210 protein-coding genes, 6 tRNA genes and 1 pseudogene (2 of these 217 running past the window's edge) are annotated in these 228,789 nt (G+C 58.0%); 106 read left to right on the forward strand and 111 right to left on the reverse strand.

Going from position 1 to position 228,789, the window contains the following annotated elements; genetic code table 11:
• Positions 1-227, forward strand: partial view of a DNA-methyltransferase gene (locus ACIPR4_RS16190; RefSeq protein WP_013569744.1) — the final stretch only. It extends 610 nt beyond the left edge of the window; only the last 227 of its 837 coding nucleotides appear in the window; its start codon lies beyond the left edge, outside the window; it ends in the stop codon at positions 225-227.
• Between the two features lie 234 nt (positions 228-461).
• On the opposite strand, the gene ACIPR4_RS16195 is transcribed toward ACIPR4_RS16190, so the two are convergent.
• The 12 genes from ACIPR4_RS16195 to hfq all read right to left on the reverse strand — a co-directional run bounded on the left by ACIPR4_RS16195 (position 462) and on the right by hfq (position 11,114).
• The gene (locus tag ACIPR4_RS16195; protein ID WP_013569745.1) at positions 462-1,205 is read right to left on the reverse strand and encodes an SDR family oxidoreductase; all 744 of its coding nucleotides are present in this window, start codon (positions 1,203-1,205) and stop codon (positions 462-464) included.
• A gap of 93 nt (positions 1,206-1,298) precedes the next feature.
• Positions 1,299-2,234, reverse strand: coding sequence for a metallophosphoesterase family protein (locus tag ACIPR4_RS16200; RefSeq protein ID WP_013569746.1), 936 nt, complete (start codon positions 2,232-2,234; stop codon positions 1,299-1,301).
• Positions 2,235-2,332: 98 nt separating this feature from the next.
• Positions 2,333-2,764, reverse strand: a complete 432-nt coding sequence (gene atpC, locus ACIPR4_RS16205) for an ATP synthase F1 subunit epsilon (protein WP_013569747.1) — start codon at positions 2,762-2,764, stop codon at positions 2,333-2,335.
• A gap of 34 nt (positions 2,765-2,798) precedes the next feature.
• Positions 2,799-4,241 carry a F0F1 ATP synthase subunit beta gene (gene atpD, locus ACIPR4_RS16210; protein WP_013569748.1) on the reverse strand — a complete coding sequence of 481 codons (1,443 nt, stop codon included), beginning with the start codon at positions 4,239-4,241 and terminating at the stop codon, positions 2,799-2,801.
• Between the two features lie 24 nt (positions 4,242-4,265).
• The gene (locus tag ACIPR4_RS16215; RefSeq protein WP_013569749.1) at positions 4,266-5,357 is read right to left on the reverse strand and encodes a F0F1 ATP synthase subunit gamma; all 1,092 of its coding nucleotides are present in this window, start codon (positions 5,355-5,357) and stop codon (positions 4,266-4,268) included.
• Positions 5,358-5,594, reverse strand: coding sequence for a hypothetical protein (locus ACIPR4_RS16220; RefSeq protein ID WP_013569750.1), 237 nt, complete (start codon positions 5,592-5,594; stop codon positions 5,358-5,360).
• A gap of 26 nt (positions 5,595-5,620) precedes the next feature.
• A complete protein-coding gene (gene atpA, locus ACIPR4_RS16225; RefSeq protein WP_013569751.1) occupies positions 5,621-7,168 on the reverse strand; it encodes a F0F1 ATP synthase subunit alpha in 1,548 nt (515 codons plus the stop codon).
• A 43-nt stretch (positions 7,169-7,211) separates the two neighbouring features.
• Entirely contained in the window at positions 7,212-7,757 is a 546-nt protein-coding gene (atpH, locus tag ACIPR4_RS16230) for an ATP synthase F1 subunit delta (RefSeq protein ID WP_013569752.1), read from the reverse strand.
• Entirely contained in the window at positions 7,757-8,473 is a 717-nt protein-coding gene (locus ACIPR4_RS16235; protein ID WP_013569753.1) for a F0F1 ATP synthase subunit B family protein, read from the reverse strand. Before ACIPR4_RS16235 ends, atpH begins: the two co-directional genes overlap by 1 nt.
• Positions 8,470-8,937, reverse strand: a complete 468-nt coding sequence (locus tag ACIPR4_RS16240; RefSeq protein WP_013569754.1) for a F0F1 ATP synthase subunit B — start codon at positions 8,935-8,937, stop codon at positions 8,470-8,472. The genes ACIPR4_RS16235 and ACIPR4_RS16240 overlap by 4 nt, the downstream gene beginning before the upstream one ends.
• 341 nt (positions 8,938-9,278) lie before the next feature.
• A complete protein-coding gene (gene hflX / locus ACIPR4_RS16245) occupies positions 9,279-10,781 on the reverse strand; it encodes a GTPase HflX (protein WP_013569755.1) in 1,503 nt (500 codons plus the stop codon).
• A gap of 45 nt (positions 10,782-10,826) precedes the next feature.
• On the reverse strand, positions 10,827-11,114 hold the full coding sequence (gene hfq / locus ACIPR4_RS16250) for an RNA chaperone Hfq (RefSeq protein ID WP_013569756.1): 288 nt from the start codon (positions 11,112-11,114) through the stop codon (positions 10,827-10,829).
• A 251-nt stretch (positions 11,115-11,365) separates the two neighbouring features.
• On the opposite strand from hfq, the gene ACIPR4_RS16255 reads away from it, so the two are divergent.
• Together ACIPR4_RS16255 and ACIPR4_RS16260 are read left to right on the forward strand one after the other, a co-directional pair.
• On the forward strand, positions 11,366-12,514 hold the full coding sequence (locus ACIPR4_RS16255; protein WP_013569757.1) for a DegT/DnrJ/EryC1/StrS family aminotransferase: 1,149 nt from the start codon (positions 11,366-11,368) through the stop codon (positions 12,512-12,514).
• Positions 12,515-12,538: 24 nt separating this feature from the next.
• The gene (locus tag ACIPR4_RS16260; protein WP_013569758.1) at positions 12,539-13,240 is read left to right on the forward strand and encodes a VIT1/CCC1 transporter family protein; all 702 of its coding nucleotides are present in this window, start codon (positions 12,539-12,541) and stop codon (positions 13,238-13,240) included.
• 1 nt (position 13,241) lies between these two features.
• Here the strand turns inward: ACIPR4_RS16260 and ACIPR4_RS16265 are convergent, their stop codons facing one another.
• The gene (locus ACIPR4_RS16265; RefSeq protein ID WP_013569759.1) at positions 13,242-14,858 is read right to left on the reverse strand and encodes a DHA2 family efflux MFS transporter permease subunit; all 1,617 of its coding nucleotides are present in this window, start codon (positions 14,856-14,858) and stop codon (positions 13,242-13,244) included.
• A gap of 126 nt (positions 14,859-14,984) precedes the next feature.
• Here ACIPR4_RS16265 and ACIPR4_RS16270 point away from each other — a divergent pair, with 126 nt between their 5' ends.
• Positions 14,985-15,569: a TetR/AcrR family transcriptional regulator gene (locus tag ACIPR4_RS16270; RefSeq protein ID WP_013569760.1), complete on the forward strand. Its 585-nt coding sequence runs from the start codon at positions 14,985-14,987 to the stop codon at positions 15,567-15,569.
• Here ACIPR4_RS16270 and ACIPR4_RS16275 read toward each other — a convergent pair.
• The 5 genes from ACIPR4_RS16275 to ACIPR4_RS16295 all read right to left on the reverse strand — a co-directional run bounded on the left by ACIPR4_RS16275 (position 15,566) and on the right by ACIPR4_RS16295 (position 20,842).
• Complete coding sequence (locus tag ACIPR4_RS16275; RefSeq protein WP_013569761.1) at positions 15,566-16,783, reverse strand: GW dipeptide domain-containing protein; 1,218 nt, start codon at positions 16,781-16,783, stop codon at positions 15,566-15,568. The two genes, ACIPR4_RS16270 and ACIPR4_RS16275, sit on opposite strands and share 4 nt — an antisense overlap.
• A complete protein-coding gene (pyk, locus tag ACIPR4_RS16280; RefSeq protein ID WP_013569762.1) occupies positions 16,784-18,268 on the reverse strand; it encodes a pyruvate kinase in 1,485 nt (494 codons plus the stop codon). It lies immediately after the preceding gene.
• A gap of 86 nt (positions 18,269-18,354) precedes the next feature.
• A complete protein-coding gene (locus ACIPR4_RS16285) occupies positions 18,355-19,278 on the reverse strand; it encodes a YihY/virulence factor BrkB family protein (protein WP_144312461.1) in 924 nt (307 codons plus the stop codon).
• Entirely contained in the window at positions 19,266-19,772 is a 507-nt protein-coding gene (locus ACIPR4_RS16290; RefSeq protein ID WP_013569764.1) for a thioredoxin family protein, read from the reverse strand. The genes ACIPR4_RS16285 and ACIPR4_RS16290 overlap by 13 nt, the downstream gene beginning before the upstream one ends.
• A 143-nt stretch (positions 19,773-19,915) precedes the next feature.
• The gene (locus ACIPR4_RS16295; RefSeq protein ID WP_013569765.1) at positions 19,916-20,842 is read right to left on the reverse strand and encodes a segregation and condensation protein A; all 927 of its coding nucleotides are present in this window, start codon (positions 20,840-20,842) and stop codon (positions 19,916-19,918) included.
• A 197-nt stretch (positions 20,843-21,039) separates the two neighbouring features.
• Between ACIPR4_RS16295 and ACIPR4_RS23200 the strand changes: the two are divergent.
• A pseudogene (locus ACIPR4_RS23200) lies at positions 21,040-21,693 on the forward strand (SDR family NAD(P)-dependent oxidoreductase); the annotation flags it as partial.
• A gap of 98 nt (positions 21,694-21,791) precedes the next feature.
• Here ACIPR4_RS23200 and ACIPR4_RS16305 read toward each other — a convergent pair.
• The 7 genes from ACIPR4_RS16305 to ACIPR4_RS16335 all read right to left on the reverse strand — a co-directional run bounded on the left by ACIPR4_RS16305 (position 21,792) and on the right by ACIPR4_RS16335 (position 27,183).
• The gene (locus ACIPR4_RS16305) at positions 21,792-21,986 is read right to left on the reverse strand and encodes a hypothetical protein (protein WP_013569766.1); all 195 of its coding nucleotides are present in this window, start codon (positions 21,984-21,986) and stop codon (positions 21,792-21,794) included.
• A gap of 4 nt (positions 21,987-21,990) precedes the next feature.
• Positions 21,991-23,073: a tryptophan--tRNA ligase gene (trpS, locus tag ACIPR4_RS16310; RefSeq protein WP_013569767.1), complete on the reverse strand. Its 1,083-nt coding sequence runs from the start codon at positions 23,071-23,073 to the stop codon at positions 21,991-21,993.
• 106 nt (positions 23,074-23,179) lie between these two features.
• Complete coding sequence (locus tag ACIPR4_RS16315; protein ID WP_013569768.1) at positions 23,180-23,872, reverse strand: site-2 protease family protein; 693 nt, start codon at positions 23,870-23,872, stop codon at positions 23,180-23,182.
• A 30-nt stretch (positions 23,873-23,902) separates the two neighbouring features.
• Entirely contained in the window at positions 23,903-24,475 is a 573-nt protein-coding gene (locus ACIPR4_RS16320; protein WP_013569769.1) for an LbetaH domain-containing protein, read from the reverse strand.
• A 14-nt stretch (positions 24,476-24,489) separates the two neighbouring features.
• The gene (locus ACIPR4_RS16325) at positions 24,490-25,203 is read right to left on the reverse strand and encodes an SIMPL domain-containing protein (RefSeq protein WP_013569770.1); all 714 of its coding nucleotides are present in this window, start codon (positions 25,201-25,203) and stop codon (positions 24,490-24,492) included.
• A 48-nt stretch (positions 25,204-25,251) separates the two neighbouring features.
• A complete protein-coding gene (locus tag ACIPR4_RS16330) occupies positions 25,252-25,434 on the reverse strand; it encodes a hypothetical protein (RefSeq protein WP_013569771.1) in 183 nt (60 codons plus the stop codon).
• 36 nt (positions 25,435-25,470) lie between these two features.
• Entirely contained in the window at positions 25,471-27,183 is a 1,713-nt protein-coding gene (locus ACIPR4_RS16335; protein WP_013569772.1) for a VWA domain-containing protein, read from the reverse strand.
• Between the two features lie 162 nt (positions 27,184-27,345).
• On the opposite strand from ACIPR4_RS16335, the gene ACIPR4_RS16340 reads away from it, so the two are divergent.
• Complete coding sequence (locus ACIPR4_RS16340) at positions 27,346-27,621, forward strand: hypothetical protein (protein ID WP_013569773.1); 276 nt, start codon at positions 27,346-27,348, stop codon at positions 27,619-27,621.
• Between the two features lie 74 nt (positions 27,622-27,695).
• Positions 27,696-27,980 (forward strand): hypothetical protein, encoded by a 285-nt coding sequence (locus ACIPR4_RS16345; protein ID WP_013569774.1) that lies wholly within the window; start codon positions 27,696-27,698, stop codon positions 27,978-27,980.
• Positions 27,981-28,041: 61 nt separating this feature from the next.
• Here the strand turns inward: ACIPR4_RS16345 and ACIPR4_RS16350 are convergent, their stop codons facing one another.
• A complete protein-coding gene (locus ACIPR4_RS16350) occupies positions 28,042-28,545 on the reverse strand; it encodes a hypothetical protein (protein ID WP_013569775.1) in 504 nt (167 codons plus the stop codon).
• A gap of 113 nt (positions 28,546-28,658) precedes the next feature.
• Positions 28,659-29,105, reverse strand: a complete 447-nt coding sequence (locus tag ACIPR4_RS16355; protein ID WP_013569776.1) for an acyl carrier protein — start codon at positions 29,103-29,105, stop codon at positions 28,659-28,661.
• A gap of 169 nt (positions 29,106-29,274) precedes the next feature.
• Here ACIPR4_RS16355 and moaA point away from each other — a divergent pair, with 169 nt between their 5' ends.
• Together moaA and ACIPR4_RS16365 are read left to right on the forward strand one after the other, a co-directional pair.
• Positions 29,275-30,330, forward strand: coding sequence for a GTP 3',8-cyclase MoaA (moaA, locus tag ACIPR4_RS16360; protein WP_013569777.1), 1,056 nt, complete (start codon positions 29,275-29,277; stop codon positions 30,328-30,330).
• A gap of 18 nt (positions 30,331-30,348) precedes the next feature.
• Positions 30,349-31,635 (forward strand): sensor domain-containing diguanylate cyclase, encoded by a 1,287-nt coding sequence (locus tag ACIPR4_RS16365; RefSeq protein WP_013569778.1) that lies wholly within the window; start codon positions 30,349-30,351, stop codon positions 31,633-31,635.
• Here ACIPR4_RS16365 and ACIPR4_RS22225 read toward each other — a convergent pair.
• The 4 genes from ACIPR4_RS22225 to ACIPR4_RS16385 all read right to left on the reverse strand — a co-directional run bounded on the left by ACIPR4_RS22225 (position 31,523) and on the right by ACIPR4_RS16385 (position 34,037).
• The gene (locus tag ACIPR4_RS22225) at positions 31,523-32,542 is read right to left on the reverse strand and encodes a hypothetical protein (RefSeq protein ID WP_013569779.1); all 1,020 of its coding nucleotides are present in this window, start codon (positions 32,540-32,542) and stop codon (positions 31,523-31,525) included. The genes ACIPR4_RS16365 and ACIPR4_RS22225 overlap by 113 nt on opposite strands.
• Positions 32,543-32,625: 83 nt before the next feature.
• Positions 32,626-32,784 (reverse strand): YidC/Oxa1 family membrane protein insertase, encoded by a 159-nt coding sequence (locus ACIPR4_RS23205; protein WP_245536365.1) that lies wholly within the window; start codon positions 32,782-32,784, stop codon positions 32,626-32,628.
• Positions 32,784-33,509: a membrane protein insertase YidC gene (locus tag ACIPR4_RS16380; RefSeq protein WP_049780977.1), complete on the reverse strand. Its 726-nt coding sequence runs from the start codon at positions 33,507-33,509 to the stop codon at positions 32,784-32,786. The genes ACIPR4_RS23205 and ACIPR4_RS16380 overlap by 1 nt, the downstream gene beginning before the upstream one ends.
• 195 nt (positions 33,510-33,704) lie before the next feature.
• Positions 33,705-34,037, reverse strand: coding sequence for a hypothetical protein (locus ACIPR4_RS16385; protein WP_013569780.1), 333 nt, complete (start codon positions 34,035-34,037; stop codon positions 33,705-33,707).
• A 124-nt stretch (positions 34,038-34,161) separates the two neighbouring features.
• Here ACIPR4_RS16385 and ACIPR4_RS16390 point away from each other — a divergent pair, with 124 nt between their 5' ends.
• The 4 genes from ACIPR4_RS16390 to ACIPR4_RS16400 all read left to right on the forward strand — a co-directional run bounded on the left by ACIPR4_RS16390 (position 34,162) and on the right by ACIPR4_RS16400 (position 37,655).
• Complete coding sequence (locus ACIPR4_RS16390; RefSeq protein ID WP_144312462.1) at positions 34,162-35,010, forward strand: aldo/keto reductase; 849 nt, start codon at positions 34,162-34,164, stop codon at positions 35,008-35,010.
• A 161-nt stretch (positions 35,011-35,171) separates the two neighbouring features.
• Complete coding sequence (locus tag ACIPR4_RS22230) at positions 35,172-35,402, forward strand: DUF4160 domain-containing protein (protein ID WP_281047453.1); 231 nt, start codon at positions 35,172-35,174, stop codon at positions 35,400-35,402.
• Complete coding sequence (locus tag ACIPR4_RS16395; RefSeq protein WP_013569782.1) at positions 35,395-35,817, forward strand: DUF2442 domain-containing protein; 423 nt, start codon at positions 35,395-35,397, stop codon at positions 35,815-35,817. Before ACIPR4_RS22230 ends, ACIPR4_RS16395 begins: the two co-directional genes overlap by 8 nt.
• Before the next feature lie 158 nt (positions 35,818-35,975).
• Positions 35,976-37,655: a CTP synthase gene (locus ACIPR4_RS16400; RefSeq protein WP_013569783.1), complete on the forward strand. Its 1,680-nt coding sequence runs from the start codon at positions 35,976-35,978 to the stop codon at positions 37,653-37,655.
• Here ACIPR4_RS16400 and ACIPR4_RS16405 read toward each other — a convergent pair.
• Both ACIPR4_RS16405 and ACIPR4_RS16410 read right to left on the reverse strand, forming a co-directional pair.
• On the reverse strand, positions 37,652-37,966 hold the full coding sequence (locus ACIPR4_RS16405; RefSeq protein ID WP_013569784.1) for a Dabb family protein: 315 nt from the start codon (positions 37,964-37,966) through the stop codon (positions 37,652-37,654). The two genes, ACIPR4_RS16400 and ACIPR4_RS16405, sit on opposite strands and share 4 nt — an antisense overlap.
• A 97-nt stretch (positions 37,967-38,063) precedes the next feature.
• Complete coding sequence (locus ACIPR4_RS16410; RefSeq protein ID WP_013569785.1) at positions 38,064-38,468, reverse strand: hypothetical protein; 405 nt, start codon at positions 38,466-38,468, stop codon at positions 38,064-38,066.
• Positions 38,469-38,593: 125 nt separating this feature from the next.
• Here ACIPR4_RS16410 and ACIPR4_RS16415 point away from each other — a divergent pair, with 125 nt between their 5' ends.
• Entirely contained in the window at positions 38,594-39,298 is a 705-nt protein-coding gene (locus ACIPR4_RS16415) for a DUF4230 domain-containing protein (RefSeq protein ID WP_013569786.1), read from the forward strand.
• Here the strand turns inward: ACIPR4_RS16415 and ACIPR4_RS16420 are convergent.
• Together ACIPR4_RS16420 and ACIPR4_RS16425 are read right to left on the reverse strand one after the other, a co-directional pair.
• Positions 39,295-39,723, reverse strand: a complete 429-nt coding sequence (locus tag ACIPR4_RS16420) for a TA system VapC family ribonuclease toxin (RefSeq protein WP_013569787.1) — start codon at positions 39,721-39,723, stop codon at positions 39,295-39,297. The genes ACIPR4_RS16415 and ACIPR4_RS16420 overlap by 4 nt on opposite strands.
• A complete protein-coding gene (locus tag ACIPR4_RS16425; protein ID WP_013569788.1) occupies positions 39,701-39,928 on the reverse strand; it encodes a hypothetical protein in 228 nt (75 codons plus the stop codon). The genes ACIPR4_RS16420 and ACIPR4_RS16425 overlap by 23 nt, the downstream gene beginning before the upstream one ends.
• Positions 39,929-39,970: 42 nt before the next feature.
• On the opposite strand from ACIPR4_RS16425, the gene kdsA reads away from it, so the two are divergent.
• Complete coding sequence (gene kdsA / locus ACIPR4_RS16430) at positions 39,971-40,798, forward strand: 3-deoxy-8-phosphooctulonate synthase (protein ID WP_013569789.1); 828 nt, start codon at positions 39,971-39,973, stop codon at positions 40,796-40,798.
• A gap of 286 nt (positions 40,799-41,084) precedes the next feature.
• Here kdsA and ACIPR4_RS16435 read toward each other — a convergent pair whose 3' ends face one another.
• The 3 genes from ACIPR4_RS16435 to ACIPR4_RS16445 all read right to left on the reverse strand — a co-directional run bounded on the left by ACIPR4_RS16435 (position 41,085) and on the right by ACIPR4_RS16445 (position 44,168).
• On the reverse strand, positions 41,085-41,957 hold the full coding sequence (locus ACIPR4_RS16435; RefSeq protein ID WP_013569790.1) for an OmpA family protein: 873 nt from the start codon (positions 41,955-41,957) through the stop codon (positions 41,085-41,087).
• A 217-nt stretch (positions 41,958-42,174) separates the two neighbouring features.
• On the reverse strand, positions 42,175-42,702 hold the full coding sequence (locus tag ACIPR4_RS16440; protein WP_013569791.1) for a DUF2393 family protein: 528 nt from the start codon (positions 42,700-42,702) through the stop codon (positions 42,175-42,177).
• Positions 42,703-42,725: 23 nt separating this feature from the next.
• Positions 42,726-44,168 carry a hypothetical protein gene (locus tag ACIPR4_RS16445; protein WP_013569792.1) on the reverse strand — a complete coding sequence of 481 codons (1,443 nt, stop codon included), beginning with the start codon at positions 44,166-44,168 and terminating at the stop codon, positions 42,726-42,728.
• 80 nt (positions 44,169-44,248) lie between these two features.
• Between ACIPR4_RS16445 and ACIPR4_RS16450 the strand changes: the two genes are divergently transcribed.
• On the forward strand, positions 44,249-44,701 hold the full coding sequence (locus ACIPR4_RS16450) for a peroxiredoxin (protein WP_013569793.1): 453 nt from the start codon (positions 44,249-44,251) through the stop codon (positions 44,699-44,701).
• A 157-nt stretch (positions 44,702-44,858) separates the two neighbouring features.
• On the opposite strand, the gene ACIPR4_RS16455 is transcribed toward ACIPR4_RS16450, so the two are convergent.
• A complete protein-coding gene (locus tag ACIPR4_RS16455) occupies positions 44,859-45,587 on the reverse strand; it encodes a polysaccharide deacetylase family protein (RefSeq protein ID WP_013569794.1) in 729 nt (242 codons plus the stop codon).
• Positions 45,588-45,694: 107 nt separating this feature from the next.
• Between ACIPR4_RS16455 and ACIPR4_RS16460 the strand changes: the two genes are divergently transcribed.
• The 7 genes from ACIPR4_RS16460 (at position 45,695) to ACIPR4_RS16485 (ending at position 52,262) form a co-directional block, all read left to right on the forward strand.
• Positions 45,695-46,414, forward strand: coding sequence for an RNA polymerase sigma factor (locus ACIPR4_RS16460; RefSeq protein WP_013569795.1), 720 nt, complete (start codon positions 45,695-45,697; stop codon positions 46,412-46,414).
• A gap of 109 nt (positions 46,415-46,523) precedes the next feature.
• Complete coding sequence (locus ACIPR4_RS16465) at positions 46,524-47,489, forward strand: HEAT repeat domain-containing protein (RefSeq protein ID WP_013569796.1); 966 nt, start codon at positions 46,524-46,526, stop codon at positions 47,487-47,489.
• Positions 47,486-48,388 (forward strand): PDZ domain-containing protein, encoded by a 903-nt coding sequence (locus ACIPR4_RS16470; RefSeq protein ID WP_013569797.1) that lies wholly within the window; start codon positions 47,486-47,488, stop codon positions 48,386-48,388. The genes ACIPR4_RS16465 and ACIPR4_RS16470 overlap by 4 nt, the downstream gene beginning before the upstream one ends.
• A gap of 108 nt (positions 48,389-48,496) precedes the next feature.
• Entirely contained in the window at positions 48,497-49,945 is a 1,449-nt protein-coding gene (locus tag ACIPR4_RS16475) for a circularly permuted type 2 ATP-grasp protein (protein WP_041586884.1), read from the forward strand.
• Complete coding sequence (locus tag ACIPR4_RS23555) at positions 49,942-50,277, forward strand: CPCC family cysteine-rich protein (RefSeq protein ID WP_013569799.1); 336 nt, start codon at positions 49,942-49,944, stop codon at positions 50,275-50,277. Before ACIPR4_RS16475 ends, ACIPR4_RS23555 begins: the two co-directional genes overlap by 4 nt.
• Positions 50,262-51,251 carry an alpha-E domain-containing protein gene (locus ACIPR4_RS16480; protein ID WP_013569800.1) on the forward strand — a complete coding sequence of 330 codons (990 nt, stop codon included), beginning with the start codon at positions 50,262-50,264 and terminating at the stop codon, positions 51,249-51,251. The genes ACIPR4_RS23555 and ACIPR4_RS16480 overlap by 16 nt, the downstream gene beginning before the upstream one ends.
• Before the next feature lie 21 nt (positions 51,252-51,272).
• The gene (locus ACIPR4_RS16485; protein ID WP_013569801.1) at positions 51,273-52,262 is read left to right on the forward strand and encodes a transglutaminase family protein; all 990 of its coding nucleotides are present in this window, start codon (positions 51,273-51,275) and stop codon (positions 52,260-52,262) included.
• A 70-nt stretch (positions 52,263-52,332) separates the two neighbouring features.
• On the opposite strand, the gene ACIPR4_RS16490 is transcribed toward ACIPR4_RS16485, so the two are convergent.
• Both ACIPR4_RS16490 and ACIPR4_RS16495 read right to left on the reverse strand, forming a co-directional pair.
• Complete coding sequence (locus ACIPR4_RS16490; RefSeq protein WP_013569802.1) at positions 52,333-53,079, reverse strand: SDR family oxidoreductase; 747 nt, start codon at positions 53,077-53,079, stop codon at positions 52,333-52,335.
• A 17-nt stretch (positions 53,080-53,096) separates the two neighbouring features.
• Positions 53,097-54,473 (reverse strand): FAD-binding oxidoreductase, encoded by a 1,377-nt coding sequence (locus ACIPR4_RS16495; RefSeq protein WP_013569803.1) that lies wholly within the window; start codon positions 54,471-54,473, stop codon positions 53,097-53,099.
• Between the two features lie 81 nt (positions 54,474-54,554).
• Here ACIPR4_RS16495 and ACIPR4_RS16500 point away from each other — a divergent pair, with 81 nt between their 5' ends.
• Together ACIPR4_RS16500 and ACIPR4_RS21835 are read left to right on the forward strand one after the other, a co-directional pair.
• Entirely contained in the window at positions 54,555-55,127 is a 573-nt protein-coding gene (locus tag ACIPR4_RS16500; protein ID WP_013569804.1) for a biliverdin-producing heme oxygenase, read from the forward strand.
• Positions 55,124-57,700 carry an ATP-binding protein gene (locus tag ACIPR4_RS21835; protein ID WP_013569805.1) on the forward strand — a complete coding sequence of 859 codons (2,577 nt, stop codon included), beginning with the start codon at positions 55,124-55,126 and terminating at the stop codon, positions 57,698-57,700. The genes ACIPR4_RS16500 and ACIPR4_RS21835 overlap by 4 nt, the downstream gene beginning before the upstream one ends.
• 77 nt (positions 57,701-57,777) lie before the next feature.
• Here the strand turns inward: ACIPR4_RS21835 and rplT are convergent, their stop codons facing one another.
• The 3 genes from rplT to ACIPR4_RS16520 all read right to left on the reverse strand — a co-directional run bounded on the left by rplT (position 57,778) and on the right by ACIPR4_RS16520 (position 60,459).
• Positions 57,778-58,167 carry a 50S ribosomal protein L20 gene (rplT, locus tag ACIPR4_RS16510; protein ID WP_013569806.1) on the reverse strand — a complete coding sequence of 130 codons (390 nt, stop codon included), beginning with the start codon at positions 58,165-58,167 and terminating at the stop codon, positions 57,778-57,780.
• A 217-nt stretch (positions 58,168-58,384) separates the two neighbouring features.
• Positions 58,385-58,582, reverse strand: coding sequence for a 50S ribosomal protein L35 (gene rpmI, locus ACIPR4_RS16515; RefSeq protein WP_013569807.1), 198 nt, complete (start codon positions 58,580-58,582; stop codon positions 58,385-58,387).
• 56 nt (positions 58,583-58,638) lie between these two features.
• Positions 58,639-60,459, reverse strand: a complete 1,821-nt coding sequence (locus tag ACIPR4_RS16520; RefSeq protein ID WP_013569808.1) for a hypothetical protein — start codon at positions 60,457-60,459, stop codon at positions 58,639-58,641.
• 289 nt (positions 60,460-60,748) lie between these two features.
• On the opposite strand from ACIPR4_RS16520, the gene gyrB reads away from it, so the two are divergent.
• From gyrB to ACIPR4_RS16530, 3 genes are read left to right on the forward strand one after another with little or no spacing between them, the layout of a single operon-like run.
• Positions 60,749-63,382: a DNA topoisomerase (ATP-hydrolyzing) subunit B gene (gene gyrB, locus ACIPR4_RS16525; RefSeq protein WP_013569809.1), complete on the forward strand. Its 2,634-nt coding sequence runs from the start codon at positions 60,749-60,751 to the stop codon at positions 63,380-63,382.
• A gap of 57 nt (positions 63,383-63,439) precedes the next feature.
• Complete coding sequence (locus ACIPR4_RS22240; protein ID WP_083812003.1) at positions 63,440-63,703, forward strand: antitoxin; 264 nt, start codon at positions 63,440-63,442, stop codon at positions 63,701-63,703.
• Complete coding sequence (locus ACIPR4_RS16530) at positions 63,700-64,110, forward strand: type II toxin-antitoxin system VapC family toxin (protein WP_013569811.1); 411 nt, start codon at positions 63,700-63,702, stop codon at positions 64,108-64,110. Before ACIPR4_RS22240 ends, ACIPR4_RS16530 begins: the two co-directional genes overlap by 4 nt.
• Positions 64,111-64,113: 3 nt before the next feature.
• Here the strand turns inward: ACIPR4_RS16530 and ACIPR4_RS16535 are convergent, their stop codons facing one another.
• The gene (locus tag ACIPR4_RS16535) at positions 64,114-65,304 is read right to left on the reverse strand and encodes a glycoside hydrolase family 18 protein (protein ID WP_013569812.1); all 1,191 of its coding nucleotides are present in this window, start codon (positions 65,302-65,304) and stop codon (positions 64,114-64,116) included.
• A gap of 130 nt (positions 65,305-65,434) precedes the next feature.
• On the opposite strand from ACIPR4_RS16535, the gene ACIPR4_RS16540 reads away from it, so the two are divergent.
• A complete protein-coding gene (locus ACIPR4_RS16540; RefSeq protein ID WP_041586148.1) occupies positions 65,435-67,300 on the forward strand; it encodes an amidase in 1,866 nt (621 codons plus the stop codon).
• Here the strand turns inward: ACIPR4_RS16540 and ACIPR4_RS16545 are convergent.
• A complete protein-coding gene (locus ACIPR4_RS16545; RefSeq protein ID WP_013569814.1) occupies positions 67,297-68,007 on the reverse strand; it encodes an SDR family oxidoreductase in 711 nt (236 codons plus the stop codon). The genes ACIPR4_RS16540 and ACIPR4_RS16545 overlap by 4 nt on opposite strands.
• Positions 68,008-68,034: 27 nt before the next feature.
• On the opposite strand from ACIPR4_RS16545, the gene ACIPR4_RS16550 reads away from it, so the two are divergent.
• The 5 genes from ACIPR4_RS16550 to ACIPR4_RS16570 all read left to right on the forward strand — a co-directional run bounded on the left by ACIPR4_RS16550 (position 68,035) and on the right by ACIPR4_RS16570 (position 71,053).
• Positions 68,035-68,805 (forward strand): ATP-binding cassette domain-containing protein, encoded by a 771-nt coding sequence (locus ACIPR4_RS16550; RefSeq protein ID WP_013569815.1) that lies wholly within the window; start codon positions 68,035-68,037, stop codon positions 68,803-68,805.
• Positions 68,806-68,830: 25 nt separating this feature from the next.
• Entirely contained in the window at positions 68,831-69,154 is a 324-nt protein-coding gene (locus tag ACIPR4_RS16555; protein ID WP_222829241.1) for a SemiSWEET transporter, read from the forward strand.
• Positions 69,155-69,598, forward strand: coding sequence for a DUF971 domain-containing protein (locus ACIPR4_RS16560; protein ID WP_013569817.1), 444 nt, complete (start codon positions 69,155-69,157; stop codon positions 69,596-69,598).
• Positions 69,598-70,392, forward strand: a complete 795-nt coding sequence (locus tag ACIPR4_RS16565) for a DUF3050 domain-containing protein (protein WP_013569818.1) — start codon at positions 69,598-69,600, stop codon at positions 70,390-70,392. Before ACIPR4_RS16560 ends, ACIPR4_RS16565 begins: the two co-directional genes overlap by 1 nt.
• Before the next feature lie 160 nt (positions 70,393-70,552).
• A complete protein-coding gene (locus ACIPR4_RS16570; protein ID WP_013569819.1) occupies positions 70,553-71,053 on the forward strand; it encodes a GXWXG domain-containing protein in 501 nt (166 codons plus the stop codon).
• A gap of 47 nt (positions 71,054-71,100) precedes the next feature.
• Here ACIPR4_RS16570 and ACIPR4_RS16575 read toward each other — a convergent pair whose 3' ends face one another.
• From ACIPR4_RS16575 to ACIPR4_RS16585, 3 genes are read right to left on the reverse strand one after another with little or no spacing between them, the layout of a single operon-like run.
• On the reverse strand, positions 71,101-71,823 hold the full coding sequence (locus ACIPR4_RS16575; protein ID WP_013569820.1) for a hypothetical protein: 723 nt from the start codon (positions 71,821-71,823) through the stop codon (positions 71,101-71,103).
• A gap of 18 nt (positions 71,824-71,841) precedes the next feature.
• Complete coding sequence (locus ACIPR4_RS16580) at positions 71,842-73,152, reverse strand: MFS transporter (protein WP_013569821.1); 1,311 nt, start codon at positions 73,150-73,152, stop codon at positions 71,842-71,844.
• A 46-nt stretch (positions 73,153-73,198) separates the two neighbouring features.
• The gene (locus ACIPR4_RS16585; RefSeq protein ID WP_013569822.1) at positions 73,199-74,680 is read right to left on the reverse strand and encodes a TolC family protein; all 1,482 of its coding nucleotides are present in this window, start codon (positions 74,678-74,680) and stop codon (positions 73,199-73,201) included.
• A 207-nt stretch (positions 74,681-74,887) separates the two neighbouring features.
• Here ACIPR4_RS16585 and ACIPR4_RS16590 point away from each other — a divergent pair, with 207 nt between their 5' ends.
• Both ACIPR4_RS16590 and ACIPR4_RS21840 read left to right on the forward strand, forming a co-directional pair.
• The gene (locus tag ACIPR4_RS16590) at positions 74,888-75,571 is read left to right on the forward strand and encodes a DsbA family protein (RefSeq protein WP_013569823.1); all 684 of its coding nucleotides are present in this window, start codon (positions 74,888-74,890) and stop codon (positions 75,569-75,571) included.
• Between the two features lie 173 nt (positions 75,572-75,744).
• The gene (locus tag ACIPR4_RS21840) at positions 75,745-77,184 is read left to right on the forward strand and encodes a zinc dependent phospholipase C family protein (RefSeq protein WP_144312464.1); all 1,440 of its coding nucleotides are present in this window, start codon (positions 75,745-75,747) and stop codon (positions 77,182-77,184) included.
• Positions 77,185-77,192: 8 nt separating this feature from the next.
• Here ACIPR4_RS21840 and ACIPR4_RS16600 read toward each other — a convergent pair whose 3' ends face one another.
• Positions 77,193-78,251: a radical SAM protein gene (locus ACIPR4_RS16600; RefSeq protein WP_013569825.1), complete on the reverse strand. Its 1,059-nt coding sequence runs from the start codon at positions 78,249-78,251 to the stop codon at positions 77,193-77,195.
• A 120-nt stretch (positions 78,252-78,371) separates the two neighbouring features.
• Between ACIPR4_RS16600 and ACIPR4_RS21845 the strand changes: the two genes are divergently transcribed.
• From ACIPR4_RS21845 to ACIPR4_RS16620, 4 genes are all read left to right on the forward strand, one after another.
• Complete coding sequence (locus ACIPR4_RS21845; RefSeq protein WP_013569826.1) at positions 78,372-79,997, forward strand: PAS domain-containing sensor histidine kinase; 1,626 nt, start codon at positions 78,372-78,374, stop codon at positions 79,995-79,997.
• A 120-nt stretch (positions 79,998-80,117) separates the two neighbouring features.
• On the forward strand, positions 80,118-81,944 hold the full coding sequence (typA, locus tag ACIPR4_RS16610) for a translational GTPase TypA (RefSeq protein WP_013569827.1): 1,827 nt from the start codon (positions 80,118-80,120) through the stop codon (positions 81,942-81,944).
• A gap of 125 nt (positions 81,945-82,069) precedes the next feature.
• Positions 82,070-82,372, forward strand: coding sequence for a hypothetical protein (locus tag ACIPR4_RS16615; RefSeq protein WP_013569828.1), 303 nt, complete (start codon positions 82,070-82,072; stop codon positions 82,370-82,372).
• A gap of 28 nt (positions 82,373-82,400) precedes the next feature.
• Positions 82,401-83,330: an LOG family protein gene (locus ACIPR4_RS16620; RefSeq protein WP_013569829.1), complete on the forward strand. Its 930-nt coding sequence runs from the start codon at positions 82,401-82,403 to the stop codon at positions 83,328-83,330.
• Here ACIPR4_RS16620 and ACIPR4_RS16625 read toward each other — a convergent pair.
• Positions 83,327-85,093, reverse strand: coding sequence for an alpha-glucosidase (locus tag ACIPR4_RS16625; RefSeq protein ID WP_013569830.1), 1,767 nt, complete (start codon positions 85,091-85,093; stop codon positions 83,327-83,329). The two genes, ACIPR4_RS16620 and ACIPR4_RS16625, sit on opposite strands and share 4 nt — an antisense overlap.
• Positions 85,094-85,133: 40 nt before the next feature.
• Complete coding sequence (locus ACIPR4_RS16630) at positions 85,134-86,813, reverse strand: hypothetical protein (protein ID WP_013569831.1); 1,680 nt, start codon at positions 86,811-86,813, stop codon at positions 85,134-85,136.
• An 89-nt stretch (positions 86,814-86,902) separates the two neighbouring features.
• On the opposite strand from ACIPR4_RS16630, the gene ACIPR4_RS16635 reads away from it, so the two are divergent.
• From ACIPR4_RS16635 to ACIPR4_RS16645, 3 genes are all read left to right on the forward strand, one after another.
• A complete protein-coding gene (locus ACIPR4_RS16635) occupies positions 86,903-88,825 on the forward strand; it encodes an ABC-F family ATP-binding cassette domain-containing protein (RefSeq protein WP_013569832.1) in 1,923 nt (640 codons plus the stop codon).
• A gap of 73 nt (positions 88,826-88,898) precedes the next feature.
• A complete protein-coding gene (locus tag ACIPR4_RS16640) occupies positions 88,899-89,975 on the forward strand; it encodes a CPBP family intramembrane glutamic endopeptidase (protein ID WP_013569833.1) in 1,077 nt (358 codons plus the stop codon).
• Positions 89,976-89,985: 10 nt separating this feature from the next.
• Entirely contained in the window at positions 89,986-92,826 is a 2,841-nt protein-coding gene (locus ACIPR4_RS16645) for a phosphoenolpyruvate carboxylase (RefSeq protein ID WP_013569834.1), read from the forward strand.
• Here ACIPR4_RS16645 and ACIPR4_RS16650 read toward each other — a convergent pair whose 3' ends face one another.
• Positions 92,827-93,753 carry a metallophosphoesterase family protein gene (locus ACIPR4_RS16650; RefSeq protein WP_013569835.1) on the reverse strand — a complete coding sequence of 309 codons (927 nt, stop codon included), beginning with the start codon at positions 93,751-93,753 and terminating at the stop codon, positions 92,827-92,829. It abuts the gene before it with no gap.
• Between the two features lie 54 nt (positions 93,754-93,807).
• On the reverse strand, positions 93,808-97,005 hold the full coding sequence (locus tag ACIPR4_RS16655) for an outer membrane beta-barrel protein (protein WP_013569836.1): 3,198 nt from the start codon (positions 97,003-97,005) through the stop codon (positions 93,808-93,810).
• Positions 97,006-97,254: 249 nt separating this feature from the next.
• Between ACIPR4_RS16655 and fucP the strand changes: the two genes are divergently transcribed.
• Positions 97,255-98,586: an L-fucose:H+ symporter permease gene (fucP, locus tag ACIPR4_RS16660; RefSeq protein WP_013569837.1), complete on the forward strand. Its 1,332-nt coding sequence runs from the start codon at positions 97,255-97,257 to the stop codon at positions 98,584-98,586.
• Here the strand turns inward: fucP and ACIPR4_RS22590 are convergent.
• The gene (locus ACIPR4_RS22590; protein ID WP_013569838.1) at positions 98,583-100,652 is read right to left on the reverse strand and encodes an EAL domain-containing protein; all 2,070 of its coding nucleotides are present in this window, start codon (positions 100,650-100,652) and stop codon (positions 98,583-98,585) included. The genes fucP and ACIPR4_RS22590 overlap by 4 nt on opposite strands.
• A gap of 376 nt (positions 100,653-101,028) precedes the next feature.
• On the opposite strand from ACIPR4_RS22590, the gene ACIPR4_RS16670 reads away from it, so the two are divergent.
• Positions 101,029-103,464: a sensor domain-containing protein gene (locus ACIPR4_RS16670; RefSeq protein WP_187290200.1), complete on the forward strand. Its 2,436-nt coding sequence runs from the start codon at positions 101,029-101,031 to the stop codon at positions 103,462-103,464.
• Between the two features lie 22 nt (positions 103,465-103,486).
• Here the strand turns inward: ACIPR4_RS16670 and ACIPR4_RS16675 are convergent, their stop codons facing one another.
• Positions 103,487-103,963: a YcxB family protein gene (locus ACIPR4_RS16675; protein ID WP_144312465.1), complete on the reverse strand. Its 477-nt coding sequence runs from the start codon at positions 103,961-103,963 to the stop codon at positions 103,487-103,489.
• Positions 103,964-104,388: 425 nt separating this feature from the next.
• On the opposite strand from ACIPR4_RS16675, the gene bcsA reads away from it, so the two are divergent.
• Positions 104,389-108,747, forward strand: a complete 4,359-nt coding sequence (gene bcsA / locus ACIPR4_RS16680) for a UDP-forming cellulose synthase catalytic subunit (RefSeq protein WP_013569842.1) — start codon at positions 104,389-104,391, stop codon at positions 108,745-108,747.
• Here the strand turns inward: bcsA and ACIPR4_RS16685 are convergent.
• Positions 108,744-109,856: an aldose epimerase family protein gene (locus ACIPR4_RS16685; protein WP_041586895.1), complete on the reverse strand. Its 1,113-nt coding sequence runs from the start codon at positions 109,854-109,856 to the stop codon at positions 108,744-108,746. The two genes, bcsA and ACIPR4_RS16685, sit on opposite strands and share 4 nt — an antisense overlap.
• 345 nt (positions 109,857-110,201) lie before the next feature.
• On the opposite strand from ACIPR4_RS16685, the gene ACIPR4_RS16690 reads away from it, so the two are divergent.
• The gene (locus tag ACIPR4_RS16690) at positions 110,202-111,008 is read left to right on the forward strand and encodes a proline dehydrogenase family protein (RefSeq protein ID WP_245536367.1); all 807 of its coding nucleotides are present in this window, start codon (positions 110,202-110,204) and stop codon (positions 111,006-111,008) included.
• A gap of 116 nt (positions 111,009-111,124) precedes the next feature.
• Here the strand turns inward: ACIPR4_RS16690 and ACIPR4_RS16695 are convergent, their stop codons facing one another.
• The 5 genes from ACIPR4_RS16695 to ACIPR4_RS16715 all read right to left on the reverse strand — a co-directional run bounded on the left by ACIPR4_RS16695 (position 111,125) and on the right by ACIPR4_RS16715 (position 120,233).
• Positions 111,125-112,588, reverse strand: coding sequence for a M24 family metallopeptidase (locus ACIPR4_RS16695; RefSeq protein ID WP_013569845.1), 1,464 nt, complete (start codon positions 112,586-112,588; stop codon positions 111,125-111,127).
• Between the two features lie 115 nt (positions 112,589-112,703).
• Positions 112,704-114,359, reverse strand: coding sequence for an amidohydrolase family protein (locus tag ACIPR4_RS16700; RefSeq protein ID WP_245536368.1), 1,656 nt, complete (start codon positions 114,357-114,359; stop codon positions 112,704-112,706).
• Positions 114,360-114,431: 72 nt separating this feature from the next.
• Positions 114,432-116,081 (reverse strand): amidohydrolase family protein, encoded by a 1,650-nt coding sequence (locus ACIPR4_RS16705; protein ID WP_013569847.1) that lies wholly within the window; start codon positions 116,079-116,081, stop codon positions 114,432-114,434.
• Positions 116,082-116,159: 78 nt separating this feature from the next.
• Positions 116,160-118,973, reverse strand: a complete 2,814-nt coding sequence (locus ACIPR4_RS16710; protein ID WP_187290201.1) for a TonB-dependent receptor — start codon at positions 118,971-118,973, stop codon at positions 116,160-116,162.
• 531 nt (positions 118,974-119,504) lie between these two features.
• Positions 119,505-120,233 (reverse strand): GntR family transcriptional regulator, encoded by a 729-nt coding sequence (locus ACIPR4_RS16715; protein WP_013569849.1) that lies wholly within the window; start codon positions 120,231-120,233, stop codon positions 119,505-119,507.
• 145 nt (positions 120,234-120,378) lie between these two features.
• On the opposite strand from ACIPR4_RS16715, the gene pruA reads away from it, so the two are divergent.
• From pruA to ACIPR4_RS16745, 6 genes are all read left to right on the forward strand, one after another.
• On the forward strand, positions 120,379-121,953 hold the full coding sequence (gene pruA, locus ACIPR4_RS16720; protein ID WP_041586152.1) for an L-glutamate gamma-semialdehyde dehydrogenase: 1,575 nt from the start codon (positions 120,379-120,381) through the stop codon (positions 121,951-121,953).
• 49 nt (positions 121,954-122,002) lie between these two features.
• The gene (locus ACIPR4_RS16725) at positions 122,003-123,568 is read left to right on the forward strand and encodes a S10 family peptidase (RefSeq protein ID WP_013569851.1); all 1,566 of its coding nucleotides are present in this window, start codon (positions 122,003-122,005) and stop codon (positions 123,566-123,568) included.
• A gap of 75 nt (positions 123,569-123,643) precedes the next feature.
• Complete coding sequence (locus ACIPR4_RS16730; protein ID WP_013569852.1) at positions 123,644-124,009, forward strand: hypothetical protein; 366 nt, start codon at positions 123,644-123,646, stop codon at positions 124,007-124,009.
• Between the two features lie 203 nt (positions 124,010-124,212).
• On the forward strand, positions 124,213-125,658 hold the full coding sequence (locus tag ACIPR4_RS16735) for an outer membrane beta-barrel protein (protein ID WP_013569853.1): 1,446 nt from the start codon (positions 124,213-124,215) through the stop codon (positions 125,656-125,658).
• Between the two features lie 78 nt (positions 125,659-125,736).
• The gene (locus ACIPR4_RS16740; RefSeq protein ID WP_013569854.1) at positions 125,737-127,038 is read left to right on the forward strand and encodes a glycosyltransferase; all 1,302 of its coding nucleotides are present in this window, start codon (positions 125,737-125,739) and stop codon (positions 127,036-127,038) included.
• A 104-nt stretch (positions 127,039-127,142) separates the two neighbouring features.
• Positions 127,143-128,744 carry a glycosyltransferase family 39 protein gene (locus tag ACIPR4_RS16745; protein WP_013569855.1) on the forward strand — a complete coding sequence of 534 codons (1,602 nt, stop codon included), beginning with the start codon at positions 127,143-127,145 and terminating at the stop codon, positions 128,742-128,744.
• Positions 128,745-128,820: 76 nt separating this feature from the next.
• Here the strand turns inward: ACIPR4_RS16745 and ACIPR4_RS16750 are convergent.
• The 4 genes from ACIPR4_RS16750 to ACIPR4_RS16765 all read right to left on the reverse strand — a co-directional run bounded on the left by ACIPR4_RS16750 (position 128,821) and on the right by ACIPR4_RS16765 (position 131,129).
• Positions 128,821-128,914 (reverse strand) — tRNA-Ser (locus tag ACIPR4_RS16750).
• A gap of 46 nt (positions 128,915-128,960) precedes the next feature.
• The gene (locus tag ACIPR4_RS16755) at positions 128,961-129,602 is read right to left on the reverse strand and encodes a glycoside hydrolase family 19 protein (RefSeq protein WP_013569856.1); all 642 of its coding nucleotides are present in this window, start codon (positions 129,600-129,602) and stop codon (positions 128,961-128,963) included.
• A gap of 154 nt (positions 129,603-129,756) precedes the next feature.
• Positions 129,757-130,434 (reverse strand): hypothetical protein, encoded by a 678-nt coding sequence (locus ACIPR4_RS21850; protein WP_013569857.1) that lies wholly within the window; start codon positions 130,432-130,434, stop codon positions 129,757-129,759.
• On the reverse strand, positions 130,431-131,129 hold the full coding sequence (locus tag ACIPR4_RS16765) for a biosynthetic peptidoglycan transglycosylase (RefSeq protein ID WP_041586153.1): 699 nt from the start codon (positions 131,127-131,129) through the stop codon (positions 130,431-130,433). The genes ACIPR4_RS21850 and ACIPR4_RS16765 overlap by 4 nt, the downstream gene beginning before the upstream one ends.
• A gap of 73 nt (positions 131,130-131,202) precedes the next feature.
• Here ACIPR4_RS16765 and ACIPR4_RS16770 point away from each other — a divergent pair, with 73 nt between their 5' ends.
• On the forward strand, positions 131,203-132,513 hold the full coding sequence (locus ACIPR4_RS16770) for an APC family permease (RefSeq protein WP_013569859.1): 1,311 nt from the start codon (positions 131,203-131,205) through the stop codon (positions 132,511-132,513).
• A 7-nt stretch (positions 132,514-132,520) separates the two neighbouring features.
• Here the strand turns inward: ACIPR4_RS16770 and ACIPR4_RS16775 are convergent, their stop codons facing one another.
• Both ACIPR4_RS16775 and ACIPR4_RS16780 read right to left on the reverse strand, forming a co-directional pair.
• Positions 132,521-134,125, reverse strand: coding sequence for a DHA2 family efflux MFS transporter permease subunit (locus tag ACIPR4_RS16775; protein ID WP_013569860.1), 1,605 nt, complete (start codon positions 134,123-134,125; stop codon positions 132,521-132,523).
• A gap of 172 nt (positions 134,126-134,297) precedes the next feature.
• The gene (locus ACIPR4_RS16780; RefSeq protein ID WP_013569861.1) at positions 134,298-134,828 is read right to left on the reverse strand and encodes an inorganic diphosphatase; all 531 of its coding nucleotides are present in this window, start codon (positions 134,826-134,828) and stop codon (positions 134,298-134,300) included.
• 223 nt (positions 134,829-135,051) lie between these two features.
• Between ACIPR4_RS16780 and purS the strand changes: the two genes are divergently transcribed.
• Together purS and ACIPR4_RS16790 are read left to right on the forward strand one after the other, a co-directional pair.
• A complete protein-coding gene (gene purS / locus ACIPR4_RS16785; protein WP_013569862.1) occupies positions 135,052-135,318 on the forward strand; it encodes a phosphoribosylformylglycinamidine synthase subunit PurS in 267 nt (88 codons plus the stop codon).
• Positions 135,319-135,477: 159 nt separating this feature from the next.
• Positions 135,478-135,930: a hypothetical protein gene (locus ACIPR4_RS16790; RefSeq protein ID WP_041586155.1), complete on the forward strand. Its 453-nt coding sequence runs from the start codon at positions 135,478-135,480 to the stop codon at positions 135,928-135,930.
• On the opposite strand, the gene bshA is transcribed toward ACIPR4_RS16790, so the two are convergent.
• Complete coding sequence (gene bshA / locus ACIPR4_RS16795; protein ID WP_013569864.1) at positions 135,920-137,074, reverse strand: N-acetyl-alpha-D-glucosaminyl L-malate synthase BshA; 1,155 nt, start codon at positions 137,072-137,074, stop codon at positions 135,920-135,922. The two genes, ACIPR4_RS16790 and bshA, sit on opposite strands and share 11 nt — an antisense overlap.
• A gap of 90 nt (positions 137,075-137,164) precedes the next feature.
• On the opposite strand from bshA, the gene ACIPR4_RS16800 reads away from it, so the two are divergent.
• Positions 137,165-137,539, forward strand: a complete 375-nt coding sequence (locus ACIPR4_RS16800; protein ID WP_013569865.1) for a hypothetical protein — start codon at positions 137,165-137,167, stop codon at positions 137,537-137,539.
• A 26-nt stretch (positions 137,540-137,565) separates the two neighbouring features.
• Complete coding sequence (locus ACIPR4_RS16805) at positions 137,566-139,098, forward strand: hypothetical protein (protein WP_013569866.1); 1,533 nt, start codon at positions 137,566-137,568, stop codon at positions 139,096-139,098.
• A 3-nt stretch (positions 139,099-139,101) separates the two neighbouring features.
• Here ACIPR4_RS16805 and ACIPR4_RS16810 read toward each other — a convergent pair whose 3' ends face one another.
• Positions 139,102-141,867, reverse strand: coding sequence for an ABC transporter permease (locus tag ACIPR4_RS16810; RefSeq protein ID WP_013569867.1), 2,766 nt, complete (start codon positions 141,865-141,867; stop codon positions 139,102-139,104).
• Positions 141,867-142,208 (reverse strand): PadR family transcriptional regulator, encoded by a 342-nt coding sequence (locus tag ACIPR4_RS16815; protein ID WP_013569868.1) that lies wholly within the window; start codon positions 142,206-142,208, stop codon positions 141,867-141,869. The genes ACIPR4_RS16810 and ACIPR4_RS16815 overlap by 1 nt, the downstream gene beginning before the upstream one ends.
• 259 nt (positions 142,209-142,467) lie before the next feature.
• Here ACIPR4_RS16815 and ACIPR4_RS16820 point away from each other — a divergent pair, with 259 nt between their 5' ends.
• Positions 142,468-142,884 carry a helix-turn-helix transcriptional regulator gene (locus ACIPR4_RS16820; protein ID WP_013569869.1) on the forward strand — a complete coding sequence of 139 codons (417 nt, stop codon included), beginning with the start codon at positions 142,468-142,470 and terminating at the stop codon, positions 142,882-142,884.
• Positions 142,885-143,030: 146 nt separating this feature from the next.
• On the forward strand, positions 143,031-146,369 hold the full coding sequence (locus tag ACIPR4_RS16825) for a TonB-dependent receptor (RefSeq protein ID WP_013569870.1): 3,339 nt from the start codon (positions 143,031-143,033) through the stop codon (positions 146,367-146,369).
• 164 nt (positions 146,370-146,533) lie between these two features.
• Here ACIPR4_RS16825 and ACIPR4_RS16830 read toward each other — a convergent pair whose 3' ends face one another.
• Complete coding sequence (locus tag ACIPR4_RS16830) at positions 146,534-147,067, reverse strand: nuclear transport factor 2 family protein (protein WP_049780985.1); 534 nt, start codon at positions 147,065-147,067, stop codon at positions 146,534-146,536.
• A 319-nt stretch (positions 147,068-147,386) separates the two neighbouring features.
• Between ACIPR4_RS16830 and ACIPR4_RS16835 the strand changes: the two genes are divergently transcribed.
• On the forward strand, positions 147,387-148,766 hold the full coding sequence (locus ACIPR4_RS16835) for a hypothetical protein (protein WP_041586156.1): 1,380 nt from the start codon (positions 147,387-147,389) through the stop codon (positions 148,764-148,766).
• Positions 148,767-148,910: 144 nt separating this feature from the next.
• Here the strand turns inward: ACIPR4_RS16835 and ACIPR4_RS16840 are convergent, their stop codons facing one another.
• Both ACIPR4_RS16840 and ACIPR4_RS16845 read right to left on the reverse strand, forming a co-directional pair.
• Positions 148,911-149,645, reverse strand: a complete 735-nt coding sequence (locus ACIPR4_RS16840; RefSeq protein ID WP_013569873.1) for an EAL domain-containing protein — start codon at positions 149,643-149,645, stop codon at positions 148,911-148,913.
• The gene (locus ACIPR4_RS16845) at positions 149,642-150,103 is read right to left on the reverse strand and encodes a BLUF domain-containing protein (protein WP_013569874.1); all 462 of its coding nucleotides are present in this window, start codon (positions 150,101-150,103) and stop codon (positions 149,642-149,644) included. The genes ACIPR4_RS16840 and ACIPR4_RS16845 overlap by 4 nt, the downstream gene beginning before the upstream one ends.
• A 185-nt stretch (positions 150,104-150,288) precedes the next feature.
• Here ACIPR4_RS16845 and glmS point away from each other — a divergent pair, with 185 nt between their 5' ends.
• From glmS to ACIPR4_RS16865, 4 genes are read left to right on the forward strand one after another with little or no spacing between them, the layout of a single operon-like run.
• Positions 150,289-152,223, forward strand: coding sequence for a glutamine--fructose-6-phosphate transaminase (isomerizing) (gene glmS, locus ACIPR4_RS16850; RefSeq protein ID WP_013569875.1), 1,935 nt, complete (start codon positions 150,289-150,291; stop codon positions 152,221-152,223).
• 42 nt (positions 152,224-152,265) lie between these two features.
• Entirely contained in the window at positions 152,266-153,078 is an 813-nt protein-coding gene (locus ACIPR4_RS16855; RefSeq protein WP_013569876.1) for a DNA adenine methylase, read from the forward strand.
• Positions 153,079-153,104: 26 nt separating this feature from the next.
• Complete coding sequence (locus ACIPR4_RS16860; protein WP_013569877.1) at positions 153,105-153,638, forward strand: hypothetical protein; 534 nt, start codon at positions 153,105-153,107, stop codon at positions 153,636-153,638.
• Positions 153,631-154,776, forward strand: coding sequence for a DGQHR domain-containing protein (locus ACIPR4_RS16865; RefSeq protein ID WP_013569878.1), 1,146 nt, complete (start codon positions 153,631-153,633; stop codon positions 154,774-154,776). Before ACIPR4_RS16860 ends, ACIPR4_RS16865 begins: the two co-directional genes overlap by 8 nt.
• Positions 154,777-154,849: 73 nt before the next feature.
• On the opposite strand, the gene ACIPR4_RS16870 is transcribed toward ACIPR4_RS16865, so the two are convergent.
• From ACIPR4_RS16870 to ACIPR4_RS16880, 3 genes are all read right to left on the reverse strand, one after another.
• Entirely contained in the window at positions 154,850-155,470 is a 621-nt protein-coding gene (locus tag ACIPR4_RS16870; protein WP_187290205.1) for a hypothetical protein, read from the reverse strand.
• Positions 155,471-155,490: 20 nt separating this feature from the next.
• Positions 155,491-156,054: a peptide deformylase gene (gene def / locus ACIPR4_RS16875; RefSeq protein ID WP_013569880.1), complete on the reverse strand. Its 564-nt coding sequence runs from the start codon at positions 156,052-156,054 to the stop codon at positions 155,491-155,493.
• A gap of 85 nt (positions 156,055-156,139) precedes the next feature.
• Complete coding sequence (locus ACIPR4_RS16880; protein WP_083811954.1) at positions 156,140-156,586, reverse strand: DUF3574 domain-containing protein; 447 nt, start codon at positions 156,584-156,586, stop codon at positions 156,140-156,142.
• Positions 156,587-156,777: 191 nt separating this feature from the next.
• Here ACIPR4_RS16880 and ACIPR4_RS16885 point away from each other — a divergent pair, with 191 nt between their 5' ends.
• Positions 156,778-157,110: a hypothetical protein gene (locus ACIPR4_RS16885; RefSeq protein ID WP_013569882.1), complete on the forward strand. Its 333-nt coding sequence runs from the start codon at positions 156,778-156,780 to the stop codon at positions 157,108-157,110.
• Between the two features lie 444 nt (positions 157,111-157,554).
• Positions 157,555-158,157, forward strand: coding sequence for a putative adhesin (locus tag ACIPR4_RS22595; protein ID WP_013569883.1), 603 nt, complete (start codon positions 157,555-157,557; stop codon positions 158,155-158,157).
• An 81-nt stretch (positions 158,158-158,238) separates the two neighbouring features.
• On the opposite strand, the gene ACIPR4_RS16895 is transcribed toward ACIPR4_RS22595, so the two are convergent.
• A complete protein-coding gene (locus ACIPR4_RS16895) occupies positions 158,239-158,517 on the reverse strand; it encodes a hypothetical protein (RefSeq protein WP_187290206.1) in 279 nt (92 codons plus the stop codon).
• Positions 158,518-158,530: 13 nt separating this feature from the next.
• Here ACIPR4_RS16895 and ACIPR4_RS16900 point away from each other — a divergent pair, with 13 nt between their 5' ends.
• Complete coding sequence (locus ACIPR4_RS16900) at positions 158,531-160,081, forward strand: RNB domain-containing ribonuclease (RefSeq protein WP_245536370.1); 1,551 nt, start codon at positions 158,531-158,533, stop codon at positions 160,079-160,081.
• Positions 160,082-160,246: 165 nt separating this feature from the next.
• On the opposite strand, the gene egtD is transcribed toward ACIPR4_RS16900, so the two are convergent.
• Both egtD and egtB read right to left on the reverse strand, forming a co-directional pair.
• Positions 160,247-161,236 (reverse strand): L-histidine N(alpha)-methyltransferase, encoded by a 990-nt coding sequence (gene egtD, locus ACIPR4_RS16905; protein ID WP_013569886.1) that lies wholly within the window; start codon positions 161,234-161,236, stop codon positions 160,247-160,249.
• Between the two features lie 13 nt (positions 161,237-161,249).
• Complete coding sequence (gene egtB, locus ACIPR4_RS16910) at positions 161,250-162,539, reverse strand: ergothioneine biosynthesis protein EgtB (RefSeq protein WP_041586908.1); 1,290 nt, start codon at positions 162,537-162,539, stop codon at positions 161,250-161,252.
• Positions 162,540-162,860: 321 nt separating this feature from the next.
• Here egtB and ACIPR4_RS16915 point away from each other — a divergent pair, with 321 nt between their 5' ends.
• The 9 genes from ACIPR4_RS16915 to ACIPR4_RS16950 all read left to right on the forward strand — a co-directional run bounded on the left by ACIPR4_RS16915 (position 162,861) and on the right by ACIPR4_RS16950 (position 173,281).
• Positions 162,861-165,389: an ABC transporter permease gene (locus ACIPR4_RS16915; RefSeq protein ID WP_013569888.1), complete on the forward strand. Its 2,529-nt coding sequence runs from the start codon at positions 162,861-162,863 to the stop codon at positions 165,387-165,389.
• Positions 165,390-166,073: an ABC transporter ATP-binding protein gene (locus tag ACIPR4_RS16920; RefSeq protein WP_013569889.1), complete on the forward strand. Its 684-nt coding sequence runs from the start codon at positions 165,390-165,392 to the stop codon at positions 166,071-166,073.
• A 388-nt stretch (positions 166,074-166,461) separates the two neighbouring features.
• Positions 166,462-167,943: a flavin monoamine oxidase family protein gene (locus tag ACIPR4_RS16925; protein ID WP_013569891.1), complete on the forward strand. Its 1,482-nt coding sequence runs from the start codon at positions 166,462-166,464 to the stop codon at positions 167,941-167,943.
• Between the two features lie 56 nt (positions 167,944-167,999).
• Positions 168,000-168,587 carry a TetR/AcrR family transcriptional regulator gene (locus ACIPR4_RS16930; protein WP_013569892.1) on the forward strand — a complete coding sequence of 196 codons (588 nt, stop codon included), beginning with the start codon at positions 168,000-168,002 and terminating at the stop codon, positions 168,585-168,587.
• Positions 168,588-168,705: 118 nt separating this feature from the next.
• Entirely contained in the window at positions 168,706-169,515 is an 810-nt protein-coding gene (locus tag ACIPR4_RS16935) for an SDR family NAD(P)-dependent oxidoreductase (RefSeq protein ID WP_013569893.1), read from the forward strand.
• A 740-nt stretch (positions 169,516-170,255) separates the two neighbouring features.
• The gene (locus ACIPR4_RS16940) at positions 170,256-170,909 is read left to right on the forward strand and encodes a ComF family protein (protein WP_049780990.1); all 654 of its coding nucleotides are present in this window, start codon (positions 170,256-170,258) and stop codon (positions 170,907-170,909) included.
• A gap of 25 nt (positions 170,910-170,934) precedes the next feature.
• Positions 170,935-171,645, forward strand: coding sequence for an HNH endonuclease (locus ACIPR4_RS16945; RefSeq protein ID WP_013569895.1), 711 nt, complete (start codon positions 170,935-170,937; stop codon positions 171,643-171,645).
• A gap of 465 nt (positions 171,646-172,110) precedes the next feature.
• A complete protein-coding gene (locus ACIPR4_RS22825; protein ID WP_013569896.1) occupies positions 172,111-172,287 on the forward strand; it encodes a hypothetical protein in 177 nt (58 codons plus the stop codon).
• Between the two features lie 85 nt (positions 172,288-172,372).
• A complete protein-coding gene (locus ACIPR4_RS16950; RefSeq protein WP_013569897.1) occupies positions 172,373-173,281 on the forward strand; it encodes a hypothetical protein in 909 nt (302 codons plus the stop codon).
• Positions 173,282-173,602: 321 nt separating this feature from the next.
• On the opposite strand, the gene ACIPR4_RS16955 is transcribed toward ACIPR4_RS16950, so the two are convergent.
• From ACIPR4_RS16955 to ACIPR4_RS16965, 3 genes are all read right to left on the reverse strand, one after another.
• Positions 173,603-175,513, reverse strand: coding sequence for a 30S ribosomal protein S1 (locus tag ACIPR4_RS16955; protein ID WP_013569898.1), 1,911 nt, complete (start codon positions 175,511-175,513; stop codon positions 173,603-173,605).
• 261 nt (positions 175,514-175,774) lie between these two features.
• Positions 175,775-176,728: an EamA family transporter gene (locus tag ACIPR4_RS16960; protein ID WP_013569899.1), complete on the reverse strand. Its 954-nt coding sequence runs from the start codon at positions 176,726-176,728 to the stop codon at positions 175,775-175,777.
• Positions 176,729-177,544, reverse strand: coding sequence for a ThuA domain-containing protein (locus ACIPR4_RS16965; RefSeq protein WP_013569900.1), 816 nt, complete (start codon positions 177,542-177,544; stop codon positions 176,729-176,731). It lies immediately after the preceding gene.
• 81 nt (positions 177,545-177,625) lie between these two features.
• On the opposite strand from ACIPR4_RS16965, the gene ruvB reads away from it, so the two are divergent.
• The 4 genes from ruvB (at position 177,626) to ACIPR4_RS16985 (ending at position 183,887) form a co-directional block, all read left to right on the forward strand.
• Complete coding sequence (ruvB, locus tag ACIPR4_RS16970) at positions 177,626-178,693, forward strand: Holliday junction branch migration DNA helicase RuvB (protein WP_013569901.1); 1,068 nt, start codon at positions 177,626-177,628, stop codon at positions 178,691-178,693.
• Positions 178,694-178,866: 173 nt separating this feature from the next.
• Positions 178,867-179,997, forward strand: coding sequence for an acyltransferase family protein (locus tag ACIPR4_RS16975; RefSeq protein ID WP_013569902.1), 1,131 nt, complete (start codon positions 178,867-178,869; stop codon positions 179,995-179,997).
• A gap of 201 nt (positions 179,998-180,198) precedes the next feature.
• The gene (locus tag ACIPR4_RS16980) at positions 180,199-182,715 is read left to right on the forward strand and encodes a DUF2339 domain-containing protein (RefSeq protein WP_013569903.1); all 2,517 of its coding nucleotides are present in this window, start codon (positions 180,199-180,201) and stop codon (positions 182,713-182,715) included.
• A 92-nt stretch (positions 182,716-182,807) separates the two neighbouring features.
• Complete coding sequence (locus tag ACIPR4_RS16985; RefSeq protein WP_013569904.1) at positions 182,808-183,887, forward strand: IS30 family transposase; 1,080 nt, start codon at positions 182,808-182,810, stop codon at positions 183,885-183,887.
• 362 nt (positions 183,888-184,249) lie between these two features.
• On the opposite strand, the gene ACIPR4_RS16990 is transcribed toward ACIPR4_RS16985, so the two are convergent.
• Positions 184,250-184,789, reverse strand: coding sequence for a bactofilin family protein (locus ACIPR4_RS16990; protein ID WP_013569905.1), 540 nt, complete (start codon positions 184,787-184,789; stop codon positions 184,250-184,252).
• A 198-nt stretch (positions 184,790-184,987) separates the two neighbouring features.
• Between ACIPR4_RS16990 and ACIPR4_RS16995 the strand changes: the two genes are divergently transcribed.
• The 4 genes from ACIPR4_RS16995 to ACIPR4_RS22260 all read left to right on the forward strand — a co-directional run bounded on the left by ACIPR4_RS16995 (position 184,988) and on the right by ACIPR4_RS22260 (position 188,444).
• Positions 184,988-185,674: a hypothetical protein gene (locus ACIPR4_RS16995; RefSeq protein ID WP_013569906.1), complete on the forward strand. Its 687-nt coding sequence runs from the start codon at positions 184,988-184,990 to the stop codon at positions 185,672-185,674.
• Between the two features lie 166 nt (positions 185,675-185,840).
• The gene (locus ACIPR4_RS17000) at positions 185,841-186,449 is read left to right on the forward strand and encodes an FmdE family protein (protein ID WP_013569907.1); all 609 of its coding nucleotides are present in this window, start codon (positions 185,841-185,843) and stop codon (positions 186,447-186,449) included.
• The gene (locus ACIPR4_RS17005; protein WP_013569908.1) at positions 186,446-186,997 is read left to right on the forward strand and encodes a thiamine phosphate synthase; all 552 of its coding nucleotides are present in this window, start codon (positions 186,446-186,448) and stop codon (positions 186,995-186,997) included. Before ACIPR4_RS17000 ends, ACIPR4_RS17005 begins: the two co-directional genes overlap by 4 nt.
• Positions 186,998-187,304: 307 nt before the next feature.
• The gene (locus ACIPR4_RS22260) at positions 187,305-188,444 is read left to right on the forward strand and encodes an acyltransferase family protein (RefSeq protein WP_013569910.1); all 1,140 of its coding nucleotides are present in this window, start codon (positions 187,305-187,307) and stop codon (positions 188,442-188,444) included.
• Here the strand turns inward: ACIPR4_RS22260 and mutM are convergent.
• Together mutM and ACIPR4_RS17020 are read right to left on the reverse strand one after the other, a co-directional pair.
• A complete protein-coding gene (mutM, locus tag ACIPR4_RS17015) occupies positions 188,441-189,253 on the reverse strand; it encodes a bifunctional DNA-formamidopyrimidine glycosylase/DNA-(apurinic or apyrimidinic site) lyase (protein ID WP_013569911.1) in 813 nt (270 codons plus the stop codon). The genes ACIPR4_RS22260 and mutM overlap by 4 nt on opposite strands.
• Complete coding sequence (locus ACIPR4_RS17020) at positions 189,253-189,582, reverse strand: hypothetical protein (protein WP_013569912.1); 330 nt, start codon at positions 189,580-189,582, stop codon at positions 189,253-189,255. Before ACIPR4_RS17020 ends, mutM begins: the two co-directional genes overlap by 1 nt.
• Before the next feature lie 135 nt (positions 189,583-189,717).
• Here ACIPR4_RS17020 and ACIPR4_RS17025 point away from each other — a divergent pair, with 135 nt between their 5' ends.
• The 3 genes from ACIPR4_RS17025 (at position 189,718) to ACIPR4_RS17035 (ending at position 191,959) form a co-directional block, all read left to right on the forward strand.
• Positions 189,718-191,025, forward strand: a complete 1,308-nt coding sequence (locus ACIPR4_RS17025) for an adenylosuccinate synthase (protein WP_013569913.1) — start codon at positions 189,718-189,720, stop codon at positions 191,023-191,025.
• Between the two features lie 10 nt (positions 191,026-191,035).
• Entirely contained in the window at positions 191,036-191,323 is a 288-nt protein-coding gene (locus ACIPR4_RS17030; RefSeq protein WP_013569914.1) for a putative quinol monooxygenase, read from the forward strand.
• 102 nt (positions 191,324-191,425) lie between these two features.
• Complete coding sequence (locus ACIPR4_RS17035) at positions 191,426-191,959, forward strand: nuclear transport factor 2 family protein (protein ID WP_013569915.1); 534 nt, start codon at positions 191,426-191,428, stop codon at positions 191,957-191,959.
• 71 nt (positions 191,960-192,030) lie between these two features.
• Here the strand turns inward: ACIPR4_RS17035 and ACIPR4_RS17040 are convergent, their stop codons facing one another.
• The 4 genes from ACIPR4_RS17040 to tsaD all read right to left on the reverse strand — a co-directional run bounded on the left by ACIPR4_RS17040 (position 192,031) and on the right by tsaD (position 195,732).
• The gene (locus ACIPR4_RS17040; protein WP_013569916.1) at positions 192,031-192,273 is read right to left on the reverse strand and encodes a hypothetical protein; all 243 of its coding nucleotides are present in this window, start codon (positions 192,271-192,273) and stop codon (positions 192,031-192,033) included.
• 154 nt (positions 192,274-192,427) lie between these two features.
• Positions 192,428-193,003: an HIT family protein gene (locus ACIPR4_RS17045; RefSeq protein WP_013569917.1), complete on the reverse strand. Its 576-nt coding sequence runs from the start codon at positions 193,001-193,003 to the stop codon at positions 192,428-192,430.
• Between the two features lie 3 nt (positions 193,004-193,006).
• Positions 193,007-194,485, reverse strand: coding sequence for a cysteine--tRNA ligase (gene cysS / locus ACIPR4_RS17050; protein ID WP_013569918.1), 1,479 nt, complete (start codon positions 194,483-194,485; stop codon positions 193,007-193,009).
• A gap of 107 nt (positions 194,486-194,592) precedes the next feature.
• Positions 194,593-195,732 carry a tRNA (adenosine(37)-N6)-threonylcarbamoyltransferase complex transferase subunit TsaD gene (gene tsaD / locus ACIPR4_RS17055; RefSeq protein ID WP_013569919.1) on the reverse strand — a complete coding sequence of 380 codons (1,140 nt, stop codon included), beginning with the start codon at positions 195,730-195,732 and terminating at the stop codon, positions 194,593-194,595.
• A 21-nt stretch (positions 195,733-195,753) separates the two neighbouring features.
• Between tsaD and ACIPR4_RS17060 the strand changes: the two genes are divergently transcribed.
• From ACIPR4_RS17060 to ACIPR4_RS17080, 5 genes are read left to right on the forward strand one after another with little or no spacing between them, the layout of a single operon-like run.
• The gene (locus ACIPR4_RS17060; RefSeq protein WP_013569920.1) at positions 195,754-197,127 is read left to right on the forward strand and encodes a CCA tRNA nucleotidyltransferase; all 1,374 of its coding nucleotides are present in this window, start codon (positions 195,754-195,756) and stop codon (positions 197,125-197,127) included.
• Positions 197,124-198,467, forward strand: coding sequence for a flavin monoamine oxidase family protein (locus ACIPR4_RS17065; protein ID WP_013569921.1), 1,344 nt, complete (start codon positions 197,124-197,126; stop codon positions 198,465-198,467). Before ACIPR4_RS17060 ends, ACIPR4_RS17065 begins: the two co-directional genes overlap by 4 nt.
• 50 nt (positions 198,468-198,517) lie before the next feature.
• Positions 198,518-199,582, forward strand: a complete 1,065-nt coding sequence (locus ACIPR4_RS17070; protein WP_013569922.1) for an SPL family radical SAM protein — start codon at positions 198,518-198,520, stop codon at positions 199,580-199,582.
• 27 nt (positions 199,583-199,609) lie between these two features.
• Entirely contained in the window at positions 199,610-200,386 is a 777-nt protein-coding gene (locus ACIPR4_RS17075; RefSeq protein ID WP_013569923.1) for a HipA family kinase, read from the forward strand.
• Positions 200,364-200,750 carry a DUF3037 domain-containing protein gene (locus tag ACIPR4_RS17080; protein WP_013569924.1) on the forward strand — a complete coding sequence of 129 codons (387 nt, stop codon included), beginning with the start codon at positions 200,364-200,366 and terminating at the stop codon, positions 200,748-200,750. The genes ACIPR4_RS17075 and ACIPR4_RS17080 overlap by 23 nt, the downstream gene beginning before the upstream one ends.
• 16 nt (positions 200,751-200,766) lie before the next feature.
• On the opposite strand, the gene ACIPR4_RS17085 is transcribed toward ACIPR4_RS17080, so the two are convergent.
• Positions 200,767-201,231 carry a hypothetical protein gene (locus ACIPR4_RS17085; RefSeq protein WP_041586161.1) on the reverse strand — a complete coding sequence of 155 codons (465 nt, stop codon included), beginning with the start codon at positions 201,229-201,231 and terminating at the stop codon, positions 200,767-200,769.
• A 170-nt stretch (positions 201,232-201,401) separates the two neighbouring features.
• On the opposite strand from ACIPR4_RS17085, the gene ACIPR4_RS17090 reads away from it, so the two are divergent.
• Positions 201,402-201,767, forward strand: a complete 366-nt coding sequence (locus tag ACIPR4_RS17090) for a hypothetical protein (protein WP_187290207.1) — start codon at positions 201,402-201,404, stop codon at positions 201,765-201,767.
• 983 nt (positions 201,768-202,750) lie between these two features.
• Here ACIPR4_RS17090 and ACIPR4_RS17100 read toward each other — a convergent pair.
• The 12 genes from ACIPR4_RS17100 to ACIPR4_RS17160 all read right to left on the reverse strand — a co-directional run bounded on the left by ACIPR4_RS17100 (position 202,751) and on the right by ACIPR4_RS17160 (position 208,768).
• Positions 202,751-204,127 carry a PQQ-dependent sugar dehydrogenase gene (locus ACIPR4_RS17100; RefSeq protein ID WP_013569926.1) on the reverse strand — a complete coding sequence of 459 codons (1,377 nt, stop codon included), beginning with the start codon at positions 204,125-204,127 and terminating at the stop codon, positions 202,751-202,753.
• 116 nt (positions 204,128-204,243) lie between these two features.
• Positions 204,244-204,678 carry a 50S ribosomal protein L11 gene (gene rplK / locus ACIPR4_RS17105; protein WP_013569927.1) on the reverse strand — a complete coding sequence of 145 codons (435 nt, stop codon included), beginning with the start codon at positions 204,676-204,678 and terminating at the stop codon, positions 204,244-204,246.
• A gap of 126 nt (positions 204,679-204,804) precedes the next feature.
• Positions 204,805-205,434 carry a transcription termination/antitermination protein NusG gene (gene nusG, locus ACIPR4_RS17110; RefSeq protein ID WP_013569928.1) on the reverse strand — a complete coding sequence of 210 codons (630 nt, stop codon included), beginning with the start codon at positions 205,432-205,434 and terminating at the stop codon, positions 204,805-204,807.
• A gap of 43 nt (positions 205,435-205,477) precedes the next feature.
• Positions 205,478-205,738: a preprotein translocase subunit SecE gene (gene secE, locus ACIPR4_RS17115; protein WP_013569929.1), complete on the reverse strand. Its 261-nt coding sequence runs from the start codon at positions 205,736-205,738 to the stop codon at positions 205,478-205,480.
• A gap of 34 nt (positions 205,739-205,772) precedes the next feature.
• A tRNA-Trp gene (locus tag ACIPR4_RS17120) sits at positions 205,773-205,848 on the reverse strand.
• Positions 205,849-205,922: 74 nt separating this feature from the next.
• On the reverse strand, positions 205,923-206,072 hold the full coding sequence (gene rpmG / locus ACIPR4_RS17125; RefSeq protein WP_013569930.1) for a 50S ribosomal protein L33: 150 nt from the start codon (positions 206,070-206,072) through the stop codon (positions 205,923-205,925).
• Positions 206,073-206,318: 246 nt separating this feature from the next.
• Positions 206,319-207,506, reverse strand: coding sequence for an elongation factor Tu (tuf, locus tag ACIPR4_RS17130; RefSeq protein ID WP_013569725.1), 1,188 nt, complete (start codon positions 207,504-207,506; stop codon positions 206,319-206,321).
• 105 nt (positions 207,507-207,611) lie between these two features.
• Entirely contained in the window at positions 207,612-207,920 is a 309-nt protein-coding gene (locus ACIPR4_RS17135; protein ID WP_013569931.1) for a hypothetical protein, read from the reverse strand.
• Positions 207,921-207,948: 28 nt separating this feature from the next.
• A tRNA-Gly gene (locus ACIPR4_RS17140) sits at positions 207,949-208,023 on the reverse strand.
• 82 nt (positions 208,024-208,105) lie between these two features.
• Positions 208,106-208,180 (reverse strand) — tRNA-Thr (locus tag ACIPR4_RS17145).
• Between the two features lie 273 nt (positions 208,181-208,453).
• Positions 208,454-208,540, reverse strand: a tRNA-Tyr gene (locus ACIPR4_RS17155).
• A gap of 152 nt (positions 208,541-208,692) precedes the next feature.
• Positions 208,693-208,768 (reverse strand) — tRNA-Thr (locus ACIPR4_RS17160).
• A 169-nt stretch (positions 208,769-208,937) separates the two neighbouring features.
• Here ACIPR4_RS17160 and ACIPR4_RS17165 point away from each other — a divergent pair.
• Entirely contained in the window at positions 208,938-209,675 is a 738-nt protein-coding gene (locus ACIPR4_RS17165) for an SDR family oxidoreductase (RefSeq protein WP_013569933.1), read from the forward strand.
• An 85-nt stretch (positions 209,676-209,760) separates the two neighbouring features.
• Positions 209,761-210,579 carry a hypothetical protein gene (locus tag ACIPR4_RS17170; protein WP_013569934.1) on the forward strand — a complete coding sequence of 273 codons (819 nt, stop codon included), beginning with the start codon at positions 209,761-209,763 and terminating at the stop codon, positions 210,577-210,579.
• Positions 210,580-210,585: 6 nt separating this feature from the next.
• On the opposite strand, the gene ACIPR4_RS17175 is transcribed toward ACIPR4_RS17170, so the two are convergent.
• The gene (locus ACIPR4_RS17175) at positions 210,586-211,941 is read right to left on the reverse strand and encodes a D-arabinono-1,4-lactone oxidase (RefSeq protein WP_013569935.1); all 1,356 of its coding nucleotides are present in this window, start codon (positions 211,939-211,941) and stop codon (positions 210,586-210,588) included.
• Positions 211,942-212,030: 89 nt separating this feature from the next.
• On the opposite strand from ACIPR4_RS17175, the gene ACIPR4_RS17180 reads away from it, so the two are divergent.
• Together ACIPR4_RS17180 and ACIPR4_RS17185 are read left to right on the forward strand one after the other, a co-directional pair.
• Positions 212,031-212,492, forward strand: coding sequence for a GNAT family N-acetyltransferase (locus ACIPR4_RS17180; protein ID WP_013569936.1), 462 nt, complete (start codon positions 212,031-212,033; stop codon positions 212,490-212,492).
• An 88-nt stretch (positions 212,493-212,580) separates the two neighbouring features.
• Positions 212,581-213,543: a hypothetical protein gene (locus ACIPR4_RS17185; RefSeq protein WP_013569937.1), complete on the forward strand. Its 963-nt coding sequence runs from the start codon at positions 212,581-212,583 to the stop codon at positions 213,541-213,543.
• A 251-nt stretch (positions 213,544-213,794) separates the two neighbouring features.
• On the opposite strand, the gene ACIPR4_RS17190 is transcribed toward ACIPR4_RS17185, so the two are convergent.
• The 3 genes from ACIPR4_RS17190 to ACIPR4_RS17200 form a co-directional block, all read right to left on the reverse strand.
• Positions 213,795-216,179 (reverse strand): glycoside hydrolase family 2 protein, encoded by a 2,385-nt coding sequence (locus ACIPR4_RS17190; protein WP_013569938.1) that lies wholly within the window; start codon positions 216,177-216,179, stop codon positions 213,795-213,797.
• 14 nt (positions 216,180-216,193) lie between these two features.
• Positions 216,194-217,645 carry a GH1 family beta-glucosidase gene (locus ACIPR4_RS17195; protein WP_013569939.1) on the reverse strand — a complete coding sequence of 484 codons (1,452 nt, stop codon included), beginning with the start codon at positions 217,643-217,645 and terminating at the stop codon, positions 216,194-216,196.
• A gap of 69 nt (positions 217,646-217,714) precedes the next feature.
• Positions 217,715-218,707, reverse strand: a complete 993-nt coding sequence (locus ACIPR4_RS17200) for a M23 family metallopeptidase (RefSeq protein ID WP_013569940.1) — start codon at positions 218,705-218,707, stop codon at positions 217,715-217,717.
• Between the two features lie 165 nt (positions 218,708-218,872).
• On the opposite strand from ACIPR4_RS17200, the gene thiL reads away from it, so the two are divergent.
• A complete protein-coding gene (gene thiL / locus ACIPR4_RS17205; RefSeq protein WP_245536371.1) occupies positions 218,873-219,934 on the forward strand; it encodes a thiamine-phosphate kinase in 1,062 nt (353 codons plus the stop codon).
• Positions 219,916-220,500 carry a hypothetical protein gene (locus ACIPR4_RS17210; protein WP_013569942.1) on the forward strand — a complete coding sequence of 195 codons (585 nt, stop codon included), beginning with the start codon at positions 219,916-219,918 and terminating at the stop codon, positions 220,498-220,500. The genes thiL and ACIPR4_RS17210 overlap by 19 nt, the downstream gene beginning before the upstream one ends.
• On the opposite strand, the gene rsmD is transcribed toward ACIPR4_RS17210, so the two are convergent.
• A complete protein-coding gene (gene rsmD / locus ACIPR4_RS17215; protein WP_342612300.1) occupies positions 220,497-221,087 on the reverse strand; it encodes a 16S rRNA (guanine(966)-N(2))-methyltransferase RsmD in 591 nt (196 codons plus the stop codon). The two genes, ACIPR4_RS17210 and rsmD, sit on opposite strands and share 4 nt — an antisense overlap.
• A gap of 71 nt (positions 221,088-221,158) precedes the next feature.
• On the opposite strand from rsmD, the gene ACIPR4_RS17220 reads away from it, so the two are divergent.
• From ACIPR4_RS17220 to ACIPR4_RS17235, 4 genes are all read left to right on the forward strand, one after another.
• Positions 221,159-222,298, forward strand: coding sequence for a CBS domain-containing protein (locus ACIPR4_RS17220; protein ID WP_013569944.1), 1,140 nt, complete (start codon positions 221,159-221,161; stop codon positions 222,296-222,298).
• Positions 222,288-223,169, forward strand: a complete 882-nt coding sequence (gene rsmI, locus ACIPR4_RS17225; RefSeq protein WP_013569945.1) for a 16S rRNA (cytidine(1402)-2'-O)-methyltransferase — start codon at positions 222,288-222,290, stop codon at positions 223,167-223,169. Before ACIPR4_RS17220 ends, rsmI begins: the two co-directional genes overlap by 11 nt.
• 18 nt (positions 223,170-223,187) lie before the next feature.
• Complete coding sequence (locus tag ACIPR4_RS17230) at positions 223,188-223,664, forward strand: nuclear transport factor 2 family protein (protein ID WP_013569946.1); 477 nt, start codon at positions 223,188-223,190, stop codon at positions 223,662-223,664.
• 73 nt (positions 223,665-223,737) lie between these two features.
• Positions 223,738-223,992, forward strand: coding sequence for a superinfection immunity protein (locus ACIPR4_RS17235; RefSeq protein WP_013569947.1), 255 nt, complete (start codon positions 223,738-223,740; stop codon positions 223,990-223,992).
• Positions 223,993-224,292: 300 nt separating this feature from the next.
• Here ACIPR4_RS17235 and ACIPR4_RS17240 read toward each other — a convergent pair whose 3' ends face one another.
• On the reverse strand, positions 224,293-225,783 hold the full coding sequence (locus ACIPR4_RS17240; protein ID WP_013569948.1) for a right-handed parallel beta-helix repeat-containing protein: 1,491 nt from the start codon (positions 225,781-225,783) through the stop codon (positions 224,293-224,295).
• Positions 225,784-226,052: 269 nt separating this feature from the next.
• Here ACIPR4_RS17240 and ACIPR4_RS17245 point away from each other — a divergent pair, with 269 nt between their 5' ends.
• Positions 226,053-226,418 carry a superinfection immunity protein gene (locus ACIPR4_RS17245; RefSeq protein WP_041586165.1) on the forward strand — a complete coding sequence of 122 codons (366 nt, stop codon included), beginning with the start codon at positions 226,053-226,055 and terminating at the stop codon, positions 226,416-226,418.
• Between the two features lie 516 nt (positions 226,419-226,934).
• Here the strand turns inward: ACIPR4_RS17245 and ACIPR4_RS22830 are convergent.
• A complete protein-coding gene (locus ACIPR4_RS22830; RefSeq protein ID WP_013569950.1) occupies positions 226,935-227,090 on the reverse strand; it encodes a hypothetical protein in 156 nt (51 codons plus the stop codon).
• 303 nt (positions 227,091-227,393) lie between these two features.
• Complete coding sequence (locus tag ACIPR4_RS17260) at positions 227,394-227,807, reverse strand: hypothetical protein (RefSeq protein WP_013569951.1); 414 nt, start codon at positions 227,805-227,807, stop codon at positions 227,394-227,396.
• Positions 227,808-227,921: 114 nt separating this feature from the next.
• Here ACIPR4_RS17260 and ACIPR4_RS17265 point away from each other — a divergent pair, with 114 nt between their 5' ends.
• Positions 227,922-228,789, forward strand: partial view of a PLP-dependent cysteine synthase family protein gene (locus ACIPR4_RS17265; protein ID WP_013569952.1) — the 5' portion only. Its footprint extends 110 nt past the window's final position; the window shows 868 of its 978 coding nt (coding positions 1-868); it begins with the start codon at positions 227,922-227,924; its stop codon lies beyond the right edge, outside the window.

The following is a 228,789-nucleotide window of genomic DNA, read 5'->3' on the forward strand; positions in this document are numbered from 1 at the left end:
CCCCTACCGGGAAAGAGAAGACGGGTTATCCGACGCAGAAGCCTCTTGGGGTGCTGAACCGCATCGTCAAGGTTCATACAAAACCGAAGGATACGGTGCTGGATTTTTTTGCGGGCTCGGGGACGACGGGCGAGGCTGCTGCGAAGAATAAGCGACGGTTTATTCTTGTGGACCAGAGTGAGGAGGCTGTTGGGATTATGCAGAAGCGGCTTGCCAAGTATCTGTAGCTGCTTGTCCTCCCGTAGCGATCAGATGCGCCTTTGGCACATGGCAAAAGCAGATTTCTCCGCTCCCTTCGCTTTGCTCCGGTCGGTCGAAATGACGGTGTCATTTCAGTAATGTCCGTCATCTCGACCGAAGCGGAGAGATCTGCTGTTTCTGCGGAGCAAGCGAAGGATGCGCTTCGCGCATAACCCATGTCCCAAAAGCGGGACATGGGGCACCCGGTTTTGGTTTCTTCTCTACTCAGAGAGAATCCAGTCACCGAAGTGCGCTGTCCCCAGCAGAGGACTAATCCCAGGCCTCAGCGTCTGGTCCGTCACCACGGCGCCGAAGTAGCTTCCACCGGGATCGGAGACCACCTCCCTGGGATCCTTCCGCGCCGCAAGGAACTGCCGCACCAGTTCGTCCATGCGGAGGCTCTCTGGTCCGGCCAGTTCGACGGTGCGGTTGATCGGCTCCTCTAAAGCCACTTGAGCGAGTGCTGCAGCGACGTCGTCTGCCGCGATGGGTTGCATCAGGACGGAGGGAACGTGCGCTACGTTGTCTTTCGTGTAACCCTCGGCGATCTGGCCCATGAACTCGAAGAACTGGGTTGCGCGAACGATGGTGTACGGCACGCCCGAGGCCTGGATCGCCGCCTCCTGCGCGATCTTGGCCCGCATATAGCCCATGTCCGTCATCACATCCGCACCTACGACGGAGAGAGCAATGTGATGCTTTACACCTGCCGCGATCTCCGCCGGGAAGAGATTGTGGGCTGACTTGCTGAAGAACTCAAGGGCCGTCGCATCTTCGAAAGAGGGCGAATTCGCCACGTCGATGACGACCTGCGCACCCTGCAAGACTTCGGCGATGCCCTCGCCCGTCAACGTGTTGACTCCCGACGAGGGAGACGCTGCCACGGCCTCATGACCGAGCGCGCTGAGCTTCGCAACCACACGTGAACCGATCAGACCACTTCCGCCAATCACTACGATCTTCATAGAGAACCTTCCTCGCTGCCCGAGAACCTTTGACGGCTTCTCGGTGGTATGTATCAGCAAAGACCGGCTACGAAGTCGATTTGTGACACGGGTCTAGGTATTTTCCGGAGCCACGCTCTTGAATCCGTAGGTCTCATACCGCGTCGACATTTTGCCGTTCTCTACGCGCACCACGGTATAGCCCTCGGCGGTCCCCATGTGTGTGCCCTTCCACCAGTTGCCGCTCACAGCGCCGCCAGTGATGTAGGGGACACCATGCCAGGTCACCGTCTCCCAGATGTGCGTGTGGCCCTGCAGAACGCCCAGGACGTTGCGTCCCTCGAACTGCTTCACTACCAGATCTGAGTTGTTGACCGAAAGGCTGCCGCGCTTGGTCTTTCCGTCAGGAGCTGCCTTCAGGTACGACTCATAGGCCGTCACCAACGGAATATGGATCGACACGATCACGGGAGTCGTGGGAGACAGTTTTCCGAGGTCGTCTGCGATCCACGCAAGCTGGGCCTCGTCGATGTGCCCCTCGTACCCCATACCGCCTGGCAGCGGCTGCACAGAGTCCAGCACCATGAAGTGCACGCCTTTGTGGTCGAAGCTGTAGTAGGCGCGCCCGAAGTGCTCCTCGAACATCTTCTTGCCGTAGAGCTGATCGCTCTCGCTCGTCTTCCCCTTGCTGGAGACACCGAAGCAATCGTGGTTTCCGCAGGTGTGGTAAAGCTTCAGGCCAAGGTCCTGCTCCGTCTTGGCGTAGAGGTCGAAGAGCGAAAGAGCGCGCTCCTTGGAGACATCCATTGTGTCGAAGACGTGATCGCCACCCTGCAGGGCGAAGTCGGCCTTTACACCCCGCGCTTTCTTGAAGGCCATATCGCATCCCTGCGCCGCATTCAGCTCCGGCTGCAGATGGGTATCGGTCAGGAAGAGAAATTCAAACGTCTCGGGCTTTGGTGCAGCAAACGCGGTCCTGGTGCCGATGGCGGCAGCGGCTGCGGAGCCGCCCAGAAGGCTAAGAAAGTCTCTACGGTTGGGGGTGAGCATAGGTTTACTTTAGCGACCAGGGGATGTTGGCACTGCGAATTTCTCGTTAAAAAAGCGAGGCAACCGTCTCCGGCTGCCTCGCTTTTGGTTGGTTTGGTTTAGCGGTCTTTGCTGGCTGCGATCTTCTCTTCGGCTACGCGAATCTCCGCGCGGGCGTACTCGTACTTGTCCGCATCGTCGCCGGACTCGTTCCAGTCCTTCTGCGCCGACTCGAGTTCCTTCTGCGCCTGCGTCGGATCGATCTCTTCCGGCTTCTGCGCCGTCTCTGCAAGCACGGTCACGCGCTCCGGAAGCACCTCGACAAATCCCCAGGCGACGAAGAACTTTGCGTCGCCCGAAGCTCCGCCGTGCAGCTTCACTTCGCCTGCGCCCAGCTCCGCCAGCAGCGGTGCCGCCCCGTACAGCGCTTCCATGTACCCACACAGCGCCGGAAGCTCAATCGCCTCCGCCGTTGTGTCGATGAGGATGCGGTCCGGCGTCACCAGACGAATCTTCAGCAGGCCCGTCGTATTGTTCGTTTCTTCAGCCAACGTACATCCCTCTTACTACGAAAACTCAAACAGATTACGCCGTTGCCTTCATCTTCTCAGCGGCTGCCAGCACTTCCTCGATGCCGCCCTTCATGTAGAAGGCCTGCTCAGGAATGTCGTCATGCTTGCCTTCGATGATCTCCTTGAAGGAGCGCACCGTGTCGGCGACCTTGACGTACTTGCCGGGGTTGCCGGTGAAGACTTCAGCGACGTGGAAGGGCTGCGAAAGGAAGCGCTGCACCTTACGCGCGCGGCTGACGGTGAGCTTGTCTTCTTCCGAAAGCTCGTCGATACCGAGAATCGCGATGATGTCCTGCAGATCCTTGTAGCGCTGCAGAATGGCCTTGACCGACTGCGCCGTGTTGTAGTGCTCCTCACCCACGATGCGGGGCGAGAGAATCCGCGAGTTGGAAGCGAGGGGATCTACCGCAGGGTAGATACCGATCTCGGTCAAAGCGCGGTTCAGCACGGTGGTCGCATCCAGATGAGCAAACGTGGTTGCCGGGGCCGGATCGGTAAAGTCATCGGCGGGCACGTAGATGGCCTGTACGGAGGTAACAGAACCCTTCTTCGTGGACGTGATGCGCTCCTGCAGCTGGCCCATTTCGCTGGCAAGGTTCGGCTGGTAACCCACGGCGGAGGGCATACGGCCCAGAAGCGTGGAGACTTCGGAACCGGCCTGCGTAAAGCGGAAGATGTTGTCGATGAACAGCAGCGTATCGGCACCCTCTTCATCGCGGAAGTGCTCGGCGATGGTGAGCGCGGTCAACGCAACGCGCAGACGGGCTCCTGGCGGCTCGGTCATCTGCCCGTAGATCAGGGCAGCTTTCGACTTCTTCCAGTCATTCGGATCAATAACACCGGACTCCTGGAACTCCATCCAGAGATCGTTGCCTTCACGGGTACGCTCGCCGACGCCGGCGAAGACCGAGAAACCACCGTGCTGCATGGCGACGTTGTTGATCAGCTCCTGGATGAGCACGGTCTTACCTACACCGGCTCCGCCCATGAGACCGATCTTTCCGCCCTTCAAGAAGGGCTGGATCAGATCGACGACCTTGATGCCCGTCTCGAACATCTCTTCCGAGGTCGACTGCTCGTCGAACGCGGGCGCCTGGCGGTGAATCGGCATACGCTTCTGCGTTTGCACGGGACCGAGTTCGTCTACCGGCTCGCCGATCACGTTCAGCACACGGCCCAGCGTCTCACGGCCCACCGGCACCATGATCGGATTGCCCGTGTCGATTGCCTTCATGCCGCGCACCATGCCCTCGGTCGCTTCCATCGCGATCGTACGGACACGGCCTTCACCGAGATGCTGCTGCACCTCGACGACCACGTTCATGGGCGTGGGGATATCGAACCCCTCGCTGGTGATGCGCAACGCCTGGTAGATCGGCGGCATGTGCGACTCTTCGAACTGAATATCAACGGCCGGGCCGCTGATCGAAACTACTTTTCCAATGATCTCTGCCATAATCTCTTTCCTTGAACGCGCGGCCTAGAGGGCCGACGCTCCCGAAACAATCTCAATAATTTCCTTGGTGATCGCTGCCTGACGAACACGGTTCATTGTCAGAGTCAGCGTGTCGATCATGTCGCTCGCATTCGAACTCGCCGCATCCATCGCCGTCATACGCGAAGCATGTTCGCTGGCGACCGACTCGATGAGCGCATGGTAGATCTGCGTCGTCACGTAGCGCGGCATCAGATGACGGAACAGACGTTTCGGATCCTGATCGAAGAGATAGTCCACATCCGCCGTACCAAACTTCTTGGCTTCCTCTTCCATCGCCGTCTGTTCCGGCTCATGGATGGAAACGCCCGAAGTGGCTGCTGCATGTGCTGCGGCTTCTCTCTGCTCTTCCGTCATCTCTTCGATAGCGGTGTACTCATGTGTTCCCAGCTTGCGGATCGGGAGCAGCTTCTCTACAACAACGCGCTGCGCGATCACACTCTTGAACTCGTTGAAGACCAGATAGACTGCGTCGATCTCCGCACGCTCATAGCGTTCGATGATCGAGTGTGCCACCTTGTCGACTTCGGAAAAGTTTAGCTTGGCCAGAAGGTGCGACCGGTCGTAGGTCAGCTCTACCTGCTGTGCGCGATGACGGATGTCTTCGATGTGGTGCGAGAGGCCGTTGTCGTACTCGACGTCCTTGTGCTCCCAGACCGCATCAGGATAGCGACGCTTGAAGAGGTCGCGAGACTTGCGTCCCACAGTCTCGACATCGACGTTCTGCCCCTTCGCCACGCGCTCGTTCACAAAGTTCTGAGCAGCCTTGCCGATGTTGCTGTTGAACGCTCCTGCAAAGCCCTTGTCTCCGGCGATCACAAGGACGAGCACGTTCTTCTCTTCGCGCTCTACCAGCAGCGGATGCATTACTTCGCCTGCGGCGTCGTCATACATGGCCGTGCGGCGCACGAGAGATTCCAGCACTGCGGCCAGCATCTGCGCGTAAGGACGAGCCTGCATCGCGCGCTCCTGCGCACGGCGCAGTTTCGCCGCCGAGACCATCTTCATGGCCTTCGTGATCTGCCGCGTGTTTTTGACGGAACGAATCCGTCGCTTCAAATCGAGTACGTTTGCCATCTATCGACTTACTTTTTCCTCGAGGCGCGCTACGCGCACCTCTAACTCTGTCAGCTTGCCAATTACTTGCATCATGTCCGCGTGAAACCGACCGTCCAGGCTGCTCATTCTGGAATCAAGCCTGGTTTCGATACCGCCGATGCGCGTGTCCAGCTTTGCATAGTCATTCCGGTTCATCAGAATGCCTATAAGAACGGTGATAGTCGGGACAGCGATCGTTAATAAATCGTGATTCATGAAGCCCCCTGTCAAGAGAATATCAACTACGCAGTCACCGTCGCCGGCTGCTTCTCCTTCTGCGCGTCCTTGAAGGTCGTCTTGAACTCGTTGATTTTAGCCGTCAGCTGCGTCTTGATCTCGTCGTCGATCTGCTTCTTCGCTGTGATCGCATCCAGAATGCCCTGGCCATTGGTGGCCATGTACGCGTGGAAGCCATCTTCGAAGTTCACGATCTGCTTGTCGTCGACATCGTCCAGCAAACCATTCACACCGGCAAAGAGGATCGAAACCTGCTGCGCTGCTGTGAGCGGACGGAACTGCTTCTGCTTCAGAAGCTCCGTGAGACGCTTACCGCGGTTCAGCTGCTTCTGCGTGGCAGGATCGAGATCCGAACCGAACTGAGCGAAGGCAGCGAGTTCGCGATACTGAGCGAGATCCAGCTTCAGCGTTGCGCCGACCTGCTTGGTCGCCTTGATCGCAGCCGAGAAGCCGACACGGGACACCGAAAGACCTACGTTTACAGCCGGACGGATACCGGAGTTGAAGAGATCAGTCTCAAGGAAGATCTGTCCGTCGGTGATCGAAATCACATTGGTCGGAATGTAGGCGGAAACGTCGCCTGCCTGGGTCTCGATGATCGGCAGGGCCGTCAGCGAACCGCCGCCGAGTTTGTCGCTCATCTTCGCCGAACGCTCGAGCAGACGCGAATGGAGATAGAAGACGTCGCCGGGGTATGCTTCGCGGCCCGGGGGGCGACGGAGGAGCAGAGAGATTTCGCGGTACGAAGCAGCGTGCTTCGAGAGATCGTCGTAGATGATCAGCGCGTGCTTGCCGTTGTCGCGGAAGTACTCGCCCATGGCGGTCGCGGCAAAGGGAGCCAGGTAGTTCATCGGAGCAGGCTCGCTCGCGGTCGCGGCCACAACGATGGTGTACTTCATCGCGCCGTACTCTTCGAGGGTCTGGACGATCTGCGCAACGGAAGAACGCTTTTGACCGATCGCGCAGTAGATGCAGATCAGGTCGTTCTTCGCGGAGTTGATGATCGTGTCGAGCGCGATGGCGGTCTTGCCTGTCTGGCGATCGCCGATGAGAAGTTCGCGCTGGCCACGGCCAATCGGAATCATCGTATCGATGGCCTTGATACCCGTCGCCATCGGCTCGGTGACCGACTTACGTGCAATGACGCCCGGTGCAAGACGCTCGATGGGGAGCGAGTGCGGCGTGTCGATGGGTCCCTTGTCGTCGATGGGCTGACCGAGCGCATTCACGACGCGGCCAATCATGGCATCGCCTACGGGAACGGACATGATCTTGCCCGTGCGCTTGACCTGGTCGCCTTCGCTGATGAGCGTATAGTCGCCCAGCAGAACCGCGCCGACCTGGTCTTCATCCAGGTTCATCGCAAGACCCGCAACGCCATGGGGAAATTCGATCAGCTCGCCAGCCATGACCTTATCGAGCCCATGGATGCGTGCAATACCGTCGCCGAGCGAGATCACGGTGCCGACCTCGTCCACCTGGACGCGCTGCTCGTAGTTCTCAATCTGCTGCCGCAGGAGTTCTGTAATCTCGTCTGCCTTGAGCTGTGCCATTTGTATCCCTTATACGTACTTTTATAAATCTGAAAGCCTGGATTTACGCGCCTGTGCCTGCCAGGTGCCGTTCCAGTTGGCCGAGCTGTGCACGCACAGACCCGTCATATATCGTCGACCCAATGCGGATCACCGCTCCGCCCAGAAGCGAAGCATCTTCTTTCCAAAGCACACGAACGTTTCCGCCCGCGAGCTTCGCTGCCTCGGCAGTCAATGCCTGCTTGTCCTCTTCGCGTAAACCGCGTGCCGAGGTAATCTCCGCCTCGCTCGTCCCCGCGCCTGCATCGGCAACGGCAACGTACTCAGCAATCACTTCGCCAATAGCCATGAGGCGCTGGTGATCCATCAGAACCGCGATGAAGTTGCGGACAACCTTATCCATCCCGAGACGTCCGGCAATGGCATCGAGCACCTTGATCTTCTTCTCGTGCTCGATCGCAGGGTTCATCAAAAACTCGTGCAGATCGTGGCTCTCCGCCAGCGTTCCGGCAAAATCACCCAGCTGGGCGCTTACCGCGTTGCGATCCAACTTATGGGCCGTGACAATTTCATCGAGAGCGCGCGCGTAACGCAGTGCAAAGGCCGCCATTAGTTGCTGCCTCCCTTGCCCGACGCAGCCAGACGCGCGGCAAACCCACGCACGATCTCACTATCGTCATCGTCCGAGATATTCAGCTTGCTCGCAGCCTGCTCCACAGCCAGCTTTGCGGCGAACTCACGCAGGTTGCGCTGTGCGTGTGCTTCCGCCGCCGCAATCTCCTGCTCGGCTGCATGCGCAATACGCTCGCGCTCGTCGGCGACGGAAGCCTTGATGCGCGCTTCGTCTGCTGCAGCATCTTTCTCCGCCTCGGACTTCAGAGCGGCAATCTCGCCGTCCAGCTTTGCCAGACGCGCTTCCACGCCAGAGAGACGAGCATTGGCCTCTTCCGTTGCAGATCGTGCTTCGACCAAATTCTTCTGGATTCCCTGCGTCCGTCCGCGAAAGGTCTTCGGCAAAGCCTTAGCCAAAGCGTAAAGAATGGCAAGGGCAAGAATGACAAAGTTGAACCAGGTGAAGACCGTCGAAGCCGTCTCCGGACTCATACCCATCATGCGGCCCAGAGAAATTACCATGGGCGACTTCTTGAATGCTTCAGTTCCCTCTTCGGCTTCTTTCTTCTTGCCGGCGGAGTTTGCCTGAGGCTCAGCCTTCTGGCCGGACGCCGTCGAAGGCGAAGCCGCAACAGCCTGTGCCCGCAAGGGGACAACAGGAGCCACGCCCAACATCAAAACCAAAGCCAACAGCACGCATGCTCGCATCGTCATCCCTGCACCGCCGCGCCGCCCCGGTGCGTAGGCAAAATCGCCTTCAAAATCTGATCGGAGAGCTGCGCCGCAGAGGTCTGTAGCTGCTGCTTCGCTTCGTCACCAGCGCGCTGAACTGCCTCGCGCGCCACGCCGATACGCCGCTGCGCATCGTGGCGAGCCAACTCCAGAGCTTTCTCGCGCTCCGTGTTCCATTGCTTCAGCATGGCCTGGCGGTTTTCAAAGATCTTCGTCCGCGCATCGCGCAGTTTGGCTTCGTATTCCGCCGCCTTCGCCTCGGACGCAGAGATGGCCGAACGCGCCTGGTCCATTGCTCCGGAGGTCCGCGCATGGCGCTCTGCCAGCATTGTTTCGAGAGGCTTACGAACGAGCGCAGCATAGGCAATCACCAGCACGACGAAGAAGATCATCGTTGGCACAGAGCCGAGCACAAGTTCGCCAAGTTGGTTCAAAATATCTTGCATATTTTCCGTGGGAGCTCCGAATGAAAGTCCCGCGTATTCAAGCCGTTATAGGCAGGAAAGAAGGGCGCCCGGAGGCGTTTTCAGGACGGTGCAACCCTTTATTTTTAGCAGAGGGGCTTCGGGTGAGTCAATGTTTCGCCTTCCACTCTAAGGCTGTAATCGCCCAATTGAGACGGTATTCGAACGGAGATTATTTATTAAAACCGTAGGACTTATGCCTGATATCGGGCGTAGACTGTGGTTACGCCTAGACCCGTTCGGGTCCGATCAGGCCGCGTCTCTGGGACCCACCTCCACTCCCCCTGCGCGGCCTGAACTATGTCTGGGTGAATTTTCCCTGTTTACCGTGTTTTTGTTGCAGTTTCTATCCTGCGGACGCGCCGCTTCGGCCGCGCCACGGGACCGGTGTCGGGCTTCGCCACATCCGCCTCCTGGAAGCGGCGGTAGCGATTCAGCAGGGATGCCGGTCCGCGCGCCAACATCACCACAAAACTTCCATCAAACCGTTTTGATTCGATCGAACATCCGGCTTCCAGAGCGGCAATCGTCCGGCCTTCGCGCTGGGGAATGCGAAACTCCGCTTCCGCCGTGGGATCTGGCGCCTTTTCGCCGCCAATCCGGTCTTCGATGGCAGCGATCAGGACGTCGAGACCAACGCCCTTTGCGGCCGAGATCGCAATGACGTCTTTGCGACCCAAAAGCGCCTGCTGTTCCGGCTCGCTCAGCAGATCGATCTTGTTCAAGACTTCGATTCGCGGAGTCCTCGCCACCTCAAGCTCGGCCAGCACTGCTTCCACCTGCATTTTTTGTTCTTCCAGAATTGCGGAAGATGCATCCCGCACATGCAAGAGAAGCTCGGCCCGCTCGACCTCTTCCAGCGTGGCGCGAAAGCTGGTGACGAGCGCATGCGGAAGATTGCGGATGAAGCCAACCGTATCGCTCAGCAGCACCTTCCGGCGCGAGGGCAGAACGAACTGCCGCAGCTTGGGGTCCAGCGTCGCAAACATGCGCGAGCTCGCCAGCACACCCGCCTCCGTCAGAGCATTGAAGAGCGTGCTCTTCCCGGCGTTGGTGTAACCGACAAGCGCGACCGTGGGCACAGGGACGCTTTCGCGCCTCTGCCTCTGCTGCCTGCGAATACGACGTACCTGCTCCAGCTGCGCCTTGACGTGGTCGATCCGGCCGCGAATGACGCGGCGGTCTGTCTCGATGCGGGTCTCGCCGGGGCCTCGTGTGCCGATGCCGCCACCGAGCTGCGACATGCTTTTGCCCTTGCCTGCGAGGCGCGGCAGTTGATACTCCAGCTGCGCCAGTTCGACCTGCAGATGCCCCTCCCGCGTCCGCGCGTGACGGGCAAAGATATCCAGGATGAGTTGCGTCCGGTCGATGACGCGGCACGGCATCTCTTTTTCCAGATTGCGAAGCTGTGTCGGCGTCAGGTCGTGATCGAAGAGGACAACGTCCGCCTCGGTCGACTCCGCCATTGCTGCAAGTTCTTCCACCTTGCCGATGCCGATCAGCGTAGCCGGGTCGGGTCGCCCCCGGCGCTGCACCAACGTCGCCGCGATGGTCGCTCCCGCAGAACGGGCCAGTTCTTCAAACTCCGCCAGGGAGGACTCAAAGTCCACGTCTGACTCAACTGCTTTGGCTTTAGGAACAACGAAATCTTCGTCATCGTCTTCGATGGAGTCATCGCTCGAATTGCCAATGGACGCAGCAGAGCGCGCCATCAGAGCGGCAGCAGGGATCGACCGTCTGCTGCCCGTGATCTCCACGGCCACCAGAACGGCCTTTTCCGCAACTGCCGTCACCGCAGCCGACCGCTCCGATGCCGCATGTTCCAACCGCGAAGTTCCTGCGGATTTTGTGGGTTTTGCCACGCTGATAAGCTAGGCCGCCGGCGATCCTGCCTCGCCGGAGACACCCGCCGACGAGACAGGAGCATGGGCCCGTTCCACATGTGCTCCACCGCGTGTGCTGACTACCGTCGAAATCGCATGCTTGAAGATCAACTGCTCCTGGGCATTGTTTTCCAGGAGAACCGAATACTTATCAAAGGAACGGATCTTGCCCGTCAACTTTACGCCACTCACAAGGTAGATCGTGATAGGGGACTTGTCTTTGCGAACGGTGTTCAAGAAAGTGTCCTGAATATTCTGTGCCGGCTTGGAATCCATAACTGCCGATCTCCTCTTCTTCGTGTCTACGTTCGATACGCTCTAGCGCATCGTCAAAAAAATCGTACATTCCCCAAATTTCGGGGGTCTGCCATTCAGGGCTTCAGGACCACGTTTGGCCTGAGGCGTTCACAATACACAGCTTCCCGCGCCAAATACAATCGGAAAACGGGAAGAGTCTTCACATTGGACTCGCCACCTTGCCCCAAGGTAGCGAGTTTTATGGATTTAGAATAGCGGGGATGCCCGAAATGAAACTGGCCCCTATTCCGATGCTCGACCTCAGCCGCCAGTACACCATAGTTGGGGAAGAAATCCAGGCCGCTTTGGCCGAAATTGGCCGCGCCGGACGCTTCGTTCTCGGAAAAGAAGTCCAAGCATTCGAGACTGCCGCAGCCGCCATGCTGGGCACGACCCACGCCATCGGCTGCAGCAGCGGCACGGAAGCCCTCTGGCTTGCTCTGGACGCCGCGGGCGTCCGCCCCGGCGATAAGGTCATCACCTCTCCTTTCAGTTTCTTTGCCACCGCCAGCGCCATTCTGCGCTGCGGCGCACAGCCCGTCATGGCCGATATCGATCCGGTCACCTTCAACCTCTCGCCGCTGACCGTCACCGCGATCCTCGAACGCAACTCCGACATCAAGGCCGTTCTTCCCGTCCACCTTTACGGCCAATGCGCTGATTTTGATGCCCTCAACCGATTGAAAATAAAGCATAATCTCCTACTCGTCGAGGACGCCGCGCAGGCATTCGGAGCGAAGTGGAATGGCATTCCCGCAGGCGCGCTGGGAGACTCCGCTGCCTTCAGCTTCTACCCGACCAAAAACCTTTCAGCCTGGGGCGACGCCGGTCTGGTAACCACCAGCGACGACACCATTGCGGATCGCGCCAATCTCCTTCACGTCCATGGCATGCGCGAGCGGTATTTCCACGAAATCGTGGGCTGGAACGCCCGCATGGACACGATGCAGGCCGCCGTCCTGCTGATCAAGCTTCGCCATATCGAGCAGTGGAACCTGGACCGTGCTCGCATCGCAGCGCGCTATCACTGGCTCTTCGCGGATTCGGGCCTGACTCTCGGCACATCCGCGGACGCGGCCGATCTAGTTTTGCCGCAGACCGACCCGCGCGCCACCCACGTCTGGCACCAGTACGTGATCCGCTCATCGCGACGCAACGACCTTCGCGCTCACCTGACGGCAAGCGGCATCGGCACGGAGATCTACTACCCTCTTTCGCTTCATCAGCAGCAGGCACTTGCGAGCCTCGACTACGTTCCGGGCGACTTCCCCCACAGCGAATGTGCCGCGCGCGAAGTCCTGGCGATCCCGATCTTCCCTGAACTGCGCGAAGATGAGCAGGACCGCGTCGTGGAAGCTATCGTTGCTTTCCACGCCTGACACGAAAAGAATCTATAAACAGACATGCAACATAGTCAGGATCACCACGAAGCGCACTTTACCGCGGGCGTCTTTGTGCGCGACGTCGTCATCGGCATGTCAGACGGTCTCACCGTTCCCTTCGCCCTGGCTGCGGGACTCTCCGGGGCCACTGTTGCGGTGCACATCGTCGTCACTGCAGGTCTGGCGGAGATTGCCGCTGGTTCCATCGCCATGGGCCTGGGCGGTTACCTGGCTGCGCGTGGCGATGCCGAACACTACGCGAGCGAGTTGCGTCGCGAGTACCGCGAGATCGAAGAAATTCCCGAGGACGAAAAAGAAGAGTGTTCGCTGGTCCTGCAGCAGTACGGACTCTCCCCGGAGATGAGCGCGCCCATCGTCGAAGCCCTCAGCCACAATCCCAAGGCCTGGGTGGACTTCATGATGCGCTTCGAGCTTGGGCTGGAAGAGCCAGATCCATCGCGAGTCTGGAAGAGTGCGCTGACTATCGCCGTTTCGTACATCGTGGGTGGATTGATTCCGCTCGCGCCCTACTTCGTCGCGTCCACGATGCAGCGCGCGCTGAGCCTCTCTGTCCTCTGCACGCTCATCGCGCTCGCCGTCTTCGGCTTTGCAAAAGGAAAGGCGACGGGAGTCAGCGGCTTCAAGGCTGCTTTGCAGACCACGCTCATCGGAGGGCTCGCCGCCAGCGCAGCCTTCGCGCTGGCGCGGCTCTTCTCGCACTAGATCAATGCGCTGGCGGGGCCTTTCCACCCAGCTTGAAGTTCTTCGTCAGCAACACCAGCGGCGCGGCGCACAGCGTCAGCATGCCCAGCACATGGAAGCAATCCATGAACGCAAGGAAGCGCGTCTGCGATTCCATCTGGCTATAGACGCGAAGATACGCTGCATTCATTGCATCCGCCTGCGCGAAACCGTGTGTCTGCAGGAATGCCGCAGTCTGTCGCACAGTGTCCTGCAGGAAGGGCGAGGAGGGGCCCAGATTCGCGCCCATCACCGATTGATGAAAGTTCTGCCGACGCTCACTCATCGTCGTGACAAACGCGATGCCAAAGCTTCCACCCCAGTTGCGAAAGAAGTTCGTCAGCGACGAAGCCTTGTTGTTCTGGTTCGGTGCGAGCTGCGAGTACGAAATCACCGAAAGCGGAACGAAGAAGAATGCGTAGCCCAATCCCTGCAAAGCACGCGCCAGGGCGTAGTGTCTGTAATCCGTCTGCAGGTTGAAGTGACTGTAGTGGATAAACGAAATACCCACGATCATCACAGCGCCAAACAACAGGATGCGTGGATGCACGATGCCGCGCTGCACCAACTGCGCGCCTACTGGAGCAAGAAGCGTAATCACAAAGGCTCCCGGTCCAAGGACCAATCCTGCGTCGATCGCGCGATAGCCATACAAGGACTGCAGGATCTGCGGGATCATCGTCGTCGAAGCAAACAAGCCCACGCCGAAGACGAAATAAAAGACGTTCGAGATCGCGAAGTTACGCACCTTCAACATGCGGAAATCGATCACAGGATCCGCAACGTTCAGCTCCCAGAAGACCGCAGCCGTCAGGCACGTGACGCCGATGACAAAGCACCAGATGATCGTCGTCGATCCGAACCAGTCATCGATCTGCCCACGATCGAGAAGGATCTCCAGCGCGGCGCTGCCCAGGCCAATCAGCGCGATGCCGACTCCATCCACATTCAACTTACCTTTGCTGTCGCGCGCCGTGGCCCGCTCCGCCGCAAAGCCCGGAGGATCGTGCACGAAACGATTCGTCAGAAACAGTGAAAGGATGCCGATGGGGATATTGATTAGAAAGACCCAGCGCCAGTTGTAGTTGTCCGTGATCCAACCCCCGAGCACAGGTCCGATGGCGGGCGCGGTCACAATCGCTACGGTGTACAGCGCAAAGGCGGAAGCTCTCTTCGCGGGCGGAAAGGTATCTACAAGGATTGCCTGTTCCACGGGAGCCAGGCCGCCTCCGCCAATGCCCTGCAGCACACGCGCGAACAGCATCACACCCAGGCTTGGTGCGATCCCGCAGAAGAAGCTCGTGATCGTAAAGAGCGTCACGCATGCCATGTAATAGTTCTTCCGGCCGAAGACGCGCGAGAGCCATGCGGACATCGGCAGAATCACTGCGTTGGCCACAAGATAGGTCGTGAGAATCCACGTCACTTCATCGAACGAACGTCCCAGGCCACCCGCGATGTACGGCAGCGAAACGTTCGCAATCGACGTATCCAGAAGCTCCATGAACGTGGCAAGCGTCACGGTCAGTGCCACGACCCACGGATTGATCCCGGCGCGCAGTACTGCGGTCGAACTGGGAGGAGCAACAGCAGTGGCCAAGATCCGTCTCCTGGGTTTACATTTGAGACCACTCAGTCTCTTTCGCTCTGTGTATCATCTGATTCTCCAGGGCCAGAGACCGATGCGTCTTTTTTTCGATAAGCTGCAGGAAGGAGAACAAGCATCATGAGCAAGGGAGATCTCACCCGCCAGCGCATCGTCGCCGCGGCCGCGCCGATCTTCAATCAGAACGGCTACGAAGGCGCGTCCATGCAGGCACTTATGGAGGCCACCGGCCTGGGAAAAGGCGGCATCTATCGCCACTTCGAGAGCAAGGAAGAGCTCGCCTCCGAAGCCTTCCGGTATGCGGTGGCCCTCTCCGTAAAGACACGCACCGGCGATCTCGCGCACATTGAAGGCGCCATCGCCAAGCTGGAATACGTCGTCAAGCGCTTCGTACACACACCGTCTCCGATGCCAGGTGGATGCCCTCTGATGAACACCGCCATCGACAGCGACGATGGCAATCCGGTCCTTCGAGCGCTCGCCCGCGACAGCATCGCGGACTGGCGGCACCGTCTCTCGAAGATCGTTCAGGCCGGGGTCAAGGCGGGCGAGATCCGCAAAGGCATCCAGCCTCGCCAGATCGCCAACACCATCATCGCTACGCTGGAAGGCGCATTGATGATCAGCCGGATTGAGGGCACGAAAAAGCCCCTGCAGGATGCAAGGGCGTCTCTCATTACACTCTTTACGACGATCAGGAGCTAGCGCTTCTTCTTCGCGCCCTTCTTTTCTTTCTTCTCTTCCGCTACCAGTCGAAACTCCGCAGGGGCCGTTGCCCCCGGCGCAAGAACACGACGCGTGATGTTTCCTTCGAGCCGGTAGGTCTTCGACACTAACTGCGAAGGCTTGAAGAGTCCCGTCGCCTTATCTGCGACAGGCAAAGAGGCGCCCGCAGCCAGCACGGTGTAAGTAAACGCCGGAGCGGGTCCAACAACCTGCCGCCCATTCAGTCCACCGGGATCGGTCTTCAACTTGATCGGCAGGTAGCCCGCGATATTGCGGTCACGCTGCGCCGTTTCATAGCGATGCTTCTTGAGGTTCCACGTAAAAACGCGCAACTGATCGAAGTCATACGGCAGACCCGCCTTGTACGGGCTCATTGCGGTCACGTAGATGGGAACGTCCTTCACGGGACCTTCCATCTCGGGGTCCTGGATGATGGTCAAAACATAGGCCGCCACGATGCGCTGGCCTTCCGCATACCGTGAAACGGAGTCGGGAACCTCCGTATCCATCATGCGCGAGAGCATCCATCCCGTGTTGCCCTTGGAGTCCCGGACGAGCCACCAGTCTTCCATCGGCGGAACATAGGGCGCGTCGGGGAGAGAGACCGCTGGCGCACCTTTCTTCTTTGGCGCTGCGTTCGCCGCATCGGCGGCGGCCTTCTGCGGTGTAACCCCTGGTGGTAGCGGCTTCACGGTACTCGCACGTGCCAGCAGCTTCAGCTTCTCGCCCTCATCGAGACGATAGAAGCGGTCCGTATCGCGCCCCGGAGCAGAGTGCAGATAGACATCGTCGCGCACTGTCGCCGTCGCCACGGGAACATCCGCGGCATGGTCTTTCTTCAGGGCCTCGAACTCGTCCGCCACCTGCTGCGTCGCGACGGTGCGCTCGTCGATCCAGCCGACTTCGTTGGCGTCCGTCTGTACCTTGTAGAAGCGCCGGTTAGTTTCCAGGACCTTCAGTCGCTGGCCATTGGTCACGTTGGCGGTACGGTTGGAAACAGCCGCGATGCGGTCGCGCAGAAAGCCACTCTTCGCCGTTACATACACATACTTGCCGGGAAGAGCAGCTTTGAAACGGGAACACCCATTCAGCAGCAACACAGAGAACAACAGCAGGGGTAACAGCGTCTTCAGCAAGCGCGCTTGAAGCCCCTTCCCTGTTTGCCGTTCGTTTTCCTGACGCAAAATAGGCAACTAGCGGTCTCCGACCTTATGCAGACGCATGAAGTTGGTCGCTCCTGTACGCGTCGCCGTACCGGCCACGATGCCCAGGATCTCGCCCTTCTTCACATGCCCTGCGGCTTCCAAAATATCCTCGGCCATGTTCACCAGTTTGTCCGTCTCGTCATAGCGGCGGCAGAGAATCGGCGTCACACCCCACAAGAGCACCATGCGTCCGATCGCTTCCACATCTGGACAGAGCGCAAAGACGCGCGCATTCGGACGATACTTCGAAAGCAGACGCGCCGTTGCGCCACTCTCCGTAAAGATAGCAATCGCGCCCAGGTCCAGATCGTCCGCCGAATGCGCCATGCACTCGCAGATCGTCTCTGCAACGCTCAGGCGTGCGCGTGCAGCGTGTCCGATGCCGTGGCCCAGACCGTGCCGGTGGCCCATGGGCTCCATGGCGATCTGCGTCTCGGTCTCCACGATGATCTTCGCCATCATGGCGACGGACTGCACAGGATACTTGCCTGCGGCAGTCTCCGCGCTCAGCATGACGGCGTCTGTGCCGTCATAGACGGCGTTGGCCACATCGCTTGCCTCGGCGCGCGTAGGACGGGGATTCTCGATCATGCTTTCGAGCATCTGCGTCGCCGTAATGACCGGCTTGCGATACACCGCGGCGCGGCGGATGATGTGCTTCTGAATCGCGGGCACCTTCTCGGGCGGAACTTCTACGCCAAGATCGCCACGCGCAACCATCAGACCGTCCGTCGCTTCCAGGATCTCTTCAAGATTCTCAATGGCCTGCGGCTTTTCGAGCTTCGCGACCACCCATGCGGTCGAACCGAGGGCGGCAACGCGCTCCTTGGTGTGGCGAACGTCCGCAGCCGTCCGGACGAACGACACCGCGACCGCATCCACCTTCTGCCCGATGCAGAAGACGAGATCTTCTTCGTCCTTCTCGGTGAGAGAAGGCACTTTGACCGGAATACCCGGCAGGTTGATGCCCTTGTTCTCACCCAGCATGCCACCGTTGACGATCTCGCAGGTCACGTCGCCGCCCTGGATCGTGACCACCTTCAACTCAATCAGGCCGTCGGAGAGCAGAATCGTGGAGCCGGGCTCCAGGTTCTCCGCCAGCGTCTTGAAGGTTGTTCCGACGCGCTGGGCTGTGCCCAGAATCTCTTCCGGAGTGATGGTCAAAAGCTCGCCCGCGTGCAACAAGACGGCCTTGTGGTCCACCAGCTTGCCCGTACGGATCTTCGGTCCCTGCAGATCGGCGAGGATGCAGATTGCCTTGCCTTCGCTGGCCGAAACCTTGCGCACCATCGCAATCAGCTCAGCCTTCTGCTCGTGGCTACCGTGCGAAAAGTTCAGACGCGCCACGTCCAACCCGGCACGTACCAACTGCGTAAAGACCTCTTCTGTAGAACACGCCGGTCCTAGCGTCGCAACGATCTTTGCGCTACGACCACTTCTACCCAAAAAACCAACACCATCTGTCGCAGTCATCGTTCTCCCGGGAACTGCAGCGCAACGCCGCAATTTTCTATGCCCCGGCAATTTTACCTACAAATTAGCGTCCATCACTTTTTGCTTCAGTGTCCGTCCTGCGAGGGACGCCGGGAGAGCTCCGCATTAAGCTCCGCTCCGCATAAAACACTGAGCGCCGTGAGGAACATCCAGACCATCAGGACGATACCCGTTCCCAGTGAACCGTAGACCTGCGAGTAATCCGCAAAGCGGGTCACATACCAGCCAAAGCCCACCGTCGTAAGGAACCAGGTGATGGTGGCAAACGCCGCACCTGGAAAGACCTCGTGCCAACCGAGTTCCTTTGAAGTTCCAAATCGGTAAATCATCGCGATCACCGATGCGGTCGCGGACAGGGCCACCGTCCAGCGCACAATATTTGCCGTCACATAGAACAACGACTGTACCTGCGGCTGCTTCCACTCCATCACCATCAGGGTGATCAGGTGGCCAAAGACCACCAGAACGCTCGCGATGGAGAGCGGAATCAGCGAAATCGGCACCAGCAGATAGGCTCGACCGCGCCTCTGCCACTGCGTCCACGCGTTGAGTGGTAGGTCGTAGGTGCGCCGGAAGCCTTCCATCAATGTAGCGATGACGCCCGCCGCACCGGAAAATCCGACGATGCCCGCACCAATCAGCACCCGGATCGACTGCGGCGCTCGGTGATCGCCGCCTGTAAAGAACTCCTGCAGCAACGGCGCCACATTCGCTGGCAGAACCCGGTCGAAGAAGATCGCCAGCTCCGAACGCAACGGAGCGACATCAGGCAGAAGGTTGATGCAGGCGGCAGCTACCAGAAGTGCCGGAAACACGGCAAAAACAGCAGAATAAGCAACGGCCTTCGCCGTCGTGCCGCATCCGTTCTGGAAGGAGTTCCAGTAGGCCCGGCGGACGTGCTCCGTCCATCGCAGACCATGCCCCGCGATGCGTCCTGGCATAGCCAGAACGCCGCGGTCATCGTCGCGTTGAACTTTTATGGCTTCCACTGATTCAGAAAGTCCGTGGCGTATTTTTCATCCATATAGCGCATATCGCTGAACTCACCCTGGGATTGCGCGTACAGAACCTTCCCCCTGGCGTCGACGACGGCCAGTGCTGGCACGCCATGCTTCAAGGGGACACCATATTTCGCGGCAAGATCCAGATTGGTATCGATATGCCCAACCCACACAGGAACGAGGACAAAATTTGCGTTCAGAACCTCAACGTTCGGGCTCTTATGAAAGTAGTAGTACAGCACCTGGCAGTCGCCGCACCAGTCTCCACCGAAGTCCAGGATGACGCGCTTATGCTCGGCCCTGGCTTTTTGGAAGGCGGCAGCGATGAGTGCCTTTGGGTCGGCCTTCTCGTCATAGATGTGGTTGTGGGGGATCGCTACAACGGGCGTGCGCTTTACCGGCGGAGCCACTTGAGCATGGCCGGACACGCCGAAAGCAGAGAGAAAAACAAACGAAAGTGCAAAAGCGAATGCTTTACGCATTAGGAAGAACTCCTATGGGATCAGTTTAGACATCGTCTAACGTCCTGAGAAGAAGATGAAAAAGTGAGCCGATTCGACTCATCCACGAACGAAAATTGCAATTTTCTATCTGAACTGCAATTTTGTTCGGTTTCCGAGGACTTCTAGCGCCAATCGTCTCGGGCCATGGCGGCCTGATTTGCGATGACATCGTCGAAGTTGTCTGCCTTTTTGATCAAAATCTCGCCGGTAACCTGGGTTTGCCGCAGAAGGATCGCCTGGAGACGCACAAGTTCGAGCATCGCCAGGAACATACATATCAGGGCCTGCTGCGAGTGAGTATTGGCGAGCAACTTCCGGAGGGAGATGGGACGATCTTCCAACACCAGACGGCGCTTGCAGTAGTCGATCATCTGCGAGACGGTGACGGTGTCCTCATTGACATTGAGGATGGGGCGCTCTTTGAGGCGCTGCAGAATCTCCTGGAAGACGCGGACGAGGTCGTCCGTATCTGCGGCGATCTCGCGGTCCGAGCTAGCGACTTCGCGGAATTCTCCGATGCCGGGATTCGTCCAGGTGGCTTCTTCGATCTGCTGCTTCTGCATGAGCATCTGCGCGGCGGCCTTGAAGCGCTCGTGCTCCAGCAGGCGCTCGACGAGTTCGCGGCGCGGATCTTCCATGTCCCCAGCGGCGATGAGTGAGGCTTCGCGCGGAAGGAGCATTTTGCTCTTGATGTGGATCAGCAGCGAAGCGGTGTAGATGAACTCGCCTGCCGAGTCGACGTCCGTCTGCTTGAGCTGGTCGCAGTAACTCAGGAACTGCGCGGTAATGCGCGCAATGGGGATGTCATAGATATCGATGTCCTGCTTGCGGATGAGATCCAGCAGGAGGTCGAGCGGGCCGTCATAGACGAGGCCGACGGTGATGTTGAACGGAGACTGCGACTGCTCCTCGCGCGTGGGCTTGGCCTCCTTGACGACAGGAGGCTTGGGCGCAGGAGGCGTCGGAGGATGCTCAAGGACAAGCGTCTCTACCTCGGGCTGCTGTTGCTCAGCTTGCGGCTCTTCGTTCTGGAGTTCGACTTCAGACATTCGCTCTAACAGTATCGCCCATGCGGGGTTCTTGAAAACTGGGCATATCTTTCCCGGCCCAAAACCGGGTCCCCGAAAGGAACGGGATGGATACCCTCGATGCACCTTTCATACAAGTAGAGAATTCCCGAAAGCTCTAAGGTGAAGAGATGGATCTGTACCAAGGTGGAAGGCTGAAAAACAAATGCGCTCTTCTGATGGGAGCAACGAGTGGGATCGGCCAGGCCTGCGCCGAGATGTTTGCTCGTCAAGGGGCCCGCGTTGTAGTGACGGGTCGCCGAGTTGCTGAGGGCGAAGCAGTCGCACATGGCATCGTCGCTGCGGGTGCCGACGCCGTGTTCCATCGGTGCGATGTAACTGAGACCGAATCGGTTGAGGAGGCCGTTCGACAGACTGTAGAACGCCTGGGGAGGATTGACATCCTCCTAAATAACGCCGGCGGATCGAGCAACACGGACGGCCCGGTGACCACCGCCTCCCTCGATGCATTTTGGAATAACATGCGAGTCGATCACTTTGGGACTTTTCTCACCCTTCGCTTCGCAATTCCGGAGATGGTCAAATCCGGGGCGGATCGGTAATCAATATGGTGTCGGTGGTGGGCTTTGGAAATTTGACTGGCGGACGCTCTGCATATGCCTCATCGAAAGCCGCCGTGATGAATCTCACTCGAAGCACAGCGCACACCTTCGCCAAAGATCGGGTCCGGGTGAACGCCATCGCTCCCGCTGGCGTCGGTACTGAGCGGATCAAAAAGATGTTGGCGGACCGACCTGAAGCCAAGGCTGCCATCGCAATGCAGCAGCTAGGCCTGATCGAACCCGAAGACATCGCATACGCGGCGGTTTTCCTAGCATCTGATGAGTCCCGCATGATCACCGGCCACATACTCCCGGTAGATGCAGGGTCATTCTCCGATTGAGCGGGACCGGAGTAGTTCAGATCAGGTTTACACAGGATCAGTCGCCGAGGGCAAAATCCCAGGCGTAGCTTCCTGATCGCCTTCCGGCGTGTACTCGCTGTCGGAGTGAGCGTCGTCCGGACGGACGTAGCCCTGCGGAGAGATGTTGGTGTTCTCGCGACGGTCGGCGTCCGTGGCTGGGATGGTGGAGGTGGTCGGAACAGGCTTCAGTTTGTCGGTCATTGGTTTACCCCAGCCCTATGACGCTCCGAACCTGCTGCATGGTTTCCGCGGCACGCGCGCGGGCGCGTTCCGCTCCATCTGCAAGGATCTGGTAGACGCGCTCCGGATTGGCTTCGAGTTCGGCGCGGCGAATGCGGATGGGCTCGATTTCCTCGATGATCGAGTCGGCGCACCAGCCTTTGCACTCGATGCAACCGATCGAAGCGGTGGTGCAGCCAGCGTAGACCTTTTCAATCTTTTCCTTGTTGGAGAAGACCTTATGCAGGTCACCAACCGGACAAACATCGGGGTTGCCGGGGTCAGTGCGGCGAACCCGGGCAGAATCCGTCACCATGGTCTTGAGTTTTTTACGGATGTCGTCTGGAGCATCCGAGAGCATGATGGTGTTGCCATAGCTCTTGGACATCTTGCGACCGTCGAGACCGGGGAGCTTTGGGCTCGGCGTGAGAAGAACCTTCGGTTCGGGAAGAATTTCGGCTTCAATGGCGTTGTCGCCCACTTCGGCCTTGATCTTCTCCTTATCCGATTTCGCGGCAGCCACTTCTGGCGTTTCCGCTGACGAATAAAGCTGGTTGAAGCGGCGTGCTACCTCGCGCGTCAGTTCCACGTGGGCAACCTGATCCTGCCCTACGGGAACGAAATCCGGCTGATAGAGCAAAATGTCCGCAGACTGCAGCAGCGGATAACCAAGGAAGCCGTAGGTGTTGAGATCCTTTTCGCGGAGCTGTTCCTGCTGATCCTTGTAGGTCGGCACACGTTCCAGCCAGCCGAGGGGCGTGATCATGCTCAGCAGCGTGTGGAGCTCCGAGTGTGCAGGGACTGCGCTCTGGCGAAAGATGACACACTTTTCAGGATCGAGACCGGCAGAGAGAAAATCTACGGCCACCTGAAAGGATTTGTCCGACAGATCGCCGGGGTCGGCGTAGTCGGTGGTGAGAGCGTGGATGTCTGCGATGAAGAAGTAGCACTCGTACTCGTCCTGCAGGCGGACCCAGTTGTAGAGGGCTCCCATGTAGTTGCCGAGGTGGAGGCGGCCCGTGGGGCGCATGCCGGAGAGAACACGTTTGCGGGGGTTTGGGTCACTCATGCCGATAGGTCGATGGTAAATGATTCGTCTCGGGAGCCCGCCTCAGCACTGTGCCCCATTCTTTCGCGCTCTTTGCACGAAAGAATGGGGCACAAAGTTCGGGCTTCTAGATCGAGAAGAGGATGCGGTTGAAGAAGAGCAGCATCGGTACGAAGACGAAGCCCATCAATCGGCCACCTACAAGCATCAGGATGAGCAGCGAAAACATGCCCACCTTGTTGTAGAGGTCCTGCAGGCGCGGCGAGAGAAAGTGCGTCAGCACGCGCGAGCCGTCAAGCGGAGGGATGGGAATGAGATTAAAGGCAAAGAGGGAGAGGTTCACCAGAAGGCTGGCATAGAGGAGCAGGATGATTGGGAAGAGAATCGAGCTTCCGACCATGGAGGCCTCGGAGAAGCCGAGGACCATGCCTGCAGCGTTCGCCACGGAGACCTTTGCTCCCGTGTGATTGAGGATGATCAACAGAAGCAGGCAGGCAACGGCCACAAGCAGATTGGAAAGCGGTCCCGCGATGGTGACGAGGATGTCATCGCGTCTGTAGTTTTTGAAGTTACGCGGTGTGACGGGCGTTGGCTTGGCCCAGCCGATCAGCGGTGCGTGGTAAAAAGCGCTGATCAGCGGAATGATGACGGATCCGAGAGGATCCAGATGCTTCATGGGATTGAGCGTGACACGGCCGAGCATGCGCGCAGTCTGATCGCCGAGGCGCGAGGCCATCCAGGCATGGGAGGCCTCGTGAATGCAGAAGGCGAAGATCAGGGCGGCGAATTCGAAGAGGATGATGGCTACGTCTTGATGCATGTCTTAGATGATATGGGAATGCGCCGTCCGCTACTGTGAAACGTTCCCGGTAAGGCGGACGGGGTAGCGATCGTCGATGTAGGTGTTGGGTTCCAGCCGCGTGTTATCGGCGAGGGTAATGTTGTATCCACGCAGGAAGGTGACGCCGGGGTAGATGTAAACGTCTTTGCCTATACTGGCGAAGATATGCGAACCGAGCATGGCGCGAAAGCGAAAGCCAAGCCAGAGATTGAGACCCAGCGGCGAGCGATCGAATTGAAGCCAGAACCAGATGAGGGGCTTCACCGCAGCAAAGCGGTCGGGATCGAGGCTATCGCAACCGCGCGAGGGCATCTCTCCGGCAAGCGAGACGTTGCGGGGGTCGAAGTTTTCCTTGCGGACGTCGAGCGGGAGATCGGTTTCCAGCGTCGTCGTGGAGCGTCCGCCATGGGGTTTGCCGAGAAGGAGCATATGCAGCTCGTCGCGAACGATCTCGGAGCGCCGGTCGCAGCCGGTGTGGCGCGTGAACTCTTCATCGAGATGGGCGAGCCAGCGGCGAAAGGTCGCCTCGCCTTCGGGTGTGGGCTTCGGTGCATTGGGCTTGTTGTGCATAACTTCTGCCATGGTGACTCCCTCAGTTATTCGATTGCGAAGACTGCGTAGACAGTAGCGGACTGCGATACTTTGCGCGAACGGATGGCGAGTGGTTCCGAGACTTTCATGGACCGTCCCATAGCCGACATCATCATGGGGACAGTACGGACGACTTCCTGGATTTGGTTGCTGGCATAGACGAGCGGGCCAAGATGGATATTGAGGCCATGGGCCATCTGTGCTGCGATACGCTGCGCGTGGGCAATGGCCTTTTCCGCGGCGGAGGCTTCGAGCTGGCTAGTATCCTTCATCTGCCAGCCAATGGAGCCGCTGGAATTAGCCCCGGCTTTGACGGCGAGATCGAGGATGCGTGCGGCCTCTTCTGGAGAAGTCTTGACCGACCACGATTGCGTGATGCGGAAGCGGTAGTTTTTCTGCTCAGCCTTGAGGTTCTTGATGTCGTACTCGCTCAGCGGCTGGAGTTGCTGGTCTTCGCTTTCGACGTCGTCCTTGGGAATATGGGCCTTGTCGAGTGCAGCGATGATGGCATTGGAGCGCTGGGAACCGGCGGCGTAGGCAGACTGTTCGTCGGTGCCGTAATCCTGATATCCGATCTGCACGACGGCCTGATCGGCCATGGCGAAGGCGGTATCGGTGGCCGTGATGGCGATGGTGCGGTTGTCCTTGTTGACCTGGATAGCCTGTGCGCTGAGTGTTGCCGTGACGGCGAAGAGAGCGATGGTGCTGAGGATACGCATGACGTTTTTACTTCCCTTCCGTACTGCGCGGTGGTCGCGCCCTGGGGACTAGTCGCGGTCTGACTTGGTGAGCAGATCCGCGAGGGTGGTTTTATGTTTTGTGGTGCGTGCCGCCGCCTTCTGCTTGTCGTCGGGAAGGACTTGTTCCGGCGGAGGCGTACCGACGCGGTCCCGCGCATTCTGCTTAACGGCCTTGGTGACGGAGAAGACTTTCTTCTTCGGTTTAGACATCGCTTCTTTCTCCGTTGCTCATGGTATCCCTTCGCGCTAAGGAGCGGGGCTGCCGATTGCGTCGACGGAGACCTGGAGCGCTCCAATGCGGTCTGAAGGGACGTCGTGGACGCCCAGACGGAGAAAAAAGTTCGATTTAATCGGGACGGCGATCTTTTGGTCCAGAGAGAGTGGCACCTTCTGCAGGCGTTCATACTCCGCCGAGGTGAAGTTGAGATTGAGATTGGCTACGGCGGAGTTGGCAAGCTGTCCCAGATCGTCATAGATCGTCGCCAGGACCTGCAGACTGCCGGTACGGTGACCGTCGGGTGTCACCGCGAGTTGGAGGTTGCGGGTATCGATCTCGTAGTGAAGGGTGTAGATGCGCGCGGACTCCTTCTGCCATTTGCCCTTGAGATGCGTGCCGGGATCGGCGGCGAGCGTCTTGCGGTCCACCGGCTTGGGATCGAGCGACGTCTGCACGCGGAACCGGATATCGAAGGGCGCAATGGCACCAAGGGCCATCGCACTGTGCAGGGCATCCGGTGGAGCGACTGGCGGCGCCTTTGGATCGGGCTTAGAGCTTGGAGGTGGTGGGTTACTGGTTCGGGCAAGGTAGTTGCGGCGATAGTTCAGGGAGTAACCGGGCTTATCGACCTGCAAATCGATGCGGCGCATCTCTCCGCGCCAGTTCGGATTGGTGGGAGCGTAGGTGAGCGTGTAGTAGCGCCCGCCATTGGTTTCGACTTCGTCGATGGCCTGAGAGATGCCGTTGGTGTTGTAAAAAGCCTTGCCGCCGGTGCGCCGCGCAAAATCGTCAAGGAGCATATTGCGCTGCAACTGGAATGTCTGCCGCCCCGAGTTAAGTGCAGGCGGACCACTGTGGGAGGCGTCGAAGCCAGAGTCTACGGTGAGACCGCGTGCGTCGATGGGATAGATCGCAACGCGTCCGAGGTTAAGGTCGTTGGCAAGGCCATTCATATCCGCCGTGAAGGTATTGAAGAGATCAAAGTTGGCGGGATCGAAGCCGTAGTTCTGGCCGACAGGAACATCCGAGGTAAGCCAGATGAGGTTCTTGCGTCCGGGAAACGCGGAGAGATACGTGGCCAGGGAGCGGAAGGAGTTACGTAGAGCATCTTCGCGAAACTGGGCGCGCACCTGTCTCTCACCGGGCATGGAACCACCGCCGGAGTTGAGAAACATGGACTGACGCGGCTGGAGCTTTTTCCCGAGCTTGCCGGATTGGAGATCGCTGGGATCGTCGTTGAACCCGTGCAGAAGGTGGAGCTGGGTATCCAGGAGAAACACAGCGATGGGGGCGTTGGCGGGACGCGCATCGAGATACTTGAGGATCTGGGTGCGCGCATACATTTGCGCGGTGATCGGAGTGTTGACGGTGTCGAAGAGGAGAACCGTCCGGGAGGTGTCCTGCAGGTCCGCAGGGGTGTTCATGAACGTGTTAGGCGGCAGCGGGTTGGGCGCGAGCTTCGCGGTGGCAGGGACGTGTTCGGTGAACGAGGTGATGCGTTGGTTGGCGCGGTCTTCGGTGAGTTTGAAGTCGGAGACTTTCAGATCGGGAACGGGCTGGCCGGAGTGGTCGGTGACGACGACGTCGAGGTAAACGAGACGGGCGCTGACGCGGAGGTCGGGCTCCCTCTTGCGCAGGGGAGGCACTTGAGCAGCGGAGGCCGGCACCGAAGGAGCGGCAGGTTGCTGGGCGACACAGGGGATGCCTAAAGCGAGAAAGAACAGAGCGAAGGTTCGACGCATGCTTTCTCCCGGGCACATCCGGCCCACTTACGGTACAGACACCGATTGTAAGAGTGGAGTTGCGATGGCAGTTCCTAAGGCTGCTTTGGCCTATCGAGCCAGACGTTATCGATTTGGACTATCCTTGTGTGGTTGCGCACCACGCTGCGTAGGGAGAGAGTTATGGAAGAGCGCGATTTTTTCGACGAACGGACAGAGCCTCGTAACCACATGCTGACGTGTCCCCACTGCGGCAAGCAGGACGAATATGCCCTGAGCTGGCTGGTGCGGCGCAAGAAAAGTCAGTTGAACGGACGTGCGGACGAGCGGGATCGCGCGCGCTTTGCCAAAGCCCTGAGCTACATGGTGCTGCGCGATGACGTGGCCGCATGCAAGAACATCCGGTGCCGCAAACGGTTCGACCTGAACGGCGTAAAGACCATGGCTTTTCTGGACTAGCGCACCTGCAGAAGGTCAAAAATCGCTGGTGTGATTTAATGGCATTGAAAGATTGTCCCAAGGAGATTTGACCGATGGCGAATTTGTCGCTGCCCCTCTATGAACGCAACCTGACTCCGGACGAAGTAGTACGGCTGGATGCACGACGTCGCCGCGGCCAACTGTTCTTCACGATCTGCGGACAAACCGCCATTATTACGGTGCTTTTGTCGCTCTGGGTGGGACAGGACCTGACGTACTCTCCGGGCTGGGAACGACCCATGACCTATTGGGCGTTGACCACTGGTCTGATCTCCTTCGTCACCTTCATTCTTGGAATGAAGGCTCGCCGTGGAAACCATGAGTTCACCAGCTACTAGCTTTCGCTAAGGCACGAAAAAGCCCGCTCGGTGAGCGGGCTTTGCTACGTCTGGAGGAATTTTAGACTGCGGCGCGCAGGGAGTTGTTACGATCTTCCTCCGCCGCCGCGGGAGCCTGCTCCGTGATCTTCGTGCAGGACTGGAGGTGGCGCAGCACGTCTTCCACGGTAAGGAAGGTTACTGGCCGTGTACCCGGAGGGCATGCGCGACCATTCACACGCAGGAGATTTTCCACCATAAGATCCACCTCCGCCTCTGAGATGCGCAGGTCGCGGTTGAGACGGTCTGAGTGATGCACAGGGAACGCAACGCTTTCCTCATGCATTAGATATTCATACGTGCTGCGTGCAATGCCAGCATCGAAACCGAAAGAGCTTAGATAAGAAACAAAGCTGTCGACGTCTTCTCCCTGGCGAGAGTTCGTCAGGCGGCGGCGGCGCGTCACGCCCGAGATATAGAGCACGACAAGACCCAGCACCAGGCACCCCCCAAGAATCAGAAAGGGGATGAACCGGACAACAACATGTGATGCGATTAGATCAGGGAGACGTACAAATCCAGACACGGGTCATTCCTTTCCCGGCTCTCTTGGCCCTGGATACGTTGAAACTTATATAACGATTTTACGTCGTGGAGAGGTCTAATTTTCCAACCAAATGGTAACGCGTCGTCTGTTACCTACGCCACTAAAAGACGGCGCATGGGAGAAGCCTGAACCTGACGCAGAACGTCCTGCACTGTAATCAAAGGCGTATTGAGCATGCCCGGTTTGCGCTCACGGCTGTTAACTGCAAGCAAGTGATTGACCAGATCGGTCACGTCCGTATCTTCCAGACCAAGATCCTGAGATAAGCGATCTTCGGGAAGAATCGGAAAAGAGATCTGCTGGTCCTTCTGCAGATACGCATACGCCGTACGGCAGATCCGGAGATCGTATCCCAAGGGCAGCATTTCATTCACGAAGGAAGCTTCATCGCGACCTGCACGACGGCTTGCCAATCTGGATTTGCGCATGAGCCCAGAGACGAACACGACGATGAGACCTGCGGCAAGGAAGGCGAGCAATAAACCAAATGGAAGTGCTTGGTCCGCCAGCCATGCGCGTAGGGTATCGGGTGATTGCATCGTTTAGGGCCCCTCAATCTGTCCAACGGTAGTGTTTTACGTTCTTCTCTCTAGAAAGACGCTAAAACGTATACTGTGGGATGCCCGGTTTTGGTTCCGGTGTTGTTTTGGACGCATCTTATCGATTGCGCCGTTGTCCGGCGATTCATGGCTCCTGAAAGTGGTTTTTATGCCTTTCGATATACCAGTCGCCGAGTTTGGACGGGATTTGCTCCCGTCGCTGGTCCAGGACAGGCTCAGGGACAGCCATGGACGCGCGATCACGGACCTGCGGGTTTCAATTACGGATCGCTGTAATTACAGATGTGTCTACTGCCGCGAAGGCGAAGATAACGTTCATTTTGATGAGTTGAGCATTCAGGACTACCTGCGCATGATCGAGGTATTCGTCTCCCTGGGTATTGAAAAGATTCGACTTACCGGTGGGGAGCCACTTCTGCGCGCGGGTCTGGTGAAGATGGTGCGTGAACTTGCTGCGATGCGCCCGGTCTTCACGGACGAGCCTCTGGATATCGCTCTCACCACGAACGGACACCTGCTCGCGGGTATGGCGGTCGATCTGAAGGCGGCCGGTCTGAGCCGGATCACGGTGAGCATGGACGCCGTAGACCCGGAAACTTTTACGCGCATCACGCGGGTCCCGCGTTCGTTTGAGAAGGTTCTCGCTGGAATTCGGGCAGCCAAGGCCGCCGGGCTGTCCCCGGTCAAGGTGAATTGTGTCTTGATGCGGGGCTTTAATGAGGACCAGATTGAGGCCTTTGGGGAGTTTGCCCGCAGAGAAGGCGTCATTCTGCGCTTTATTGAATTCATGCCGTTGGAAGAGGGGCGCGTCTGGTCCAAAGATGTCGTCGTGCGCGAGGCGGAGATCGTAGAACGGTTGAGCCGTGTTCTTCCCTTGGTTCCTTTGCCTCCGAACCATCTAAGCGAGACAGCGCGGCGTTATGGATTTGCCGATGGCGAAGGCGAGATCGGAATTATCGCTCCGGTGTCGCGTCCGTTCTGCGGACACTGCAGCCGTGTGCGTCTGACCTCCGACGGCAAGATCCGTACCTGCCTTTTTTCTCAGACAGATCACGACTTGGCGGGGGTAATGTTACGTGGTGGAACTGACGAAGAGATGGCAGCGTACATCCGTCGTACCATCGAGCAAAAGGAAGCTCGCCATCACATCGGCGAGCCTGGGTTTGAAAAACCTTCACGCAGTATGGTGCACATCGGCGGCTAGGAAACCGAACGGACGACCGTGAGCAAGAGCAAGGTAAAGCAGATCGAGATCACCGAACCGGTGCAGGAGCGACATCTCCGGCTCTTTCACGACGTCGCGCGTGAACTCACCTCGACCCTCGATCTGGAAGCGGTTCTGACCACCATCATGATGAAAATGGCCCAATTCTTCGGGCCGGAGCGCTGGTCGATGCTCCTCGTGGACGAGGCCAAGGGAGAACTTTCCTATGTCATTGCTATCGGCGAAAACGCGGAAAGCTTGAAGGGTCTACGGGTTCAGCTGGGAGAAGGCGTCGCCGGCTGGGTCGCGGCTACAGGCAATCCCCTGGTCATTCCGGATGTCACACTCGATCCCCACTGGCACGCCTATGCCAAGGCGAATCCGGAACTCGACATTCATTCGATCGCTTGCCTTCCGGTACGGTCCACGGACCGCGTTCTTGGCGTGATCCAGCTGATGAACTCGAAGTTCGACCTGTTGAGCGAATATTCGATCTCGTTTCTGCGGATGCTCTGCGATTTTGCCGCGATTGCCATCGGCAACTCGGCTTCGATGAAGCTGATTCGCGAACTGAGCATCACGGACGACTGCACCAGCCTCTTCAATGCGCGGCACCTCTACACCATGCTGGCAGAGATCGTCGGGAACGGCCGCGGAGTAGAGTTCAGTCTCGTTTTCATGGATTTGGACCACTTCAAGAGCATTAACGACACCCACGGCCACCTGATCGGAAGCCGCTTGCTGGCCGAGGTGGGCAGTCTCCTAAAACGGATGATCGGACCAAATAACTCTGCCTTCCGCTATGGCGGAGACGAGTTTGTGTTGCTTCTGCCCGAGACGGACAAGCTACGGGCCATTGAACTGACCATGCGCATCATCGACCGGCTACGATCTGAGGTTTTTCTGGAGGGCGCGGGCTTGGCGCTGCAACTGCGCGGAAGCTTCGGTCTGGCGACCTTCCCCGGCGACGGAGATACGGTGCAGGAGATCATTCGGTCGGCGGACAGCATGATGTACGAAGCCAAGGTGACACGAGACAACCTGAGCGTGTCGGGCATCGGCATGATGTATGAGGAAAACGGCGAGCCCGTCTTTGAGCCTACCCGCAAAATGGAACCTCGGGAAGAAGTTCTCCGCGAGGTGGGGATGCAGGCCAGGTCATCAGGACGAACCTCTGCTTCAGAAGCCCACTCTAATGGGACGAACGGTCTTCCAGAGAGGGTTTCCGCCGCTCCACGGGCAAGATCGCGTCACGATTCTGCGGAGCCGCTGGATGAACGCCGAAGTCCCACACGGCTAAGTTAAGTTCGTGATCGGAGAGCACTTCGATCAACGCATACTCCCCGGCCGTGAGCGGCTGCACGGGAACGAGCTTCATCCAGTGTCCTCCGGGCAAGACCGTGGCCTTTGTCGGGACAACATCCTCTTCCATCTTTCCCGCACCGAGCAGATTCATGGAAAAAGTGCTCACGATGCGAACGTCCTGTCGGACATCGACGCGGACGATGACGTATTGGCTGCCCGCGCTATTTTGTTTCGGGTCCTTAACGCGGCTTGAAGAACCCTGTGTGTCCACTTCGAGTGCGCCTACGGGAGCGGCGTCACCGCTGAAGTTTTCTTCGCTGATGCGGATGTAGAGTTCGGGTAAAGGAACGTGCAGCTGCACCGCGGCGCGCACGCCCTTGATCTGCACAAGCTGGTGCGCGTGAGCGAGCGGATTGATGCTCTGGCGCAGGATGTTGTGCGAGGTCTGGCGGTTCAGGTCGCCGTCGGTCTGGGTCAAGGGGATGAGCTGCGGCGTATCCCGGAAGTTATCGAGCACGAGAAGGCTTTCGCGCTCCGGCAGATGCAGGTTGGGGGCGACCTCCGGAACGTGCGCGGCACGCTCCGCCTCTTCCCTGGCGAGTTCGGGATCGATGACGGGAGCTGCCTTGACCGTGGGATCGTGCGAGGCCTCCCACTTCTGGGTACGGTCGAGATCTACGAGGTTGGTGGGGATTTCTTCCTGCTCCCCGCCGCGTTCCGCGGAACGATAGATCACATTGCTGCCGGAGATCCGATACGACAGGACCACCTGGTAGCTGCCGTCTTTCAGATAGAGACGTGTGCGATGCGACGCGGACTCCGGCTGCTGCGTGACGGCACAGAGCGGCAGAACTGCCGAAAGAACCATGACCTTCAGAGCTTTGCGGAGTTTGTTCACAGATGGCATTAGACGCAACTTTCCAGAAAAGGGAAAGTACCCGTTTTGTGAAACTGAATCTGCTCACAGCAGTGGGTCTTCGTGGCGGAGGGTCAGCCCTCATAACGGGCTCGCAATGCTCTCATCTCGCGTCCCAAAGCCGAACAGTTTACCGCCGCCTGTGTCGCAATCGAAAGCACGCTGCCCGTCAAGACATACAGAGCAAGTCCCGAGGCGTAGTGCCAGCTCACGTAGCCAAATCCGACCGTCATCAGGCATGCCGCGTGATCTTCTGTTGCTTCGCATCGCTTCCAGGCGACGGCGTGTACCACTGCAACAGCAGCTGAAAGAGGATCATGAGAATCGGCAGGATGTGATGCGGATCGGCCGAGGACAGATCGTGCAGCCATAACCACCCTGCACCGCGTAGTGCATCTGCCTTCCGCAACATGCCGAAGAAGGCGAAGAGCAGCGGCATCTGGACCAGCAAGGGCAGACACCCACCGAACATATTAACGCCGTGGTCCTTCTGTAGCTTTGCGATCTCAGAGCTCAACTCTGACCGCCGTGGATCCGCGAGCTTAAGGTGCTTATAGCGATCCTTGATGGCGTTCATCTCTGGTTGGATCCGCTGCATCTTCAAGCCGCTCCGCATGCTCGTGATGCGCAAAGGCAGCAGCAAAAGATTGATCGCAACCGTCAGCAATACAATCGCCCAGCCCCATGAGCCAGGCCAGTTCGCGACCACATGTTGAACGAACGCGAGTGCAACGAAAAGCCCTCGCTCAGTGAAGTTCATAGAACTGGGAGCAGTCGGGTTCGGTCTCTTCGCTACCTCCGCCGTAACTTGCTGCGCGTGAGGCGATGCTGCATGAGATTCAAAGGTTGCTGATGACCGCTGCAAACCGAAGGAGATGCATACCATGAAGATCATCAGGGCCACGACCGACCAACGGCTGGTACCACTCTCCAGTTTGGGATTTCTAGACTCTGTCATAAGTTCTCCGTTCGATCGCGGACGCACGGAGCCGTCAGCTTCTGTCACAGCCGTGGCGTTGCCGGATCGATGTGCTGTTAGGAATTCGCTCCCGCATGGCGGACAAGCGGCACAAAGGCCGCACATCTTCCCTGGCAGGCGATACAGGCGAACGGAACTGGCAAGATACGCCAGAACAGCGGCCCAGGGCGAAAACTAACGCGACAGAGTTGGAGGTGGGAGCTGGAACCAGAAAGGAAGAACCGATGGAGTCGTGGGCAGAGAGACTTCTGCAACCTGTCTCAGGATCTGACGGTAGAGCCCTGGCGAAAAGAGCATCCCGGTGCGGCTGTTCCGGCTGGTAACGATCGCTTCATGCAGGGCGGAAGACGAACTGACAATGAAAAGCACCAGGCAGGAAAAGATCAGGAAGCCTGCAAACGCTGTCAGCCCACTGACCAGGGCTCCGGAGCATCGACCCGTCAGGCAAGCGACAAACAACGACAGACTCAGCGCAACATGCAGCCGCCGGTATCGATGCAAATCCACAGGTCGCCTCCGAAACAGTTTGAAGTTACCATGCCATATCTCTTGCGGCAATGGTCAGGATTTCCTTCCACAGAAGACGAAAGAATCTTGCGCCGTGGTGAGAATGCCGGGCATCCAAAGCAGCATGAAGACTTCAAAAACATTCCAGCTTGGCGGTGATCTTGAGATCAACCGTCTCGGGTACGGCGCAATGCGTATTACGGGCGCCGGTATATGGGGCGAGCCTGCTGACCGCGAGTCGGCCAAACGGGTACTTCGTCGAGCAGTAGAACTGGGAGTGAACTTTATCGACACAGCGGACAGCTACGGCCCCGCCGTCAGCGAACCTTTGATCGGCGAGGCTCTCTTCCCTTATGCAAAGGGTGTCGTGGTGGCGACCAAGGCGGGTTTGACGCGAACCGGACCAAATGTCTGGCCTGCCGTCGGCAGGCCGGAGTACCTCACGCAGCAGGTAGAGATGAGTCTGCGGTATTTGAAAAAAGATGTTCTGGATCTGTGGCAGCTCCACCGCATCGACCCCAAGGTTCCGGTGGAGGAATCCCTGGGAGCGATCAAGAAGCTGCAGGAACAGGGCAAGATTCGCCACGTGGGCTTGAGCGAGGTCAATGTCGCCCAGATCGAGCAGGCGCGCAAGGTCATCGAGATCGTCAGCGTGCAGAACGAGTACAACCTCGGCAATCGCAAGAGCGAAGAGGTGTTGGAGTATTGCGATAAGAACAACCTCGCCTTCATCCCATGGTTTCCCGTGGCTTCGGGCAAACTGGCGCAGCCCGGCGGCAAGCTGGACACGATTGCGAAGAAGCATGATGCGACGGTGTCGCAGCTTTCGCTTGCCTGGCTTCTGCATCGCAGCCCAGTAATCCTGCCGATTCCGGGAACGACGTCGGTGGAGCATCTTGAGGAGAACGTCAAGGCCCAGGATGTCGAATTGAGCGACGCGGAGTGGGCGGAGATCGAAGCCGCGGCCAAGTAATCGGTTAAGAAGTTCCACGAATGAGACGCGCGGATAGCTAATCTTTCTCGAGAAGATTTGCTACCGCGCTCTTTATTTTTTGCTTTGTCTTGCAGTGAATGCAATAACCTAGGCAGCTTAGGTTCTCATGACTTGAGATAGGTCCGATTCGGCTCAACGGCATTCGATTTACTGCATACACAATGGATCATGAGCCAAGACACGTTCATGGCTTCTATGCGGACATAGAGGCCAATGTCGATCTTCGGCTCGACGGTACAGTCTCACTGGCAGGCAGAGCAGACGCCACAAGGCCAGGCAATGGAAGTAAATCGGACGTGCGGCACGTGCTCACGGTAGCCGCACAACACTTCGAGGATCTGGTAGCTCTCTGGGAGAAGCATCATGGCTAAACACAAAGTGATTACAACGGATGCCGAGATTGAGACAGCATTGGAAAGAGCAAACCTTCACAAGCATGAAGCACGGGCGAAGACCGTCGAGCATATTCAGGATCTCAACCTCCTCATTGTGGGCTTGAGCAATCACCGGCGTCTGGTACTCCCCATCGAGGACGTCCAGGGCCTGGGCAAAGCGACGCATAAGCAGATTCAAAACTATGAACTGCTTGGGCGTGGAACCGGCATCAGCTTCCCGGATCTCGATGTCGATCTATACGTCCCAGCTTTGATGGAAGGGGTCTATGGAAATCGACGCTGGATGGCGCATCTGGGCAGGAAGGGCGGCGAAGCCAGGACTGCAGCGAAGCGTCTGGCTTCTCAGGCGAACGGCGCCAAAGGCGGAAGACCGAAGAAAGCAGTGGCCTAGTCATTCCGCTTCAAGGGATTGAAGTGATGATGAGGCCAGAATCGCCAGGATTTCATCACGTTTCATACGCAATCATTCTCCCACAACCGCCCTTGCTATACTTGGACGTGCACACCTCGCACGGCCAATCACGACAATCAAATCAAAATGAGGCACGGATGTCTGCAAAATACATCTTTGTAACGGGCGGAGTTGTGTCTTCACTCGGCAAGGGACTTGCGGCGGCCTCTATCGGCTGCCTGTTGGAAGCGCGCGGTCTGCGCGTGAACCTGATGAAGTTTGACCCCTACCTGAACGTGGATCCGGGGACGATGTCTCCCTTTCAGCATGGCGAAGTCTTTGTGACCGACGACGGCGCAGAGACGGACTTGGACATGGGCCACTACGAACGTTTCACGCACGCGAAGCTGAGCCGCGATAACAACCTGACGAGCGGACGGATCTACGAGCAGGTCATCACCAAGGAACGCCGCGGCGACTATCTCGGCAAGACCGTGCAGGTGATTCCGCACGTGACCAACGAGATCAAGAACGCGATGCGGAAGGTCTCTGCCGACTGCGATGTAACGCTGGTGGAGATTGGCGGAACCGTCGGCGATATCGAGTCGCTTCCCTTCCTTGAAGCCATTCGGCAGATGCGACAGGACCTTGGCCGCGACAACACCCTCTTCGTCCACGTGACGCTGGTTCCGTGGATTGCGGCGGCGCAGGAGTTGAAGACCAAGCCGACGCAGCACTCTGTCAAAGAGATGCTGTCCATCGGAATCCAGCCGGACATTTTGCTCTGCCGCTCGGAGCGGCCTCTGCCGAAGGAGATGCGCGGCAAGATTGCCGCCTTCTGCAATGTGGAAGAAGCTGCAGTGATCGGCGCGCGCGATGTGGCGAATATCTACGAGCTTCCGCTAGCGTTTGCCAAGGAACACGTGGACGAGCTGGTGCTGAAGTATCTGCGATTAGAGACCAGAGAAGCCGACCTGACGAAGTGGGAAGACCTGGTGCATCGCGCCTATCATCCTGCGGACGAAGTCCATATCGGCATCGTAGGCAAGTACGTGGAGTACGAGGACAGCTACAAGTCTCTGAAAGAAGCACTCGTACACGGCGCGCTGGCGGACAATCTGAAGCTGCGCGTGACGTGGATCGAAGCGGAAGGCCTGGAGACGAAGGACGCCGACGGCCATCCGACGCTGGACTATGAGAAAGAACTTGCAGGCTTTGATGGCATTCTGGTTCCCGGTGGATTCGGCAAGCGCGGTATCGAAGGCATGCTCAACGCCATCCGCTATGCGCGCGAGAGCGAGACGCCTTACTTCGGCATCTGCCTCGGCATGCAAACGGCTTGTATTGAATATGCGCGGAATGTCTGCGGTCTCGAAGGCGCAAACTCCGGCGAGTTCGATCCGGCGACGCCCTATCGCATCATCTACAAGCTGCGCGAACTAACGGGCGTGGAAGAGATGGGCGGAACGATGCGCCTAGGTGCGTGGACGTGCGTGATGGAACCGGACTCCCTGGCGGCGAAGGCCTATGGCTCAACCGAGATCAGCGAACGGCACCGCCACAGGTACGAGTTCAACCGCGAGTTCGAAGCGCCGCTGGTGAAGGCAGGGCTGCGATTGACCGGCACCACACCGGACGCGACGTATGTGGAGATCGTCGAAATTCCGACGCATCCCTACTTCGTTGCATGCCAGTTCCACCCGGAGTTCAAATCAAAGCCGTTGGAGCCGCATCCGCTCTTTCATTCCTTCACCGCCGCAAGCTACAAGAACCGCGTGGCGCATGGACGTGCCCAGACCCAACTGGCCCTGGCTGCGGAAGCCATCGTCACGGCCTAACTTGAGTAGGGCTTCGAGGAGGAAGTGGCCTCGAAGTCCATCTCGACCGGTTCGACAAGGGGCATCAGCCAGCGTACGAGTTCCTGGTGCACTGGATGTGGGCCATAAGCGTCGAGCGCGCTGCGATCGGTGAACTTCATCACAGCCGCAAAATGATAGCCGTGGGCTCGCCCTGAGAAGTTGGTGCCTACGTGCGTCTCCAGGAGACCAGGGATCTTTCCCTGAAGCGCAAGGATCTCTTCTTTGACGCGGACTTTCTGTTCCTCTTTGACGTTTTCGTTCCAGCGAAAGGCGAAGGCGTGAATATACATGCGGGAAACCTCGCCAAAGGATATCCTGATCGGCTCTGCAAACAACAGTGCCGCTGCCTGTGGTGATGCAGCGGCACTGTGTTGGGAAGGCTGGAGTTTAGTGGCTTACGAGATCGAGAACGTCTGCAATGATGCGCGTCGTTGGGTTATACGCAACGACATATCCGTTGTAGTAACCGTACTGGTATCCCCGGGGAGGAGGAACGTTCCCGTAGTAGGAGCGAGGCACCGCGCGAATGGCATATCCGCGGGGAATCTGCTGGCCCGCGGAGAAGTTAGGACGCTTGCGCTGGTCCGGGTGGGCCTGGTACTTGTTGACGTCGCCCTTGTAGTGCTGCTGGAACTGCTGGCGAGCCTGATCGTTGAAGTGGAAGTTCTGCTGTTGCTGCTGCGGACCATGGTTTTGTCCCTGATCGTGACCGTGATCCTGTGCGCTTGCACCGGCGATACCGACCGTTACGATGGCTGCGGCCAATGCAAATTTTGCGATGCGAATCTTCATGGTTCTCCCTTGCAGAAACGTGATCTATGGAACATGCTTCTGGGGCATGAGATGCTGAGTGTGCCCGTTTAGCCTTCCGACAGGCGTAAATAGTGGAAGCTGCATCCAAGTCAGGTGAGGAAACCATGGACGAGCGCGAAATAAACAAAGAAGTTCGGCACGAAGAACGTTTGCGGACGCGCGAGGAGGAAGCGAGAGCCAATCGCAGCTTTTTGGGTGTGAAGCTTTTCAGCGTTGTGTTGATCTTTGTCTTCGGGATCGCCGTGACGTTTCTTTTTCTGCGTGCAGCGACGGGCGGTGGACCGCTGGCAAAGATTGCGGCACTGGTGCTGGGACGCAACGTCTCTTTCGACAGCTCTGCGCCTGCAGTCGTAGAACGTATCCAGAAGCTGAACAAGCTGGAGACCGTGACCTACTCCGTGGACACCGTGGTTGAAGGCAGACGCGACAACGCCGTGCTGCCAGACCTTTTGTTTGGCGATCGTCTTTTGCTTGTCGCCCATGGGCAGACGATTGCAGGCGTGGATCTTTCGAAGCTAAGCGCGGACGGCGTGCATGTGAGTGGCAAAGCCGTGACGGTGGATCTTCCCGCTTCGGAGATTTTTCTGACGAAGCTCGATAGCTCAAAGACGCGTGTGTATGCGCGGACAACGGGCATGCTTGTGCCGCAGGATACGAATCTTGAAAGTGAAACGCGCAAGCTTGCGGAGGACCAGATTCAGAAGGCCGCGATCAGCGATGGCATTCTGGATACGGCCCGAACGAATGCGCGTGCGAATGTTCAGTCATTGTTGAGTGGGTTGGGATTTGATTCGGTGACGGTGCGTTAGGAGAGAAGGATGCTTCCGCTTGTGCGGCGCGCCAACGCGCGATCAAAGGTTACGAGCCGGAGACCGGCGGTCACCGCGAAGGCTGAAAGGTACGCGTCGTTCCACAGTTTTGGCGAAGAGGCCGTTGTGCTGGCAATGGATGCGAATGCGGCTTCCATGTTGTCCGGTTCTTCTCGATATCGCGCGCCATCCGTTTGAATCCATTGCTGATAGATCCGCAGGGCTTGCAGATTGGTTTTTACGTCGGCTTGCATGGCCGTCTTATTCGTCAAGATGCGGAGAAAGCCAAGCTGGGTCATCCTGCAGAAGAGCAGGGTTTCAGAGATGAGAGTGCCATACCATATTTGCGCGGGACGACTGTGCTCGTGCGTCTCGCCAGTGAGAGCGAGCCAAACATTCACATCAGGGAAAAGAGAGGAAGTCATTGACCATCTCTGTTGTAAGTGTGCCTGGGTTTTTGGATTTGATGAGCGGCAGCTTCATCTTGCGGAAGGGCTTTTTTTCTTTCTCGCATGCGAGCACGGCTTTTACGCCATCGTGAATCAACTGCTTGATGGTCCTACCTTCTTCCGCGGCCTTGACCTTAAGAAGCCGATACTCTGCGTCCGGGATGTCGACCGTGGTGCGCATGGGGCGATGCTACCATAAATATGGCTGGAGGCGATTCCCATCATGGCAGTGCCGTTTCGTGTAGGAGATATCGAGGTAGGTGGCGGCGATCTGTTTCTGATCGCGGGTCCGTGCGTAATCGAAAGCGAAGAGCATGCGCAGAAGATGGCGGCGGCGATTGCAGAGATTACGAGCGAGTTGAAGGTGCCCTACCTCTTCAAAGCCAGCTATGACAAAGCCAATCGTACCTCCATCAAGAGCTTTCGCGGGCCGGGGTTGATCGAAGGGGCGCGCATTCTTCGCGCCGTTGCGAAAGAGACCGGCCTGCCTGTGCTGACCGATGTTCATTCGGCGGAGGATTGTGTTCGTCTGCATGAGGCATTAGGTGACGTGGAGGCGATGCTGCAGATTCCCGCGTTCCTCTGTCGCCAGACGGACCTGCTCATCGCAGCGGCGCAGACTGGACGTGCGGTGAATGTGAAGAAGGGCCAGTTCGTTGCTCCGAACGATATGAAGCATGCGGTCGAGAAAGTGCGCGAAAGTGGGAACGAGCGGGTCTGTCTCACGGAGCGTGGTGCAAGTTTTGGATACAACAATCTTGTCGTCGATATGCGGTCGCTGCCGATCATGCGCGGGTTTGCGCCGGTGATCTTCGATGGCACGCATTCGGTGCAGACACCTTCCTCCACGGGTGGTGTGAGTGGCGGGCAGCCGGAGTTTATTCCTGTACTCGCTCGGGCTGCTGTGGCTGCGGGCGTGGATGGGTTGTTTCTTGAGGTGCACGACAATCCGGCGTGTGCGAAGAGTGATGGAGCGAATGCTCTGCATCTGGAGAAACTCAAGGGTGTACTGGAGCAGCTGTTACGAGTGCATGCGGCTGTGGCTGTTTAGCAAAACGGATGCGCTTCGCGCATAACGCACACATCGCAAGAACGCGATGCATGGGGCACCCATTTTTGTGGCTAACGGCCATACAGCAGATACCTTCGCTGCGCTATGGAATGACAAATTAAGCTGCCGCAAACTACATTGGAGAGCCAAGCGAAGCGTACCGCCGTCCGCGTAAGACACAAAAAACGGCCCTCCGCTAGGAGGGCCAATCTGCCTTGGTTCTCTCTGTTAGGAGAGTTTGATGGAAGCGTGCTTTCAGCACGTCTTCACAACCTTGATGCCTGCGTTAGTTCGTTGCAGGAGGAGCGCTGGACGATACCTGGCCGGTTTGGCCATCGAGCGTAGCCAGACTGTTGTGCAGCAGGGTCACGCGAACGCCGTTGCTCAGAGGACGTTCACCGTCGACAGCGACGGACTTCGTCTTGCCGAGGCCGGTCTTGTAGATGCGATAGATCGGTACCTGATGCTCTGCAACGAGATAGCGAACGACCGAGTCCGCCATTGCCTGCGACTGCGGAACGCCAGCGCGGGAGTAGCCCTGTACCTCAATGATGTAGCCCTTCTCGTTCGAGAGGCTTTCAGCCACTGCGTCCAGTTCGCCCTTGGTTTTCTTCGTCAGCGTGGTGCGGCCTGCGACGAAAGGAAGCGATTTGGCGGAGACGGTTTCGTACTGGTCCAGATTGCTGACCGTTCCGTGCAGCGCGGTGGCTTTGCCGTTCGCTGTCGTAGCGAGGCCGTTCGCGGATTCGGCACGATTGCTTGCTTCAAGCGCATGCTGGTCGGCCAACTGGGCTGCTGTCTTGGCCTGATTGATGCCTGTGGTCGCGCGGGAATCGACGTCACGAATATCGTTGGCGTTCTTGGCCTGCACTTCGTCCAGCTCGTTGACGCGGTCCTTGATCGGATCCGTCTGGCGCTTTACCCACTTCTTGCGGGCAAAGGGGTTCATATGGCCCCAGAAGCCTTCCTTCGACTGCGTTTCGAGGGGCTTGCCGGTAGCGTAGGTCGAGTTGTCGGCAGTACCGGACTGTACGGTCTTGGGCTGTTGCTGCGTTGCGGCGGCAGCGTCATCCTGCGCGGTAGTCTGACCGAAGGCGGTTCCAGAAACTGCTGCACCTAGAACGAGTGCTGAGGTTAGAGCTGTTTTTTTGAAGTTCATTGTCTGCTCCTTGCATGAACTGTCTCGCAACATTGCGGGACAGTGCTTCTCGCAAAGAGGTAGTGCACCCCTCATGCCAAAGGGGATAAATTCCCTATACCGATGCAAACAATGAACTTAGCATGATTTAAAAATTGGGGAATAAAACTATTTCAGCGGTGAGAGGGAAGATTCTTCTAAGGTGTCCAGACAAAAGTGCCGGGTAGAAGTTTTGACCCTATTTCGTTACCGCGTGAATTGCACGGATCTGAGGTGGCTGCTGATCCCATGCGTCGGGAATTCCTTCGAAGATGAGGCGAAAGTCCGCGCTGGCTCCCGGTGCAACGGGCGCGGCTGAGATTGGTTGCAGATCGACGTAGGGCTCGCGGCTACGGACCAGAGCAAGAGGCAACGTTTCGAGAGCGGCATTGGAGCCGTCGGCTGCGTGGAAGATTGCCTGCACAGTTAAAGCACTGAGCGTCCTGCTTCCGTTGTTTTTGAGCTGGCCATCAACATAAATACTCTTCGTCCCGGTGCCGTGACCAGCTTCTGAGAGCGTAATGTTCTCGAAGGTCAGCGAGGGAGCGTAGGCGTCGAGCGGAGCTACGGTCCGGACCGGTGCCGGGCCGCCCTGGTGGAGATGGATCGCGACGAGCGACCCCACGACAATGGCCACAGCAACGCAGGCCAGAAGGACGAGACGTTTCGAAGGTCCCTGTGCGGGGGCGGGATCGTTGAAGAGAGGCGTGCGCGGCTCGACGGACATGCTCTGAAGTCTACATCCGGCCCTTACTGCGTGGAGCCGGTGAGGAAAGTTTGGTCAGCCCGACCAGCGAGGATGCGGTAGAGCGCAAACTGGCGGGAACGGGAGGCGCGCAGCTCAAAGAGCAGGCTGGCGCGGTTGGAGGCCTCGGCGTCGACGACATCGACGAAGCGCAGACGGGGAACGCGGTCGAGATGTGCGCCATCCGTATACGACCGCATGACAGGCTGCAGGCCACCGTTGAGGTCCGGCTGCGCCACGATCGTTACATATATGGCTGCGGCTCCTGCGCCTGCCGTGTGCGCCGTGAAGACGTAAGTTGGGGTGCTGTTGTAGCTGAGATCGAAGGCCGAGAGCTGGCCGTCGAGAAGATCCGGGCTGACGGCCGCAGGAGCCGTCGTTTGGTTGTGGGGTTTGCGGACGCCGGGACGTGTGCGGGTGGCTGTCGTCTTGGGTACTGCGGGAGCCGGTGCCGGTGCTGGTTCAGGGAGAGCCTTTGCATCGGGTGTCGCAGTGGGATTCGCCGTCTGGGCGGCGAGTGCCGGGTTGGCGAGAACGGCTTTGGCCATCGCCTGCATTTTAGAGATGATGTCCACTCGGTCTGCGTCGGCTGAGAAGTGATGGGTGAAGTCATGCTCGGGCCGGTCGACGGCGTCGGAGACGGCGATCATCTGGTGGAGATCCGGCGGCAGACCGGAGAGCTGGGGAAGGAGTTCGCCTGCGGTTGCGCCCGTGGGGCGACCGCGATGGATGCCGGGCCGGTCAGGGTCGCCGAGAACGGAGCCTTTTACAGCGGTGACGCCTTCGGTGGACTCGCTGGCGTCGGGGGCAGAGGCGTGGCGCTTGAGCGAGGGACGGTCGGGATCGGAGTCCGGATCGGGCGGTGCCTGCGAGACGCCACTGGTCTCCTTGGGCGCCTTCTGCTTGCCCGCAGTGGTATTTGAGTTGGGACGCTGCAGGGTCGGGCGTTCCGGATCGGGATCGTCGGACTTTCTATCTTTTTTGTCCTTTACATCGTCGTCGAGCGAAACGCGGGAGGCAAACTCGGGACGGCCGTTCTTTGCGCTTTGCGTGGACGGCTTAGGTTTCGGCAGAGGCCGGTACTTTCCGTAGCCGAACCAGCCGTCGTCGTACGCCGTCGGTGCGCCTTCAACCCCTGCGGAACGGAGGTTGCGGGCATAGGAGATGTCGAGAAAGGACTTGCGGACACCGGCGGTCTGGAGCTCGTAGGCGGTGCCGGTCTGGATGGCGAGCGGCACGGGGGTGCTGAGGTAGATGGCGGCGTCTTCAAAGTGGCCGGAGAGAAAGAGCGTAATCGGAATCAGTCGCGCGGCGGTGGGCTTAGCCAAATCGCCGGTCCACTCATAGACACCGACGGCGCGGGTGATCGAATCCGGCCGCGCGACGCGGTGCATCTGCGCCTGGGTGAGGGAGGCTATGGCAAGAACGAGGAAGGCGACACGTTTCATGTAGTTCCTCTGTTGGACGTTGTTCCGGCCGAATGAGTTGACGTCTCTTTGCGATACTAGCCGTAGAGGAGACCAGAACGATGAACTTAGGCGATGTAGTGGATTTTGAGGCGCTGGATGAAACAGGCGCTCCGGTAAAGCTTTCCGACTTTCGTGGGAAGCCGGTGGTGCTGTTTTTCTACCCGAAGGCGGATACGCCGGGATGCACGGTGGAAGCCTGCGAGTTTCGGGATTCGTTTGGCGATTTGCAGGCTGCGGGCGTGACGGTTTTGGGGATTTCTCGCGACAAGGCGAGCGCGCAGAAGAAGTTCAAGGAGAAGTTTTCGCTTCCCTACACGCTTCTGGCCGATCCTGAGCAGACAGTTTGCAAACAGTTCGATGTGATCAAGGCGAAGACGATGTATGGCAAACCGGTGACGGGGATTGAACGGTCTACGTTTGTTTTTGATAAGGATGGGAAGTTGATTCACGAGATGCGGAAGGTCACGCCGGCGGGGCATGCGGCGGAGATTCTGGCGTTGTTGAAGGGGTAAAAAGCGGACGGATCTGCTTTTGTGACGTCCTTCCTTAGGAATCGGTTTGTGCGCTCTGCGCGACCCCACACTTTCGCGATAAAACTGCGAAAGAATGGGGCACACAGCAGATCCCTTCGCTTCGCTACGGGATGACAAATATCCGTGATTTTCGCGATTAGACCCAAGCTTCCGGGGTGGTAAAGCGGAGGCCGGGGCGGCCCAGGAGCCTGCGGGTGACTTCGAGGGTGTCTTTGCGCGAGTGGGATTCGACGAGGGTGTCGAGGTGGGAGGCGTCGTGCAGGAGGATGGTCGATCCTCTTCCCTTCTTTCGGTTGGCAGCGAGGCCGCGATCAATATAGGCAAGGATTTTGTCGGGGCCGTGGGTAATGACCCAGTCGTGGGCGGTGACGTTCCAAAGCACGGGGGTCAAGCCGATCTCCCGGGCGGCTTTCAGGGCATCGGGACGGCGGCCACCGAAAGGAGGCCGGAAGACTGCCGGGGTGATCCCTGTAGTGTCGAAGATCGTGCGCTGGCAAAGGTCGAGCTCCAGGCGAACGCGGTCTGGCGAGCTGAAGAGAAGATTTGGGTGGGTCTGTGTGTGGTTGCCGATCAGGTGACCCGCCTCCGCAATGCGGCGGGCGAGTTGCGGGTGGCGCAGAACATGATTTCCGACGAGAAAAAAGGTCGCACGGGCGCCATGCGCGGCCAGGATATCAAGCAGCTCCGGGGTGTGGGCGGGGCTGGGGCCATCGTCGTAGGTGAGGGCGATTTCGTCCGGATCGCGGCCGGGTTGGAGCGTAGCGCCGAAGATCTGGGAGGTGGGCCACTGGCCCGCGTAGAGGTAAAGACCGACGGAGAGGCCCAGTACGGCAACGGGAAGTGCTGTGACGACGAGGTTGGGCATGCTTGTAACAGTTTATTCCGCGGCGGGGATCACGCTTGCTCACCTTTACAACAGGATTCGGTCTATCTATGCAGAGATCGATCTCCTGGCTCCGGAGTCAGAAAAACATGGGAACTGAAGCAATGCGTTGGAACGCAGGGCCTGCGGGAATAGGCTCTGTGCGGGTAGAATCGTCCGCAGCCATGACGAAGGCAGCGGTAACACGGACGGGAGCTCGGCTGACCCCAGCGCAGATGGAGGCGCGGGCCCAGCAGCGTCTGGAAGACGACGAGCTGATCCGGCAGGCACAGGCCGGAGAGCGTGAAGCCTTTGACCAATTAGTGCGGCGATACGACTCTTCCGTCCTTCGACTGGCGATGCATATGCTGCAGAATGAGCAGGATGCGCAGGATGTCCACCAGGAGGCCTTTTTGAAGGCCTACCGGCATCTTTCGAACTTCCGCTTTGAGTGCTCGTTTTACACCTGGCTCTACCGGATTGTGACGAACCTTTGCCTGGACCAGATGCGGCGGCGTAAGAGCCGGCGCGAGGATGCGGCGACCTTCGTCGACCAGGAGGGCGGCGAGATGGACCTGATGGCGAATGTGCAGGACGACCGCAGTGGCGCCAATCCCGCGCGCGAGCTGGAACGAAAGGTCCTGAGCCGGAAGATTCAGGCGGCGCTGGAAAAGCTTACGCCGCGCGAACGGATGGTTTTTGAGTTAAAGCATTACCAGGGATTGAAGCTGAGAGTGATTGGCGAGATGTTGCATACCAGCGAAGAGACCGCAAAGAACACGTTGTTCCGCGCGACTCGAAAGCTGCGATCAAATTTAGTGGATGCATAAGTTTTGATGGAACGCACGATGGCGGACGGGATAGGTTTCGATCCAGCCACGGGCAAAGAAGCAATCAGTACGAGTAGGACTTCAACGAGGCAGTGCAGGGGAAACTCCGATGAAATGTGAAATAGCGCAAGAGTGGATGGTCATGCTGGCGTACGACGAGCTGGCCGAGACCGATGCAACCGAACTCGAGATGCATGTTCGTTTTTGCGAAGCATGCACAGCCGACATGGAGCGCTTGAGCCTCTTTCAAAGCGCCATGGCCGTCGAGACGATGGAAGAGCCTTCCGCGAATCTGTTAGCGGAAAGCCGTATGCGCCTGGACGCGCGGCTGGATGCGGCTGGCGTGGGCGGATGGATGGACCGTGTCCGCGCCCTGGTGATGGGCAGCGTGGCGACGGTGAGCTCTGCTCCCGCGCTGGCGACGTTGCTGGTGGGTGTTGGATTTTTAGGTGGAAACTTTCTGGAGCGTTACAAGGCGGCGCACGCAGCCAAGATGCCCAGCGTTGTGGTGATGCAGAATCAGACCGAGGGCGTAGTCAGCAACGTCAGCGGCATCGTGCAGACGCCCAACTCGGACATAGTGCAGGTCAAATACAACCGCGTGGTTCCGGAGACGATGCAGGGATCGCTGGACGATCCGCAGATCCGTCAGCTGTTGATGGTCGGCGCAAAGAACGGCATCTCCAATGGCGTACGGGAGAACAGCGTAAGCCTGCTGGCCGCGGAGTGCATCGCCGGGCATCAGTGCGAGAGCGCAAGCAGCGGCGGTGTGGGCGTACGCGATGCCCTGCTGGTTAGCCTGCGGTACGACAAGAGCCCGAAGGTGCGGATGAAGGCGCTCGAAGGCCTGCAACCCTATGTAGGCGCGGACCAACGCGTGCGTGACGCCGTGGCCGAGAGCCTGATGCGCGATGCATCGGCGGATGTGCGGACGCGGGCGATCGACCTGCTGCAGCCGGTCCAGGCAGATTCCAGTATTCGCCAGGTGCTGCATACGGTTTCGACGCGCGATGACAACCCTTATATCCGCAACGCCTCGACCCAGGCGCTGGAAGGTACGGACGGCCTGCAGTGAAGAAGTCCTCCAAAACGCTCCTGCTGATGGCCTCAGCAGCGCTTCTCAGCGCTCCGATTGTGGCGATGCACACGGGTTCGCACACGCCGAAGCCCTCCCAGAGTTACCTGGGCGTGGACATCGTGGATGTGGAGCCGGAGCAGGTGAGTGTTCTGCATCTGCACGATAGCAAGGGCGCGGAGATTACGCGCGTCGATCATGATGGCCCTGCGGGAAAAGCCGGCCTGCGCGAGCACGACGTCATTCTGAAGGTCAATGACCAGACGATTGAAAACGAAGAGCAGTTCCGGAAGGCTCTGCGCGAGACACCTGCCGGACACAACGTTGCCTTGACACTGAGCCGCGACGGTCAGATGCTATCGGTAACGGCGCAGTTGGCTAATCGGGCCGAGGTAGAGCGCCGGGCGTGGGAGCAGCATTACACCGTTCCCGAACCCCAGACCACAGAGAACTATCCTCCCGTTGCGGAAGCCGCACCGGCCGGAACTCCTATCGTCCACGGGTTTATCACCGGACACCTGCTCTGGACGCCCTACACTGGCCTGATGATGGACACGATGGGCGCTCAGCTGGCGGAGTTTTTTGGGGCAAAGAACGGCAAGGGCCTTCTTGTTCATAGTGTGGAAGCGAATAGTCCTGCGGCCATGGCCGGGGTTCGTGCGGGCGATGTGGTGGTCCGGGTGAACGGTGGCACGATTGGATCGAAGGCGGACTGGGCGCGCGCTGTTCGTGACGCCAAAGGACGCCCCGCAGAAGTCACGCTGCTGCGCGAACGGCACGAAGTCACCGTCATGATGCCGACCGACGGCAAGAAGCGCAGCTCCCTGCGGTTTCCGGGTGCCAGCGTGGCGAAGGACGTTCCTGCGCCAGTGATCATGGCTTGCCTGGAGTTGCTCTAGGGTTCTTTTTTGGGGCAACTGCCGGGTCGCCTCTATACTCAGAGGTTCATGGACCCAATTGAGACACCCCAGATTGCGCCTCTTATCCAGTCGCAGATCCAGCAACAGATGGAAAACTCCAATCTGACTCTGGACAACTACCTTCTGGATAGCGCCTACGACGAGATGTTCGCGGGACGCGAAGCCTTGCACGCGCACTACGAGCTGCTGATGGAGCACTTCTCCTCGCTGCCGAAGGACGATCTCACACGCAAGAAGCAGGCCGCCGATCTCTCTTTTCTCAACCAGGGCATCACGTTTACCGTGTATGGCCGCGAAGAGGGTACGGAGCGGATCTTCCCCTATGACATGCTGCCGCGCATCATCACGGCCAAGGAGTGGGAGACGGTCGAGCGTGGCCTGACGCAGCGCATCACCGCGTTGAATCTCTTTCTGAAAGACATCTACAACGAAGGCCGGATTCTGTCCGAAGGTATTGTGCCGCGCGAACTGGTCTACAGCTGTAAACAGTTCCGTCGACATATGGTGGGTTTGCAGGTACCGCGCAATATCTACATCGCCGTTGTGGGCACGGACCTGATCCGTCTGGAGAATGGTGAGTTTGTGGTGCTGGAAGACAATCTGCGCGTGCCCAGCGGCGTGAGCTACATGCTGACGAATCGGCGCGTGATGAAGCGCATCTTTCCGCAGCTCTTTCGCAGCTATGGCGTGCGGCCCATCGAGCAGTACACGCAGCTTCTGCTGGGTACGCTGCGGTCGCTGGCGCCAGAAGGCCGGCCGGAGCCGAACATCGTTCTGCTGTCGCCTGGCGTATTTAACTCGGCCTACTTCGAGCATGCATACCTGGCGCGACAGATGGGCATCGAGCTGGTTGAAGGGCGAGATCTGGTGACGCACGACAACGTCGTCTACATGCGTACGACGAGCGGTCTGCGGCGCGTGGATGTAATCTACCGGCGCGTGGATGACGACTTTATCGATCCGCTGATCTTCCGAGCGGATTCGATGCTGGGCGTAGCGGGACTCTTCAATGCGTATCGTGCGGGCAATGTCACGCTAGCGAATGCGTTTGGTACGGGCGTCGCCGACGACAAGGCACTATATGCGTATGTCCCGGCGATCATCAAGTTTTATCTGAGCGAAGAGCCGATCCTGAAGAATGTGGAGACCTTCCTTTGCGCACGCGAGACCGAGCGGAAGCATGTTCTCGCCAATCTGGACAAGATGGTCGTAAAGGCCGTGGGTGAGAGCGGCGGCTACGGTATGTTGATCGGACCGCAGAGCACCGCTGTGCAACGCGAGGAGTTTGCACGAAAGATTGAAGCCGACCCGCGCAACTACATTGCGCAGCCGACGATTTCATTCTCCCGCGCACCTTGTCTTGTCGACGACGGCTTTGAGCCACGGCATGTGGACCTACGGCCCTATGTTCTCTATGGCGACAAGGTGAGTATCGTCCCGGGTGGCTTGACGCGCGTGGCACTGAAGAAGGGCTCACTGGTCGTGAACTCTTCGCAGGGTGGCGGGAGTAAAGATACGTGGGTTTTGAGCCAATGAGCATCCTCATCAAGCGTAGGGCAAAGCTGCCCGGCCCTGGATTTGTTAACGTGTATCGCCCACGAGTGGATGGCAGTAAGTACTCATGTCCATGCTGCTATTTCAGAACGCTAGACGAACGAGGAGGGTATGACATTTGCCCGATTTGTTTCTGGGAGGATGACGGCCAAGATGATCACGATGCCTCCGAGGTTCGCGGAGGATCAAACGCCTCGCTAAGCTTGACTGAGGGTCGTGCGAACTTCGAACGAATTGGTGCCTGTGAAGAGAAGATGCTTCCAAATGTAAGACCACCGCTTGAAGAGGAGAAGCCAAGATGCTTTCCCGCGTAGCTGACAGTTTGTATTGGATGAGCCGGTACCTTGAGCGTGCCGAGCATACGACGCGTCTGCTCGACGTGAATCTGAACCTCATGCTCGATGAGTCGTGGACCTCTGCCGACCGGCGTTGGCAGCGTGTGCTGCAGTCGCTAGGATCGCCGAAGGACATTGAGTGGAAGGGTGATCCCTTCAAACTGGCGCATGCGCTGACGTTCGATGCGACGCATACTTCGAGCGTACTGGGATGCATTGTCGGTGCGCGTGAGAATGCGCGGCATGTGCGCGAACAGATTTCGACCGAAATGTGGCACCGCCTGAACAGCCTGTATCTGCAAGTGACGCGGCCTGAGATGCAGAGCGATCTGCATGCCGAAGCGCTGCTGGCGCAGCATGAGGGGCCGACGGAGTTCCTGGCGCAGGTGATGGAGGCCGTCCACCAGTTCCAGGGTGTGACGGATTCCACGATGAGCCACGGCGAGGGCTGGGAGTTCATTCAGGTGGGGCGCTACATGGAGCGCGCGTCGGCGACGACGATGCTTCTGGAGGCCTATCAAGAAGATCTCTGGAAGACGCATGACAAGGTGCAGGAAGGCAACGAGTACCTGGAGTGGATGGGTCTGCTCCGCTCGGCCACGGCGTTTGAGGCGTACTGCAAGGTGTATACCGCCGACCTTACACCGGAGTGGATCCTCGAATTTCTTCTGCTGGACGACAAGTTTCCGCACTCGCTGCGGTTTTCCGTAGAGGCGATGCAGCGCGCGCTGGTCGCCGTGCAGGAGGTAAGCGGTGGAAGCGTGCGGTCGGAGACGCTCAGCCGCATCTCCGGCAGGCTTCGCGCCACGTTGAGTTACTCCAGCGTGGACGAGATCCTGGAAGGCGACGTGATTGCCTACCTTCGCGAGATTCAACATCACTGCCGCGAGATTCATAACGCCATCTACGAACTGTATGTGGACTACTCGATTCAAGCTGCGCTGGCAGTCTAAGTACGTTCCCGGGGAGGGCCGATGTACTACACCGTTCGACATCTTACGAAGTTCGTTTACAGCAACGCCGTGAGCGAAAGCATCATGGAGACGCGCATGCATCCGCGCTCGGATGCGAGCCAGCGCTGCCTGACGTTTCATCTCTCGGTCAGCCCGCGCTGTCGCGTCTTCAGCTATCGCGATCACCTGGGAAACCACATTCATCACTTCGATATTCCGGTGGCGCATGAGCAGTTGGTGATCGTTGCTGAGAGCCTTGTAGAGATGGACGAGATCATCATGGTGCCGAGCTTCCTTGCCCCCGATGCGTGGGCCGAAGTGGACGCGATGGTACAGGAGGGTGATTTCTGGGAGATGCTGTTGCCGAGCGAATTCACCGCCTCGACGCCTGCGCTTGAAGAGCTTGCGAACAAGCTGGACATCCGCCGCCGCGACGATCCCCTGATGGTCCTGCACGACCTGAACGAGAAGCTGTACAAGTACTTCGACTATGTACCGAAGTCGACGAAGGTGGATTCTCCGATTGACGTCGCGCTGGAGAACAAGGCCGGCGTCTGCCAGGACTTTGCCCATGTGATGATCGCGCTGGTGCGGTCGCGGCTGCGGATTCCCTGTCGCTACGTCAGCGGCTATCTCTTCCATAGCAACGAAAAAGACCGCAGCGTTAACTCTGCAACACATGCCTGGGTCGAAGCGCTTGTACCGCAGTTCGGCTGGGTTGGATTCGATCCTACGAACTGGCTCATCGCCAGTGACCGCCACATCCGCACCGCAATTGGACGCGACTATGCCGACGTTCCGCCGACACATGGAATCTTTCGTGGACGTGCGGCGAGTGAACTGACGGTCGCTGTGCGTGTTTCTCCGAGCGAAGGCGCCCCACTGATGGACCGTGAACTTCCGATTCCGGAGGACTGGTCCATTCTGGTTGAGAAGGCGACGCAGTTGCCGCCTCCGCCGCCGGTGGTTTCGAGAGCTAAGCAGTTGCAGCAGGCTCAACAGCAGCAGTAGAAGAAGTTGTGAGTTATAAGTTGTTAGTTGTTAGAAAACTAGCAACTAACAACTACTTACTCACAACTCCTTACGTATTCGTCTTCTTGAAGATGCTTTCTGGAATATGGCGGATGACGGCCATGATGACGCGCCACTGGAACGGGACGTAGATCTGGTCGCGCTTGGAGTCGATGGCGCTGGCGATGGCCTTGCCTACCTTGGCGGGATCGGCGAACTTCTCGCTTCCCTTCATGCCTGCGGTCATCGAGGTTTTCACCGGGCCGGGCTTGATGGTGGTGACGGTAACGCCTTCGCGGTCAATGCGGTTACGAAGGCCGCTCAGGAAAGCCGAGAGACCGGCCTTCGCCGAACCATAGACGTAGTTCGATTTTCGTCCACGATCGCCCGCTACGGAAGAGATGACGGCAAGCGTGCCGGAGTGCTGTTTGACGCAGAAGTTCGCCAGCCAGGTCAGCAGAGAGACCGGCGAGGTAAAGTTCGTGTGGAGGATCTGCTCCGCTGCGATAGCGTCGGCTTCGGCTTCGGCCTGATCTCCGAGGACACCGTGCGCAAGGTAAGCGATGTCCAGACCGCCAAGGGCGGTAATAGCATCGGCCAGCAGCTGTGGGTGAAGGTCCAGGTCGTCGAGATCGGCGACGATGGATTCCACGAAGCTTGCGCCACGCGTCTTGAGGTCGGCGGCGACGACGGCGAGCTTCTGTGGGTTGCGGGCGACGAGGTAGAGGCTGTCGCCACGCTTGGCCCAGACGCGTGCAGTCTGTTCTGCGATGGCCGAGGTAGCGCCGAGGATAAGGATCTTGCGGGGTGTAGGCATCTGGTTCCTCAAAAAGTCTAAGTTGCGACCCGCTCCCAGAAGGAGGACGTCAGCAAGGGATCTTTGTAACGGGCGAAGTCGCGCCACTGCGGGTAGGCCGCCTGGAAGTGTGCGGCGGACATGCGCGCGTCCTTGGCGGGGTAGAGCTTGCCGCCGTAGTCGATGGTCATGTCGGCAAGACGGTCGAAGAGCTCAAAGCTGACGCCGGGCTTGATAGGAAAATCGAGCGCGAGCGTAATACCGGGCTGCGGAAAGCTCATCATGCCGGGCGAGGGCACGTCTCCGAAGGCCTTCAGCACCGCCAGAAAGCTGGCGAGACCCGAGTCCGCGACGGCATGCAAGATCGCCGTCGTGCCTTCTTTCGCCGACTCCCATGGAAGAGCGTACTGGAACTGCAGCAGGCCGCGCTTTCCGTAGAGGCGATTCCACTTGAGCATGATATCGAGCGGATAGAAGAAGGGCTCGTAGTCCTGCAGGGCGCGGACGCGGCGCTTGATCTGTTTATGGAAGAAGACGGCGTTGAAGGCCGAGACACTGAAGCTGTTCAGAGCGAAGCCGGGAGCGTTGAAGGGAAAGACCAGCTTGGGTTCGGGCGACTCCGTCAGCTCGTCCGGCATGGTGGAGTGCTCACCCAGCATGAAGACGCCGCGGGCGAAGTTCTTGCCGGTAGAGGTGCAATCCACCCAACTCACCGTGTACTCGACGGATTTGAACTGTTCCGTAAGGGCAAGGAACTCTTCGATGCCGTGAAACTGAACACCCTGGTAGTCGATGAGGCGTGAAGCGATCTTGCGTAACTTGACCTGGGCCCATGTGATGACGCCGGTGAGACCAAGGCCTCCGATGGTAGCCGCGTAGAACTCCGAGTTCTCAGTGCGCGAACAAAGCATGCGCGTTCCGTCGGAGCGCACCAGTTCGAACTGCGGAACGTGAGAGCCGAAGGTGCCGGCGATGTGATGATTCTTGCCGTGGATGTCATTGGCGATCGCGCCGCCGATGGTGACGTACTTCGTTCCCGGCGTAACGGGGAGGAAAAAACCACGCGGCACGGCGAAACGAAGGATCTGGTCAAGGGTAGCCCCAGCCTCGCAGGTGAGGAGACCGGTTGCGGGATCGAAACTCAGCAGGCGGTCCATACCCGTGGTGACCAGGAGATGTCCGTCGCGGAGGAGGCAGCAGTCGCCATAAGAACGTCCCATGCCCACGGCAAGTGCGCCGCTGGGCATGCCGTTATGCGCATCCACCACAGCGGGGAAGTCCTGTTGCCACGAGAGCGGAACGATCGTCGCCGGATAGAGCGGGTAGCGTCCCCAGGGCTCAAAGGGAACTTGTACTTTCGTGTTTTCCGTCGCCGGGTGATGATAGGCCAGCGGCGCTTCTTGAAGAGATGGCATACAGTTGTGAGGATAGCTGATCCAACAGCCTTTCCTGTCTGGAAGATTGCGCCGGATAGTTGATTTCCGAGAGAGTAAACGATGGATCCCCTAAGATTGAGAGAAGCAACCGCGGACCTGCACGCTCAGACAGAGGAAGGCGTCCCTCTCATGAAGCCAGACCTGACGCTTACGGAGTATGTCAGCGTTCTACAGCGTTTCTACCGGGCGGTCGCAGCCTGGGAGACATGGGCAGAGACGCATGTTCCGGAGCAATGGCGGGCCATGTTCGAGCAGAGACGCCGATCCCGGCTTCTTTTGGAAGATTTCCATTCCCTGGGCGTGACCAGCGACGAAGCCGCCTGGAGCGAGCTTCCCTTCCCTGTCCTGGAAAGCGACGCCAGTTTTCTGGGCGCGATGTACGTTGTGGAAGGCTCTACGCTGGGCGGCCAGTACATTGCTCGGCACGTGGAAGAGGTCCTGCAGTTCACACCGGGCGTCGGCGATGCCTACTTTCGCGGGTACGGTGACCGTACCGGGGAGATGTGGAAAGAGTTTCGCGCGGTCGTGGCGGGGATTGACGACAGAGATTCCGGTGAAGTGATTGATGGTGCCCGTAAAATGTTTGGAATGTTTGCGCACTGCTTGAAAGAGGGACAGACCGTCGGCGCATGAGCAGATACCAGCCCCCGAAAGAAACGGACCTGAACCAGCGGCTGGAAGTGTGCGAGGATGAACCCATCCGTGTGCCCGGAAGCGTGCAGAGGCATGGATTTTTACTGGGTTTGGATGCTAAGGCGGAATATGTTGCAGTCGCTAGTGAAAACGCTGAAGAGTTTTTAAGGGTTCCCCTCAAGCTCATTCTGGGCGCGCGTCTCGAATCTTTATTCGACCGCGAAGTGATGGCCGCCGTGACGATGATGTTGATGACGCCTCGCACGGAGGAGATCCAGACGTATCTGGGAGCTTTCCAGATAGGCGATGAGCTATGCAGCGTGATCACGCATAAGGTAGACGAACGCTACATCCTGGAGTTTGAGAAGCAGGACAGCTTGGTGGGCGCGGCGAGAATGAACGCGATCATTACGAATTTTGTGGGTCTGTTGAGCAAGCTGCGTACGAAAGAAGACATGTGCCGTGCGCTGACTCGACAGATGAAGGAACTCACAGGGTACGACCGCGTCCTGCTCTACAGCTTCGACGATGTCGGCCATGGCACCGTGCTCTCCGAGGAGAACAACGGCAGGCTTCCGAGCTATCTCGGCCTCCGCTTTCCCGCCTCCGATATCCCACGCCAGGCGCGTGAGCTCTACATTCTAAATACGACACGCATTATCCCGGATGCGAACTATGTTCCGTCGCCGCTTGTAGGCATGGCCGGTACGGAAGCGCGACAGATGGACCTCTCGCTGAGTGTTCTGCGTAGCGTCTCTCCGGTCCACCTGCAGTACATGCACAATATGGGAACGGCCTCGTCCATGTCCGTCTCCATCGTGTGCGAGGGTAAGCTGTGGGGGCTGCTCAGTGGGCATCATGCGACATCGCTCAGTGTTCCGTACCTGCTGCGAAGTGCCTGCGACATGCTCTCCAAGCTTGCGGCAACGCAGATTATCTCGTTCGATACAGCGGAAAAGCTGGAACGACGCAGCTATCTTCATGCCGTACAACGCAAGATTCTGACACAGGTCGCCTCGGGAAAAAACTTCCTGGAGTCACTTGGCTCGCACGTCGGCTCTTTACGCGATGTGACCAACGCACAAGGAGCCGTGCTCGCCGTCGATGGAACATGTGTCGCCGATGGCACGGTGCCGGATGCCGCATCGCTCGTGAAGATCGTAGAGTGGCTGGATAATCAGCCGGAGACGTTGCTTTTCACAAGCAAGCTGAGCGAACAGCTTCCCTGGGCGGACGAGATGCGGGAAGCGGCCAGCGGCATGATCGCGGCGCGCATTTCGGATGTAAACAGCCGCTATGTTCTCTGGTTTCGGCCTGAAGTCGTAAAGATGGTGGTGTGGGCGGGCGAGCCTGCGATGAAAGACTCTACAAGCCCGGATACGCTGCATCCGCGAGGATCGTTTGCGTCATGGAAAGAGATCGTTCGCGGCCAGAGTGAACCATGGCTGGAGCCGGAGATCGAATCTGCGAGAGACTTTCGCGCTGCGAAGGTCACAATCGGCCTGCGTCGCGCGGAGCAAGCGGCCGAGTTGAATGAAGCACGCTTCGAGCAACTCACCCAGACGTTGCCCTCAATTGTCTTTGCCATGGACGATACCGGTAACCTGACCTACGTGAACCAGCGCTGGCACGAAGCCGGGCTGCAACCTACGGGATGCTGGTTTGACCACGGCAACGTGATTGATGAAGACCGTGCGCGCTGTGGACATGCCTGGGATGAATGCATGCGGCTCGGTATCGAGTTCAAAGAAGAGCTGCGGTTAAGGTCTGACCCTGCAGGCGTCGAACGGTGGTACCTCGTGCATATTGTTCCCTTCGTCACGCGCCATGAGGGTCGCGGCGGGTGGGTAGGAAGCTGCACCGATCTGACCGAGCGTCGGGAGCGCGAAGCAGCTCTGCGGATGACGGAAAAGCTTGCCTTGACGGGCCGTATGACCAGCGTCATCGCGCATGAGATCAATAATCCTCTCGAGTCCATCACCAACCTGATGTATTTGCTTCGTACCGAAGTTTCAAAGGTTGGCCCGGCGGCAGATTACATTGCGCTGGCTGAGAGCGAGTTGTTGCGCATCTCCGGCATCACCAAGCAGACGTTGCGATGGAATCGCGAGACGACCGGCGCGCCGGAACGATCGATTGTGGGAGCATTGTTTAGTGAGGTGCTACGCCTCTTCGCCGGAAAAATCCGCAATCGCCAGGTCAAGGTGACGATTCGCACGGGCGAAGAGGTCTCTATCTATGGCACCAGCGGACAGTTGCTACAGGTGATTGCCAACCTCGTCTCCAATGCGGTAGATGCGGCCAACGTGGGAGGCAATGTCTGGTTATCCGCAACGGAGACTGAGACAGGAGCGGTGATCGAGGTCGAAGACGATGGCATCGGCATCAATGCCAAAGTGCAGGCGCAGCTCTTCAAGCCGTTCTTCAGCACCAAGGGCGATCTGGGAAACGGCCTGGGGCTGTACATTTCCAAGGAGATTGCGGAGCGGCACGGAGGCGAGTTGTCCGTGGAATCGACGGTAGGCGCAGGAACGACCTTCCGGTTCAGCCTTCCGGCGGCACCTGGAGTCTAGCTCGTTCTTCAACGCAAAAAAGCACAGCCCGAGGGCTGTGCTTTTTTACTGAAATTTACTAAAAGATGCGAGGTGGCTTAAGCAGCTGCCTTGGTGCGCTCTGCCTTGGCCTTGTCATTCGCGGTCTTCGCGGAGACAGCCAGGGAAGCGAAACCAGCGGCGTCATGCGTGGCAATGTCCGAGAGGACCTTGCGGTCGAGCTCGATACCAGCCTTCTTGAGGCCCGAGATGAACATGGAATAGCTGATTCCATTGATACGGCAAGCTGCGCCGATACGAACGATCCAGAGCGAGCGGAACTGACGCTTCTTCTGCTTACGTCCGATGTAGGCGAACTTGAGACCGCGCTCGACGGCTTCCTGAGCGGCCTGATAGAGCTTGGATTTTGTGAGGAAATAACCACTCGCGCGCTTGAGGATCTTTTTGCGGCGATCACTGCGTTTTGTTCCACGTTTTACGCGTGGCATAGAGCTCTCCTTTTGCGTACATCAGTTGTTAGCGGCTGGAGGTAAGGAAGAGTCTGGCTTTCGCCTCGCTCCGGCCTCTTCACACGCTTGCTACTCCAGGTTTGATATCGATTCATCCGAATCGAGGGCCCATAACGCTATATCCGGACCGTTGTGCAGCATGCAGCCACACGGCTCAACCTGAAAAACTTGCTTCAAAAATCCGTTACGCCAAAACTCAGGCGTAAGGGATCATGCGCGAAACCTTGTGATAATCAGCATCAGACACAAATGCAGAAGCACCGAGCTTGCGCTTGGTCTTGGTGTCCTTGCTGGTCAGGATATGGCGCATCTTGGCCTGGCCCCGCTTGATCTTGCCGGTGCCGGTCTTTCTGAAGCGCTTCGCCGCACCGGAGTGCGTCTTCATCTTAGGCATGGTAATTCCTTACGGTTGTCGTCCGTCCAGCAGACAACTCTATCACTATACCTTACTTACGGGGTGTCCGTACGGATGACATAGTAGTCGGCGCCTTTTCCAAGTGCGGCGTGGTCAAGAACCTTCCATTGGCCGCTCTCTACACGCTGTTTTAACAGATCATCCAATGCGCGGTGGGGTAAACCCTCTCCATGGTTATAGATAGCCTCATGCATCTTGAGAATCTCGAGTTGCCGCTGATAGACGATCCACTGCGGCGGGGCCGTTTTGAGATCGCGGACGAGCGGATCGATCGTCTCCCGGCCCGAGGTGTCAAAGAAGGTCTGGACGACGTCGTGCCATGGGGAAATCCCGCAGAAATAGTTCATGTACGGGTAGGGCAAAGAGAGCACCTGGGGCGACTGGGTCGCGGAGATCATGTCGCAGCTTCTCTTCTCGAACGCCAGGTTGTCGCGGTCGATCAACATCGGGCCATAAAGAGGGTGCTTGTACCAGACTCGACCGGTGAAGAGCGGCTTTTCGAAGTACGTGTGCCAGGTAAAGCAGTGGAGGATCTTGAACGGAAGCACAAACGCCGCGACGAGCACGGCAAAGACGAGGTAGATCTCCAGTTGCCGTGACCTTGCCTTGAAAAACGCCGGGAAAAGCAAGGCAAGGAGGAGGAATTCCACGGCGATGGGCGTGAACAGGGGGATAAAGTTCCCTCCCGAAGACATGCTTCCCGAGATGAGCTGGCCTGCGGGAACCAGCAGGATCAGTTCGCGTGGATCCCATCCATTCTGCCTGCCAGAGAGAAGCCAGCGGGCCATGCGGACGAGCACCGCTCCATCCACGACAAAGGTCACCAAAACGATGATGGCGCAGAGGGTATAGGTGAAGTTTCCGTGCTCGATCAGATGCGCAAAGTGAGGCAATACGGCGGACAGACAGGCAATCGCGACTGCGTACTGCCAGAGATATCTGCGCCAGCGATTCTGCTTCACATCATGGATCAGAGATCCGGCGATAAAGCCGACTGCGAGCGCATAAAGCGCCACGGGACCGTAGATCCTGGTCGCGAGGTAGTGGAAGGCCGTGCTTGGAAGGTGGAGAGGGGCGATCAGAACATGGCCCGTGCCGCCTTTGCTGGCGGCGGCGTGCAGAATGGTGGTGCCGAACCAAACCTTAATAGGGTCGCCCGTCAGGAACACGGCGATCACCACGACGAGAGCAGCCGAAACGCAGGCGAGAAGTGCGTGCAGCATCTTCTGCGAAGGCACGCAGAAGAGAATCGCCAGAGCGACGGTGACAAGAAGAAGACCGCCGTCATTGACGCGCAGGACGATGGCGAGGCCGCTGAGAACTCCCATGACCACTGCAGCCAGGAGGCTCTTTGAGAGGGGCATCCGGTCGCGCAGGCGGAGCAGGAGATAGATCGAGTAGAGCTGGAAGCAGTCGGCCAGGACGTGGTAATCGTCGAAGCGATAGGCCTCGAAAAAGATCGACAGCAGGAACATGGAGCCCAACAGGATCGCCTTCTGGCCATCCTCCCACGCCAGACGCCGGATAATCAGCCACAAGGCGAAGACGTAAGCGAAGAGATGAATGGCGGCGGGAATCTTGGAGATGAGCCAGCCATATCCGAACATCCGCTGCTCTGCTGCGGTCTCCATGATGAAGAGTGGCTGCAGGACGAGGTGCATTCCGGAGTAGAGGTGTTTGCCCTGATGAAAGAGCTTCGCATACCAGAACCAGGCTCCGTCGCCGAGGGGTTGCGTGTTCAGAATGATGGAGAGTCCGAACAGGCAGCAGAGCACAAAGACCACGGTTTGCCAGAGGGATCGGTCGCCGATACGGGGCGAGGCCGTGCTCAGGGTAGGGTCTGCGTTTGCTGGCATGCGTTAGCTCCTGACTTCAAGCTGAACCATAACATTCCATGGCAGTTGGAAGTTTGAGCAAAAGCTTTGGCCCCATCCAGTACCCGAAAGAAGCGGCACGCACTTCAGACAGCGTCTGCGCTATTTCTCCACATCCGCCCGTGCTCTGCCGTACCCGGCGAGCCGTGCCAAAACAGCCCGGAAAGACCCTCGAAGTGCTAAAATAGAGCTTGGGAAATGTCCTTTCCGAACCGCAGAAAACCCTTTTATTTCATGGTATTTCTTGCCCGCCCGTACCTTCAGGAGAACGATGGCCACCGAAACACCCTTGCTCGATCTTCAACAATCCGGAACTGCCACTGAAGCTGCACCGCAATCGGTGCAAACGACGACCTATACCAGCGACAACATCAAGATCCTGGAGGGCCTTGAGGCAGTACGCCTCCGCCCCGCCATGTACATCGGTTCCACCGGTGAGCAAGGCCTGCATCATCTTGTCTACGAGGTGGTAGACAATTCGGTCGACGAAGCACTCGCCGGCCACGCCACACGCATCGACGTCACCATTCACGTGGATAACTCCGTGACCGTGGTCGATGACGGCCGCGGCATTCCCGTGGACATGAAGACCCTTCCCGACGGCTCCAAGATGGCGGCCGTAGAGGTCGTTCTTACCAAGCTGCATGCCGGCGGTAAGTTCGATGCCTCGTCCTACAAGGTCTCCGGCGGTCTGCATGGCGTCGGTGTCTCCTGCGTGAACGCACTTTCGGAAGAGTTCGATGTAGAGATCTGGCGCGATGGGCACACCTACCAGCAGAACTACTCCAAGGGCGATCCCCTGGAAGCTGTGCGCGAGGTCGGTGTCAGTAAGAAGCGCGGGACGAAGGTCCACTTCCTTCCCGACCGCAGCATTTTCACCGTGCATGAGTACAACTACGACACGCTGGCGAACCGCCTGCGCCAGCTCGCCTTCCTGAACAAGGGCATTGAGATCACGCTGACTGACGAGCGTTCCATCGACGCCAAGGGCGAAGCGAAGCACAACGACTTCAAGTACAACGGCGGTATTGCCGAGTTCATCAAGCATCTCAACAAGGGCAAGGCCGTTCTGCACGAAAAACCGATTTACATGGAGGCCGAACGCGGCCAGCTCGTCATGGAAATAGCTCTGCAGTACAACGACGCCTACTCCGAGACCGTCTTCAGCTTTGCCAACAACATCAACACCGTCGACGGTGGAACGCATCTCTCCGGCTTCCGTACCTCCCTTACCCGCACGATCAACGCTGCCGGGCAGTCGATGGGTCTCTTCAAGGACCTGAAGGAATCTCTTTCGGGCGATGACGTGCGCGAAGGTCTTGTGGCCGTCGTCAGCGTCAAGCTGCCGCAGCCCCAGTTCGAAGGACAGACGAAGGGCAAGCTGAACTCGGATATCTCCGGACAGGTGCAGAGCTTCGTCAACGAGCGCCTGGGCGTCTTCTTCGAGCAGAACCCGCAGGTAGCCAAGAAGATCATCAACAAGGCCATTGACGCAGCCCGCGCACGCGAGGCGGCGCGCAAGGCACGCGACCTCACACGCCGCAAGGGCGCGCTGGATGGCGGTGGTCTGCCGGGCAAACTGGCCGATTGCTCCGAGCGTCAGCCGGACCGCTGCGAACTCTACCTCGTCGAGGGTGAGAGCGCTGGCGGTACTGCCAAGCAGGGCCGCGATCGTCGCTTCCAGGCAATCCTGCCGCTAAAGGGCAAGATCCTCAACGTAGAAAAAGCCCGCTACGACAAGATGCTGGGCCACGAAGAAATCCGCGCCATGATTACGGCACTGGGAACCGGCATTGGCAAGGACGACTTCGATCTCGCCAAGCTGCGTTACGGCAAGCTGATCCTGATGACCGATGCCGACGTCGACGGATCGCATATCCGTACGCTTCTGCTGACGTTCTTCTTCCGCCACATGGGCGAACTCATCAAGCGCGGGCACGTGTATATCGCGCAGCCCCCACTCTTCAAGATCAAGAAGGGCAAGCGCGAGGAGTACATCAAGGACGAACGCGAGTTCGTGAAGGTCATGGTCAAGCGCGCTTCGGATGGCATGATCGTCCGTTATGGCGAGTCTGCCGCGACGCTCGAAGGCGCGGAGCTGACCAAGTTCATGGGCCATCTCAACGAGTACCTCGGCTTCTACGACAAGGCCGACAAGCGCTTCCGCAACGACGCCGTCACCACCATGTTTGCCGAGATCTTCGCCAATGAAGGCAAGGAGCCCGCACGCCGCGCGGACTTTGAAACCCCGGACAAGCTGAACCAGATGCAGGCTAAGCTCAAGGCCATGGCGCACGATGCCAAGTTCAAGGCCGTGGGCGAGCCTGTTCTGGATGAAGAGCACCAGACTTGGTCGCTGAGCTACTCCGATTCACAGGGTGCACCGCGCCAGATCGACTTCACCATGGCCTCCGCTCCGGAGATGCGGCAGATGCTGGGCAAGTATGCCCAGATCCGCGAGCAACTTCAGCCGCCGTTCTACGTCTCCTACGCCGACAAGACGGCAAAGCAGGACGCAGACGACGCCGAAGAAGCGGCAGAGACTGAAGTGGCCGCGGACGCGACCGCTCCGGGAACCGTCGCCGAGGTAAAGGGCAAGCAGCGCAACAACCGCGCCAGCCAAGATCCTGTCCAGAGGAACTCCGCACGCGAGCTCTTCGACTACGTCATCGAGCAGGGCAAGAAGGAGTACCAGGTCCAGCGCTACAAGGGTCTGGGCGAGATGACCGCCGAGCAGCTGTGGGAGACCACCATGGATCCCGCCCGCCGCACGCTGGTGATCGTGAAGCTTGAGGACATCGCCGCGACGGAGGAGATCTTTACCACGCTGATGGGTGAAGATGTGGAAGCCCGCCGCAAGTTCATCGAAGAGAATGCGCTGGATGTAAAGAACCTGGATATCTAAAGGTCCATTTTTTTAAAAGCTTTGCCGTGGTATAGCTCATGGGTATACACTCTCCGCATGGGTCATGCCACGGCAAAGCTTTTTCAAAATGGTCGCAGCCAGGCAGTGCGTCTACCCAAGGAGTTTCGTTTCGAGGGTAGTGAAGTTTCAATCCGGCGTGAAGGTTGCGCCGTAATACTTGAACCGGCAGTGAAGCGTCGTCCCCAGACTCATGAAGAGGTGCAAGCCTTCTTTAAAGAGGTGGACGCGATGAAGGCTGGACCCGCCATTCCGGGTGGTCGAAATCAAGGTGAACTCAAACCACGGAAGATCTTCGATTGAAATACCTGCTCGACACCAATTTCTGCATCGCCCTCATTGAAGAACGTGAGGTTCCCCGTCAGCGGTTGGAGCGTGCTCTCGTCGAAGGGTCTGCGCTCTATCTATCTTCTCTTGTTCTCTACGAACTCTCTTATGGCATTCATAAAAGTCGGCATCCCAAGACGAGCCGAGGGAGGCTGGACAGATATCTCCATCTCTTCCATGAAGTTCTCGATTTCACGTCCAAGGATGCAGAGAAGGCGGGAGAGATCCGCGCCAAGCTTGAAAAAGCGGCGAAACCGATCGGACCTTATGATGTACTGATCGCTGGGCAAGCACTAGCAAGAGATATGATTCTTGTGACTGCAAACGTCCGCGAATTCGAGCGAGTTCCGGGTCTCGTCTATCAGGATTGGGAGCGCGGCTAAAGCTTACTTCCCCGCAAATACTCGTAAAAGTGGCGCATCATCTGCATCCCCCGACAACTCCCAGATCATCACACCTCCAAGATGCTGCTCCCGCACATACGCAGCCTTGGCGTGGAGCGAGGTAGCGTCTTCGAAGGTGAGGAAGTTTTTGCCGTCATAGAGCCATGGTGCTTGTGAGATGGGGTCTCGATAGAGCTTGGCGTCCGGAGTGGCGGCGAGGATCTTTGCCGTGGATTGATTGAGATTCCCGCGCACCGGTCGGCCCGCTGTGCCAAGGCCATTGTTCTCGCCTGAGACTTCCGTCCATTGATACGCATAGAACGGGATGCCGAGGAGCAGCTTTTCGACGGGAGCGCCGTGCGAAGTGAAGTCGGCGATGGCTTTGCTGGCGGTGTCGGCGTTGGGATTGCTGCTGCGGAGAGGAGCGACGAGGCCGGTCGTATGGCTCCACGGGCCGTTGTAGTCGTAGGTCATGACACCGATCTCATCCACCTCTGCGGCGACGCGCTGCCAGTCCACAGCTTCGATGTGGTCGCGGGTCGCACCCGCTGCAATCGAGAGCGTCAACCCTGGACGAGCGGCACTCATTTGCCTGCGAAACTCTGCGAGGAGGGCGATGAAGTCTTCGTTCTGCGCGGCGTTGGGATACTCCCAGTCCACATCGAAGCCGTCGAAGAGTCCGGGAGCTTCGACGCCTGGAGCCAGGTGTCCGAGTACGAAGCGCTGGATGCAGGAGCGCACAAAGCCTTCGCGTACCTCAGACTGGGCGATCGCGGCAAAGTCCGACGCGCGACCTTCCAGTGAGAGAAGAATGCGGAGACGTGGGTATCTCTGCCTCAGCTTTTGTAACTGGTGGAAATTGCCCTTCAGGATCGCCGTGGGGTCGTCGGCGATACCGTCCACGCTATTCGCCATGGTGTAGGCGAGATTCATGTCCGCTTGCAGGTCAGCGACAACGCACTGGTTATCTTTGATAAATCCCTGCGCGTAGTTGATCTGCGTCAGTCTGTCCGCCGCGCCACTGTGCACTAGGTTGCCAACGAAGTAGTTGTCGTAGACACCCCATTGCGGGAAGTATCCCACCACTTTTTCGTGTGTCTCAGCCGGAATCGAGGCAGCCATGCGGGCGCGATCCGCTGCGAACGCAGGTAAGGCAAGAGATAGAACAAATGCAGCAATCCAGGCAGATTTCATATTTGTTGCAGTTCCTCAAAGAATCGACGTCCCAGATTGGACGCGCGACACCTCCCGAGCGAACCAGATCGGCATAAATTGACTTTCAGCCGATGCATCCACGCCTTGCCGCGTTATAGTGCAAGGCAAGATGAATCGACGTGGATTTCTAGAGATGTGTGCGGGCGCGGGCATTGGATCGCCGATGTTTGCCGGGGCGCTGATGGCGCTGGTGGGTACCCCTTTCGCTGTTGCCGCGGAGCCAGCGGGAGAGTCGAAAGACGATTATCCGAAGATCACGCTGGAGATGCTGGCAGCCGCTGAGGGTGTCGCCGGCATCAAGCTCACCACCGAACAGCGCAAGATGCTGTTGGGAGGAGTCACGGAGCAACGCGACTCGGTAAAGGCCATTCGCGCGCTGAAGATATCGAACTCCGTTGCGCCAGCCACCTATTTCGACCCGAGGCCGAACGGCTTTGTGATGCCGCAAGCGCCTGTGGAGAGACGGAAGCCTCACGCGCATGATGTGGCGTTCAACGCGACGGGCGGTGAAGAGACTTTGGCCTTCGCAACAGTGACCCAGTTGGCTTCACTGTTGCGGACACGCAAGATTACTTCGCTTGAACTGACGAAGATGTATCTCGGTCGGCTGAAACGCTACGATCCGAAGCTGCACTTCGTCGTAACACTGACCGAAGAGCGGGCGCTGGCGAGTGCCGCCCAGGCGGACAAGGAGATTGCGGCTGGCAAGTATCGCGGGGCATTACACGGAATACCGTGGGGCGCGAAGGACCTGCTGAGCGTCAAGGGATATCGCACGACGTGGGGCGCTGCTGGACTGGAGCAGCAGAGCTTCGACACGGACGCCACGGTGGTGCAGCGACTGGATGCCGCCGGTGCGGTGTTGGTCGCGAAGATGACGCTCGGCGCGCTGGCGAATGGCGATGTCTGGTTTGGCGGCAAGACGCGCAATCCGTGGAACGCGAAGCAGGGTTCGAGCGGGTCATCTGCTGGCAGTGCGTCCGCAGTGAGTGCGGGATGTCTTGGCTTTGCGATTGGATCGGAGACGCTTGGAAGCATCTCTTCTCCTTCGACGCGGTGCGGCGTGACGGGTCTACGTCCGACCTATGGCCTGGTGCCGCGAACGGGTGCGATGGCGCTGACGTGGTCGATGGATAAGCTTGGTCCCATCTGCCGAGACGTGGAGGATTGCGCGCTGGTGCTTGAGGTGCTGCAGGGCGCGGACGGCATGGACCACACGGTCCGCAGCGACGCGCACTTTCATTGGGACCCCGACTTCGATTGGAAGACGCTGCGCATCGGATACCTTGCGGCGAAGTTTGAACTGGCAGATGCGAGCGATCTGCCCCCGAAGCCAAAGGAGACCGACGCGGCGACCATGAAAGCTTGGCGAGCAGACAAGGCGGCCTTCGACACGAAGCGCTATGACAATCGCTTCGATCGCGCCACCCTGGAGGTGCTTCGATCGATGGGCGTAACTCTTATCCCCGTGAAGGTTCCTGACCTTCCATGGAGTGCCATGACGCAGGTACTCGAAGCCGAAGCTGCCGCGGCATTCGATGAACTGACGCGCAGTGGACGCGACGCTTTGCTGACCGCGCAAGGCAAGAACGATTGGCCGAACATCTTCCGCACCTCTCGCTTTTACTCCGCCGTGGATTATATCCAGGCGCAGCGCGCTCGCACGCTCGGCATTGAAGCGATGCGCGAGATCTTTGAAAAGGTCGACATCATCGTGACTCCAAGCGGCGGAACCCAGCTACGTATCACTAATCTCACAGGTCATCCGGCGGTCATTGTTCCCAACGGTATACGCGGAGACGATGCTCCCTCACCCGCGCACGAGGAAGACGACGATGACGAGAACGTCGGCGGTCCCGGTACACCGGTCAGCATGACGTTTCTAGGCGGGCTTTACCAGGATGCGCGCGTGGCCGCCTTCGCTCGTGCCTACCAGGAGAAGACCAACTTCCATCATCTGCATCCCAGACTTTAGCCCATATGGCGGATGGTCATCTGCGGCACACGCAGGTTCGGCGGCAGCGAGCAGGTGAAGACGATGGTCTCTGCAAGTTCGCGCGCGTCCATCATCCGCGACTGAGCCACGCTCTCTTCCGTGCGGCCGTGACCTACGGCGAACTCTGTTTTGATGCCGCCGGGACAGAGCGCCGTGACCTTGATGCCGTGCGGACGAAGCTCGGCGTCTAGTGCCTGCGCGAAGCCGAGCTGGGCGAACTTGCTCGCGCAATAGACACTCTCATTCGCGGCTCCCGACAGGCCAGCGACGGAAGAGATGAAGACGATCTGTCCGCTGTTCTGCGCGATCATGTGCGGCGCGACGGCACGCGAGAAGACGAAGCCGGAACGCACATTCGCCGCCATCATCTCGTCATACTCTGCCGCAGTGGTGTCCACGAGTTGTTTGTAGTTACCCTGCCCTGCATTGTTGATCAGGATGTCGATGCGACCGAATCGCTGCAGGGCGGCCGCGAGAACTTCCTCCGCGGTGCTCTCCAGCGAAGCATCGCCTGCAACGAAGGCTGCGGCCTCACCAATCTCGTCCACCAGAAGGCGCAGGCGCTCTTCGCGTCTGGCGGTCACCACTACACTCGCGCCCTCCGCGGCCAACGCCAGTGCGGTCGCACGTCCCAGACCGGCGCTTGCACCGGTCACGATCGCTACTTTGCCCTGCAGCTTTTTCATACTGGCAGGATGCTACCATCCGCTAGGATGCAAGCGAAGACCCTCATCCGGGCCGAAGGCCTGACGAAGCAGTACGGGACACAGACCGTCGTTCACGATGTCTCGTTCGATATCGAGCATGGGGAAATCCTTGGCCTGGTGGGCGAATCAGGCAGCGGCAAAAGCACCGTGGCGCGGATGCTTCTCAAACTCATTGAACCGACCAGTGGTGCAGTCCACTTCGATGGCATCGACGTTCTGCACGCGCCAACAAGCGAACTCCGGCATCTCCGACGTCGCATGCAGATCGTCTTTCAGGACCCGTATGCCGCGCTCAATCCGCGCATGCGCGTGCGACAGATCCTCGCGGAACCCTTTCACATTCACAAGCAGGCATTGCATGGTGCAGAACTCGAAGCGAAGTTGATCGACCTGCTCGATGAAGTACAGCTAGGCCACTCCGCCCTTAGCCGCTATCCGCATGAGTTCAGCGGAGGACAGCGGCAGCGCATCAACATTGCGCGCGCTCTCGCACTAAGGCCGGAGTTCCTCGTTCTGGATGAGCCTGTCTCCGCGCTCGATGTCTCAGTCGGTGCGCAGATCATCAATCTCCTCCGCGACTTGCAGAAGGCGCATGGCCTTACCTGCCTGTTTATCTCACATTCCATGCCGCTGGTGCGCTACCTCTGCGATCGCGTGGCGGTGATGCAGCGCGGCAGCATTGTGGAGATGGGAGAGGCCGTTTCTCTCTGCGAAAATCCGCAGCAGCCATACACGCAGGCGCTCATCGCAGCAACCCCGGAGTTCAGCGTAAAATAATGCATGGACGTGACCAGGAGGTGACTTGCCGGCACGTACTATTGCGTCACGCGGAGACCCGCGCATGGGCACAACTTCCTGGGTGGACATCGTCGGCTATATCGCCGCCACCTGCACTACGATCGCCTACCTTCCTCAAGTCATCATGGTCTGGCGCAGCAAAGATGCCTCGGGCGTAAGTTGGGGGATGGTGTTGCTCTTATGCATTGGACTCAGCCTTTGGCTGGTCTTCGGACTTGCCATCCACCGTCTTCCGGTCATCCTGGTAAACGGTCTCACGCTCATTCTTACTGGCACCATGGTGGTGCTCAAACTGAAATACGACGCCCAACGAAAGCAGAACGCATAAGTGAGCCACGAAGGCATACGCATCGTCAGTGAAGAGGAGTCCAGGCGCATTGCCGCTGAAGATGAGCGGACCTTCTCCGCCGATGCGTTTACGCCGACGAAGGTGCGCGTTCGCATCACCGAAGGTACAGGCGTGGAGATCGAGTGGAAGGACGGCCACCTCTCTTCGTGGACCTTCCAATGGCTGCGCGATGCCTGTCCTTGTGCCACATGCCATGAAGCGCGCGAAGCCAGCGGCATGGCAGTCGGTGAACGCAAGCCGCAGCCGATGCAGATCCTGCCGATGTATCAGGCGCCGGTGAAACCGCTGGAAGCAACGCCCGTGGGCCGTTATGCTCTCCGCTTCAAATGGAACGATGGGCACGAGAGCGGCATTTATTCGTGGGACTATCTACGCCGCATCTGCCGGTGCTTTGTCTGCCGCGCAGAGTTAGGAATCGATTGATGACGACCTCCACTCCTACATCGCAGACAGAACGCCTGGATTCCCTGCAACAGCGCCTGCGTCCCTTCTATGCACGACTGGCGGAGCATCCCCTTTACGCGAGCTTTCGCACGGTGGAAGATCTCCACATCTTCATGGAAGCGCACGTCTTCGCAGTGTGGGACTTCATGAGCTTACTTAAGACATTGCAGCGCGGGCTTACGTGCGTCGAAGTGCCCTGGACTCCTTCTGCCAAGCCGGAGAGCCGACGTCTTGTGAACGAGATCGTTCTCGGCGAAGAGAGCGACATCTACGAAGGCAAGCACGTCAGCCACTTCGAGCTGTATCGCATGGCCATGCAAGCCTGCGGTGCGGATACCTCCGCGATGGATTCCCTCCTGCAACTGCTGGCTAGGGGTGAAGATCTCGACACAGCACTGGAACAATGTGGCGCTCCCCTTGAAGCCATCATCTTTGTAAAAGGCACCTTTCAGGTCATCGCGAAGGGCAGTCTGCATGCTACGGCGGCGGCCTTCACCTTTGGTCGTGAAGACCTGATCCCGGAGATGTTCAAGGGCTTCGTCCGCGACCTCGCTCAGAAGCTCGCAGGCAGTCTCGGCATCTTCCTCTGGTATCTTGAGCGGCACATCGAGGTAGATGGTGAAGAGCACGGCCCCATGGCTCTGCGCATGGTGAGCGATCTCTGTGGCGACGATGATCGCAAGTGGAGCGAAGCGGAAGAGGCCGCCCGCATTGCTCTGGAAGAGCGTCTGCAGCTTTGGGACGGCATCCACGCACGGATCAAAAACGCCTGAAACAACGTCGCAATATTGAATACACGACCGTATCTGACAAATCTGACAAAAAAATCATTTTCATGAAAGCCCCCCTTGGTTCGATCTCCTATCTTGATTCCAGTGCAGTGTAACGATCAAGTTTTTCTGCGCTCCAAATCACTGAAAGAAGATGAATGAGATGAGCAACGTCACAACGTTTCAGCAATTGAAGAAAGAACATAAGTTTTCGAACGACATGAAGCTGTGGGATTTATTCGACTCCCTCGACTCAGTAGGGATTGAAGATAGTTTGGGTTTATATCAAGGCGGGGGCTTCGATACAGGTCATTGGCTTTTTCAGTTGATGGGCGAGATGAAGTGGTACGGGAAAAATTTCGTATCGCAGATGGGTGTTGTTCCACTCCTTTGCTATAACCAGGAGGGTCATATCTATTCCGAAGGGATGTTCGGCGGGGCGAGCCTCTGGATGACAGAGTTTCGAGGAAAGCCCTCTGTCATGCTTAACTACGACAAAGAGCCGGTGTTTGACCATTTCCGCAAAGTGGATAACAACACTTTGCTTGGTATCGTGAACGGAAAGACGCTGTCCAACGGAAAAGATATTGTTGAAAACGGCAAATTCCAGTTCGTTTATCTGGAGCGCGTTGCCGAGCTTCCCGCAAAATTTGTCACGACGTAAAGTCGTTACCGCGCCTGGCCAGCAGGCCGGACGCGGTAATTGGACGATTACTTCGCTACGACCTCTGTCGCAGCATCATGGACATACGTCACATTCACAGGATGGCCGTCGTTGTAATACTTCACCGTGCGATTGCCGTAGGTTGTGCCTGCACTCTTGCTCACCTGTCCGAGCGCAATCTGCGACTGCAGTTCGTTCATCCCCTTGATGACCTTATGCTGATCGACTGCGGCCCAGACTTCCTTTGGCCAGTGCTTGTAGAGCGTGTGCGGATCGTCATAAAAGAAGATCTCATCGAGATAGAACTTGTAGATGCCTTCTTCGACATAGCCTACCGGTACGCCGAGCAGTTGTTTTGTATCCGTGGGCCGTGTGAAGAGCATGACGACCTGGTGGTCGCCCTTGGGGATGCGGTCTCCTTCTTTCGGAGCGACCTGCTCAATCATATTCACGACGTGCAGCGGCTCCGCTCCGAGCAGAAGCGCTCCCTTGCCTGCATAGTCCACGTGCGTCGGAGTCGACGGGTACGCGGTCATTTGCCCGCCAGCAGAGATCCACACCGTCTGTCCGTTCAATTCGCGGGCGTCCTTCAGCGAAGTCTGATGTTTCTTCTTCAACCAAACCATCTGGTCATCGGTTACATGGACGACGGGTGTCTCCACCGGCTTCTCCGCCTCACGCCGCTCGTGATAGATCCAGCCCACACGAGCCGACACCGCGACCACCATGACGAGCGTGCCCAGCATGACCCATTTCTTTGTGCCTTCCATCCCTGTCCCTCCGAGGTATTAGTCGATCGGTTCTGAAGAGGCGTACTCGCGGTTGGCTTCCATCAGCGACTCCGCCGTCAACTGGTTGACGAGACGCAGACGCGGAAAGAAGACCGCCCACAATCCTGTGACTGCCAGCGATCCGAAGCCACCTAAAACCACGGCGCGCACAGCACCCAACCAATGCGCCGTCAGGCCGCTTTCAAACTCGCCAAACTCATTGGATGCACCCAGGAAGAGCCAGTTGATGGCAGAAACGCGTCCGCGCATCTCCGGCGGCGTGGCCAGTTGCAGGATGGACGCACGCACCACGACCGAGATGTTGTCACTCGCTCCGATCAAAAAGAGTGCGAAGAGAGAAATTGGAATCGACGTGGAATAGCCGAAGAGCACGGTCGCCGAACCGAAGACACCGACGCCGATCAGCATCAGCAGACCCGCGCGGCGGCGTATGGGAAAGAAGCTCAAGGTCAGCGACATCAAGAGAGCGCCGATTGCGGGCATGCCGCGCAACAGACCCAGACCGCGCGGCCCAGCGTGCAGGATGTCCTGCGCAAAGATCGGCATGAGCGAAGTCGCTCCGCCCAGAAGGACGGCGAAGAGGTCCAGGGAGATCGATCCGAGCAGGACCTTCGTCTTGAAGACGTAGGACATGCCGGCAAGGATGTTCTCGATAGAGAATTTCCCCTTCTCCGAGACCTCGCGCCGGGGATGAATCGTCGAGACCAAAACGATAAAAGTCACCAGCATCAGGATGGTGAAGAGATAGACGATGGGGCCGCCATCCAGCCGGGAGAAGACGCCGGGCAGGGAGAGAGTAAACATGACACCGCCGACAGCGGGCCCCAGAATGTTTGCGACTTGAAAGACGGCCGAGCCCCATGTGACCGCCTTCACAAATTGTCCTTCGCCCACGAGTGAGGGAAGGATCGCCGACGATGCCGGACCGGAGAAGGCGCGTCCAGCCCCGATGACAAAGAGAATGGCGAAGAGGGCCGCGATATTACGCGTCTGCTGATACGACATCCAGAAAAGTAGAGCGGTCGCCACAGCCTGGACGGCGTAGCAGATCAGGATGATGTGCTTGCGGTTATAGCGATCCGCGGCGTGGCCGGCGGGTAGAACGAAGAAGATTCCGGGGAGAAAGAGTGCGAGGCCGGTGTATCCCAGAAACAGCGCAGAGTGCGTGATCTGGTAAACCTGCCACGCTACCGCAACCGACTGCGCCTCAGCGCCGAGGATGACCAGCAGGCGCGCGAGCTGGTAACGGGTGAAATCTGGTGATCGGAATACGTTGGGTTTTGTTGAGCTTTTACTCGGAGGCGGCATCTCGCTCTATGGTTTCACAGTTGGAGCGAAGGAAGCGACGCCGTCTCTACTTGCCCAAATAATTTTGGTACTGGGTTTCCACGACGCCGGTCGCGCGCGCGAGATTAATCTTGGCCTGGTTGAAGCGGAAGACCGCGGCGGTCTGGCGCTGCTGCGCATCGGCCAGCGTCGCCTGTGCCTGCACCACGGGAAGCGTGTCGTCCACGCCTGCGCGATATCTCTGCGAACTCTGGTCCAGCGCCTCGATGGCCAGGGCCACATTGGACCGCGTCACCTGCACCAACTCGGCGGACGAATCGACATCCAGCTTTGAGGAACGGATCTGTTGTTCAATGTCGATCCGAAGACTGCCGATCTGGGCGCGAAGTTTGCGGAGATCGGCTTCTGCAATCTCTGCATCGCCGCGAATACGCGCTTCTTCAAAGATAGGAAAGTTCAGACCACCCTGTGCGGTAAAGTTACCGTGGTAAAGACCGGTTGTCTGTCCAATAACACCGTAATAGCCGTTCACGGAGACGACAGGCAGGCGCTCGTAGCGGATAGCCTTGCGTTGTAAGACCGAAGATTGCAATTGAGCCTGCAGGCTGAGAAGATCCTTGCGCCGCGTGTAGGCCAGACGCTTTGCGTCTTCCAGAGGAAGCTGCTCCAGCGCGTTATACGGCATGGGGTCTGTAAGTTCCAGCTCCTGGTCGGCAGCGATGCCCATCAGGCGGTTGAGCTGAATCTTGTCCTTGGCGAAGTTGTTCTGCGCGACGATCAGATCGCGTTCGCGCTGCTGCATCTCTACACGCGCGCGCAGAAGATCGAGGTTCGTTCCCACACCGGCATCGTGGCGAGCTGCGGACTGGCGCACAAGCTCTGTGTCCGAAATCAGTTGCGATTGCGCGTTGCGAATCGCGTCTACGTCCGAAAGCACCATCAGATACTGGGTAGCTACGCCTTGGACCACGTCTCCACGGTTAAGCAGAGAGTTGAAGACAATCGCACGGGCTGTTTCTTTCGACGCCTTATACGCCTCGTAGGCAGGAAGGTTGAAGAGCTGCTGCGCCAGATTGACCTGGGCGCTCGTCGTGTCGTACTTCACGATGGTGTCGAAAGTAGTTCCTGCAGGAAGAAAAGCAGCAACCGTTGCCGGTTTGAAACCCATCGCCGCCAGGTTCACCTCTTGCGTCGAGGTCTGCGCGGAAAAGGAGAGCGAAGGAATCAACGCGTTCAGAACGGTGAGCTGTAAACCACCAATCTGCCGCTCGTTCTGCTGATTCAAAGCGACAGACAAGCTCCGCTTTAGGGCGAGGTCAATGGCCTGATCGAGCGACAGCGGCAGCGCTGCGCCCGTGGAATGGGCGATCTCGACACCCTCGATCTTCGACGGGATGGAGAGAGAGGCGACCAGCGGAGCAGGAGCGCTGACCACGTTCTGGGGCTGTGGGCCCTGCGGGAGTACATCGGCGTCCTCGGCAACCGCCACTGCTCCAAGGGAGAGGACCGTTGCCACGACCAGGAGTTGATTGAGTCGAAATCGGGTCAAACCGGGGAATCCATCCTTAATTTGGCCTGCAGTTGGAAGAGGGTAGCCTCTTCGTCCTGAGACAGACGCGAAGACACAGTTATTTAGATTGCGGTCACGCGTCTACGGTTGCGAAAGTTTCCTGACTTCCGTCCACTGGTTTACGAAACGATCCTTCCGCCAGAACGTCTAGAATAAATGAGATACAACTCGTCACCACGGAGACAGATGAAGACCTTTCCTACTTTCCTTGCAGCCGCGGTCGTCGCCGCTGCGGCCCTCTCTCCTGCCGCGCACGCCCAGTTCAGTGCCCCGCCTGTGTCCAGCCAGTTCCGCGATACGTCCATGCTGAAGCCTCCGGCGGGAGCCCGCGTCGCCGTGGTCGAGTTCGAAGACCTGGAATGCCCCGCCTGCGCCGCCGCTGCGCCTCTCGTGCATCGCGCCGTCGAGCAGTACCATGTGCCCCTCGTCCGCTACGATTTTCCCCTCAAAATGCACGTCTGGAGCATGGATGCGGCCATTTACGCCCGCTGGATGCAGGAAAAGGTCAGCCCCAAGGTGGCCGATGAGTACCGCGCTTCCATCTTCGCCGCGCAGCAGTCGATCGCCAGCAAAGACGACCTTCTCCGCGCCACCCAGAAGTTCACCTCGGACCGTAAGGTGGCCCTTCCCTTCCAAGTGGACCCGAACGGTACCCTGGCCGCGAAGGTGCATGCCGACTACGCCCTGGGCGAGAAGCTCAATGTCACACGAACCCCGACCATCGTGGTCGTAACCAAGGACAAATACCAGATCATCTCAGGCAATGAGACCGGCACCTCCGATCCGAACGCGATCTTTGGTGCGATTGAAGCCGCCCTTGCCCAGACCAAAGCACCCGCCGCCACGGCAACACATCCTGCTCACAAGTAGCCAGCAGATACGACGGGAATAAAGGAACCCCAAAAGGTTTATTTCATCGGATGGTGGATCGCACCATCCGATGAATGTTTAAGGAACCGAATTGTCGCGAACACAACCATCCCCAGACCAACGCCGTCTGTTCCAAGAGCCAACCATTTGTGGAAAAGGTAATCCCTCTCGTGATGCATCTCCGTTTCCGGCGATCGATTTTTTGTCTTTGCGTACTTTTATGCAGCGTCGCACCTCTCGGCGCCTACTCCGTCCTGACGCATGAAGAAATCGTCGACATGGCCTGGACTCAGCACTCGGTTCCGCTGCTGAAGGCCCGCTTCCCGGGAATTACGCCGGAACAGATTAAAGAGGCCCACGCCTATGCCTACGGCGGCTGCATCATCCAGGACCTCGGCTACTACCCGAAGAGCAGCAAGGCCTTTTCCGATCTTCTGCATTACGTTCGTACCGGCGACTTCGTGGAAGCCCTTCTCCGGGACGCCTCCACGCCCGACGAACTGGCCTTTGCCCTCGGTGCCCTCGCGCACTACACGGCCGACTCCATCGGACATCCCTATGTGAATCAGGTCACAGCGATGGAGTTCCCCAAGCTGCGCAAGAAGTACGGCCCGATCGTGACCTACGAGCAGGACAAGACAGCCCATCTCCGTACAGAGTTCGGCTTTGATGTCGTCGGCGTCGCTCGCGGCAAGTACGCGCAGGAGGATTACCGCACCTTTATCGGCTTCGAGGTGGCCAAGCCGCTTCTAAACCGCGCCTTTGAAGAGACCTACGGCCTCAAGCTTACCGACCTGCTCACCAACGAAGATCGCAGCATCGGAACGGCGCGCTGGGCGGTTTCCACCCTCATCCCCAAGATGACCAAGGTGGCCCTGCTGACCTACCACGACCAGATTGAACATGCGACGCCCGGCTTCGACGTGAAGAAGTTCCGCTATCGCATGAACCGCACGACGTACGAGAAGAACTGGGGCAAGACCTACCAGAAACCCGGTTTTGGGTCGCATCTTCTTGCGATCCTGATCACGATTCTTCCCAAGATCGGACCACTGAAGGCACTCAAGCTGCAATTGCCGAACGGCGATGAACAGACCATCTATATCCATAGCGTCAACGAGACTGTGGACCGATACCAGGCGCAGATCGATCTCCTCAAGGGAAGCTCCGTCGCGCAGGCAATTCCAGATGCTTCGAGCGATGGCCTGCATCCAGACGCAGATGCCGCCCAGGGTACAGATCCCGCTTCCGTTGGGCACGTCGAGGCGTTGAACGCCGCGAGGATGCCTCTCGACCTTCCGCCCATCGACCTCGACACGGGAAAACCGATCGCTCCCGGGGAATATGAGCTCTCCGACAAGGCACACGCCGACCTTCTCGCGCGCATCGTCCGGGAAGATAAGGCCGGTCTGCCCGCGGAGCTTCATCAACATCTGCTGAATTATTACGTCGGCCCCGATGCTTCGAAGAACACCCTCGAAAAGAAGCCCAAGGACTGGGCGAAGGTGCAGGCCAATCTGCAGACACTGAAGACGCTGCCCGATGGCCCTGTGAGCGTTCCGTCCGCAACGACCGAAACTCCTGAGAAGGCAACAAGCAACGTCCCGCTGTAGTTACTTAATTAGGTGATCTGTACCAGTTCGCCATGCCCATTTTCGGCGCGTGGCGGCGTGATCTGGCTCGTCTGTGGCGCGCGCCAGTGGTCGATGTAGCTGACCTGATGCACGCAACTGATGGTGCAGTTCGGTGCGCAGCTCTTTTCGGTCAGAAACTCCCGCTTTACGTCCTCGGTCTTGTACTCCGCCAAGGGCGTTCCGGGATATCCGCGCTGCTGCGAACAGTAGTGCACCAGACCGTCTTCACAGACATAAAGATAGCGACCGCCTGCACGGCAACGCCAGTCGTTCGGCATACCGTTGGCAATCTGCTCCTGAAATCCATTGAAGCGCGAGTACGAGCGGCGTGTCAGGTTCCGCACCTTCTCCCACACGTTGCGTTCTTCGCCACCAAGGGGACGAAGCTGTCCGGAACCATCGTGAATGATGCCAATGGTCGAGGAGAAGCCCAGCTCCAGAGCGCGCATGGAAACGACGTATGCATCTTGAGGGTTCGGGATACCGCCGCCCACCACGGAGTTAATGTTCACGTGGAAGTCCGCGTGCTGCGCCAGCCAGATGAGGCGCTGGTCCAATACCTTGAGGCTCTTCTTGCTGACGTCATCTGGCATGACGTTGTCGATCGAGATCTGCATGTGGTCGAGACCGGCCTTGTTCAGCCGTTCGATCCGGTCCTTGTTCAGCAGGTAACCGTTGGTAATCATGCCCGCGATCGCACCCGTCTTGCGGATCCGTGCAATCACGCGGTCGAGGTCGGGATGCAGAAGAGGTTCGCCACCGGAGATGGTGATCACGCTCGTCCCCAGACGACCAAGGTGGTCGATCCGGCGCTCCATCTCCTCAATCGGAGTGGGATCGGAGTGATCGTCGTACTCATTGCAATAGGTGCAGGCCAGATTGCACCGGCGCATGGGCACGATGTGCGCCATATAAGGATGCCCGGTCGACAAAACAGCCGAGGCAATCGATCCGAGTTCGCGCAAACGTCGCGTAGCGGCCTTGAGGCGTCGCTTCAAAGGAAGCGCGCGGCGCGCGGGCGGAAGGGTAACGGTTCCAGAGGACATACGACTCCCAGTCTATCGGATACGACCCTGCCTGTAACCGGAAGGGTACTTCTCCATGCAACTTCGCGCCGCAAGCCATCCCCCGGACAAGATAAAGCCATCCATTGCTAATAGATGTCGATGATCCCCAATCCGGACCGAAGATCGTCCAGCGCAACCGATGCAGCGCTGCGGGAAAAGCTCGCCGAGGCCGTCGCCAGCGAGACGCGCGCCCTCACGCAACTGGAGCACGCGCACCATGCGATCGAGGCCCGCGACAAGTCTGTCGCCGTTTCCGATGAGCGCTCACGACAGCTTCTTCGCGCTAACCCTTTTGGAATCCTCATCGGTGGTCTGGACGGGAGCGTAGGCTACGTCAACCCGCCCCTTCTCAGTCTTTTGGGATACGCCCAGGAAGAGATCGACAACCCCGCATTTACTTGGCGGACGATCACGCCACCCGAGTTCGAAGAAGTTGACCGTAAGGCCATCGAAACGCTTCTCGCCACAGGCTCCTGCCCGGCGTACTACAAGGAGTACATCGCGCGCGACGGTCATCGCATTCCCATTCTGATTGGGGCCGCACTGATTCCCAATTTGGAAGGCGGCCGGGATTTCGCCGCGTTCGTTACCGATCTCTCGCAACTGCGGCGGACGGAAGAACAGCTCGCCGAGAGCCGCGCGTTGCTGGAAAAGCAGTACGCCGAAATGGAAGTGCTCTATCGCACAGCGCCCATCGGCCTTGCCTATTTCGACCCGAAGGATTTCCGCTATCTCCGTCTCAACGATGCTCAAGCTGAGATCGTCGGTAAGCCCAAAGAGGAGATTCTGGGTCACTCCGTTACGGAGATTGCTCCCATCCAAGGCCTCCGCGAGATGTTTGAGCAGGTTGCTTCAGGTCAACCGGTCGTAAACCAGCTTCTTGAAGGTGAGTTGCCGGAACGTCCTGGAGAAAAGCGCGCCTGGACGGTGAACTACTTTCCCGTCTTCTCCCCGCAGGGAGAGGTCCAGGGCATTACCGCCGCTTCGCTGGAGATCACGGCACAAAAACGCGCAGAGTCGGCCCTTCGCCAGAATGAAAAGCTCGCCGCAGTCGGTCGTCTTGCCTCTTCGATTTCGCATGAGATCAATAACCCGCTTGAGGCCATCACAAATCTGCTCTATCTAGCTCGGCACGAGGAAAATAGCGAAAAACGCAACAGTTACCTAGAAACCGCCGAACGCGAGGTCGCCCGCGTTTCGCAGATCGCTACCCAGACGTTGCGCTTCCATCGCCGGCCGGGTAAGCCTACCCATCTCACCGCCTCTGACCTGATCGAACCGGTTCTGGCCCTTTATGCAGGGCGTTTGACAAACTCCAGCATTCGGATCAAACGCAGCTACCGTTCCAAGGACGCGTTCCCATGCATGGAAGGCGATATGCGCCAGGTCATCAATAATCTGATTGGAAATGCCATAGACGCCATGCGCTCTGGCGGAACGCTCCACGTCCGGAGCGCCAACCTGGTCGATCACCTCACCGGTCAACACTCTATGAGGATCACCTTCTCCGATAGTGGCATTGGCATGAGCCCGGAGACGATGCAGCGCCTCTTTGAGGCGTTTTATACGACCAAGGGCGCCAGTGGAACAGGTCTGGGTATGTGGATCTCAAAAGAGATCATCGATAAACACGGTGGACGTCTCGCGATCCACTCCTCGGCCTCTGGTTCCCGTCGCGGGACCACGTTCCAGCTTTATCTGCCGACGACCTGCGTCGCGATTTAGCCTAAATCGGGCAGAATGCACCGGACAGCGTAGAATAGAAAGGATGGGCTGAACGCCGTCCGGCGCGCCCGTGAACCCGCAAACACATTCGCAACCTTCAGAACAGGAAAAACCAAGCCAGTGAGTACCTCGAAGACCGCCCAGACGATTCGCAACATCGCCATCATTGCCCACGTCGATCACGGCAAAACCACGCTTGTGGATGCCATGCTTCGCCAAAGCGGCACCTTCCGCGCCAACGAAGCCGTGGCCGACCGCGTCATGGACTCGAACGATCTCGAACGCGAGCGCGGTATCACCATTCTGGCCAAGAACACCGCCGTTGAGTATGGCGACGGCAAGATCAACATCGTGGACACACCGGGCCACGCCGACTTTGGCGGAGAAGTAGAACGCGCACTGAAGATGGTCGACGGCGTCGTCCTTCTTGTGGATGCCTCGGAAGGTCCCCTTCCCCAAACGCGTTACGTTCTGATGAAAGCCCTCGAAGCCGGTCTGACACCGATTCTCGTCGTCAACAAGATCGATCGCCCTGACGCGCGTCCCCAGGAAGTCCTGAACGAGGTTTATGACCTCTTCATCGACCTCGACGCCCGCGAAGACCAGCTCGACTTTCCCGTCGTTTACACCAACGGTAAGGCCGGTACGGCCACCATGGATCTCGCTAAGCCCGGCACAGATCTCGGTCCCCTCTTCGAGACCATCGTCAGCACGATCCAGCCTGCCAAGGGCGATCCCGAAGGCACACTGCAGATCCTGGTCACGAACCTGGATTACTCCGACTACCTCGGCCGCCTGGGTATTGCACGCGTCTTCAACGGCACGCTGCGTAACGGAGACACGGTCAACGTGGCAAAGCTCGACGGCACGATGCAGCAGGTAAAGGTCAGCAAGCTCTTCTCCTTCTCCGGCCTGAAGCGTACGGACATTGAAGAGACCACCACGGGCGACATCATCGCCGTCGCCGGTATCCCCGGTCTGACGATCGGTGAGAGCCTTTGCTCCCTTGTGGATCCTTCGCCCCTACCGCAGATCAACATCGATGAGCCGACGATCGCCATTCAGTTCTCGGTCAACAACTCGCCCTTCGCCGGTCGCGAAGGGCAGTACGTCACCAGCCGTAATATCCGCGAGCGTCTCGACCGCGAGCTTCTCACCAACGTCTCCATTCGCGTGGAAGACACCGGCTCACCCGATACCTTCAAGGTTCTGGGCCGTGGTGAACTTCAGCTTGCCGTTCTGATCGAAATGATGCGCCGCGAGAGCTTCGAGCTCATGGTCGGACGTCCTGAGATCGTGACCAAGCGCATCAACGGCGAACTGATGGAGCCGGTGGAGTACGTGACCATCGACGTTCCGGAAGAGTTTGCCGGGACCGTCATCCAGAAGCTTGGACCGCGCAAGGGCGAAATGGTCAAGATGCACGGCGCTGCCCGTACCCGCATGGAATTCAAGGTACCGTCGCGCGGCCTGATCGGCCTGCGTTCGGAGATGTTGACCGAAACGCGCGGCACGATCGTAATGAACTCGCTCTTCGATGGCTACATCGCCTACCAGGGAGAGATTCCGCAGCGTCCTTCGGGCGCTCTGATCTCTGACCGTACCGGCACCACCACCACCTATGCGCTCAACGGTCTGCAGGACCGCGGCGTGCTCTTCATGGGTGAAGGCGTGGAAGTTTACGAGGGCATGATCGTGGGCGAGCATTCGCGCGACAACGATCTCGATGTGAACGCGGTACGCGAAAAGAAGCTCACGAACATGCGTGCTTCTTCCGCGGACGATGCGCTTCGCCTCGTTCCCTACAAGCAGCTCACCCTGGAACAATGCATCGAGTTCATCGCAGAAGACGAACTTGTTGAAGTGACGCCAAAGTCGCTTCGCATGCGCAAGAAGGTGCTCCAGGCCAACCGTCGACCGCGCCGCAACCAGACCGTCGACGCATAGAAACAGAAAGTACCAACGGAGATGCCGGGCGATGACGTCCGGCATCTTCCGTTTGGGCGACAATTCACAAACCCCTCTGCTACCGTCATACAGAGCACGAAGAACAGGCAACGGCGAAACAGACAATGGCGCAGATACCTCCCCAGACCGCTCCCGTAACCACGACGCATGCCGTACCTGCGCCCATCTGGCTACAGCGCCTCTCGCTCTTTATCCTTGTGATCTTCTGCATCTATCTGGGCGGCCTGCTCACCATCCTTCCGTGGTGGAAGGAGATGTGGGACCACAATCCCTATCTTCTTTCCCATCCGCAGCTTGCAGCTCTGCTGCATAGCGGGGCGGTCAAAGGGCTGCTCAGCGGCCTGGGCATCATCGATGTCTGGATCGGCATCTCGGAACTGGTGCAGTACCGAGATTATCGCGGCTAGTTACAGCGGGCGTAGCATCAAACGCATCATGCCTTTTGACGATCCGACGCCACTCGACTCCGCATCCCTCGCCTACGAAAACTCCGACTTTCTAAACTCCCCCGACGCACGCATTCTCCGCATTATGGCGGAGTATACCGAGCCCATGGCCCGCTTTCGCCGCGAGCGAATCCAGGACACCGTCGTTTTCTTCGGCTCCGCGCGCTTCGACGCGCTCGACGATGCTCACCAGAAGATGCTGTTACTGGAGAACACCGGATCCGTCGAAACAAGCACGGAGGCCGACGCTCAACATAAAGCTGCGGTAGCAAATGTCGAGATGGCCCACTACTACGAGGATGCTCGTCAGCTTGCCCATCTCTGGACCGAGTTCGCACGCAAGCTTCCGGGTAAACGTCATCGCTACGTCGTTACCTCGGGCGGGGGCCCGGGAATTATGGAAGCCGCCAATCGCGGTGCGTATGAAGCAGGCGGAAAGACCATCGGTCTGAACATCAAGCTGCCGTTTGAGCAGCGACCGAATCCTTACATCACACCCGCGCTGAACTTCGAGTTCCACTACTTCTTCATGCGCAAGTTCTGGTTTGCTTATCTCGCGAAGGCGCTCGTGGTCTTCCCTGGTGGCTTCGGCACGCTGGACGAGATGTTCGAACTCTTGACGCTGGCACAGACGCACAAGCTCGCCAAGAAGATGACCATCGTCATTTACGGTTCGGAGTACTGGAAGTCCGTCATCAACCTGGACGCTCTTGCCGATAAAGGTGCGATTGCGGTGAAGGACAAAGAGCTCTTCCGCTTTGCGGACACTCCGGAAGACGCCTTCCGCATGCTTCGCGAAGGCATCCTTGCGCAGGACGCGGACTGCTGCCCCGGAGAGACCTTCACGCCCATCCCGGATACGCCAGCACCCAGTGCGCAGGAGGAACTGGGGCCGGATATCGCGAAGACGCTGCGCTAAAACTTGGCTTCGCCGATGAACACTCCGAAGGCTGGCAGCGTGACGGCATCGAGACTCATGCCGCCCATGCCGCCGTCGGTCCGCATCATGCCGCGCAGAAAGCTCCCGCGTATGCCAAGCTTGTTCACCTGCGCACGCAGATGCAGCGTCACAGGCTTCGCCGAAAGGTTGCAGGCAATGACAACCGGCGCCGTGTCACGAACACGACGAACCCAGACCAGCGCGTTGTCCGCATCCTGATCGATCATGATCTGCTCTCCCGTATGCAGTGCTGGATTTGCCCGCCGCAGCGCGATGAGTTCGCGATACCACTGCAGGATCGAATGGTCCTTCTCTGCAGCGACATTGACCGTGACGAAGTTCGCAGGGATCGGCAGCCACGGCTCGCCAGTGGTGAATCCTGCGTGCGCCGTGTCGTCCCACTGCATCGGTGTGCGCTCGCCGTCGCGTCCCTTTTCTTTTGGCCAACCGGCGATGCCGCGCGGATCGCGCACGTCTTCTTTCTTCATCGGTGTGGTCGTCTGCATGCCGATCTCTTCACCCTGATAGACCAGCGCTGAGGAGTGAGAAGTCAGAAGAATCGTCGCCAGCACCTTCGCGATTTCGGCGTTGTGCGCGCCGTCGCCGTAGCGGTCCCAGCTTCTTGGCCGGTCGTGATTGTCGAAGACCAACAGCGGTACATTGCCGCCGAGCTGCGTCTCTGCTTCCGTCAGCTTGGCGCGAAAGGCTGCAGCATCCAACTTGTTCAGGAACCCGAGGCTGGTGTCCATTGGCATCTGCAACTCGTCATGCTTCGCACCGAACCATGCAGCCATCTCCGCCGTCGTACCGGTATAGATCTCGCCCACCAGAACGCGCTGTCCCGCATAGCTGTCGGTCACACGACGCAGATCGCGCATCACATCGTGGACCTCGGGGAGATTGCGCTGGTACTCCATCGACGTGCCCGGTTCGCCATACTCATTCGCACCCGGCACTGATGGAGAATCGCGCAGAGTTGGATCTTCAAAAAGGGTATTGACCGCGTCGAGGCGGAAACCGGCGACGCCTTTGTTCAACCAGAATCGCGCTGCATCGAACATCGCCTTCTTCACGGCCGGGTTGCGCCAGTTCAGGTCGGGTTGCTCGATCGCAAAGTAGTGGTAGTAGAACTGGCCCGTCTTCGCGTCGTACTCCCAAGCCGATTGCGCGATGCGGTTCACCCAGTTGTTCGGTGGAGCAGGCAGAGCCTGTCCGTCAACGGCCTTGCCGTCACGCCAGATAAACCAATCGCGCTTTGGATTTGTCTTCGAGCTACGCGACTCCACAAACCACGGATGCTGGTCGCTAGTGTGATTCAGCACAAGGTCCATCAGAACGCGGATGCCGCGACGGCTGGCTTCCTGCACCAGGTTGTCGAAGTCTTCCATCGTGCCGTACTGCGGATCGATAGCCGTGTAATCGGAGATGTCGTAGCCGAAGTCCTTTTGCGGCGAGGGGTAGATCGGTGTGAGCCAGATCGCGTCCACACCCAGCGTGCGCAGGTAATCGAATCGCTGCGTGATGCCCTTCAGATCTCCGACGCCGTCGCCGTTCGAGTCCTGGAAGCTGCGCGGGTAAATCTCGTAGATCACCGCCGTCTTCCACCATGGCTCGCTCGTCATGCCGTTGCCGCGCCAGCCCGGATGGGCCAATTGCTGCGCGGGAGCAGAAAGAGCGAGGAGCAAACACAGAGAAGCGAAGAGCAAATACGGAGACACAACCAACTTCAGGGACCTGTACATACTCCCAACTTATCCCTTGCATGCTGGCACCGCAAAGAATCTACTTCGGTGCCGCCATCTTCGTGGTGTCTTTCTTGTCTTCATCCTTCTGCTTCAGATCCAGACCAAAATGCGGTTCGTCCTTCGTTCCTGTGATCTTGAAGGGGATCTCCGCGCCGGCGTTGTTCTTCTGGAAGAAGGGATCAACCGCCTTCAGAAGAAAACTCTTCCAACTCGTCGTCATCTGGCTCAGCTTGGCCTTTGTCCGTACCTTGCCGTGGAAGTCGAAGTGCTGCCCGTCGAGCGAATAGTCTCCGTCTGCCACCACCTGGGCACCGGGCATGACGTACAGGAGGTCTTTGATGGAGATGTTCGATTTCTGCAGGTTGAAGCGTCCGTTCATGGTCGAACTGACCGCGCTTGCATCTTCTTTGTTCGCCTTTTTCGGATTTCCCTGCGCGCGCTCACTCATCATGTCGATCTTGCTCTGGATCTTGTCGCTGGAGAACTTTGCACCGCGGATGGTGAAGCGTCCGTTATGCAACTCCACCTTCTTCGACACAGGCACCTGGCCCGGCGGAATATGCAGGTTCGTCTTCATGGAAAGCGCGCCTGTCATCAATGCCGGAGATGTCTTCACGGAAAGTTGCAGCATGTCTTCGATCCGCGCCTGCGGCATATCCACGTCCAGGTAGATGTCGTGGCCGATCGACTTTCCGTCATCATTCTTCACGCGCACGATATGGCCGGTGGCGAAGAAGTGCGAATGGAGCATCCACGCCTCTACTGGCTGCAGCAGAACATCGCCGCTGGTTCCGTCGACGATCGCGTGATACTTCGTATGCAGAGGCACCGGATGATTGCTAACATCCAACGAAAAATCAGGAACATCCGCTTCGCCATCCGTGGTAATCCCCTCCAGCACGCCGCCAAACTTCCCCTTCGCGGAGAGCGTGCCGCCGAGGCCTTTGATCGTGTTCATGTCGGCGTGGTCGAAGCTGTAGTCTCCGTCCAGCGGCGTCTGGCGCGGATCGTCCGCGTTCCACGGGCCAAAGTGCCCGACGGCGTGGATATCTCCCACCGGCTTCGGATTGACCAGCGTGGCTTCGTATCTGAACGGCTGCGTGCGCGCGTATTCGGTCAGCACAACACGTTGCACATCAAACTCCAGCGGAAGTTTTCCAGGCTTGTCGGTCTCCATCACCACAACAGCGTCGTGGACAAAGATTCGGTCGACAAAGACGGATTCCTTTGGAGCCTCATTCGTTTCTTTGCGCTTGTCGTTGCCCTGCTTGAGCAGTGGGCCAGCGCGTTGCGTGCCCGGGGGAAGATGCAGACGCACGCCACGCACTATGACGTTTCCTATCCGCATAGGTTGCCGCAGAAACGCCTTGTAGCTGGTGTGGAACTCGAACTCCTGCACCTCCAGCATGGGCAGAACACGCTGTTTACCCTGGTCGTTGGTATTCACGATGTACATCACGCGCAGACCGGAACCGGTCACGCCGAAGCCTTTGGAGGCACCGATGTGCAGCTCATCCAACTCCACCGGAGAGTGAAAGCGCGCCGAAAGCGTGTCCACAACGCGTTTGCGCAGGATCGGCTCCAGATGTTTCGCAACATAGATGAACGCGAGCACCAACAGCAAAAAAAGGCCACCGGTCACTCCAGCTACCCATTTCCAGACTCGTCCCCGTTTTGGAGTGGCTCTTTTTTCTTCGGCTGTCAGATCTTCGTTCACGCTCAATCCTCGCTTACTTTTTGTCAGATGCGCTCTATCGCTGCCGCGCTCCGATTTTCGGGAGGTTTACTGATGCGAAAATAGAGGAGATGCTTCAAATTTCAGACGGCCAGAAACGATTCGGCCACAAACTCCTCTTCGAAGGCGCCAACTGGCTGATTACCCCCGATGAACGCACCGGCCTGGTCGGCGGCAACGGCACGGGCAAATCCACGTTGCTCAAGGTTATCGCGGGATTCGATTCCCTCGATGGCGGCACCATGCAGCGCTCCAAGGGCCTGACCATTGGTTACCTGCCCCAGGACGGCCTCGCCCTCTCCGGACGCACCGTTTTTGAGGAGTGCCTCTCCGTCTTCCATGCCGTACAGAGCATGGAGCTTGAGATGGAGACGCTTTCCACCAAGCTCGCCGAACTCGATCCCGTCTCCACCGAGTATGCTGCTGCTGCAGACCGCTTCTCCGAGGTTTCGGATACCCTGCACACCCACGATCTCTACAATTTGGACGCACAGGTCGGCGCGGTCCTCGGTGGCCTTGGCTTCAGCAAGGAAGACTGGGCCCGGCGCACGGAGGAGTTCTCCGGTGGCTGGCAGATGCGCATCGCGCTCGCCAAGCTTCTACTGGAAAAGCCCGCTCTTTTACTTCTCGACGAGCCGACGAACCATCTCGACCTCGAAACACGCAACTGGCTGGAAGACTACCTCCGGAACTATCCGCGCGCCTTCATCCTGATCTCGCATGACCGTTATTTCTTAGACGTCACCGTCAACAAGATCACGGAGGTATGGAACAAGCGGCTGCACTTCTACACCGGCGGCTACGAGAAGTTCGTCAAGCAGAAGGACGAGCGCCGCACCCAGCTGATGTCTGCGTACAAGAACCAGAAGGACCGCATCGAGCAGCTGGAGGCCTTCATCTCGCGCTTCCGCGCGCAGGCCACGAAGGCCAAGCAGGTGCAGTCTCGCATCAAGGAACTGGAAAAGATCGAGCGCATCGAAGTTCCGGAGGAAGAAGAGACGATCCACTTCTCCTTCCCGCAGCCGCCGGTCTCCGGACGCACCGTCTGCGAGGTCACGAACCTCTCCAAGAGTTATGGCGAGAAGCAGGTCCTCTCCAACGTCAACTTCACCATCGAACGCGGCGACCGTATCGCTCTGGTCGGTCCCAACGGTGCAGGTAAATCGACGCTTATCCGCATGCTTTCCCTGCTGGAAGAACCCACCTCAGGCACCGTCCGGCATGGGCACAATGTGCAGTCGGATTACTTCGCGCAGGACCAGTACAAGGTGCTCGATCCGAATGCGAAGATGCTGGACGACATCTCGTCCTCGGCGCCGCGCGTGGCGACGACCGATCTGCGCAACCTGCTGGGCGCCTTCCTCTTTTCTGGCGACGACGTCTTCAAGCAGCTGGGTGTACTCTCCGGCGGAGAGCGCAATCGCTACGCCATGGCCCGCATGCTTGTTTCTCCCGCAAACTTCGTGCTGCTCGACGAGCCGACGAACCATCTCGACCTTCGCGCCAAGGACGTCCTGCTGGACGCCATCCGCGCCTTCACCGGAACCGTGCTCTTCGTCTCGCACGATCGCTACTTTATCGATGGCCTGGCGACACGCGTCTTCGAGGTGGAGCACGGCGGCGTGCAGGTCTTCCCCGGCAACTACGAGGACTATCTCTGGCGCAAACAGGGTGGTCCGGAAGCGATTGTCCAGTCCCTCAAGCCGACGCCGCCTCCCATTGTCAGCGTCCCCACGTCCGCTCCGGCTGCCAACGTGAAGCGCCTGAATCCGATCAAGCTCAAGCAGCTACAGGATCGGCTCATCTTTACCGAAAATGAGATGCCGCGTATCGAAGAGCAGATTACGCAGCACGAAACGGACCTGAGCACCTTCCGTTCCGCCGAGGAGTCGCAGCGCCTCAGCAACGCCATCGCCGAGCTTCGGGCGAAGCATGAGGCCTTGATGCACGAGTGGGAAGAGATCTCCATCGCGCTGGAAGAGCAGACAGTTTAGCCTCAACAGATTCCGTACACATACACCGCCGGTTCACGTATCTTGAGGTGACTCCGAGCCAGAGGAAAACCAGATGCCTGAAGAGATGGATCCCCAGAACCCGCCGAGCGCGCTTCCCATTGCTGAAACTGGCGAAAAAACCTGGTATCCACCGGCAGAGGACGACGCTGCCTCTGTGCCGCCGGAAGATTCGGCCCTGAGGAAGATCTTTTACGGCAAAGACGGTCTTCGTGCGGGATGGTCGCTCCTGCTCTTCATCGCGTTTGTCCTTCTGCTTGGAAAGGCCTTCAACACTGTCGCTCACCACTTCCACCACCCCGTCCCCAGACGTGACGCACCGCAGCCGCTTTCCACTTTACTTATCACCGACGGAGTGAATTTTCTGATCGTCGTCTTCAGCGCCTTCCTCGTATCGCTTATTGAGAAGCGCCGTTTTTCCAGCTATGGCCTCGGTTCGATCCGCGGCCGCGTCGCCCAGTTCCTCGTCGGAAGTCTTTGGGGCGGAATTCTCCTCTCCGCGCTTGTGGTCGCGCTTCGGCTTACGGGGCATCTCGTCTTCGACGGCCGCCTGCTCTTCGGCGCACAGGCCCTTCACTGGGGCATTCTCTGGCTGATTGGTTTCCTCCTCGTCGGTCTCTTCGAGGAGTATTTTCTTCGCGCCTTCTTCCAGTTCACCGTCGCGCGCGGTATTGCGGGTGTTTCCGGCGCATTGGGCATGGGCGAACGGACGCGCAAAATCCTCGGCTTCTGGCTCAGCGCCCTCTTTTTCGCCTTCATCTTCGGCCTGGGGCACAAGGTGAATCCGGGGGAGTCTCCTGTGGGCCTGCTCGCCGCCGGAATTGTTTCCCTCGTCTTCGTCTTCAGCCTCTGGAGAACCGGTTCGCTCTGGTGGGCTGTCGGCTTTCACGCGGTCTGGGACTGGGCGGAGAGTTTCTTTTACGGCGTTGGAGACAGCGGCCTGATGGCAGAACAGCATCTGCTGGCTTCACACCCCGTAGGAACACCCCTGATGAGCGGTGGACTTACCGGCCCAGAGGGCAGTGTTTACGTCTTCGGAATCCTTGCTCTCACTGCGGTAGTCATCGCACTGACCCTGCCCTCGCAGCCCGGTTCGCCCTCACAGGCCAGCGCACCCCGCTCTGAGGCATAATCGAAGGTAGATGCCTTCCCTTTGGACCCCTACCGACTGGCAGCAACGCCTCGCCGAAATCGAAGCACACACCACTGAACTCAAGGAAGCCCCGCTTCGGCGCGACGTCCGCTCTCTCGGCACGCTTCTCGGTGAAGTCCTGCGCGAACAGGTCGGCGACGATCTCTTTGAGGCCGTCGAAGAGCTGCGCCAGGTGGCCATCAATCGCCGCGAAGCCGACCTCGCCGGAGATACCGCCGCCGCGAACAGTTATCTGCAGCAGGCCCTCTTTCGCGTTCATTCGCTCGATCTGGAAACGGCGTACAAGCTTGCCCGCGCCTTCGGCTTCTACTTCGAACTGATCAACCTTGCGGAGACCAACCACCGCAAGCGCCGTCGCGGCTCCAGCCTTCTGAAGACCGATGCCACACCACAGCGTGGCTCCCTCGCGGGAACGCTGCGCCGCATGAAGCACGCCGGCATCTCCGCGGAAGGCGCTCTCGAACTACTTAACCGCGTCTGCGTAACGCCCGTCTTCACCGCGCATCCGACGGAGGTTGCGCGCCGTTCCGTGATGTTCAAGCGCAACCGCATTGCGCAGTTCCTTGAGCAACTGGATGCCATCCCGCTTCCGGAAGAAGAGCTTGTTGCGCTGGAACGCGATCTTCTCACCGAAATCACCGCTCTCTGGCAGACCGACGATGTACGTAGCGAACGCCCCACCGTCGTCGATGAGATCCGCATGGGTCTCGATTACTACGAGACGGCGATCTTCGACACGCTGCCCGGCCTCTACAAGGAGGTCGCCAGCGCTCTGTACAAAGAGTATGGGATCACCATCGATCTGCCCGACCTTCCGAAGCTCGTCAGCTTCGGAACATGGATCGGCGGCGATCGTGACGGCAATCCGTATGTCACTCCCGAGGCTACGCGCGACGCTCTGAATATGGCGCACGGCCTGCTCCAGGAGCACTATGCCCGACGCTTGACCGGCACGCTGCAGCAGATCGCCAGCTCGACGCAACAAGCGCCGATCAGCCCAGAGTTGAACCAGGCGATCTCAGCCTACCTCGCATTCCTGCCGAACAACGGACAAGAACTCTCGGCGCGCTTCCACTTTGAAAAGACGCGCATGATGCTGGCCTGCATCCTTCTGCGGCTTGGCGGCCGCCCTGTGATCAGCTTCAACCTTCCTTCTTCGGACAAGCTTCCGTCCTACACGCATCGCGACGAGCTGCTGCACGATCTTCAACTCGTTCGCGACTCGCTCATGCAGAACCGTGGCGAACGCCTTGCGCGTATGTGGATCGATCCGTTGATCGTCGAGGTTCGAACGTATGGCCTCTACCTGCATACGCTGGACATCCGCCAGCACGCACGGGTTCACAACACTGCCGTACACGAACTCTCTGCTTGGAGCAACGACGGTTCCCTTCCTGCGTCGCTCACGCCGCAGACCGCCGAGGTGGTCGAGACCTTCCGAACCATCGCAGAACTCAAGAAATCCGCAACACCGAAAGCGATTCGCCAGTACGTCATCAGCGGAGCCACCTGTGCCGCCGACGTTCTCAGCGTTCTGTGGCTGGCACGTATTGGCGGCGTCACGGTGGAAGCCGATGGGCAGGGCAAGGGCGACGATCCCGGCCTGATGCCGGTGCCGCTCTTCGAGTCGATTGAGGATCTGGTCAACTCTCCCGCCATCTGCCGCGAACTCTGGACCAGCGAGGCCTATAAGCCCGTTCTGGATAGCTGGGAGCGCCGGCAGGAGGTCATGCTCGGCTACTCGGACTCCAATAAGGATGGCGGCATGATTGCCTCCACCTGGCAGGTCTTCAAGGCGCACCGTGCGCTGCACCAGGTCGCGCGCGAATGCAACGTAACCCTGCGCCTGTTTCACGGCCGCGGCGGTACCGTAGGACGCGGCGGCGGCCCAACACACCGCGCCATCTATGCGCAGCCACTCGACAGCTTCAACGGCGAGATCCGCATCACCGAGCAGGGTGAGGTCATGAACTGGAAGTACTCCGACGTGGTTCTAGCGGAGCGCAGCCTGGAACTGATGATCGCGGCCTCTCTGGATTCGCTCGCACGGCCGGATAAGCTGGCGCAGAAAGCCTCCGGAGGCACACACCTTACCGGCGATCTGTTGCCTGCGTGGGAAGCTGCACTGGAAAAGCTCTCTGCCGACTCCTTCGCCGTCTATCGCGAAGGCATTCTGGAAGACCCCGATGTTCTGACTTACTTCGAGCAGGCCACGCCTGTCGCGGAGCTGGAGCACGCTAAGATCGGCTCGCGCCCAGCGCGTCGTGGCGGCAAGCGCGCGCTGTCGGAGCTTCGCGCCATCCCGTGGGTCTTCGGCTGGATGCAGTCACGCCAGCTTGTGCCCGCCTGGTACGGCGTCGGTTCCGCGCTGGAGGATTTCATTGCCTCGACTCCAGATGGTCTCGCGCAATTGCAGACCATGCTGCGCGACTTTCCGCTCTTCCTGGACATCATCCGCAATGTGGAGATGGCGCTGGCCAAGAGCGACTTCGGCATCGCGAAACTCTATGCGTCTCTTGTGGAAGATGTCGAGCTTCGTGACCGCGTCTTCAACAAGCTCAAGGCGGAGTTTGAGCGTACGGAGCGTGCGATCCTGGCCATCACCGGCCAGAGAGAGCTGATGGAGCAGAATCCCGTACTCGCCCGCTCCATCCGTCTGCGCAACCCTTACGTCGATCCTATGAGCCTGATCCAGGTCGAACTCATCCGCCGCAAACGCGAGCAGGACAAGCAGACCGAAGGCCATGCTCCCACGGACGACAACGCCATGAATCGCGCCATTACGGCCACCATCAACGGCATCTCCGCAGGCCTGCGCAACACGGGTTGATCAGGCCTTCTGATAGGGATGCGCGTAGTGCGTGTCCCACTCGGCACGGTCTTCATCCAGCCACTTCACCGTTCCCTGTTTTGCATCCGCTTCAAGGATCATCCACGAGTTCTGGTCGTACCGCGTCGCCGCAGCGATGATGTGGTGCGGCCCGTACTTCGTTCCCTCGTCGATCCACTTATGCACGTGGCCCGTCAGCACGAGGGGGATATTCTCTTTGTACTTCTGCAACATGGGATAGAGGCCGTAGTCCTTAACTTCGGTGGGAGCCACGATCCTCAGCGGATAGTGCACAAAGACCAACGTGGGCTTTCGCTCTGCCAGCTGCGCTTCGGCCCAGTTCAACTGCTCTTCGCCGAGGAAGCCCAGCTTCGCATCGCTGGCGGAGAGAGACGGATCCCATGTCTTCCCCTGAAAGTTATTGAGATGGAGAAAGCGGAAGCCCTTGTAGTCGACGGCATAGTAGGGCTTCGTTTTGAGTTTCTCCATAAAGAGCCGCTCGCTCATCTCCCGCGACACGGCGCGGCTGTGGTCGTAATCGTGATTGCCAAAGCCAAGATGCACGGGAGCCTTGAAGCCAGCGAAGATCTCCTTTGCGTTGTCGATGCGCGTCTTGTTCTGGAAGTAGAAGTCGTACTCCGGCGAAGGATAGTTGTGAAAAACATCGCCCGGGACAAAGACCTGCTCGATGGCGGGGATACTGTTGATCGTGTCGCGCGCCGCCGTCAAACGGGCGTTCGCCTGGTGCAGACTCTCGGTGTCCTCCGCGTTGCTCTCCTGCCCATGGTAAAACTCGTCGATCACATGCGGATCGGAGACCACGGCGAAGTGAAACTTCTTTGCGTTGGCTGCCGTGGCACCGCGTGAGAGGGCAAGGGACGCGGCGGTGATCAGACCCATCGTGCTGAATTGGCGGCGATTCATCATTTGGTAAAAGCTCCTCTTGCATCATGGCAGAAGCACATTAACGTCACGTTTCATCTAAAACGTAACGCGCGCCGCGAACTGGAACTGCCTCGGCGTCGAGCCGAGACGGGTTGCGGTGATCTGGCCGAAGGTCGAGGTGCCCAACGTAGAACCCGGCGTTCCGAAGTTGGGCGTGTTCGTCAGATTGAAACCCTCTGCCCGTAACTGCAGCGTCGTCCGCTCCCTGACCGCGAAGTTCTTGAAGAGCGAAGCATCGAAATGCCGGTAATGCGGTCCGTAGACGCTCGTTCTCCGCGCAGTACCAACAGTGCCGAAGGTCTGCGCCGCGAACTTAGACGTGTCGAACGCGCGTGCGATGGTGGGGCTGGAGATGTTCGCGTTCGCGGACTGGTTCGGTCGATCACTGGCTGCGCCGGTATTGGTGCGCGCCGTGGAGTTCGTCACAGTAAAGGGCAGACCTGTTCCCCAGACGTCGAGGGCGTTGAGCTGCCAACCGTGAAAGAGCACCCGTGTAAGCCCCTGGGTAGATTGCGCGAAAGGCAGGGCGTAGTTCAACACCATCGTGATGCGGTGTCGCTGATCGAGATCGGAGTTGGAGTACTCCAGCGTGTTCAACTGCGCGGTGACGACGGAGGCGAAGAGCACACTCTGCGAAAAGGCCTGCGTATCCGAAAGCGCATGCGCATAGGTGTAGTTGACCTGTGCCGTGAGGCCATTGCGGTATGGATGAATGGCCGTTGCCTGCAACGCGTTATAGCTGCTGAAGCCCTGCGAGCGGAAGATGTTGATGCTCGCGTTCAGGTTGGGATACTGATTGAAAAAAGGCCGCCGCGTCTGGTAGTCGTTCGTGTTAGCCACCGTGGGCAGTTGCGGTGCGGCGAGGTTGATGTCTGGTGCGATGCGCAGATTTCTTGCAACCATGCCGACGTATCCAACGGTCAGGACCGTGCGTTCCACCTCGTGCTGCACGTCGAGATGAAACTGCTCCGCATAGGAGTTCTTGAAGTTGGGATCGACTCCGCGTACGGCTCCGGTGAGGTTCGTCGTGGACTGCGCGACGGGCAGCGGCAGAGGATCGCTCAGGTTCGTGCTCAGCGCTCCCGGCGAGTACACAAACGTGAAAGGCGGATTGGCAAACGGCACCGAAGGTCCATTGTTATCGCGGAAGAAGGTCATACCAAACGCCGCGTGGACGACGGTGCCGGGGCGTACGTTATAGGCGAGACCAAAGCGCGGTGCGATCGACGTGTAGTCCGTGTGGACGCCGTTGGTATCCGACGCGTTCACTCCGGATACCGCAATGGCATTAGTATCCGTGTTGAACATGGAGAAGTGCCCGAACTTTTCCTTGAACGGGGTGTACATGTCCCAACGCAGGCCGAGGTTCAGCGTGAGCGATTGCGAGAGACGGAAGTCGTCCTGCAGGTACACCGCATTTTCGAACTCGCGCAGGTAACGCGGATAGATCTGGGCTACACGTCGTGTCGTGAACGGCCGCCCCGCAAGCAGGTCCACGAGCGGGCGAACTGCCGCTGGTGCCGTGGGAAACGCTGTCAGCGAGTACTGCCCGTTGAAGGCATAGGAGCCCGCCGCATTGGCCGCGGCGTTCTGCTGATTGAAGATTTGGCGGCGAAGCAGGGTGGCACCGGCCTTCAACGTATGGCGGCCCATCGTGTGCGTGACCGAAGCCATGTATTGAAACGTGTTGGTTCCATTGAAGAGTGGAAGCGAATCTGCACCGCCGAAGCCTGCGTAGCCCGTGATGTTGACAAACGGCATCATCGAAGAGAACTGATCGAAGTTCGATCCCTGGATACCAAACGCGTTGCCAAGGTTCGAGCCATAGGTCAGGGGAAGCGTGCGGTTGAGAAGGTGCGTGAATCCACCCTTGAGCTCAAATAGGGTACGCGCGGAAGCGATATGGGTGTGGCTGATTACAAATTGCTGCGCGCGCTGGAAGGACTGTCCAGGGAAGGTCGCCGAACCACCGGGCTCAATGCCATTCACAGCCGGAAGCGTTCCAGCGATGAAGGTATTCACCTGGTTGTGGGCATAGCGGGCGAAGGTCTGATCGCGGTCGGAGAAGTGATGATCGACGCGCAGGTCGTAGAGGTCGGACTTCTGCGTGTTTTCGGGAGAGTAGGTAAAGATGCCGTTCGTCGTGCTGGACGTCGTGGTGTTAGGAAGTGGATAGAGCGCAAAGAACTTCAGCGCAACAGGATTGGGGTTGGCAATCACCGGGCCGCCTACGTCGGAGAAATCACCGGGATGCTGTTGTTGATACAAGGTTGGCACCACGTTGACCCACGTTGTCGCGGAGGACTGCCGGTATCCCTCATAGTCTCCAAAGAAGAAGGTGCGGTCATGTAGAACAGGCCCGGAGAGTGAGGCTCCGAAAAGGTTCTGCCGTAGCTTTGGTTTGTTGCCGGTGCGTGCGAAGAAGTTACGCGCGTCGGTCTTGTCGTTGCGATAGAACTCGTAGGCCGAACCGTGAAACTTGTTGCCTCCCGAGCGGGTGATCACGTTCACCACGGCGCCTGCGGCCTTTCCCGTTTCGGCGGGATAGCTGGAAGTGATGACACGCAGGTCGGCGATGGCTTCTACGGAAGGACGCACTCCAAGCGTCCCGACGGAGCCTTCATTGTTATCCATGCCATCCACCAGTTGCTGATTGAGCGTGTCGGACTGGCCATTGGCCGAAAGCGTGGAGACTTGCCTGCGATCATCGGGGCGCTGGCCTGAGCCAAGGGCGTTTTCTGTCGCCTCATTCGCACCGGGAGCAAGCTGCGCCAGTTGAATGAAGTTACGTCCGCTCAGCGGAAGGTCGAGCGCCTGTTGAGAACTCAGGGTCGTCAGAAGGGTGGTGGTATCAGTCTGCAGAACGTTACTCGCGGCATCGTCGTTCACGTTCACCTGGGTTGCCGAACCGACCTTCAACACAGCAGAGGAGCGAATCCTGTCGCCCGCGCCCACATGGAAAACAGCCGTCTGCTGGGACGCAAAGCCAGGTGCTTCAACACGAAGAAGATAGTCTCCGGGCTGAAGTGCCGAAAAGAGGAAGTTTCCTTCCTGATCTGTGGCGATCCTGCGTACAGCGGAGGTCTCCACGCTGGTCAGCGTGACCTGGGACGCCACCACGACCGCGCCATTTGCATCTGTAACCGTACCCAGCACATCGCCCGTAGTGAGTTGTGCGCGGAGACTCGCCATCTGGAACACAAAAAAAAGGGCTACAACAAGCTTACGAATCATGGACTCCACTCTCTACTGCTCAGTGAATCCTTAGAATATCGTGTTCGGAGCGCATTCGTAGCACTTCCCTCTGGCGCGTCTCACCTCCGTACACCTATAGTTGCAAGGAAGTTTGCAGCGATAGTTTGATCTCCTAAACACCGCACCTACGGGGGCGTAGTTTGAAGCCTGCCCAGTGGAACGAACGTCAATACGCTTTATAAGGATCATGAATCAGCTTCCCTCTTGGCTTAGGAGACGACGGACATCATGCAGACGACCACGCACACATCGAATCCGGGCAGCACGAGCGGCGGATCCATCTTTCCCGCCGGACAGACGGCCCTCTTTTGCCTGATCACCGCAGTCTTCTTCTTCTGGGGCATGTCCAATAACCTTAGCGACATTCTGGTACAGCAGTTCAAGAAATCATTCGAACTCTCACTGCTGCAGGCGCAGTTCGTACAGACGGCGGTCTTCCTTGCCTATGGCACCATGGCGATTCCAGCGGCCCTGTTCATGCGCCGTTTTGGATACAAGGCGGGCATCCTTACGGGACTGTGCGTCTTCGCCACAGGCACACTGCTCTTCTGGCCCGCGGCTATTATTGGCCAATACGCGCCATTCCTCGTTGCCCTGTTTGCAGCGGGCTGCGGCCAGTCGATCCTGGAGACGGCCTGCAACCCTTTTATCGCGCAGCTTGGAGACCCCTCCACGAGCGAGCGTCGCCTGAATTTTTCTCAGGCCTTCAATCCACCTGGAACCATTACGGGAGTTCTCGTCGGCGTATGGTTCATCTTTTCCGGGATTGAGAAGAAGTCCGACGAGATTGCCAACATGAAAGCAGCGGGCACATACGTGGCCTATCTGCACTCTGAGACCCTGCGAGTGGTTCCTACGTATGTTGTGCTTGGCACTGTTCTGCTTTTGTTGGCCTTCCTCATCTCGCGTATGAAGTTCCCTGCCCATCTGGACGCGGCCTCGGGCGAGGACCAGGGGAGCTTTGCGGCTCTTCTTCATAGCCCACATCTACTACTCGCGGTCTTCGTGCAGTTCTTCAATATCGGTACGCAGATCGGCGTGTGGAGCACCTTCATCCCGTATCTCAAGGCGTATACCTCCGTCTCTGAAAAAAGTGCGGGGTATCTCCTTACTGGAAACCTGATCGCCTTCGGCCTGGGACGCATCGTCTCCACTCCGTTGATGCGCTTCATCCGGCCCACGCTCATGGTCGGCATCTACGCCACGATCAATATCGTGCTCATGTCCATCTGCATTCTCCACCCTGGTCTTGTGGGCGCCTACTTCATGATCGCGTCGAGCTTTTTTATGTCGATCCTGTTTCCTACCATCTTTGCTTCAGGCGTGAAGGGTCTGGGGCGGAACACGAAGCTCGGCGGAAGCCTGATCGTGATGGCGATCGTGGGAGGAGCGATCATCCCTCCGCTGATGGGGGCGATCTCCCGAAGCACGGGGCATGTCGCGGAAGGATATTGGCTTCCCGCAGGCTGCTTTGCACTCGTTGCCGCCTATGGCTTCTTTGGAGACCGGAGTCGCAATAACGTAGTACTTGAGGACGTTCAAACGGCGGAAGTATTCTAAGAAGGGGAAGCTATCTGCGCTGCGCTGTCCAGCACTTCATTCCTCCTGGGCTGTTTCGGTACGACAACGGGATCTTCGATCCTCTGCAGGACCGTCACCACTCCCTCCACCTCGCCATCCTGGGAGTGAATCGGCACAGCCGACATCTTCACGCGCTTCTTAGGACCGATTCCATGGCAGACTACTTCCACTGGACCGATTTTCTGTCCCTTGAGAGCCATCGCAGAAGGAAGCTGTTCCACGCTCAGTTCGTTCCCCTTGGCATCCATGACCTTGCAGGACACAAGGTCGGACATCTCCGTCTGCTGGGTGTAAACCTCCGGAAAGATACGGTGGGCCTCTGAGTTTGCCTTCGTAACCTTGCCCCCTGGAGCATCGCAAATAACGAGACCGAACGGCACCGCGTCGAAGATTGCCTGGAGCTGGGCTTCACACTTTCGCAGGGCATCCTCGGCATCTTTCTGATCGTGAATGTCTTCCACACCGCCATACCAACAGAGAATCTTTCCGTTTTCATCCAGGCGGGCCTGCGATCGTGCCCGCATCCATCGCCAGAGACCTCCCGGCGCACGCACACGATATTGGGTATCCATGGGTGCACCCGTCGCATAGCCCTGCAAAAGGGTCTCCCGCGTACGTTCAACGTCCTCTGGGTGCAGGGCATCCAGCCATCCATAGCCACGCCACTCCTCGCCCTGCATGCCCGTGAGTCCCGCCCATCCGTGGCTCACCTGGAGCGCTCGACCCTCTGGATCGACGATAAAGGGAACCTGCGGGTTAAGCTCCACCATGTAGCGGAAGTGATCTTCGCTCTCCTGCCTTGCCTGAATGGATTTCTTGAGATCGGTAATATCCTGCGCGGCGATCGACACCCCGATCACCTCGCCTGCTTCGTCGTGCGCGGGCTGATAAGAGACCATCAGCGTGATCTCTCCCTCACCGCCCGGAGCCGGGCGCACTACCTCTACATTGGGAATCGATTCTCCCCGAAGCGCTCGCTCGATAGGGTCACGCACGATCGGATAGAGTTCGGGAAACAGCTCCTTCACCGTTTTGCCGAAATGCTCTTCCACGGGAATACCGTCGATGTCAGCGAATTTCTGATTCAGATTAACGCAGCGCGAGTTCTTGTCCAGAAAGGCCAATGCGACCGGCGATCCGTCAAACACTGCCTGCAGCTGGGCGAGACGCTGTGCGGGTAAACCTTCTTCCCGACCTCGAAAGACCTGTCGCCACGGATTCAACGCCTGCAGTAAGGGTTGTCGTACATGCTCGCCTGCCAGAGCCAAAGCGAGGTTGTCCGAAATAACCGGCTTTCCATAGAGCCATCCCTGGCCGTGGTCACATCCCAGCCACAACAACATCTCGTCCTGCTCGCAGGTCTCTACACCTTCGGCAACCGTAGTCAGGCCCAGGCTTTGCCCCAACCCTACGACTGCGGCCACGATCTTGCGACTCTCTCGGCGCACGGTCATGGATCCGACAAAGCTGCGGTCCACCTTAAGTTCATCAAAAGGCAACGATTGAAGATGGAGCAGGCTGGAATAGCCGGTGCCAAAATCATCCAGCGAGAGTTTGCAGCCCATCTCGTGCAGCTCATTCGCAATGGTCAGGGCATGCTCAATGTTGTCGGTAAGGGCGCTCTCGATGACTTCGATCGTAAGTTGCGATAACGAAAACCGTGTGGATTCTGCGATGCTTGCAATCTGTCTTGGCAGCCTCAGGTCGTGCAGTTGTACGGGAGAAATATTCACCGCCAGCCGAACTGGCACGGGCTGTGCGGCGGCGGCAGTAAAGGCCTGCCCGAGCACGGAATGCATCAGATCGCCGATCCATCCGTCTCTCTCTGCAACCGAGATAAACTCGTTCGGCATAATCATGCCCATTGTGGGATGGTTCCAACGGGCAAGGACTTCGAAACGGTCGACCTCGCCACTGCGCAGGACCACCACAGGCTGGTAATACGGCACGAACTCTCCAAGTGCAAGAGCTCGCTGAGCGTCCGTTGGGGTAAAGAACATGCCCGTGATCTTACGCTGTCCGGAGCGGGTGAGCGCGGCCATCATGGCTTACTTTTCGGATGCCCCCTTGGTAACAAGGCTTCAATTGAAGCCGCGCAGTCACAGACTGCCTACTCTATTCGGTAACGGGCATAGCGCCCGACATATATCACGCAAGCATCTCTTTTCCAGATTCCCTATAAGTGCTATCGACAGACTGAACCTCATCCACCAGAATGTTCCCACGCTTCGAAATTTGCGCAGTCCGGAAAGACATTCAATGCAGAGTTCTTGGCGTTCGGCACGCTTCACCCTCCCCGCTCTGGTAGCGATGGGCGGCCTTGCGGCGGTCGTTAGCTTTTCGTGGGCAGGGGTAACGACAAAAATAGGGTCCGTGCATTTTCTTCGGTATAGATCCTGGTATTTGTGGAATCCTCATTTGGTGGCCCTGCATGTTGTTTCCGATCTGTTAATTTTCCTTTCCTCTATGGCCGTCGCGACGACTTTTGCCGTAATGCGCTTCCGCTACCGCAAAGATATCTTCATGGGAAGCATCTTCATCGCTTTTGGTGCGCTGTTTGCTGCCTGCGGCCTCACCTATCTCATGGATGTGATCTTGTTCTGGAAGCCTCTGTACTCGCTGGCCGGGGATATCAAACTAGTTGCGGCGCTCGCAGCGGTTCTTACAGCGACGATCCTGCCCTTTTTGGCACCGAGACTTGGCAGGCTACTTGCTAAGGCACGTACCTCTAAACAGAACGAACAGTATTTCCTTGCTGTTTCCAATAGCAGCAGCGATTCTTTCTACATCCTGCAGAGCGTCCGGAACGAGGCGAAAAAGATCGTCGACTTCCGTTTCGTCTTCGCCAATAGCAATGGCGCGAGCCTTGTCTCAAGCACACCGGCCAAGCTGGTTGGACAACTTCTTAGCACGATATTTCCTTTTAACCGGACGGACGGTTTTTTCGACCGGTACACGCAAGTCGTTCATTCGGGCATCCCTCTCACGGAAGAGTTTCCCGTGGAAAGTGCAGATGTCAATGCCACGTGGTTAAGGCACCAGATCATCAAGGTAGATGATGGCATTGCGATCACCGCTACCGACATCAGCGCAAAGAAACATGCCGAGATCAAGCTCGGGAAGACCCTTGCTTTCAGCCGATCGTTGATCGATAACTCTCCCTTCCCCATCCTCGCGCTGGAGCTGGACGGCACCATTCGTGAGATCAATCCCGCCGCTGAGCGCATGCTGGAGTACACCAACGAAGAACTGGCCGGAAGGGCTACGCCTCTGATCCTGCATGACCCGGACGAGGTGGCCCGGCGTGCCGCCCATCTGAGCCACGAACTAGGCATGACCGTACTTCCCGACATCTCTGTCTTTACCGTGCATCCCAGCAGAGGTTTGATCGATCGGCAGGAGTGGACCTACATCCGTAAAGGCGGATCTCACGTCATCGTGGAGATCTCCGTAACCGCACTGACCGATGAACTGCAGAAAGTAAATGGCTGGCTCTGCGTCGCCTATGACATTACAGAACGCAAGCACACCGAGGAGTACATCTCTCACCTCGCCCACCACGATTCACTTACCGGACTTCCCTCGCGGGCGCTTCTAAACGACCGTATGGAGCTGGCGCTGAAGCGAGCTCACAGGAACTCCTCCAAAGTAGCGCTCATGATGGTGGACATCGACAACTTTAAGCGTGTCAACGATTCGCTAGGCCATTCTGTCGGAGACAATCTCCTGATCTCTGTTGCGCAACGCCTGCAGCACACCATCCGCGAAACCGACACTGTTGCCCGCATGGGGGGCGACGAATTCATCGTCCTGATCGACGATGTCCGGTCCGACGAAGAGGCCGAAAAGATCGCGGAAAAGCTGGTTGCCGTCATGGCCGCTCCCGTCACCATCAATGGCGAACAGCATCCTATCTCGGCGAGCATTGGCCTGTGCCTCTATCCCGAGGGCGGTGGAGACCTTGACGCACTGCTCAAAAACGCCGACGAAGCCATGTACTTTGCCAAGGCTGAAGGCCGCAACATGTACCAGATCTTCTCGAAGGATATGGCTTCTGCAACAGCGAAGCGTCGCACCATTGAAAACGCCCTCGACTGCGCGCTTAGCCGGAATGAGTTCGACGTGGTTTACCAGCCGCAGATCTCTTTTCAGAGCGGAAAGGTCACGGGCATCGAGGCCCTGATCCGTTGGAACAGCAAGTTGCTCGGCAACGTCACGCCCGCAGAGTTTATCCCCGTCGCGGAGCAGACGGGGTTGATTGTTCCCATTGGGGAATGGGTCCTGCGCACCGCTTGTAAAGATGCGCGGCGGTTGGAAGAAAAGCTAGGCCACGGCCTAACGATCGCAGTGAATCTTTCCCCGCGCCAGTTTCAGCAGGAGAATCTCCCGGAGATCGTCTCCGATGCGCTCGCCGAGAGCGGCCTGGAGCCGAAGCATCTCGAACTCGAAATTACGGAGAACATCCTCGTCAACGATTCGCGCAAAGCCATGCGTGTTCTGGACCGCGTTCGCGCGCTGGGGCCCAGAATCGCGATCGACGACTTCGGTACCGGCTTCTCCAGCATGTCGTACATTCTTCGCTTCAACGTCGACCGCCTGAAGATCGACCAGTCCTTCATTCGGAACATCATGACGGAACCCAATGGAGCGATCACGCGCGCGATCATCTCTCTGGCCAAAGGCCTGAAGATCAACGTAGTCGCTGAGGGCGTAGAAACGGCGGAGATGAGCGAGATTCTGCTGCGCGAAGGCTGCGACGAAGCGCAGGGTTACTTTTACTCAAGGCCAGTCGCTTTTGGTGAAATCGAGGAAGTAATTCATCGCATCAATCTCGATGCTTCTTCAAGAAGACGTTAGTTCCCAAGTAACTTGAAAATAACTACGCTTCCCATACCTCCCGTGCAGGTCTGAGCTTTCGCGCGCATAATCTTCGCATCCGTTGCAGTTGCTCTTCGGTAAATGCTCGCTGAGGAATCGTGTCATGTCCATTGCCTTCGCCATGGATGAGCACAAGGACTTGCTCCCCGACGCGAATACGCTCGAAAGACTTCCACGGACGATCAATGATTTTGGTCGCCCTGTTGCCTTCAAAACTGAAATGCGAAAACCTCACGCCATCTTCGCCTACTTCCATTTCTACGTCTTCCGCCGGAGTAGAAGCCCTGGCTTCAAGGGCACGCTCGTTTCGCCATCGTACAGCTACCATTGCAGCCACAGTCAAACTGGCTAGAAGTAAAAGGACAGGCAACAAGGATCCCCGATACATCGCATCTTTAGACTGGCGGATACTGTGAAGGATGTCGCCGATGGAACCAAGAAGTGGCATCACGATGCATGCCCACACCCAGAGGGACACGGAAGACTTCTTCTGCTTCTCGCGTGAGAGCCGCCGTCCCTCCCGCCACTCTTTCGTGGTCAACGTGTATCGAACGCGCACAACCTTTACCTCCATCCGCAGAGAATGCGGGCAAGTCTAGCTTTGCATTCAGAATACGCAGGAAAATTGGATAGCAGGATGAATGCTTTCGCCTTCTAATATCCCTCGATATTCTTATCGTATCGAACGAATCCTCTCTATAACTTGCCCCAAAGGTGTTACAGATTTGCCCTATCCACGCATGTTAGATTCGATTTCCTAAGGTCTCTGCCGTCGAGACAGATGGTGGTCTCCGCCCCGGTCTTAGGCGATCGCACTAGGACCGGGGCCAGGCATACCTCTTCACGACCCCAGTTGCAGTTTGTGCGATCGCGGCCGATAGACCATAAGAGAAAGTGGGCCAAGTGCACAACAGACCAACGACTCTCGGACTCCCGATCAAGGGCTTTCGCATCCTTGTTTTTGCAGTCGCTACATTCTTTCTCTTCCAATTCATCAGCCTCTTTCTCAGTTGGCAGAAACAAGCCGTGCTGGGTGGCCTGAGTGTAGTACTTGCCATCCTGCTCAACAGGATCAGTAAGTCGCCCGTCGTTACGCTCGCGATGATGTTGCTTTCTCTCGCTGCGACGTTACGCTACGCATGGTGGCGCGTGCATCTCGTCTTCAACTTTTTCACCGACGAGGCGAACAGCCGCATTTCTATCGACTCGTTTCTCATGCTGGTCCTCCTTTCGGCCGAGGCCTACACCATCGGCATCATGGTGCTGGGCTTCATGCAGACCAGCACACCGCTTGCACGCAAGCCGGTACCGTTACCCTCAGACGAAGATCTGTGGCCGCACGTGGATGTTCTGATTCCGACCTACAACGAGACACTCTCTCTCGTACGCTACACGGCACTGGCAGCGATCAACATCGATTACCCACCCGAGAAGCTGCACGTCTACATCCTGGATGATGGCTCGCGCGAAGACTTCCGCCTCTTTTGTGAAGAGGCCGGTGTTGGCTACGTCACGCGTGTGAAACACAATCACGCCAAGGCAGGCAACATCAACCACGCCTTGACGAAGATGGATTCGCCACTCATCACCATCTTCGATTGCGACCACGTACCCACGCGCAGCTTTCTGCAATTCACCGTCGGCTGGTTCCTCGCTGAGAAGAAGCTGGCCATGCTGCAGACGCCTCACTTCTTCTACTCGCCCGACCCCTTCGAACGAAATCTTCTGCAGTACAAGAGCGTGCCAAACGAGGCCGAACTCTTCTACGGCATCATCCAGGACGGCAACGACTTCTGGAATGCGACCTTCTTCTGCGGTTCCTGCGCCGTGATTCGTCGTACGGCTTTAAACGAAGTCGGCGGCATCGCGACGGAGACCGTCACCGAAGACGCGCATACCTCTCTGCGCATGCAGAAGCTTGGCTGGAACACTGCCTACATCAACGTGGCACAGGCCGCAGGCCTCGCCACGGAGACGCTCTCGGCCCACGTAGGCCAGCGCGTACGCTGGGCGCGTGGCATGATTCAAATTCTCCGCACGGACAATCCTCTGCTCGGCAGCGGCATGAAAATCTCGCAACGTCTCTGCTATTTCAACGCCATGATGCACTTCATGTACGCCGTTCCTCGCCTGATCTTCCTTCTGGCTCCCCTGGCTTACATGCTCTTTGGCCGGACGATCATTCCAGGCTACTGGCTAGCCATCCTTGCCTATGCCCTACCTCATCTCACAGTTTCTAATCTGACCAACTCACGCGTGCAAGGCAGACACCGTCACTCGTTCTGGAATGAGATCTACGAGACCGTACTCGCTCCTTACATCCTGCTTCCTACGATCCTCGCGCTCATCAATCCAAAGCTCGGCAGCTTCAACGTGACGGACAAGGGAACGACGCTCAGCGAGACCAAGTTCGACCGCAAGATTGCAGCGCCCACTACGTGGCTACTCGGGATCAACCTGCTTGGTGTCCTCGCTGCGCCTTACCGTCTCTTCGTTCTCGACCCCCAACACCCCGGCGTTATCCTGAGCAACCTTCTCTGGATCCTCTTCAATATGGTCATCCTGGGCGTTGCGGCGGCCGTGGCGCATGAGCAGCAGCAGCGTCGTTCTTCCGTGCGTATCCCCGTAAAGATTGGTGTCACGGCACGCTTCCCCGATGGACGACAGATCTCCGGGCTTACCAGCGATATGTCTGTAGGCGGAGCTTCCATCTCCCTGAACCTGGGGACGGAAGAGGTGCGGAAGGGCGATGCTGTCCTCGTCTCCTTTCCTGTGCAGACGGGCGATGCCGAAATACGATCGATCGTGGCAGGAACGTTCCGCGGTGAAATCCGACTGCAGTTCGCCGATCTCACCATTGCGGAACAGGAGACGCTGACGCGCGCGCTCTACTCGCGCGCGGATTCATGGATCTCCGGTCGCGACAACATCGAAGACGATCGCCCGCTGGTCAGCCTCGGTCGTGTTATTCGCCTCTCCTTCACCGGCTTCCGACAGGTCCTCCTCGGTCTTCTGCCCAAACGCGCAGCCACTGCACAACCTGCCGCGCGTGCGGCGAGCGCCGTTCTTCCTCTGCTCTTGCTCGCTTTGTTGGGTACGGGATTTACCGCGCGCGCACAGGCCGTAGCGAATCTGCCAGCCGCACTTCCGGAAGTCGCCACCACAAAGATCACGTTGAAGGACATGGGCGTTCAGCGCTCCGCCGACATGCACGGACCGCACTCTTACTACACCGTGCACTTTGTTCTTCCTCATACGCAGGTCCCCAACAAGGCGACGCTCAAGCTGACGTATCACTTCAATCGCGCCCTGGCTGCGCACTCTGGCGCACTCCAGATGCGTTTGAACAATAATGCTCTGAGTGCTCTCTCCAACTCGGATGTCGCGCAGGGAGAGAACGAGTGGTCGGTTGCAGAGATCGCTGTTCCCTCCGAGTTCCTGGTACGCGACAACGAACTTACCTTTGAGTTCAATGGCAACGCCGTTCTCCGCACGGGCGATCGAGCAAAGCAGATGGTCCTTGCAAGCATCGGGGACTCTTCCGTTCTTGAAGTCGAAGGCACACCTATTCCCTTCAAGAATGACCTGAGCCTGCTTCCGCTTCCGCTCTTCGACAGCGATCTGCAGACCGCCACCACCATTCCCTTCGTCTTTCTGGCACCGCCGAATCTTAAGACCCTTCAGGCCGCTGGCGTGGTTGCGTCCTGGTTTGGCGTACTCGGCAGTGCAAAGCCTGTCCGCTTCTCCGTCTCAGTCGGAGATATCCCACGCGGCAATGTGGTGATCTTTGCGAACAAAGACGGTGGCTCACTCGGCCTACCCAGTGGAGCCACACTCGCCATCAAGACGAATCCCTCTGATCCTTCGGGAAGCGCTTTGATTCTTTCGGGAGACAGTGACGACCAGATTCTCAACGTGGCTCGCTCGCTTGCTATGCGCAAAGGCGGCGTTCTGTCGACTACAGGTGGCGCTCTACCGCAGGGCGATACCCTCAACTTTTCCAGCTTCTCCCTTCCAGAAGAGCGCAAGGTCGATGACGCTCCACGATGGATGCCGACCGATCGGCTCGTCTCGCTTTGGAACTATAGCTCGCAAGCGGAGATGCAGGGCGACGGTTCCAAACCCCTCCCCACGTACTTCCGTGTTCCACCGGATCTCTACTTCGGCGAAAAGCAGAACCTGCCGCTGCATGTGAATTATCGCTACAACGCGAGCGCGGTCGCGGACGGCTCTGCCCTGCGCGTCTTCATCAACGGCGTTCTCATCAACGAAGCTCCTTTGCAGCCCGGGCACGGCATCATCGACAAACGCAGAGAAGTCATTCTTCCTGTAGTGAACATGCGTCCGTTCGCGAATACCATGCTCTTCAACTTCGACTTCACGCCCTCGCCTTCCAACAGCGCAACCAAGGCTGCACTCCAGGGCGCGATCCTTCACGACTCTTCGCTGGATATCCGCGGCGTGGATCACTGGGCGCGCCTTCCCGATCTTGAACTCTTTGCGAACGCGGGTTTCCCCTTCACGCAGCTCGCCGACCTTGGGCGCACTGTGGTCGTCCTCCCAGTACAGCCCACGAAACAGGAGATCGTCCTCTTTCTTCAACTAATGGGTCACTGTGGCACGCAGACCGGTTATCCCGCGTTGCGTGTTCAGGTAGCTGGCCCCGGTGATGTCGTACAGGACTCCTACGACTATCTCGTTCTTGGAACCGTAGCGAACCAGCCCGCCTTCTCCGTGCTCGAAGAGAACCTCCCGGTTCTCTTCGACGGCACGAGCATCCACTTGCAACAGCAGTCCAACTTTGTTACGCGCCTGCAGCAAATGTGGCACAGATTAATCAACGGCAGCAGCTCCGAGCCGCAGATCGGTTCAGACACCAGCATGCCTAGTGCGATCGTAGAAGGAATCGAATCCCCCTATGCGCACGGTCGAAGCCTGGTCGTCCTTGCGCTGCGGGATGACAATGCGGTCGACGACTTCGTCAAGACTTTCCTCGACCGTTCGCAATCGAGCGACCTCTCGCAAACCGTGAGCCTGCTGCGCAACAAGAAGTTTCTCTCGTACACCGTGGCCACGCCCATCTATCACACGGGCGATATCTCTCGTTATAAGGTGATGCGCATCTGGCTGACGGAGTACTTCTGGCTCCTGCTCGTCGTTGTCTTCATCTTCAGCCTAATCCTCGCCCGCTGGACTCGCGCATATCTTGTACAGCGTGGAGAGCTCCGCCTGCAACACGATGAGGTTACCCAGGGCCTCTAAAGGCCCCTGGGCGCAACGCCGAAGACAAACACGGTCGTGGAGCGGAATGTCTGTCCGGGCAAGAGCTGTGTCGATGGAAAATTTGCGTGGTTGGGCGAATCCGGAAAGTGCTGGGTCTCCAGGCAAAACCCGGCATGCTTCGCATACATCGTTCCCGCATACCCTTTCGCTGTCCCATTTAGAGAGTTGCCAGAGTAGAACTGCACACCCGGTTCCGTTGTGAGCACCGTAAGTGTGCGTCCGCTCTCAGGGTCGAGCGCGACGGCCGCTTTGTGTAGTTCGTATACACCACGGATGAGCACAAAGTTATGGTCGTATCCGCCACCACGCTTCAGTTGCTCGTTGGGTACATTGATTCGGTCTCCTATGCTCGTGACCTCACGGAAGTCAAAGGGCGTGCCCTTCACACTCTGCAAGATGCCTGTAGGAATCAGCGCGGCGTCCACTGGCGTAAAGCTATCCGCATTGATCACAAGACGTTGTTGCAGCACATCTCCACTGGCCTCTCCACGCAGATTGAAGTAGGTGTGGTTGGTAAGATTCAGGACCGTCAGCTTGTTCGTGCTCGCTGTGTAGTCAATGCGCAGACTCTTGCCACTCAGCGTGTATCGGACATGGACGAGAAGTGCCCCGGGAAATCCCATATCTCCATCAGGACTCATCAGGGTGAACTCAACACGATCGTCTCCCATGGCATGCGCCTGCCATACCCTGGTACTGAAGCCTCGCGGTCCACCATGTAATGCGTTGCCGTAGTTATTGATCGGAACCTGGTAGCCCTTACCTTGAAGCTGAAAAGTCCCTTTGGCGATGCGGTTTCCATAGCGACCCACGATTGCACCGAGGTAGTCTTTGGGATTCGACGTATACGCAGCCAGGTTGTTGTGACCCAACGCCACATTGGCCCTGACGCCCTTCCTATCCGGTGCTTCGATCGACACAATACGCGCGCCATAATTGGTTAGCTGCACGCGCAGATCACTATTGCTCAGTACGAAAAGACTTACCTTCTGACCGTCAGCCGTACTTCCCCAGCTACTTTGCTGAACTGCCGCGTGCACTAAAAATGTCTGAAGAAAAATTGCAAGGAACATAGACTTCCGCTTCATCGGGCCTCTTCCATCCTTCGTCAGCATTCTACGCAGATGTTCCTATTCTTCATCGCCTGAAATAGAGCACGGTGATTTCTTCCCCCATGAACAGTTCGTGCATTCCATCGGCCTCATATAAACGACAGTCAGATGGAATCTCCTTTCCGAGGCATCTTTATACAAGAGAGAAATATTCGCTCGATATTGGTGTACTACTTTGTATTTTTTTACGTATACAATTGCATCATGAACTTGTTTCGCGACGCGTTTATTTCCCTTTCTGAATCCAAATCCCTTCGCCATTTCGCAGAGAACTCAACCCTGGCGCGAAAGGTCTCTGGGCGCTTCGTCGCCGGCGTCAGCTTGTCCGAAGCCCTTGCTGCCTGCCAGGAAGAGAATCGTCACGGACGCTCGGTCACGCTGGATGCTCTTGGGGAAAACGTACAAAGTGAAGCACACGCACAAGCCACGGCCGCCATTTATCACCTGATGCTGGACCGCATCGCCGAAATGGGGTTGGACGCGAACGTGTCGCTCAAACTGACGCAGATGGGGATGGATCTTGGTGTTGACGTGGCCGAGTCAATCGTGAAAAGCCTCTCCGAGCATGCATGCGCTCTCAATAACTTTGTCCGTGTAGATATGGAGGGAAGTTCCTACACCGAGGACACGATTGGCATCGTGACTCGCCTGCACGGTGCGCCCGCGATTGGAGATAGTGTCGGAGTCGTCGTACAGTCTTATCTCTTCCGCACAGAGGAAGACATCGATCACCTCATCGCAAATGGTATTCGCGTGCGGCTATGCAAAGGAGCCTACAAGGAGACGGAGAATATTGCTTTCGCGGCAAAGGGCGATGTCGACGCCAACTATGTGAAGCTGATGAAGCGTCTGCTTACCTCCGGAATCTTTCATGGCCTCGCAACGCATGACGAATCCATCATTCACCAGGCGCAGGCTTTCGTGAAAGAGCAAGGCATCGATCCTTCCGGCTTTGAGTTCCAGATGCTTTACGGTATTCGGCGAGATCTTCAGGACTCTCTGGTGAAACAGGGTTATCGCGTCCGTGTGTACGTTCCGTTTGGTGGAGAATGGTATCCCTACTTCATGCGTCGACTCGCAGAGCGTCCGGCGAATGCGCTCTTCATCGCGAGAAACTTGTTTCGCTAGGGCGCGAAGTCCGCCCACCGGCCCGCCTGAGATTGTCTCCGGCGGGCCACCTTTTTTGCGAAAAAGATAGGCGGACTCGATCGAGTCCGCCCATCTAAGAAATGCATCTTTAATAGCTAAAGCTTGATCCAGAGATACTCTTTTGAGTAAGGAACCATACTCATCCGGTAGCCCGAATGGACACCGGTAACGATCGTATCTGACCAATTAAATCCAACCTTCTTCTCCGAATCATAGAGACCAGGCTCTTCCGAAAAGCACATTGTCTTCTTCAAAATTGTTTCGTCACCGAGAGCGATGTAGGGTGGCTGATGACCTTCAGATCCCTCCCCGTGGCCGGGACGATGGTAGATATATTTCGCACATCCCTGCTCCACCTGATACTTGAGAATCTTCTCGGCCACACTTTGACAGGAAGACCCTTCTTTTTGAAGTTCCATCTGCATATCGCAGGAATGCTCGGAGACCTCCCATAACTTGCCCATGTGCGGATCGAATTTACCAGCGGAGTCGGCCGTGATGAACATACGGTAACCTTCTCCACCAAAGCCACCGACACGACATCCACCGCTAATTTGAATGGGTTGATTCTTTTCGATCTTATGAAAGTAAGGCTGGTTGGGATGGGGATACGACGTCACTGAGCCTGCCCTGCAGGAGTAGTGCATACTCGCACCAACGCCGTAGTTTGCTTCGCCGTCATGTAGATCGAGGTCTTTATATAACAACATGGAGGCGTACATCGTCGTTGCAGCACTTACTTCCATATCGTAAATATCTGTGCCGTGCGTGAGGATATAGTCGCGGGCAAAGGCGTGGCCGCGATCGTAATAGGCATACGCGCGACGCCAGAGGGCCAACTCCTCGGGCGATTTGAGTTCGCGCATCTTGAGAAGATCCGGGGCAATATTTACGACCTCTACACCAGGAAATATCTTCGCGACCTTCGCAAGTTCGGAAGGATAAAGTTCTCCATCGATTCCAAGCTTCTTTCCCTGCAAGCCATGCTTCTTGATGCCTTCCAGCGCATATAAGAAAAGATCATTGGATGGCCCAACAGAGACCTTTCCTTCAAAGGGATAGACGCCACGCGCATCGGGATAGTCGTAGTAACAAAGACCATCGCCCCACCACCAGCTTTTTACGATGTCGCGATCGAGCCCAGGATAGAGATACCAGGGATTTTCGTCGTCTTTGTTCATGAAGGTCGCCTGTGGGCGCTCCGTCTCAACATGGTAGTAGCCGATGAGATACGAGACGTTGAGCACATTGCGAAGCATGAAGCATTCGATCCCGCGTTCTGCGAGGATGCCTTTGAATGTTTGCACCTTGGCTTTGTACCAGCTCAAGGGCAGACGGTCGTAGGTTGCCGGAGCGGGTGGAGCGTCCACTCCCGTTGGAGGAGTAAGAAGCATCTTTTCGCTCGGCCCTCCGGCCTGTGAAAACAACAGGGACTCCAACGATGGCTTGCCGTGATCCGCGGTCGATTGCATGGAAGCAACCGCGTCCACCCGTCCAAGGAAACCGGCCCCAAACAAAGCAGCGGTGCCTTTCGTCATAATTTGTCTGCGTGTTTGCATTTGATCTTCTCCTGGAAGTGATGTCCTACGGATGCAAGTGCGAGAGACTGGTACTGCCGATTGAGGTTGAAAGTCGAGGGGCTTATTTCTTCAGCCGCCCCTTTTCTCTTGGTTTCTAGAGGTCTTCGGGCATGACGCCGCCTACACCCTGGCGAACCACGGGCTTCCCTTTGCGCTCTTTCTTCTGTTTTTCGACCATCGCTGCAACGTCGGCAAGTAGCTTGCTGGGCTCATAGATGATGCCGTCTTTGACGACATACTTGATGCCTCCCACGCGCTCTACTTTGCCGGTGACATCATTGAGCTTCATCCAACCTGTGCCATAGAAGACTTTCAGGTTTTCAAGCGGATTCTGATCGACGATCACCATGTCGGCCAGTGTGCCTGGGCGAATGATTCCGAAATCAACAGTCGTCTGCTTTGGACTCTGAAGTTCTTCTGCGCCATAAAGTGTTGCGGAACGGATAACTTCTAACGGTGTAAGCCCCGCCTCACGCAGCAGTTCCATCTCTTCGATGTAACTGAAGCCGAAGTCCTGATAGATATAACCAGCGTCTGTACCGACGGTGATATGTCCACCCATTTGGTTGTAGTCCTTCAACATCTGTCCCCAGACGCGGTAGTAGTTCTTGAAGGCGTACTCATCCTCGGTCGTCCAGTAGTACCAATACGAGCCATGATTACTGCGGTTGGGCTGGTAATAGTCCCACAGGGAAGGCAACGTGTACCTATCGTGCCATTCGGCGGTATAGGCGCGCATCAGATCACGCCCCGCGGAGTAAATGACCATGGTGGGGTTCATCACGGCGTTGTGGGCCTTAAGGTCCGTCAGAAAGTCTTTCCACTCCGGACTTCCCTGCGGATGGATCTTGTCCCAGTTACGCGCTACCTGACCAAAGCGCATGTACTCATCTGAGTAGTTCTGCGTGAAGGGATAGTCCTGCACGGATGTATCTTTGAGCAGGGACTCAAAGAGTCCATAGCTATGCGTGATCGTGCGCAGTCCCATATCGACGGCGATGCGTGCGGTCATACGCGGCGCAGTCGTCTGACTGATGTGATCGAGCGATCCGAGATGCTTCTTCTTCGCTTCGTCCAGAAGAGCTTCGACGATCTCCGGATCTCCACCATGAAGCTTCAAGCCGTCGACGCCCTTGGCAGCAACGAAGTCCACCCATTGACGCGCCATCTCTGGAGTGACTGGGAGTTGTGGCTTCCAACCATCGCCGGAGAACTCGGATTGATAAACATAAAGACGTGGCGCTACAATTTCGTTCTTTGCAGAGCGTTCCCGCTCCTTCAGTGCCCAGTCGAGTGGGCCTGCTGGCACGCCGCGTACCGTGGTAACACCATGTGCCAGCCATAGCTTATTGCAGTATTCCGCTTCAGGCGCCTTCTGTGGAGAGCCATAGTGAATGTGATTATCGACGAAGCCTGGCATAAGATACATGCCTGTTCCGTCAATCTCATGATCGCCTTTTGCCGGGCGACGCTTCGGATCGATCGGCACATGCGGCGCACCTACGTTCACCACGTCGACAATCTTGTTGTGTTCCACTACGACGTCCATTGGTCCCATCGGAGCCGCGCCGGTTCCGTCGATGACCGTGACCCCGCGAATGATGAGCCGCGCATAAGGTCCGACGCCTTCACCCGGCTTGCGGTTGGGGGCGGAGACGATGACGGGGCGCGCGTCCTTTTGAGCCTTCGACCGGACGCTAAATAGGGAGATAGAAAAACAGGTAATCACAGCGAGTTTTCGCTTCATCATCAGCATCAATCCACGTCTCTTTCTTGTCTCTAAAAAGTAAGGCCAGGACATTTTGTCCTGACCCTCATTGCTCTATGGCATCACTACGGGAACGCCCTGGCGGATGACTGTTTTACCCTTATATTCTTTCTTCTGCTTGTCCACCATGGCGGCGACGTCCGCAAGCAGTTTCTTTGGCTCATAGACGATGCCGTCCTTCACGACATACTTGATGCCGCCCACGCGCTCCACTTTGCCAGTGTCGTCGTTGAGCTTCATCCAGCCGTCGCCGTAGAGCACCTTCAGGTTTTCCAACGGATTCTGATCGACGATCACCATGTCCGCGAACTTGCCGGGGCGGATAATGCCGAAGTCCACCGTGGTCTGCTTGGGGCTCTGCAACTCCTCCGCACCGTAAAGCGTAGCGGAACGAATAACCTCCAGGGGAGAGAGCCCCGCTTCACGCAATAGCTCCAACTCCTCGATGAAAGCAAAGCCGTACGTCTGATAGATGAAGCCGGCGTCCGTACCCGTGGTGACGTGGCCGCCCATCTGGTTATAGTCCTTAATCATGTTGCCCCAGACGCGGTAGTAGTTCTTGTAGGCGTACTCGTCCTCGGTCGTCCAGTAGTACCAGATAGAACCGTGATGGCTGCGATCCGGCTGATAGTAATCCATCAACGAAGGCAAGGTGTACTTGTCATGCCATTCGGAGGTGTAGGCGCGCATCAGATCACGACCGGCCGAGTAGATCACCATGGTCGGATTCATAACAGCGTTGTGCGCTTTCAAATCCAGAAGGAAGGCATTCCATTCGTCACTGCCCCGCGGATAGATCTTGTCCCAATTACGGGCGACCTGGCCAAAGCGCATGTACTCATCGGAGTAGTTCTGATTCAGGGGGTAGTCCTGAACCGAAGTGTCTTTGAGCAGAGACTCAAACAAGCCATAACTATGTGTGACTGTGCGAAGACCGAGGTCGACTGCGATGCGAGCAGTAAGACGCGGCTCACTCTCCTGGCCGAGATGCGCAAGAGAGCCCATCTTGTTCTTCTTTCCCTCATCCAAAATGGCTTCGACAACATCCGGATCTCCGCCGAAGAGCTTGATGCCATCGGCGCCCTTGGCTGCAAGAAAGCGAACCCACTCGCGTCCAAGTTCTGGAGTAAGGACAGGATTCGCCTTCCATCCATCGCCCGTAAATGCGGGCTGATAGACGAAGATACGTGGAGCCACCGTCTCATCCTTCGCCGAACGCTCGCGCTCATGGAGAGCCCAGTCCAGAGGACCCGCAGGTACGCCGCGCACTGTCGTAACTCCATGGGCAAGCCATAACTTGTTGACATACTCCGCGGTGCCAGCCTTGTTGGGGTCGCCGTAGTGCGTGTGGGTATCGACGAAGCCGGGCATCAAATACATACCTGTTCCGTCGATCTCATGGGCCGTCTTCGCAGGCCTGCGCTTTTCATCTATGGGGACGTGCGGTGCACCTACGTTCACTACATCGACGATCTTGTTGTGCTCCACTACAACGTCCATCGGTCCCATCGGAGCAGCACCGGTGCCATCAATCACAGTGACGCCCCGGATGATCAGCTTGTCATACGGCCCCTGACCCTCGTCAGGTCTGCGGTCAGGCGCGGGTACGAGTGCACCTGGCTTTTGCGCTTCCATCTCTTGTGTGCCTGTAACAACGGCTGCCGTGATCGCAAATACTGCCATCCATCTTTGAACTCGAAACATTTGTATCCCTCTCCAGTTACATTCATTTGCGCAGCGATATGGAATTAGCACGAAGTAAGTTCTTGTCTGAAAATGTGTTTAGAACAAGAACTGTATTCCTACCTTGAAGAGTCGTGGTGGCAATACTGCGGTGGGATTTCGTGCGAGTGCGGCGCTGTTGTAGCTCTGATTGACCGTTTGCACAGCGGCGGAGTTATTCAGGTTATAGACATCGAACTCTGGCTTGAAAGTGTAGCGGTCGCGCCACTTGATGTTGTTGGACAAACGCATATCCAAAAGGTTGAAGTCGGGCAGACGATTGGCTCCGGCGGGTGCTACAGTAACCGACTGCGTGGTCTGATTGAGTGTCGTTCCGAGAATGGCCGTCGTATACGAATAGGTCATTGCATAGGGAAAACCAGTGGCGTGCTGGAAATTGCCAGACAGTTCAAATCCTTTAGGCAACTGGTAGACCGAGGCCAGCTTGAGCTGAACGGGCGTGTCATAGGACAACACACTGGTCCGGTTGATGTTGTTGTTTGGATTGTTGAGATCGTCCAATGTCGTGCCTACGTCGCCTGTGGTCGCACCGCGCAGGCGGCTGAATGTCACACCGCCGTTGACCAGCCAATGATGCGACATCGACTTCTGGACGTTTACATCGATACCGCGATATTCGAAGTTCAGCAGAGGCGAATTCATGAGCCGATAGTTGACCAGTCCCTTGGTAGCGAGGGACTGGTTGAAAATCGTGAACGTGCCGCCTGCCGGATTAGTCGTTGCAATGGGTGTATAGCCAGACGTAGGCACAGCGTCGTTGAAACGGCCAATCTGATCGCTGGTAGAACGATGCCATCCACTCACAGACAGCACTATGCCATATGGAAGGCGTTGATCTACTCCAAGCGATTGTTCCCAGCTGTTGGGACGACGGACGGCTGGATCTAACTTAGTGGTGGCGCCTCCAGTGAGACCATTGGATGCCCCAGGGTCAAACTCATTTCGACTGTCACCTGTTCCATAAAAATCTGGGATACCATTACCGTTGCTGTCTGCTTTCCAGACGACCGAGGCATTCGAAAACCCAAGAGGATTTACAGCGGTAACGACGTTCATGGCGACGCCTTGCATGTACTTGCTCAGACTTGCCTTAATTACAGTCGTCCCGCGTCCAGTGATGTCCCACGATACTCCGAGGCGCGGGGTGAAGTTCTTCCAGTTCGGCACATTGTCCACGGCGGCGGTGGTCTTGGGATACGAGGTGAAGAACCTTCCCTGATCGGCATGCTGAGCGGGAATATAGCCATGGAGAAATTCCCAACGAAGACCGAGGTCGAAGGTAAGACGGTTTGCGATCTTCCAGTTATCCTGGCCGTAGAAGGCAAGCATGTCCAGATTATTGGTCTGTTGATTGATGGGTGTGTTGTAGAGCGTTACCGTTGAGACCTTGCCGTTGATCATGACGCCCTGCAGATCGCCGTTCGCTTTGTAAATCTGCGCGTAGTAGTCATGGCTGAACTCGGCACCGAACTTGATGCTGTGCGTGCCAAATCCGCGGTTGATCACGGTTGAGGCCGAGGTATCGAGCGCGAGCCGCCAAGTCGGATTCACATAGCTATAGGGGGCAGCATTGATCAAGGTGGACAGTGCAGAATCCGTGATCGAGATATCCGTTGCAACCACGTCTTTCTGGTAGCGCTGCGGGTACTTGAGATGCATGAAACCTACACCCGAATCAATGACCCATTTTGAAGTCGGCATATAGATCCACTTCAAAATGGAGGTGCTGCCCGGCTGATTCTGCAACCAGGAAGCTTTATCCGTGGTGAAGTAAGGTGGCGAGTTACGGCGATGGTACCGATTCTTCTGATTGCGGCTATACATCGCCGACAATTTGTTCTTCGGGTTGAGCTGATAGCTGAACTTCACCATCTCGTTTGCAATCAGGTTGTCATTGATCGCCGACGTAGCATCCGGATTGAAGGCGCCGGAAACAATGTTATTCACCTTCCACCAACGGAACGATCCAAACCACCAGAGCTTATCTCGCAGAAGTGGACCGCCGATCTGGCCGTTGTAGTCGTAGTTGATCGTGATCGGATTTCCCAGTTCAAGGGAAGGATTGGTCTGCTGCGATGCCGTCACGTTCTTCAGCAGCAGCGCACGAAGTGAGCCATTGCCGATGTTGTCCGACTGCATCCCTTTGCCAGCACCATTCGCAAAGATGGTTCCGTGAATCTGGTTTCCACCATCCTTCGTGACCATGTTCATGTACACACCGCTCTGACCGATCTCGGCCGGCAACGCGCCAATGCGATAGTTGATCTCCTGGAACATACCCTGGTCGTAGTAGATAGCCGTCGACCCGCCACCACTTCCAGGCCAGTTCACGTTGACTCCGTCAATCATGAAGCGCTGATCAGCGACGGTCGATCCATGCACGACCATCGTGGACGCCTGCATGCCTGTCGAGCCACCCACATCGCGGCCGCTGGGCATGACGGAAGGAACCAGGTTGGCTTCGGCCCATGGGCTTCGCCCCGCGGGAATGCCTTCCAGAAGCTGCTGACCGAGCACGGCTTGACTGGCAACATTCTCGGTGTCGATTGAGACCGCGGAGCCGTTGACTACGATCTCTTCCGTAACACTACCCGTCGCCAGCTTCGAGTCTGCTGTCACCGTCACGGCAGAATTTACGGTGATATTCGTAGTGACATACACGCTGTAGCCCGGAGACTCCACACGCAGGGTGTACGTGCCGGGGGCGAGTTCAAGAAACTTATAAAACCCTTCCGCGTCCGCCGCCATCACGCGCTTTCCGGTGATCAATGCTGGGCTGGCGACAGTGACCGTCGCGCCAGGAATAGCCGCTCCAGTGCTGTCGACCGCAGTACCCTGAATTGTTCCAGTCAATGTCTGTGCTGAACCCTGCACCGTGAGGTAACAGAGAAAAAGCAGAAGACAGCAAATGGTGCGCAGTTTTCGTACAAGTGGAAAAGCAAAGTCACAGAAATGGCGGGAAGCCCGAGAAAAAGGGTGCATGAGTGTCTCCAAAAAGAATGTCGGGATACTTCTCTTCTATCCGTGACCTGGTGAGGGTGCGTCGCGGCCTTCTTGAGCGCTTAAAAATTTAACAAGTCATGAGGCTGGAAAAACGGAACCATTGCTACGCGTGCTGCCACAGACTTCCCTTGCGGGAAGCGGGTTACATTGAGCCGACTAAACGTGAAGCTGTCGAATATGGTTCTGCCTCGCCGAGACTATCGGCGGAGAGGTGACTGGAAGGCAGTGTTGATATACGCATCAGGCCACAACATCCCGCTCCAAGTCAAGCATTTTTGCATGCCATAGCGGTTATTTTTTTGCGTACGATTTTGTATTCATTCGAATAGCGCAAGAAAAAGAGCCCGTTTATGGGCTCTTTCATCGGTTATAAGCATTTTTTTACCAGGAACCACGCTCCCCAAAGAGGTCAATTAGTTGATGAATCCGCTCTGCGCCGTGTTTCCAGTTATTCGATAACGCCCGCTCGGTGGCCTTCATATTTCCGGAAGCGATGGCCGCGATAATCTCTTCGTGCTCTGACACCGAATGATGGAGGTCCTGAATGATCGTGTGCGCGTAGAGCCGCCAGTAGCGCTCGATCTGCGGCTTCATCATCTTGTGCAGCACCAGCAGACGTGGGCCTGCACTTGCCGCAACGATCTCATGATGAAAACGCGTATCGATCTCAAACACCAGACGAAGTTCCACCTTCTTCGTCACAGCTATACCGCCAAGGCGCTGATTAAGCTCCTGCAACGTCTTGCAGAGCTCGCCCCGCTTCTCCTCACTCAGCGAAGCAGTCAGCGCACCAGCCATCCCTTCGATATTGCCCACAATCATGTACAGCTCATGGGCATCTTCCTTGGTCAGCGGCGAGATGCGCAGGCGGGACTTCTTCCCACCTCGCTGTTCCGTAATAAAGCCTTCCCGCTGGAGAAGCTGGAGAGCGCCTCGAATCGGGGTTCGGCTGAGACCGAGACGTTCGGCCAGTTCGGCTTCCACGACCCATGAACCAGGCGAAATCTGGCCTTGCACAATCAATTCCCTGAGTTTCAAGAAGGCTGAAGTCACGCTGTCCCGCTTCGGCTCGCGTTCGGTCTTTTTGACGAGTGGGGCAGAGGCTTTCATTAGTTCTTCCCTTCAGGCACATCTGCGGTCGGCGTCGCCGACGCATGGCTGATTATTCACAGCCGTTTGGTCGCGAGTCAATTCCACACATGGATTCATCCCACCGACACATGGGACGTATCCTGTTTTGTGTACAATTCTGGATATGACCACGAGTGCGAATACTTCCCTGCCCGTTTTTGCGAATGAACCCTTTTGTGACTTTTCCGACGCGAAGATCGCGCAACAGATGCGTGAAGCCATTCAGCACGCAGAATCGCGGCTGACGGCAGAAAAATATCCGCTCGTCCTCAATGGAGAAGAGAAAACCACCAAGACCGAAATCGTCTCCGTGAATCCAGCGCGCCCGAGCCAGACCATCGGTGTCTATGCCTCCGCCGACGCTTCGCACGTTCCGTCTGCAGTAGCGAGCGCGTCCAAAGCCTTTGCTTCCTGGAGTGCTCAAAGCACGGAGAAGCGCGCCGATCTTTTGCTGCGCGCAGCCAGTCTCCTGCGCGAACGCAAGATGGAGTTCAACGCCTGGTTAGTTCTGGAAGCCGGCAAGAACTGGGGCGAAGCGGATGCAGATACGGCCGAAGCCATCGACTTTCTTGAGTACTACGCGCTCCAGGCAATTCAGCTTGCCCACGCAAAACCCTCCATCCAGTATCCAGGCGAAGAGAACCAGCTCGTCTATCTGCCGCTTGGCGTCGGCGCAGTTCTTCCTCCATGGAACTTCCCTCTCGCCATCATGGCTGGTATGACCTGCGCCGCCATCGTGATGGGAAACACCGTCGTCCTGAAACCATCACCTCTCACTCCAACCATTGCACTGCGCTTTGTCGAACTGCTTCTCGAATGCGGTCTGCCGGAAGGCGTGGTGACCCTCTGCCAAGGCGGGCCCGAGTTCGGTGACGCCCTCGTCGGTCACCCTGAAGTTCAATTCATCGCCTTTACCGGATCCAAGAAAGTCGGTCTGCATATTCACGCCAAGGCTGCGCAGACGCAGCCCGGACAGCGCGGCATCAAGCGCACCATTCTTGAGCTTGGTGGTAAGGACGGCATCATTGTGGATGCGGATGCAGACCTGGAGAGCGCCGCAAACGGTGTTGTGGCCTCTGCCTTTGGCTTCAACGGGCAAAAGTGCTCCGCATGTTCGCGCGTCATTGTGGATCAATCCGTTCATGATGAATTCGTAGAGATGTTGAAGACCCGCGTCGCCGCGCTTGCACAGGGAGATCCTGTTGAGAATTTCGCCACGGGCCCCGTCGCCAACGATGCTGCCTATGATCGCGTCCTCGGCTACATTCAGGACGGCGCAACGCGCGGCACCATCGTTGCGGGCGGCCACGCCAAAACGAAACCTGAAGACGGCTACTACATTGAGCCCACTGTCATCACCGGACTTACCTCCAGCGACCGGCTCTGCCAGGAAGAAATCTTCGGCCCCGTGCTCACAGTGATTGCCGCAAAGGACTTCGATGACGCCTTGCGTATCGCCAACGACACTGAATACGGTCTCACCGGCGCGATTTATAGCAGCTCCGAAGAAAAGCTCCATCGCGCGGCGCGTGAGTTCCACGTCGGCAATCTCTACTTCAACCGCAAGTGCACAGGCGCCATGGTGGGAGCGCATCCCTTCGGTGGATTCAAGATGTCTGGCACCGATTCGAAGGCTGGCGGCCCGGATTACCTACACCTGTTCTCGCAAGCCAAATCGATCGCGCGCAAGCTCGCCTGATCTCCTTCTGTTCTATTTTTCAAAACTGCTTCGACTCATGGAGGTACCAATGTTGGCATCACGTCGCATCCTTCTTCTGTTTGCCGTTGCATTCACCTCTCTCAGCGGCACGGCACAGCAGCGTGCGGGCGCGGGAACTCAGTACGGACCTGCCACAGCCCAGCCAGGAGGAATCCAGCCCGCCGCAACGCTCATCCACAAAGATGAAGTGCCCGAAGAAAAGCCAGTGGTCACGCAGCACAGCATCACGCTGCACGGAAAGACACTCGCCTACACAGCGACCACCGGACGCATGCCCATCAAGACCTCCGCAGGCGTAACCGATGCCGAGATGTTTTACGTCGCCTACACATTGGATGGAGCCACCAAGAAGCGCCCTCTGACCTTCGTCTTCAACGGCGGTCCTGGCTCTGCCACCATCTGGCTGCACATGGGCGCCTTCGGTCCGCGTAAGGTCAGGATGCTTCCTAACGGATTCATGCCTGCACCTCCCTTCGAGATTGAAGACAACGAGCAGACATGGCTGGACCAGACCGACCTCGTCTTCATCGACGCCATCGGAACCGGTTACAGCCGCGCCCTCAGTCCAGAAGCAGGCAAGAAATACTGGGGTCTGCTCGGCGATCTCGATGCCTTCGGCGAATTTATAAGACTTTACCTGCAAAAAAATTCTCGCTGGCAGTCTCCGCTCTATCTTGCAGGAGAGAGCTACGGCACCACGCGTGCCGCCGGACTCTCGGGTTGGCTCGTCGATCACGGCATAGCCCTCAACGGCATTGTGCTGATCTCAACCGTTCTCAACTTTCAATCCACCGGCTTCGCTGTTGGCAACGATCTTCCATACATCTCGTTTCTTCCCACCTATGCGCTCACTGCCGCCTACCATCACAAACTCGCTCCTGAATTAAATGACCATCCAGAGGCCCTCAAGAAAGAAGTCGAAGCGTGGGCCACCACGGAGTATCCCGTCATCCTGCAAAAGGGCGATTCGCTTACTCCCGCGGAGTATCAGTCGGCGGTAGACCATCTCGCCCGCTTCACCGGTCTAAGTAAAACCTTTATCGCGCACAGTGACCTCCGCGTTGACCTGTCGCACTTCGACGCCGAGCTTCTGCGGGAAGAAGGTAAGACCGTGGGACGTCTCGATGGTCGCTTCACCGGTACCAACGCCTCCGGTACGCAGCAGTCCACAGACTTCGATCCCAGCGAAGCTGGGATCCGTCCTCCCTATACCTCTGCCTTCGGTGACTACGTAAAACAGGAGCTCAACTACGACAGCGACCTGGTCTACTGGGTTCTCGGTGGAGGCATCGGTCCCTGGGAGTATCCAGGCGGTGGCCGCAGCGGCTTTCCCGACGTAAGCCAGATGCTCCTGCGAGCCTTCGCCAAGAACCCCTACATGCATGTTCTTGTAGCCGAGGGATACTACGACGCCGCAACGCCTCTCTTCGGTGTGGAATATACCCTGAACCACATGGGTCTTACCCCAGAGATGCACAAGAACATTGTGCGCGACACCTTCGTTGCCGGGCACATGGTCTACATCGACACACCCTCTATCAAGAAGCTAAAAAAGGATGTCGATACGCTGTACCGCGAAACCGCACCGAAGTAGAACTTAGAATCGGCCGTCCACAGTCCTTCTCCCGTCCTTATGCCTTCTTTAGGTTCGGAGAAGGACGATGGATGCATGGCTACCTTCGGGCAACAGACAACGAGATGGATCGACAACGCACGACGAGAGAAACCCAATCTCTTCCGGCTCAAAAGCCTTCATAAAGAGAACAGACCTGAACCGGCCGACCGTTCGATCACGATCATCCTGTACGGCATTCTCTTCCCATCCGTGGTCTGCGGCCTGCTGGCGATCACCCTTTTCCATCTGCATCCCCACTCCTCCCCAGGGACACACCAGATCGAATGGCCCAAAATTCTGTTGGAGGGCGCAGCCTTCGCAGGACTGCTCCTGATCGCAGTCGTCCTTTCGATCGTTGTTGGCGGCGGAACACAACAACTGCTCAAGAAGGTCAGAAGAAAAAAGACCTGCACGAAATAATTTCTAAGCCCACGCACCGCACCAGCTGAACAATACTTCGCTCAATTGAGCTTCCATAAAAACTCCAGGGAGAAGCCGTGACTTCTCCCTGGAGTTTTACTGCTTTCTTACGCGGTTCGGCATAGTCTCTCTCTTGGCTCGTGAGCAGGCCTCTCCTGGACTCCTCGCCCCATCCAATGGTCGATGTATCAGTCAGGATCCGAATGTCAGTAGCAGGTTACACGGGGTTCCGTTTGTCTTCCTCTTCATCTCGCGTTGTTCGGATGCTCACGCTCTTCGCGCTCACGGCCGCATTCTCCGCCGTGTCGCAGCAACTGCCGGATGCCCCCTCCACCGCGCAGAACATAGCCCCAAAGGGCTTCTTCAGCCGTTGGGCAAAGTTCTATCGAGAAGATTGGAACGGCACAGCTGGCTCCGGCCCCGCCCCGCCGAGACGCGGCCTGCCATCCCCATTGAGCTCTCCACCCTTCCCGAATGTGGATTGGTCCTACGGGGGTTCCCCCACCCTTGGTGAGGCCGACACAAATGTCTACCCATTGATGACGGCGATCAATGGAGCCAGCAGCCGGACGAAGATCTACGGTTGGATCGAGCCCACCGTGAACTTCAGTACCTCGCGGGACCGCAACTATCCAACCGCAAACGATATCTATTCGAATAGCTTCGAGCTTAACCAGGCCGTCGTCTACATTGAACGGCTGCCTGATTCTGTTCAGCGCGATCACATCGACTGGGGATTTCACCTCACCGGTTTCTATGGAACCGACTACCGCTCCACGACCGACAAGGGCTACTTCAGCCAGCAACTCATCAACAACGACAAGCAGTACGGCTTCGATCCCGTACTCGAATACGTCGACATCTACTTTCCCCACGTTGCGAAGGGAATGAATCTCCGCGCTGGCCGTTACATTTCTATTCCGGGCATCGAAGCCCAACTCACGCCGAATAACTACGTGTTCAGCCACTCGCTTCTGTACGCTGTCGATCCCTTCACGGACACAGGCGTGCTCGCAACCATCCAGGTCACCGATCAACTCGTCGTGCAGGCAGGTGTCTCCGGAAGCCACGATGTCGCACTCTGGACCGCGGATGCCAAGCCCTCATTTACGGGCTGTGTCAGCTACACGACGAAATCCGTCAACGACAACGTCTACCTCTGCGCCAACGGCATCAACGACGGCAAGTACGCCTTCAACAATCTGCAGATGTACGACGGCACCTGGTATCACAAGATCGGAAGCACATGGCACATCGCTACCGAAGCCTATGTCATGTATCAGCGCGATGTCCCCAACGTGAACGGCCCCATCGCACCGGAGAAGGGCACCAACGGCGCGAACTGCAGGACCGGCTTAAATAGCTGTCTTGCACCGGAGTGGGCCGTCGTGAACTACCTCAACAAACAGCTTTCGCCGCATGACTTTCTCTCGTTCCGGTCGGACTTTCTAAACGACAAGAAAGGCCAGCGCACCGGATACGCAACGCGCTACAGCGAAGGAACCGTCATGCTCAGCCACTGGATCGGCTCCACGATCCAGATTCGCCCGGAGGCTCGCTTCGATCACTCCTGGGACAAGAATGGCTATGACAAAGGAACGCGACGCAATCAATTTACTGTCGCAACCGATATCATCTTTCATTTTTGATTTGCCGCTTCGAGGCATGGAAATATTTCTTTCCGCCAGTTGTCTCTTCCTAAAGAAGAACGACCGGAAAGAGAGTAGATGAAGATCCTATTTGCAAGCACCCCCGTCACGGGCCACGTCAACCCAATGCTGGCAGCCGCATATATCCTGGCAAATGCCGGACACACGACTGCCTTTTATACAGGCAGATTGTTTCGTGAACAGACGGAAGCGGTCGGCGCAGGTTTCTACCCGCTTCCTGTAGACGTCGACTATGACGTGCGAGATGCCGCAGCCGCTTTTCCGCAATTGGGTCGATGTAAACCCGGTCCCGAACGCACTCTTGCCACACTCAAATCCGTTTTTGTCGATTCGATGTCCTCTCAGTTCAAAGGGCTCGAAGCCGTACTGAAAGCATTCCCGGCCGATTTGATCGTTCACGAGACCACGTTTTGCGGTGTGCTTCCACTTCTTCTCGGTCCACGATCAGCACGTCCCGCCAGCGCTTATCTCAACAACACCTCACTCCAGCTTCCACGGGAGGACGGAGCACCCGTCGGTCCGGGGAGCCCAGCGCTACCGCCTACAACAGACACAGCGCAACGTGCGGCATACCAAGCCATCGCACAGGACTTCGATGCGACGATCACCTACCCAATTCTGGAGTACACCAACAAGATTCTTCACGACCTGGGGGTGCCACCTCTGCCAGCACGCCTTTTAGAATCCGTAAGCACCCTCTCCGATCTCATGCTTCAGCCTAGTGTGGCGAGTTTTGAGTATCCGCTTCGCGAATCGCAGCCAAAACTGCACTTTATCGGATCCCTTTTTCAAAAGGGATCGGGCGAACTGCCGCCGCGGATAAAAGAAGCCAAAGAAGCAGGACGCAAGATTGTTTTAGTGAGCCAGGGAACCATCGCGAATAACGATCTGGGACAGCTCGTAGCCCCTGCCATTCAGGCCTTCGGTGATCGTGAGGATCTGCTGCTCGTGATCACCACGGGAGGCCGACCGGTCGAAAGCATCCCATGCCCACTCCGTGCGAATACTCTAGCTGCCTCGAATTTCGACCTTCAAAAAATCATGCCATACGTCGACGCGCTGATTGCCTTTGGTGGTTACGGCACGGTAACGCAGGCGCTCAGCTTCGGTGTGCCCATGGCCCTGGGTGGTAAAGGCCAGGACAAACCGGAAAACGCAGCGCGCATTGCATGGCTTGGATGCGGTATCGATCTCGGCACAGACACGCCAACAGTCGAGCAACTGCGCGAAGCGGTGAAAAATCTTCTGACGATACCGACATATCGCGATCGCGCAAAGGAGATCGCGCAGGAGTTCGCAGCCCATGATCCGGCCCAGGAGTTACCACAGCTGCTCGAAGCGCTTGTTGCCGCTCGGTGACCGTTGGACCTGGACAGCGTATCTCTTCGGATTGCTTTTTGAGCATTACGTCAATCAATAATCCATCGCTCATGAGCACAAACGATGAAACAAACGGAGAGGCTATGGCTTTAAGCAAAATGCTGGCAGATCTTCCTGTCGAGACAGGAAGCGGAATCAACCCAAAGAAAGAGGGACTACGTCAAACACTGCAGCTGGCATCCATCTTTGCGGTGGTCACATTGGCGCTGCACGTCGCGATCAACTTACGTGCACAGCATTTGGGTTATGAGCTCTTCCGTGACGAGATGTATTACATCCTCTGCGGACGTCACCTTGCATGGGGCTATGTGGATCAGCCGCCCATTGTGGCGCTGGCAGCTCGATTTTCGGAGCTAGTCTTCGGGTGGCACTCAGTCGCTCTGTTTCGAATGCTGCCCTCTCTTGCCGGAGCTCTGGAGGTAGCCGGAACCGGTTTACTGGTGCGGGAGATGGGTGGCCGACGCCTCGCGCAAGGACTCGCGATGCTGGGGGTTCTGACCTGCACAGTTGTACTCGCAATCGATGCATTTCTCTCGATGAACTGCTTTGAACCGCTCTTCTGGATGGGAACCGCTTATGGGATACTGCGTGCCGTAAGGGGTGACGGCGAACTTTGGTGGATCGTAGCCGGAGTCATGGCTGGCCTTGGTCTGGAAAATAAATGGAATGAAGTGTTCTTCCTCTTCTCTGTGCTGGCAGCACTTTTGGTGATTCCTGCTGTGCGAAAGACTTTGGACCGATGGTTCGCCGTGTGCATCGCGGTGATCGTTTTGATTGCGCTACCGAACATCCTTTGGCAGGTTCATCGGGGCTGGCCGACTCTGGTCTGGCTGCACAACGCCGGAACGCAGGGTAAGAACATCGTCTACGGACCAGGGATGTTCTTGTGGAATCAGATCTTCCTCCTCGGTCCTCTATCGTCACTGCTATGGGTCGGCGGTCTCATCTGGTTGCTGACCAGCCCGCGCGCACGTGGGTTACGTTGGATAGGCGTGGCGTACGTCGTGTACTTCCTGGGCATGATGGCAATGCATGCGAACGATTACTATCTTGCGCCGGTGTACCCGCTGCTCTTCGCCGCAGGCGGCGTCGCCTGGAGCCAGTGGCTGGCGCCAGGACGTGCGCGCCGCATCGCGATTCCCGTATATTCCTTCCTGATTATGGTGTATGGGGTGCTAGGCATTCTGAGCGTGCAGCCGGTTCTAACACCACCGGAGTATGTCCGCTACATCCTACCGAGCGGCCTCAAGCCACGCCAGTTCAACGCCGCGTTGAACTCACCACTGTATGAACTAGCGGCTGACATGACAGGATGGCAGGAGCAGGCAAATAAGCTAGCCGAGGCTTACTGGTCACTCTCTCCAGCGGACCGAGCAAAAGCGGGGATCCTGGTTGGTAATTACGGCGAGGCAAGCGCAGTCAATCTCTTCCGGCCGGATGTGCCCACAGCGATCAGCGGTCATCAGAACTACTGGTACTGGGGGCCGCAAGGGCACGATGGATCCGTCATGGTGGCTTTTGGAGAAAAGCGAGAGGTTCTCGAACAGCGTTTTACGAGTGTGACCGAGATCTCGAAAGTCTACAACCAGTGGGGCCATACGTTCGAGTCCGGGCCCGTGTACCTCTGCCGCGGAGCAAAACAGAACCTCATGGAAGCATGGCCAGCGTGGAAGAGATGGTTCTAACAACGAATGAATGCAGGCCAAACAAAACCCGCCTCATGAGGCGGGTTTTGTTTGACTTTAAAAAAGTCAGAATTTGTGGCGGAGAGAGGGGGATTCGAACCCCCGATAGAGAGTTAAAGCCCTATAACGGTTTAGCAAACCGCCGCCTTCAGCCACTCGGCCATCTCTCCGCACTTTGTTACAAGCCGCCACCCGGCTGCTCGCCAACGTCTCCGATTATAGCCTGAACGCTTCCAAACCAGCTTCCACAAAAGCGATCTGGCCGAAGAGCTCGTCCGCTTTTCCGTGCAGTGTCGCAATCTGCAGAGGCTCCAAAGGCACAAGGCAGGCTTTGGCTCGGGCGAGGTAGGCCTCGCGACTCGCCAGACCATTCAATCCACCATTGATGCACCTTGTAATGGCCAGAAGCTCGTCCACGTCAGCAAAATAATTCAGACGATGTACGCTCCAGTACCAGGCGGCACTCTCCATCGCCAGGGCTGGCTCGGTGGCCAGAAGTGCGGGATGATCTTCGGTCATGAGATCCGTTCCGCACGCCAGGCTGAAGGCTGAGTACTCGGCTCGTCCCGTGAGCTGAAGCAGACCACGCCCTTTGAACCGTTCTCCATCTCCAGCCTGCACATTTCCAAGGTCTTTTCGTCCCTCATACTGCCTTCCACTGGCGAGCTCCTCCGTATAGCGCAGCTCTCCGCTTTCGTGGGCTACCTGCGCAAGAAAATGGGACTTTCTCAGAACCGTATCGATCTGGTAAAGCGCCATCGACTGTTCAAGATACGGGAAGTATTTTGCAATCCACGGAGCACGCGCGTGCGGCATGATGCGCTGCAAAAGCTCTGGCGTAAGACTTACCGATGTCATAAAACCCCTTAAACGCAAATGACCTTTGCGTTCGGCCGCAGCCGCCACAAAAGTCTCTAGTACTAGTTTACGAGATGCGATGGCTAACTATGCCAACTGCAAGCTGTTTCCTATGTGATACTTGTAAAATTTCACGCTTGACATGCATTTACGACTAGGTCTTGTGTACCTGATTTCTTACCTTTTGCAAACTAATCCGCGCTTGGACGGTGACCGCAGACCAATCTCTGTAGACGCGAATGCTTAATTTTCGGAATCTCTGCAGGTTAGCGGTGCTGTTAATTAGGGCTTTTATACGCCATGTCGCACCTTGAACACGACTTGTATCGAAATCGAACGGAATGTAGTCTACGTTCGCAAATCCTCTCTTTAGAGTATCGGGGAGGATAAGCTGAAGGTTTTTGGCTTCGTACACGCCTTGTAGACGTCGGCCTGCTTCAACTGCTTTTTGCCAAGCATGGAAGTCTATTTCCACTTTTTCAAAAAGAGATGCCGAAACCACAAATAGATCCAAATCCGATTCAGCCGTAAAATCTTTACCCAATTGCTTGGGAGATAACGAAAAGCCTACTCGCGCGCTTCCCGAAAGATTAATTTCAATGGGTAAAACATTCAACCGTCCAGCAAGCCAAGTTCGCATTATTTCGAAAGAGAGCGGCACTTCACGAAAAGCCCACGGAATCCCTTGGGCGACCCACATCCGCCAAACCTCGAGCATTTCTTGGTCGGTTAAGCCCGGCAAAGCCTTTAGAAAAATCTCTTTATTGAGATACTGTTCGCGCAAACCAGAGGTCGAAACACCGACATCAAAGTTTCTCTTTGGATGGTTCATCGTTTTCCTTCGCCGTCGAGGGTTAGCTGTTCGCGGTAAATTTTCTCAACGTCAGTCCGATTTGAAGGCTCGCCTTGCAGCAAAGCTGCAATTGCGGGTCGACTCACCAGATTTCTTATTCGCTGGGGAGAGAATCGATTCGGATTTGCGATTCTCTCCGCCAGGAAAAAGCTCTGACAGGGAGTGAGATCTTTTGCGGACACCCCAAAATATCCCATAGACGCACGCTCGAGACCGTAGTAATTCCTTCCCCAATAGATGGAACCAAGATATTCGACAAGAAGTGCTACCTTCGTCCGGCTCAGCGTGTATCGGATGCCATTTGCAACCTGCAGGCCCTTGTAGCGCAGGTTCCGACGAAGAATGATTCCAGAGCCTGATATTCGCCGCACATTGGCAAGCTGTTGAGGAATCGTGCTACCACCTTGTCGCATACGCCCACGAATGTTGCCGGCAAAAGCCCGGACCATCCCAATAGGATCAACACCTATGTGAGTGGGAAAGCGCTTGTCCTCGATGAGAAGGACAAACGCTATCAAGTGTGGAGGAAGCCCTAATGAAGGCGCCGCGGTAAAAGCCCAGCGGACAGCTCCGCCTCCAAAAAATTTGTCCGAAAGTATCGAGGACGGTGAAGCCCTTTGCCCGTCTTTATCAATCCAGCAGGTCATTTTAAAAGCCTTCACGTTGATATGCATTTTCAGGCGTTTAGTTCCGATTCAACCTTAGTACATCGCATGTCTTTTGTGCCGTTCGCGATACTCTCTTTTAATGCCCAAGCGGTCAGGAAAACTTCGCCTCCTCCCGCTCCTCGCCGCAACCTACTTTATGGTCTCCGGCGGCCCCTATGGCCTGGAAGATATCATCGGCTTCGCTGGCTACGGTCGCGCGCTCATCCTCCTCGCCCTTCTACCTTTTGTCTGGAGCCTGCCCACCGCCCTCATGATCGGCGAACTCGCTTCCACCATCCCGGAAGAGGGCGGCTTTTATGCCTGGGTGCGCCGTGCGTTAGGGCCGTTTTGGGGGTTTCAGGAGGCGTGGCTTTCGCTCTCGGCCTCGGTCTTCGACATGGCCATCTACCCGACGCTCTTTGTGAGCTACCTAACTCATCTTGCTCCGGAGATCACCAGCGGACATCGCGGCCTTGCCATCAAACTCGCCGTCGTTCTCACTGCTACCGCCTGGAACCTCAAAGGCACAAGCGCCGTTGGCAGAGGCTCCGTCGGGCTCTGGTTTATCGCCATCGCGCCGTACTTCGCCTTGATCGGACTCGCATTTTACAAAGGCCTGCACACGCCGCACGCTCATCTTGGGGCTCTTACCAAACCAGATCTTGCCTCCGCGATTCTCGTCGCCATGTGGAACTACATGGGATGGGACAACGCCACCACCATTGCAGGCGAGGTCGAGAACCCGCAACGAGATTACCCGCGGGCGATGCTGCTTACCACGCTCATCGTCATGCTGACGTACTTCATCCCCATTGCAGCCGTCGCGTGGGCTGGCATTCCGGCGAACCAGTTCAGCACCGGAGCCTGGGCCGACGCGGGCCGTCTCCTGGGTGGCCCGGGCCTCGCCCTGCTGATCGTGGCAGCAGGCGCTCTTGATTCGCTCGGCACCTTCAACGCGCTCACGCTCTCCTACACGCGCCTTCCCTATGCCATGGCGACGGACAATCTCCTACCCAAGGTCTTCACGCGTCGTCTAGACAATGGTGTTCCCTGGGTCTGCGTCTTGGCCTGCTCGACCTGTTGGGCGATGGCCCTTGGACTTACGTTTGAGCGCCTTATCACGGTCGACATCACGCTCTGGGGACTTTCGCTGGCGCTCGAATTCGCCGCCCTCGTGATCCTGCGGCAGCGGGAACCGGAGCTTCCGCGTCCGTTCCGCGTGCCGGGGCCTACATGGGTCGCCGTCGCACTCGGCAGCGGCCCCATTCTGCTCACAGCCTTTGCGCTGTACGTTTCAAGAACGGAAAAAGTAGGCAGCATCCCCGCACTGGCCTTCACGCTCGGCATCGCAGCGCTCGGTGCGCCGTTCTACCTCCTCGCCAAATTTACGCAGCAGCGAACGAGGTCCTAGCCGGTTGTTAGTGAACTGCACCTTCAGGCGCAGCGCTTTGGCCCGGACGATTTCCGCTCAACAGAAACGCACACAGCACCATGCCGCAGGCCATCCATCCCAGCATCATGTAGACATCCGCATAGCCCTGCACCGCAGCCTGCTGGTTCAACTGCTGATAGATCAGGGCCTGCCCGACGGGATTCCCCTGGGGCGTTGCCATACCCGCCGCACTTCCTCCACCAGCCGCTGCTCCTAAGGAGTTGGCGTACTGTGTGAACACCGCACTTCCGCTCTGCATGCTCTCCTGCAGACGCGCCTGATGGAAAAGCGAACGGTTCGTCACCTGCGCCCCGGTCACCGCGATGAAGATACTTCCGCCCACGTTGCGCACAAAGTTGATGATGCCCGACACCTGATTACTCGCCTCGCGCGGCAGACCGATGTACGCCGCATTCGTGATCGCGATGAAGCAGAACGGAATCGGCAACACCTGGATCACGCGCAGTACGGAAGCAAAGCCAAAGCTGATCCCCAGCGAAAGATGCGTGGCCGTGTAGTAGTACGAGATCGCAAACATGGCGAAGCCAAGCACCAGCAGATTGCGCGCCGGAAATCTTCCCGTGGCAATACCCGCCAACGGCATCACTACCACCAGCGAAAGGCCGCCCCACGTAAGAGCTTCGCCCGCAACCGTTGCCGTGTAGCCCAGCTGCCCCTGCAGAAATTGCGGCTGCAGGACCGTCGAAGCATTGAGCACACCGCCTACCAGGATCATCAGTCCACAGCAGATCGCGAAGTTTTTGAATTTGAAGAGCTTCAAATTCATGATCGGGTTCTTTACCCGCCACTCCCACCAGATCAACGAAACCAGACCGACCACAAACATCACGCCAAAGGTGCGGATAAAATTCGACGCAAACCAGTCGTTCTCCTCACCCTTGTCCAGCATGATCTGCATGCCGCCCATCGCCAGCGTCAGCAGACCCAGACCGATGTAGTCCAGTTTGAAGAGATTACTGCGATCGGCCTTGATCCATGGCGGATCGTCGACCAGCCGCGTGACCAATACCAACGCAAGCAAGCCCACAGGAATATTGATGTAGAAGATCCATCGCCAGGAGTAGTTGTCCGTAATCCAACCGCCCAGCGTGGGGCCAATCGACGGCGCCAGCACGGCCACCAAACCGTAGAGAGAAAAGGCAAGACCGCGCTTCCTGGGCTCGAACGAGTCGGCCATGATGGCCTGCGCCATCGGCTGCAGACCTCCGCCTCCCAGGCCTTGCAGAATCCGGAAGAGCAAAAGCAATGGCAAAGTGGGCGCTATGCCACACAAAAAACTGGCAATCGTAAAGATCACGATGCAGAGCATGAAGAAGTTCTTCCGGCCGATGACGCTCGAAGCCCAACCCCCCACCGGCAGAATAATGGCATTCGCCACAAGATAGCTGGTCAGGACCCACGTGCCCTGGTCGGGACTCGCTCCCAGGGTTCCGGAGATATGGGGAAGGGCCACGTTCGCAATGGAAGTATCCAGCACCTCCATGAATGCAGCCAGAGCCACCGTGGCCGCGATCAGCCATGGATTCGCCCTTGGCTTCCAGTCAGCCTGTGCCTCTACCTTTTCACTCATGCTCTATCCCTACAGGTATTACCTGTCTTTGAAAGCTGCTTTGAACTTGTTCCCACCCGACGGCCTACCTCTTCGATGAGATTTCTTCTCCTCCGGGATGTGTTGCGATTTCGCATTAAATGCGACGGGCCGCCTATATGGCGGCCCGCTGCGAGATAAGGAGTAGGAACGCTTATATTTTGGTTCCATTCTTGAAAGCCGCCATGGACTTCTTAATAACTTCGTGCGCGTACGCCGTGTCACGCCAGCCCTTGATCTCCACTTTCTTGCCTTCGAGATCCTTGTAAGTGGAAAAGAAGTGGATAATCTCCTTCAGTTTATGCGGATGAATCTGCTCGTAGCTGTTGACGTCGAAATAGCGCGGATTCGCGCATCCCACCGCGAGAACCTTCTCGTCGCCTTCGCCGTTGTCAATCATCTCCATCAGACCAATCGGGCGGACGGACTGAACGCATCCCGGAAAGCTGGGTGTATCCACCAGCACCAGAACGTCCAAAGGATCGCCGTCATCGCCCAGCGTCGAGGGAATAAATCCGTAGTCTCCCGGATAATGCACCGGCGAATACAGGTTCCGGTCCAATCGGAAAACGTGCAGTTGCTTGTCGTACTCAAACTTCGTCACGCCATCGAGCGGAATCTCGATCACTACGTTTACTTCATGCGGAGCCTTGGATCCTACGGGCAATTCCAGATAATTGGGCATTCTCTCTAGACCAGTGCTTTCTGTATTTAGTGCTCATCCATTCGATGCAAGTTTCGCCCCGCGAAAACTTGTTTTGAAGGGCAACTCCGCCATCTTACCTGTAACGCTGCTTTTTCGCGCAATTCTGGTTGGGACTTTAGACGTACACCGCATCACGAATCCGTACCACTCCTCGGATACAACCCCGCACCACTCTACAAATTCCCGCTTCGGGGGGAAAGACGTGTCACTCTATAATTTCCCTATGAAGGCCCACGTTTACGTCACGCTTAAGCGCACCGTGCTCGACGCACAGGGGCAGACCATCGCCAACTCGCTCCGCCGCCTGCACCATCCCGCCGTCACCGACGTGCGCCAGGGCAAATACTTCGTCCTCACTCTGGAAGATTCGCTCGCCCACGACGCCGCAAAATCTGAAGTGGAACGCATCGCCAGCGAAGTCCTCACCAACCCGGTGATCGAAGAGTTCACGTATACCCTCGAGAACTAATCGACCTATTTCCGAAAAATGGAGAACCCAGACTTCCTACTTTGTCATTCCGTAGCGTAGCGAAGGGATCTGCTTTTCTTTCCTGAGAAATCTGTTTGTGCGCTCTGCGCGACCCCACCCTTCCGCGATAAAGCTGCGGAAGAATGGGGCACGCGGTCTTTGCTTCACTCTCAGCGCGAAACAAAGGAATCTACTTTCGCTCCGCAGCAATCCGGTGTACGCTCGGCCATCATGCGCATCTTCCGCATCGTCGTCGGCGCCCTGCTCGGATACATCCTCTCCGCAGCGACCTCCATCGCCTGGTTTCTCTTCACACATCACGCACCGACAGCCCCAGCCACCGTCCTCTACATGGCGTTGACCGCGATCTACGGCATCGCCTGCTCCATCGTGGTGGGATACCTCGCCGCACGCATCGGCGGAAACATCGCCTCAGCCTACGGCGTGGCATTTCTGTTGGTCTTTCTCTCACTCTGGTCGATCTTCGAGTCGCACCCCACGCACGCGGCACCGGCGGAGTATCTCTGGTCGATCCTGATCTCCATGCTTCTCATGGCGCCCGCCACCGTCGTAGGCGGACATTTGCTTCGCAACAGAATACCTACCGGTTGAGCGTCTTCCGCTCTTCGCGTTCGATCACGGCCCGGTAGTAAGCCTCGTACTGAGGAATAATGCGCGTGGTGCAGAACCTGTCTCTCGCCACACCTCGTGCCGCCTCCGCCATCGCCGCGCGACGAGGCTCATCGCTCAGCAGGCTTATTGCCGCAGCAGCCATATTCTCGACATCGCCGACGGGAAACAGCAGGCCGGTCACGTCTTCGTCGATCAACTCCGGCACGCCGCCTACACGCGTTGCGATCACGGGCACGGAGCAGGCCATCGCCTCCAGCGCCGCCAGGCCGAAAGACTCCATCTCACTTGGCATCAGCATCAGGTCGGCCAAAGGAAGCAGGTCCTGCACCTGGTCCTGCTTTCCGACGAAGTGAATGAGATCGTGAACGCCCAGATCGCGCGCCAGCCACTCCGCTCCCGAGCGCTCTGGCCCATCACCAATCATCAGCAACCGCGAAGGAATGTGCTTCACCACGCGGGCAAAGACCTCCACCACGTCCAGCACGCGCTTTACCTTGCGAAAGTTCGACAGATGCACCACCAGCCGCTCACCCAGAGCGGCGTAGCGAAGACGCGCTTCGGCATGCTCCGGTTTGCGCACATACTCGTCGCAGTTCACGAAGTTGTGAATCACTTCGATCTTCTGTTCCGTATGAAACGCGGCGCGCGTACGCTCCGCCAGATGCTCGGAGATGGCCGTCACACCATCGCTCTCGTCGATCCCGAAACGCGTGATCGGAAGGTACGAGCGATCCAGCCCAACCAGCGTAATGTCCGTTCCATGCAGCGTCGTAATGAAGGGCAAACGTACCCCTCGCGCCGCCAGCATCTGCCGCGCCAGCAGGGCGCTGATCGAGTGCGGAATGGCATAGTGCACATGCAGAACATCCAGGCCGTAGAACTCCGCTACCTCCGCCATACGGCTTGCAAGCGCCAGATCGTACGGAGGGTATTGAAAGAGCGGATAGTCGGAGACCGTCACTTCGTGAAAATGAATGCGCTCTTCGCGCCCTGTCAGCCGGAACGGTTGAGCATAGGTGATGAAGTGAATCTCATGACCGCGCGCCGCGAGTTCCAGGCCAAGCTCTGTAGCCACCACGCCGCTGCCGCCGTACGTCGGATAGCAGGTAATCCCGATCTTCATAAAGCCATGATCGCACCGTCTGCGCACTTTCGCCTGCGGCGGCCAAAGTCGAAGGTTTCCTCATCTATGCCATAATCCGTATCAGCCACCATGATCATCTTCCGGGCCACTCTCGCAGCTGTTTTAGGCGCTCTCATCGCGCTGGGGCTCTACCTCGCGTGGTTCTTTGCCATCACCCATCACGATCACCCCTGGGATGGTGAAACCCTCGGCTTCATGGTGCTCACGGCATTTGTCGCGGCCCTATGTGGCCTGATCGGCGGATACATTGGCGCGCTCTCCGCACCGCTTACGCCGCGCGGCGCAGCCGATGCCATGGCCGCCCTCATCGCCATCGCCGCCGTCTTCGCAGACCGTCACACCCCCGGACAGCACCACTGGGCACAGCTGATTGCGCTCTTCGTGGCCGCACCCGCAGCCTATGCCGCCGGTCGCCTGCGGAAGCCCCTTCCTCGACCCGCCTGAGCTGTACCGGCGTATCCTCGTGGGATATGAGCGTGAACCAGACCCGCCGCAACTTCCTCGCCGCCACCGCAGCAACCGCCGCCCTCACCCTCCCCGGAGCCAGGCTCTTTGCGCAAGAGGCCACAAGCATCACCCTCACGCTCGACCCTTCAGCAGCCCCCCTGCATCGTGTTCCGACAGACTTCCTCGGCCTCTCCTATGAGGTCCAGCAACTCGTCGACCCCAACTTCTTCTCTCCGAAGAACACCGGCCTCGTCCGTGCCTTCAAGGAACTGACGCCAAACGGCGTCCTTCGCCTCGGCGGCAACACCAGCGAGTTCGCCTGGTGGAAGCCCAAGCCCTCCACGCCGGAGCCGAGCCACCCCGTAACCCGCGTCGTCGAAGGCGAACCGCCCGCGGCCTACTACGCCGTTACCGCCGAAGCCGTACAGAACCTCTCCGCCTTCCTCCACGCCACCGGCTGGACCTGCCTCTACGGCATCAATCTCGGCACCAACACGCCGGAGCGCGCAGCAGATGAAGCCGCCTTCGCCGCCAGGACCCTCGGCTCCAGCCTGCAGTACTTCCAGGTCGGCAACGAGGTCGACCTCTTCGATCGCCACCTCCGCGACCCTAAAACATGGTCCGTGGACGCATACCTCGCCGAGTGGATTCCTATCGCGCAGGCCATCACCGCACGTGTTCCCGACGCGAAGTTCGGAATCCCTGACGTCGCTGCGGACATCAACTGGCTTCCAAAGGTCGCAGAGCGCTGGACCTCCATTGCCAACGCTCCCAGGGTCACCACCGTCTCGCACCACTACTACTTCGGTGGTCCGGCCACGAACCCCGACGTCAACATCCCCAGGCTCCTCAAGGCGAATCCCAAGGTGCAGCAGAACGCCGACATCGCCACCGCAGCCGCGCAAAAGATGAACGCCCACGTCCGCATGACCGAAGGCAACACTTGCTATCGAGGCGGCAAGCCTGGCGTCTCAGACACCTTCGCCTCCGCTCTGTGGTCTGCAGACTACACACTTCTGCTCGCCTTCAACGGATACTCCGGTCTCAACCTCCACGGCGGCACCGGCAAATCCGTCGCGAACTCCGTCGGCGGCGTCCTCCCCGGCGACACGATGCTCGAACAATCCGGCTCGACTCCATCCCAGATCGCCACGCATCCGCACCCCTTCTACACACCCATCGCTACCTTCCCCAAAACAACTGGAGATGAGTATCTGCTGGAACCCGTGGCCATAGGCATGAAGTTCGCTTCTGCTTTCGCCGGTGCGCAGATTCTCCCACTCGACTTCAATCCGGGTGAAGTCAACGCGACAGCCTACTTCGCCAAGCTCCCCGGCGGCCACTTCTCGCTCATCGTGCTCAACAAGGACGCCACCCGCGAGCTCACGCTCACGATTCCGGGCAGGCACATTACGGTAAAGACGGAACTCCTCACCGGACCGTCCCTCGACAGCCGCGAGACGCACATCTCTTCCGGCGAAACGATCAAACCCACGGCCGTCGGACTCACGCTGACCATTCCAAAATCCACCGGCATCCGCTTCACTACCGTATAGCCATCACTCCGTCCGAAGCGCGCGCATTGGATCCACTGATGCCGCGCGCCGCGCCGGAATCCATCCCGCTACCCAGGCCGCCAGAGCCAGCACCAACGTCGCCGCACTCAGTACGCCGAGGTCCTGCCCCGTCACGCCATACAGCTGAGACTTCACCAGCCGCGCAGACAGCAGAGCGGCGGGTACTCCAATCAGTAGTCCCAATCCCGCCTGCAGCATCGCTCCGCGCAAAATCATCCGCACCACATCGCCACGCTTCGCCCCCAGCGCCATGCGTATCCCGATCTCTGAGGTACGTCCCGCAACCGTATACGAGGTCACACCATACAAGCCAACAGAAGCCAGTACCAGCGCAAGCAAGCCGAACATCTGCGTGAGCCGCGCCATCGTCCGTTCACCATCGAAGTTGCCGCCGATCTGTTCCGCAAACGTCTGGAAACGGTCCACCGTCAGATTTGGATCGATACTCGCCATCGTCCTCCGGACCTCAGCTTCCAACTCAGGCGGGATCATGTTCATCTGCAACACGAACTGTTCCGCATAGAGCGACGCATCCATACCTCCCGGTGCAGGCAGGCCGGAAGGCTGCAGCATCGGCGTGAAGTACATCGGAGCCGGATCTGACCGAGCATCTTCGTACTTTGTATCTTCCACAACGCCTACAATCTCGAAATCTCCGGAGTGCTTGATCTCATTTGCGCCGAAGCGTCGGCCCAGCGGGTCTTTTCCGTCGGCAAAGACCTTTTTTACAAACGCCTCGTTCACCACCGCAACCTTCGGTGCAGTCGCAGTATCCGCAGCGGTAAAGGGTCGACCCCTCACAACCCTCTGCCCTACTGACTGGAAGTACTCCGAACTTGCACGGTTGAAATACGAAGTCACCTCCTGCCCCGGATCTGGCGCGCGCTGCCCCTGCGGGTAAACATAAAAACTCCACGTATCGCCACACAGCGGCGTATAGAGCGTCAGACCCACGTGCTTCACGCCCGGCATGGCATGAAACCTGTCCTCGATCTGGCTATACAGGCCTTGCAGTCGCTCGGGCTTATATCCGGCCTTCAGCGGATTCATCGTTACCACCACACGATTCTCCGCCTCCAATCCAAAATTCTGATGCTGAAGATGATTCAAGCTCATTCCCAATAAACCCGCACCCACCAGCAGCACCAGCGACAACGCCGCCTGCAGCACAACCAGACCGCGCTGCAGCAGAGAAGATCCGTCTCGCGTCGAGCGATTGGCGCCACGCATTGCGTTCACCGGCTGCTCGTTTGAAGTCATCCAAGCGGGCCCCACTCCAAAGGACACCCCTGTCACCAGAGAGACCCCAAACGCGAACCCAAGCACCGGCAGCGAGGGCACTGCGTCCACGGGCATTACCACCGCCCGCGTGAACAGCAAGGACAACAGCATCTTCGTTCCCGCATAGGAGACTGCTATACCCGCCACACCTCCCATGCAGGCCAGCACCAGGCTCTCCGTCAACCTCTGTCGTATGATTCTCGACCGCGCCGCCCCCAACGCCATGCGTACGGAGATCTCCCCGCGCTGCGCCACACCGCGCGCGAGCATCAGGTTGGCAATATTCGCACACGCGATCAGAAGCACCAGCCCGGCAAGGCCCATCAACAGATGCAGACGATTCGCCATCTCGTGCTGCATCCCTGCAATCCCAGCCCCTCCCGGAGCCAGCACCACGTGCGCCTGCGCCAGCCGCGCCTTTCCCTGCGTCGTTTGAAAGTCCTTCAACTCCCCAAGAGACTGCCGTAGCAGGCCGCTCATCTTCTCCTGCAGCGACGCAATCGCCACTGCCGGCTTCACACGACCGATCAGAAACAACCAACCGAGATTCGATTTATCGCGCGCTCCATAAAAACCAAGCGTGGGCTCCTGTGAGATCGGCAGATAAAAATCCGGAGGGTTCACCGACAGCCGGTCTCCATAAAAGCCCTGCGGCGTCACACCAAGAATCGTCACCGGATGTGTGTTCATCAACAGACTGCTTCCGACCACCGATGGGTCCCGCGCATAGTCCCTCACCCACGCATGGTAGCTCAACATCGCCACCGGCGTCGCTCCATCCGCGTCGTCGGAAGGCGTCAACGTGCGCCCCGCTACTGCATGCACGCCGAAGGTTTGAAAATAATTGCCGGAGACGAACTCCCCAAAGGCGGAGTGCGAGGTCGTGTCCCCGGAAGCGCGCCGCACGGAGAGATCCGCCATGCCTCCCTGCATCGCGGCCAACTCTTCCATCTCTGGCGTGCGGTCGCGCAAATATTTGTATCCTTCGTAGGAGAAGATGGAGAACGCACCGCGCATCGACCCCAGGTTCAACGTGCAGCAGATCTCGCCATCTCCTACACGCACCAATGCCTTCGGATCCACCACGGGTAGGTCTTTCAACAACACCGCATGCACCAGGGTGAAGATCGCCGTATTCGCTCCGATGCCCAACGCCAACGTCAGTACTGCCGTCACCATAAACCCTGGGTTCTTGGCCAACTGCCGCAGGGCGTAGCGCACGTCTCCTACCAGAGACTCCACAAACGGCAACCCACGCTGCTGGCGATAAGCACCCTTCGTCTGCTCCATTCCGCCGAGATAGATCAACGCCCGGCGGCGGGCCTCTGCCTGGCTCAGCCCAGATCGAACGCTGTCTTCCATATGCATCTGCACATGGCTCTGAAGTTCCGCTTCCAGGTCCGCTTCAGCAGTCCCGGCACCCAACAGCCCCAGCACGCGCATCCACAACTCTCGAAGCTTTCGCATCAGACCTCCTCTACCGGCATAAGAAAGCGCTCGACGATGGCCGTCGTCTGCTCCCACTCGCGCCTCTCACTCTCCAGCCGCTTCTTGCCCGCGCGTGTCAGCTTGTAAAACTTCGCCTTGCGGTTACTCTCCGAAAGGCCCCACTCGGAAGAGATTGCCCCCTCCTGCTCCAGCTTCAACAGTGCCGGGTACAGCGTTCCGTAGTTTAACGAAAGCAGATCACCGCTCGTCTGCTCGATCCGCCGCGCCAATCCATAACCATGCAAAGACCCCATCGTCTCCAACGTTCGGAGAGCCATAAGGGCCAAAGTCCCCTGCCACACACCCGATTTCTCGCCCACGCTTCCTCCTATGGGAAACCCATAGCAATCCTGCCACAACTCCTATGGGTACACAATAGGAAAGATTGTTTTCCCGTCACGAAAAGCAAGTGCCCCATTCTTTGCGCAGTTTTATCGCGCAAAGGGTGGGGTCGCGCAGAGCGCACAAACCAGATCTTTGAGGAAGACAAAAGCAGATCCCTCCGCTTCGCTACGGGATGACTAGTTGTGTCTATTTGGAACCTCGCATTCATGGGATTCGTTGCGGCACAATACCCCTATGACCACAACTCCCATGCTCAATCCGCGCGAAGCCGCCCGCCTGCTCGGCATCAGCTACCCGACCATCAAGCAGTGGATCCTCGCTGGCAAGCTTAAGACGTCGACGACACCCGGCGGCCACCACCGCATCGCGACCTCCTCGCTCCAACCTTTTCTGGCGAAAGATAAGCTGAAGCCTGCAGCCGAATCGCGCGAGCGCTATCGCCGTGTCTCCGGCCGCAACCAGCTCATCGGTAAGATCGTCAGCATCCGCATCGAAGGCCTTCTGGCGCAGATCGTTCTCGCCATCGACGATCAGCAGATCACCAGCATTATCACCGCCGACGCCGCACGCGAACTTGGCCTGAAAAAGGGCCAGACCGCCGCCGCCCTTATCAAATCTACCGACGTCATGATTGAGCAAATCGAAGTCTGAGGGCGTTACTTTGTCTGCCCATGGCATTCCACCTTGTCATTCCGTAGCGAAGCGAAGAAATCTGTTTTTTGGAAGCCGCAAAACCGGCAAAGCCAAAAGGCGACAATCCGGAATCAATACGAATTAAATCGTTTAGATTCGTATTTATGCCTCGCACAAGATTTTTGTTCCTCCTGATCGTTTGCTGCCTCTTCGCTATGCCCTCCCACGCCCAGGTCCTCGGCGAACTCAAAGGGCAGATCACGGATGCCTCGGGTGCCACCCTCCCCGGCGCGCGTGTCACGCTAACCCAGACCGCCAACGGCGTCAGCCAGAGCCGTCAAGCTACGAGCGCGGGCGAGTACGACTACACGCAGCTGAACTCCGGTACGTACAAAATCTCTGTCGAGCAGCCCGGCTTCTCTCGCCTGGAGCGCTCCGGCATCACCGTCACCACGGGACAGACCATACGTCTGGACCTGCAGCTCCAGGTCGGAGGCAGCGAACAGACGGTCACCGTAAACGCAGACGCGCCTCTGCTCCAGGCGGCCACCAGCGACATTGCCACCACGATTCCCGGTCGCACCGTCGTTGCCCTGCCACTGAACTCGCGTAACTTCATCCAGCTCACGCAGCTCGCGCCCGGTGTGGAACTTCCGCCCGGCACGCTGCTTCCGCGCATCAACGGCGGTCGCCCACGCACCAACGAGTATCTCTACGACGGCATCTCCGCACTCCAGCCCGAACCCGGCCAAGTCGCCTTCTTCCCCATCGTCGACGGCATCGCCGAGTTCACCGTGGAGTCCAACAACGTTCCCGCTGAGTTTGGCCGCTTCAACGGCGGCGTGGTCAACGTCGCCACACGCAGCGGCGAAAGCCAGTTCCACGGCTCTGTCTTCGAGTTCATTCGCAACGAGGCGCTCAACGCGCGCAACTTCTTCGCCACGAGCACCGCACGCAAGCCTGAGTACCGCCGCAACCTCTACGGCGCAACCTTCGGCGGTCCCATCCTGCGCGATCGCCTCTTCTTCTTCTCCGACTATCAAGGAGTCAAGCAGCGCATCGGCGTTACACGCATCTCCACCGTGCCCACCCTCGCCATGCGCCAGGGCAACTTCTCCGGCGTCTCGAAGGTCTACAACCCCAACACCACCCAGACCGTCGCCGGAAAGATCGTCCGCACCGAGTACGCCAACGACACCATCACCAGCCCGCTCGATCCCGCAGCGGTTGCTCTGCTCTCACGTATCCCCGTTCCGACCAGCGCAGGTGCAGCCAACAACTACACGCGCACGGCCAACGACGACGACCATCAGAACCAGTTCGATCTACGGCTCGATGCGGCTCTTGGACAGCACGATCGCGGCTTCGCCCGCTACAGCTACTACAACGAAGTAGAGCAGCCCGTTACACCACTCCCCGACGGCTCGGGAGCCATCAGCGGTTCTGTCCTCGGTACGGGCAACGTCACCGGCCTCACCAATGTTCTTGGTCAGCAGATCGTCTTCAACGAGACCCACACCTTCTCGCCCAGCCTGCTGAATAACTTCCGCCTTGGCTACACGCGGCGCGGCAACTCGCAGCTTGGCGCCACGCTGAACAACACCGCCTCCACCGCTCTCGGCATTCCTGGTATCCCGACGAACGCCAGCTTCAACAACACGCTTCCCCTTTTCACCTTCACCGGATTCCAGCAGCTCGGCGCGAGCGCCAGCACCTCCGCCAACTACCAGACCGCAGTCGCAGAACTCGTTGACACCGTCGTCTGGACCAAGGGCGCGCACTCCTTCAAAGCCGGAGCAGATCTTCGCCGCTACGAGTTGAACGCCATCTCGCCTCCCAACCCCACCGGCTCCTTCGCCTTCACCACGACGGGTACGGACATCACAGGAACCGCGGGCGCAACCGGCGGAAACTCCTTCGCCAGTTTCCTCCTCGGACAAGTCGATACCTTCTCCATCGACCTCCAGAGCCGCACCATTCGGCCTCGCGACTACATCCACGAGTTCTTCCTACAGGATGACTGGCGCGTAAACTCCAAGCTCACCGTCAACGTCGGCGCGCGCTGGAGCCTGCACATGCCCTCCACGGAAACGCATAACCAGGGCGCCGTCTTTAATCTCGCCACGCAGCAACTCGACTATCTCGGCGTCAACGGCAGCTCCCGCTCGGCGCGCGAACTCCATTGGGGTAACGTCGCTCCTCGCGTCGGCTTCGCTTATTCGCCCGACCAGAAGACCGTCATCCGCAGCGGCTTCGGCATCGTCTTTATCGATCAGAGCGGCATCACCACGCCCTTCACTACGCCGCAGTATCCCTTCATTCAAAATGTGCAACAGAGAACGCAGGACGGATACGCCGCCGCCTTCAAACTCAGCAATGGCCCCACCGTCACACCTGTGCCGCCCACCGCTGACGCAGGCCTCGGCCAGAGCGTCTATACCGCGAATAAGAAGGCCGGTTCCGGCTACGTGGAGCAGTGGAACCTCGCCGTGCAGCGCTCACTGACCAACAGCCTCTCCTTCGACATCGCCTATGTTGGCTCGCATGTCGTCCACGTAGGCATTCCCGATGCGAATTTGAATCAGCTCACCGCCGCACAACTCGCCGTCGGCCTCACGAATCCCGCCGCGCTCACGGGCAAAGTCACCAATCCCTTCTTCAATCAGATCCCAACCTCCAGCACACTGAACACTTCCACCATCGCCGCAGCCCAGTTGCTGAAACCCTTTCCCCGCTTTCAGAATGTCGCCACGTATCGCAATAACACCGGCACCTCCAACTACAACGCCATCGAAGCCAAGCTGGAACAACGCGTCAACCGCGGCCTCTACCTTCTGCTCTCGTACACGCACTCCAAGCTGATCGACGACGCCTCCTCCGTCTTCTCCTCCACCGTGCTCTCCTCGCCCAATACCTCGTCGCTCATCGCAGCGGACACTTTCCGTCCCTACCTCGAACGTGACTCGTCGCAGGGCGACATGCCCAACGTCCTCACCTTCACCGCCGTCTACGATCTTCCGAAATTCGCGGGCCATGGTCTCGCTACCGTAGCTCTCGGCGGATGGACAGCGAACGTCATCCTCACCCTGCAGAGCGGCATGCCCGTCGCCGTCACCCAGGCCACGAACAACAATAGCTTCGCTGGCATCGTCCTGCAGCGCCCGAACATCAACGCGCAAGCCGCTCTCCCCGCAGGCCAACGCACGCCTGCGCACTTCTTCAACACGGCGGCTTTCACTGCAGCGCCGCAGTTCACCTTCGGCAATGCCTCACGTAATCCGGTTCGAGGCCCCGCCTATCGCGATGCAGACTTTGCACTCGTCAAACACACCGACATTCGCGAACGCACAGACCTGGAGCTCCGCGCTGAACTCTTCAATATCACCAACACCCCGGCGTTCTCCCAGCCCAGCGGCTCCTTCGGCTCCGCCGCCTTCGGCAGCATCACCAGCACCACCACCGACCCGCGCGTAGCCCAGATCGCCATCCGCATCCGGCGCTAAAGAAAACGTCTCACCACGAAACCGGGTGCCCCAGACCTGCGCAGCTTCACCGCTCATGTCTGGGATATTCGCGCACAGGCGCGAACCGCTTTTAAAAGCTCAGGCCACAACCAACATCCCTCCCGCACATCGCAAAAAGCGCGATGTACGGGGCACCCGGCAGCTTACTTATCCGAACAATCCGCTCTGCTATTGTCTGCAATCCCGGTGATCAGCCAATGACCATCCTGCTTAAATAGCGTGGCAATGTCGGTTCCACAATGATGTATCTTGCCGTCAACAGTAAAGGTGTAGGGCACCCAGATCGCGGCGATATCATGATCGATGTAAATCACCGGATGAGAAAGAACTTCTTCATATTTCGTTGTACCGGCCTTGGGCAGGCGGTCTACAAAAGCATCCCATGAAAGCTGCAGAGGTTTCCCGCCGCGTATGAGTGTTGCCATGCCTCCGGGGAATAGCTGTGCCCGTATGAGTTCGTGGTTGCCTTGAGCAAGGCCGTCCATGATGGATTGCAAGGGATTGAGAACAGCCTTTTCCTCGGAGCTAAGATCGCTTGTCGATGAAGCACGAAGTGGTGTCGTGGGGAGAAGCGCCATCAGCACACAGAAAGAGGAAAAGCGCGCAAATGCCACCGAATGCCTGTAAACATTCGTTTTTAGCCATTTAATCGAGGTACGTCCAGAGAAAGCCATCATGGCCTTAATCTTAGTTGCCCGCTTCGTTATACTGCTCCAGCTCTATGAAAATTCGCTTACAGAAAATCGCTTTTCTCACTCAATTCTCTTTTGGGAATAACTCCGCATTTAACCCGGAAATTAAAATGAGCGGTTGCTCCTCGGTAAGCTGTTTTAGTTTCTATAGATGATGTTTATTCAGTGGAGCCGATTGAGTCGGGCGGGCTGTTATAGGTTTTCCATAACTACAGTCCTTTCCTTATGCCTGGCCGTTTTCATCGGCTTCACCCTACATTGGCCTCTCGTCAATGACGCGGCCTACATCCATTACGTCGTCTTCATGCTCGAGCATCACCACGCGCCTTACCGCGATCTGATCGACTTTCAGATGCCGGGCACATATGCCGTTGACTGGTTGGTCATGCACGCTCTAGGCACGGGCGCGCTGGCATGGCGCATCTACGATCTTGGGCTGCTTGTACTCGCGGGGCTTGCCCTCTTCACCATTTGCAGGCCCTATGGTCACTTCGCAGGATTCTATGCCGCTTCGCTCTTCGCGGTCTTTCATGCACGGGATGGCATCGCTCAAACTGGTCAAAGAGATCTGACCATTGCGATCCTGGTGCTCATTGGAGTAGCGGTTCTCATAAGCCAAATGTGGCGGAACTCACTTGCTTCCAGGCTCTGTTTCGGCATCTGTCTCGGCGCTGCCACGACCATCAAACCGACCGCAATCCTCTTTCTCGCTTGCTTCTATTTTCTCCCCGCAGATTCCGCATACAACACAGGTCGGCGCTTGCGTCAGACCTTGGAAATCATCCTGGGCTTACTTATTGCCCCGATCGCAGCAGGGTTGTGGTTGCTACGAAATCACGCCTTGCGAGCATTTTGGACAACAGCCTCAACGCTTGTCCCCCTGCACGCACGGCTCGGACACGCAAGCCTGGCCTACCTTTTCAAATGGGCTCTCACGCCGTCTCTGCTCGCTCTGAGTTGCCTCGCCCTGGCTTGCCGATGGATCGGGAAAATTCAACTGCCGCAGCGGCGGCTCCTTTTCGCGGGCACACTTTGCGGAGCGGCTTCCTATTTCATGCAGGGAAAGGGCTTCCCGTATCACCGCTATCCGGCATATGCCTTTCTCTTTCCGCTTCTTACGTTGGAGTTTCTATCTGCGCTTCGAAAAGTGGGGGCGACTCGCATTCTGGGATACAGCGGCCTTGCCTTAGGAACGATCACCGCGCCTCTCTGCGTCTCCCGCGCAGTGCACGATCGTTGGCCGATGGAGACGCAAGCCTTTCTGACGGCTGACCTGCGGGCCATCGCTCAGCCTGGCAAAATCGGATCCTTGAGCGGCCATGTGCAATGCGTCGACAGCATCAGCGGTTGCGCGACCACGCTCTACGATCTGAACCTGATTCAATCGACGGGACAGATGCAGGACGAACTCCTCTTTGCCGCACCCCCAAAAGAATCTTCCAGACAGGCCAGGGAAATTGCGGACCTGAGAAGAGCCTTCCTCGCGGAACTCATAAAGAATCCTCCCAAACTCCTGATCGTTTCCCCATGGCTGTTTCCCGAAGGTCCTGACTCTTACCAGAAGCTACAGCGATGGCCGGAGTTCTTGAATCTCCTGCAGCAAAGATTCATCCTGCGGGAGGAAAGGCGGCTTGCCCCTAACATCAATGGCCCCGCGGGCTATCGCCTCTATGTCTTGCGCTAGGTGAGCCGCAAGACCTGTGCCCCATTCTTTTGCAGCTTTATCGCGAAAGGGTAGGGTCGCGCGGAGCGCACAAACCGAATCTATCGGGAAGCGGAAAGCAGATCCCTTCGCTTCGCTACGGGATGACAAAAGGAGACAGGTATCCTAAACCTCAAACTCCGGATAGTACACGTCGGGAAACTGTTCAAACGCGGGCCGCGCAAACAGATACCCCTGGAACCATCGGAAACCCTCATCGCGAAACCACATATACTCGTCGATGGTCTCCACACCCTCCACCACGATGTCTACACCGAGGTCGCCGCAAGCCACCGCCAGCGCGCGCACAATCGCCTGCCTTGCGCCGCGCGCCTCGATCCTCCGCACAAGGTTCATATCCAGCTTGATCTGGTCCGGCTGAAAATCCGCCAGCAGGCTCAAACCGGAGTACCCCTTACCAAAGTCGTCGATCGAAATATTCATGCCCAGGCTTTTATATTCATTGATCAGCAAAGCAAATCCCGTCTGGTCACCGATCAACTCCACCTCGCTGATCTCCAGCACAATGCTGTCCAGGGGAATCTCATTCTTCTCCGCCGCCTGCACCGTACTCAAAATTACCTCCGAGGACGAGTAGATCGTGGTCGGCAGAAAGTTCAGATTCAGGTGACTCGTCAGTCCCAGCTTCGCCGCCGTCTGGATGGCGACGACCCTGCACTCTCGATCGAACTCCGCAAGCTCTTCGATTGAGTTGCGGGTCAGCATCTCGTGCGCAGATTCCCCACTCAGTCCACGCACCAACGCCTCATAGGAGACAACTTTGCGGTCCACCACGTCGATCACGGGTTGAAAGGCAAAGCTGAAGGGCCGCTTCAATTCTGGTCTCTGGAGCACGATCATCCCGGGATCTTCTTCAGGTTGTGGCGCAGCTTCGTCCTCCATCGACCCGCTGCGAACGCCCGCAATAGTTTCTGACTTCTCCCCGCTCGCAGTCCTGTGCAGCACGTGCCTTCCTGAAAGAAGTCATTCAGCCCGCCAATTGCTGCCTGTTCTGCATGCGTCAGGTCGGAAAATCCCATCGTCCAATCGCTGAACGCGCGCTTTGCAATCGGTTCGGAGATGATATCGGTGACACGGGTAAAGAGGTGGTCTTCCGCTGTCTTCGCATACGTCGCAGCCACATCCTCCGGGGCCCCCTCCAGGATCTGGAAGAAGCTTCCTTCGGTGTAGAGCAGAATCCCCGTGATGCCGCGGTGCTTATTGTTCGCCCGGGCCACCAGCAGAATGTCCACCAATTCTGCAGTATTCAGTGGGACCGTAGCCACACTGGCATAAATACAATGCATCAGCGCCGACATAAAACCCTTTCGCTCCACAAAGCAATTTGTCAGATGGCCGACAGCATGAAGCTGGTTCTTACGGAAGAGGAAGTCTCACCCGATATTACCTCGGGCCGCCCGCGACAGGCATAGTCCTGAAACTTAAGGCATCTATCTCATCAACAAAACGGTACACATTCCCAACCATCGTCTAAGCTTTCACCATGTGTGGCATCGTTGGTTATATCGGCTCAAAGTCCGTCGTCCCCGTCATCATTGAAGGCCTACGCCGTCTCGAATACCGCGGGTACGACTCCGCCGGGATCGCAGTCGCAGGCGACCCCGCCAACCCCACGAAGCTTGAACTTCGCCGCGCCCCGGGCAAGCTCGCCAACCTGGAAGCCGTGCTCGCCGAGCGCCCCGTCCACGGCACCTACGGCATCGGCCACACGCGTTGGGCCACGCATGGCCGCCCGACGGAGGAGAACGCCCATCCCCACCGCGACGGCACCGGTACCCTCGTCGTCGTGCATAACGGCATCGTAGAAAATTACCTCGCCCTCAAGCAGGAGCTCATCGCACGCGGACACAGCTTCGCCTCGCAGACCGACACCGAGATCATCGCCCACCTCATCGAAGACGAGATCAACCAACACGCCGCCGCCAGCGAAAAGACCGAAAGCGCAAACGAATCCGAGGCCGTCATCACAACACCCGCGACGGGCCTGCCCCTCGAAGAAGCAGTCCGCAGAGCCGTCCACCGCCTCTCCGGAGCCTTCGCCATCGGCGTCCTCTCCGCCAACGAGCCGGACAAGCTCGTCGCCGCGCGCTCCGGCCCGCCCGCCGTCATCGGCTTCGGCGACGGAGAATACTTCCTCGCCTCCGACGTCCCCGGCATCCTCCACCACACACGCGACATCGTCTTCCTCCAGGACGGAGACATCGCTGTCCTCACCACACAGGGCGTCCGCTTCCTCGACTTCGAAAACAACCCCATCGAACGCAAGCCGCAGCGCATCACCTGGGACCCCATCCAGGCCGAAAAGAACGGCTACAAGCACTTCATGCTCAAGGAGATCAACGAGCAGCCCCGCGCCATCCGCGACACCACCCTCGGTCGCGTCTCGCTCGATACCGGAGAGATCTTCCTCCCCGACCTCCAGCTCAGCAAGGAACAGATCAACGCCACCACCAACCTCACCATCGCCGCCTGCGGTACCTCCTGGCATGCCGGTCTCGCAGGCAAGTATATGATCGAACGCCTCGCCCGCCTTCCCGTGGACGTCGACTACGCCTCTGAGTATCGCTACCGCGACCCCATCCCCTCCGCCCTCGGCCTCCTCATCACCCAGTCCGGCGAGACGGCGGACACCATCGCCGCGCAGGCACAGATGATCGCCGCCGGAACGCCCACGCTCGCCATCTGCAACGTCGTCGGCTCGGCCATCACGCGCAAAGCCCAGGGAGTCATCACCACCAACGCCGGTCCGGAGATCGGCGTCGCCTCCACCAAGGCCTTCACCGCGCAGCTCACCGCCCTCTTCACCCTGGCCATGTACTTAGGACAACAACGCGGCCACCTCACGCCTGCAATGTCGCTCCACTACGCCACCGAGCTCGCCAAGGTCCCCGCCAAGGCCGAAGAGATCCTCCGCACCGTCGACGACCAGTGCGTTCAGCTCGCCAAACTCTTCAGCGCAGCCAACGACTTCCTCTTCCTCGGTCGGGGCATCCACTTCCCCATCGCGCTCGAAGGCGCACTCAAGCTGAAAGAGATCTCCTACATCCACGCCGAAGGCTACCCTGCAGGCGAGATGAAACACGGCCCCAACGCCCTCATCGACGAAAACCTTCCCGTCGTCTGCATCGCCACCCAGGACCCGGCCGACCCCACCAGCGTCCTCCGCTACGAAAAGACCCTCAGCAACATCCAGGAAGTAACCGCCCGCTCCGGCCGCGTCATCGCCATCGCCACCGAAGGCGACAACCAGATCACAGGCCTCGTAGAACACACGATCCACATCCCCGCCGCGCCTGACCTCTTACTCCCGATCCTGGAAACGATTCCGCTGCAACTGCTGGCCTACCATATCTCGGTAAGGCGAGGGTGTGATGTGGATCAGCCGAGGAATCTGGCAAAGAGCGTGACGGTAGAGTAGCCTAGCGAGTCTAGACCGTATCCGAGAAAGATCGTTTCAGCTATGACCGACGTCCAGCCATTCCTGCGGTGGGCGGGAGGAAAGAGGCAGCTTGTGCCCGCTTTGCTTTCGCAACTTCCCGCAGATATTACGAAAAGACGATATATCGAGCCGTTCTTAGGAGCAGGCTCACTTTTCTTCGCTGTCAAACCCAAAAGAGCCATTTTAGGAGATGCAAATAAGGCTCTTATCGCAACCTATCGCGCGATCCGAGACGATGCTCCATGCGTGCGCCATCATCTTTCGCGACTGGTCAATAGCCACAGTGCGGCCTCCTATTACGTCGTGAGAGACGCGTACAACAAGGGCACTTTTTCGCCTGAGCAAGCAGCAAGATTTCTCTACTTGAATAAAGCCTGTTTCAACGGAATATTTAGGGTTAATCTGAAGGGCGAGTTCAACGTTCCCAAGGGCAGCAAAGACAAACTTGTGATTCCTGAAGAAGCAGCATTTTCTTCACTCGCGAGCGTTCTCCGCAAAGCGACTTTTCGCCCTTGGCCTTATCAAACAACATTAAAGTGGGCCAAGGCCGAAGATTTTGTCTACCTGGATCCACCATACCCGGCTCTAAACGGAACCGCATATTTCACTCACTACACTGCAGATCGATTCGACGATAAAGCACAGGAGACACTTGCGGCAGAGGTGTGGAACTTGCATAATCGGGGCATTCCCTTCTTAATGTCCAACGCCGATGTTAAAGTTGTTCGCGGTCTATATTCCGCATTCACGATTACTCCTGTCGACGTGCGGCGTTTTATCAGTTGCAAGACAGATAGGGTTCAAGTGTCCGAACTCTTGATCAAGAACTATTGATTTCATGCGATAAGGAGAACGCTTCCGTGGCGGACGATTTTCTAGAAGCGGTAAAGGTAAGAATGGGGCCATTCTATAAAGCATGGATCGCCACTCTAGCGGCCCTGTTCTTCGGGCTGGGACCTATACTGTGCGCGTGGGTAACATTCGCTGTTCATGGTAAGTTTCTCGCGCATTACGCTGCGACCTTGGGGAACGGCGATGCTCTTATGATCGCTTCGTCACTCGCTGGTCCCGCGCTAGTACTGGCATTCAAGCGGCGAGACCCCGAAACCATGGGAGCTCCTCAACTAATGGGACTCATCGGACTCGGTCTTGTTTTCGCCTCTGTTGTTGTCTTTATGAACGCTTCTCCTAATTCCGCAATAGGTGGTGGGCCACTGGAGGAACAGCGCGTCCTAACATTCACGTACATTCTTCTCCCCGCCAGCGTCTTATATGCGCTATGGATTTCATACCTGGATGAGCGATCAAACTCACTTCGAGATTTCAATAAAGTAAATGACACAAACGGATCAAAGTTGAACATCAGTTTCTCCGGAGGGTCAGGAAATGTCTAGCATAGAGTTTCCTTGCCTAGAAATCGCTCAGCCCATTGGTGTTTTCTACATCGGTGTTATGGCTCAGTCGGACCTTATCGAAATTTCTAAATCAGATGTCATCCATATTGACAAGGATGAACGTGATATCGAAACCGTCTCGGGTCTTGAGCGTCCTATTAGCCGCCTTCGCGTGAAGGAACTCCAAGAGTATGTTAAAAACATCGATGCGGCCTTTCCAACAGGGGTCATCATCGCGGTGTCCGCAATGGATGTTGAGTTCGATCGAAATCAAAAGGTTATGAAGCTTCGGCGCGGTGACGATGTTGCAACGATTATCGATGGTCAACATCGGATTGAAGGGTTAAAGGGCTTGCCTCCAACGTTCCGCTTTGACATGAACGTTACGATTTTTGTCGATATGGATCCAGAAGATCAAGCTGCGATTTTCTCTACGATCAATTTGAAGCAGGTACCGGTTTCTAAATCAATCACCTATGAGCTTTTCGAGTATGCAAGAAGTCGCAGTCCACAAAAGACGTGTCACCAAATTGCTAGACGTTTAAACCAATCGAGCGGTTCTCCGTTCAAAGATAAGATCATGATCCTCGGCGTCGCTCATGACAAAGATAAAGAGACGCTCACCCAAGCTGCATTTATTAAGCCACTTGAAAAGCTCATCGTTCCGGAAAAGCAGGCGATGGCAGATCGCGACGCGTTAAAGCGTGGCAGACACATTCCTAAGCCGACTGAAGTAGAAGTTCGCACGAAGCGCTTGGTTTTCCGTAGTTGGTTCTTGGACGATCAAGACTCAAAAATTGCTCAAACCATTGTCAATTACTTTGCGGCGGTCGAAGCTGTATGGCCGAAGGCTTGGGGAGTAAAAACGCCGGGTCTAGTGCTAAACAGGACTACCGGCTACAACGCGCTTATGCGAGTCCTACCGCTCTTGCTTTTCAAGCTCGGAATTGATGAAGTTCACTCCATCGAAGACTTTGCCAGTTTTCTTTCGTTGGTTACCTTGACTGATGATGACTTCAACCCAAACATCTTCAAACCAGGCAGCAGCGGCGAAGCCATTTTGTATCAAAGGCTTCTTTCTAATATGAAGATTGACGAGAGCCAACCGTGGAAAGGATTAACCGTCAAGTCCATTTAGGACTGTTCATCCAACGCTGAAGTTACGACGTCGCCGCAGACGGCGCAACAAAGGCGATCTCCGGCAGCTCCGCTTACTTAAACTCAGGCGGCACCTGATCTGCTTGAGGAGTTCCGTTCCATACCATACTTGCGACCCACCATCGCTTGCCATCGAAAACGAGTTGGCTGAGATTCGTTCCGATACGGCGCTCACTCTCCTCAGTTCCCTCTCCCAGCGTGTGGGTGTAGAACACGTTTGCAATCGATCCAAACTGTTCTACCTTCACCTTCTGCACCACCTCATGCACGGTCGCCGTTTCTCTGGCCTTCCTGACCGCGTCGATCCACTCGCTCACCCGGAGATACATTACCTTCTCTTCACCAGGCTTACCGCCGGCCTCTCCAATCATTCCGTCGGGCAAAAAGAGAGAGCGAAAGCGATCCCAGTTGAAGGGTCCCGGAGGCCCGCTGATCGCTTCGTGAATCGCCGTGACGATGGCTTTTGGGGAAACGACGTCCTCTGGCCGTGGCTTGGGAATCCTCTGCGCCAGCTCAGTCCCAGTGGAGTGCAGCTTCCGCTCCAGCTCTTCTTCAGACGGAGCTCTTTCCTGGTTATTCGCGGCCTTTTGGACTTCTGCCCGTAACGCGGGAATGCCACAAGAGATCGCGAGCATCGCAACTGCGATCATTGCAAATCTAGATTTTTGCTTCATATTTCCTTTTCGAACAAAACCTACGACGGCGTCACAGGCGGAGCAACATACTGCTTGTAGTGCTCAATCGTCGTAAACGTCCCACTCTCCATGCGATCGATATAGAGCACCCCGTTCAGATGGTCGATCTCATGTTGCAGAATGCGGGCGAACCAGCCCTCTGCCTCGATGACCTGGGGTTCGGCTTTTTCATTCAGGCAGGTCACGCGGACAGACTGCGACCGCGGCACGCTGGCCATGAACCCCGGAATGCTCAGGCAGCCTTCATAAGCCGAAACGTGCGCAGGAAGAAGCTCGATCTTCGGATTGAAAATCGCGAGGTAATCGTAGGGCGTGCTCTGCCACTCCTTGACCTCGGCCTCATTCATCTTCTTATGAAACTGCGGCCTGCCTTCGAGGACTGCGAGTTGCAGCGATTCCCCGATCTGCGGCGCCGCCAGACCCACTCCAGGAGCACGCCACATCGTCTCCCGCATGTTCTTCACAAGCTCCTGGATCGCTGGACTCAGAATCTCTTCCTGAGACAGAGCGCGTGCTTGCTTTCGTAAGACAGGATCCCCGGCGGTACAGATATTTAAAAGCATGAAACGTAACCTCAAACCTCTCTTAGAACTCTCAGGGGGAAACCCCACAAGCCCTGGTTTATTCCAACTCTCCACAGGACCGACGTCAAAAAGAGACTTCCGCCTTGCTATCGACCCGCAGTACGGATTGATGATGGAACCTCGTCTTGTACGCCTCGCGGATCAACGTGATCTTGGCGTCGGTGGCGATCGTCCTGTCTTTGTAAAGGAGAATCAGGACAATCGAGTGCTCCTTTCCAATCACGCCCCTGGCATCGCGCCACTGCCCAAATCCCTGCAGCTCCGTCAGCCCATCGGGAAATCGAGGCGTCACCTCGTCGTCGATAAAGTGGCCGAACTCCTCCTCCGAAACGGACCCACCCTCAGGCCCGCCCGCACCGAAGTAAAGCTCCGTCCGCTCCCATACCTCATGAGCAGCAGACCGCCTTGCCCTTTGAAGTGGCTCCGCTCCAATGGGGAGAGCGGCTACTTCGGCAAAGGAGCATAAAAGCACAACGGACAGGACCTTGCGCGTAAAAGATACCTTCATCATTCTCTCCTCAAATAGAAACAGAGACTTACGTGCTTCCAACACGCCCGAGGCACGGATATTCCCTCACGAATTGCTGCATAAAGATGCAACAGTCAGAATAATTATTCATAAATATTTGATTACAAACCATTTACTGGACTTCAAGCACGGCTTCGGGCAGACTTGAATACAAGCACCACAAAGGCTTGAGTATGTTTTACAAAAATGCAGCAAACGTTCTGACCGGAAAAGAAAGTACCGAAAGCTCCAAACCGCGCCTCGTCCTCATGCCTTCGGCGCAAGGCAAAATCACAGCAAACCGGGCCCTTCCCGAGCTCCTTTCCATCACCGCCCGCCGCTGCTCTTCCTTCTTTGCAGAGGCAGCCGTCCTGGTCCTCGTCTTCGGCGTGCTGGATTTCTTTATGCTGCGTGGCAAGATCGAACTCGGCTGGGTAGGCGGCGCATTTGCCATCTCCCTCTGCCTCCTCGCCGCCAGCATCGCCACGGACTTCAGCGCGCGTCGCTGGCTCTGGAGTCATCCCTAGCGTTCCCACCGAAATCTCCGAAGACCCCGCAGACGCAACGGAAGAGTAGCCACGGCAGGCCGCAGGCTGATTCAACATGCTGACCTGCGGCCCTGCCCCTTCTGGCGCTTCTGCTTACCGGCCTCGCGGCCGCCTCTCTCTGCCCAGGCTCCCGCGTACGACCTCCTGCTCAATGGGGGCCACGTCGTCGACGCCGTGCGCGATGTCGCCAACAGGGACGCCGCCATCGCCGCCATCGCCGAAAATCTTCCGGGGTCCGCAGCGAAGAAGACCATCTCGGATCCGCTTTTCTCCGCACTTAAGATTCAATCGGTCGCCCACCTTTTCTCGGCTACGACTAAACGACTGCGTGACAGATTGCCCTCGTGACAGGCAAATCGATGGGATGGAATATTCCGGAGCCTTGAATGTCCTACAAGCAGGAGTTTAAAGGAGGAATACAAATTGGCGCGACCATCTGCAGGTCAGGTAGAACTAGGAAATTACGCATATCTCATTCCTAGTATTGGTGAGCCGACAAGCGACTATGTCGTGCTTGCACATGGTGCGAGAGTCCAAGGGCACACCTTTTTCGCCCCCCAAGGATGCACCATTAGTTACTATGCAGAACAGGGTTCTTCTTATCTGATGCCTGCTGGTCCGATCCTTGAGTATCGGACTCGAACTCAACATCGACCGACAGCAAACCACACCGTCAACTTTGGCTTTCCTGCTCCCGATGTCGTTTTAGGTAAAATCTTAGGCCGCCACTGGGTGGATCCCCTACAAGCGGGCGGCGCAGATCACTACTCCCAGTTGCGCCGTGAGATGGTCTATTCTTTGCATGGAAACAATGCAGCCTGGGCGCCTCATGTGGTGGTCGTGCGTAATCGGAAATGGCCGCATATGAATAATGAGATTTGGCTGAGTGCTTTGGTTAGGGAGATTGTCAAGCACAAGGGGCCAAACGTAGACATTCATCTTCTCAGTTGTTTAGGCCTGGAGCAGGCTAACAGATGGAGGTCTGGTAAACAGGCCTACCAGGACGAAACATCACCCGAATTGTAAGCAGCTCCGCAGAGATCAACCGGTTTTCGACGCGCGGGCGTTCCCTGGCACGGAGTACACCTGCCTTACCCCACGCAGAAACTACTCCTGCACGAGCACGTGCCTGTGCCGCTGCAGCCACCAGCACGGCGAATCGCCGCCCTCCGGAAACATCGACCGGCTGCACTGCACATCGGCGGATCCATCCGGGTAATACTCTTCCTTGTTGCCTTTGAGCGCGACCACCGTCACCTGATCCACGGTGACGGTCGCCACGCCTGCGCCATGAGAGAGATGCACGCGCCATACCGCCCAGTCCACGGCATACGCCAGCGCCAGCAGCAGCACCGCTCCCGCTACGACCTTCCCTAGAATCCGCAAAACATATCCGACCATGCATCGCAGCGTAACAGAACACCCTCTTTGTTCCATTGGCATCCAATCCGCCATGTCCGGAAATCATTTCGATCTCAACGTCGCCGCAGCAGGCGAGATGCAGTTTCAGGGTTTCAGCCTCCGCCACAGCGCAGACGAGCAGGCGCAGCTTGCCACCATCGTCGCCAACGACGGCGTCCCTCAAACCGATCTCGACGCCCTCCTCGATCTCCGCAATCTTCTCTGGTCCTCCATCGACAACGACACCTCCCGCGATCTCGACCAGATTGAATGGGCCGAAGAGACGGTTGACCCTGTCGACCCCAAAGACGCAGCCATCCGCGTTCTCATCGGCGTCGCGGATGTCTCCGCCGCCATCGCGAAGGATTCACCCATCGATCGCTTCGCCCGCGACCAAACCCAGACCGTCTACACCGGCGTGCGCAACTTCCCCATGCTTCCCAACGCGCTCTCTACCGGTCTCACTTCGCTGAACGAAAATGAAGATCGCGCCGCGCTCATCATCGAATACACCGTGCTGAAAGACGGCGCGATGATCCACCAGAAGATCTATCGCGCGCAGGTACAGAACAAGGCGCAGCTCGCCTACTCCAGCGTCGGTCCGTTTCTTTCAGACAACAAGATCGACGCGCGCCTCAGCATCAAACTTGCCGCGAACCCTGAGTTGCAGCAGCAGCTTCGCCTGCAGGACGAGGCGGCGCAAAACCTCCGCGCCGCCCGCGCACGCAACGGCTCGCTCGACTTCCGCCGCTCCGAGGCGCAGCCCATCCTCGCCGACGGTGTGGTGAAGTCCATTGAAAGCATCGAACACAACCGCGCCATGCAGCTCATCGAAGACCTCATGATCGCCTCGAACGAGACCGTCGCCGAGAGCCTGCACAACGCCAAACGCTCCAGCCTTCGCCGTATCGTGCGCTCGCCCGAACGCTGGCAGCGCATCGTCGATCTCGCCGCGCTCAAGGGCACGCAGCTTCCAGCCGAGCCGGACTCGCTCGCCCTCAACGGCTTTATTCTCGAACAGCAGAAGGCCGACCCCGACCACTATCCAGACCTCGCACTCACGATCATCAAGCTGATGGGAGCAGGCGAATATGTCCTCTCGCGCGGTAACGATCCGACTCCGCCCGCACACTTCGCGCTCGCCGCGCAGGATTACTCGCACTCGACCGCGCCCAATCGCCGCTTCCCTGATCTCGTTACGCAACGCCTCGTCAAAGCCATGCTTGCACACGAACCCGCGCCGTACGGCGACGACGAACTTGCCATGATCGCGGAACACACCAACGACCGCGAACGCGCTACCAACAAGGTTGCCCGCTCCATGTTCAAACGCATCACGGCAGTCGCCATGCAGAACCGCGTGGGAGAAACCTTCAACGGCGTGATCACCGGAGCCAACGATAAGGGAGTGTGGGTGCGCGTCTTCACACCGCCCGTAGAAGGCAAGATCGTTCAGGGAGACAAGGGCCTCGACGTCGGCGACAAGGTCCGCGTCAAACTCATTCACACCGACCCACAACGCGCCTTCATCGACTTCGCAAGGGTGTAAGACACTGTGCCCCATTCTTTCGCAGCTTCATCGCGAAAGGGTGAGGTCGCGCAGAGCGCACAAACCAGATCTCACAGGAAAACAAAACAGATCCCCGTTTCACTACGGGATGACAAAGGGTTCGTGGTCTCCTATTTGTCATCCCGTAGGGATCTGCTGTTGTATCTAAACCCGCGCCAACGTCACTGCAAACCACCCACGCTCATCCATCCAGGTCTCCTCCACCGAGAACCCCGAGTCCTCCACCAAAGAACGCACGCTGTCCGCCGTGAACTTATAGCTGTTCTCCGTATGGATCGTCTCGCCATTGGCAAACGGCACCATCAGATTCGCCGCCGGGATACGTACCCGCTGTGCAGTGAGGCTTTCCAGATGCATCTCGATCCGCGACTCCGCCGCATTCCATCGCGCCTGATGTCGGAACCGCGCGAGATCGAAGTCCGCGCCAAGCTCCTTATTCAATCGCCGCAGTACATTCAGATTGAAAGCCCCCGTCACGCCGTTCTCATCGTCATACGCCGCAACAAGAATCGCTTCATCCTTCACCATGTCCGTCCCGAGAAGTAACGAATCGCCCGACTTCAGCTGCCCGCGCAGGTTCCGCAGAATGGCCCGAGCTTCATCGGGCGCAAAGTTTCCAATGCTCGATCCGATATAAAGTGCCATCGTCGGTCCATCGTGCGGAGCCAGTTCAAGTGCGTCCGTGACATAGTTCGCAACCTCCGGCTCAACGCAGACTTCGGTTAACGAACGTGACAGGCTCTCGCAGGCCTCATCCAGCGCAGACGCGGAGACATCAATCGGCACATACGTCACCGCGCCCTGCAACTTTACTGCGGCGTCCAGCAGAATGCCCGTCTTCGAAGCCGTTCCCGCGCCAAGCTCTACGACACGCAAAGGCTTCGTAGACGCACCCTTCGCCGCGGTGATGATCCCCTCCGCATATCCGGCAAAGATCGCACGCTCGGTGCGCGTCGGATAGTACTCCGGCAGCACCGTAATACGCTCGAAGAGACGCGATCCTGCAGCGTCATAAAAAAGCCATGGCGCCAACGATCGCGGCTGCGGAATCAGCCCGCGCTGTACCTCGCGAATCACCGCACACCGGGTCAGCTCCTCGGCTGACACTTCCATCTCACGAACTAAAGCACCCATTACAACCCACCCTCTACTTCGCTAAACGAATCCCGGAGAACTGCCAACGGGTCGCAGACTGGAAAAAATTACGATACGTCACACGCATATGGCTCGCCGGCGTTACGCAGGAACCACCGCGCAAAATCATCTGGCTCGACATGAACTTGCCGTTGTATTCGCCCAGCGCTCCCGGCAGTGGCTTGTATCCCGGATAGCCCGTATAAGGACTCGCCGTCCACTCCCAACAGTCGCCGATCATCTGCTGCAGACCTTCGCCTGTACCTGCTGCTGCAGGATGAAACACTCCCACATCCCACAAATTCCCGTCAAGCGTAAATGGCGCGGCGGCCGTCTCCCACTCCGCCTCTGTCGGCAATCGACAACCACTCCAGCGGGCAAACGCATCCGCTTCAAAGAAGCTGACGTGGCACACGGGCGTATCCAGCAGCTCCGACAACCCACGATATCCGCTCAGCGTAAATACCTTCCATCCCGTCGCATCGGCGGCATCGCGCTGCCAATACAGAGGAGCGCGCCAACCCTCGGACTCCACTGCGCTCCAGCCCTCGGAAAGCCAGAACTCTGCGCGGTCATACGCATCGTCCGCCATGAACTCCAGATATTCGCGGCAGCTAATCATGCGGTTCGCCAACGAATAAGGCTCCAGATAGACCTTGTGCCGGGGCGTCTCGTTGTCGAAGCTGAAATCCATGGGATCGCTCGCCTTCAATGGATACCCAATCTCTTGCAACCCACCAGGAAATTTGCTCCACGTCAGCGGACCTGCTTCGCTCTCCGTAACGACGATGTCGCGATACGCAGGATGCAGAGGGTTTGTAAAAAAGGCATTCTTCAGGTCCGTCAGCGCCAGCTCTTGATGCTGCTGCTCGTGGTTCAGTCCCAGCACAATGCGCCGGATCGCCTCTTCCTCGACCCCACCAGCGAGCAGACGCTCCATCGCCGCATCCACATGCGCGCGGAATTCGAGGATCATCTCCAGCGAAGGCCGCGAGAACGAAGCGCGCAGCTTCTTCTCAGGAATCTCATCGCCCAGCGAGACGTAATAGCTGTTAAACAGCCAGTGGAAATCCGCATGGAACTCGACGTACTCTGGCAGAAACTGGCGCAGCACAAACGTCTCGAAAAACCAGCTCGTATGCGCCTGGTGCCACTTGATCGGACTTGCGTCCGGGGTCGATTGGACCATCTGGTCCTCGGCGCTTAAACCCCGCGTAATCTCCGCGGTCGCGCCACGCACGGCTTTGTAGCTCGCCAGCAGGCTCTGGGCCTGCACACCTTTGCTCTCTGAGACCTGGATCATCGTCGGCTCTCCATGCGGCTGATTATCCGTCAGATGCTCCAGTGCACGCCATCGGTGCATTCATTGCGACCCTCAAAGGAGGGGCAACAGCAGGATTTAATGCAGGAAATGAATCCGCCGACCCCAATCCGGACGCCGCAGCATGTCCGTTTCTGGACGACAATCCCAGAGATGAACACTGAAGCGCCTTCGTCCCACAGTAACTCATAGAAAATGCAATGGAACAAACGCCTTTTCTTTGGGCAGAAACGTGCTTTCTATTTTTGTAGTCCCGTGGACGGCAAAACCCACCCACGGTCTGTTTCACACGGAGAAGGAACAATGAGCACTCTGACGCAGGATGTCCGCTACGCACTCCGGCAGTTGCGCAAAACGCCAGCGTTCACCATCACGGCGATCCTCACGCTGGCCCTTGGCATCGGCGCAAACGCGGCCATCTTCACCCTTGTGCACGCCGTTCTGCTGCAGAGCCTGCCCGTAGCCGAACCCAGTCGCCTGATCCGGATCGGAAGCAAAATTACCTGCTGCGTGAACTCCGGCGCTCCCGACGACGGCGACAACATTCTGTTTTCCACTCAGACCTACCAGCAGCTTAAACAGGGCGTTCCGGAGTTTGAAGAACTCGCCGCCATCCAGGCAGGCTTCGCCTATCGCCCCGTCATCGCACGACGAGATGGAGCCCAGGCCGAAGCACGATCCAGCATGGGCGAATTCGTCTCCGGCAACTATTTCCAGACCTTCGGCCTGAACCCTCAGGCAGGAAGACTTCTCACCGAAGCCGACGACATTGCAGGCGCTCCCATCGTCGCCGTTATGAGCTACGACACCTGGCAGAACCAGTTCTCCGGTGACACCTCCATCATCGGCGGCACCTTCTGGATCAACACCAAAGCCGTCACCGTCGCAGGGATCGCGCCCAAGGGCTTCTATGGAGACCGCCTCTCCAGCACGCCTCCGAACTTCTACCTCCCCATCGAGTCGATGCCCGTTCTCGCAAATGTGGGTTACGTCCACGATCCGGAGACGCACTGGCTGGACATCATCGGACGCGTGAAACCGGGAGTCGCGCTGGGGCCGCTCCAGCAGAAGGTCAGCGCCATCGTCAAACAGTCCATCGCGGACAACAAGGACTTCATCGGCGACAAAGGCAAAGCGCTGCTGGCGAAGACGCACGTCGGTCTGGCTCCGGGTGGCGCGGGCATTGAAGAGATGAAGGACCAGTACGCCTCTAACCTTCGGATCCTCATGACGATCTCGGCCCTCGTGCTCTTGATCGCCTGCGCCAATATCGCCAATCTGCTTCTGGTCCGAGGCATGGGGCGCAAAACGGAGATGTCCGTTCGCACAGCGCTCGGTGCGATGCGTCGCCGCATCATCGGTCAGCTCCTCACGGAAAGCCTCATCCTCGCCCTCCTCAGCGGTTTTGCGGGTCTGGCCGTCGCCTTCGCGGGAACGCAGATGCTGCTCAGAATGGTCTTCAACGGAGCGAACCGTCTGCCCATCCAGGCGAGCCCATCCCCCATCGTCCTTGGATTCGCTCTCCTGCTCTCCCTGGTCACGGGCGTCGTCTTCGGCATCGCACCTGCATGGATCGCAGCGCAGGCCCAGCCCGCCGATGCCTTACGCAGCGGAACTCGCGCAACTTCTACGGGAGCCTCTCTGCTGCAGAAGGGCCTGGTCGTCCTGCAGGCAGGTCTCTCTCTTGTTCTCCTTGTCGGTGCGGGCCTCTTCTCGCAGAACCTCGCCAAGCTTCAGCACAAGGATTTAAAGCTGGAGTCGCACAACCGATACATCGTGCATATCAATCCGCAGACGGCGGGCTACATGGCTCCGCAACTGGAAGCGCTCTACCGTACCATCGAGGATCGCTTCCACGCGGTACCGGGCGTAAAGAAGGTGGGCATCAGCACCTATACGCCCATGGAAGACAACAACTGGGGCAATTACCTCCAGGTGCAGGGTCAACCAACGCACGGCATAGGAGCCTCTTTTGTAAAAACCAACGCGGAGTACTTCGCCTCCGTGGGCACACACCTTTTAGCCGGACGCGGGTTTACAATGCGCGACACCGCTGCGGCTCCGACCGTCACGATCATCAATCAGAAACTGGCGCAGCAGCTCTTCCAGAACTCCAGCCCCCTTGGACAACATATCGGACCTCCCAAGTCACCGGGGGACTATGAGATCGTCGGCGTCGTCGAAGATACGGCCTATACCGACGTGAAATGGGAAAACCATGGCATGTACTTCGTGCCGATGATGCAACGGCCCGCAAGCGATACAGGTCCCGCAGACAAGGACGAAGGTCTCTACGCCGGTGCCATCGTGCTCCAGACCGAGCGCCCAATGGACAACGTAGAAGCCCTGGCGCGAAGAACCCTCGCCAGCATCAATCCCAATCTCTCCGTCGTAAAATTCCAGACCTTCAACGCGCAGATCGCCGACCGCTTCACGGATGACAGAACGATTGCCCGCCTCACCATGCTCTTCGGCGGACTCGCCCTTCTGCTGGCCTCCGTGGGCCTCTACGGCGTAACCTCCTACACCGTAGCCCGGCGCACTTCCGAGATCGGTATCCGCATGGCTCTCGGTGCGGAACGTGCCAGCGTCGTCGCGATGATCCTGCGCAGCGCCATGCTGCAGGCAGGAATCGGTCTGGCCATCGGAATTCCAGTAGCGCTCTTCTGCGTTCGCTATGTAAAGTCGCAGTTGTACAACATCAGCAGTGTCGACCCCAGCGTACTTGCTGGAGCCGTGGTTACACTGGCCCTGGCCGCAGGGCTCGCCGGTCTCATTCCGGCACGGCGCGCAGCTTCCACAGATCCAGCACAAGCTTTGAGGATGGAATAGATGATTGAGTTGAAAAATCTGGAACGCAGCTTCCGGGCGGGCCACGAAGAACTCTGGGTACTACGACGCATCGCTCTCACCATTCGCGAAGGCGAATTTCTCACCATCATGGGACCATCGGGCGCGGGAAAATCCTCGCTCCTCAACGTCCTCGCTATGCTCGACGATCAGTGGCGTGGCGAGTTCTTCTTTGAAGGCCTCCCCGTCCATGCCATGAACCGCAAGCAACGCAGCGACCTCGCACGCCGCCGCATTGGCATGGTCTTCCAGAGCTATCATCTGCTCGACGACCTCACCGTGGCGGAAAATCTCGATCTCCCGCTCACCTACAAGAACATCCCGAGCAAGGAACGCCAGGCGCTCGTAGCCGACACGCTCGACCGCTTCCAGATCGTCGGCAAAAAAGACCTCTTCCCCAACCAGCTCTCCGGCGGACAGCAGCAGCTCGTCGGCATCGCCCGCGCCGTCATCCACAAGCCGTCACTCCTCCTCGCCGACGAACCCACAGGAAACCTGCACTCCGCCCAGGCAAGAGAGATCATGGAACTCTTCCGCGAACTCAACGCCGAAGGCACCACCATCGTGCAGGTCACCCACTCCGAATCCAACGCAGAGTACGGCTCGCGCACCATCGAACTCCGCGATGGCTGGGTGCACCTGAACACTGCTAACCCTCCCGCATAAGAACCCGGCGATCAAGGGACAAGCACGTAGTCTTTGCGAGCGAATCCGTGTTTTGAGAGAGGCCCCATGTTCCACCTTCGCGTCGGGCTTCGGACTTTGATCGGTTTTTTATAAAACCATAGGGCTAAGGATTCCGAGGGATGGCCCTGATGAATTGGGTCGAATGTAAATCTATCGGGGTTGCGGATCCAGAGTGGATTACGTGGAATCAGTTCCACGAAACATTACCCCAGTTATGGCGCACAACAGCACACAGAACCTTCGGTGCATAAAGCGACAGCAGGAATAAAGCCTGTGCTGCTGTGTCCTCCTTTTATGACCATTTTCAGGTCGACCCGGCGGTATTGCCGAACATCTCACGCAACTCAACGACGGAGATTCCACACACATGATGCAATCTATGACAGGAACGCCTTCAACGCTATCCGCTACGGTTCAAGCCCCACCATTCAAAGCGTTCTTTTCAAGAACAGACGAGACGAAAGAGCCTGAACCTGTGCCGTTCGATCCACGCATCGAACGCCGCGGTGAGGCAAAGCGCGTTCTTATTCTTGGCGCCGGTCTCAGTGGTCTTGTAGCGGGATATGAGCTCATGCGCGCGGGTCATCATGTCACGATCCTGGAAGCACAAACTCGTCCCGGTGGGCGGGTTTACACATTGAGAACTCCGTTTTCGGACGGGCTCACCACAGAGGCAGGAGCAGGTCGAATCCCAGCCAGCCACGCATGGACGCATCATTACATCAAGCACTTCGGCCTGAAGACCGTACCCTTTGCGCCAGACTCATTGACTACACTGATGTCCCTTCACGGAAAACAGGTGCCACTTACCCCGACTGTTCAGCTCTCTCAATACTTTGGCCTGTCGACAGAAGAAAAGAATCTCGGCCTCGCCGAGTTAGCGGAAAAGTATATTTTCCCGGCCATTCGGAAAATTCAATCCGCGCTCGATATCAACTCTTCTGACTGGCCACCAGACTCTCTTCGTCCATTCGACCGATACACCCTCTCGGATTTTGTGCGTAGTCAGGGCGCATCTCAGGTGGCCACCGATCTCTTGTGCTCTGGCATCACCCTCCGCAATGCATCCGCGCTCAACGTGCTTCGCATTTTGGCGCAGATGCATCTCACTCGTCTTGAAAAGATCCAGGGAGGAAACGACTTACTTCCACGAGCGATTGCCGCTAAGTTGGACGAGCGAATCCTCTATGGCGCGCGCGTCGTCAGCTTCCGCGAAGAAAAGTCCAGCGTGCGAGCCACTTTCATGCAGGAAGGTAAACACCATTCCCTTGGGGCCGACTACCTTATCTGCACCCTTCCCTTTTCAGTCCTTCGTCGCCTTGAAGCGATGCCGGACTTTACCCCATTGAAGCGGCAAGCCATCCAGGAGATGTCCTATGCCTCAATCGTTAAAGTGGCATTGCAGACGAAAACAAGAGATTGGGAAAAACGAGGACTGAGTGGATTCGCTCAGGCGGATATGGCAGAAATCTGGAATCCCTCCTGGGACCAGCCTTCGCCTCACGGAATCCTGCAGCTCTATCAGGAAGGAAAGGTCGCCGAAGACCTTGACCGTATGAGTCCATCGCAGAGATTGAACTTCGCGGCGACGTACATCGACAGGTTATTTCCAGGTTTTAGTCCAGATCTTGAGCGGAGCACATCCTACTCGTGGCAGCTGGATCCCTTTGCCCAGGGAGCGGGGATGACTTTACTTCCTGGAGATCTCTATTCCTGGTATCGCGCCGTCGCTTCCGTTGAAGGTCGAATCCACTTTGCGGGCGAACATACATCCGCGACGCCAAGCTTCATGCAGGGAGCCGTCACCTCGGGATACCGCGCAGCCAAAGAGGTCAACGAGCATATCTAGAAAAATCTGGACATAGGCGCGAGACAAACGACCGGTCTATTATTAATAGAATAGTTATGGCTTCCGCCCCTACAACCCGCGAACACCTTCTCGAGGTTGGGCTCCGGCAACTCCGTTTGACAGGCTACACGGCCACCGGCGTAAAGGAAGTGCTCGATCTCGCCAAGGTTCCCAAGGGCTCTTTTTATCACTACTTCCCCAGCAAAGAAGCCTTCGTTAGCGAAGTCTTTGCGCGATACGCGGAGAGCGAAGCACTAAGAATGGCCCACACCTTTGGCGATGAGTCGATACCTGCCCTGAAGCGACTGCGACGGTATTTCGATGAGATGTTCCTGGCATACGGGCCGAAAGCTGAGATCCGTGGATGTCTGGTTGGGAACATGAGCCTGGAGATCGCGGACCACAGTACTAAATTACAGACGCAACTCGAAGCAACGTATGCCGCATGGCAGGGTGGCATCGCAGACCTGCTGCGCCAGGCCATCAAGCGTGGCGAACTGAGGAAGTCCGTCAAGCCGGACGCGCTCGCGGAATTCATCCTGAACGGTTATGAAGGCGCACTCGTTCGCATGAAAGCAGACCAGAGCGACCGGCCCATCAAGAACTTTCTCTACTTCGTCTTTGAAGTTCTTCTTAAGAACTAAGCGATTGCCCTGAGACGAAACAACGGGAAGATCTTTTTTGAATCAACTAACCAACCGGTCTACTCATATAGACGAATCGGTTTTCCCGATTCCTACCTTTCGCTCCAAGGAGATTTACATGTCGAATTCAAGCACTTCTTCCAAAGGCACGGCGCTCATTACTGGAGCATCGACGGGCATTGGCGCAGTCTACGCAGATCGCCTCGCCAAACGCGGTTACGACCTGCTTCTGATTGCTCGCAACGGCAAACTGCTCAGTGAGCTCGCAAACTCACTCTCCACTGCTACCGGTCGCAAGGTCGAGGCCTTCCCAGCCGACCTCACCAACAAAGCCGAGCTGCGCAAAGTAGAAGAGCGACTCCGCACGGATACTTCAATCACTGCACTCGTAAACAATGCAGGCTTTGGAGGCGTGTCCACGCTCCTCGATTCAAAGGTAGACGACATGGAAAACATGATCGACCTGAATGTCACTGCGCTGCTGCGTCTTACTTCGGCTGTTCTTCCCGGCCTTCTGGAACGCAAAGGCGGAGCCATCATCAACATCGCATCGATCGTCGCACTGAATCCAGAGCTACTGAATGGCGTGTACAGCGGCACCAAGGCCTTCGTTTTGAATCTCACGCAATCGCTCCATAAAGAGGTGGGCGATAAGGGAATTCAGTTGCAGGCCGTACTCCCCGGTGGCACAGCCACTGAGTTTTGGGACCGCGCGGGCATAGGCGGACACCAGAACCTTCCCTCCGAAATGGTCATGAGTTCCGAGGAGATGGTTGATGCCTCTCTCGCCGCGTTCGATCGCGGCGAACTGGTCACCATCCCCTCGCTGCCTGATGTTACGGATTGGGACAAGTTCAACGCAGCACGTTTGGTTCTGCTCCCTAACCTCTCGCACAAACACTCGGCAGCGCGTTACGGCGTTCGCTAACTGTTTCTAATGCCCATTCCTCAAAAGCAGAACCGAGGAGTGGGCACCCCTACCGCACAACAAATTCAGCTAAAAAGAGCACCGGAGTTGGTGCCGATGAGGAGCGGCGATCTCTTTCTCCAGTAGAAATCCCCATCTATCGGAAACTCCGAGTTTGGAGCCAGCTACACAGCAGTAAGTAAGTAAACTCTTTCGAGATCCGCTCGTTGGTCGTGGTGAACAGAAGCGCCAGTGCAAAAAAAACGGCATTGGTCGTCGATTCTGAAAAAAGACGTGGAGCGCGTAGACGCCAAACCTAAATCTCTCGTGGAAATTTCCACTTCACATTGCATAAGCGCAACAAATGGCCTTTTCCCATTAGCGGAAAATAACGGTTCGGCATATACTTCGGGCATCGAGCATGTACGCCGCTCTGCTGGTGGGTCTCCCCCTTCCACCAGATCTCCAGAGTGAAACAGCTCGTGTGAGCGAGGTGCGTCTTCCCCCAGGCGTCGAGTAGCCCGTTTGACTCGAATCCCGATCTCCTTCCCGGTGCCTCGGCACACGCGCTGCCGCGTTTCGCGCGCGCTTTCGCCCAGCGCTCCTTCGCTCCTCTCCTCTCTGTCTTGGCTCCCGGCGAGTGCGCCCTCTGCTCCAACCCACTCCTAGAGGCACGCCTCGCCCCCCTCTGCCAACTCTGTCTGGACAAATTGAAGCCCGTAAAGCTCCTGCAATGTGTTATCTGCGGAGAAGCCCTCGGCATGGAATCCGCCTGGGCCCATGGGGAAGAAGCTCGGATCCCCTGCACCATCTGCCGCTTCTCGCCGCCACCCTTCGTCCTTGCGGCTTCCTTCGGTTCTTATGAAGGCACTCTGCGCCAGATGATTCATCTGCTGAAGTTTCAAGGACAAACCTCCCTAGCGAACATCCTGGGAGACCACCTCGCCACAACCCTCGAAGCCCTTCACGGCAAAATCCCCTCCGAGATGCTCGTGCTCTCCGTCCCCCTCTTCCGCTCCAAGCGACCCTTCAACCAGAGCACGCTTCTGGCCCGCCGCGCCGTCGCTCAGGTGAAGCGAAGGCACCCTGCATGGAATCTTCGCGAAAACCACACCCTCCTGCGCCGCGTCCGTCCGACGCAGAGTCAGTTCCAGCTCTCTCCCAGGCAGCGCCGCCTCAATCTCCGCGGCGCTTTTCGCGTGACGCGGCCAGGAAAGATTGCTGGCCGGGACATCCTGCTTGTCGACGACATTTACACCACCGGCGCTACGGCCCGCGAGTGCAGCAAGACGCTGCTCGCTGCCGGAGCGCACTCCGTCCACGTCCTTACCCTCGCCCGCGCGCAACAGGGGCAGGTAGCCGAGCGTTGGCAGCCCGGCACACCGCTTCGCACCACTCAATTTGGATCTGCCTAACGCAAAGTCATAAGGAGTACGCCCCATGCATGCGACGACCTACGACAACCAGCAAAACAGCCTTCGCCCTACTCCGCCCGGTCACGCCCCCAGCCTGCTCAAGCCGGCGGCCTTCGGCCCCAAAGCCCGCAAGCAGAAATCCCTCGCCAAATGCCATACCCTGGCGCACCGTAGCCAGACCGAGCCCTCCCGCGCCCGCGGCGGACAGCTCCAGACACCGGTCCTCGTACTCAATGCCTCCTACGAACCCATCAACATCTGCGGAGCCCGTCGCGCCCTCGTCCTGGTCCTCAAAGGCGTCGCCCGTACCGAAGAGGAACAGGGCGCAACCATGCACGCCGCGCGTGTGCGTATGCCCATGCCCTCCGTGATCCGCCTGCTTGAATACCGTCGCATCCCGCACCAGACACGCGCCCTTTCGCGCAAAAACATCCTTCTGCGCGACCGCTCCACCTGCCAGTACTGCGCCGTCATCTTCCCGAGCGGAGAGCTCACACTGGATCACGTCATCCCCCGCTCGCGCGGAGGCACCTCCACCTGGGAAAACCTCGTCGCCTGCTGCCATAACTGCAACCGTCGTAAGGGCAGCCAGCTCCTGCATGAGCTCCGCGACATGAAACTCCTTCGCCAGCCCAGCCCCTTCAGCCTCCACACCTCACGCCACATCATGCGCATGCTTGGCTCCGGCGAAGCCAATTGGCGAAAATACCTCTACTTTGAGGCTCAAGCTTCCTGAACTCTGATCGATTTAAAGATAAGACTGCAATTCGCTCCCGCAGATCATGCCGTTTCCGTACCCGAACCACATGGGAGATTGGCCTCTGCCGTTGTTTTGCGTGTCCGTCGTCATTCGACTGGCGCTGCGGACCAATCCGGAATAAGTTCCCCGTATTCCAGGTCATGCGAGAAGGCTCGCATCTCCGAATCTGGATGGCTTCCGGCCACCTCTGGTTCATGTGAGAAGAGCGGAACGTAGAACATAAGCCCTTTGGATGCGCATCATTCGTATGCTTTTCCAGTAGAGTGAAAGCCTCCATTGACGCTGCAAAAATGTAATAGTTGCAGGGGCACATTACCTTAGTACCTACAACTTCCGTACTACTTCGTTATATTGCTGATAATAATAGACTTACCCAAGGTTACATCCTAGAGTGAATTTGTCTGGTTAGTCCAGAACAAAAAAACTCCGGGAGTAATCAACATGAAAAACATTGTTCGCGCCTTCGTAATCGCCCTCGTCCTCACAGGCTCTGCCGCAACCGCCTACACCGCAAACTCCGGAGCCATCGTTACGAACGCGACCACTGTCAGCGCCATTCCCAAGCCCACCTGCCCCTTGGATGACCCCAACCACTGCGGTATGGGACAGAATCGCTAATCTTCGTTTTTTGTTCTGGAATTCCCCAATTTAGTCATTGCCCGTCGACATCTGCTTCGCTATCCTTCCAACTAGGAGCGGGCAGATGTCGACAAAGGCATGTTTGGATCTCTTGGGAATGCTGGAAATCGGTCTCAGCCTGGCTGCGATCTTTTATCTGGTTCGCTCTGAGTCCGCCCGCGAGTATTGGTCTCTAACCTCTCTTTTGTCCGTCAGAGTCGCTGCAGCCATAATCGGTCTAACGCTTGACCTCATGGCCGGCCACTTGATCAGCGGCCTGCATGCTTACGTGTCGTATTTCTTTGTTTATTGGATCGGTTTCGGCATCGAGACGCTTCTAGGCGTCCTGACGATTTACAGTATCTATCGTTCTGCCATGGCACCGCTCAAGGGTCTTCAAACTCTGGGCATGTTAATGTTCAAATGGGCAGCAGCCATCTCGACCGTGGTTGCCCTTGCAATTTCTATTGGACCCCGCGTCAGGACAACGAGCTTTCTCATCTCTGCGGTAAGCCAAATGCAGCGCGCCAGCAGCGTTTTAACGCTCAGCCTTCTTCTTTTCGTCTGCTTTGCCATTCGTCCGATGGGTCTGTCGTATCGCAGTCGCATCTTTGGCGTGAGTCTCGGTCTAGGTGTGATCTCTACGCTCAATATGATCCAGTCGGCGTGGCTGACGAGCAACCACTCCCTCTACACTGTCTTCAATTTCGTGGATGCCTGCGCCGTCTGCGCGACCCTGGGTATCTGGATCCGTTATTTCGCGATGCCGGAGCCGGCACGCCGCATGATCCTGCTTCCCACCACCTCCCCGTTCCTGCGTTGGAACCAGATCTCCGAGATCCTGGGTCACAACCCTGGCTTCGTCGCAGTCGGTGGCTTACCTCCTGGCATCCTTGCTCCAGCCGAGCTTGAGATCATGCGTCGCGCCTCAGCGGCCAAGACAGCCAGTGCTTCTGCGTCCCAGATGGTCTCCGCCTCAAGCTCCGCCGCCTAAACTTCAGATACCTCCGTGCCCCATTCTTTCGCGCGCTCTTTGCGCGAAAGAATGGGGTCGCGCAGAGCGCACCAACCAGATCTATCTCGAAGGACAGGACAGGTGCCCATACATCGCGCTCTTTGCAATGTATGGGGTATGCGTGGAGCGCATCCAAAAGATCTTCGTACAACCCGGAGTTAGTGTTTCCGCTCCGAACTCCACCTTTGTCATCCCGTAGCGCAGCGAAGGGATCTGCTGTCCAGCCACCCGTATCACTCCCTAAGCCACAAACAAAAGAGCCGCACCCCGAAGGGTGCGGCTCTTTGTACTCCAAGGAAACTACTCGTTTTCTGAGCGCTTCCAGTTGATCAGGTCACCCAGAGTCGTGGTGGAAGACGATCCAGACGACTGGTTCTCGCGCTTTCCATCCTTGGAAGGAGCCTTGTAGCTCTCGACCTCGGCACGGCTAGCTTCTTCGCCGATTCCGCGGAGGCTGAGACCCACCTTCTTCTCTTCCTGGCTCATCTTCACGATCTTGAACTCCATCTCCTGGCCAGGCTCAAGCGTGACTGGCTGATGCAGTTCGTTGACCGCTTCGGAGACGTGGCAGAGACCCTCAACGCCCTCGGCAATCTCGACAAACGTACCGAACTGCGCCGAACGAAGGACCTTGCCCTTCACCACATCGCCTACGCGATGCTGCGCGAAGAACGTATCCCAGACATCGGGCTCAAGCTGCTTCACACCGAGCGAAAGGCGGCGATTCTCCGGCTCTACGCCCAGGACCACAGCGCGAACCTTCTCGCCCTTCTTCAGGACCTCCGAAGGATGCTTGATACGCTTCGTCCAGCTCAGGTTCGAGACATGCACGAGACCATCAATGCCATCTTCGATCTCGATGAATGCGCCGAAGTCCGTGAGGTTACGTACACGGCCTTCCACGATCTCACCGATCGGATACTTGTTCTCCAGCTGCTCCCACGGATTGTCCTGAAGCTGCTTCATGCCAAGAGAGATGCGACGATCGGTCGGATTCACAGCGAGGATGATCGTATCGGCCTCATCGCCCGGCTTGACCATCTTCGACGGATGCTTCATCCGCTTCGACCAGGTCATCTCCGAAACGTGAACCAGGCCTTCAATGCCCTGCTCCAGCTCGACGAATGCGCCGTAGTCGGTCACGGAAAGAATGCGGCCCTTGACCTGTGCGCCGATCGGGTAACGCTCGATCGCATCCAGCCATGGGTCAGGCGTCAGCTGCTTGAATCCAAGCGAAACGCGCTGCTTTTCCTTGTCGAACTTTAGAACCTTGACCTGAATCTCATCGCCCACCTGGACCAGGTCGCGAGGATGCGTCAAACGGCCCCAGCTCATGTCGGTGATATGCAACAGGCCATCCAGGCCGCCCAAATCCACAAACGCGCCGTAGTCGGTCAGATTCTTCACGACACCCGTCATGATCGAACCCTCTTCCAACGTCTGCAGCGTGACATCCTTGCGCGAGTTCTGCTCCTCTTCGAGGATCTCCTTGCGCGAGATGACGACGTTGCCGCGCTTCTTGTTCAGCTTGATCACGCGAACGTCGAGCTGCTGACCAATATAGCTATCGAGATTGCGCACAGGGCGCACCTCAACCTGCGATCCCGGAAGGAACGCCTTGACGCCGATATCGACAGTCAAGCCACCTTTGACGCGAGAGAGAACCGTGCCGGTAACCGGCGCCTTGTCGGCACAAGCCTTCTCCAGCTGATCCCAAAGGCGATGACGCTGGGCCTTCTCGTACGAAACGAGATATCCGCCCTCCTGCTCTTCGCGCTCCACAACCACTTCCACGGCATCGCCCACGGCAAGCTTCGACTCGCCAGCGTGATCCAGCACCTGCTCCTTGGGGATCAAACCCTCGGACTTCAGGCCAATGTCGACCACCACATGCTTATCGGTGATCTTCACTACGGTGCCAGTGACAACCTTGTCCTCTTCCATGGCGGATTGCGCAGCTTCCTTCTCTGCGGCCTGCTCACGGTCGAAGTTCTCCAACGCAGCAGCAAAATCGGCCGCATCGTAATCTGCGGCGTCAGGTGCTGTAGCATCGGCGATCGGCTCGACCGAAGCTTCCGGTGCGGGCGTCACGACATGGTTGGTGGTGGCGGTTTCAGTCGACGGGGCTACTGCCGTCTCTTCGGTTGCGAGATTTTCAAGTTCGGTTGTCAGGGGTTTGCTCTCTGTATCAGGATTGGGGATGTTTGACATAAATTTGATGCGCGGTCCAGAACTTCGGATCTAGCTTTGCTCACTTTCTCTTCTCAACCTTGCGGCCCGTACTCGGAGGTCAGCAGACAGAGTCGACAGAAGTGCATCAGCAAAAGTAAAACCGAATTTCAGGAGGAGCCAGCGTCTTCAACGGTGCGCATTGGCTCTACTTGACTATACCGCTCGCGATTGAGAAGCGTCAACGGTGACGCGCGCAAATCCTTTCCAATACACGGCCCAAAATGAAACGCACACACAATCTCAAACCCGCCGCGCGGCAACAATATCCTCCGCCACCCGTGGCTTCGCCTTCGAAGCCGTCACGGTCGCCACCGCCAGCAGAATCACGCCCATCCCGACCCATTCCAGACCACGCAGCCGCTCTCCCAGAAAAATCGCTCCCAGCAGCACCGCCACAATCGGGTTCACATAGGCATAAGTAGCCACCTTTGCCACCGGAACGTGGTGCAGAAGATAGGTATAGGCGCTGTATCCGATCAGCGATCCAAAGATCGCCAGCCAGAGCAGACCCAGCACAACCCCACGCGTCCAATGCGCGGTATGCCAGCCACCCAGGACCGAGCCGATCCCGATATTCGTCGCTCCGCCCATCAGCATCTGCCACGCACTGGCCACCATCGGATCCGCAGAAGAGGTCCACCGCCGCGCCACCACACTCCCCACCGCCCAACTCACACCACCCAGCATCAGGATCCCGCAGGCCAGCAAGACGCCGCCATTCGTCCCCTCAGGCAGATGCAGGCTCGGCCAAAGCAGAAGCACCATTCCTCCCACGCCCAGCGTCGTACCCACCCAACCCACACCATTCAAAGGCTCTCCGCCCGGCACCACCGTCTCCAGCAGAGCAATCAGGATCGGAATCGAAGCCATAATCAGCGAAGCCATCCCCGAACTCACATACTGCTCGCCCCATGCCAGCAGTACGTTATTCCCTGTCAGCAGCATCAGCCCGATCACCAACAGCCGCACCAGCTCGCGGCGAGAGACCCGCACGCTCTTCCCGCGCGCAGCCAGAATCGCCATCAACAGGCTTCCCGCAATCGCATACCGCAACCCCGACGTAAACGCGGGCGAGATAAAACGCACCACATACCGGATCGCGACAAACGTCGACCCCCAGAAGAAATACACGCACCCAAACGCCACCAGAACCAGCAGACGAGCGCGCTTCGCCTCTTTCTCGATCAACCCCACTTAGCGCGCACCCCGCGAAGCCGCTACAGGCACCTCATACCGCACCAGCCCCAACGCCCACTCAATCGCACCCTTGTACATCGCCTGCATCCGCGGGTCGTCCCAGTTCTCCACCGGATGCCCCAGCGTCGAATAAAATACCCTCCCCTTGCCCACCTGCTTCACCCAGGTCACGGCAAAATCCTTGTCCGCACGATGGACTTTCTGGTTCGCCAGGTCCAGCTTGCTCGCATCCAGACGCATCAAAATGTGCACCTTGGACCGATCCCAAAGCTTCTGCTGATAGATCTCGTCCGTCAGCACAAACTCCTTCGGCCACGCGCTCATGCCTGGAAACGCGCCGTCCTCCACCATAATCGGTGCCTGAAACGTGCCCCACGGATGCTCATCGAAGGTTCCGCCGACCATATCGACCCACTCCGGCCACTTCGTCCAGGTGATCGCCGCCGAATGCACCGCCACAATGCCCTTGCCGTCTTCCTTCACAAACTGCAGTAAAGACGCATTGCGTTCCCCATCCATCTCCAGCGTCCCGCCGGTATAGAAGACGATCGCGTCGAAATCATTCAGGTTTTTTGCGTTGTATTCGAGCTTCCTCTTCGTCAGCGGCTCGGTGTCAGTCCGCAGAGTCGTGTCCCACTCGCCACTCTCGCGCCCCATGCGCTCGATCACCGCCATGGCATGGCTCACCGACTCATGCCGATATCCCTTCTCTTCGCCAATCACCAGCAGATGCTTTTTCGGAACGGGCGCAACCTGTTGCGCCGCACACACTGCTACCTGAGTCAACACGAGCAGAAACAAGAACCTTCGCATCGCCGAATTTTACACACCTGCACACCGCTCCGAATCCAGGCATCTTGTTTCCAACAAGCCTTCGCCGTATCCTCGCCTTCAGTGGACTTTCGCACCCAAAAACGCTTCGACACCAACAAGACGCCCAAATCGGCAGAGGCCGACCGCATCGTCTCAGCCTCCACCACGGACGACGACGCAGCCTTCGAGCTCAAACTCCGTCCGCATCACCTCCGTGAGTTCATCGGCCAGGAAAAGGCGAAAGAGCAGCTCGCCATCGCGCTTGAAGCTGCCAAGGCACGCGGCGAAGCCCTCGACCACGTCCTTCTCTTCGGACCTCCGGGGCTCGGCAAAACCACCCTCGCCACCATCATCGCGAACGAGCTCGGCGTCGGCTACCAGCAGACCAGCGGCCCCGCCCTCCAGATCCAGGGCGACCTGACCGCCATCCTGACCAACCTTCGCGAACGGCAAGTCCTCTTCCTCGACGAGATCCACCGTCTCCAACCCGTCCTCGAAGAAAAGCTTTATACCGCGCTTGAGGATTACCAGCTCGACATCATCATCGGCCAGGGCCCCTCCGCGCGCACGCACGTCATGGAGATCCGGCCTTTTACCTTCGTCGCCGCCACCACACGCCCCGGCCTGCTCTCGTCGCCTCTGCGCTCACGCTTCGGCATTCTCCTGCGCCTCGAGTTCTACACCGACGACGAACTTCGCTACATCGTCGAACGCTCCGCGGAAGTCATCGGCGTCACCATCGACCAGGACGGCGCAGCCGAAATCGCCATGCGCTCCCGAGGCACCCCACGCATCGCTAACCGGCTCCTCCGCCGTGTCCGCGACTTCGCCGAAGTCCGCGCCAACGGCACGATCGACCGCGAAACCGCGCAAAAGGCCCTTGCGATGCTGGAAGTCGACGCCCACGGCTTCGACGAACTGGATCGCCGCCTCCTCCGCACGATCATCGAAAAATACGACGGCGGCCCCGTCGGTCTGAATACCCTCGCCGCCGCGCTGGCCGAAGAAGAAGACGCCCTGGAAGAGGTCTACGAGCCCTTCCTCATCCAGATCGGCTTCCTCGACCGCACCCCCCGCGGCCGTGTCGCCACCCGCCTGGCCTACGAACACCTCGGCATCGAAATGCCCCGCAAAACCAGCCTTTTTTAGAGGTTGTCCCGCCGCGAGAGCAGATCCCACCAGACTGCCGATAGTGCGTCTTCAACAAACGATAAAAGAATCTGGATAAAGCCGACTCTGCAACGAACTTCGAATGGTAAGCTGGCGGCAATTTCTTCGAGCCAACGCGTCCGCTCCAGAAAAATTCTCAATTTTCCGCAGACATGCCCTTAGACAGTCCAGGAGCTACCCGTGGCCATAAGCACTACCCGGCGCTTGACGGGCTTCGGGGCGTGGCCATTCTTCTTGTCTTCATGTACCACTACTCCCCGCATCGAGGAACCGGGTGGCTTGTGTATCTTCCCAGTGGAAGCTGGATTGGCGTCGATATCTTCTTCGTACTCTCAGGTTTCCTCATCACGGGCATTCTGTATGACACGAAGGGCTCTGAACACTTCCTTCGGAATTTTTACGTTCGCAGGGCTCTGCGACTCTTTCCCATCTATGCGATCTTCATCGCCGTGGTGCTGCTGATTACCAGGGGCCCCGTAGGACACTCCTGGCTCCTTACGCTGACCTACCTGCTCTACGGTTCAAATATCATTCGCTTCTTCCTGCCGGATTTCACTTCGATCGGGATGATCGAAGTGGGCCACCTGTGGTCTCTGGCGGTGGAAGAGCAGTTCTATATGCTCTGGCCCTGGATCGTGATCCTTCTCGCCAGTCGCCGACGGATCCTGACCGCAAGCCTCTACGGCTGTGCGGGAGCGTTGCTTCTGCGTCTGGTGTTGGCACACATTCCATTTCCGAACTATGAGTTTCTCTACCTCGAACTACCGACAAGAGCCGATGCGCTTCTCTCAGGAGCAGCGCTCGCTATGCTGGTTCGGGATAAGCAGTGGATGGACAGGCTATCCATGGCTTACGTCCGGCTGATTGGAATCACTGCAGTACTCATTTTTGTTGCAATGTGCCTTTCTATTCACTCGTTTTCCTGGAAAATTGCGCCGGTCAACACCTGGGGTTTGTCACTGGTCGCGTTGGCGTCAGCGTGTACTCTGCTGCTCTCGCTGCAACCAGGATCGTGGACAAACCACGTTTTCTCCCATCGGACATTACGCTTCTTCGGAAAATACAGTTATGGGCTGTATCTGTTGCATTACACTCCGGCGCATTACCTGAAGCGTTATTTCTATCCCCACCTGGCGAGCCATATCCACTCGGAGATGGCAACAGGCATCCTTTATTTCTTCCTGATTCTGGCCGCAAGCACGGGTCTGGCAGTACTGAGCTTCCGCTTGATTGAGGCGCCCTTTCTACGACTGAAATCAAAGTTTGAAATGGCCCGTCGCTGAAAAGAGGAAACCCAAGAACCGGGTGCCCCATGTCTCGCTTTTGGGACATGGGTTATGCGCAAAGCGCATTGTTCGCTCGAAGAGCGACCAACTTCAGTAAGCTGTGAAAGCCAGGGGAGGAGCACACAGTATGGTCGTCCGTCTCATCCTCATCGTGGTCCTCGTCGTCATCCTCGCCCGCTTCTTCCGCAGAGGCCGTTGATGGGAATCCTCGCAATCCTTCTCTGCCTGGGCCTTTTCGTTTATATCCACTGGCTGGATCAACAACGCAGGTCTGACACAGATAGCCTTCGTAGGCTGCTCGACGACGCCAACAAACAGATCGAATCGCTCCGTCAAGCCATAGCCCGCATGAGCTCAACTGTGCAGCGGCCCCTCGATCAACCTTCCGCGCAAAAAGAGACCGTTCACGAACCAGCCTCTATTCCCGTTCCCTATCCTGTACCGGCCAAACCCATCGCACCGCTCGACACCCCACCGCAGCAACTACATGAAACCCCTGCGCTCTTAGAGCCAGCCTTCACACCTCCACCAGTGGAACGCCCTGCAAAAAAATCCATCGAGCAGAGCCTCGGCACCAACTGGCTCAATCGTCTCGGAATCACCCTCCTGGTCTTCGGCGTGGCCCTCTTCCTTGCCTATCAACTCACGCATATCGGCGCGCTGGGTAAGGTCATCGCAGGCCTCGTCCTCAGTGGCGCCCTTCTCGGCGGAGGCCTCTGGCTGGAGCGCAAGCTGCAATATCAGGTCTTCGCCCGCGCCTTCATTGGAGGAGGCTGGGCACTCCTCTTCCTGACGATCTACGCAGCGCATTACTTCGAAGCCACGCGCATCCTCGACAGCGAATTTGTCGACCTCGTTCTCCTCTTCCTCGTGGGCGCGGGCATGGTGCTTCACTCGCTGCGTTACCGTTCGCAGGTGGTCACCGGACTGGCCTTCCTCCTCGCTTTTTCGACCGTTACACTCTCGCAGGTCACCGTCTACAGCCTGCTCGCCTCCGCTTTGCTGGCACTCGGTCTGGAGATCGTCTGCGTGCGCGAAGGCTGGTTTGCACTGGAGATCGCAGGCATCGCCGCCGCTTACTCCAATCACTTCTTCTGGCTCGACCAAACTCTCTCCAAAGCGGGCGGCCAGGGTCATCCCTTCGCTGAATTCTGGCCCTCCACTGCGGTTCTTCTGCTCTTCTATCTCATCTTCCGGATCGGATATGTTCTCCGAACGCCGCAGACCGAACAGGCGGAGTCGCACTCCGGGGCCGCAGCCGTGCTGAACTCCGCGGCGATCCTCTTCGTCATGCGCTACCAAAGCTTCCATCCGGAGTGGGCCTTCCGTGCGCTTCTCTGCTTCGGCGCACTGGAACTCGTCTTCGCCTTCGTCGTCCGCTCGCGCAAACGCCCCAAAGCCTTCGCCATCCTCGCCACGCTCGCCAGTGTTCTTCTCCTTGCCGCCATTCCCTTCCGTTATCGGGACGCCACGTGGCCCATGCTCTGGCTTGCGGAAGGCGAAGCACTCTTTCTCGCAGGCTTCTTCCTGCGGGAAAAGATCTTTCGCTGGATCGGCAGCCTGGCGCTTCTTGCAAGCGTCCTCATCCTTACGCTGAACCATCTCTCGCTCTTCGACGGAACCTCGACCACAGACGACAGCATGCTGATCGCCATAACGTATGTCCTGGCCGCCGTTTTGCTTTGGATCAATGCAGAGTGGCTGTACCCCGGCCTCCGACTTACACCGAACGATCGGGAATTACCCTTGCTCCAAACCGGCTCTTTTACCGCGGCGTCCTGCGCGGCCGTCGCACTTTGGATCTGGTTTCCTTTCGCCACAACCATCTTCGCCTGGGCTGCTCTTGCATTGCTTCTACTGGAAACCGGTACTCGCTTCCGGTCCGTCGTTCTCCGGACACAGGCTTATGGGGTGCTTGCAATCACCCTGCTTCGACTCTTCCTTGTGAACTTCACAGGGAATCAGAACCGGATCGCTGCCGCCATCGTCGTCATGGCAGCCTGCGCCGCCTGCAGTGAACGCCTTCGTCGCAGCACAGAGACGAGCAACATCGAACGTCGCCTCATCTCAGGCTTCGCAGCTACGGCGGCAACGACGGTACTTTCCACTCTGCTCTATCTGGAACTCCGTCAAGAATGGCTCATCGTCGGTTGGGCCGCCATGGTCGTCATACAAACAGCGGCCGCTCTTTTGCGCGACGGCATCCGCGTCCGCGCGCAGGCGCTCCTTCTCGCTGGCATGGTCGTGGTGCGTGTGCTCCTTGTCAATTTTTCGCTTGCGTCCTGGCGAGGATGGCCATTCTGGGTAGCCACAGGACTCTTATTCGCAGTCGTGCCGATTGCCTTCCTTCTACGCAGAAAGCCAATCGAAACCAGCAATCTCCTCCTGAGAAAACCAGAACAGCTTCTCTTCTTCCTTCCGCTCGCACTCATCGTCGCGTGGCTGGGTATCGAGATTGAAAATGCCTGGCTCACACTCTCCTGGAGCGTTCTGGGTGTCCTCGTCTTCCTCCTCGCACTCGCTGTAAGTGAAAGAAGCTACCGCCTGGCCGGGGTCGGACTTCTGCTCCTCGGTGTCGCAAAGCTTGTCTTCTTCGACGTCTGGCAACTGGAAGAGACCGCCCGCTATCTCTCGCTGATCGGCGTAGGCATCGCCCTGCTCGGCGTCAGCTTCCTCTACTCCCGCTACGCCGACCGCCTCAAAGAGTACTTGTAGAGAATCTCTAATTTGTCATCCCGTAGCGCAGCGGAGGGATCTGGCTGGTGTCAGACTCCAAGTGCAACATTTCTGAAGAGGGAGTGTTGTGTATGGGGATTTGTTATGGTCAGCTGGATGATTTTGAACGTGTTGTGATTCAGAGTCAGCTTCAGATGGGTTGGAGACCAGCGTCGATCGCCGCCGGTCTGCAGCGTTCGCGATCGACGGTGACGCGGGAGCTGCGCCGCAACGGCTGGAAGCGGTCTTGCGAGAGCAGTGCGCAGAGCCGTCGCTGGGGCAACGGCGGCTACGTGGCGCGGCGTGCCGGCCAGCGGGCGCGGCAGGCTCATCGCAAGCCCCGCGTGGAGCGGAAGCTGGTGCCGGGCACTCCGTTATGGACCGAAGTTCGCCGGTATCTTCACCAGCGCTTGAGTCCGTTCCAGATCGCGTCCACACTGTCACGTATGCCCGAGCCTGTGCGCATCTCGCACGAGACCATCTACACCGCGCTGTACGCCATGCCGCGCGGCGAGCTGCGCACGGAGCTGCTGCGCCTTCTGCGACGCAAGCGTCCCCAGCGCGGCACACGCGATCCCAACCGCCACCAGCGGCCCTTCGTGGACGGCATGACCCTGATCGACGAGCGGCCCACCGAGGTGGACGAGCGTCTCGTTCCCGGCCACTGGGAGGGCGACCTCATCAAGGGCAGGATGAACCGCTCCCGCGTCGGCACCCTGGTCGAGCGCACCACGCTCTTCCTCGCCCTGGTCAAGCTCGAGGACGGTCGCGCCGAGACCACCGCCAACGCCTTCGCCACCATCCTCAACCGCTTCCAGAGCCCCATGCGCCTCACCCTCACCTACGACCAGGGAAGGGAGATGGCCCAGCACCGCACCCTCACAGAGAAGTCTGGCGTCAAGGTCTACTTCGCCCATCCCCACAGCCCATGGGAAAGAGGCATCAACGAAAACACCAACGGCCTGGTCCGTGAATACCTCCCCAAGGGACAGGACCTCAGCGTTTACTCCCAGCAGCAACTCGACGAAATCGCCATGCAGCTCAACGCAAGAATCAGAAAATCCCTCGGAAACAAAGCCCCAGCTGAACTCTTCCTCCCAAAAGGAGACTTCGACTTCGTACACTTCTGGCAAAACCCAGATAAAGTAAAAAATGTTGCACTTGAATCCTGAATCCACCCCGCTTCTGATTTTGTGCCCCATTCTTTCGCGCTTTATGCGAAAGGGTGGGGTCGCGCGGAGCGCACAAGCCGGATCTGTCAGGAAATCGGGAAAAGAACAGCAGATCCCTCCGCTGCGCTACGGGATGACAAAGGAAAACCACGGAACCGGGTTTCCCCATACATGCAGCTTCATCGCATGTGTGGGTATTCGTGCGAAGCGCGAACCGCTTCTAGCTCCAAACCCACAACAAACACCCCACCCGCACATCGCAAAAGCGCGATGTACGGGGCACCCAGACTCGTGGTTAAACCTAGATCCGTGATTAAACAGAAGACCCCGGCGAATCGCCGGGGTCTTCGCGCCACAAAAAACTACGTCGTCGGTTCAAGAACAATCGACTCCGAACCAGCGGCCACCGGAGCCGCATCATTCGGCCCAGGCTTGCGGATATCGATCCCGCCCTTGAAGAACGCGCCATCCTCGATGCTGATCCGCGCCGCGATCACATCGCCCGTGAGCGAACCTTCGCTGCGGATGTCCACACGGTCGGAAGCCTGGCAGTTGCCGCGGACCTTGCCGAGAACGACAATCTCGCGCGCAACGATATTCGCCGCCACCTGGCCGTTGCGGCCAACGGTGACGCGGTTTCCAGGAAGATTGATCGCGCCTTCGACGCGGCCATCGATGTAAAGGGACTCGGAACCGGAGAGCTCGCCCTTGACCATCAGCGACTTGCCGATCGTCGCCTGGTCGCCCGCGGTGGGGACTGCGGAAGACGAGGCAGGGGTGCCGGTCGAGGGACGCGGCGAGGTGGTGGTTTCAAAGCTGGAGGCCGGCTTGGCGGCGGAGCGTACTGGCTCGGGAGTAGAAGGAGTGGTTGGGCCTGCGCCAGGAGTATTCGGTTTCCACATAATAAAATCAGTTCCTTTCGGCGGTCGTTTCGCTGCTGCTATCAGCTTGATACTACGCCGCAAAAGCGTGTGGAGATGCGGTCTTCCTCAACTTTGCATGCAGGAATCTACTTCGCTCACAGGGCCCGGAAGAAAGTCGCCTGCACCGGAACAAATGTCCGCTTGCGTCGGAAGAAATAACCCGGTAATCTGCGCCGCATGCAGACCCTTTCCCGTGCTTCTGTGCACCTGCTCTTTCTTTGCTCACTTCCCGTCCTCGCCGCCACCAAAATTCACACCGTAGTTCTAGGTTCAGTGAAAAAAGTACCTTACCTCGCCGCCGATGTCGCTCGGGAGGACAAAACCGACGAAGCCGGAACCCTGAAAGTCCGACCTCTCCTCGTCGACACCAAGCTGAAGGAATGGACTACCGGCGAAATCCACGAAGTAACGGAGCGCACCTTCGTCGTCCGCCGTGTCCTGCACGTGAACGACACGCTCCCCGGTGAAAAATCCGCCCACTGGGTCTGGCAGCCGGGCCCATGGCTCCTGGTCGACCGCACCTCTGGCCGCGTCAGCGCCCTGCACCTGCCTGACTTCGACGCCAGCGTGAGCGAGGTCTCCTGGTACCGCGACTACGGCGCGTACTGCGGCGTAAAAACCACCGTCCGTGGCGGCGGTCTCGTCGCCGACGTCTGGCAGATCGGCGGTCGCAAAGCCGCTTTGCAGAAAGTCATTGGCAAATGGCCACAGGACGAGCGCGTCCGCCCCGTCTGCGCCACTCCCTTGTGGCAGCGCGAACCAATGCGCGTCACCCTGAAGCCCACAGACGGCCCCGCCATGAGCTTCGACGTTGTAGGAACCAGCGCCGCGCTGATAGAAGACGGTGACGCCGAAGAAAACTAGCTTCTAACGTCGTGCCCCATTCTTCGCGGCTTCATTGCGAAGGGTGGGGTCGCGCGGAGCGCACAAACCGGATCTGTGAGGAAACAACAGATCCCTTCGCTGCGCTACAGAATGACAAAGGGGTTCGGCACAACAAACAGACACCCCACAGGCGTACGATTTTCCTATGGAACTCGAAGCCCTCCTCAAAGAAGCAGAGATAGCCCACGGCCACCTCTGCGCAGGCCAGGTCCTGGGCGTCCGCATGGCCATGCATGCCTGCGATCTGCTCAAGATCGCAGAACCCCGCGGCAAAGATCGCAAGCGCCTCGTCACCTTCGTCGAAATCGACCGCTGCGCCACCGACGCCATCGGCGTCGTCACAGGTTGCCGTCTGGGCAAGCGCGCCCTCAAGTTCGTCGACTGGGGAAAGATGGCCGCGACCTTCGTCGACCTCACCCGCGTCGCTGCCGACGACGTTTACGGCGGAGTCCGCATCGCCGCTCTGGAGAGTTCACGAGAACTCGCCCGCGAGCGTTTTTCCGAGATCGAACAGAAAAACGTACAGCAGATGACCGCCTATCGCGAACTCTCCGACGCCGAACTCTTCTCCGTGGAGTGGGTCGAAGTCCCTCTGCCCGCAAACGAGTTTCCCGGATACAAAGGCGGCCGTGTAGCCTGCGCCATCTGCGGCGAGGGAATCAACTACGGACGGGGCGTTCTGCGCGACGACGAACTGATCTGCGGCGGTTGCGCCGCTCCGGAATCGCGTTATTACAAAGTGGTCGCCCCATGATTCGCTATGCCATCTCAGACCGTTCGCAGTACCCGGGAGACGAGCAGGACCGGCGCGCAGCACTCGTGCAGCAGGCAGAACGTCTCTCCAAAGCGGGCGTGGACTTCTACCAGATCCGCGAAAAAGACCTCGGCGGTTCCGAGTTGATCTTGCTCCTGGAAGCCGTCCTGGCCGCTGCACGGGGCGTAGGGAAGATGAAAGTCCTTCTCAACGGCTCGGAAGAAGACGCCCGCGCTGCAGGAGCGGATGGCGTACATCTCTCCTCCGACCGCGCAGGCGAGACCATAACAAGCGGCCTGGTGGTGAGCGTCGCCTGCCACTCACTCGAAGACGTTCGCAGGGCCAATGCAAACTTGCGGCACTTCGCGCTCTTCAGCCCGATCTTCGGAAAAGACTCTCAGGACGGTGTCGGGCTGGATGCTCTCCGCAGCGCGGCCGAGATCGGAGAGATGTCGGTTCTCGCCCTGGGAGACGTCAACGAAGCCAATGCGCAGGCGTGTCTTGGCGCAGGTGCAGCGGGTATCGCCGGCATCCGGATGTTTTTATAGCCGCGTCCAACTTCTCATGATTCGTAAATTAAAATCCGGTGAATTCCGCATCTACTCGCGGTCGGTCGATAAGAAAACAGGCAAGCGAAAGAACCTGGGCACATTTCCCTCGCGCGAAAAAGCGCAGGAGCACGAGCGCGCGATCCAGTACTTTAAGCACTCGTGAATCCCTTGGACGGCGCAAAACTTGTGGCGGGTTAGAGGTTGTTACCTGCTCGAAAATCGCTGGATCTCTTCTGAACATTACTAATGGCTTATTTTCCTGCTCGGCGACTGTCGCCAGGTTGGGATGCGCTAAAGTAACGAAATGAACGACGTTCTCTCGGAGAAAGATAAGGCCTTCACTATTCCATCCAGGAGAGATTCCCGAGGGCGTTACCGCGGTCTGGACACAATCCGCGGGCTAGCCGCTGCGGTGGTTGTCTTAGACCATATCGAATTGTTCAATTCGCAAGAGCACTTCGCTCACATCCCCGATTCTCTGGTTAGATCGATCGGCGTTATTTGGAATGGGCCTGCAGCGGTCATTGTGTTTTTCATCATTAGCGGATTCTGTATTCATCTGCCTTATCGCGGCAGCCGACCCATCGAATTGGGTCCGTATTTCGCTCGAAGGCTTGTCAGGGTCGGATTACCAGCGGCCATAGCGTTTAGTTACAGCGCCTTCTTTTTCCACGCTCGCGACTTTGTGAGTACCTTCAATGCCTTCAGCATACTTTGGAGTGTGCTATGCGAATTGATTTACTACTTTCTGTATCCCCTTCTGCGCAAACTCAGCTTTTCCTTCAGCTGGGTAAAGATGATTCTTGTTAGTTACCTTGGCAGCCTTGCGGTTCTTCTTACACACACAGGCGTACTAAGAGAGATGCAAAATAATTATCCGGCTATGGGGCCACAACTTACCTGGTTTATCGGCCTCCCGTGCTGGATTATGGGTTGCTGGCTTGCCGAATCCGTTGAGCGCTTTCCCACGCTGAATCAGATCTCCATCTGGGCGTTGCGAGGGTCGATCGTGGCGATCGCTGTCGTATTGAGAATCATCAAATTTCACGTGCACTCCCCCTACGCAAGCAACACCCTCACCCTCAATCTCTTCGCGTTCCTGGCTTGCTTCTGGCTAGGCTGTGAGATTCGCCGCTTCGAGGAAAAGCGCCCAGTTCCATTTCTGGAGTGGACCGGAACATGGAGTTATTCCGTGTACCTCGTTCATACGCTCGTTCCGGAAAGCATCACCCTTTTCGGAACCGTTGGCATGTTGTCGTTACTCACAGGATCGCATTTGCAGTTGCTCCTGATCATCTTCGTGATGTCCTATCTCTTCCATCGGGTGATCGAAGTGCCCTCGCATAAACTGGCAGTCTGGGTGAGCCGGCGGATGAAGTCGCATAAGATCGGCCGCAATACGCCAACGTCGATTCCCGCTGTACCGACGATTTCCGAGAGCTAGATCTGGCACACCGGACAAAAGTGCGTTGACCGCCCACCTACCGTGATCTTCTTGATCGGCGTCTCGCAGACCAGGCACGGCTGCCCCGTCCGCATATACACCTTGTGCTCCAACTGAAAGAAGCCGCGCACCCCATCGGCATCGACGTAATCCGACACCGAAGATCCCCCCAGCTGAATCGCATGCTTTAGAACGTCCTTCAACGCTGTGTGCAGCCGAGCGAGTTCCGCCCGCGTCAGCCGCCCGGCCTGGCGCTTCGGCCGAATGCCCGCGCGAAACAAACTCTCATCTGCATAGATATTCCCGACACCATGCAGCAGCGATTGATTCAGCAAAGCCGCTTTGATCGGCGTCTTGCGGCTTCTGAAGAGCGCGATAAAGTCTTCTAAACCAATCGTCAGAGGTTCCTGCCCCGTCCCTGCATACGTCGTCTGCGGCGCAATCACAGCCAACCGCCCGAAGCGGCGAGGATCGACAAACCGAATCTCCCGCTCATCGTCGAGCGCAAGAATCGCGTGCGTATGCGGCGGAACTTCCACCTCTCCCTTCGAAACCAGCAGACGCCCCGTCATCCCCAGATGCACTGTGAACTGAGCGGGCTTTTTATCCCGCAGCAGATCGAAGACAATCGTCTTTCCCACGCGATGAACCCGCTCGATCCGCGCCCCCGTCAGCGTCTCTTCGATCAGTGCTGCCGGGGATTTCAGCGGCTCCGGCTTCGTGCCTAGCGTGACGTGCTGAATGCGGCGGCCATGTACGCGCTCGTGGACACCATTCGCTACGGTTTCTACCTCAGGAAGCTCAGGCACTACGCCTCCTCGCTCTCTCCAACAAAGTTCAGCACGTCTTCCATCTCCGCGCGCGGCAGACCCGTCAGCGCGGCCAGCTCCTCGTCGTCCATGCTTCCCAGGACGAGCGTTCCGACGCCAATCAGAAGAGACTTTTCGCGTGGCGACAAAGACGCGATAAAGGGTAAAACCTGGTTCGGCTGCGGTGCGAGCATCTTGGAGTGCAGGGCCGCGACCTCTTCCGGCGTAGAGCCCAACTGTGTGTCGTAGTCGATCTGCATGCGATTTTCCACGAGGTTCAGCGCGTTCGGGAGAAAGACGTAGGCGTTGAAGGCGAGTTCTGGGTTCATATCTTCCTTCCTTCGATGCACGACAGGTCGTGACGCTTCATCTCAGGATAAAATGAAGTGTACGAGGCTGGTTTGGCGTGGGTGCTTCCGCCTGGCTTCGTCGCCTATCTTTATATTCCTGGAGAGTCCCCAATCGTGACGACAAAGAAGACAGCAGTGGTGCTTGGTGCGCAATGGGGCGATGAAGGTAAAGGCAAGATCGTTGATGTTTTAAGTGAAAAGTTCAATGTCGTAGCACGGTATGCCGGTGGACATAATGCAGGCCACACGGTCATCATCAAGGGCAAAAAATTCGTTCTGCACCTCATCCCCTGTGGCGTTCTGCGTCCGGGATGCAAGGGCGTGATCGGCAACGGCGTCGTGCTCGACCCCGCCGCCTTCCTGGCCGAGGTCAAGATGTTGAAAGAGCAGGGTTTCCCCGTAGGAGAGCAGCTCTTTGTCTCCAACCGTGCACAGGTGATCCTGCCCTACCACCGCATGATCGAACTCGCAGCGGAGACGGCCCCAGGCCGCACGAAGATCGGCACTACCCGCCGCGGCATTGGACCCGCGTATGAAGACAAGATTCACCGCAATGGCCTGCGTGTTGTCGACCTGATGAACCCGGCGCTTCTGCGGACCCACATCACCAACGCCTGCCATGAGAAGAACTCCATTGCGCACGCTCTCTTTGGCACCGAACCCCTCAACCCGGCAAAGATCTACGAAGAGTACGCCCGCCTGGCCGACCAGGTCGCCCCGTTCGTCACGGACACCGCCGTCCTTCTGAACAACGCCATCGCCGACGGTGAGAGCGTGATGTTTGAAGGCGCCCAGGGCGCTCTGCTAGACATCGACCACGGCACGTATCCCTTTGTGACCTCGTCCTCTTCCACCTCCGGCGGTGCAGTCACCGGAACAGGCGTCAGCCCCACGGCCATCGGCACCGTCATCGGCGTCACCAAGGCGTACGTCACTCGCGTCGGTGAAGGCCCCTTCCCCACCGAAGACATGACGCAGTACGGCGAAGAGCTTCGCGAGCGCGGTCAGGAGTACGGCGCAACCACCGGACGCCCGCGTCGCTGCGGCTGGCTCGATCTGCCCCTGCTGCGCTACAGCAACATGGTGAACGGAACCGAGTGGCTGGTCGTTACCAAGCTGGATGTTCTGGATTCCATGGACGAGATCCCAGTCTGCACCTCGTACGAGATCGACGGCGAGGAGACCGACCTGATTCCCGCGGATGTGCGCGGATTTGAGTCCATCGTGCCGATCTACACCAAGCTCCCCGGCTGGAAGACCTCCACCGAGGGCATCACCGAGTTCGACAAGCTTCCCCAGGCGGCGCAGGATTACCTGCGATTCCTGGAACGGGAGTCTCGCGCCAAGATCGGCATGGTCTCCACAGGCCCCGATCGTGAACAGACCATTACGATGCCAGACTTTACCGCGGCAATCGGATAGGCTGATCACTATGGTGACGTTCACGGTTCGGATGAAATTTACGATGGAAGACCACGACGAGGTGGAGCGCGTCCTGCGGGCACTGACCGCAGAGACGCGCAAAGAGCCCGGCTGCGTCAGCTACATCTGTCATTTTGTGGATGGAGATGCGGAAACGGTCTTGATCTACGAGCAGTACCGCGATCAGGCCGCCGTGGAAGCACATCGCCAGTCACCGCACTTTGAAAAGTACGCCGTGGGTGGCCTCTACCAGATGATGAAACTTCGCGAGATAGAAAACCTCGCGGCCGTCTCCTGAAGAGCAGACCGCTTCCAAGCCCACAAAGGGCATCTTATTGCACAGATGTTTCCACGATTTTTTGACGAGAGTTCTTTTGCTTCGCTAGTATCCCGGATACCGATGCCAAAGTTTTTTCATCGACGAGCATGGCTTACAGCGGCGGCGGCGATGCTGCTTGTCGCCGTCCCGTCGCACGCCTTTCTGACCCACGGAAAAGGCAGTCACAAGAAGAGCGATACCAAGGCCATCCAAGCGCTGGAAGACCAGTGGCACGACGCCCTGATGCACGGGGACTCCTCCGCCATGGCGCCGATTCTGGCGGATGACTTTCTCGGCGTTTCCGCCAACGGAACTCTGACGGACAAGGCGCAGTACCTCAAGCGCGTCTCGGCGGGTCGATATGTCTTCCGAAAAATCGACGTGGAAGATTCGAAGACGCGTCTGCATGACGACACGGCCATCGTCGTCTCTCTCGCCCACATCGAGGCGACCTTGGAGGGCATTGAGCTGGCCGGCAAGTATCGCTACACGCGCGTCTACCGCCGCATTCCCGCCGGTGGATGGAAGTTGATCAACTTTGAAGCGACACGCGTCTCCGGTGCGGGTGAGGGAGATCTTCGCGGCGGCGTTCCGATCAAGGAACCAACGCATTAGGAGACAGAGAGTAGAGAGTTAAATAAAGAAGCCTCGGCAGATGCCGAGGCTTTTTCGGTTATTGCAAGTCTTTATGCGATACGTTGATTGAGGGTCAAAGGGCCGCTCAAACGCTGCGCAGGCATGCGCGGAGCGGGCATGTTGAGTCCAAGTAAGCGACGTCCCAAAGACCGGGTCATGCCGGTGATATGGGCGTCCTCGCCTTCCATCTGAGCGATAGCCAAAAGAGTTAATGGCTTAAATGAGGCAGCGGACGTTGCTGTCTCGGGAGCGTCTGTGGGGGCGAATTCTGAGTTCCGCTTTGATTTCCGCATGTGTTGCTCCTTACATCTTGGGGACGCATAGTACGAGAGGGAGATCTTCCCGGCGGCGCGAATCATCGATTGATTGTGCGTCGGGCGCGGCTGAAGTCTCAGTTCCCAGCCACTGCGCATAGGATGACACTTTCGTGGGATGAAGTTGTCTGTTTTAAGACGCTTCGGTGTCGGCGATTGCCTGTCGTAGACGTTTCCAAGTGATGTCGAGCGTTTCGGGAAGGACGCGCGTCTCCGCGATCACGGACATGAAGTTGGAATCTCCCACCCACCGTGGGAGCACATGCATATGGATATGCTCTGCCACACCCGCACCGGCAGCCTCGCCCAGGTTCATTCCAAGGTTGATGCCGTTCGGCTTGTAGGTCGCCCGAAGCGCCGTCTCCGCCCGCTGCGTGAGGCGAATCATCTCCTCCGCCGCCGCGACAGGAAGCGCCGCCAGCGACTGCAGATGCTCATACGGGATCACCATCAGGTGGCCACTGCTATAGGGAAAGGCGTTCAGGACGAGGTAGCAATACTCCGCGCGGAGGAGGATGTGGCCAGGAGCCTCGGCTTCTTCCGGAGGCATGCCCTGCTCGATGGCCCAGTTGGCGGACCCGATGAGATTACAGAAGACGCAACCGCAATCCCCAGGCCAGGCCGCCAGGGCCTCCGGCACGCCCTTGCGTCCGGCAGGGCCGCTGTCCGTGATGTACGCGTACCGCCACGGCGTCCAGAGCCTGTCCATGAGCTACTTCCGCTTCCAGGAGACGCCGTCTTTGCCGTCTTCGATCAGAATGCCCTTTTCGGCAAGTTCCTTGCGGATCGCGTCGGCACGGGCAAAGTTCCTCTGCTTCTTGGCAAGGGTGCGCTCGTCCACCAGCTTCTGAATGTCGTCTTCGGAAAAGCTAGAAGACGCAACGAGATCCGGCGCGGCTTCGCCCAGACGACCCTCGGCTTCGGCCCAGGCAAGAGCGTCGCGCGTGACCTGCTGATCGCGATCGGTGAGGACGTCGAAGATCGAATCGAAGCGGGCCAAAAGGTCGCGGATGGACGCGACGTTTCCGGCAAGGAGAGTGCCGGTATCTGCGGCAGAGTTCGCGGCACGCACGAGATCGAAGATCGCGGCGCGAGCTTCGGCCGTGTTCAGGTCGTTCGAAAGAGCAGCGTCGAAGAGGCGCAGCTTCTCGGTGGTAAGGGCCGCAAGGCCGGCGTTTTCGCCAACAGCAAATTCGCCCTTGTCCAGACGCCGCGCAAACGTCCGCAGACGGTCGATGGCGTTGGCCGACTCCGTCAGTCCTTCGAAGGTGAAGTTCATCTGGTGGCGATACGGCACCGAAAGCAGCAGAAAACGAATCGCAGAGGCGCGATAGCCCTTCAGCAGAAGGTCGCGCAGGGTATAGAAATTACCCTCCGACTTCGACATCTTCTTGCCTTCCACCAGCAAAAAGCGGACGTGAAACCAATGCCTTGCCAGCGGCACATGCGAAGCCGCCTCCGACTGTGCGATCTCGTTCTCGTGGTGCGGAAACGTAAGATCCTCGCCACCGGCGTGCAGATCGAAGGTCGGACCAAGATGCTTCATCGCCATGGCGGAGCACTCGATATGCCAGCCCGGACGACCGATACCCAAGGACGTATCCCAGCTATGCTCGTTCGGCTTCACGGCCTTCCAGAGAGCGAAGTCGCGTGCAGCATCCTTCTCGTACTCGTCCACATCCACGCGCGCGCCGTCTTCGATTCCGTCGAAGTCCTTTTTTGAAAGCTTTCCGTAATCGGGAAAACGCGCGATCCGGAAGTACCAGGAGCCGTCTTCCGTCTTGTACGCAATGTCCTCGGAGGCGAGCTTTTCAATCAGCGTCACCATGTCGCCGATGTTCTCCGTCGCGCGGGCAATGATCTCCGGACGCTGCACGCCGAGGGCGTCCATATCTTCAAAAAAAGCGCGCTCGAACTTGGCCGTGTATTCGGCGATAGGCATGTTGGCGGCGGCGGCGTTGCGGATGATCTTGTCGTCCACATCCGTGACGTTCATGACGTGCTTCAGCTTCATGCCCTTCAGAGCGGCGAAACGACGCAAAACGTCGACATGCAGGAAGGTGCGGAAGTTGCCGATATGGCCGTAATCGTAGACGGTGGGCCCGCAACAATACATGCGCAGTTCGTTGTCATGCTGCGGCACGAGCGCTTCCACGCGGCCGCCCAGGGTGTTGAAGAGGTCGATTGCCATCCGGTGTTGCTTGCCCCTCAAGACTTGCGCGCGTGCCGGAAGGTTTCCCTGCAAAAAGATCGTTTGCCGCCGCAGTACTGTGCCTAGTGATTTTAGCCCACGCAGCTCTATCCGAGACGCTGCTGCGGCGTGGCATTGAGCCCCGAACCCGCAAAATCGCCCGCAACAAAGCGAGGCCAAGCCGCCGCCGCGATCATCGCCGCATTGTCCGTAGACAGGGCAAGCTCCGGGAAGTGAACCGCAATGCCCTTTTCCGCCGCCAGCGAGGTCATTGTCGAACGGAGTTCCCGGTTCGCCGCGACTCCTCCCGAAACGAGAATCGTCCGAACCCCAAAATGGTCCGCTGCCCGCAGCGTCTGCTTCGCCAGATTGCCGACCACGGCGTTTTGAAAGCTGGCCAGCAGGTCAAGCGTCTGCCGATCCAGAAGGGACACGGCAGACGCAGGCTTCAGGTGAGCGAACTCGGCACGGCGCGCATCGATGGCAGGCTTCATCCCATGCGTCTCTACATAGCGCAGAACAGCAGTCTTGATCCCGGAAAAGGAAAAATCAAAGGTAGGTTCGGCGCTCGGATCCGCGCCGCGATGCCTGATCTCCGCAAACCGGAACGGAACGGCCTTCGGATTCCCATGCGGCGCAAGCGTATCGATCCAAGGTCCGCCGGGATACCCAAGCCCAAGCAGCTTCGCTACCTTGTCATACGCCTCGCCCGCCGCATCATCGACCGTCCGGCCCACGTTGCGGTAGTGCCACGTACCAGCGCGTTGCTTTGCGAGGTAAAGATGCGTGTGTCCACCCGAAACTACGAGTGCGAGCACCGGCACTTCCTCCTCTGACTCGCCGACTTGCCGACCCGCTGACTCGCTGCCCTGCATCAGCACGGCGTGGATGTGGCCTTCCAAATGGTTCACCGCCACCAGCGGCTTGTCGAGCGCAAACGCCAGCGACTTTGCGAAGGAAATCCCCACCAGAAGCGCGCCTGCCAGCCCCGGACCGGAGGTGACGGCGATAGCATCCAGATCACCGTACGCAACACCTGCCTTGAACATCGCCTCCCGGATCACCGGGGTGATGTTGCGCAGATGCTCGCGCGAAGCCAGCTCCGGCACCACGCCGCCATAAAGCGCATGCATCTGCATCTGCGAAGCCACGACGTTCGAAAGCACCTCCCGGCCGCCGCGCACCACGGAGGCAGCCGTCTCGTCACACGAGCTTTCAATGCCGAGAATGAGTCCACCTGGGCGCATCTGACTATAGTAGTGGACGAAATGAGTACAGAGAGTCAGCAGGTCAGCGAGTCAGCAAGTCAGCAGAAAGCCGCTCTGCGCGTCGTCGAGCGGCTGCGTGGCGTGCAGTTTTCCGCCTATTTTGTCGGTGGATGCGTGCGCGATCTCCTCATGGGCCACGCGCCGAAAGACTACGACGTCGCCACGAACGCCTGCCCGGATGCCGTCATAAAACTCTTCCGTCGCACCTTCCCCGTCGGCGCGCACTTTGGCGTGGTGATCGTCTGCGACAACGACGGTTCGCAGACCGAAGTGGCGACCTTCCGCGCCGACGGAGCCTACGAAGACGGCCGCCGACCCACCGAGGTCCGCTACGCCGACACGCCGCAGGTCGACGTACTCCGGCGCGACTTCACCATCAACGGCATGATGATGGATCCCGTGACCGGCGAGGTGCTGGACTTCGTCGGTGGGCGCGACGATCTCGAAGCGAAAATCCTCCGCGCTATCGGCACACCGCAGGTGCGCTTCGAAGAAGACAAGCTCCGCATGCTGCGGGCAGTACGGTTCGCCGCACGCTTCGGCTTCACGCTCGAACCCCGTACGCTCCAGGCGATTCAGGCGCAGGCCCCCACCATCAACCAGGTCAGTAATGAGCGCGTGCGCGATGAACTGACGCGCATGCTGACCGAGGGCCACGCACGGCGCGCCTTCGAGCTACTGGACGAAACCGGCCTACTGCGGGAAGTCCTTCCCGAAGTCGCAAAGATGAAGGGCGTGCAGCAACCGCCGCAGTTCCATCCCGAAGGCGATGTCTGGATACACACGCTTCTGCTGCTGGAAAAGCTGCAGGCAGGATGCTCCATGGAACTGGGATGGGCCGCTTTGCTGCACGACGTCGGAAAGCCTCCCACCTTCCGCGCACCCGACCCGACGCATGCCAAGCCGCGCATCCGCTTCGACGGCCATGCTGAGATCGGCACCACCATGGCCCGCACCATCTGCAACCGCCTGCGCATGTCCAACGACGAGACCGAGCAGATCTGTCTCCTCGTCGCCAACCACATGCGCTTCGGCGACGTGATGCAGATGAAGCCCGCAACCCTGAAGCGCTTCTTCCGCCTGCCGAAGTTCGATGAACACCTGCGCCTCCACTGGATGGACGCCTCGTCGGCACACGGCGACCTGCGCCTCTACGACTTTGCCAAACAGCAGTACGAAAGCGCTCCCCCGGACACCATCAAACCCGCACTCTTTCTCACCGGACGCGACCTGATCGACGCTGGCCTGAAACCCGGCCCACGCTTCAAACTTCTGTTGGAACAAATCGAAGACGCGCAACTCGAAGGTCGCATTACGACAAAAGCCGAAGCCATCAATCTTCTTCGCGAACTTCTGGCGTCCAATCCCTCATGAGCGAAATCATCATTCTTGGAGCGGGCGTCGCGGGACTCTCCGCAGCGGTGCATCTGGCAGAGGCAGGCTACGCCGTCACCGTGCTGGAGGCGAAAGACTGCGTAGGCGGACGCATCCGTTCGGTGGAGACCGCAGGCATCGTGGTGGAGACCGGCGCTGAGTTCATACACGGCGTTCCGCCCGACACCTTTGCCTGGCTGCGTGAAGAAAACCTCGAGCACTATGAACTGGACGGCGAAGACCTTGTCTATGACCTGGACAACAGGGGACATCTCGATCTCCAGCAAGAGGGAGATGCGGAAGACGAATCGCCCCTGGATCTGCTGGAAAAGATGACCGAGTGGAGCGAGATGCATGCGCACCGCGACATGACCTTCGCCGAATATCTCGCACAGGAAGGCACAAGCCCCGAAGACGCAGCAGGCGCGATCGGATATGTCGAAGGCTTCAACGCGGCGGACCATCGTGTGATCAGTATCCGCTCGCTGGCGATTCAGCAGCGCGCGGAAGATGCCACAGAAGGCGACCGCCTCTTCCACGTGCGCGGTGGTTACTCCCGACTGGCCGAGGCCATGGCTGCGAAGCTAATGCGTATCGGCGGGAAGATTGAACTGGGTGTAGTCGTGGATCGGATCGCATGGTCGCACGGTACGGTAAAGCTCCACGCAGACAACGGCAAAGAATTCGCGGGACAGGCCGCTCTGGTGACACTTCCCCTGGGCGTTTTGCAGAAGAAGTCCGTCACCTTCGACCCTGAGCCCGTAGAGTTCCTCCGGGAAACGGAGCGTATGCGGATGGGCCACGTCTGCCGTGTTTCCATGGTCTTCCGCACACGCTTCTGGGCGGAGATGAACCATGCGCAGCACCATAAGCTGCAGAAGCTCTCCTTCCTTTTTCCTGAAAAGCGGCGCGTCCCGGAAGGCCCTGCCTTTGAAGCCTTCTGGACGCCTTACCCGTCCGTCGACCCGATCATGACGGCATGGACCGGTGGACCGGCGGCAATAGCTTTCGCCGGGTTGAATCCAAGCCAAATCGCCGAGATCGCCGTGCGCGATCTCGCCCTCGCTCTCGGCGTTCCCGTCGAGGCCGTTCGGCAAGAGCTTCTTGGCTATGGAACGCACGACTGGACCTCCGACCCCTTTGCCCACGGAGCTTACAGCTACGTCGCAGCGGGAGGTGCGGATGCCTCCGAACGCATGACGCAGCCGTTGGAAGGCACACTCTTCTTCGCCGGAGAGCATACCGACATCACCGGGCATTGGGGAACGGTGCACGGCGCCATACGCTCCGGCATCCGCGCGGCTAAACAGCTGATCGAAATCCATCCTGCGGTGCGCTAAACCCTCGAATCTTTTCTTTTGACACAGACCAGCAGCAGGAATAGGCTGCAATGGAAAGCGAAGAAAAGGCGAATATGGGCGATGTATTATTTCCAATTCTGGGGCAGGCTCCCGTCGCCATCGCGAAGATGGCCGCTGAGAGCGACTGGCTCGATGCCGGGCACGACGTCGAGTTTCGCTCGCTCGGTGTGAAGTCCATCCTGAACAAGTCGGTCTCCAAACGGCTGAAGTGGATGGTCTGGAGCATTAATCCCTATCGCGGCTGCGAGTTCGGCTGCCGCTACTGCTACGCCCGCTACACGCACGAGTTCATGGAGCTGCGCGACCCCGAAGCCTTCGAGCGAAAGATCTTCATCAAGCAGAACGCGGCGTGGCTGCTGGAGCAGGAGTTGCGCCGCATGGAGAAGCGCGGCACCATCCACGAAGAGATAGCCCTGGGAACCGCGACCGACCCATGGCAGCCCATCGAACGCAGGGAGCGCGTCACGCGATCTCTGCTGGAGGTCATGGCCAGGCGCTCCGGCCTGCAGCTGGGAGTCGTCACCAAGTCCACACTGATCGAACGCGACCTCGACCTGCTGCGCGAGATCGATGCGAAAAGCAGGCTCGTCATCCACCTGACCATCACCACGCCCGACGTCGAACTGGCCCGCAAGCTGGAACCCCGCGCGCCACGCCCCGATCTGCGCATGCGCACGGTGCGGCGTTTCCGTGCAGCGGGAATTCGGATAGGCGTGTTGAACTCGCCGCTTCTGCCCGGCATCACCGACACGCCCGAAGCAATCGACGCCATGGCGAAGTGGAGCGCGGAGGCAGGGGCCAGCTTTTTCGCCGCACAGCCGCTCTTCCTCAAAAGCTGCTCACGCCCAACGTACTTCGACTTCGTGAAAGAGCACTTCCCTGCCTTGGAGAACGACTACGCGGAGCGCTTCCGCACGATGGACTTTGCCTCAGGGCCATACCGAGAACGTCTGCGCGCGCTCGTAGCGGCATCCTGCCGTAAATACCGCCTCAACGAACGCAGCAGAGATACCCTGCTGACCCGCGACGCAGGCGATACGAAGAAACCCGCGCAGCGGGAACCAGCAGCCGTGCAACAGCGGCTCTTTGCCTGAAGCATCGAAGTCATACACTGGAAGCTCATGCTTCGTTCCGTTGCAGCAACGCGTTACGTTCTGGCCCTCCGCGAGGGCGGCTCTCTGCCTGCCATTGTGGAGGCCGATGACCTCGGTCTCTACGTCGTGAAGTTTCGCGGCGCGGGACAGGGCGCGCTCGCGCTGGTTGCGGAACTGGTGACCGGTGAGATCGGTCGCGCCCTTGGCCTCCGCGTACCGGAACTGGTCTTTGTTGAGGTCGATGCCGTCCTGGGACGCAGCGATCCCGACGCCGAGATTCGCCACTTGCTCAAAGCCAGCGTCGGCCTGAACCTCGCGCTCGACTATCTCCCCGGATCGACCATGTTCGATCCAGCTGCGGGCGACATCGCTTCTCCAGAAATCGCTTCGATGGCCGTCTGGTTCGATGCGTTCGTCCAGAACGTCGACCGCACTGCGCGCAATGCCAATCTGCTGATGTGGCACAGGCAGACCTACTTCATCGACCACGGCGCAGCGCTCTTCTTTCACCACAACTGGGAGACCGCTGAGGAGAAGATCGCCTCGCCCTTCGCGGCGAGCCAGCACCACGTTCTGCTCCCCTGGGCGAGCGAGATCGCAATCTCCGGAGCCAAGGCAAAAATCATCATCACAGCGGATCTGCTCCGAGAGATTCTGGCGATGGTCCCCGAAGCGTGGCTTGAAACGCCAATCTCCTCTGCGGCCGTGCGACGCGAAGCGTACCTCGATTACCTGATGCGCCGCCTCGCTGCGTCCCCAATCTTTGAAGAGGAGGCGATCCGTGCCCACCAACGCCTCGTTTGATTACGCCGTCCTCCGCGTTGTGCCACGCGTGGAGCGGCAGGAGTTCGTCAACATCGGCGTCATCGTCTTCTGCCTGGAGAAGCGCTACCTCGCCGCCAAAGTACACGTAGACGAACAACGCCTCCGCGCCCTCTGGCCTTCCCTGGACATCCCCATGGTGCAGCAACATGCGAAAGCCGTCGTGCGCATCTGCGAAGGCGACCTCTCCGCAGGCCCCATCGCAAAGCTCTCGCAACGCGAACGCTTCCACTGGCTGATCTCGCCACGAAGCACAGTCATCCAGACTTCAGCGGCCCATACGGGAGTTTGTTCGGAGACGCACGGCGTCCTAGAGAGATTGTTTGCTCAGCTGGTAAGTCAGTAGACGCTGACGGCTTCACCTAGTCCTGGTGGAGCGGTTCGTAGACTTTCATGCCCGCCAATGGCGATGCGTATTCCGAGAGCTGATAATTCTGTCGGATGTACTGGCAAACAGGTTGGAACGGCTGGTACGGATGCTTCACGGTGGGCGCGTACGGTGCTTTAAAAACGTCCTTCATCGTCGAGCGCAGGTTCTCTGGATTAATAACGCATCCCCCTTGCCAGTCCTGAGCCAGGAGAAGAGGACGCGTTGGATTGCGCTGCATGTCTCCGATTTTTTCTTCGGAAAAGTTATTGGACGTGAGCAAGCTTCCTGGATAACGGCCGGAGAAAATTCGTACGCCGCGCTCCGGGGGATGGAGGCCGACACTCGATCCCAAAGGTGCGAGCAGCGCTGTTCCATCGGGAAGCCGTTTTCCTTCAGGAAGGTCAACGACAAGGTGCATCTTGCGAATTCTTTCGCCTGCGACCACCTGCCCGTGCATTCGCATCTCCATCCATTCGTAGAGACGAGCAATTTTAGGATAACGCTCAGGCTGCGCAGCCATCTCCTGAAATGGCACTGAGAGCGTTTTATCTGGCCATACCGACGAGATGTAAAGGAAGGCCAGCAGACCAGCAAAGGGAAGCGTACCCAGACGGAAAAAACCTTGTGTTGAGCGAAAACCACCATGACCGCGAGCGCTGCACCGATGGTGTTGATGAAGATATGTCCGGGATCACACCGTCCCATAGCTGGCGGCATGGTGATCAAGGCGAGAGCCAAAAGATAAATGAGTGGATGATCGAGTTGTTTGTTCCGATAAGCCGCAATAGCGATCGCTCCAGCGAAGACCACATAGAGAAGAACAATGACGCTCGTCAGGCTGAAGAGGAGTGGAAAGTTCAACGCTCCGCCACCGATTCTCACGAAGTATTTGAACTCTCCCAACCTCCATCCAAGGGCGACAGCCGCCACCGAGAACAGGCAAAACAGGATCAGCGCAGGGTAAAGACCTTTGCGCGGGTTGCGCTGGCATAAGGTGAAGTAGAGCAATGTCCCGATCATGAATTGAATGCCCTGGTCGGGAGAGAAGAGGAGTACAAGAGTTGCGCCGACTCCCGCAATAGAGAAGACAAGAAAGAGATTCTTACCGGACCGGTACGCGCGTTCCACCCAGAGGGCAAGGATGATCGAACTAAGGAACCGGACAGGAGTGTACTGCATTCCTTCGCCTTGGATTGCCAGGAAGAAGAATCCCGCGATAAGCAGGAAGATGCTTTTAGCGCGCGGAACTGCCCCAGCCGTCCAGTCAACGGCCTTCCAGATAAAATACACGCCAATGATGGACTCGATGGTCCAGATGGGAAGTAAGCATCGACGTAGAGCATGCCAGTGAAGCGCACCAGGAGAACAGCAGGATAGAACATCAGTGGACCGTAGACGAAGTCAAAGTCCCGGTAAAGTGCTTCTCCAAGCCTGTAGTTTTCGTACTGCGGAATAAAGAAGTAGAAGGCTTCATTGAGCCCTCCACGCTCGCGCGTATATGCCCAGAGCAGGACACACGCTCCAGCTACGAGCAGCGAGACAAGAACGGGGAGTCTCTGCGAAAAGGACTTTGTTCGTTGAATGGGAACCGGAATGGGAAGGGAAAGCCCAAACCCTCGCGTGAAGATACCGAAGGCCAGCGAGAAGATCAACAGAATCGCGAGACCCGCAGAGGTGTTGTAGCCAAGAAGATAGGCCTCTGATAAGGCAGGCTTGTGGGATGAAGTACGGGACAGTAAACAAAATGGAAAAACCAGCGATGAGAAAAAGCACCACCGACCAGGCTGGCCTTCTCTGCATTTTAGTTGGTTCCACCCCGTTCACCTCGCTCCAGCAAAAGCATAGCAGGCTAAGATTTCCGCCTCTGCCGTCAGCGATGTAGCGGTGTGCACGTTCCACGAAGAAGAACACAGAAGAACACACAAAGACGCTCCGGCTATATCTAGGCCGGAGCGTCACCGCTTAGAACGATTCGCCTACTTCTTGCCCGTATAGCTAACCCGCCAGATCGTCTTGGCACCATCTTCCACCACAATAAGTGAACCATCCTTGGCGACCGTGACACCTACAGGACGACCCCAGACCTGCCCGTCCGGTGTGAGAAAGCCCGTCAGGAAGTCTTCATACTCACCGGTAGCCTTACCGTTCTTCACGATGCCGCGAACGACCTCGTACCCGGCGCGGTTCTTGCGGTTCCAGCTGCCATGTTCGGCGGCGAAGATGTCTCCCGTGTAGCTCGCGGGGAACATGTTGCCGTTGTAGAAGAGCATCTCCAGCGAGGCCATGTGGGGCTGCACCAGAATATCCGGGGTAATGACCTTCGCCTTCAGCTCGGGATGCTTGCCCGCATGGCGCGGATCCTGCTGCTGGCCCATGTAGTACCACGGCCAGCCGTAGAAACCACCCTCTTCGACGTGCGTGATGTAATCGGGCACAAGGTGATTGCCCAGACGGTCACGCTCGTTGGTGGAACACCAGAGCTGCCCGGTGATCGGGTTGATGGCCTCGCCCACGCAGTTACGAATGCCGTAGGCGTAGACCTTGGTGAACTTGCCGGACGGGTTGTACTCCAGCACATCGGCGCGGTGGAACTCCTTGGGATTAGGAACAATCTTGCCGGAACATTGTTCGCGATCAAAGGTGCCATCCACGGCCTTGTTCGTTCCACCCTCGCAGATCTCGGTGTCGTCCACGTTCGACCCCGAACCGACCGAGACGAACATCCTGCTGCCATCCTTGGAGAAGACCACATCGCGCGTCCAGTGACCTCCGCCGCGAAGCTGGGCGTATCCCGGCAGCGTCTGAACCACGGTCTCCGGCGCACCGGAGGCCTTCATGTCCCCGGCTTTATATGCAAAGCGGACGACGGAAGTCGTGTTGGCGACATACACCCACTTGGGATTCACCGCCGGGTAGAAGTTGATGCCAAAGGGATGATCCAGACCTGTGGCAAAATCCATCCGTTCGGCGACAGAGCCATCCGCCTTCATGCCGCGAAGGACGATGACCTTACCTGCGCCGGAGTCTGCGAGAAAGAAGTCCCCATTGGGTGCGGTGCGGATCAGGCGGGGCTGATTGAAGTCCCCCTGCGCATAAAGGGAGACGGTAAAGCCTTCGGGCGCAACCGGAGTAGCGCCCTCGGGACGCGGGACGACCGAGGGGCCGTTGTCCACGGACTCCTCTGGATTCGGTGCGGGAAGATCCTGAACGGTGAGATGGACGCGGGTTCCAGGCTTCTGCTGGTTCCAGTCGTGGAAGGCGTCCTGTCCGGTGGCGGCGGTCTGCGCCATTGCGTTTGTCGAAACAAGCGGCGCTGCAAGGAGGGCGAGTGCGGCGATGTGTGAGAAGCGCATAATGACTAGCATCCTAGCGCACGAGGCGCGACGCGCGCATCCATTCGAGACTCTAGTCGCAAAACGGCGAAAGCGGAACGCCTGGGCGTTCCGCTTTGCTGAATACATGGTGCAGATTAGCCGATGACTTCGATGCCCATGGAGCGGGCGGTACCGCGGATGGACTTCATTGCAGTCTCAACCGAGCTGGCATTGAGGTCAGGCATCTTCTGGGTCGCGATCTCACGAATCTGAGCCTCAGTGACCTTGCCGACCTTGTCCTTGTTCGGTGTACCGGATCCCTTGGCCAGACCGGCAACCTTCTTCAGCAGGACGGCCGCGGGCGGCGTCTTGGTGACGAAGGTGAAAGTACGGTCGGCGAAGACGGTGATGACAACGGGGATCGTAAGACCCGCCATCTCCGGTGCCTTGGTACGGTCGTTGAACTGCTTGCAGAACTCCATGATGTTGACCTGCGCCTGACCGAGCGCGGGACCAATTGGGGGCGCGGGCGTTGCCTTGGCGGCCATGACCTGGAGCTTGACGTAACCTGTGATCTTCTTCGGTGCCATTGGTTTCTTCCTTATTTGATGGGCCGCGTTTTCCGCCGCAGTCCGGGTTGGTTCGAGTTGCCGCTTCGGCTATCCCAGGGCGGCGGTAGAAGCCACGCAAGCCCGGGGAAGTACAAGCCTTACCAACTACTCGACAATCTTGTCTACCTTCGAAAATTCAATCTCTACCGGCGTGGAACGACCGAAGATGGAGACCATGACCTTCAGGGTCTGCTTGTCTTCGTTCACATCGTCGACCGCGCCGTTGAAGTTGGCGAACGGGCCGTCGGTGATCTTGACCATCTCGCCCTTTTCGAACTTCACCTTAAGCTTCGGCTTGTCCTTCGAAACATCGGTGCGGAAGATGATGGAGCTGACTTCCTGCTCGGAGAGCGCAACCGGTGAATCTCCGGTACCGAGGAATCCGGTGACGCGGGGCGTGTTCTTGATGGTGTGCCAGAGGTCGTTGTCGAGGTCCATCTCCACCAGCACGTAGCCGGGAAGGAAGACGCGCTCGATGACGTACTTCTTGCCGTTACGAACCTCGGTAACAGGCTCCGTGGGAATCATCACGCGGCCGATCTTGTGCTGCAGACCGTAAGCCTGGATGCGGCTCTCAAGCGACTCTTTGACCTTGCGCTCGAAGCCGGAGTAGGCGTGAATGATGTACCACTTGAATTTTTCGTTCACCGGCGGTGGCAGCGTCTCGGCGCCTTCAACAGCGGGCGCGGGCGTTTCTACTGCGGTTGGTTCTACCGGATTCAATTCGTCTGCCATGGTGTCCTTCACTTCAGATCTCGTTCGTTAGGTGCACAACATCTTAGTGCTGTGTCAGCTTCTCAAGCAATGCACCTACGGTGTGGCTCGCGATGTAGTCCACGACGGCAAAATAAGCCGCGAAGACAAACACGGTGACGAGAACGACGATCGTAGTCGACTTGACTTCTGCACCGGTCGGAGTCGAAAGCTTCTTGGTCTCATTGCGGACGTCTTCCAGGAAGGTGCGCAAACGCGCCGGTCCGCTCTTCAGCCGATCCATACCGTCATTGGAAGTTTCCGCCACTGCGATTGCCTTGGCCATATTGCCTCTTTTGTTACCTTCGTTGAATCGAAACTGGCAGGGGCGCTCGGATTCGAACCGAGAAGTTCGGTTTTGGAGACCGACAGTTTAACCGTTGAGCTTACGCCCCTATGTTGCAGTTGCTAGTTCTTAGTTGTTGGAAGAAACGTAACCACTAATAAACTAGCAACTAAAAAACTAAGAACTACTTTGTTTCCCGGTGAGGGGTGTGTTTGCGGCAGAAGTTGCAGAACTTTTTGAACTCAAGACGGCCCGTGGTGGTCTTCTTGTTCTTCGTCGTTGAGTAGTTCCGGTTCTTACAGTCCGGGCACTGAAGAGTGACAATTTCGCGCATGATGAATCTCCTTCTAACGTGACCAACCACAACGGTTGGCAAGCAGTCGTGCTGGATTACTCCTGACACGCCGCGACGCAGGGCTTAACGACCCCTGCTGCCGAATCCTGAGTTGTGTTCCAAAGGAAGAGCGGTCAGGCCGCACTCTTCCTCTCTCTATTATGCCTGAAGTGGCACTTTTGCTTCTACTACGCCCTTCGGGGAGGGTGGAGGCCGTTTCGCCTCTACCTCCCCGTCGGTGATTCTTTACTTGATGATCTCGGAGATGGTACCGGCTCCGACGGTACGTCCACCCTCACGGATGGCGAAGCGCAGACCCTTTTCCATCGCCACCGGCGTGTGCAGCGTGATCTCCAGCGAGATGTTGTCGCCCGGCATCACCATCTCTGTACCTGCTGGCAGCTTTGCCGATCCCGTCACGTCCGTGGTCCGGAAGTAGAACTGGGGACGGTAGCCGTCGAAGAACGGGGTATGACGTCCGCCCTCTTCCTTCGAAAGAACATAGATCTCGCCCTTGAACGTCGTGTGCGGCGTGATCGATCCCGGCTTGGCCAACACCATGCCGCGCTCCACATCTTCCTTCGCGATACCGCGTAGAAGAAGACCAGCGTTATCGCCCGCAAGACCCTCGTCCAACTGCTTCTTGAACATCTCAACGCCCGTCACAACCGTCTGGCGCGTCTCGCGGAAGCCAACGATCTCCGCAGGTCCACCCACGTTGATGCGGCCACGCTCGATACGGCCCGTCACCACAGTTCCGCGGCCGGAGATCGAGAAGATATCTTCGATCGGCATCAGGAACGGCAGGTCCACGAGACGGTCAGGCTGGGGAACGTTCGCGTCCACAGCGGCCATCAGCTCGTCTACGGAGGCTTCCCACTGCGCTTCGCCGTTCAGAGCGCCGAGGGCAGAGCCGCGGATCACGGGAACGTCGTCGCCAGGGAAGTCATACTTGCTCAGAAGCTCGCGCACTTCCATCTCGACCAGGTCGATCAGCTCCGTGTCTTCCACAGCATCGCACTTGTTCAGGAACACAACGATGTACGGTACGCCTACCTGGCGCGCCAGGAGAACGTGCTCCTTGGTCTGGGGCATCGGTCCGTCGGTCGCTGCCACCACGAGGATCGCGCCGTCCATCTGCGCTGCGCCCGTGATCATGTTCTTGATGTAATCGGCGTGGCCCGGGCAGTCGACGTGGGCATAGTGACGGTTCGCCGTCTCATACTCCACGTGCGAGGTCGCAATCGTAATGCCGCGCTCGCGCTCTTCCGGTGCGTTGTCAATCGTGTCGAACGAACGGAAGCTGTTCTTCGGGTTGTGCTTCGACAATACCTTCGTGATCGCCGCCGTCAACGTCGTCTTGCCATGATCAATATGACCAATCGTTCCTACGTTTACGTGCGGCTTAGACCGGTCAAACTTTTCCTTCGCCATGTTGCTCTCGTCTCCTGGTTATCTGAGCCCTGCCGTACAGGCGAAGCCCTTGGGTGAACTGATGTCGAAGCAACGATCGCTCCGAAAATTTATGGGATCTGCGTCTCAGTAGTACGCGTAGACCTTCAGATATTTACGCCGAAGCTCCGGATCGACCTTCTCCAGCAAGCTCAGGTAGAGCTCGCGGATCATACCCTGATCGCCGTTGCCGAGACGGGCATAGTCGCTTCCCGTCGTGGAGCCCAGCTTGCCAGCCTTCAACACATCTTCAAAGTCGCGTATGCGCAGCTTGGCACTCTTCAGCGCGCGCAAAAAATCATCGACCTTGGACGACGAAAACGCCGCGTCGACCGCCTGCTTTACTGCGCCAAACTGCTGCGCATTCTCTACCGGGATGACTGCCTGCTCATACATGCGACGCTTACAACCTCACTTCAAAATCTGGAGCGGGAGACGGGGATCGAACCCGCGACCAACAGCTTGGAAGGCTGTGACTCTACCACTGAGTTACTCCCGCACCTTATGAGCTTTTAGCTTCTAGCCATTAGCTCGTTCATTGAAGCTAAGAGCTAAGAGCTAATGGCTAAAAGCTAAATTTCTGGAGCTGATGATGGGGCTTGAACCCATGACCTCTCCCTTACCAAGGGAGTGCTCTACCACTGAGCTACATCAGCCTACCTGCTGCCGGAGCGACGATCGGGAAGCCAAAGCCACCCGGTTACCGCTCTACCAGCCTACCGCGTTTCGCTTCTGCTTGCCTTCACCCGGCCAATCAGAACACGAAATGCGAAGAACCCTAACAATACCCAGACCAAAGACCTGTACTTCCCGGGCTCCATTGTGCGCCAAACTCCCAGCGCCGCAAAGGCGATCACCGCAAGCGCAACGAACATTCGCTGCTGTGATCCCGGTCCATTCATGGTGCTACCGCCTGGCCGTACAAAAAATGGTGCACAGGGGAGGATTCGAACCTCCGTAACGCTTAGCGTGGCAGATTTACAGTCTGCTGCCATTAACCACTCGGCCACCTGTGCACATCCTGCGCCCTGACCCTGCAAGCTCCTGTCCAGCTCTTCTCCACGCGCGCAGACGCCGCAACGGGGGAAAGTACCTCATGCTGGGAAGGAGACCCTGCAGAAACGCAAACGCAGTCCTACCAAATCCGACCGCCTGTGTGGGCAGAAACTGGAGCTGGCGAAGGGACTTGAACCCCCGACCCTCTGATTACAAATCAGATGCTCTACCAGCTGAGCTACGCCAGCCCAAACAGACGTTTGCGCTGCCCGTTTGGCGCAGCGCTTACCTAGAAGATTACCACAAGATCCCGAAGCCTCTGTCCACAGCAGATCCGGATTTCCCTTCCCTTTCTGGGCCATCATTCTGAATCCCGCCCACGCCTGCACCGCTCTGATACGCAGGAGAAGGCACACCATGGCACAGTCTCACAAAGGTCATATCGCCCTGATTACGGGCGCAAATAAGGGAATCGGTTACGAGGTCGCCCGCCAGCTCGGCAAAGAGGGCATCACGGTCCTCGTCACCGCCCGCAACCCCGAACTCGGCGAAGCCGCCACAGCCAAGCTGAAAGCCGACGGCGCAGACGCCCATTTCATCGAACTCGACGTCTCGAAGCCCGAAACCATCGCCAAGGCGGCGGAGCAGGTCAAAGCAAAGTTCGGCCACATCGACATCCTCGTCAATAATGCTGGAATTATTGATCCCAAGGACGGTCTTCCTGGCACCGCCGAGATCGACGCCGTCCGCCGCGTTCTGGAGGTCAACTTCTTTGGCGTACTTGCAGTCACGCAGGCCTTTCTTCCCTTGGTCCGCGAGTCAAAATCCGGACGGATCGTCAACGTCTCCAGCGGTCTCGGCTCTCTCACCCAGAACGCCGATCCAAACTGGCCCTTCGCCGCATACAAGCCCATCGGCTACAACGGTTCGAAGGCCATCCTCAACATGATGACCATCCAGCTCGCCTACGAACTGAAGGACACTTCTATCAAGGTCAACACCGTCGATCCCGGCTACACCGCGACCGATATCAACGGAAACAGCGGCCACCAGACCGTAGAAGAAGGCGCTGCCGAGACCGTTCGCATGGCCCTCATCCCCGACGAAGGCCCGACCGGCGGGTACACCAACAACGAAGGCATCGTTCCCTGGTAACTCGCTGTTATAAAGCGTCCGTACACGGAGTGGCGGCTGAATCGTCCAATGGTATGCTGGCGGCTCAGCCACCCTCCGAGGTCTTATGCGACTCCGCTCCACCCTTCTGGCACTCGCCCTGACGACCGCCTCCCTGCACGCGCAGGAGCCCGTCGAAGGCCCGCTCCCACCGCCGCCCGCGCAGACGGGCCTGAATAACCAGACCGTCATCAAGATGACGAAGGCCGGCCTGGAGGACTCCATCATCCTGGAGACCGTGCGTTCGCACGTAGGCCACTACGCCACCGGCCCCGACGATCTGATCGCCCTGAAGAGCGCAGGGGTAGCTCCGGCCGTCATCGCGGCCATGCAGGCGAAGAACTCCGGCTTCGCAACCCACACTCCTGAGGCTCCGGTAAACCTTACCCCCGTCTCTCCCAACGTGGACGACATCGGCGTCTACTACAAAGACCACGACGCCCAGTGGCAGAACATGCCCCTCGAGCTGGTGAACTATCGCCAGGGCGGCGCCCTAAAAAGCGTGCTGACCAACAACATTGTGAAAAAGGATATGAACGGCCACGTCAACGGCCCCTCGGCCAAGCTGGAACTCAAGGCAGGCGACCAGGTCCTGCTCTTCGCACCCGCTGGAGTCGAAGCCGAGGAATATCTCCTGATCCACTTCCGCCAGCACCAGGACAACCGCGAGTTCCGTACCGAAACGGGAAATGTCTTCCACACGCAGACCGGCGCGGACCGCGACTCCCTGCTGTTCGTTGCAAAAAAAGTAGCGCCGCACATGTTTCAGTTCAGCCTCCCCGCCGACATCAAGCCCGGCGAGTACGGCGTCCTGCCGCCGGGCGGCGCCAACGTCCGCGGCATGGCCAACGCCGGAAAGATCTACACCTTTGCCGTCAGCAAGTAGTCTCGTCTATCCAAATAAAACCGTCTGCAGAAATTCGTTGCGGAACTTGCCCTGCGGATCGTACTTGGCCACCAGCGCCTTGAAGTCGTTGGCCTTCGGGTAAAGCTTGTCGATCTGCGCCGCCTTCAACGCAAACATCTTCGCCCAATGCGGACGCGCCTGGAACGGAGCCAGCTTCGCTTCGATCTGCGGAAGGATCTTCTGCACCGCCTCCCACTCCGGCTTCCATGTGAAGTGGATCGCAAGCGACTTCCGCTGGTACGCCATGCTCATCCAGAGGTCGTCCGCCGCGATGGCGCGAACTTCCGTCACAAAAATGTGCGGCGTAATCTGCTTACGCAGACTCTCCACGGCCAGCACCGCCTCATACGCGTGCTCGAAGGGCACGAAGTACTCCGTCTGGATCTCTTTGCCCGTGGAGGGCGTGAACTCCATCTTGAAGTGAGGCAGGCGCTCGTACCACTTGCCGACGGTATTCATCTGCTCGGTCGTCTTCTCGGCGGACTGGCCCACAACGGGATGCAGCTTCTTCGTCGCCAGCGTCGCACCGTAGAACATCGGCGGCGGCGTGGCGTCCCCACCCTGGTCGACGCGGCGCTTGATCCACACCTCCCACGCCTGGTGCTTCTGCCAGTTGGTAAACAGCGACAGGCTATAGCCCGTTCCCATAATGGCTGCGAAGTTATGCTCCAGCTGGCCGAAGTCCAGATCCTCATAGACCACCTGCGTCATCTGGTAACTCGGCTGCACATCCAGCGTCACATGCGTCACCACACCCAGCGCGCCCAGGCCAACCACAGCGCCCAGAAACTCTTCGCCATCCTTCGCCCGCGAAAGCGTATGCACCGCGCCATCCGCTGCGACCAACTCGATCGCCGAAACCGCCGTCGCCAGATTGCCGTTGCGTACACCAGAGCCATGCGTCGCCGTGGCAATGGATCCGGCCACCGAGATATGCGGGAGCGATGCGAGGTTATGCAGTGCAAATCCCTTGGCATCCAGTTGCTGCGCCAACTCGCCGTACTTGATGCCTCCACCGACCTTCACCGTCTTCGCCGCCGCGTCCAGCAAGACATCCTTCAGCCCCAGCGTGGAGATCTGCGCCACCGTGGAATCCGCAATGCCGTTGAAGGAGTGCCGCGTCCCCAAGGCGCGCGCATGGTTCACACTGCGCACAGCATCCTGCACCTCGGCAACGTTCGCAGGCTGCAGTACTTTGTTGGTGTGGTAGTGAAACGTCCCGCTCCAGTTTTCGCGCGGCACGGGCGTTGGCGCAGGAGAATCCGTCGCATCTGCAATCCCTGCAACGGCCATCGTGGCTGCCAGCGCGGCAGACCCCTTCAGAAAATCTCGCTTATCCATCGGGTCTATGGGCTCCATTCTGTTGCAGATTCTAGACCCGTCGCCAAACCTTTGGCTCCAGCGAGATACTCCAGCGAGATAATAGTGCGATGGATACCTCCTCCCCAGATCTGACCATTCGGCACGCCGAGCTCCAGGATGCCCTGGAGATCTCCCGGCTCGCATGGCAGCTCGGCTACGAACGCAGTCCCGAAGCCGTGCGCGTCTGGATCGAATGCCTCGGAACGCGCACCGATCATCAGGCTGCCTTCGTCGCCTGCACGGAAGAAGAGGTCGTCGGCTGGATTGAGGTGTCGGTCGAAAACCGCATCCAGACACCTCCCTTCGCTCTCATCGGAGGCCTGGTCGTAAAAGATGGCATACGCGGGGCGGGCATAGGCCGGCGGCTTTGTGAAGAAGCAGAGATCTGGGCCCGGCAGCACGGGTTGGAGCGCATTCGTGTCACTTCCCGCAGCACACGCGAAGCCGCACACCGGTTTTATCTGCGGGACGGGTATCGCGAGGTCAAAACCTCCCTGGTCTTTGAAAAGAAACTCTCGGAGAAAGCCTGAGGTGCCAACAGCCGATCCGTAACAGATTCCAGACGAACTTTCTCTATCATTTCCACGCCGAGGCCGCAGAAGCGGTATAAAGGGGCAGATGCGCCGCCGCACACGTTACTCCGTTCTGATCGCGCTCTCCATCTTCGCCCTCATTGGCGTGGCCGTTTTCCTTCGCTTCCATGCGCCACCAGAGGTGGCCCGTCTTCTGCCCGAGTCGGACGCCATCGTCTACTTCAACCTGAAGCCGATCCGCGCCGCCTCGCGCTTTGACCAGAAGCCCATCACACCCTCGCCCGAGTACAAGAAGTTCCTCGACGCCACCGGCATCCGCTTCGACCGCGACCTCGACCGCGCCGCCTTTTCGCTCCATCGCATGCCCGATCCCAACGGACCGAACGGTCCCGTGGCTTACTCCGAGGTCATGGAAGGCCGCTTCGATGCGAACCGGCTCCTGGCATGGTTCGACGCCAACGCCACCTCGCGCGAGACCTACGCAGGACACACGATCTACACCATTCCTGTGGAAGGCCGCAGCTTCCGCGTGACGACGCTCGGATACGACATGGTGGCCGGGTCCAACATGCCCACGGTCGAACAGATCCACTCCATCATCGACCGCTACGCCTCCGCAGCCTCGCCCTTCTCAGGATCTTCGCTTCTTTCCGCGCGCTATCGCGAAGTACCGATCTTCGCTCTGGCCTGGGGCATCGGCCATGTCGGTCTTCCCTTCTCCGACAATGGAAAAATCAAGGTCTACGGCCTCACCCTTCCGCTCGGCGAAGATACGGAGCTGATCGCTTCGGTCACCTTCCGCGGCTCGCTCCATCTGCGCGTGGAAGAGATCGCTCCTTCGGAAGACATCGCTAAGCACACAGAACTGAATCTCAGCACCTTGCTGAACCTGGTGCGCGGCTTCGCTCCGCAGACCGCAACGACGCCGGAAGACATGGCAACACGCGATCTGCTGAACTCACTCAAGATCGATCGCCACGAGGACCGCGTTCTGATCACAGGCACCGTACCCACCGCCGTCCTCGAAAGCGCCGCCGCCAGCCACTAGAACGCAACATCATTTTTTGTCATCCCATAGGGATCTGCTTTTGCCTTTGTGCCCCATTCTTTCGCGCTCTTTGAAAGTGGGGTCGCGCAGAGCGCACAAATCGGATTTATCAGGAAGCCAAACCCGGATGCCCCATGTCCCGCTTTTGGGACATGGGTATTCGCGCGAAAGCGCGAACCTATAAAACCACAAGCGTCCCACCCGCACATCGCAAAAAACGCGATGTACGGGGCACCCAGTTTTTGGGCAGCCTAAGCAATCTCAGCTTCTCCCGGCGTCAACGTAAACGCAACGCTCTGCACCCCAAGCGTCGGATGCTTCGCCTTCAACGTCACCGTCCCCGCCACCTCACCCGCACGGACCCAGATCGCACCCGTCCCACCCACAAGCGCAAACGGATTGTCACCGATCAGCTCCGCATTGCCCTCCAGCGTGAACTCGATCGCATCCGCCGCAAAGGGACGGATCTTACCGAACTCATCGTTCACACGCAGGACCACACGCACCGAATCCGCTCCATCCGCCACAAGCGTCGTCTCATCCGGCACCAGGACAAACTCCTGATCCACACCCTTGCCGCTGTACTTCTTGGAGAGCGCCAGCTTGCCGCCAATGTATCCATCAATCCGCAGATCGCCCCAGACAGCCTCCTTCATCTCCACCGGAATGGAGAACGGCGGATGCTTCAAGCTAGGAAACTGCTTACGGTCCGGATCGCCTTCACCGACAACAAACTCGCCCTTCGCATTCGTCACCGTGAGCTTCAGGTGATCGCAGTTGGAGCTGATCAGGGCGTACGTAAAGCCGATAGACTCATCACCCTTCGCCCAGTGAAACGCGGGTTCGATGACAATTTCCTCCGCAGGTTCGCAGAGCGATTTGTAGAAGCCCGCCGCGGGCTTCGGCGTGCGGAAGATGTCCATCACACCGTGGTAGCAGATGCGGTCACCGGAGCCGAAGTTGTCGTGCGTGTTGTAGTCGAAGGCGCACCATGCAATGCCGCCCGCATACTGCGGATCGCTGGCAAGCTGATCGTGCACGCGCGCGTGACGGATCGTGTGTTCGCGCAGCCGCTCTTCCTGGTCGATCGTCTTCGTCGGATAGGTGTGGCCGACAAACTCCGTGTTCAGGTAACGCGGATGGTTGGGCTTCTTGAGCGGCCAGCCAAAGTCGTTCATCGTGAAGACGTCTTCCAGGAACTCCGACTCCTGGAAGTAGCGGATGCCGCCCGTCTGCCGCGACGTATCCAGCGCGTGCGAGAGCGCATTGGTGCGCGTGTAGAAGTCGTGGTTGTCCCGCGACTCGTTGATGCGCACGCCCCAAAGAATCACCGAGGGATGGTTCCAGTCGCGGCGCACCATGCGGCGAACGTTGTCCACGGCAACATCCTGCCATGCCTTGTCGCCGATATGCTGCCATCCCGGGATCTCTTCCAGCACCAGCAGACCCATCTCATCGCAGGCGTCCAGAAAGTGTCGGCTCTGCGGATAGTGTGAGGTGCGGACGATGTTGCAGCGCAGGTCCTGGCGAAGGATCTTCGCGTCCTGCCGCTGCGCACGCGCGGGCATCGCCTGCCCCACCCACGGAAACGTCTGATGGCGATCCAGACCATGCAGCTTCACGATCTTGCCGTTCAGCGAGAAACCCTGCTCCGTAAACATCGCCTCACGGAAGCCGATGCGGCGCGCATCTTCGTCGATGACCTTGCCGTTCTCCAGCACCTCGACATGCACCGTGTAGAGCTTCGGATGGTCCAGACTCCAGAGGTCGAACTTCCCTGCAAGCTTATCGAAGGTCACCGTAGCCGTCGGCGCGTCGGTAGCAGGATTAAACGCCATCGCTCCATTCGCCTGATCGTCGTCGGTGGCGTTGTGCCGCTTCACGGCGGGCTGTGCGATCTTCCCTGCCGCCTTGGCCAGGACGCGCTCGCCATCCCGCAACTCTGCGCGAACGGAGAGCGGGCCATGCGTGGAGTTCGCGGCACGTTCGAGATAGAGATTCACATCCACCGTCGGAGCGGCGCCGAGAACGTTCTTCGGCTGCACATGAATGTTTTCGAGAAAAGTCTGCGGCACGATGCGCAAAGCAACTTCGCGGTAGATGCCGCCGAAGGTGAGGTAATCGACCTCGTAGCCAAAGGGAGGAATGTCCTTGCGCTCCGTCGAATCCACCGCAACCGAAAGCAGGTTCGTTCCACTGGGGTCGAGATGTTCCGTCAACTCGAAGCTGAAGGGTGTGTAGCCTCCGCGATACTCTCCCAGCCGCTTGCCATTCAGGTAAACCGTAGACGCCGTCATGACGCCTTCAAAGTCCACGAAGACACGGCGTCCCTTCGCATCCGCAGGAACCTTCAGCATGCGCCGGTAGACCGAGACGAACTCGTAACTGCGGTCATCGAAGCCATGCCACGGCAGGCGAACATTCGTGTGCGGCACCGTCACCTCGGCAAACGTAGAGTCGTCAAACCCAGGCTGATGCGCCTCTGCCGTGTTCGTGTTGCGATAGCGCCAACCGCGATTGATCGGAAGGATCGTGCGTCCGCTCTGCATGCTGGCAGGTGCTGCAACAGCCTTTGCTGCTACCGTCGCACCTGCGACGAGGGTTCCACTGGTCTTCAAAAAACTGCGACGGTCCATCGTTCTCCCCTGGGTTATACGAGCGAATTATGCGCGATGATGTTCTTGTAAAAGTCGGACGAGAGCTTGGGCGTCCGCTTCTGCGTTGCGAAGTCGACATAGGTAATCCCGAAGCGCTTCTCATAGCCGTCGGCCCACTCGTAGTTGTCCAGCAGACTCCAAAGGAAGTACCCCTTGACCGGTGCTCCCTCCGTGATGCCGCGATGAAGCTGCGTCAGATACTGGCGCAGGAACATGACGCGGTCGGAGTCCAGAACGCATCCCTTGCTGTCCACCACATCATCCGCAGAACAGCCGTTCTCCGTGATGTAGATCTCTTTCACGCCCCACAGCTTGGCCGCGAACTTCGGCGCCCAGCGCAACGCCTCGGGACCTATATACAGCCACGGCGAAGCCATGTGCGGATAGCTCTTCGGATTCTTCACGTGCATGTAGCCAAGCGGCGTATCGTCCGCGATGACGGGCGTCGCCGTGTAGCAGTTGAGACCGGCGAAATCCAGCGGCGAAGCAATGATCTTCAACTCCTCCGGCGTAAACTTCGGTGCGTCCGCGCCGAGGTTTGCAAGATAGTGGTCCGTGTAGCGACCCTCCTGGATCACGGTCATGTACATCGCGTTCTCTTCGCGGAAGGCAATCTCGGCTGCATGAACGTTCGCGGGCGTCTCGATCGCAGGAACCGCATTCTCGCAGTTCTCTGCCAGGCCGACCTTCGTGCCCTTCTTCGCCGCAGCGCGAATCGCCTGCACCGCCATGCCGTGGCCCAACACCGCGTGATGCCTCACCTGCGCCAGCTTGCCACGCGAAACGTTCAGACCGGGAGCATGGCGTCCACCGCCGTAACCGATCTCCACGAACGAACGCATCTCGTTCATCGTCATGAAGTGGCTGATGCGGTCCGAGAGCTTGCCCGCCACATAGCCGCAGTAATCCGCGAACCACTTGGTAATGTCGTGGTTCTGCCAGCCGCCCTTGTCTTCGAGCACCTGCGGCAGGTCCCAGTGGTAGAGCGTGCAGTAGGGCGCAATGCCGTTCGCATGCAACTCATCCAGAATACGGTTGTAGAAGTCCAGGCCCTGCGGATTGGGTGTGCCGGTGCCGTTGGGAAAGACGCGCGGCCAGGCGATCGAGAAGCGCACCACGGTGAGACCGAGGTCCTTCATCAGCGCGATGTCTTTTTTATAAAGGTGAAAACTGTCGTCGGCTACATCGCCCGTATCGCCGTTGTGCGTCTTGCCGGGCGTGTGCGAGAAGGTGTCCCAGATCGATGGGCCACGGCCTTCTTCGTGAATCGCGCCTTCTACCTGGTAGGAGGCAGTCGCCGATCCCCACAGAAATCCCTGCGGGAAGACAAGTCCCTTGCCCTCGACATCCCGCGTCGTGGACTTTGCGGCAGCTTCGACAAATCCTGTGGATCCGAGGGCTGCGACGGCGGCGGCACCTGTGGTGAGAAAACTTCTGCGCTTCATAACCTCTCCTGCGAACGCGATCTGCAATCGCAGACAAGAGTAACCGAAACACGGAAGGGATGAATCAGACTAATGGGCGATCGTCGCCACGTCCGCCATGGTGCTGCGCAGATACTTATGGGGATTGACCGGCGTATTGCGGATGCGGACCTCATAGTGGCAGTGATAGCCCGTCGTGCGTCCGCTGGACCCCACAAAACCGATCACTTGACCGCGCGTCACCTGCTGGCCCGAGACGACAGCGAAGCCCGACATATGACCGTACAGCGTCTTGATGCCGTTGCCGTGATCGATCAGCACCTCACGGCCATAGCCGTTGCCGAACGCCGCAGTGTCCACGACGCCGTCGGCTGCTGCATGGATCGGCGTTCCCTGCGGAGCGGAGATGTCTACGCCCTTGTGAAACTCGCCTTCACCCGCTCCCAGAACGGGATCTTCCCGCTGTCCGAAGGGCGAACTGATCGGCCCCATCACCGGCCAGAGCGAGGGTCCACTCGACACCAGCGAAAGATCGCTCAGCGGATCCAGGCTGCGCAGAGGGCTGGTGGAAAAGGTGCTCGAGATCACACGGCTCGCCGAGCCGTTCATCGCCGTAGACCGTAGAGCGTAGAAGTCTTCGACCGACTTGTAGTAATTCTCCTCGGTAAACGTCGCCGTCGAACCGGAAGCGAGCTGCGCCGTGGCCTGCACTCCCGCCGACTTGGGAGCGTTCTTCTGAAGTCCCTTGGTCGTGGTCGTGAGCTTATTGACCGTCAAACCGTATAGAGCGGAGACCTCGCTCGCCAACGACCCCAGCGAAGCCACCTGAACGTCTTTTTCGTGCGTCACCTTTTCCAGGTTCGCGTAGTCCTTGCGGAGCGAATTCTGCTCCTGCCGCATCTGGTTGAAACGAGCGGTCTTAAGCAGCATGCGCGAATACGACCCCGCCATCCCCGTGATGGTGAAAAGACCAATCACAGCCGCCGCTACGAACATGTAGGCGTAATGCAGCGGCACAGGAAGCTTATTGAGCGTGCCGTCCTCGTCGCGAGAGACGAAGACGATATAAAAGCGCTTCTTCAAATCAAATCAACCTTGCCTTCGGGCTCTTCGTGCTGTCTCTGCGGTTGGCAGAGAATCGGTCGGGGTATATGAGAAACGCCGATCTCGATTTGCATGCATCGATTCCCTGTTGGGCTTGGACGAGTTTAGCCCTTTCGAGGGGGTGGGGCAACCGGTTCCTAAGGCTTGGCAAAACGTTCCATCTTTGGCACTAAGGTTTCACCCGAGCACGGCATCTGGCGGTATTCTTACCGTGTGAACAAACAACATCATCAGGGCGAACGTAAATTCATTCAATCGGTACGGACCCGTGCCGGGCGAGCCGGTGGACCTTTGCGGGTCGGCATCGGTGACGATGCCGCCGTTTTACGGCCTAAGGGCAAATCAGAGATCGTCGTCACCACGGACTTTTCTCTGGAAAATACCCATTTCCGCCGTGACTGGCACCCGGCCAAAGCCGCGGGACACCGCTGCCTCGCGCGCGGTCTCAGCGACCTGGCCGCCATGGGCGCACGTCCCATGGGCGTCTTCCTCTCGCTTGCCTTACCCGTCGGCACCATGGACAAGGCCCCCGGCCGCAAGTGGGTCGACAACTTCCTCGAAGGCGTCCTGGAGCTTGCCAAGGCCAGCGGCGTGAAGCTGGGCGGAGGCGACACCGCCACGGCCCCCGGCAAAGAGATCCTCGCCGACATCGTCCTCCTCGGCTCCGTCCCCCGTGGAAAAGCCCTTCTCCGTTCCGGCGCGAAGGTCGGCGACGGCATCTACGTCACCGGAACCCTGGGCGCAGCCGCCGTCGAGCTCGAAGTTCTCTCCGACGACCCCAAGAAGTTCACCCGCGCCAAAGTCACCGACAAAGACGGTCATCCTCATCTCTTTCCCAAACCGCGCCTGAACGTCGGCCGCGCCCTGATTCGTCGCGCAGGGACCAGCAAGATCAACTCCGCCATCGATCTCAGCGACGGCCTCTCCACCGATCTCGCCCACCTCTGTGCCGAATCTGGCGTCGCCGCGATCATCGATGCCAAGTTGATTCCCCTCGGCGGTACCCTTCTGCACGCGCTCCACGGCGGCGAAGACTATGAACTCCTCTTCACCGGCAAGAAGGTTCCCAAACAGATTGCAGGCGTGAAGGTCACACGCATCGGCAAGATCCAGAAGGCCAAGAAGAACCAGCCTCCTGTGGTCATCCGCATGCCCGATGGCAGCGAGACTCCCCTGCTGGCCCGTGGTTGGGAGCACCAGATCTGAGCAGCTTCTCCCCCAGTTGGAAGGCGACCACCCTCTCCGGTCCGCCCATGATCGCTCCCGCGCGCCAGTTCACCTGGCCCGTCCCCGTCCCCGGCGAAGAAGACGCCCTGGCGCGCGGAGCCTTGTTCCTTAACGTTCAACCACGCGAGGGCGGCAGCTTTCTGGCCCTCTGCGCCCTCGGCTTTTCGACCGGCTCCGTCGCAACCGGCGTCTTCGCCATGCCGGAGCCGGATGAACTCTGCGCCGTAGCGGGCGGCTACGCCTACCTCGTCGACACCCTCCATCCCGACCAGATCGAACAGGTCCCCCTTCGCCCCGTAGTGCAGGTCTTGCCCGTACCCGAGAGCGACGCCGTCGTCTTCGTCGGCTTCCACTCTATCTATGTGCGAGGTGCAGGCGATGTACGCTGGCAGACGCCTCGCCTGAGCTGGGAAGGCATCATCCTCGGCCATGCGGAAAACGACATCCTCCACGGCACCGGCTGGGATATAAAGACGGACAAAGAGTTCCCCTTCACCGTAAATCTGCGCACACAGGCCTGCGAAGGCGGCGGCTTCCGAGGCTAATCAACCAACGCTGGAAGCTCCACCACCGGTTCCCCAATCGAGTAGAACGAGAGAGCCGCATCTCCCTGCAGCAGCGTGCGCGTCCGCGCCAAGCGTCCATATCGATCAGACAACGGCTGCTTCCGCGTATGCTCCGCAAGCACCAACACATCCTCCGCAAGCGAGGCCGCAAAACCTTCGCTCCCAAGCGTTGAAAGGGTCCGGGTATATTCTTCGGCCTCGTCGTACGGCGGGTCCAGAAAGACCACATCCAGCACATTGCCCTGCTTCACGATCCGCTTCAAGAGCGTGGCCGTGCCCGCTGGCTCCAGCGTGTAGCCAGAGCGAAGGTCGAGCGATTTAAGATTCGCGCGGATCGCCGTAAGCGCCTTCGCGTTCGTCTCCGAAAAGAAGACATGCTCCGCTCCCCGGCTGATCGCTTCGATCCCGACAGCGCCGGTACCTGCATAGAGATCGGCAAACCGTGTACCCGCGATTCGCAGGGCAAGGACGTTGAAGAGCGTCTCGCGCAGGCGGTCGCTGGTGGGACGCGTCGCCGTTCCCGGAGGTGCAACCAGGGGCCGCGATCGATATGTACCTGCTATCACCCGCACTCTCTGCATGATACAAGGCCGTCGCCTGCGCAATGAGCGTCCGGAAACGGGCATACAATCGAGGTATGCGCACGCCTTCCCTGCGGATTGGAGTTCTGTTCGGCGTCGAAATTCGCCTGCATGTGCTTTGGATCCTGTTCCTGTTTTTCAGCATGACCTACGCGGCCTTTACCGGCGCGACCGCCATTCGCGGCTTTGCCCTCTGGCTCCTGATGCTGGTCGCCGTGATGGTCCGCGAAGTGGCACGCTCCATCGCCTTCGCCGCCTCGGGAGCGAAGCTCTCTTCCCTGCTCATCCTTCCTGCGGGAGCGGTGCCTTCCTTTTCCAGTGGCTCAAAGAAGGAAGCACAGGAAAGCCACCTCGTGGCCCTCGCGGGTCCTCTGGCGAACTTCTTCGTCGGCATCACGCTTGCGCTTCTGCTCTACATGGCGACGAATCAGGTCAATCTCTTCGAGCGCCCGTGGGTTACGCCCGCTTATCTCCTGCGCTCACTCATCTGGACACAGGTCCTCCTCGGCGGCCTGCACCTCATCCCCGCCGCTCCGCTCGATGCCGGAGTCGCCCTTCGGCAGCGGTTTGCAAAGATCCGGGGCACTGTGCGCGGCGCGCGCGCCATGGCAGGCATCAGCCAGACCGTCTCCATGGCCCTCGTCATCGCCGGTATCTCCATGCAGAACGTCTGGTTAATGGTGATGGGTGCGTTCCTGATGGTGGGCGCGCAGATGGAAGCCGCCACCGCCGTCGGCGCTGAAACAGCGACCGGCGAAAGCGTCCTGATGCGCGACGTCATGCTCACCGACTTCACCACCATCTCCTCCGCCGACACATTGGAGATGGCCATGGACCGCAGCGTCCACTCCCTGCAGGACATCTTCCCCGTCGTGCGCGGCTCACTGCTTGTGGGAACCGTCTCGCGGCAGACCCTCTCCGACGCCCTCAGCCAGGGCAACGGTTACGTGCAGGGCGTCATGGCACGGACCTTTCCCGTAGCCGCCGCGGAAGACTCTCTCTCCGCCACGCTTGCGCGCATCGGCGGTGGCGGAACCCAGATGGTGCCCATCATCGAGCGCAACAGCGACAACGGCGCAGGCGACCGCGTCCTCGGCATTGTGACCCCGCAGAGTCTTTCGCTCGCGATGCATCTCCTGGGCCGGTCACGCCGCATCCTGGAACGGGCCTCGCGGACGGACCAGCGTGACCAGTAGCTTAGACGATGCCAAACCGCTGGCGCCGGGCCTCTACCTGGTCGCCACGCCCATCGGCAACCTCGAAGACATCACACTCCGCGCCCTGCGTGTGCTCAAGAGCGTGGACAAGATCGCCTGCGAAGACACCCGGCAGACCATCAAGCTGCTCAACCACTTCGGCATCAAGGCGCCGATGGTCAGCTACCACCTGCATAACGAACGCTCGCGCGCCGAAGAGCTCGTAGCCGAACTGAAATCCGGGGCCCGCATCGCCATCGTGAGCGACGCAGGCATGCCCGGCATCGCCGATCCCGGAGGCGAGATCGCCTCTGCCGCCATCGCCGCCGGTCTTCCCGTCTTTCCCGTACCCGGCGCAAACGCCGCCCTCAGCGCCCTGATCGCGAGCGGCCTGGGAACGGAGAGCTTCGCCTTCCGTGGATTTCTTCCCTCCAAGTCGGGCGAACGCAAGTCCCTGCTGGAGACGCTGCGCGGCGAGATGCTCTCCGCCTCCACCCCCGCGACGCAGATCTTCTACGAGACCCCGCACCGCATCGTCGACGCCCTCACCGACGTGGAAGCTGTCTTCGGCGCGGAGCACCGCATCGCCCTCGCCCGCGAACTCACCAAGCTGCACGAGGAGTTTCTCCGTGGCTCAGTCAGCGAAGTGCGGGCCGTCATCGCCAAACGCGACAGCCTGCGCGGCGAGATGGTGCTTCTCCTCTCAGGAGAGATTGCCGCTACCGCAGTGACCTCTGGAAGCGTCTATCAGGCAGTGCGCGCCTTGATGCAGGCCGAGGGTCTGGAAGAAAAGGATGCTCTGAAACGTGTCGCGAAAGAACGCGGCATCGGTAAAAGCGAAGCCTATCGCGAGTGGCAGCGTAGGCGATAACCCTGCAGTGAGGTAAGCATGAGCGAAAAAGCCCCCGTCAGTCTGGTCCCTCCCTTTACGCGCGAAACCGCCATCGCCAAGGTCCGCAAGGCGGAAGACGGCTGGAACTCCCGCGATCCCGAGCGCGTCTCTTTGGCCTACACGCCGGAGAGCGAGTGGCGCAACCGCAGCGAGTTTGTACACGGGCGTGCGGAGATCGTCGCCTTCCTCACACGCAAGTGGCAGCGCGAACTGGAGTATCGCCTGATCAAAGAACTCTGGGCCTTTGACGGAAACCGCATCGGCGTCCGCTTCGCCTACGAGTGGCACGACGACTCCGGCAACTGGTTCCGCTCGTACGGCAATGAAAACTGGCTCTTCGACGCCGAAGGCATCATGGAGCGGCGCTACGCCTGCATCAACGACCTCCCTATCCGCCCTGAAGACCGGCTCTTCTTCTGGCCGCAGGGACGGAGACCGGACGACCACCCCAGCCTGAGCGACCTCGGCCTCTAGGCGATGTCAAAAGGCGGAACTTTTCGCCAGGGGCCTGCGTAAGAATCTTCAAGCCGCCACGGAGGCGACCCGGATGATCACACTCACATTGATGCTCGCGCTGTACTTCCTTCCCACCATCGTGGCCTCGCACCGCGGCCACAACCTCGGCGGCATCCTGGTGTTGAACTTCTTTTTTGGATGGACAGGAATCGGCTGGATGGCGCTGCTGCTCTGGTCTCTGCTCGCGGACCCGCCACGGTGGTGCGTGGTGCCGTACGGCGGCACCTATATCCCCTACGGAGCCTATACGCCCTACTCGCCTTATGGGGTTTGGCGGAGGTACTAACTCTGGCACAGCCCGCTTGTATCTTTTTCATCCCGTAGCATTTACATTTTTGTCATTTCGTAGCATTGCTATACTTTGTCATTCCGTAGCGAAGCGGAGGAATCTGCTGTTTTCATCCCCTCATGCCGTTGGTATCGTGCTGCCATAAAACAAGTTCTGGTGAAGCCGACAGTAATAAGTCACTCAATTTATCTCGACGCATCGGTACATCCTGAGCGCCTCTTCCTCTCACCTGTAGGCGCTCAGGCTTCCGGCTATCAGTACGCGACGATCATTGCGGCGTTGCTTGTCAAACCCAGCCTACTTAGTCGCTACGAGGAACTGCGCCAGGTTCATGCGATGGGCACTGTCCGACGCGTTCAGCATTTGATAGCCAAAGGGTTTGGGCACGGACGCGTTCAAGATCCACGAAATCTTGCCGCTGAAGGCGACAGGCCCCGCAGTCGCGGTTGTGTAAACTGCGCATCCCGAAAGGTTGTTCGAGTTGTAGACTCCACCCGTGACGGTAACGCCCGGTGCCGCACCCTCGACTGTTAGGGAACAACCGTAAACATCGATGATCGTGTTGTTGACATAGCGGGCATGGTCACCGCCATTGCCGTCGATGCCGTTGTATAGCTTGCCATCGGTGCTGATACCCAGGTGCATCATGACGTTGTTTGCGGCATAGCCGTAGGACTGAACCTGGAACCCAAAGCCACGGCTGTTCGTGATGGTGTTGCTCAGAACCTGGTCGTATGCCGTCTCTGCTGAGATGTTGCCTTCGTTATCCGTGAGCGTGTTGCTTTGGATGATGTTGTATCCGCAGGAAGAAGCCAGACCATAGCAGCGTTCCTGAATCCCCATCGCGTTCGTGGTCTTGACCTGATTGCCCTTCACCAGCGCACCGTAGAGACCACGCAGTTGGATGCCGCCGATGTTGTAGTTCAACCCCGCAACCGAGTCCAGCCTGCCAATGTAGTTGTTCGTAATCTGCCAACCACGCAGGGCGAGCGATCCGGCCGAAGTGTTTGCGCGGACCAGGATGCCGCCGTCGAAGCCAAAGGGCATGGCTGCGGACGAGCCGGTATTGAAGATAATCAGCGCATTCAGCGTGTTGTACTGGTTGGTGCTTGTCCCCAAATTGTTCGCATAGTCCAGGACAAAGGCGACACCGGAGTTCGTGGTGCGCATGATCGCGAGGTTCTGCACAGTGACATAGGATTTGTTCGAGGCAACAATGCCGGTCTGATGACCGGTCCCAGAGACCTCGATGGTGTGCTTCGACGGGTTGGAACCGTCGGCAAGATGCACATAGAGCGTATCGGCGTCGGTGTAAAACGAACCCGGCTCATTGATTGCCGCTGTGAGATTGCCCTCTCGGATCAAAGGAACCGTCTGCGTGTAGAGCGCATCGACAAAGACTTTATAGCTGGGGATGGTGCGACGCACCTGGTAGGTGTCAGCCGAAATCAGTTTCCAGCCGGTGACAGGATCCGCCCCGTCGAGGATGGGCACCCTGCCACTGCCATAGGCGTCAATGAGGAATCTGCTCTTTGTAGAAGTCCCGGAACTGGGGACGATGAGCTCTTCATGCCAGACATCGCCACGCTTCAGGAGGATGGAATCGCCACCTTTGAGGCTCGTGAGAGTATTCGCTTTTGCAAGCGTCTTAAATGCTGCCGCCTGACTGAGGCCGCTATTGGTGTCACTGCCGGTTGACTGGGAGATGTAGTAGGTCGTCGCCGAAACGGGGATCGAAGCAATCATGAGCAGGAGTGCGGGCGCAAAATGGCGCCTAAAGTTGAACATGTGTCTCCCAATAGTCTTAGAAGTTACGCTCAGGCGTACAACGTTTATATCCCGCATGGCATCCCTATGCGGGACGAAGACGGACTTTTCACGAGAAATTCTTTTGGCCTAGAACTAATGGTGGGCGATCTGCCCACCCGAAGACCGCCTCTTCTTCTGACCCGGGGGGACCGGACGACCCATCCCGTCCTGAGCGACCTCGGTCTCTAGCGGAACTCTTCGCCAAAATGCCTGCGTAGAGAATTCAAGCCGCCACGGAGGCGACCCGGATGATCACACTCACGTTACTGCTCGCGCTGTACTTCCTTCCCACCATCGTGGCTTCGCACCGCGGCCATAACCTCGGCGGCATTCTGCTGCTGAACTTCTTCTTTGGATGGACGGGAATCGGATGGATGGCGCTGCTGCTCTGGGCTCTGCTCGCAGATCCGCCACGGTGGTGCGTGGTGCCATACGGAGGCACCTATATCCCCTGCGGAGCCTATACGCCTTACTCGCCTTATGGGCTTGGCGCAGGTACTAAGGCTGGGCGTCAGGCGGGCTTTTGTGGAGAACAAGGTGCAGGCTACTCAAAGTGCTGCGGAGGAACACGGAAAACCCCTTTGATCATATTGGGAGAAATCACACAGATTTGAATGTGGGTTTTCCGTCGGAATCCCGAATTTTCGTACAAAGGCTTAGCTTCTGTAAAAACACCGCGAACAGTATCAAATTCGGGTTCATTTTGTTTTTTACGCGCGGCATGCAAGTACTGAATCACGGCACAATCAAGTCTACGAAGGAGCAGATCGTCGCCACCTTCGTTCACGGGAAGAGTGAAATGTGTCGAGAGTGCTGTAGCGACAAGTCCCTTATGGGCTTGCTCCACAGCCTGAATGCCATTCGAAGTAATGAGATCTAAACAAAAACCCAAATTAATGACTGCACCGACGACAAAGGGTTTGAATGTGCCACTTCCCCTTCGAGCCTTCCGCTTCCCTAAGTCGTGTGCCCAATCCAGGGCGCGCCTGGGGTTGGCTTCCCAAAAGTAAATCCCAGGTCCAAGCCAATCGTAGTCATTTTCACTTTGTTTAAAGGGTTCATTGTTCAACAGCTTTTCGCCGGTAGTGGCATCACATCCGTGATACCCGAGAACAAACGAAGTGGAAAGGCTATGCAATCTGCTTGTAAGGTTTCGCTAGCTTCCCGGTTTTGGTGGCGATTCCTGCTTTTACTAAGAAAGCCAGAGCCTTCGCAGGTGAAGCTTCGTGTACTTCCTGAAGAGACTTCATGGCTTTCACTGTTTTCTTCAAATCTTGATCGCTCATGAAACCCTTCCTTCCATTCCCCAAGAAGGAGCATAAAACCTGCTCCAATCTTTCGGTCATCTTCCATAAGTTTAGGGAACCACAGGGAGGTGTGTAAAGAAGTTTGTCGCACTCCGCATGAAAGTTTTTACCAAAACAGAACAAGGGAAGAGCAAATTTCTGTCAAGCCCTTGGCCTACGTTCTAGTTTACAAATCCAAGAAAGCAGAGAAGATAGAAGTTCCGGAAACCTGGCAGACTTACCCCACCCAGCTTGCTAGACTTTAAACAGAACAAGACAAGACAAGAGAAGACCTGAAGCGGACTACTCCCGCCCCTGCACCCGGTCGTACATGTACTTGTCGCTTGTCGTCCCGAGCGACTCGTTATAGAGCGACATCGAACCGGTGGCCTCTTTGAACTCTTCCGAAAAATGGTGAATCGAGCGGAGGTGGTCGGCGGTGGCGGCGATCTCCAGTTTGGGCGTCTTCAGAAACTTCTGGTAGCCCCGGTCCAGGATCGTGGCAATCTGGCCGTTCAGCAGAAATCCGGCGCGATGGGTGATTTCCACGGTCCCGTCGGTATCTTTGGCGATCTCGGCGGCGCAGCCGTACTTGGTAACGCGGTAGGCCGTGCCCTTGGTTGCACCTTCGGAGGCACGCACAACATCAAATCTTTCCTTGCCCAGCAGGGAGATCACGTCGTCAAAGGTGCGTTGTTCGGTCTTCTTCTTTGCCATGTGGATCCTCGGTCTGGTGCTCGATTGGGACTGATGTGAGCCTGTCAGGTACGATTAACTTTCGCACACCCTTGGGGCTCGCAGCAAAGGGTGTGCACCGGTAACGAAAACAGAATGACGACGATGACCTCCAACTCGACCGACCTCCCTATGGATCTCAAGACCCACCTGCTGGGCAGGTCCATCCTGGACCGCATTGGCAACACGCCCATGGTGCGTCTGGAACGCCTGGCCGCCCATCTGCCCGGCATTACGCTGCTCGCCAAGGGCGAGTTTGCCAACCCCGGCGGAAGCGTGAAGGACCGGCCCGCCTCCTACATCGTGAAAGATGCCTTCGCGCGCGGCGAACTCGGCCCGACGCGCCCCGGACGCGGTCTTCTGGACGCGACCAGCGGAAACACCGGCATCGCCTACGCCATGCTGGGCGCGGCGCTACAGTTCCCCGTGACGCTCTGCATGCCGGGTAACGTCTCGCCGGAGCGGAAGAAGATTCTCCAGGCCTACGGTGCCTCGATCCAGTGGTCGGCACCCGACGAAGGCTCGGACGGCGCGATCCGTCTGGCGCGCAAACTCTCCGCCGAAAGCGGAGATGAGTTCTACTACGCCGACCAGTACGGCAACGACAACAACTGGCGCGCGCACTACGAAACCACCGCCGAAGAGATCTGGTTCCAGACCGAAGGCCGCGTCACGCACTTCGTCGCCGGCCTGGGAACGAGCGGCACCTTTACCGGAACGACGCGGCGTCTGCGCGAACTGAACCACGAGATCAAATGCATCAGCATGCAGCCCGATTCGCCCTTCAACGGCCTCGAAGGCCTTAAGCACATGCCGACCGCCATCGTTCCGCCGATCTACGACGAGACGCTGGCCGACCGCAATCTCTGGGCGGACACCGAAGTGGCCTACACCATGGCCAAGCTCCTTGGGCGCGAAGAGGGCATCCTGGTGGGCATCAGCGCCGCATCCAACGTGGCAACGG

It is taken from the genome of Terriglobus saanensis SP1PR4 (assembly GCF_000179915.2).
Taxonomy (GTDB): domain Bacteria; phylum Acidobacteriota; class Terriglobia; order Terriglobales; family Acidobacteriaceae; genus Terriglobus; species Terriglobus saanensis.

What these genes read in the sequence shown, in the direction of transcription:
- ACIPR4_RS16195 (WP_013569745.1), bottom strand. Translation starts at nt 1,205, where the DNA reads ATGAAGATCGTAGTGATTGGCGGAAGTGGTCTGATCGGTTCACGTGTG.
- ACIPR4_RS16200 (WP_013569746.1), bottom strand. Translation starts at nt 2,234, where the DNA reads ATGCTCACCCCCAACCGTAGAGACTTTCTTAGCCTTCTGGGCGGCTCC.
- atpD (WP_013569748.1), bottom strand. Translation starts at nt 4,241, where the DNA reads ATGGCAGAGATCATTGGAAAAGTAGTTTCGATCAGCGGCCCGGCCGTT.
- ACIPR4_RS16215 (WP_013569749.1), bottom strand. Translation starts at nt 5,357, where the DNA reads ATGGCAAACGTACTCGATTTGAAGCGACGGATTCGTTCCGTCAAAAAC.
- ACIPR4_RS16220 (WP_013569750.1), bottom strand. Translation starts at nt 5,594, where the DNA reads ATGAATCACGATTTATTAACGATCGCTGTCCCGACTATCACCGTTCTT.
- atpA (WP_013569751.1), bottom strand. Translation starts at nt 7,168, where the DNA reads ATGGCACAGCTCAAGGCAGACGAGATTACAGAACTCCTGCGGCAGCAG.
- atpH (WP_013569752.1), bottom strand. Translation starts at nt 7,757, where the DNA reads ATGGCGGCCTTTGCACTGCGTTACGCGCGCGCTCTCGATGAAATTGTC.
- ACIPR4_RS16235 (WP_013569753.1), bottom strand. Translation starts at nt 8,473, where the DNA reads ATGACGATGCGAGCATGCGTGCTGTTGGCTTTGGTTTTGATGTTGGGC.
- ACIPR4_RS16240 (WP_013569754.1), bottom strand. Translation starts at nt 8,937, where the DNA reads ATGCAAGATATTTTGAACCAACTTGGCGAACTTGTGCTCGGCTCTGTG.
- hfq (WP_013569756.1), bottom strand. Translation starts at nt 11,114, where the DNA reads ATGGATTCCAAGCCGGCACAGAATATTCAGGACACTTTCTTGAACACC.
- ACIPR4_RS16255 (WP_013569757.1), top strand. Translation starts at nt 11,366, where the DNA reads ATGAAACTGGCCCCTATTCCGATGCTCGACCTCAGCCGCCAGTACACC.
- ACIPR4_RS16260 (WP_013569758.1), top strand. Translation starts at nt 12,539, where the DNA reads ATGCAACATAGTCAGGATCACCACGAAGCGCACTTTACCGCGGGCGTC.
- ACIPR4_RS16270 (WP_013569760.1), top strand. Translation starts at nt 14,985, where the DNA reads ATGAGCAAGGGAGATCTCACCCGCCAGCGCATCGTCGCCGCGGCCGCG.
- pyk (WP_013569762.1), bottom strand. Translation starts at nt 18,268, where the DNA reads ATGACTGCGACAGATGGTGTTGGTTTTTTGGGTAGAAGTGGTCGTAGC.
- ACIPR4_RS16290 (WP_013569764.1), bottom strand. Translation starts at nt 19,772, where the DNA reads ATGCGTAAAGCATTCGCTTTTGCACTTTCGTTTGTTTTTCTCTCTGCT.
- ACIPR4_RS16295 (WP_013569765.1), bottom strand. Translation starts at nt 20,842, where the DNA reads ATGTCTGAAGTCGAACTCCAGAACGAAGAGCCGCAAGCTGAGCAACAG.
- ACIPR4_RS16305 (WP_013569766.1), bottom strand. Translation starts at nt 21,986, where the DNA reads ATGACCGACAAACTGAAGCCTGTTCCGACCACCTCCACCATCCCAGCC.
- trpS (WP_013569767.1), bottom strand. Translation starts at nt 23,073, where the DNA reads ATGAGTGACCCAAACCCCCGCAAACGTGTTCTCTCCGGCATGCGCCCC.
- ACIPR4_RS16315 (WP_013569768.1), bottom strand. Translation starts at nt 23,872, where the DNA reads ATGCATCAAGACGTAGCCATCATCCTCTTCGAATTCGCCGCCCTGATC.
- ACIPR4_RS16320 (WP_013569769.1), bottom strand. Translation starts at nt 24,475, where the DNA reads ATGGCAGAAGTTATGCACAACAAGCCCAATGCACCGAAGCCCACACCC.
- ACIPR4_RS16325 (WP_013569770.1), bottom strand. Translation starts at nt 25,203, where the DNA reads ATGCGTATCCTCAGCACCATCGCTCTCTTCGCCGTCACGGCAACACTC.
- ACIPR4_RS16330 (WP_013569771.1), bottom strand. Translation starts at nt 25,434, where the DNA reads ATGTCTAAACCGAAGAAGAAAGTCTTCTCCGTCACCAAGGCCGTTAAG.
- ACIPR4_RS16335 (WP_013569772.1), bottom strand. Translation starts at nt 27,183, where the DNA reads ATGCGTCGAACCTTCGCTCTGTTCTTTCTCGCTTTAGGCATCCCCTGT.
- ACIPR4_RS16340 (WP_013569773.1), top strand. Translation starts at nt 27,346, where the DNA reads ATGGAAGAGCGCGATTTTTTCGACGAACGGACAGAGCCTCGTAACCAC.
- ACIPR4_RS16345 (WP_013569774.1), top strand. Translation starts at nt 27,696, where the DNA reads ATGGCGAATTTGTCGCTGCCCCTCTATGAACGCAACCTGACTCCGGAC.
- ACIPR4_RS16355 (WP_013569776.1), bottom strand. Translation starts at nt 29,105, where the DNA reads ATGCAATCACCCGATACCCTACGCGCATGGCTGGCGGACCAAGCACTT.
- moaA (WP_013569777.1), top strand. Translation starts at nt 29,275, where the DNA reads ATGCCTTTCGATATACCAGTCGCCGAGTTTGGACGGGATTTGCTCCCG.
- ACIPR4_RS22225 (WP_013569779.1), bottom strand. Translation starts at nt 32,542, where the DNA reads ATGCCATCTGTGAACAAACTCCGCAAAGCTCTGAAGGTCATGGTTCTT.
- ACIPR4_RS23205 (WP_245536365.1), bottom strand. Translation starts at nt 32,784, where the DNA reads ATGACGGTCGGATTTGGCTACGTGAGCTGGCACTACGCCTCGGGACTT.
- ACIPR4_RS16380 (WP_049780977.1), bottom strand. Translation starts at nt 33,509, where the DNA reads ATGACAGAGTCTAGAAATCCCAAACTGGAGAGTGGTACCAGCCGTTGG.
- ACIPR4_RS16390 (WP_144312462.1), top strand. Translation starts at nt 34,162, where the DNA reads ATGAAGACTTCAAAAACATTCCAGCTTGGCGGTGATCTTGAGATCAAC.
- ACIPR4_RS16395 (WP_013569782.1), top strand. Translation starts at nt 35,395, where the DNA reads ATGGCTAAACACAAAGTGATTACAACGGATGCCGAGATTGAGACAGCA.
- ACIPR4_RS16400 (WP_013569783.1), top strand. Translation starts at nt 35,976, where the DNA reads ATGTCTGCAAAATACATCTTTGTAACGGGCGGAGTTGTGTCTTCACTC.
- ACIPR4_RS16405 (WP_013569784.1), bottom strand. Translation starts at nt 37,966, where the DNA reads ATGTATATTCACGCCTTCGCCTTTCGCTGGAACGAAAACGTCAAAGAG.
- ACIPR4_RS16410 (WP_013569785.1), bottom strand. Translation starts at nt 38,468, where the DNA reads ATGAAGATTCGCATCGCAAAATTTGCATTGGCCGCAGCCATCGTAACG.
- ACIPR4_RS16415 (WP_013569786.1), top strand. Translation starts at nt 38,594, where the DNA reads ATGGACGAGCGCGAAATAAACAAAGAAGTTCGGCACGAAGAACGTTTG.
- ACIPR4_RS16420 (WP_013569787.1), bottom strand. Translation starts at nt 39,723, where the DNA reads ATGACTTCCTCTCTTTTCCCTGATGTGAATGTTTGGCTCGCTCTCACT.
- ACIPR4_RS16425 (WP_013569788.1), bottom strand. Translation starts at nt 39,928, where the DNA reads ATGCGCACCACGGTCGACATCCCGGACGCAGAGTATCGGCTTCTTAAG.
- kdsA (WP_013569789.1), top strand. Translation starts at nt 39,971, where the DNA reads ATGGCAGTGCCGTTTCGTGTAGGAGATATCGAGGTAGGTGGCGGCGAT.
- ACIPR4_RS16435 (WP_013569790.1), bottom strand. Translation starts at nt 41,957, where the DNA reads ATGAACTTCAAAAAAACAGCTCTAACCTCAGCACTCGTTCTAGGTGCA.
- ACIPR4_RS16440 (WP_013569791.1), bottom strand. Translation starts at nt 42,702, where the DNA reads ATGTCCGTCGAGCCGCGCACGCCTCTCTTCAACGATCCCGCCCCCGCA.
- ACIPR4_RS16445 (WP_013569792.1), bottom strand. Translation starts at nt 44,168, where the DNA reads ATGAAACGTGTCGCCTTCCTCGTTCTTGCCATAGCCTCCCTCACCCAG.
- ACIPR4_RS16450 (WP_013569793.1), top strand. Translation starts at nt 44,249, where the DNA reads ATGAACTTAGGCGATGTAGTGGATTTTGAGGCGCTGGATGAAACAGGC.
- ACIPR4_RS16455 (WP_013569794.1), bottom strand. Translation starts at nt 45,587, where the DNA reads ATGCCCAACCTCGTCGTCACAGCACTTCCCGTTGCCGTACTGGGCCTC.
- ACIPR4_RS16460 (WP_013569795.1), top strand. Translation starts at nt 45,695, where the DNA reads ATGGGAACTGAAGCAATGCGTTGGAACGCAGGGCCTGCGGGAATAGGC.
- ACIPR4_RS16465 (WP_013569796.1), top strand. Translation starts at nt 46,524, where the DNA reads ATGAAATGTGAAATAGCGCAAGAGTGGATGGTCATGCTGGCGTACGAC.
- ACIPR4_RS16475 (WP_041586884.1), top strand. Translation starts at nt 48,497, where the DNA reads ATGGAAAACTCCAATCTGACTCTGGACAACTACCTTCTGGATAGCGCC.
- ACIPR4_RS23555 (WP_013569799.1), top strand. Translation starts at nt 49,942, where the DNA reads ATGAGCATCCTCATCAAGCGTAGGGCAAAGCTGCCCGGCCCTGGATTT.
- ACIPR4_RS16480 (WP_013569800.1), top strand. Translation starts at nt 50,262, where the DNA reads ATGCTTTCCCGCGTAGCTGACAGTTTGTATTGGATGAGCCGGTACCTT.
- ACIPR4_RS16485 (WP_013569801.1), top strand. Translation starts at nt 51,273, where the DNA reads ATGTACTACACCGTTCGACATCTTACGAAGTTCGTTTACAGCAACGCC.
- ACIPR4_RS16490 (WP_013569802.1), bottom strand. Translation starts at nt 53,079, where the DNA reads ATGCCTACACCCCGCAAGATCCTTATCCTCGGCGCTACCTCGGCCATC.
- ACIPR4_RS16495 (WP_013569803.1), bottom strand. Translation starts at nt 54,473, where the DNA reads ATGCCATCTCTTCAAGAAGCGCCGCTGGCCTATCATCACCCGGCGACG.
- ACIPR4_RS16500 (WP_013569804.1), top strand. Translation starts at nt 54,555, where the DNA reads ATGGATCCCCTAAGATTGAGAGAAGCAACCGCGGACCTGCACGCTCAG.
- ACIPR4_RS21835 (WP_013569805.1), top strand. Translation starts at nt 55,124, where the DNA reads ATGAGCAGATACCAGCCCCCGAAAGAAACGGACCTGAACCAGCGGCTG.
- rplT (WP_013569806.1), bottom strand. Translation starts at nt 58,167, where the DNA reads ATGCCACGCGTAAAACGTGGAACAAAACGCAGTGATCGCCGCAAAAAG.
- rpmI (WP_013569807.1), bottom strand. Translation starts at nt 58,582, where the DNA reads ATGCCTAAGATGAAGACGCACTCCGGTGCGGCGAAGCGCTTCAGAAAG.
- ACIPR4_RS16520 (WP_013569808.1), bottom strand. Translation starts at nt 60,459, where the DNA reads ATGCCAGCAAACGCAGACCCTACCCTGAGCACGGCCTCGCCCCGTATC.
- gyrB (WP_013569809.1), top strand. Translation starts at nt 60,749, where the DNA reads ATGGCCACCGAAACACCCTTGCTCGATCTTCAACAATCCGGAACTGCC.
- ACIPR4_RS22240 (WP_083812003.1), top strand. Translation starts at nt 63,440, where the DNA reads ATGGGTCATGCCACGGCAAAGCTTTTTCAAAATGGTCGCAGCCAGGCA.
- ACIPR4_RS16535 (WP_013569812.1), bottom strand. Translation starts at nt 65,304, where the DNA reads ATGAAATCTGCCTGGATTGCTGCATTTGTTCTATCTCTTGCCTTACCT.
- ACIPR4_RS16540 (WP_041586148.1), top strand. Translation starts at nt 65,435, where the DNA reads ATGAATCGACGTGGATTTCTAGAGATGTGTGCGGGCGCGGGCATTGGA.
- ACIPR4_RS16545 (WP_013569814.1), bottom strand. Translation starts at nt 68,007, where the DNA reads ATGAAAAAGCTGCAGGGCAAAGTAGCGATCGTGACCGGTGCAAGCGCC.
- ACIPR4_RS16550 (WP_013569815.1), top strand. Translation starts at nt 68,035, where the DNA reads ATGCAAGCGAAGACCCTCATCCGGGCCGAAGGCCTGACGAAGCAGTAC.
- ACIPR4_RS16565 (WP_013569818.1), top strand. Translation starts at nt 69,598, where the DNA reads ATGACGACCTCCACTCCTACATCGCAGACAGAACGCCTGGATTCCCTG.
- ACIPR4_RS16570 (WP_013569819.1), top strand. Translation starts at nt 70,553, where the DNA reads ATGAGCAACGTCACAACGTTTCAGCAATTGAAGAAAGAACATAAGTTT.
- ACIPR4_RS16575 (WP_013569820.1), bottom strand. Translation starts at nt 71,823, where the DNA reads ATGGAAGGCACAAAGAAATGGGTCATGCTGGGCACGCTCGTCATGGTG.
- ACIPR4_RS16580 (WP_013569821.1), bottom strand. Translation starts at nt 73,152, where the DNA reads ATGCCGCCTCCGAGTAAAAGCTCAACAAAACCCAACGTATTCCGATCA.
- ACIPR4_RS16590 (WP_013569823.1), top strand. Translation starts at nt 74,888, where the DNA reads ATGAAGACCTTTCCTACTTTCCTTGCAGCCGCGGTCGTCGCCGCTGCG.
- ACIPR4_RS21840 (WP_144312464.1), top strand. Translation starts at nt 75,745, where the DNA reads ATGCATCTCCGTTTCCGGCGATCGATTTTTTGTCTTTGCGTACTTTTA.
- ACIPR4_RS16600 (WP_013569825.1), bottom strand. Translation starts at nt 78,251, where the DNA reads ATGTCCTCTGGAACCGTTACCCTTCCGCCCGCGCGCCGCGCGCTTCCT.
- ACIPR4_RS21845 (WP_013569826.1), top strand. Translation starts at nt 78,372, where the DNA reads ATGATCCCCAATCCGGACCGAAGATCGTCCAGCGCAACCGATGCAGCG.
- ACIPR4_RS16615 (WP_013569828.1), top strand. Translation starts at nt 82,070, where the DNA reads ATGGCGCAGATACCTCCCCAGACCGCTCCCGTAACCACGACGCATGCC.
- ACIPR4_RS16620 (WP_013569829.1), top strand. Translation starts at nt 82,401, where the DNA reads ATGCCTTTTGACGATCCGACGCCACTCGACTCCGCATCCCTCGCCTAC.
- ACIPR4_RS16625 (WP_013569830.1), bottom strand. Translation starts at nt 85,093, where the DNA reads ATGTACAGGTCCCTGAAGTTGGTTGTGTCTCCGTATTTGCTCTTCGCT.
- ACIPR4_RS16635 (WP_013569832.1), top strand. Translation starts at nt 86,903, where the DNA reads ATGCTTCAAATTTCAGACGGCCAGAAACGATTCGGCCACAAACTCCTC.
- ACIPR4_RS16640 (WP_013569833.1), top strand. Translation starts at nt 88,899, where the DNA reads ATGCCTGAAGAGATGGATCCCCAGAACCCGCCGAGCGCGCTTCCCATT.
- ACIPR4_RS16645 (WP_013569834.1), top strand. Translation starts at nt 89,986, where the DNA reads ATGCCTTCCCTTTGGACCCCTACCGACTGGCAGCAACGCCTCGCCGAA.
- ACIPR4_RS16650 (WP_013569835.1), bottom strand. Translation starts at nt 93,753, where the DNA reads ATGATGAATCGCCGCCAATTCAGCACGATGGGTCTGATCACCGCCGCG.
- ACIPR4_RS16655 (WP_013569836.1), bottom strand. Translation starts at nt 97,005, where the DNA reads ATGATTCGTAAGCTTGTTGTAGCCCTTTTTTTTGTGTTCCAGATGGCG.
- fucP (WP_013569837.1), top strand. Translation starts at nt 97,255, where the DNA reads ATGCAGACGACCACGCACACATCGAATCCGGGCAGCACGAGCGGCGGA.
- ACIPR4_RS22590 (WP_013569838.1), bottom strand. Translation starts at nt 100,652, where the DNA reads ATGATGGCCGCGCTCACCCGCTCCGGACAGCGTAAGATCACGGGCATG.
- ACIPR4_RS16685 (WP_041586895.1), bottom strand. Translation starts at nt 109,856, where the DNA reads ATGAAGCGGAAGTCTATGTTCCTTGCAATTTTTCTTCAGACATTTTTA.
- ACIPR4_RS16695 (WP_013569845.1), bottom strand. Translation starts at nt 112,588, where the DNA reads ATGCAAACACGCAGACAAATTATGACGAAAGGCACCGCTGCTTTGTTT.
- ACIPR4_RS16700 (WP_245536368.1), bottom strand. Translation starts at nt 114,359, where the DNA reads ATGATGAAGCGAAAACTCGCTGTGATTACCTGTTTTTCTATCTCCCTA.
- ACIPR4_RS16705 (WP_013569847.1), bottom strand. Translation starts at nt 116,081, where the DNA reads ATGTTTCGAGTTCAAAGATGGATGGCAGTATTTGCGATCACGGCAGCC.
- ACIPR4_RS16715 (WP_013569849.1), bottom strand. Translation starts at nt 120,233, where the DNA reads ATGAAAGCCTCTGCCCCACTCGTCAAAAAGACCGAACGCGAGCCGAAG.
- pruA (WP_041586152.1), top strand. Translation starts at nt 120,379, where the DNA reads ATGACCACGAGTGCGAATACTTCCCTGCCCGTTTTTGCGAATGAACCC.
- ACIPR4_RS16725 (WP_013569851.1), top strand. Translation starts at nt 122,003, where the DNA reads ATGTTGGCATCACGTCGCATCCTTCTTCTGTTTGCCGTTGCATTCACC.
- ACIPR4_RS16730 (WP_013569852.1), top strand. Translation starts at nt 123,644, where the DNA reads ATGGCTACCTTCGGGCAACAGACAACGAGATGGATCGACAACGCACGA.
- ACIPR4_RS16735 (WP_013569853.1), top strand. Translation starts at nt 124,213, where the DNA reads ATGTCAGTAGCAGGTTACACGGGGTTCCGTTTGTCTTCCTCTTCATCT.
- ACIPR4_RS16740 (WP_013569854.1), top strand. Translation starts at nt 125,737, where the DNA reads ATGAAGATCCTATTTGCAAGCACCCCCGTCACGGGCCACGTCAACCCA.
- ACIPR4_RS16745 (WP_013569855.1), top strand. Translation starts at nt 127,143, where the DNA reads ATGGCTTTAAGCAAAATGCTGGCAGATCTTCCTGTCGAGACAGGAAGC.
- ACIPR4_RS16755 (WP_013569856.1), bottom strand. Translation starts at nt 129,602, where the DNA reads ATGACATCGGTAAGTCTTACGCCAGAGCTTTTGCAGCGCATCATGCCG.
- ACIPR4_RS21850 (WP_013569857.1), bottom strand. Translation starts at nt 130,434, where the DNA reads ATGAACCATCCAAAGAGAAACTTTGATGTCGGTGTTTCGACCTCTGGT.
- ACIPR4_RS16765 (WP_041586153.1), bottom strand. Translation starts at nt 131,129, where the DNA reads ATGCATATCAACGTGAAGGCTTTTAAAATGACCTGCTGGATTGATAAA.
- ACIPR4_RS16770 (WP_013569859.1), top strand. Translation starts at nt 131,203, where the DNA reads ATGCCCAAGCGGTCAGGAAAACTTCGCCTCCTCCCGCTCCTCGCCGCA.
- ACIPR4_RS16775 (WP_013569860.1), bottom strand. Translation starts at nt 134,125, where the DNA reads ATGAGTGAAAAGGTAGAGGCACAGGCTGACTGGAAGCCAAGGGCGAAT.
- ACIPR4_RS16780 (WP_013569861.1), bottom strand. Translation starts at nt 134,828, where the DNA reads ATGCCCAATTATCTGGAATTGCCCGTAGGATCCAAGGCTCCGCATGAA.
- bshA (WP_013569864.1), bottom strand. Translation starts at nt 137,074, where the DNA reads ATGAAGATCGGGATTACCTGCTATCCGACGTACGGCGGCAGCGGCGTG.
- ACIPR4_RS16800 (WP_013569865.1), top strand. Translation starts at nt 137,165, where the DNA reads ATGATCATCTTCCGGGCCACTCTCGCAGCTGTTTTAGGCGCTCTCATC.
- ACIPR4_RS16805 (WP_013569866.1), top strand. Translation starts at nt 137,566, where the DNA reads ATGAGCGTGAACCAGACCCGCCGCAACTTCCTCGCCGCCACCGCAGCA.
- ACIPR4_RS16810 (WP_013569867.1), bottom strand. Translation starts at nt 141,867, where the DNA reads ATGCGAAAGCTTCGAGAGTTGTGGATGCGCGTGCTGGGGCTGTTGGGT.
- ACIPR4_RS16820 (WP_013569869.1), top strand. Translation starts at nt 142,468, where the DNA reads ATGACCACAACTCCCATGCTCAATCCGCGCGAAGCCGCCCGCCTGCTC.
- ACIPR4_RS16825 (WP_013569870.1), top strand. Translation starts at nt 143,031, where the DNA reads ATGCCTCGCACAAGATTTTTGTTCCTCCTGATCGTTTGCTGCCTCTTC.
- ACIPR4_RS16830 (WP_049780985.1), bottom strand. Translation starts at nt 147,067, where the DNA reads ATGATGGCTTTCTCTGGACGTACCTCGATTAAATGGCTAAAAACGAAT.
- ACIPR4_RS16835 (WP_041586156.1), top strand. Translation starts at nt 147,387, where the DNA reads ATGCTCGAGCATCACCACGCGCCTTACCGCGATCTGATCGACTTTCAG.
- ACIPR4_RS16840 (WP_013569873.1), bottom strand. Translation starts at nt 149,645, where the DNA reads ATGATCGTGCTCCAGAGACCAGAATTGAAGCGGCCCTTCAGCTTTGCC.
- ACIPR4_RS16845 (WP_013569874.1), bottom strand. Translation starts at nt 150,103, where the DNA reads ATGTCGGCGCTGATGCATTGTATTTATGCCAGTGTGGCTACGGTCCCA.
- glmS (WP_013569875.1), top strand. Translation starts at nt 150,289, where the DNA reads ATGTGTGGCATCGTTGGTTATATCGGCTCAAAGTCCGTCGTCCCCGTC.
- ACIPR4_RS16855 (WP_013569876.1), top strand. Translation starts at nt 152,266, where the DNA reads ATGACCGACGTCCAGCCATTCCTGCGGTGGGCGGGAGGAAAGAGGCAG.
- ACIPR4_RS16865 (WP_013569878.1), top strand. Translation starts at nt 153,631, where the DNA reads ATGTCTAGCATAGAGTTTCCTTGCCTAGAAATCGCTCAGCCCATTGGT.
- ACIPR4_RS16870 (WP_187290205.1), bottom strand. Translation starts at nt 155,470, where the DNA reads ATGAAGCAAAAATCTAGATTTGCAATGATCGCAGTTGCGATGCTCGCG.
- def (WP_013569880.1), bottom strand. Translation starts at nt 156,054, where the DNA reads ATGCTTTTAAATATCTGTACCGCCGGGGATCCTGTCTTACGAAAGCAA.
- ACIPR4_RS16880 (WP_083811954.1), bottom strand. Translation starts at nt 156,586, where the DNA reads ATGATGAAGGTATCTTTTACGCGCAAGGTCCTGTCCGTTGTGCTTTTA.
- ACIPR4_RS16885 (WP_013569882.1), top strand. Translation starts at nt 156,778, where the DNA reads ATGTTTTACAAAAATGCAGCAAACGTTCTGACCGGAAAAGAAAGTACC.
- ACIPR4_RS16900 (WP_245536370.1), top strand. Translation starts at nt 158,531, where the DNA reads ATGCATCGCAGCGTAACAGAACACCCTCTTTGTTCCATTGGCATCCAA.
- egtD (WP_013569886.1), bottom strand. Translation starts at nt 161,236, where the DNA reads ATGGGTGCTTTAGTTCGTGAGATGGAAGTGTCAGCCGAGGAGCTGACC.
- egtB (WP_041586908.1), bottom strand. Translation starts at nt 162,539, where the DNA reads ATGATCCAGGTCTCAGAGAGCAAAGGTGTGCAGGCCCAGAGCCTGCTG.
- ACIPR4_RS16915 (WP_013569888.1), top strand. Translation starts at nt 162,861, where the DNA reads ATGAGCACTCTGACGCAGGATGTCCGCTACGCACTCCGGCAGTTGCGC.
- ACIPR4_RS16920 (WP_013569889.1), top strand. Translation starts at nt 165,390, where the DNA reads ATGATTGAGTTGAAAAATCTGGAACGCAGCTTCCGGGCGGGCCACGAA.
- ACIPR4_RS16925 (WP_013569891.1), top strand. Translation starts at nt 166,462, where the DNA reads ATGATGCAATCTATGACAGGAACGCCTTCAACGCTATCCGCTACGGTT.
- ACIPR4_RS16930 (WP_013569892.1), top strand. Translation starts at nt 168,000, where the DNA reads ATGGCTTCCGCCCCTACAACCCGCGAACACCTTCTCGAGGTTGGGCTC.
- ACIPR4_RS16935 (WP_013569893.1), top strand. Translation starts at nt 168,706, where the DNA reads ATGTCGAATTCAAGCACTTCTTCCAAAGGCACGGCGCTCATTACTGGA.
- ACIPR4_RS16940 (WP_049780990.1), top strand. Translation starts at nt 170,256, where the DNA reads ATGGAATCCGCCTGGGCCCATGGGGAAGAAGCTCGGATCCCCTGCACC.
- ACIPR4_RS16945 (WP_013569895.1), top strand. Translation starts at nt 170,935, where the DNA reads ATGCATGCGACGACCTACGACAACCAGCAAAACAGCCTTCGCCCTACT.
- ACIPR4_RS22825 (WP_013569896.1), top strand. Translation starts at nt 172,111, where the DNA reads ATGAAAAACATTGTTCGCGCCTTCGTAATCGCCCTCGTCCTCACAGGC.
- ACIPR4_RS16950 (WP_013569897.1), top strand. Translation starts at nt 172,373, where the DNA reads ATGTCGACAAAGGCATGTTTGGATCTCTTGGGAATGCTGGAAATCGGT.
- ACIPR4_RS16955 (WP_013569898.1), bottom strand. Translation starts at nt 175,513, where the DNA reads ATGTCAAACATCCCCAATCCTGATACAGAGAGCAAACCCCTGACAACC.
- ACIPR4_RS16965 (WP_013569900.1), bottom strand. Translation starts at nt 177,544, where the DNA reads ATGCGAAGGTTCTTGTTTCTGCTCGTGTTGACTCAGGTAGCAGTGTGT.
- ACIPR4_RS16975 (WP_013569902.1), top strand. Translation starts at nt 178,867, where the DNA reads ATGCCCTTAGACAGTCCAGGAGCTACCCGTGGCCATAAGCACTACCCG.
- ACIPR4_RS16980 (WP_013569903.1), top strand. Translation starts at nt 180,199, where the DNA reads ATGGGAATCCTCGCAATCCTTCTCTGCCTGGGCCTTTTCGTTTATATC.
- ACIPR4_RS16985 (WP_013569904.1), top strand. Translation starts at nt 182,808, where the DNA reads ATGGGGATTTGTTATGGTCAGCTGGATGATTTTGAACGTGTTGTGATT.
- ACIPR4_RS16990 (WP_013569905.1), bottom strand. Translation starts at nt 184,789, where the DNA reads ATGTGGAAACCGAATACTCCTGGCGCAGGCCCAACCACTCCTTCTACT.
- ACIPR4_RS16995 (WP_013569906.1), top strand. Translation starts at nt 184,988, where the DNA reads ATGCAGACCCTTTCCCGTGCTTCTGTGCACCTGCTCTTTCTTTGCTCA.
- ACIPR4_RS17000 (WP_013569907.1), top strand. Translation starts at nt 185,841, where the DNA reads ATGGAACTCGAAGCCCTCCTCAAAGAAGCAGAGATAGCCCACGGCCAC.
- ACIPR4_RS17005 (WP_013569908.1), top strand. Translation starts at nt 186,446, where the DNA reads ATGATTCGCTATGCCATCTCAGACCGTTCGCAGTACCCGGGAGACGAG.
- ACIPR4_RS22260 (WP_013569910.1), top strand. Translation starts at nt 187,305, where the DNA reads ATGAACGACGTTCTCTCGGAGAAAGATAAGGCCTTCACTATTCCATCC.
- ACIPR4_RS17020 (WP_013569912.1), bottom strand. Translation starts at nt 189,582, where the DNA reads ATGAACCCAGAACTCGCCTTCAACGCCTACGTCTTTCTCCCGAACGCG.
- ACIPR4_RS17030 (WP_013569914.1), top strand. Translation starts at nt 191,036, where the DNA reads ATGGTGACGTTCACGGTTCGGATGAAATTTACGATGGAAGACCACGAC.
- ACIPR4_RS17035 (WP_013569915.1), top strand. Translation starts at nt 191,426, where the DNA reads ATGCCAAAGTTTTTTCATCGACGAGCATGGCTTACAGCGGCGGCGGCG.
- ACIPR4_RS17040 (WP_013569916.1), bottom strand. Translation starts at nt 192,273, where the DNA reads ATGCGGAAATCAAAGCGGAACTCAGAATTCGCCCCCACAGACGCTCCC.
- ACIPR4_RS17045 (WP_013569917.1), bottom strand. Translation starts at nt 193,003, where the DNA reads ATGGACAGGCTCTGGACGCCGTGGCGGTACGCGTACATCACGGACAGC.
- cysS (WP_013569918.1), bottom strand. Translation starts at nt 194,485, where the DNA reads ATGGCAATCGACCTCTTCAACACCCTGGGCGGCCGCGTGGAAGCGCTC.
- tsaD (WP_013569919.1), bottom strand. Translation starts at nt 195,732, where the DNA reads ATGCGCCCAGGTGGACTCATTCTCGGCATTGAAAGCTCGTGTGACGAG.
- ACIPR4_RS17060 (WP_013569920.1), top strand. Translation starts at nt 195,754, where the DNA reads ATGAGTACAGAGAGTCAGCAGGTCAGCGAGTCAGCAAGTCAGCAGAAA.
- ACIPR4_RS17065 (WP_013569921.1), top strand. Translation starts at nt 197,124, where the DNA reads ATGAGCGAAATCATCATTCTTGGAGCGGGCGTCGCGGGACTCTCCGCA.
- ACIPR4_RS17070 (WP_013569922.1), top strand. Translation starts at nt 198,518, where the DNA reads ATGGAAAGCGAAGAAAAGGCGAATATGGGCGATGTATTATTTCCAATT.
- ACIPR4_RS17075 (WP_013569923.1), top strand. Translation starts at nt 199,610, where the DNA reads ATGCTTCGTTCCGTTGCAGCAACGCGTTACGTTCTGGCCCTCCGCGAG.
- ACIPR4_RS17085 (WP_041586161.1), bottom strand. Translation starts at nt 201,231, where the DNA reads ATGCACGGGCAGGTGGTCGCAGGCGAAAGAATTCGCAAGATGCACCTT.
- ACIPR4_RS17100 (WP_013569926.1), bottom strand. Translation starts at nt 204,127, where the DNA reads ATGCGCTTCTCACACATCGCCGCACTCGCCCTCCTTGCAGCGCCGCTT.
- rplK (WP_013569927.1), bottom strand. Translation starts at nt 204,678, where the DNA reads ATGGCACCGAAGAAGATCACAGGTTACGTCAAGCTCCAGGTCATGGCC.
- nusG (WP_013569928.1), bottom strand. Translation starts at nt 205,434, where the DNA reads ATGGCAGACGAATTGAATCCGGTAGAACCAACCGCAGTAGAAACGCCC.
- secE (WP_013569929.1), bottom strand. Translation starts at nt 205,738, where the DNA reads ATGGCCAAGGCAATCGCAGTGGCGGAAACTTCCAATGACGGTATGGAT.
- rpmG (WP_013569930.1), bottom strand. Translation starts at nt 206,072, where the DNA reads ATGCGCGAAATTGTCACTCTTCAGTGCCCGGACTGTAAGAACCGGAAC.
- tuf (WP_013569725.1), bottom strand. Translation starts at nt 207,506, where the DNA reads ATGGCGAAGGAAAAGTTTGACCGGTCTAAGCCGCACGTAAACGTAGGA.
- ACIPR4_RS17135 (WP_013569931.1), bottom strand. Translation starts at nt 207,920, where the DNA reads ATGTATGAGCAGGCAGTCATCCCGGTAGAGAATGCGCAGCAGTTTGGC.
- ACIPR4_RS17165 (WP_013569933.1), top strand. Translation starts at nt 208,938, where the DNA reads ATGGCACAGTCTCACAAAGGTCATATCGCCCTGATTACGGGCGCAAAT.
- ACIPR4_RS17170 (WP_013569934.1), top strand. Translation starts at nt 209,761, where the DNA reads ATGCGACTCCGCTCCACCCTTCTGGCACTCGCCCTGACGACCGCCTCC.
- ACIPR4_RS17175 (WP_013569935.1), bottom strand. Translation starts at nt 211,941, where the DNA reads ATGGATAAGCGAGATTTTCTGAAGGGGTCTGCCGCGCTGGCAGCCACG.
- ACIPR4_RS17180 (WP_013569936.1), top strand. Translation starts at nt 212,031, where the DNA reads ATGGATACCTCCTCCCCAGATCTGACCATTCGGCACGCCGAGCTCCAG.
- ACIPR4_RS17185 (WP_013569937.1), top strand. Translation starts at nt 212,581, where the DNA reads ATGCGCCGCCGCACACGTTACTCCGTTCTGATCGCGCTCTCCATCTTC.
- ACIPR4_RS17190 (WP_013569938.1), bottom strand. Translation starts at nt 216,179, where the DNA reads ATGGACCGTCGCAGTTTTTTGAAGACCAGTGGAACCCTCGTCGCAGGT.
- ACIPR4_RS17195 (WP_013569939.1), bottom strand. Translation starts at nt 217,645, where the DNA reads ATGAAGCGCAGAAGTTTTCTCACCACAGGTGCCGCCGCCGTCGCAGCC.
- ACIPR4_RS17220 (WP_013569944.1), top strand. Translation starts at nt 221,159, where the DNA reads ATGCGCACGCCTTCCCTGCGGATTGGAGTTCTGTTCGGCGTCGAAATT.
- ACIPR4_RS17230 (WP_013569946.1), top strand. Translation starts at nt 223,188, where the DNA reads ATGAGCGAAAAAGCCCCCGTCAGTCTGGTCCCTCCCTTTACGCGCGAA.
- ACIPR4_RS17235 (WP_013569947.1), top strand. Translation starts at nt 223,738, where the DNA reads ATGATCACACTCACATTGATGCTCGCGCTGTACTTCCTTCCCACCATC.
- ACIPR4_RS17240 (WP_013569948.1), bottom strand. Translation starts at nt 225,783, where the DNA reads ATGTTCAACTTTAGGCGCCATTTTGCGCCCGCACTCCTGCTCATGATT.
- ACIPR4_RS17245 (WP_041586165.1), top strand. Translation starts at nt 226,053, where the DNA reads ATGATCACACTCACGTTACTGCTCGCGCTGTACTTCCTTCCCACCATC.
- ACIPR4_RS22830 (WP_013569950.1), bottom strand. Translation starts at nt 227,090, where the DNA reads ATGAGCGATCAAGATTTGAAGAAAACAGTGAAAGCCATGAAGTCTCTT.
- ACIPR4_RS17260 (WP_013569951.1), bottom strand. Translation starts at nt 227,807, where the DNA reads ATGGCAAAGAAGAAGACCGAACAACGCACCTTTGACGACGTGATCTCC.